This is a genomic window from Rapidithrix thailandica, assembly GCF_039710355.1.
GTDB lineage: Bacteria > Bacteroidota > Bacteroidia > Cytophagales > Flammeovirgaceae > Rapidithrix > Rapidithrix thailandica.
In genome coordinates this window covers 230,687-461,372 of the sequence record NZ_JBDKWZ010000004.1, presented here as the reverse complement: position 1 = coordinate 461,372, position 230,686 = coordinate 230,687, and the positions used below count along the sequence as shown (strand labels likewise).

General features: G+C 43.5%; 155 protein-coding genes, 1 other RNA gene, 2 CRISPR repeat arrays and 1 riboswitch (1 of these 159 only partly in view). Of the genes, 55 read left to right on the top strand and 101 right to left on the bottom strand.

Features of this window, described 5'->3' with window-relative positions:
• Positions 1–120 precede the first annotated feature (120 nt).
• The 12 genes from AAG747_RS09485 to AAG747_RS09430 all read right to left on the bottom strand — a co-directional run bounded on the left by AAG747_RS09485 (position 121) and on the right by AAG747_RS09430 (position 16,363).
• Complete coding sequence (locus AAG747_RS09485; protein WP_346820924.1) at positions 121–927, bottom strand: universal stress protein; 807 nt, start codon at positions 925–927, stop codon at positions 121–123.
• Positions 928–1,361: 434 nt separating this feature from the next.
• The gene (locus tag AAG747_RS09480; RefSeq protein ID WP_346820923.1) at positions 1,362–3,554 is read right to left on the bottom strand and encodes a M56 family metallopeptidase; all 2,193 of its coding nucleotides are present in this window, start codon (positions 3,552–3,554) and stop codon (positions 1,362–1,364) included.
• Positions 3,555–3,558: 4 nt separating this feature from the next.
• The gene (locus AAG747_RS09475; protein ID WP_346820922.1) at positions 3,559–3,945 is read right to left on the bottom strand and encodes a BlaI/MecI/CopY family transcriptional regulator; all 387 of its coding nucleotides are present in this window, start codon (positions 3,943–3,945) and stop codon (positions 3,559–3,561) included.
• 228 nt (positions 3,946–4,173) lie between these two features.
• On the bottom strand, positions 4,174–5,205 hold the full coding sequence (locus AAG747_RS09470; RefSeq protein ID WP_346820921.1) for a ribose-phosphate diphosphokinase: 1,032 nt from the start codon (positions 5,203–5,205) through the stop codon (positions 4,174–4,176).
• Positions 5,206–5,446: 241 nt separating this feature from the next.
• Positions 5,447–6,385, bottom strand: a complete 939-nt coding sequence (fcl, locus tag AAG747_RS09465; RefSeq protein ID WP_346820920.1) for a GDP-L-fucose synthase — start codon at positions 6,383–6,385, stop codon at positions 5,447–5,449.
• Positions 6,385–7,497, bottom strand: a complete 1,113-nt coding sequence (gmd, locus tag AAG747_RS09460; protein ID WP_346820919.1) for a GDP-mannose 4,6-dehydratase — start codon at positions 7,495–7,497, stop codon at positions 6,385–6,387. The genes fcl and gmd overlap by 1 nt, the downstream gene beginning before the upstream one ends.
• 206 nt (positions 7,498–7,703) lie before the next feature.
• Positions 7,704–9,107 carry an exopolysaccharide biosynthesis polyprenyl glycosylphosphotransferase gene (locus tag AAG747_RS09455; protein WP_346820918.1) on the bottom strand — a complete coding sequence of 468 codons (1,404 nt, stop codon included), beginning with the start codon at positions 9,105–9,107 and terminating at the stop codon, positions 7,704–7,706.
• A 304-nt stretch (positions 9,108–9,411) separates the two neighbouring features.
• Positions 9,412–11,127 (bottom strand): SGNH/GDSL hydrolase family protein, encoded by a 1,716-nt coding sequence (locus AAG747_RS09450; protein ID WP_346820917.1) that lies wholly within the window; start codon positions 11,125–11,127, stop codon positions 9,412–9,414.
• Positions 11,128–11,185: 58 nt separating this feature from the next.
• The gene (locus AAG747_RS09445; RefSeq protein ID WP_346820916.1) at positions 11,186–14,095 is read right to left on the bottom strand and encodes a TonB-dependent receptor; all 2,910 of its coding nucleotides are present in this window, start codon (positions 14,093–14,095) and stop codon (positions 11,186–11,188) included.
• A gap of 180 nt (positions 14,096–14,275) precedes the next feature.
• A complete protein-coding gene (locus AAG747_RS09440) occupies positions 14,276–14,938 on the bottom strand; it encodes a 3-oxoacid CoA-transferase subunit B (protein ID WP_346820915.1) in 663 nt (220 codons plus the stop codon).
• Between the two features lie 207 nt (positions 14,939–15,145).
• The gene (locus AAG747_RS09435; protein ID WP_346820914.1) at positions 15,146–15,856 is read right to left on the bottom strand and encodes a lysoplasmalogenase; all 711 of its coding nucleotides are present in this window, start codon (positions 15,854–15,856) and stop codon (positions 15,146–15,148) included.
• Between the two features lie 273 nt (positions 15,857–16,129).
• Positions 16,130–16,363 carry a hypothetical protein gene (locus tag AAG747_RS09430; RefSeq protein ID WP_346820913.1) on the bottom strand — a complete coding sequence of 78 codons (234 nt, stop codon included), beginning with the start codon at positions 16,361–16,363 and terminating at the stop codon, positions 16,130–16,132.
• 834 nt (positions 16,364–17,197) lie between these two features.
• Between AAG747_RS09430 and ffs the strand changes: the two genes are divergently transcribed.
• The 4 genes from ffs to AAG747_RS09410 all read left to right on the top strand — a co-directional run bounded on the left by ffs (position 17,198) and on the right by AAG747_RS09410 (position 19,288).
• Positions 17,198–17,291, top strand: an RNA gene (ffs, locus tag AAG747_RS09425) — signal recognition particle sRNA small type.
• Between the two features lie 154 nt (positions 17,292–17,445).
• Positions 17,446–18,117: a fructose-6-phosphate aldolase gene (gene fsa, locus AAG747_RS09420; protein WP_346820912.1), complete on the top strand. Its 672-nt coding sequence runs from the start codon at positions 17,446–17,448 to the stop codon at positions 18,115–18,117.
• A gap of 252 nt (positions 18,118–18,369) precedes the next feature.
• Positions 18,370–18,573 carry a fructose-6-phosphate aldolase gene (locus AAG747_RS09415; protein ID WP_346820911.1) on the top strand — a complete coding sequence of 68 codons (204 nt, stop codon included), beginning with the start codon at positions 18,370–18,372 and terminating at the stop codon, positions 18,571–18,573.
• Positions 18,574–18,577: 4 nt separating this feature from the next.
• Entirely contained in the window at positions 18,578–19,288 is a 711-nt protein-coding gene (locus AAG747_RS09410) for a cell division ATP-binding protein FtsE (protein WP_346820910.1), read from the top strand.
• 98 nt (positions 19,289–19,386) lie between these two features.
• Here AAG747_RS09410 and AAG747_RS09405 read toward each other — a convergent pair whose 3' ends face one another.
• Complete coding sequence (locus tag AAG747_RS09405; protein WP_346820909.1) at positions 19,387–20,082, bottom strand: SDR family oxidoreductase; 696 nt, start codon at positions 20,080–20,082, stop codon at positions 19,387–19,389.
• Between the two features lie 439 nt (positions 20,083–20,521).
• Here AAG747_RS09405 and AAG747_RS09400 point away from each other — a divergent pair, with 439 nt between their 5' ends.
• The 3 genes from AAG747_RS09400 to hemB all read left to right on the top strand — a co-directional run bounded on the left by AAG747_RS09400 (position 20,522) and on the right by hemB (position 23,156).
• Entirely contained in the window at positions 20,522–21,250 is a 729-nt protein-coding gene (locus tag AAG747_RS09400; protein WP_346820908.1) for an MlaE family ABC transporter permease, read from the top strand.
• A 35-nt stretch (positions 21,251–21,285) separates the two neighbouring features.
• Positions 21,286–22,038 carry an ABC transporter ATP-binding protein gene (locus tag AAG747_RS09395; RefSeq protein WP_346820907.1) on the top strand — a complete coding sequence of 251 codons (753 nt, stop codon included), beginning with the start codon at positions 21,286–21,288 and terminating at the stop codon, positions 22,036–22,038.
• 140 nt (positions 22,039–22,178) lie between these two features.
• Positions 22,179–23,156, top strand: a complete 978-nt coding sequence (gene hemB / locus AAG747_RS09390; RefSeq protein ID WP_346820906.1) for a porphobilinogen synthase — start codon at positions 22,179–22,181, stop codon at positions 23,154–23,156.
• A 109-nt stretch (positions 23,157–23,265) separates the two neighbouring features.
• On the opposite strand, the gene AAG747_RS09385 is transcribed toward hemB, so the two are convergent.
• Positions 23,266–24,264 (bottom strand): hypothetical protein, encoded by a 999-nt coding sequence (locus AAG747_RS09385; protein ID WP_346820905.1) that lies wholly within the window; start codon positions 24,262–24,264, stop codon positions 23,266–23,268.
• A gap of 290 nt (positions 24,265–24,554) precedes the next feature.
• On the opposite strand from AAG747_RS09385, the gene AAG747_RS09380 reads away from it, so the two are divergent.
• The 9 genes from AAG747_RS09380 to AAG747_RS09340 all read left to right on the top strand — a co-directional run bounded on the left by AAG747_RS09380 (position 24,555) and on the right by AAG747_RS09340 (position 37,180).
• Positions 24,555–27,620 carry a SusC/RagA family TonB-linked outer membrane protein gene (locus AAG747_RS09380; protein ID WP_346820904.1) on the top strand — a complete coding sequence of 1,022 codons (3,066 nt, stop codon included), beginning with the start codon at positions 24,555–24,557 and terminating at the stop codon, positions 27,618–27,620.
• 19 nt (positions 27,621–27,639) lie between these two features.
• A complete protein-coding gene (locus AAG747_RS09375) occupies positions 27,640–29,094 on the top strand; it encodes a SusD/RagB family nutrient-binding outer membrane lipoprotein (RefSeq protein ID WP_346820903.1) in 1,455 nt (484 codons plus the stop codon).
• A gap of 187 nt (positions 29,095–29,281) precedes the next feature.
• Positions 29,282–29,725 carry a hypothetical protein gene (locus AAG747_RS09370; protein ID WP_346820902.1) on the top strand — a complete coding sequence of 148 codons (444 nt, stop codon included), beginning with the start codon at positions 29,282–29,284 and terminating at the stop codon, positions 29,723–29,725.
• Positions 29,726–29,852: 127 nt separating this feature from the next.
• Positions 29,853–30,908 (top strand): S66 peptidase family protein, encoded by a 1,056-nt coding sequence (locus tag AAG747_RS09365; protein WP_346820901.1) that lies wholly within the window; start codon positions 29,853–29,855, stop codon positions 30,906–30,908.
• The gene (locus AAG747_RS09360; protein WP_346820900.1) at positions 30,905–31,588 is read left to right on the top strand and encodes a peptidoglycan recognition protein family protein; all 684 of its coding nucleotides are present in this window, start codon (positions 30,905–30,907) and stop codon (positions 31,586–31,588) included. The genes AAG747_RS09365 and AAG747_RS09360 overlap by 4 nt, the downstream gene beginning before the upstream one ends.
• A gap of 75 nt (positions 31,589–31,663) precedes the next feature.
• A complete protein-coding gene (locus AAG747_RS09355) occupies positions 31,664–34,282 on the top strand; it encodes a serine hydrolase (RefSeq protein WP_346820899.1) in 2,619 nt (872 codons plus the stop codon).
• Positions 34,269–35,378 (top strand): N-acetyltransferase DgcN family protein, encoded by a 1,110-nt coding sequence (locus AAG747_RS09350; protein ID WP_346820898.1) that lies wholly within the window; start codon positions 34,269–34,271, stop codon positions 35,376–35,378. The genes AAG747_RS09355 and AAG747_RS09350 overlap by 14 nt, the downstream gene beginning before the upstream one ends.
• 110 nt (positions 35,379–35,488) lie before the next feature.
• Positions 35,489–36,568, top strand: a complete 1,080-nt coding sequence (locus AAG747_RS09345) for a mandelate racemase/muconate lactonizing enzyme family protein (RefSeq protein WP_346820897.1) — start codon at positions 35,489–35,491, stop codon at positions 36,566–36,568.
• 168 nt (positions 36,569–36,736) lie between these two features.
• On the top strand, positions 36,737–37,180 hold the full coding sequence (locus tag AAG747_RS09340) for a YHS domain-containing (seleno)protein (RefSeq protein ID WP_346820896.1): 444 nt from the start codon (positions 36,737–36,739) through the stop codon (positions 37,178–37,180).
• Positions 37,181–37,279: 99 nt separating this feature from the next.
• On the opposite strand, the gene AAG747_RS09335 is transcribed toward AAG747_RS09340, so the two are convergent.
• Together AAG747_RS09335 and AAG747_RS09330 are read right to left on the bottom strand one after the other, a co-directional pair.
• Complete coding sequence (locus tag AAG747_RS09335) at positions 37,280–37,453, bottom strand: hypothetical protein (RefSeq protein ID WP_346820895.1); 174 nt, start codon at positions 37,451–37,453, stop codon at positions 37,280–37,282.
• Positions 37,454–37,915: 462 nt separating this feature from the next.
• Positions 37,916–38,101, bottom strand: coding sequence for a hypothetical protein (locus AAG747_RS09330; protein WP_346820894.1), 186 nt, complete (start codon positions 38,099–38,101; stop codon positions 37,916–37,918).
• 1,218 nt (positions 38,102–39,319) lie between these two features.
• Between AAG747_RS09330 and AAG747_RS09325 the strand changes: the two genes are divergently transcribed.
• From AAG747_RS09325 to AAG747_RS09295, 7 genes are all read left to right on the top strand, one after another.
• Entirely contained in the window at positions 39,320–40,240 is a 921-nt protein-coding gene (locus AAG747_RS09325) for a hypothetical protein (RefSeq protein WP_346820893.1), read from the top strand.
• Between the two features lie 43 nt (positions 40,241–40,283).
• The gene (locus AAG747_RS09320) at positions 40,284–43,115 is read left to right on the top strand and encodes a hypothetical protein (RefSeq protein ID WP_346820892.1); all 2,832 of its coding nucleotides are present in this window, start codon (positions 40,284–40,286) and stop codon (positions 43,113–43,115) included.
• A gap of 52 nt (positions 43,116–43,167) precedes the next feature.
• Positions 43,168–43,929 carry a family 16 glycosylhydrolase gene (locus AAG747_RS09315; RefSeq protein WP_346820891.1) on the top strand — a complete coding sequence of 254 codons (762 nt, stop codon included), beginning with the start codon at positions 43,168–43,170 and terminating at the stop codon, positions 43,927–43,929.
• A 35-nt stretch (positions 43,930–43,964) separates the two neighbouring features.
• Positions 43,965–44,378 (top strand): hypothetical protein, encoded by a 414-nt coding sequence (locus AAG747_RS09310; protein ID WP_346820890.1) that lies wholly within the window; start codon positions 43,965–43,967, stop codon positions 44,376–44,378.
• 190 nt (positions 44,379–44,568) lie between these two features.
• Positions 44,569–44,718: a DUF5989 family protein gene (locus tag AAG747_RS09305; protein WP_346820889.1), complete on the top strand. Its 150-nt coding sequence runs from the start codon at positions 44,569–44,571 to the stop codon at positions 44,716–44,718.
• Positions 44,719–44,828: 110 nt separating this feature from the next.
• Positions 44,829–46,688, top strand: a complete 1,860-nt coding sequence (locus AAG747_RS09300) for a carbamoyltransferase family protein (protein ID WP_346820888.1) — start codon at positions 44,829–44,831, stop codon at positions 46,686–46,688.
• Positions 46,689–46,748: 60 nt separating this feature from the next.
• The gene (locus AAG747_RS09295) at positions 46,749–48,056 is read left to right on the top strand and encodes a hypothetical protein (protein ID WP_346820887.1); all 1,308 of its coding nucleotides are present in this window, start codon (positions 46,749–46,751) and stop codon (positions 48,054–48,056) included.
• 160 nt (positions 48,057–48,216) lie between these two features.
• Here the strand turns inward: AAG747_RS09295 and AAG747_RS09290 are convergent, their stop codons facing one another.
• From AAG747_RS09290 to AAG747_RS09280, 3 genes are all read right to left on the bottom strand, one after another.
• A complete protein-coding gene (locus AAG747_RS09290; protein ID WP_346820886.1) occupies positions 48,217–49,479 on the bottom strand; it encodes a hypothetical protein in 1,263 nt (420 codons plus the stop codon).
• Between the two features lie 356 nt (positions 49,480–49,835).
• A complete protein-coding gene (locus AAG747_RS09285; protein ID WP_346820885.1) occupies positions 49,836–50,843 on the bottom strand; it encodes an MBL fold metallo-hydrolase in 1,008 nt (335 codons plus the stop codon).
• Positions 50,844–51,024: 181 nt separating this feature from the next.
• Positions 51,025–51,585 carry a TetR/AcrR family transcriptional regulator gene (locus AAG747_RS09280; protein WP_346820884.1) on the bottom strand — a complete coding sequence of 187 codons (561 nt, stop codon included), beginning with the start codon at positions 51,583–51,585 and terminating at the stop codon, positions 51,025–51,027.
• Between the two features lie 210 nt (positions 51,586–51,795).
• On the opposite strand from AAG747_RS09280, the gene AAG747_RS09275 reads away from it, so the two are divergent.
• Both AAG747_RS09275 and AAG747_RS09270 read left to right on the top strand, forming a co-directional pair.
• Positions 51,796–52,284 (top strand): GNAT family N-acetyltransferase, encoded by a 489-nt coding sequence (locus AAG747_RS09275; RefSeq protein WP_346820883.1) that lies wholly within the window; start codon positions 51,796–51,798, stop codon positions 52,282–52,284.
• An 83-nt stretch (positions 52,285–52,367) separates the two neighbouring features.
• Positions 52,368–53,246: a diacylglycerol/lipid kinase family protein gene (locus AAG747_RS09270; protein ID WP_346820882.1), complete on the top strand. Its 879-nt coding sequence runs from the start codon at positions 52,368–52,370 to the stop codon at positions 53,244–53,246.
• Positions 53,247–53,249: 3 nt separating this feature from the next.
• On the opposite strand, the gene AAG747_RS09265 is transcribed toward AAG747_RS09270, so the two are convergent.
• The 3 genes from AAG747_RS09265 to AAG747_RS09255 all read right to left on the bottom strand — a co-directional run bounded on the left by AAG747_RS09265 (position 53,250) and on the right by AAG747_RS09255 (position 58,854).
• On the bottom strand, positions 53,250–54,128 hold the full coding sequence (locus AAG747_RS09265) for a phosphatase domain-containing protein (protein WP_346820881.1): 879 nt from the start codon (positions 54,126–54,128) through the stop codon (positions 53,250–53,252).
• A 94-nt stretch (positions 54,129–54,222) separates the two neighbouring features.
• A complete protein-coding gene (locus tag AAG747_RS09260) occupies positions 54,223–55,257 on the bottom strand; it encodes a T4 RnlA family RNA ligase (protein WP_346820880.1) in 1,035 nt (344 codons plus the stop codon).
• A gap of 2,067 nt (positions 55,258–57,324) precedes the next feature.
• Positions 57,325–58,854, bottom strand: a complete 1,530-nt coding sequence (locus AAG747_RS09255; RefSeq protein ID WP_346820879.1) for a TROVE domain-containing protein — start codon at positions 58,852–58,854, stop codon at positions 57,325–57,327.
• A gap of 418 nt (positions 58,855–59,272) precedes the next feature.
• Between AAG747_RS09255 and AAG747_RS09250 the strand changes: the two genes are divergently transcribed.
• A complete protein-coding gene (locus AAG747_RS09250) occupies positions 59,273–60,328 on the top strand; it encodes a helix-turn-helix transcriptional regulator (protein WP_346820878.1) in 1,056 nt (351 codons plus the stop codon).
• 109 nt (positions 60,329–60,437) lie between these two features.
• On the opposite strand, the gene AAG747_RS09245 is transcribed toward AAG747_RS09250, so the two are convergent.
• The 10 genes from AAG747_RS09245 to AAG747_RS09200 all read right to left on the bottom strand — a co-directional run bounded on the left by AAG747_RS09245 (position 60,438) and on the right by AAG747_RS09200 (position 72,670).
• Positions 60,438–61,580, bottom strand: coding sequence for a VWA domain-containing protein (locus tag AAG747_RS09245; RefSeq protein WP_346820877.1), 1,143 nt, complete (start codon positions 61,578–61,580; stop codon positions 60,438–60,440).
• A gap of 155 nt (positions 61,581–61,735) precedes the next feature.
• Complete coding sequence (locus tag AAG747_RS09240; RefSeq protein WP_346820876.1) at positions 61,736–64,000, bottom strand: DUF5682 family protein; 2,265 nt, start codon at positions 63,998–64,000, stop codon at positions 61,736–61,738.
• A 116-nt stretch (positions 64,001–64,116) separates the two neighbouring features.
• Positions 64,117–65,196 carry an ATP-binding protein gene (locus tag AAG747_RS09235; protein WP_346820875.1) on the bottom strand — a complete coding sequence of 360 codons (1,080 nt, stop codon included), beginning with the start codon at positions 65,194–65,196 and terminating at the stop codon, positions 64,117–64,119.
• Positions 65,193–66,680 (bottom strand): DUF5691 domain-containing protein, encoded by a 1,488-nt coding sequence (locus AAG747_RS09230; protein WP_346820874.1) that lies wholly within the window; start codon positions 66,678–66,680, stop codon positions 65,193–65,195. Before AAG747_RS09230 ends, AAG747_RS09235 begins: the two co-directional genes overlap by 4 nt.
• A 139-nt stretch (positions 66,681–66,819) precedes the next feature.
• Complete coding sequence (locus tag AAG747_RS09225; protein WP_346820873.1) at positions 66,820–68,127, bottom strand: SWIM zinc finger family protein; 1,308 nt, start codon at positions 68,125–68,127, stop codon at positions 66,820–66,822.
• Between the two features lie 256 nt (positions 68,128–68,383).
• Positions 68,384–69,043: an HAD family hydrolase gene (locus AAG747_RS09220; protein WP_346820872.1), complete on the bottom strand. Its 660-nt coding sequence runs from the start codon at positions 69,041–69,043 to the stop codon at positions 68,384–68,386.
• 189 nt (positions 69,044–69,232) lie between these two features.
• Complete coding sequence (locus AAG747_RS09215) at positions 69,233–70,066, bottom strand: ion transporter (protein ID WP_346820871.1); 834 nt, start codon at positions 70,064–70,066, stop codon at positions 69,233–69,235.
• 197 nt (positions 70,067–70,263) lie between these two features.
• Positions 70,264–70,704 carry a hypothetical protein gene (locus AAG747_RS09210; protein WP_346820870.1) on the bottom strand — a complete coding sequence of 147 codons (441 nt, stop codon included), beginning with the start codon at positions 70,702–70,704 and terminating at the stop codon, positions 70,264–70,266.
• Positions 70,705–70,711: 7 nt separating this feature from the next.
• Positions 70,712–71,266 (bottom strand): hypothetical protein, encoded by a 555-nt coding sequence (locus AAG747_RS09205; protein WP_346820869.1) that lies wholly within the window; start codon positions 71,264–71,266, stop codon positions 70,712–70,714.
• 222 nt (positions 71,267–71,488) lie between these two features.
• Positions 71,489–72,670, bottom strand: coding sequence for a lipoprotein N-acyltransferase Lnb domain-containing protein (locus AAG747_RS09200; RefSeq protein ID WP_346820868.1), 1,182 nt, complete (start codon positions 72,668–72,670; stop codon positions 71,489–71,491).
• 480 nt (positions 72,671–73,150) lie between these two features.
• On the opposite strand from AAG747_RS09200, the gene AAG747_RS09195 reads away from it, so the two are divergent.
• The 5 genes from AAG747_RS09195 (at position 73,151) to AAG747_RS09175 (ending at position 79,124) form a co-directional block, all read left to right on the top strand.
• On the top strand, positions 73,151–73,417 hold the full coding sequence (locus AAG747_RS09195; RefSeq protein ID WP_346820867.1) for a hypothetical protein: 267 nt from the start codon (positions 73,151–73,153) through the stop codon (positions 73,415–73,417).
• Between the two features lie 195 nt (positions 73,418–73,612).
• The gene (locus AAG747_RS09190; RefSeq protein ID WP_346820866.1) at positions 73,613–74,146 is read left to right on the top strand and encodes a hypothetical protein; all 534 of its coding nucleotides are present in this window, start codon (positions 73,613–73,615) and stop codon (positions 74,144–74,146) included.
• Positions 74,147–74,471: 325 nt separating this feature from the next.
• Positions 74,472–74,939, top strand: coding sequence for a GNAT family N-acetyltransferase (locus AAG747_RS09185; protein WP_346820865.1), 468 nt, complete (start codon positions 74,472–74,474; stop codon positions 74,937–74,939).
• A 376-nt stretch (positions 74,940–75,315) separates the two neighbouring features.
• A complete protein-coding gene (locus AAG747_RS09180; protein WP_346820864.1) occupies positions 75,316–77,988 on the top strand; it encodes a PAS domain S-box protein in 2,673 nt (890 codons plus the stop codon).
• A complete protein-coding gene (locus tag AAG747_RS09175; protein ID WP_346820863.1) occupies positions 77,985–79,124 on the top strand; it encodes a hybrid sensor histidine kinase/response regulator in 1,140 nt (379 codons plus the stop codon). Before AAG747_RS09180 ends, AAG747_RS09175 begins: the two co-directional genes overlap by 4 nt.
• Before the next feature lie 139 nt (positions 79,125–79,263).
• Here AAG747_RS09175 and AAG747_RS09170 read toward each other — a convergent pair whose 3' ends face one another.
• From AAG747_RS09170 to AAG747_RS09080, 19 genes are all read right to left on the bottom strand, one after another.
• A complete protein-coding gene (locus AAG747_RS09170) occupies positions 79,264–80,430 on the bottom strand; it encodes a hypothetical protein (RefSeq protein WP_346820862.1) in 1,167 nt (388 codons plus the stop codon).
• 27 nt (positions 80,431–80,457) lie between these two features.
• Positions 80,458–81,918 carry a glycosyl hydrolase family 57 gene (locus AAG747_RS09165; RefSeq protein WP_346820861.1) on the bottom strand — a complete coding sequence of 487 codons (1,461 nt, stop codon included), beginning with the start codon at positions 81,916–81,918 and terminating at the stop codon, positions 80,458–80,460.
• A gap of 181 nt (positions 81,919–82,099) precedes the next feature.
• The gene (locus AAG747_RS09160; protein WP_346820860.1) at positions 82,100–83,260 is read right to left on the bottom strand and encodes a glycosyltransferase family 4 protein; all 1,161 of its coding nucleotides are present in this window, start codon (positions 83,258–83,260) and stop codon (positions 82,100–82,102) included.
• 676 nt (positions 83,261–83,936) lie between these two features.
• The gene (locus AAG747_RS09155; protein ID WP_346820859.1) at positions 83,937–84,611 is read right to left on the bottom strand and encodes a DUF4998 domain-containing protein; all 675 of its coding nucleotides are present in this window, start codon (positions 84,609–84,611) and stop codon (positions 83,937–83,939) included.
• A gap of 25 nt (positions 84,612–84,636) precedes the next feature.
• Positions 84,637–85,863, bottom strand: a complete 1,227-nt coding sequence (locus AAG747_RS09150) for a DUF5000 domain-containing lipoprotein (protein ID WP_346820858.1) — start codon at positions 85,861–85,863, stop codon at positions 84,637–84,639.
• A gap of 15 nt (positions 85,864–85,878) precedes the next feature.
• Positions 85,879–87,768 carry a RagB/SusD family nutrient uptake outer membrane protein gene (locus AAG747_RS09145; protein ID WP_346820857.1) on the bottom strand — a complete coding sequence of 630 codons (1,890 nt, stop codon included), beginning with the start codon at positions 87,766–87,768 and terminating at the stop codon, positions 85,879–85,881.
• Positions 87,769–87,827: 59 nt separating this feature from the next.
• Positions 87,828–91,256 carry a SusC/RagA family TonB-linked outer membrane protein gene (locus AAG747_RS09140; RefSeq protein ID WP_346820856.1) on the bottom strand — a complete coding sequence of 1,143 codons (3,429 nt, stop codon included), beginning with the start codon at positions 91,254–91,256 and terminating at the stop codon, positions 87,828–87,830.
• 221 nt (positions 91,257–91,477) lie between these two features.
• Positions 91,478–92,518, bottom strand: a complete 1,041-nt coding sequence (locus AAG747_RS09135) for a FecR family protein (protein ID WP_346820855.1) — start codon at positions 92,516–92,518, stop codon at positions 91,478–91,480.
• An 87-nt stretch (positions 92,519–92,605) separates the two neighbouring features.
• On the bottom strand, positions 92,606–93,247 hold the full coding sequence (locus AAG747_RS09130) for an RNA polymerase sigma factor (protein ID WP_346820854.1): 642 nt from the start codon (positions 93,245–93,247) through the stop codon (positions 92,606–92,608).
• Positions 93,248–93,489: 242 nt separating this feature from the next.
• A complete protein-coding gene (locus AAG747_RS09125; RefSeq protein ID WP_346820853.1) occupies positions 93,490–94,779 on the bottom strand; it encodes a flavin monoamine oxidase family protein in 1,290 nt (429 codons plus the stop codon).
• 184 nt (positions 94,780–94,963) lie between these two features.
• Positions 94,964–95,932: an alpha/beta fold hydrolase gene (locus AAG747_RS09120; protein ID WP_346820852.1), complete on the bottom strand. Its 969-nt coding sequence runs from the start codon at positions 95,930–95,932 to the stop codon at positions 94,964–94,966.
• Positions 95,933–96,011: 79 nt separating this feature from the next.
• Complete coding sequence (locus AAG747_RS09115; RefSeq protein ID WP_346820851.1) at positions 96,012–96,830, bottom strand: helix-turn-helix domain-containing protein; 819 nt, start codon at positions 96,828–96,830, stop codon at positions 96,012–96,014.
• Between the two features lie 143 nt (positions 96,831–96,973).
• A complete protein-coding gene (locus tag AAG747_RS09110; protein WP_346820850.1) occupies positions 96,974–97,411 on the bottom strand; it encodes a cupin domain-containing protein in 438 nt (145 codons plus the stop codon).
• A 162-nt stretch (positions 97,412–97,573) separates the two neighbouring features.
• Positions 97,574–98,152: a Crp/Fnr family transcriptional regulator gene (locus tag AAG747_RS09105; protein WP_346820849.1), complete on the bottom strand. Its 579-nt coding sequence runs from the start codon at positions 98,150–98,152 to the stop codon at positions 97,574–97,576.
• 122 nt (positions 98,153–98,274) lie between these two features.
• Entirely contained in the window at positions 98,275–98,733 is a 459-nt protein-coding gene (locus AAG747_RS09100; RefSeq protein WP_346820848.1) for a GNAT family N-acetyltransferase, read from the bottom strand.
• A gap of 267 nt (positions 98,734–99,000) precedes the next feature.
• Entirely contained in the window at positions 99,001–100,683 is a 1,683-nt protein-coding gene (locus AAG747_RS09095; RefSeq protein WP_346820847.1) for a SusD/RagB family nutrient-binding outer membrane lipoprotein, read from the bottom strand.
• 27 nt (positions 100,684–100,710) lie between these two features.
• Positions 100,711–104,442, bottom strand: a complete 3,732-nt coding sequence (locus AAG747_RS09090; RefSeq protein WP_346820846.1) for a SusC/RagA family TonB-linked outer membrane protein — start codon at positions 104,440–104,442, stop codon at positions 100,711–100,713.
• Between the two features lie 236 nt (positions 104,443–104,678).
• Entirely contained in the window at positions 104,679–105,731 is a 1,053-nt protein-coding gene (locus AAG747_RS09085; protein ID WP_346820845.1) for a FecR family protein, read from the bottom strand.
• A 174-nt stretch (positions 105,732–105,905) separates the two neighbouring features.
• Positions 105,906–106,580, bottom strand: a complete 675-nt coding sequence (locus AAG747_RS09080; protein ID WP_346820844.1) for an RNA polymerase sigma factor — start codon at positions 106,578–106,580, stop codon at positions 105,906–105,908.
• 336 nt (positions 106,581–106,916) lie between these two features.
• On the opposite strand from AAG747_RS09080, the gene AAG747_RS09075 reads away from it, so the two are divergent.
• On the top strand, positions 106,917–107,549 hold the full coding sequence (locus AAG747_RS09075; RefSeq protein WP_346820843.1) for a hypothetical protein: 633 nt from the start codon (positions 106,917–106,919) through the stop codon (positions 107,547–107,549).
• A 69-nt stretch (positions 107,550–107,618) separates the two neighbouring features.
• A CRISPR array of direct repeats spans positions 107,619–112,846; the repeat unit is 30 nt; unit sequence ATTTCAATTCCACTCTGGTGCGATTAAAGG.
• Between the two features lie 207 nt (positions 112,847–113,053).
• On the opposite strand, the gene cas2 is transcribed toward AAG747_RS09075, so the two are convergent.
• The 14 genes from cas2 to AAG747_RS09005 all read right to left on the bottom strand — a co-directional run bounded on the left by cas2 (position 113,054) and on the right by AAG747_RS09005 (position 125,962).
• Positions 113,054–113,317 (bottom strand): CRISPR-associated endonuclease Cas2, encoded by a 264-nt coding sequence (cas2, locus tag AAG747_RS09070; protein ID WP_346820842.1) that lies wholly within the window; start codon positions 113,315–113,317, stop codon positions 113,054–113,056.
• A gap of 32 nt (positions 113,318–113,349) precedes the next feature.
• A complete protein-coding gene (locus tag AAG747_RS09065; RefSeq protein ID WP_346820841.1) occupies positions 113,350–113,709 on the bottom strand; it encodes a four helix bundle protein in 360 nt (119 codons plus the stop codon).
• An 82-nt stretch (positions 113,710–113,791) separates the two neighbouring features.
• Positions 113,792–114,796, bottom strand: coding sequence for a type I-B CRISPR-associated endonuclease Cas1b (gene cas1b / locus AAG747_RS09060; protein WP_346820840.1), 1,005 nt, complete (start codon positions 114,794–114,796; stop codon positions 113,792–113,794).
• A gap of 136 nt (positions 114,797–114,932) precedes the next feature.
• On the bottom strand, positions 114,933–115,433 hold the full coding sequence (cas4, locus tag AAG747_RS09055; RefSeq protein WP_346820839.1) for a CRISPR-associated protein Cas4: 501 nt from the start codon (positions 115,431–115,433) through the stop codon (positions 114,933–114,935).
• A gap of 74 nt (positions 115,434–115,507) precedes the next feature.
• Positions 115,508–116,176 carry a hypothetical protein gene (locus AAG747_RS09050; protein ID WP_346820838.1) on the bottom strand — a complete coding sequence of 223 codons (669 nt, stop codon included), beginning with the start codon at positions 116,174–116,176 and terminating at the stop codon, positions 115,508–115,510.
• Positions 116,177–116,231: 55 nt separating this feature from the next.
• The gene (locus AAG747_RS09045) at positions 116,232–117,317 is read right to left on the bottom strand and encodes a CRISPR-associated protein Cas7 (protein ID WP_346820837.1); all 1,086 of its coding nucleotides are present in this window, start codon (positions 117,315–117,317) and stop codon (positions 116,232–116,234) included.
• 14 nt (positions 117,318–117,331) lie between these two features.
• A complete protein-coding gene (locus AAG747_RS09040) occupies positions 117,332–118,651 on the bottom strand; it encodes a hypothetical protein (RefSeq protein WP_346820836.1) in 1,320 nt (439 codons plus the stop codon).
• 4 nt (positions 118,652–118,655) lie between these two features.
• Positions 118,656–120,800, bottom strand: coding sequence for a CRISPR-associated helicase Cas3' (gene cas3 / locus AAG747_RS09035; RefSeq protein WP_346820835.1), 2,145 nt, complete (start codon positions 120,798–120,800; stop codon positions 118,656–118,658).
• Positions 120,797–121,366, bottom strand: coding sequence for a hypothetical protein (locus AAG747_RS09030; RefSeq protein ID WP_346820834.1), 570 nt, complete (start codon positions 121,364–121,366; stop codon positions 120,797–120,799). The genes cas3 and AAG747_RS09030 overlap by 4 nt, the downstream gene beginning before the upstream one ends.
• A 61-nt stretch (positions 121,367–121,427) precedes the next feature.
• Positions 121,428–122,087, bottom strand: a complete 660-nt coding sequence (gene cas6, locus AAG747_RS09025; protein ID WP_346820833.1) for a CRISPR-associated endoribonuclease Cas6 — start codon at positions 122,085–122,087, stop codon at positions 121,428–121,430.
• Positions 122,088–122,102: 15 nt separating this feature from the next.
• Positions 122,103–122,909 carry a CRISPR-associated endoribonuclease Cas6 gene (gene cas6, locus AAG747_RS09020; protein ID WP_346820832.1) on the bottom strand — a complete coding sequence of 269 codons (807 nt, stop codon included), beginning with the start codon at positions 122,907–122,909 and terminating at the stop codon, positions 122,103–122,105.
• Between the two features lie 202 nt (positions 122,910–123,111).
• On the bottom strand, positions 123,112–124,176 hold the full coding sequence (locus AAG747_RS09015) for an ABC transporter permease (protein WP_346820831.1): 1,065 nt from the start codon (positions 124,174–124,176) through the stop codon (positions 123,112–123,114).
• 120 nt (positions 124,177–124,296) lie between these two features.
• Positions 124,297–125,367, bottom strand: coding sequence for a BT_3928 family protein (locus tag AAG747_RS09010; protein ID WP_346820830.1), 1,071 nt, complete (start codon positions 125,365–125,367; stop codon positions 124,297–124,299).
• Between the two features lie 43 nt (positions 125,368–125,410).
• Positions 125,411–125,962, bottom strand: a complete 552-nt coding sequence (locus AAG747_RS09005; protein WP_346820829.1) for a DUF1599 domain-containing protein — start codon at positions 125,960–125,962, stop codon at positions 125,411–125,413.
• A 371-nt stretch (positions 125,963–126,333) separates the two neighbouring features.
• Here AAG747_RS09005 and folP point away from each other — a divergent pair, with 371 nt between their 5' ends.
• From folP to AAG747_RS08975, 6 genes are all read left to right on the top strand, one after another.
• Complete coding sequence (gene folP / locus AAG747_RS09000) at positions 126,334–127,149, top strand: dihydropteroate synthase (protein ID WP_346820828.1); 816 nt, start codon at positions 126,334–126,336, stop codon at positions 127,147–127,149.
• 221 nt (positions 127,150–127,370) lie between these two features.
• Positions 127,371–128,258 carry a diadenylate cyclase CdaA gene (gene cdaA / locus AAG747_RS08995; protein ID WP_346820827.1) on the top strand — a complete coding sequence of 296 codons (888 nt, stop codon included), beginning with the start codon at positions 127,371–127,373 and terminating at the stop codon, positions 128,256–128,258.
• A gap of 563 nt (positions 128,259–128,821) precedes the next feature.
• Entirely contained in the window at positions 128,822–129,694 is an 873-nt protein-coding gene (locus AAG747_RS08990; RefSeq protein ID WP_346820826.1) for a leucine-rich repeat domain-containing protein, read from the top strand.
• A gap of 191 nt (positions 129,695–129,885) precedes the next feature.
• The gene (gene nadE, locus AAG747_RS08985; RefSeq protein ID WP_346820825.1) at positions 129,886–131,874 is read left to right on the top strand and encodes an NAD(+) synthase; all 1,989 of its coding nucleotides are present in this window, start codon (positions 129,886–129,888) and stop codon (positions 131,872–131,874) included.
• A 159-nt stretch (positions 131,875–132,033) separates the two neighbouring features.
• Positions 132,034–132,780 (top strand): YebC/PmpR family DNA-binding transcriptional regulator, encoded by a 747-nt coding sequence (locus AAG747_RS08980; protein WP_346820824.1) that lies wholly within the window; start codon positions 132,034–132,036, stop codon positions 132,778–132,780.
• Positions 132,781–132,905: 125 nt separating this feature from the next.
• Positions 132,906–133,451, top strand: a complete 546-nt coding sequence (locus tag AAG747_RS08975) for an STM3941 family protein (protein WP_346820823.1) — start codon at positions 132,906–132,908, stop codon at positions 133,449–133,451.
• Between the two features lie 101 nt (positions 133,452–133,552).
• Here AAG747_RS08975 and lysA (AAG747_RS08970) read toward each other — a convergent pair whose 3' ends face one another.
• A complete protein-coding gene (gene lysA, locus AAG747_RS08970) occupies positions 133,553–134,836 on the bottom strand; it encodes a diaminopimelate decarboxylase (protein ID WP_346820822.1) in 1,284 nt (427 codons plus the stop codon).
• 292 nt (positions 134,837–135,128) lie between these two features.
• Between lysA (AAG747_RS08970) and AAG747_RS08965 the strand changes: the two genes are divergently transcribed.
• On the top strand, positions 135,129–135,407 hold the full coding sequence (locus tag AAG747_RS08965; protein WP_346820821.1) for a DUF427 domain-containing protein: 279 nt from the start codon (positions 135,129–135,131) through the stop codon (positions 135,405–135,407).
• Between the two features lie 130 nt (positions 135,408–135,537).
• On the opposite strand, the gene AAG747_RS08960 is transcribed toward AAG747_RS08965, so the two are convergent.
• From AAG747_RS08960 to AAG747_RS08935, 6 genes are all read right to left on the bottom strand, one after another.
• The gene (locus tag AAG747_RS08960) at positions 135,538–137,655 is read right to left on the bottom strand and encodes a thioredoxin domain-containing protein (protein ID WP_346820820.1); all 2,118 of its coding nucleotides are present in this window, start codon (positions 137,653–137,655) and stop codon (positions 135,538–135,540) included.
• Between the two features lie 59 nt (positions 137,656–137,714).
• Positions 137,715–138,317: a hypothetical protein gene (locus tag AAG747_RS08955; protein WP_346820819.1), complete on the bottom strand. Its 603-nt coding sequence runs from the start codon at positions 138,315–138,317 to the stop codon at positions 137,715–137,717.
• Positions 138,314–139,144, bottom strand: coding sequence for a hypothetical protein (locus AAG747_RS08950; RefSeq protein WP_346820818.1), 831 nt, complete (start codon positions 139,142–139,144; stop codon positions 138,314–138,316). The genes AAG747_RS08955 and AAG747_RS08950 overlap by 4 nt, the downstream gene beginning before the upstream one ends.
• A complete protein-coding gene (locus tag AAG747_RS08945; protein ID WP_346820817.1) occupies positions 139,141–139,668 on the bottom strand; it encodes a MotA/TolQ/ExbB proton channel family protein in 528 nt (175 codons plus the stop codon). Before AAG747_RS08945 ends, AAG747_RS08950 begins: the two co-directional genes overlap by 4 nt.
• Positions 139,669–139,953: 285 nt before the next feature.
• On the bottom strand, positions 139,954–141,489 hold the full coding sequence (locus tag AAG747_RS08940) for an LptF/LptG family permease (protein ID WP_346820816.1): 1,536 nt from the start codon (positions 141,487–141,489) through the stop codon (positions 139,954–139,956).
• A 279-nt stretch (positions 141,490–141,768) separates the two neighbouring features.
• Positions 141,769–142,320 (bottom strand): TlpA family protein disulfide reductase, encoded by a 552-nt coding sequence (locus AAG747_RS08935; protein ID WP_346820815.1) that lies wholly within the window; start codon positions 142,318–142,320, stop codon positions 141,769–141,771.
• 365 nt (positions 142,321–142,685) lie between these two features.
• Between AAG747_RS08935 and AAG747_RS08930 the strand changes: the two genes are divergently transcribed.
• The 3 genes from AAG747_RS08930 (at position 142,686) to AAG747_RS08920 (ending at position 148,026) form a co-directional block, all read left to right on the top strand.
• On the top strand, positions 142,686–143,147 hold the full coding sequence (locus tag AAG747_RS08930) for a flavin reductase family protein (protein ID WP_346820814.1): 462 nt from the start codon (positions 142,686–142,688) through the stop codon (positions 143,145–143,147).
• A gap of 267 nt (positions 143,148–143,414) precedes the next feature.
• Positions 143,415–143,521: riboswitch (SAM riboswitch) on the top strand.
• Positions 143,522–143,778: 257 nt separating this feature from the next.
• Positions 143,779–147,573, top strand: coding sequence for a methionine synthase (gene metH / locus AAG747_RS08925; RefSeq protein WP_346820813.1), 3,795 nt, complete (start codon positions 143,779–143,781; stop codon positions 147,571–147,573).
• A 75-nt stretch (positions 147,574–147,648) separates the two neighbouring features.
• The gene (locus AAG747_RS08920) at positions 147,649–148,026 is read left to right on the top strand and encodes a hypothetical protein (protein ID WP_346820812.1); all 378 of its coding nucleotides are present in this window, start codon (positions 147,649–147,651) and stop codon (positions 148,024–148,026) included.
• 97 nt (positions 148,027–148,123) lie between these two features.
• On the opposite strand, the gene AAG747_RS08915 is transcribed toward AAG747_RS08920, so the two are convergent.
• Positions 148,124–150,895, bottom strand: coding sequence for a T9SS type A sorting domain-containing protein (locus AAG747_RS08915; RefSeq protein ID WP_346820811.1), 2,772 nt, complete (start codon positions 150,893–150,895; stop codon positions 148,124–148,126).
• A 552-nt stretch (positions 150,896–151,447) separates the two neighbouring features.
• On the opposite strand from AAG747_RS08915, the gene AAG747_RS08910 reads away from it, so the two are divergent.
• Positions 151,448–152,431, top strand: a complete 984-nt coding sequence (locus tag AAG747_RS08910; RefSeq protein ID WP_346820810.1) for an AAA family ATPase — start codon at positions 151,448–151,450, stop codon at positions 152,429–152,431.
• A gap of 70 nt (positions 152,432–152,501) precedes the next feature.
• On the opposite strand, the gene AAG747_RS08905 is transcribed toward AAG747_RS08910, so the two are convergent.
• A complete protein-coding gene (locus AAG747_RS08905; RefSeq protein WP_346820809.1) occupies positions 152,502–153,119 on the bottom strand; it encodes a hypothetical protein in 618 nt (205 codons plus the stop codon).
• Between the two features lie 325 nt (positions 153,120–153,444).
• Here AAG747_RS08905 and AAG747_RS08900 point away from each other — a divergent pair, with 325 nt between their 5' ends.
• Both AAG747_RS08900 and hemG read left to right on the top strand, forming a co-directional pair.
• Positions 153,445–158,019, top strand: coding sequence for a hypothetical protein (locus tag AAG747_RS08900; RefSeq protein ID WP_346820808.1), 4,575 nt, complete (start codon positions 153,445–153,447; stop codon positions 158,017–158,019).
• Between the two features lie 211 nt (positions 158,020–158,230).
• Positions 158,231–159,556, top strand: coding sequence for a protoporphyrinogen oxidase (hemG, locus tag AAG747_RS08895; RefSeq protein ID WP_346820807.1), 1,326 nt, complete (start codon positions 158,231–158,233; stop codon positions 159,554–159,556).
• 136 nt (positions 159,557–159,692) lie between these two features.
• On the opposite strand, the gene AAG747_RS08890 is transcribed toward hemG, so the two are convergent.
• Positions 159,693–160,571: a YicC/YloC family endoribonuclease gene (locus tag AAG747_RS08890; protein ID WP_346820806.1), complete on the bottom strand. Its 879-nt coding sequence runs from the start codon at positions 160,569–160,571 to the stop codon at positions 159,693–159,695.
• A 345-nt stretch (positions 160,572–160,916) separates the two neighbouring features.
• Here AAG747_RS08890 and AAG747_RS08885 point away from each other — a divergent pair, with 345 nt between their 5' ends.
• From AAG747_RS08885 to AAG747_RS08875, 3 genes are all read left to right on the top strand, one after another.
• Positions 160,917–162,158: a hypothetical protein gene (locus AAG747_RS08885; RefSeq protein WP_346820805.1), complete on the top strand. Its 1,242-nt coding sequence runs from the start codon at positions 160,917–160,919 to the stop codon at positions 162,156–162,158.
• A gap of 233 nt (positions 162,159–162,391) precedes the next feature.
• Complete coding sequence (locus AAG747_RS08880; protein ID WP_346820804.1) at positions 162,392–163,813, top strand: sulfatase; 1,422 nt, start codon at positions 162,392–162,394, stop codon at positions 163,811–163,813.
• A 274-nt stretch (positions 163,814–164,087) separates the two neighbouring features.
• Positions 164,088–167,723, top strand: a complete 3,636-nt coding sequence (locus AAG747_RS08875; protein ID WP_346820803.1) for a glycoside hydrolase family 2 protein — start codon at positions 164,088–164,090, stop codon at positions 167,721–167,723.
• Between the two features lie 196 nt (positions 167,724–167,919).
• Here AAG747_RS08875 and AAG747_RS08870 read toward each other — a convergent pair whose 3' ends face one another.
• The 10 genes from AAG747_RS08870 to AAG747_RS08825 form a co-directional block, all read right to left on the bottom strand.
• Positions 167,920–169,056, bottom strand: coding sequence for an Atu1372/SO_1960 family protein (locus AAG747_RS08870; RefSeq protein ID WP_346820802.1), 1,137 nt, complete (start codon positions 169,054–169,056; stop codon positions 167,920–167,922).
• A 1,366-nt stretch (positions 169,057–170,422) separates the two neighbouring features.
• Complete coding sequence (locus tag AAG747_RS08865) at positions 170,423–172,756, bottom strand: alpha-L-rhamnosidase-related protein (RefSeq protein ID WP_346820801.1); 2,334 nt, start codon at positions 172,754–172,756, stop codon at positions 170,423–170,425.
• Positions 172,757–173,271: 515 nt separating this feature from the next.
• Positions 173,272–175,182, bottom strand: coding sequence for a hypothetical protein (locus AAG747_RS08860; protein ID WP_346820800.1), 1,911 nt, complete (start codon positions 175,180–175,182; stop codon positions 173,272–173,274).
• A 378-nt stretch (positions 175,183–175,560) separates the two neighbouring features.
• Positions 175,561–176,748 carry an aldose epimerase family protein gene (locus tag AAG747_RS08855; protein WP_346820799.1) on the bottom strand — a complete coding sequence of 396 codons (1,188 nt, stop codon included), beginning with the start codon at positions 176,746–176,748 and terminating at the stop codon, positions 175,561–175,563.
• A gap of 10 nt (positions 176,749–176,758) precedes the next feature.
• On the bottom strand, positions 176,759–178,594 hold the full coding sequence (locus AAG747_RS08850; protein WP_346820798.1) for a glycoside hydrolase family 2 protein: 1,836 nt from the start codon (positions 178,592–178,594) through the stop codon (positions 176,759–176,761).
• A 205-nt stretch (positions 178,595–178,799) separates the two neighbouring features.
• Complete coding sequence (locus AAG747_RS08845) at positions 178,800–179,471, bottom strand: DUF3823 domain-containing protein (protein WP_346820797.1); 672 nt, start codon at positions 179,469–179,471, stop codon at positions 178,800–178,802.
• A gap of 80 nt (positions 179,472–179,551) precedes the next feature.
• Positions 179,552–181,336 carry a RagB/SusD family nutrient uptake outer membrane protein gene (locus tag AAG747_RS08840; protein WP_346820796.1) on the bottom strand — a complete coding sequence of 595 codons (1,785 nt, stop codon included), beginning with the start codon at positions 181,334–181,336 and terminating at the stop codon, positions 179,552–179,554.
• Positions 181,337–181,348: 12 nt separating this feature from the next.
• Entirely contained in the window at positions 181,349–184,777 is a 3,429-nt protein-coding gene (locus AAG747_RS08835; protein WP_346820795.1) for a SusC/RagA family TonB-linked outer membrane protein, read from the bottom strand.
• Between the two features lie 166 nt (positions 184,778–184,943).
• Complete coding sequence (locus tag AAG747_RS08830) at positions 184,944–185,981, bottom strand: FecR family protein (RefSeq protein WP_346820794.1); 1,038 nt, start codon at positions 185,979–185,981, stop codon at positions 184,944–184,946.
• Positions 185,982–186,279: 298 nt separating this feature from the next.
• Complete coding sequence (locus AAG747_RS08825) at positions 186,280–186,924, bottom strand: RNA polymerase sigma factor (protein ID WP_346820793.1); 645 nt, start codon at positions 186,922–186,924, stop codon at positions 186,280–186,282.
• A 183-nt stretch (positions 186,925–187,107) separates the two neighbouring features.
• Here AAG747_RS08825 and AAG747_RS08820 point away from each other — a divergent pair, with 183 nt between their 5' ends.
• Positions 187,108–187,497, top strand: coding sequence for a gamma-glutamylcyclotransferase family protein (locus AAG747_RS08820; RefSeq protein WP_346820792.1), 390 nt, complete (start codon positions 187,108–187,110; stop codon positions 187,495–187,497).
• A 313-nt stretch (positions 187,498–187,810) separates the two neighbouring features.
• On the top strand, positions 187,811–188,293 hold the full coding sequence (locus tag AAG747_RS08815; RefSeq protein ID WP_346820791.1) for a DUF4864 domain-containing protein: 483 nt from the start codon (positions 187,811–187,813) through the stop codon (positions 188,291–188,293).
• A gap of 83 nt (positions 188,294–188,376) precedes the next feature.
• On the opposite strand, the gene AAG747_RS08810 is transcribed toward AAG747_RS08815, so the two are convergent.
• From AAG747_RS08810 to AAG747_RS08785, 6 genes are all read right to left on the bottom strand, one after another.
• Entirely contained in the window at positions 188,377–190,428 is a 2,052-nt protein-coding gene (locus AAG747_RS08810; RefSeq protein WP_346820790.1) for a glucosidase family protein, read from the bottom strand.
• A 133-nt stretch (positions 190,429–190,561) separates the two neighbouring features.
• Entirely contained in the window at positions 190,562–192,049 is a 1,488-nt protein-coding gene (locus AAG747_RS08805) for a hypothetical protein (protein WP_346820789.1), read from the bottom strand.
• A 240-nt stretch (positions 192,050–192,289) separates the two neighbouring features.
• Positions 192,290–194,311: a zinc-dependent metalloprotease gene (locus AAG747_RS08800; protein ID WP_346820788.1), complete on the bottom strand. Its 2,022-nt coding sequence runs from the start codon at positions 194,309–194,311 to the stop codon at positions 192,290–192,292.
• Positions 194,312–194,479: 168 nt separating this feature from the next.
• Positions 194,480–196,078: a RagB/SusD family nutrient uptake outer membrane protein gene (locus AAG747_RS08795; RefSeq protein ID WP_346820787.1), complete on the bottom strand. Its 1,599-nt coding sequence runs from the start codon at positions 196,076–196,078 to the stop codon at positions 194,480–194,482.
• A 124-nt stretch (positions 196,079–196,202) separates the two neighbouring features.
• Positions 196,203–199,562, bottom strand: a complete 3,360-nt coding sequence (locus AAG747_RS08790) for a TonB-dependent receptor (protein WP_346820786.1) — start codon at positions 199,560–199,562, stop codon at positions 196,203–196,205.
• Positions 199,563–199,776: 214 nt separating this feature from the next.
• The gene (locus AAG747_RS08785; protein WP_346820785.1) at positions 199,777–200,844 is read right to left on the bottom strand and encodes a FecR family protein; all 1,068 of its coding nucleotides are present in this window, start codon (positions 200,842–200,844) and stop codon (positions 199,777–199,779) included.
• Positions 200,845–201,124: 280 nt separating this feature from the next.
• Here AAG747_RS08785 and AAG747_RS08780 point away from each other — a divergent pair, with 280 nt between their 5' ends.
• The gene (locus AAG747_RS08780) at positions 201,125–201,628 is read left to right on the top strand and encodes an RNA polymerase sigma-70 factor (protein ID WP_346820784.1); all 504 of its coding nucleotides are present in this window, start codon (positions 201,125–201,127) and stop codon (positions 201,626–201,628) included.
• A 447-nt stretch (positions 201,629–202,075) separates the two neighbouring features.
• Here the strand turns inward: AAG747_RS08780 and AAG747_RS08775 are convergent, their stop codons facing one another.
• The 6 genes from AAG747_RS08775 to AAG747_RS08750 form a co-directional block, all read right to left on the bottom strand.
• On the bottom strand, positions 202,076–203,005 hold the full coding sequence (locus tag AAG747_RS08775) for a bestrophin family protein (RefSeq protein ID WP_346820783.1): 930 nt from the start codon (positions 203,003–203,005) through the stop codon (positions 202,076–202,078).
• Positions 203,006–203,104: 99 nt separating this feature from the next.
• Positions 203,105–207,289: direct repeats of the CRISPR family, unit length 30 nt; unit sequence ATTTCAATTCCACTCTGGTGCGATTAAAGG.
• Positions 207,290–207,380: 91 nt separating this feature from the next.
• On the bottom strand, positions 207,381–207,530 hold the full coding sequence (locus tag AAG747_RS08770; protein WP_346820782.1) for a hypothetical protein: 150 nt from the start codon (positions 207,528–207,530) through the stop codon (positions 207,381–207,383).
• Positions 207,531–207,558: 28 nt separating this feature from the next.
• Positions 207,559–208,008 carry an L-rhamnose mutarotase gene (locus tag AAG747_RS08765; protein ID WP_346820781.1) on the bottom strand — a complete coding sequence of 150 codons (450 nt, stop codon included), beginning with the start codon at positions 208,006–208,008 and terminating at the stop codon, positions 207,559–207,561.
• Between the two features lie 178 nt (positions 208,009–208,186).
• On the bottom strand, positions 208,187–209,758 hold the full coding sequence (locus tag AAG747_RS08760) for a sodium:solute symporter (protein ID WP_346820780.1): 1,572 nt from the start codon (positions 209,756–209,758) through the stop codon (positions 208,187–208,189).
• Positions 209,759–209,807: 49 nt separating this feature from the next.
• On the bottom strand, positions 209,808–210,983 hold the full coding sequence (locus AAG747_RS08755; protein WP_346820779.1) for a mandelate racemase/muconate lactonizing enzyme family protein: 1,176 nt from the start codon (positions 210,981–210,983) through the stop codon (positions 209,808–209,810).
• A gap of 4 nt (positions 210,984–210,987) precedes the next feature.
• Positions 210,988–211,917: an aldo/keto reductase gene (locus AAG747_RS08750; protein WP_346820778.1), complete on the bottom strand. Its 930-nt coding sequence runs from the start codon at positions 211,915–211,917 to the stop codon at positions 210,988–210,990.
• A gap of 506 nt (positions 211,918–212,423) precedes the next feature.
• Here AAG747_RS08750 and AAG747_RS08745 point away from each other — a divergent pair.
• Positions 212,424–213,284: a helix-turn-helix domain-containing protein gene (locus AAG747_RS08745; protein WP_346820777.1), complete on the top strand. Its 861-nt coding sequence runs from the start codon at positions 212,424–212,426 to the stop codon at positions 213,282–213,284.
• 221 nt (positions 213,285–213,505) lie between these two features.
• Here the strand turns inward: AAG747_RS08745 and AAG747_RS08740 are convergent, their stop codons facing one another.
• The 4 genes from AAG747_RS08740 to AAG747_RS08725 all read right to left on the bottom strand — a co-directional run bounded on the left by AAG747_RS08740 (position 213,506) and on the right by AAG747_RS08725 (position 224,857).
• Positions 213,506–215,857, bottom strand: coding sequence for a hypothetical protein (locus AAG747_RS08740; RefSeq protein WP_346820776.1), 2,352 nt, complete (start codon positions 215,855–215,857; stop codon positions 213,506–213,508).
• Positions 215,858–216,088: 231 nt separating this feature from the next.
• Positions 216,089–219,751 (bottom strand): SGNH/GDSL hydrolase family protein, encoded by a 3,663-nt coding sequence (locus AAG747_RS08735; protein WP_346820775.1) that lies wholly within the window; start codon positions 219,749–219,751, stop codon positions 216,089–216,091.
• A 222-nt stretch (positions 219,752–219,973) separates the two neighbouring features.
• Entirely contained in the window at positions 219,974–221,698 is a 1,725-nt protein-coding gene (locus AAG747_RS08730; RefSeq protein ID WP_346820774.1) for a RagB/SusD family nutrient uptake outer membrane protein, read from the bottom strand.
• A 21-nt stretch (positions 221,699–221,719) separates the two neighbouring features.
• A complete protein-coding gene (locus AAG747_RS08725) occupies positions 221,720–224,857 on the bottom strand; it encodes a SusC/RagA family TonB-linked outer membrane protein (protein WP_346820773.1) in 3,138 nt (1,045 codons plus the stop codon).
• 1,009 nt (positions 224,858–225,866) lie between these two features.
• On the opposite strand from AAG747_RS08725, the gene lacZ reads away from it, so the two are divergent.
• From lacZ to lysA (AAG747_RS08710), 3 genes are all read left to right on the top strand, one after another.
• On the top strand, positions 225,867–229,100 hold the full coding sequence (lacZ, locus tag AAG747_RS08720; RefSeq protein WP_346820772.1) for a beta-galactosidase, LacZ type: 3,234 nt from the start codon (positions 225,867–225,869) through the stop codon (positions 229,098–229,100).
• An 82-nt stretch (positions 229,101–229,182) separates the two neighbouring features.
• Positions 229,183–230,094 (top strand): homoserine kinase, encoded by a 912-nt coding sequence (locus AAG747_RS08715; protein WP_346820771.1) that lies wholly within the window; start codon positions 229,183–229,185, stop codon positions 230,092–230,094.
• A gap of 164 nt (positions 230,095–230,258) precedes the next feature.
• Positions 230,259–230,686 carry the beginning of a diaminopimelate decarboxylase gene (lysA, locus tag AAG747_RS08710; protein ID WP_346820770.1) on the top strand. Its footprint extends 808 nt past the window's final position, so only the first 428 of its 1,236 coding nucleotides appear in the window; the start codon lies at positions 230,259–230,261; the stop codon falls past the right edge of the window.

Genomic DNA, 230,686 nt, shown 5'->3' with positions numbered 1-230,686 from the left:
CATTTTCCACACAGTGATGCCAGCCATTAATTTTACCCTAGCCCTGTACAAAAAATACCACGCACTTGCCGGTGGGTGGTATTAGTAAAGCAGTCTGGTTCATGGTATCCAACCATGACATTAGTCCGCTATTTTAAAAGTCATTACAGGTAAGGGTATATGATTCACCATTTTCTCTGCCACACTGCCCTGTAGCCAGCGCTCTATCCCGGTGCGGCCATGGGTTCCGATGGCCACCATGTCAATCTCATGCTCTTTGGCAAACTTGATAATGCCTTCTTTAATACTGGGATAGGTAAAAATATGAATCACTACATCATCTCCCAAGTTGTGGTTTTTACAAAAGCGCTCCATTTTCACATTGATATAGTATTCATAATCTTCATCTTTACTTACATTAATACTCAAAAGCTGTAGTTGCCCTCCCAGTTGTTCTTTTAACCAGGAAACCGCACTGATATCGGCATACCGGTCTTTGTCAAAATCGCTAACCAACAATATATTCCGGATTCCATGCTCGGGAAGCTCTTCTTTTAAAGTAATCACCGGTACTTTGGAGTGCCTTACGATTTTCTCTGCATGAGACCCCAGAAAGACTTCCTTCAAGCCTTTGGCTCCATGGGTTCCCATCACGATCAAGTCGATCTGGTGCTGGCTGACGTACTGTTTGATCATGTCGTCAAACTCACCGTATTGTACATCTTGTATCGCCTCAATCTGATGTTCGGTCACAAACTCCTCCAGGCTTTTTCTCCCCCGGTCTACCTCTACATCACTCACATAGTTTCCTGCTTCGTCCAATATCACAGACTCCGGCACTACATGAAGCAAATGTAACTCACACTGATCTTCTAATAAGCGGGTACAAAAATGACAAGCAGCTACTGACAAGTCAGAAAAATCGGTAGGAACAAGAATTTTTTTCATTTTGAATATCCATTTACATAAAGAAGGAAGTCGTTTTTCGAAGGTGTTTTACATATTAACAAGCTTTACTCTAAATTTCATCCTTTGGGGGGTCGAAAACGCTTATTTTAGGCACTTCACCCCAGTACTCCAATGGTCTGCCGGAGCGCAACACGGTTATTCTGAGCGCCCCAAAACCGAGAATTCCCCCCCACCGAAGAAGTACCTCCCGCAACGAATTTTAAACAGGCTCTTAGCAGGTAAAACCTACTCTAAGAACAATATTAGGAAAAATTTCTTGCTCTACATATTTCCTTTGGTTTACATTTTTGAGAATCCAACCCGGGCCGGAACCCGACACAGTCGATTTTTCCTTGTGCAAGCGCTTTATAATTAAAAAAGCCACCGGGCAATACCGGTAGCTTTTCCTTGTACAAAAGGAGCCTCTGAAAAGTTTATTTACTCAAAAACAACTTCTTCTGGAAGACTTCTTTTCCTTTGAAAATTTTGAGGATATACATTCCCGAAGATTGGTCTTGGTTGTTCCAGGTTACTTTATGTTTGCCTGCACCTAATTCTTGATCCAGTATGGTTTCTAGTTTTTTTCCTTCGGCATTATAGACTACCACAGCTACTTTTTCCTTTTGTAGTAAGCGAAACCGGATCGTAGCTTCGTCTTTTGTAGGGTTAGGAAATAGTACTAAGCTTTCACTGAACTCAAAGGGCTTGCTACTTTCGGTTGATTTCAACTCCTCTTTGGCAACATTGCTCTTTTCCGGTTCTTCGACAGCTACTTCGATGATTTCATTTTCATGCTTCTTTTTCAAAGTAACCAAAACCACCCCGTTTTTCCCTTTTTCTCCATATGCCTTTACAGCCGACTTTCCCTTCAGCACCTCTATGGATTGAATATCTTGAGGTTCAAGGGTTAATTCCATCACTTCTTCTCCGTCTACAATATAAAGCGGATGAACTTGAGCACCCGTTTCTGCCGGTGTAGGCAACCTTAGCGCTTCGACCTCTTCACGAGCTTCTATTTCATGTCCTTCCAGAGCTACCTCAATGACTCCGTTTTCATCGAGCACCTGAACCGCCTCTTCTGAAATCAATTTTTGTCCTTCCTCCGTTTTTATTTCCTCCGAATGAAGTACTTCGATGATCTTCTCCTGAGCATCTTTACTTTTAAGGGTAATTTCAACCACCCCGTTTTTCCCTTTCTTCCCATATGCCTTTAATGCCTTCTTCCCTTTTAATACATAAACCGATTGTATATCTTCCGGCACCACATCCAGTTTTTTCACCTCTTTTCCATTTACAATATAAAGCGGCTCGGGTTTAACGTTCCCGGTATCCGGCTCAAAATGTAATTCCACTACTTGTTGTTCCTCGTCTATTTCCACCTCTTTTATAAGCTCAACTCCTTTTCTAGTGGGTATACTAAAGTGGAGGGATTTTTCTTCTTCTTGAAGAGAGCTGGCTGAAGGAAAGGCTTCCTCCGTTCGTTTTTCAGATATTGGTACATACGCCTCTATCACTACCTTTTGCTGTTTTTGTTCAGTGAATAAAGTTTGTTCATTATTCACCGGCTTAAAGCCTGTAATGATTCCTCCCAGGCTTAACAAGACCAATATGGCCGCCATTATTTTCGCAGAGTTTTTCATAAGGTTTGTATTTTTTGTTTTTATAAAATGGTTATTTTGACAATAGATCATTCGTTTGATACGGTTCAATAATTGAGGCTTTGAACCAATCGCTGATAGTGTAAGTGCATGAGGCGTCAGTTGCCACTCTGCCAAGTGGGTCAATGCTTTGGCATACAGCATTGTCCCTCCCAATGCATTGACAGTCAAATCATCACAACAATTTTCTCTTTCTGTATGTACATTCGCTGAAAGCCACCATACCACAGGGTGATAAAACATGAAGATCTCTATGATAGATTGCAGTATATTCAATAGATAATCGTGGCGTTTGATATGGGCTAATTCATGAAGTAAAATACTTTCCAGTTCTTCCACAGTCAGAAAAGTAAAAAGACTTGTAGGAATGAGAATCACCGGCCGCAACCAACCCACCAAGGTCGGCACCTGAACGGTGGTAGATTGCAGAAGCCGGAAGGAATTGGATACCCCTATTTGCCGGGCAAGTGTTTCGGCTTTCTCTCTCCAAAATTTGCTAGCCGGAAGCGTATGGGTTGACTTGATTTTTTCAACATACAAAAGGTCGGCAACCAACCGGATACAAAACAAACATACTCCCGCCAACCAAAGAATTGCCAAATAAGATGTATAGGGATAAATCAATGTATATACCTTTTGCACGAACTCTCCTGCCCCATCCAATAAGTTTTCCTCCTTTGCCCCATTCAACAAGAGAAGATCCAATACTTCAGTGGCTTGTGAGGCTTCAGCGCCTTGTGTAGACACAGAAACCGTAGACAGTTGATAGTACAAACTCCCAAAAGTACCCGCAAAGCAGCTAAAAAGGAGTAAAAGGCTCAAAAACGAAACCCAATACCGGAGGTTCGAATATTTAATAGAAATTGCCTTTAGTACCAACCCGCATAAAAGCGCAAACAAGAGCCCTTGCCAAAGAGAATGAACTAACGCTATGCCTAAGGCTTTGGTCATCAATGTTAGTTCGGGCATAAGATTATTCATTGTCAGCGTTATCTATTTCGTCCAATAATTTTCTGATTTGCTCCAGTTCATCCTTAGAGGACTTTTTATTGCCCAAAGCTTGCATTACCAACTTCGAAGCGGAGCCTTTAAATACCTGGTTTACAAACCGGTCTAACAGACGTTGTTGCGTATCGGCTTCTGCCACAGCCGATGAATAAATATGAGAACGTCCCGCCTCTTCACGCTTTAGCAAACCTTTCTCCAGCATGATTTGCATAAATTTAAGCGTAGTCGTATATCCCGTCTTTTTCTTTTGACTTAACACTTCATTCACTTGCCTCACCGTACAGGGTTCTTTTTCCCAAAGAATCTGTAAAATCTCTAATTCCGCTTCTGTGGGTTTTGGTAAATCTGCCATAATAATTTTTATTTACGAATGATTTCGTAGGACAAGATAGGAGAAAGATCTTGAGAAGACAAATTTTATTACGAAATATTTCGTAGAAAGAGGATTTTAGCCTTGAAAAGAGATAAAACCCTGATACATTTACGCAAAAGGATATGGTGGAAAGGCCAAAAAGAAAGCCCTCATGAAGGCTGTAAACTTCATGAGGGCATAAAAAAATCTGTTTATTTTGAGAAAGGTTTATTCTCCGTAAACAGATTCTAATGATTCATTCTGATTCAAACAATAAATTGCCTCGGCAAAGTTTGAAGATAACGAAACGCAAGTCAGCTTACCTTCATACTGTTTCAAAAACTCTTCGGTTCTCGGAATGGTATCCGTAGTCACTACATGGATACCCAGTTCTGTCAACTTATCCAAGCCACCCTTGTTAAAAAGGCCATGAGTACAACCGAATTTGATACTTTTCACCCCTTTGTCAAATAGCTTCTCACACAAAGTACGAGCACTTCCTCCAGTATCCACCATATCGTCAATCACAAACACATGCTTGTTTTCTACTTCCCCAAGTACTTCCAGGCCTTCTACCTTATTGGCAATCACATTTGAGCGTGTTTTGTGCGCATGAGCCATTTTCGTTCCCAGCATTTTGGCATAATACTCGGCTTTAGGAGCTCCTCCGGAATCCGGGGCCATAACCACCAAATCCTTGAGAGTTTCCTCATCATACAACTGTTTGATAAACTCTAACAACACGTGAGAAGCTCTCAGATTGTCAATTTTCGTAATGGTAGCATCATAAAACCCTGTAATTTGGTCCGCATGAAGATCCGTAGTTAATACGTTGTCAGCTCCGGCTACTTGCACAAAATCGGCAAACAAACGAGAAGTAATCGTTTCCCGTCCTTTCGACTTATCCTGGCGTGCCCAAGGATGCTCGGGAAGGACTAATGTCACTTTGTAAGCTCCGGCAGATTTTAGCGCCCGTACGGCCTGCAACGCTTCGATCGCATTGTCTTGAATGGTTCGTTCGCTTGTTGGGTCAAAACATTGTTGAACTACATAAGTATCGGCACCCCGTACGGTGTCCCGAACCCGTACTTTACTTTCGCCATTTGCAAAGTCCAAAGTATCCATTTGGCATTTTTGAAAGCGCTGTGGCCTAACGGAACTGGAAACTTGTTCGTTCAAACTTCTTACAATGGCATCGGCAAACCTTTCACCTGATCGGCAGGCAAAAATCTTTAATTCTCCCCTGGTTTTATTAGTCATCTTCTATCAAATAGTTTTGGCAATGAAATTTGCGGGTCAAAGATAAGTATATCGGAAAGCCATTTCAAAATGGAATTCGTCAAACCAGGATAATCAGGTCTCGAAAACGGGATAAATAAAGAAGGAAATTTCTTAATAATTCTTATTTAGATCCTATAAATCCCGGAAAGTTCCGCTTGCATTATTTTTTCATTTTTTTTACGATGTTCTCGAAACTTTCCGGGGAAACGGAACTGCCCGGCTACCGTTCCACAATCCGGCTCCAGTCCACTTGCTCATACACCTGTTGAATTCCTTCGGCCAACCCGATGGAAGGATGCCAGCCAAAGCTTTTTAATTTCGACACGTCCATCAGCTTTCGGGGTGTTCCGTCCGGCTTGGAAGTATCAAACCGAAGCTCCCCGGTATAGCCAACTATTTTTTTGATCATCAATGCCAGTTCTTTGATCGGCAGGTCTTCTCCCGTTCCCACATTCACCAACTCCGGCTCGCTATAATGCTCCATCAAAAACAGGCTGGCAGCGGCCAAATCCTCCACATGCAAAAACTCCCGCTTGGGAGAGCCTGTCCCCCATATTTCCACAAAGGCTTTGCCCTCTACTTTGGCCGTATGGAACTTCCTCAGCAAAGCGGGGAGCACATGGGAATTTTGCAAGTCGTAATTGTCGTTAGGCCCGTACAGGTTGGTGGGCATGGCCGAAATAAAATCGCAACCGTATTGACTGCGATAGGCCTCACACATCTTGATCCCGGCAATTTTGGCGATGGCGTAGGGTTCGTTGGTCGGTTCTAACAAGCCGGTGAGTAAATATTCTTCTTTCAAGGGCTGAGGCGCCAGTTTGGGATAGATACAAGAAGAACCCAAAAACAACAATTTCTTCACTCCATTCAGATAACTCTGATGAATTACATTGTTCTGAATCATCAGGTTGTCATAAAGAAACTCTGCCCGGTAGGTGTTGTTGGCTTGAATGCCACCTACTTTGGCCGCAGCCAAAAACACATAATCCGGCTTTTCTTGAGCGAAAAAATCCGTGACGGCTTGTTGCTTGCGCAAGTCCAACTCTTTGGAGGTGCGCAATACCAAATTTTCATATCCCTCCTTTTGCAACTTCCGGGCAATAGCAGAGCCGACCATCCCCCGGTGGCCGGCAATATAGATCTTTGCGTTTTTTTCCATTACTCGTTGTAGTTCAAAATGGTATGTCCTCCTTGTTGTAGGTAGCGGTCTTTCTTAAAGAGCTCCACATCTGCGTTGATCATGTCCTTCACCAAGGCCGGCAAATCGTACTTGGGTTTCCAGCCGATTTTCTCCTTCAGTTTTGAACAATCCCCAATCAACAGTTCCACCTCGGTAGGCCGGAAATACCTGGGGTCTACCGCAACTACCTCCGTACCGGCTTTCAATTGGTATTCCGGGTGATTGCATTTGACTACCTTGGCCACTTCTTCGGTACCTTCACCGGAAAATTCCACTTCAATACCCAGCTCCTCAAAACTCATTTTTACAAAATCACGGATACGGGTGGTTACGCCTGTGGCTACCACATAGTCTTCGGCTTGTTCCTGCTGCATGATCAACCACATCGCCTCCACATAGTCTTTGGCATGGCCCCAATCCCGCTGGGCATCCAGGTTGCCCAGGTAGATTTTTTCTTGCAAGCCCAAGGCAATCCGGGCCACTCCCCGGGTGATCTTCCGGGTCACAAAGGTTTCGCCCCGTAAAGGAGATTCGTGATTAAACAAAATTCCATTGATGGCATACATATTATAGGCTTCCCGGTAGTTGACCGTAATCCAGTAACCGTACAGTTTGGCCACCGCATACGGAGAACGGGGGTAAAAAGGCGTTTTCTCCGATTGTGGCACCTCTTGTACCAAGCCGTAGAGTTCGGAGGTGGAAGCCTGATAGATTTTGGTTTTTTCTGTCAATCCCAGTATCCGGACGGCCTCCAGGATTCGCAGGGTCCCCAAGCCATCCACATTGGCGGTATATTCCGGACTGTCAAAACTCACCTGTACATGGGACATGGCCCCCAGGTTATAGATTTCATCCGGTTGTACTTCTTGTACAATACGGATGATATTGGTCGAATCCGTCAGGTCTCCATAGTGCAAGGTAAACCGAACGTTTTCCTCGTGTGGGTCCTGATAGAGATGATCGATCCTATTGGTATTGAATAAGGAACTTCTTCGTTTGATACCGTGTACTTCATAGCCCTTTTCCAAGAGTAATTCGGCTAGATAAGCCCCGTCCTGTCCTGTGATGCCAGTGATAAGCGCTTTTTTCATAATAATTAGTTATGAGAATCTGGGTAAACACCAATTTATGTTACAATATTACCCAAGACTTCGGTTACAAGCTACTAATAAATGTAAAATATTGATTTTGCCAAAAATTAATGGTCAAACTAAAGGTTTGCCCCTATAAAAGTAGTGGAAGCATTTGAAGTGCTTCCACTAAAATTCCTTGTCTCTTCTGAATGTTTTGTTTTTTCTCAAAAAGCATTTTCTTCTCCTCTGACCAAATTTTTAACCGTTTGAAATATTATTTTCATATCCAGTAACAAGCTCCAGTTTTCCATATACATTACATCGTAATCCACCCGTTTTTCCAATAAAGCCTGCTCTTTAATTGCTCCCCGGCACCCATTCACTTGCGCATACCCTGTGATACCCGGTGTGATAAAATGCCGGAACTTATATTTTTGCCGCATCAATTTGGTATAATCTTCCAACTCCATCATATACGGACAGTGAGGACGGGGACCGACTACAGACATGTCGCCTAATAAGACATTAAAAAACTGAGGTAATTCGTCCAGACTGGTTTTTCTCAAGAGCATCCCTACCCTAGTCACCCGCTGGTCATGCCGATTCGTTTGTTGCTCTGAGGAAGCTCCCACATACATGGTCCGGAATTTAAAACATTCAAACATCCGGTTCTTCTTTCCCATGCGTAGTTGTTTGAACAGTATCGGGCCTTTGGATTCCAAATAAATCATCAGCGCAATCAACGGAAATAGAAAGGGGAAAATAAAGAGGATGACAAACAAGGAAAAACATACGTCAAATCCCCGTTTGACGATCTGATTAAAGGTTCGTCCCAAGGGTTCATCCCGCATGGTCATGATCGGAATGGAATCGTGAAAATAGATATTAATCTGTTTGTCCGATAAATTACTAAAGTCAGGTGCTAAGCGGAAGTAAATAAAGTTATCATCGGAAAAGCGGGACAAGTCTGCAATCAGTTCTTTATCTTCCAAGGTTTTCGCATAGTAAATCTCGTCCACGTTATAGGTCAGGCAAAACTTCTTCAACTCCCTCAAACTTCCTTTGTAAAGTTTATGAGAAAGCATTTGATAATTGGGTTGATCGTCAAAAAAACCCAAAAACTGATAGCCCACACTACGATGAGAATTGAAAAAGTGATGGAGTTCATTTGCGGAAGAGCCGGTGCCCACCACCACTACTTTCTTCACATTTATACTCAACTTTTTATAATGCTCCACGGCTATGGTAAATCCATAACGGAACAGCAAAATCAATAAAGCGGAAAAGCCATAGGCATGTAAGAGAAACTTCAAGGGGAAGTAATTGATTTTCAAACTCAGAATAAAGGCCGTGATAATAGCCGCATGGATTAAAAAGGTCAGCGCCAGCCGCCCCATTACCTTGGGGAATGATGCCACGCTTTCCACCCGGTAATTCTTCAAAAACAAAAGGGCCACCAACCAAGCCAGATTGGAGATCACAAACAGTGAAATAAAGATATCACTATAATTGGTATCCGGCCCCAACCTCAGGTAATACCCCAAACGGAATGAAAAATCGATAATACAGACATCAATCAGCATCAGAATTGCTGAAAAAATGGTATAGGAGCGTATCCTTTTGAACATACAGGGAATACATTATTGCGAAATGATTGATAGTCAGAAATGCTCGTGTGTAAGATCCGTTATATTGCCGTTTAACCACTACCAAAGCTAAGGAATCCTCTAAGGATATGCAATGTAATCGGTTAACACAAGGTCAATTTTTTCTAAATAAATTTAAACAAAGAGCTCTGAACTGTGTCCGCATTGTTATTTCCCTGTTCACAGGTAACAAGCCCGCTGCATTTACCTATTAAAGGCTTGACAAAAAAGCCCAAGAACATAAATTTCTTGGGCTTTTCGAAAAAACAAGTAAAATCCGATGTATCTATTGTGGCAAATCATTGCCCGGGTAGTTGTTCGGGTTAACCAACGGTACATTGGCGCTAAATTTAGCATTAATCGCTCCGATAAATTGATTGGCTACAAAAGCATGCCCACGACCGTTGGGATGTACACCGTCTGCGGAAAAAGCGCCAAATGGAGGAGCAAAAGTGGCCTCTACTCCTATCCCACCAAGGGTACTGGGCGTTGCTTCGTTGGCAAACTTTCCAAAAATATCGTTGATATCCACCAAGGCCAACTGATCGCTGTTAGCCGTTGCCACATCCGCAATGATGGTATTATAGGCATCGATCCGGGCCGCTACCGCTTCTTTTTCTGTCTCATCCAAAATAAAAGAACTGGGTACCGGATACGGCCGTACTTGATCGATGACTTTCATCAATTCAACCAGGTCAATGGTCCCTTCCGCAGTCAGTGGCAAGTTTTGCACTAAGCCCCATCCTTCACGGGCCCCAACTACATTTCCTTCACAATCCAGGATTGGCCCTAAACCTAACTTGGTGGGAATCGTTGCTAAACTCATAGGGGTGATGTCTTTGCTAGGATCTAATTGACGAATCACCCGCTCTCCGTTCGCATTAAAAGTTTCGATGGCCAAAAAGTTATTGGCGTTCGGTTGGAACAAACGCTGAGGGCCATCAGGTACTTGATCCCCATTGTAATCTTCCATTCCGGTAAAACCGTATTGAAAATACCAAAAGTTCAAAACATCGGCATAGGTCATTCCGGCAAACGGAGGGCCTGCAGCATCCGGAACCACTGTTCCCAAATCCAAGGGCACGGCAAATTGATTGGGGTTGACAAAGCGGAAGTAAGGAATATCGGTCACTTCCGGAATATTGGCAACTACGCCTTTGCCACCGCCACTCAACATCCCGGAAACCACCCCGGAATACAAGGCTTGAAAAGCGGATGTCGGGGTCATATCATTGGCGCCAAAACCATCTCCGGATTGCTTGAGTGTATTATAATAATCGGCACTCTTCACCGGGTTTTCAATAGGTTTTCCTTCACCATCTACCCCGATGTATTGAGGAGGAGTAGGCGATTCATTCATTTCAGAAGTTACACAGCCTCCACCGGTTGCATAATTCAAGGCATCGGCATTTCCCAACCAAATAGAGAAAAACGTAGGTTGGGCAGCCACAGCCAACTCTACAGGGTTGGTAGCAGCTGCCGAAGGCAAATCAGCAAACCAACGGGTATAAAAGGGGTTTTGCAACAGTGCTACGGCTCCATCCCCGGTTGACCAGGCGAGTTTCATGCCTGGCACTCCGTAATTGTTCATATCACTGATGTTTCCTGAAAAAGGAGTGATCGGATCCGGAGTAGTAAAAGAAAGCCCGGGGCCCGCCTGAGGACAGGTAGGGTCAACGGCAAAAATAATCCTTCCCAAACCGTTCAGGATATTGGTCCCGTTTTCCGCATTGATATCCGGAAGAACAAATTCTCCTCCTTCTACTTGTTTGAATTGCTGCCCCAAAATTGCCGCAAAGGAATTTTGTTGGGCACGTGTATACAAAGCTCCGTCCATCATTCCGGCCGTCAGGGAATTACCCAAAGCCACATATTTGGTAAAATCAGCGTTCCCGGTTGAAGGTTGAGTCGTAGGATCCGGAGCCGGAAAATCATAGGAACAAGCCGAAAGCAGGGCTGTCAGCACAATGGAAAGATACCAGCTATTTATATTTTTTTTCATTTTCTATCAGATTTATAGCGGTTGTGAATGTTTTCAATGACCTTTTTACGAAATGCTGTTATTTCATCAACTCATCAAAAGTGATCGATAAATAATAAATGGCACCGATGGTAGGCCCGCCATAATTTTGAATATAGCGTTCGTTGAAGATGTTCGAGCCGCCCAATTTCAAAATGGATTTCAATTCTTTCATCCGGTAACTCACCTGCATGTCTATGGTAGAATAAGCCGGTATATTTCCTTTGGAGAAAGAAGACTCCCAACGGAAAGCATCTTGCCAACGCCAGTGAATATCAAACCCTATCCGGTCTGTCAACTTACGATTACCAAAACCTAAATTAACTTTATGCTCCGGAGTATTAAACTCATTCAGGTACTCATCTCCCAAGCCTTCAATCAATTCGTTCCAGTTGTAATTTCCATTGAGGTAAAACCCTTTCGGCAAGCTGTATTGCACCCCAAGCGCAGCCCCTTGCCCTTTTAATTCTTCATTCAGGTTGGTATAAATCTGGTAGGTATTGGCCGCACTTCCCACTAACAAAGCTTGTGCATTGATAGGGTTGACAGAGATATCTCCGGCCGCCTTACGCAATTGCGCCTGCACAATGAAATCGTTGTAAATATTGTAATAGTAGTTTACATCAATCATCATTTTTGTACCGAACAAGCCTTTATACCCCACTTCAAAAGATTTGATCTGTTCCGGTTTTACAGGGTCAAACCCTCCTTCTTGTACGGGCTGTAACAAAGCCAAATTAGCCGGGTCTACCACCGCCGAAGTAGTACCGTCAGCCACCACTTTGGCTACATAACGATTTACTGAAGCCAAGGTATAGGCATTTTCATAGGCATTGTACCTTTCGGCATAAGGAGGCAGCCCCCCTAAAATCCGTAAAGTCCCTACATCCAGATCGATATGTTGTCCTTGGGTGGAGGGATTGCGGAAACCGGTTTGGAAGGAGCCGCGGATAAAACTGTTTTTCCCTACGTTCAATACCGCAGAAGCCCTGGGACTCCACTGTCCGTCAAAGTTTTCATTCTTATCGTAACGTACGGAAGCTAAAAGTTTTAATTTATCATTCAGGATTTTTTTACCGGCTTGCACAAAAGCACCGTATTCCTGGATGGTAATATCGCTGTCAGCATCGCCAAAGATGGTTCCGTTCGAATTCAAATCAAACAAGCGATAGGCAGCTCCCACTTGCAAGTCCACAAATTTGATTTCATTCTGGAAGTTATATTGACCTTCATAATGATAGAACAGAGTCTTATCGTCAAATTTCCCTCCGTTGGGAATAAAGGAGTTCTGGTATTTGCTTTTGGCTTGTTCAAAGCCAGCCGTACCCGGCATCAAACGCCCCTGATCGGCAAAGCCCCGGGCCCCCAAGTGTAAATTTCCTCTGGCACTGGCCGGCAAAGCATTCGCTGTCCCAGGCTCAATTCCTCCGGTCACCAGACCGGTCAGGTAAGCCGTTGCATATTCGGCAAACCACTGGCCATTGGCTTTCCAATCATTATTGATAGCAGCCCCCACCGCATCGACAATATACGAATCTCCTGAATTTTCAATCGTGGCATACCCTTTCAAAAAGAAGTTAGAGCCGGTCAATTCCAGTTTGTGTTGTTGAATGGTAAAGTTGGACAATGCGTAACGGTTGGCCCCTGTGTAAATAGTCGTACCGGAGCCAAAATTCAGCGTATAGGAAGCTTCCAGATTATCTGTAATCCGGTAATGCAATGCGGTGTTTACTTTTAAGTTTTCTGCTCCGTAATCCGCCAAGTCTTTTTCTGCATAGGGCGTCCGGGCCACAATTTGATTAGGCAAGTCGCCAGCTTCCAAACGTTCTTCCAAAGCAGGGCGAATTTGACCAAAGCTCGGATCTTGTGCTTCTACCTGATCCCAGAAGCCGGGCAATTGAAATCCTACCAAAGGCATGGAAATAGCGGCTACATCACCATAGGCATGTACTTGATCCATCCCGGGATTAAAGGACAAGTCTCCTTGACGTTCAGGATTCTGATCGGCCATTTCGGTACCGTACCAGTCTTCTGCCCGACTATAGGATACGCCGATTTTAAAGGCAAATTTATTGTTAAAGGCTTTGGCATAGCGGAAAGCGCCTTCCAACATCGGTTGGGCACCGTCCGGCTCTCCTTCCCCAGTGTTCGGGCTGATATGGTTGACTCCTACCTTCGCAAAGGCACTTAGCCCCTGATATTCAAAGGGGCTTTTGGTGTTGATCAATAAAATTCCATTAAACGCATTGGCTCCATACAAGGCCGAAGCCGCTCCCGGAATCAACTCCACGCTTTCTACATCCAAATCGGACGGGCCGTTCAGACTTCCTACAGGGAAGTTCAGTGCCGGAGCTTGTGAGTCCATACCGTCAATCATTTGAACGAAGCGGGTATTTCCGGTGGAATTAAACCCCCGGGCATTTACGATTTGGAAATTAATACTACTGGAGGTCATATCCACCCCTTTCATATTTCCAATATGTTTATAATAAGTATCCGCAGAGGTATTTTGTACATCCAGCACATCCATTTTTTCAATAGACACCGGAGACTCCAAGATGCTTTCTGCCACCCTGGAAGCAGAAACCACCACTTCCTGTCCTAATACATTGGTCTTGGAACCCAGACTCAAGTTGATTTCCTGGTTTTCCTGAGTAACCTCCACTTCTTTGGTTTCATAACCTATGGCTGAAAACAACAGTGTAAAGGGCAGGTCTGTATTGGAAGTTCTTAATATAAAACTACCGTTGATATTGGTAGTCGTACCCGTAACGGCTCCTTTGATAATGATATTCACCCCGACTAAAGGTTCTTCGGTATCCGCATCCAACACAGAACCTTTTACCATTACATTCTGTCCGAAGGCAACAGACCCGTAAGTAAGACCCAACAGCAGCCCCAGTAGTCGTATAAAGAGCCATAAAGATCTTTGTTTGTACCCATTTTCCATATTTACTAGTATTTAAATTAAGTGCTAATTAGTTTATATTGATTAGTGGCTATTATGTGAAGCATTTTGGGAAAAATAAGCTTCGTTTTTTCTTTAAAAAAAGTGTTATGCAATCCGGTATATTTTCATAGTTGATTAGGTGAAAAATTGAATCTGTGATGATTTATGTATTCGATAGATTCATTCATCTATTTGCATTTCAGGGATTTCACCCTCCACAAACAAGCGCCCTTCCGTAGCCTCTTGAATTTCCTCTACGGATACTCCGGGAGCTCTTTCCAATAGTTTAAAACCACCTTCATCCATTACTTCCAGCATGGCCATATCCGTAACGATGTGTTTGACACAGGCTAATCCGGTGATTGGCAATGTACATTCACGCAGGAGCTTGGACTTTCCCGATTTGCTTTTATGCTGCATAGCGACAATGATGTTCTTGGCAGAAGAGACCAAATCCATGGCTCCTCCCATGCCTTTCACCATTTTTCCCGGAATTTTCCAGTTGGCAATATCTCCTTTTTCCGACACTTCCATGGCTCCCAGAATGGTAAGGTCTATATGCCCGCCCCGAATCATCGCAAAGCTCTCTGCTGAGCTGAAGAGACTGGAGCCCTCCCGCATCGTAATCGTTTGTTTACCGGCATTTATCAGGTCTGCATCTACGGCTGCTTCTTCCGGAAAGGGGCCAATCCCCAACAAGCCGTTCTCCGACTGTAGTACCATTTCCACTCCCTCCGGTATATAATTGGCCACCAGGGTAGGAATTCCAATGCCCAAGTTAACATAATAGCCGCTTTTGATCTCTTTGGCTATTCTCTTAGCAATTCCATGTTTATCAAGCATATGTTTATTGATTGAGTATAAAGTAATAGAACTATTCCTCCAAGGCAGAAGCCATTGGAGAATACCCCAAGTTAAAGATTTAAGATGGTGCTTTTATTAGTTAAAAAATCCAGGAGATGAAGAAAAGTGTATTTGAGCTAATAATCCACAATGATGTGATGAAATAACAATTTTTTTTTAAATATTCCAATTTCTTACTTGGGTTATTTACCGGTTAGCTTGTAAAACTTGCCGCAAGCCCCCTTGCATAATCAGGTACTGCGCCAATATATACGTACTCATTATCAATATATTAGCCCCTTCAAAGGGCAATAAAAATTTATTAATGGCTATCACCGAATCAGATAAAATAAATAAAACCCCTCCACACATTACGAACCAGAAACTTGAAGCCGGTACACAACCTCTGCGATTCAAGGCTGCCAGCCCCATAACTACTAGCGAGGCCGCATAGATGAACACCGCTATTTTTAAAGTAGAATCCAAGTTTTCAAACAGCAATGCATACAACAATCCACCATACATAATAATGAGCAGTACCCACCAGGGCTGCCTTTTGATAAAGCCTGCCTTAGCATGCCCCCTCACGGAAAAGGTAAATGCAACTACATAACTGATTTGTGCAATCAGAAAGCTGCCCAGTCCCAAAAGAAAAAACAATTCGTTTTTTTGCTGAAACAACAGTGCTACATCCCCACCCCAAGAAAAGACAAAGGCAAAGAATAAAGGTTGCTTGATCACATGCCGGATCCCTTTGGACTGCCAGGCAAAATACACCAGCACCCAAATCATGATCAAAGGTTTGAACCAGTATTCGTAAGACTGCCAGGGAGTAAACAAACTCCACAGATCCCCGGCAACAATCAGTAGAAAAAGAAGATAAGAAATGTGTTTCAATTGGCTTTTTTTCATTTTCATAGATAAGTTATGCTTTTACTCTACTATGGCTTTTATTTTGAGAAATCCTTGTGTAGCCAAAAAAGTAATCGCTTGTGTTGAGTATAGACAAAAAAAATACTTTTAAGTCACAATGACTTAAAAGTATTTAAAATTCTTAATGCTGTAGCTCTTACAACAACTTTCAACGTGTAACAGGTGTATTGTCAGTTGAAAAAATACTCAGCATTTACCTATGACAATGAAATTTAAATTATTTGGTTTAATCTATTATTTGTAACAGTAAGTATTCAATTAATTTTGATTGAAATGCACGCTTCTCATAGCTTCTTCCTTAAGATTAGTACTCTCCTCCGGCATTCCAAAATAAAGTTCATTGGGTAATGTCACTTGCAAGCCAAAAGGCCGGATTTGCCCCGAACCGATTAAGCTGGCCGGTGAAGCTCCCATTCGTTGAATTTTTACGAAGAGAAGCGATTGGTTTGGTTTGGAAACTTTTTTACCCATTTGACTATTATTGGTTTTCATAAAAATTTCATGCTGTAAAATTCAGGGAAATTTTCAAAACAGAATAACCACACTCTCACAAAAAGGCATCAATGTAAGAAAACTTTTATTTCAAACATAAAATTTATTACCTCACAACAAAATAAAACCAAAACACAGAAGTATAACCAAAATAGGTAATTTTACAAAGCCGCTTAAAAACCAAAGATCCACAATAAATTACACGGTTTTTCACCGCAGCACCGCTTTTCAAACCATATTCAACAACTTAAAAAATCATAAGATAATTATTATATCAAATTGTATTATCCCAATTAAAATAACAATATTTTGATGTAATAAGAAAGCTCAACATTGCACATAATCACCAAATAATGCAATTATCCTGTATAAATCCTATGCATTTTACTACCAATCCAAAGGGAATTCCCGTATCAAGCGCATAAAAAAATCACTAAAAAACGGGTAAAACCAGTATCCCATTCCTTTACCCCCTCATTTTCTCTTTAAGGAATTAGTGAAGGAACCTTCCAATACTTATATGCATATACGCAAAGTTAATGACTGATGAATTCATCTATTATCAATAAGAAGTCCTCTCCTATGGATTCATCTTATCTCTGGATTCTCATCATTCTACAGAGAGGAGGACTTGCGCATTGCCCCTAATCTTTTTACCATGAGATGATATTGCTCTGCTCATGAAATTTATCTTTCGAAAAAAAGAAAAAACTTCACAACAACAACCCATTGAAAATCTTACACTTACCAAATAGCAAAGAATAATCTTTCAAAAAAAAATTCATTTTTATTCAAAAAAGTTTGGTGATTCAAAGCCGCTTATTACCTTTGCACCCGCAAGTCAGTACGACTAGCTCCTGAGAATCCCCCAGGACTGGAAAGTAGCAAGGGTAATCGGTCGTAGCAGTGCGATACTGGCTTGTTTTTTTTACCAAGCCACTTATAAACCTTCCCACAATTACTCAACTCTTTAAAATAATCTGAACAATTTATTGAAATAGCCTTTTCAGAATATTGATCAATTCTCTTCATATATCTACTTTTGCAGTAAATTCAAGGATACTTAATTTAAATCATACACAATGAAATTCTTTATTGATACGGCCAACTTGAATGATATCAAAGAGGCACATGACTTGGGAGTATTAGACGGGGTAACCACCAATCCTTCTTTAATGGCCAAAGAAGGCATTAAAGGGAAAGAAAATGTATTAGCACATTACAAAGCCATTTGCGATATCGTAGAGGGAGATGTGAGTGCCGAAGTAATTTCTACAGATTTCGAGGGTATCGTACGCGAGGGAGAAGAGTTAGCCAAAATCGATGATAAGATCGTTGTAAAGGTTCCCATGATCAAAGAAGGAGTAAAAGCCATCAAATACTTCTCTGACAATGGTATTAAAACCAACTGTACGCTGGTTTTCTCTGCCGGACAAGCGATCTTGGCTGCCAAAGCAGGCGCTACTTACGTATCTCCGTTTATCGGCCGTTTGGATGATATTGCCAGTGACGGGTTGCAATTGATCGGTCAAATTGTGGATATCTACAGTACACATGGTTATGCAACTGAGGTATTGGCAGCTTCTGTGCGTCATTCCATGCACTTGATTGAATGTGCTGAATTGGGAGCAGACGTAGCAACTTGCCCGTTGAATGTGATTTTAGGCCTGTTGAAGCATCCCTTAACCGATGCCGGCTTGGCTAAATTCTTAGAAGATGCAAAGAAAATGGACGCTGAGTCCGTATTGGCTTAAGCGTTATTTTTTTCTTAAATAGATATTAAAACCTCATGGTCACATGAGGTTTTGTTTTTTATAGATACATTTGATTGAGAGCATGTCTCACTTTTATCCTTTGCGTCAAAACGGATATTAAACATGCTCTTAACATCACTTCGAAAAATTTTGAGGCCGGTACCTTTCTTAATACTTCAAAACCTAGTAAGCTTGCAGAAATTTCAGCCGATACCGGCAATCGTTAAGGTATTCATTATTTAACTGTGCTTTATGTATATTTTAAAAGTAAAAGGCAAAGCGAAAATTCCCGATTATATCCAGTTGCGCGATGAAAATTTTGTTTTGATCGCTTATTTTAGAGCAGACCGCCCTTTACAAAAGTTGGAAAAATATGGGCTCGAAGGAAAAGAAGAGGCGCTCAAACAATTGATTGAAACGCTTCCTTTCGGAAAACCTCAAAAACTAGAACTGTAAGTACATGCTTATGCAAGACGATATGCCTGTGGTAAGTCTCAGAGACACTGACGTCTACCAGGAAAACAGACTGATCATCAAACATTTAAATTTCGACATTCACCGGGGTGAGTTTGTCTACCTGATAGGAAAAACCGGAAGCGGAAAAACGTCCCTTCTCAAAACCATTTATGCGGACTTGGAAGTACAACAGGGTGAAGTAAACGTAGTAGGTTTTCAAGTTCACCAAATCAAGTCAAAGGAAGTGCCTTACCTACGAAGAAAACTAGGCATCATCTTCCAGGACTTTGAATTGTTTACCGACCGTTCTGTGGAAGAAAACCTGAAGTTTGTACTGAAAGCTACCGGCTGGAAAGACAAATCGCTTATTCAGGAACGGATCAATTATGTACTGGAACAGGTAGGCTTGCAAAATACGCAGAAGAAATTTCCACATCAATTGTCTGGTGGGGAACAACAAAGAGTTGCTATTGCACGGGCACTGTTAAACCGCCCTGAAATTATACTGGCAGATGAACCCACCGGAAACCTGGACCCGACAGTGGGTAAAGAAATCCTGCACCTGTTTGCAGAAATCAATCGAAAAGGCACAGCGGTATTGATGGCAACTCATCAACATAACTTTATCAAAGAATTTCCCAGCCGGGTGATTTACTGTGAAAACGGGTCGATCAAAGACATTAATAAGAAAAGAATCATTGAAAAAATACAGTAAATCCGTTATCAGCCAGCAATGGCCTGAATCCCCTTTGGCCTCTTTACCCAAAGCGGAAAACAACAGGCTTTCACTGATGACTGATAACGGTTTTCTACCTAAAGATCTCCCAATTGTGGGCGAATAACAATATCTTCAACCACCGACCTTTCGGAAAGCTTGTGAGCCGCCAGCACCATTTCAGCCACGTCTTCCGGTTTGCTAAATCTGTCCTCCGGCAAATCCACGCCTTCCCAGCTGGCCGTTAAAGTAGCTCCGGGCAGTACAGCCGTAACCCGAACGTTGTGCTCTTTCATTTCCTCCCGTAGACAGTGGCTAAAACCCAACATGGCGTGTTTTGAGATGGCATAACTTCCTCCATTAGGATAGGCCGTAATACTGGCAATAGAACAAATATTAAAAATATGTCCGGATTTTCGCTGGACCATGCCCCCAATCAAGGCCCGGGTAAGGTGATAAGTACTGTACAAATTGGTTTCCATCATCTGTTCCAAAGCCCCTTCCTCTTCGTTATGGATTTGCCCGGGAATGAATACTCCGGTATTGTTCACCAGCACCTCTAGGGGTTTTCCTGTTTGTTTGACAAACCCGGCAAATTGAATCACCTCCTCCTTTTTAGAGAAATCCGCTTGCTTGACAAATACCTCTACCTCATATTTCTCTTTGATTTCTTTTTGCAATTGCTTCAGTTCCGGTTCATTCCGGCTACAGGTAGCAATTGCATACCCTGCTTTTGCAAAGCCCTCTACTATGGCTTTTCCGATTCCTTTCGTACCTCCAGTTACAACAATCATAGTTTTATTGGTTTTATAGTTGAGATCCTGTGAATGCCTCTTTATAAATACATAGTTATCTTTCCGGTCATCCTTTTGAGTTGAACTTCTTCATTGATAATGATAAATTCAATATTCTTTCAAGAAAACCCACCAATCTTTCCTTCAAATTTAAAATACATTTTGAGCAATCCACATTATACATTGCTTATCCCTTATTCTTAAATATATTTGTCCTGTAAAAAGAGATACCGGGTATCAATAAAATTTCTTTGGGATGGTTCAAAAGCAGGCAAGCACTTCATCAAATGATCAATCTCGGCCATAAGGCTTTCGAAGAGGTGGTTTGCAAGGCTTTTTCAAACTCTTTCACAAAAGAAGAAATATATACCCGACAGTTGTCTTTCGATCTACAAAGAAACTCAAACATGCTCTTAAAAGATCAAACCAATCAGCATTCATGAAAAGCCTGGGACGATATTTAATGTTTATGGGCCGGTTGTTTGTCAACCGGGAACCCTTTAAAGTGTACATACGCCTATTTTTTGATGAGTGCATTCTCATCGGCATCGACTCCCTGGTCATTGTAATCATCGTTTCTATCTTCATCGGAGCCGTAATGGCGGTACAAACGGCCGTCAACCTGGTCAGTCCCTTCATTCCCGATTATGTCATCGGCCAGATTGTACGGGAAATGACTATTTTGGAAGTCGCTCCTACGTTTACAGCCATCGTGTTTGCCGGAAAAGTAGGCTCCAACATAGCCGGAGGCTTAGGAACCATGAAAATCACCGAACAGGTAGATGCATTGGAAGTGATGGGGGTCAACTCAGCCTCCTACCTGGTCTTGCCCAAAGTACTGGCGGGCATCGTGATGTATCCTATGCTGGTAGTAATTTCGGCCTTTTTGGCCATATACGGAGGGTACCTTGCCGGTACCTTGGCCGGCTTTCTCACCGAGCAAGAATACATTTATGGCATCAGGGTCGACTTTATGGAATATACGGCCTTTTTTGCTTTGCTCAAATCCTTTGTATTTGCTTTTTTGATCGTATCCATCTCCGCCTACAAAGGGTACCATACCGAAGGAGGAGCCTTGGAAGTGGGTAAAGCCAGTACCAGTGCCGTAACCAACAGTTGTATAGCGGTGTTGATTGCCGATTTCTTCTTGGCCCAACTACTGGTATAAGACAAGTAAATCTATCATTAAAAGACCCAACACTCATGATTGAGATACAAAACATAGAGAAATCCTTCAACGACAAGCAGATTTTGTATGGGATAAGTGCTGTGTTTGAGCAGGGAAAAACCAATATGATCATTGGTGCCAGTGGTACGGGGAAAAGTGTGTTGCTCAAATGTATTGTAGGATTGGTTCCGCCCGAAAAGGGCAAGGTGCTCTACAACAGCAGGGACTTTTATCAATCTAACCGGGAAGAACAGAAAAAAATCCGGAGTGAAATCGGCATGTTGTTCCAAGGCAGCGCACTGTTTGACTCCATGACGGTGGAAGAGAATGTGATGTTCCCTCTGAACATCCAAGGTGAAAAAATGTCGGCTAATGAAAAGAAAGACCGGGTGTATTTTTGCCTGAACCGGGTGGGCTTGGAGAATGCCGGACAAAAAATGCCTTCCGAACTCAGTGGGGGAATGAAAAAGCGAGTGGGCATTGCCCGGGCCATCGTGCTTAACTCACAATACCTCTTTTGTGATGAGCCCAACTCAGGACTGGATCCCATCACCGCCATCCGCATCGACAACCTGATCCAGGAAATTACCCATGAATTTAACTTGACTACCGTAGTGGTTTCCCATGATATGAACTCCGTGATGGAAATCGGACAAAACATTATTTTCCTGCATAAGGGTTATAAACTTTGGGAAGGCAGTAATACCAATATACTGCATACAGATTGCCAAGAGCTTCGCGATTTTATCTTTTCCAACAAACTGATGATGGAATTTAATAAACAATAAACAAAATAAGGTATAAGCCAGAGGCTGGTATGCAATCATGTGTACTGGCAAATCGAGAGAAGTGTAAGCAATGATCACCCCTCCTCCTACTGCCCTGACTCATTTACCTTAATTATATACAACAACAAAACGTAACTGACATGTTTAGAAGACCCAGAAGGAACCGGAAAACTGCGGCAATCAGAGAGATGGTTCAGGAAAACCAAGTCCGGGTACAGGATTTGATTTTTCCCTTGTTTGTAATCGATGGTCAAAATAAAAAAATCGAAGTAGCCTCTATGCCCGGCATTTACCGCTATTCGACTGATCAACTTTTAAAAGAGATTGATTCTTGTATGGAATTGGGCCTGAGAACCTTCGACTTGTTCCCTAGCATTGACGATAGCCTGAAAGATAAATATGCTTCAGAAGCCTACAGGGAAGGGAGCATGTACCTCAATGCCATTGCCAAGGTAAAAGAGACGTTTCCGGAATGCTGTATCATGACGGACATCGCTATGGACCCTTACAGCTCTGACGGACATGACGGTATATTTGAAAACGGAGAAATTCTCAACGACCCGACCCTGGAGGTATTGAGCAACATGGCCTTGGCACAAGCCCAGGCCGGAGCCGATATTCTAGGTCCTTCGGACATGATGGACGGCAGAGTGGCCCATATGCGGGAAGCCCTGGACATCAACAATTTCCCCAACGTCTCTATCATGTCGTATACGGCAAAATATGCCAGTGCCTACTACGGGCCTTTCCGCGATGCCTTGGATTCAGCTCCGAAAGCCGGTGACAAGAAGACTTACCAGATGAACCCGGCGAATTCTCGCGAGGCATTGATCGAAGCGGAACTGGATATGGTTGAGGGGGCTGACTTTCTCATGGTAAAACCCGCCCTGTCTTACTTGGACATCATCCAATTGTTAAATGAAAATTTTGAATTGCCTATTGCCGCATACAACGTCAGCGGAGAGTATTCCATGGTGAAGGCAGCTCATCAAAAAGGATGGTTAGACGGCCAGCAAATCATGAACGAAACCTTAATTTCTTTAAAACGGGCAGGCGCCAAAGTAATCCTGACCTACTTTGCCAAAGAGTTTGCTCTTCAAGAAGCCAAAGAAGCTTAATAAAAGAACCGGGTAAAGAAGTTAATCATTACCCGGTTCTTTTTTGTATTTTTCAACTCATCCGGCAGCATTATTTTTTTTACAAATCACTGTGGCTTATCTGCTTTAGTTATCCCCCTGGACTTGTCAAAGCCATATACCTGCCCAATTGCGATAATTCCTCCACATGACTGCAATAAGGCATCATCATTAAATTATGGGTATTACTTTTAAAATAGTGCAATATCTGATAGTCCACACTCTCTATTGACAAATCTGCGTCAAAGGGAATCTCCAGACCTTGTGCTGCCTGGAAATCATACACCTTCGGTTGCCGGACCAATACATTTTTCAAGGCGATGGTTTGCCTCCTGCGATTGAGCGTATTGGAAACGCCTACCAACACTTCCGGATGGGGGTCAAAACCGATATTAAACACAAAACTTTCTTTATCGTCCCAATTCAAGTTCTCACAATCTATGTACAAAGCACTATCCCGCAGGGCTATGGCTGAGCTTCGGTATTGATGCCCGATGGTTTTCATCTCTACCACTACCACATCCCATGGGTCTTCCCGGATGATAAAAGGGGTTTTCAACATAACCGGACTGTTGTCACTCTTTTGATAGTAGCGGAAGTAATGTCCCAAATAATGCTGTTTCAACAATTGCAAATCCTTACTGATTTGTTGCTTGACGGTTGACAAACCGGCTTTTTTCCACTTGTCCCAAAGCTGGGGTTCTATTTGCAAAAATGTGAGCAACACATTGATTTTACGGCTCTTGGGATTGCCACCGTGCCAATAGCTGTACAGTGTCTTGCCACTGATCCAATTGTGAGGGCGTTGGGGATTTCTTTTCTTCAAATATTCTTTAAATTCCGAAATGTCTTCGAGCTTGTACGTGAAAAGGATACTGTCCAGCTCATCGTTACCAAACAATAAAAACTCTTGCAATAAATACGGTTTTTTCAGAATTTGCCGGGATACTTCAGCATTGATCACCCGGGCAATATGGTTGAAAGTAGTTCGGGTAAAAGAGGTCCAGTCGTTGCCATAGCGTTTCAAATCAACACTTTGCCGGATTACCTCCGATTCCTCAATGGCATTCTTAATTTTCTCAGAAAGCATAGTCGTAGTATAGTTATTTGGTTATAGGCTTGGGAAAGCAAATTTGCCCTTCTCTTCATGGCAAACTGACAAATCTTTAAATGCTCCGGGTCCTGATCTGATCTTGTTCAAAGGCGAATAACAAAGTAAAGAAACAGATTTGACCAGGATTTGACCTTTTAACTTCTTAAAAATAGTTGATTTTCAACAAATAGCCCTCTTTTCGAGCGAAAGAATGACCTTTTTTTGGAATGGTTTGACCTCTGTAAACTAGCAAAAACATTCATCAAGCATAATCTCAACCTAATCTTATGAAGAAAGTTTTTACGACATGTTGGTTCGTAACGCTTTGTCTTTGGAGCACCCTGTCCTGGGCACAGAACAAGGTGGTGAAAGGAACCGTTACGAACGAAACAGGAGAGCCCATACCCGGGGTATCCATTGTGGTAACAGGGACAACAAAAGGTACAATTACTACCGGGGAAGGTAAATACACCTTACAAGTACCTGAAGATGCCGTATCCTTAACCTTTTCCTCTATAGGGTATATGGATATGGAAGAGCAGATTGGCCAGCGCTCGGTCATTGATGTGGTTTTAGTGGAAAATGTGACTCAATTGGAAGAAATCGTAGTCACCTCCTTTGGCCGGCAAGAAGAAAAAAAATCGCTGGGTTATTCCGTACAGAGCTTTTCTTCGGAAGACTTGCAAGAAGCCAAACAAGCCAACTTTCTGGACGCTATGCAAGGAAAAGTGGCAGGGGTGAATATCACCAGCTCGGGAGGAACACCTGGGGCCGGTACCAATATCATCATCCGGGGGATTACTTCTCTGGACCCATCAGCTTCAAACCAACCGCTCTTTGTGATAGACGGAATTCCGATCGACAACAGTACCAATGCAGGAAGCATGTTGCCAAGTTCGGGTTCTAACTCGGCGGGTAGCTCGGAGCAGTTTTCTTTTTCCAACCGGGCAGTAGATATCAACCCTTCCGATATTGAGTCCGTTAACATTTTGAAAGGACCTTCTGCCACCGCCTTGTACGGATTGCGCGGAGCAAACGGTGTGGTGGTCATCACAACCAAAAGAGGAAAAGCAGGGAAAGCCCGGATCAATTTCAGCTCTTCGTATAGCTGGGACCAAGTAGGCAAAACACCTGAAGTACAAAGCAAATACAGGGAAGGGCGTTTCGGAAGGCTTCGTTTTAACAGTGACGGTAGCCCCTTGAGGTTCCAAACTTTCGGGCCAAAAGTTTCGCAATACGACCCGGTAATCAACAATATGAAAGAGTTTTGGGAGACCGGCCACCGCCTGGACAACTCCTTAAGTATTTCCGGTGGAAATGACAACTCTACCTATTATACCTCTGTATCGCGTTTGGATCAAAACGGGATTGCCCCCAACAGTGAGTGGAACCGTACTTCCATCAAATTAAACGGTTCAACGAAATTCAGCGATGATCTGGAAGTTACCGGATCCATGCAGTATATCAACTCGCAGGGTGTCCGGCCGAATGGAGGAGACAAATCCATCATGAGCGCACTCTCTTACTATACCACCACCTATGGCACAGATAACTACGTCAACCCAATAGATGGCACTCAAGTTGATTATTCGGATGGAATTACGGACAACCCTCGCTACTTGGCCGAATTTGCCAACTTGGAAGACGAAGTAAACCGGGTAATTGCCAATGTTGGACTCAATGCCCGTTTTACCAACTGGCTGAAACTGGACTACAAAGTGGGTATAGATCAATATACGGATAAACGTAGGCGAATAGTTCCTGCAGATGCAGATGTAGGACGTCAAGTAAAAGGTTTTACCATTGAAAATAAGATACAAGCAAGGGAAATCAACTCCAACCTCTTGCTTACGGCTTTTGCCGAATTCAACGAAGATTTGAATATGACCGTAACTGCGGGAAATGCTATTACTGAAACATGGTCCGAATCTCTCAATGTCAGAGGAGAAGGGTTTACATTAAATAACTTCAAATCTATTGGAAACACTACGAATTACTTCACAAAAATCAATGGAAGCCTTAGACGTTTGGTGGGTTTATTTGCCGATGTCAAATTTGAATACAGGGATTTTCTTTTCTTAAACCTTACCGGTAGAAACGACTGGTCCTCTACCCTTCCTAAAGAAAACCGCTCTTTCTTTTATCCTTCTGTCAGTTTAGGATATCTCTTCAGTGAACATATGAACTTACAGAGTAACTTCTTCTCATATGGAAAAGTTAGACTCTCATATGCGGAAGTAGGAAAAGATACGGATCCTTATCTATTAGGTTACTATTACGAACCCTCCCCTGGCTTCCCTTTTGAAAGTATTAATGGTTTTAGAAAAGATGATACTTATGGTTCTGATAGACTCCGTCCGGAACGCACTTCAGCCATTGAGTTTGGTGCGGAATTAAAATTTTTCAATAACCGCTTGGGCATCGATGCTACCTACTTTCAACAAAGAAGTAAGGATCAGATCATACGACTTCCTGTCAGTAATACAACCGGATTATCCAGATACATTACCAATGCCGGAGAAATTGAAAATAAAGGAATTGAGCTTTTAATCACAGGTGAGGTGATCCGTTCTAACAATTTTAACTGGTCGTCATCCCTTAATTTTTCTAAAACCGAAGGCGAAATACTTTCTATGCCCGAAGGCTTGGAAGAAATTGTCTTTTTTGACGGAACCTATATCCAAAATAAAATTGTAAAAGGAGGAAAAGTGGGTGATTTGTATGGACACAAATTCAACCGGAATCAACAAGGCCAATTGATTATCGACAAAAATGGATTACCAAGTGTAAATACGGAAGAATATGTTAAAGTTGGCAATGCGATCCCTGATTGGACTGCGGGCTTAAACAACTCTATTTCTTATAAGAACTTTACCTTGTCTGTATTACTAGAGTTAAAACAAGGGGGGGATCTTTTCGATATGGGCCTTCGCAACGGAATCCGTAACGGAGTGTTAAAAGAAACCGAATTGCGTTACCGGGAAGTCATTTTCAAAGGCGTCACAGAAACCGGAGAGCCCAACACCAAACCGGTAGAAATCAATGGTGAGAACCTTTATCGAAGTTATAGCCGGTACAACTCCGCTTCTGAAGTAATATTACAAGATGCTTCTTGGTTCAGAATCCGAAATGTTAACCTGTCTTATAATTTACCTAAACAGTGGATTGAAAAACTAAAAATGCAAAGTGCGCGGGTAAGTCTTACAGGCAACAACTTGTACTTAAACACTCCTTATCGAGGCTACGATCCTGAGGCTTCTCAATTCGGTGCGGGTAGTAATGCCTTCGGGTTTGCCGGCTTGGTCATTCCTCAAACACGCAGCTATACCCTTAGCTTAAATGTTACTTTCTAGCCCTTAATCTGGAATACTTATGAAAAAACTATTTAATATATCATTCAGTTTAATAGGATTAATGATTCTGTTAGTAGGCTGTGATTCGTTTTTAGGTGGAGACACTAATACGGATCCTTACCGGGCTACTCCAGATTTAATTAAACTTGATGCATTATTGCCCACCGTGATTAAAGAATCCGGGGACAACCATTACCGGATTGCTTATTCCACCTCCCAAATTGCGCAACATACGGCCAGCTATTTTGCTTCCGGGGCCGATATACACGAAATCACCCGGATCAATTCGGCTTGGACGGGTATTTACTTAAGAGCCCTTACCAATGCCGACCAAATGGTGAAGTTGGCAGAGGAAAACGGTTCCCCTCATTATGCGGGGGTGGCTCAGGTGTTAATGGCTTTGAATCTGGGAATGGCAACCGACTTATGGGAAAATATTCCTTTTGACGAGGCTTTTAAAGGTCCTGAAATTTTAAAACCTGCTTATCAAGCTCAAGAAGAGATATATAATAGGGTGAACAGCTTATTAGACGCGGCTATTCCCAACTTACAGGCAGCTACTTCTGTGTTTTCGCCTAGCGATGACGACCTGATCTATAAAGGAGATCTAAGTAAGTGGGAAAAAGTAGCCTATGCCCTCAAGGCTCGATATGCCATTCATTTGGCTAATAAAGGTGATAGTTATGCAACAATGGCATTGACGGAACTGGAGAATGCCATTGATGGTATTGAGAATGACTTTGAATTAATTTACAATAGCCGGAATCTAAACCCTTGGCATTCACAAGTAGGACTTCCCATCAAGACAGGTAACTACACCATCACGCATTCGGCTCAGTTTATCAAATGCCTCAATGGAGACTATTACACCGTGGTAGATCCTCGTTTGCCCATTATTGCTGACAAAGGCGGTAATGACAATTACTCCGGTATGATAAACGGATCGGGTAGCGGTAGCACTACCAACCTTACCGTAGACACCTGGTACGCTTCTTCCGAGGCGCCCATCATGATGGTGACTTATGCCGAAATGAAATTTATTGAAGCAGAGGCTGCTTTCTTAGCTAATGGTGGAACGACTACTTCCGTAGGGGCTCCTCAACAAGCGTATGAGGCATACCTGGAAGGTATTACGGCCCATATGCAAAAACTTGGTGTGGAAGAAGCCGAAGTGAATGCCTATCTGGCAGATCCGAATGTAGCGGTAGGAGCCGCTAACTTAACGTTGGAATTGATAATGAAAGAAAAATACATTGCCTTGTTTTTACATCCTGAGGCATGGATCGATGTGAGAAGGTATAACTACAATCCGGATGTATTTCACAGTATGACGCTTCCGGAAAATCACAATCCTGACTTAAACGGAAACTTCCTCCAAAGAGCGTCTTATCCTTTTGACGAATTAAGCCGCAACAGTGGAGAGGTAGATAAAAACACCAAAGAGATTGGCAGCAGAATGTGGAGAGACCAGTAACTCCAGCTGGAAAAAAAGTGCATAGCCGGCTATCCCGTCCGGTGACATTTGGTGACTGGGCGGGTATCATTTCATTACTTCAGGTTAAAAGAAATGTACTTCCGGTGATTCTCTAAGTATGAATAGAATCTGTTCAAGAAAAAATTCAACCGGTAATATTCACCGCTGTTTAAAAAGGTAAATTACAATGAATAAAAACATAAAATTTCGTAACTTCTTAGGGTTAGCCGTAATGGCCTTAGGATTGTTTTCTTGCTATGAAGAAGACAACTTTTTGGAGGACAATATCACCGATACGGGAAGGTCCTTTCCAAATATTTACATGAATGAAATTCAGTCAGAATATCTCTCCGGAGAAAAAGTAACGGTTGAATTAGAGTTCTTTTCCGACGATCCGATTAAGGAAATCAAACTCTATGAAATTATCACGACTGAAGACGATACCGACACTACCTTGCTTTCAACCAACCCGTACCAACCGGCCTTTTCGAAGGTAAAATCTCAGGATACCTTGGTATTGTATTACGAAGTTCCTGTAATCGACCAAAATACGGAAATCACGCTGGACGCCGAGGTCATAAATGAAAATACACTGACAGATAACAGCGCAAGAACCTTTAAAGTCAAATAGAGAAATATACTTTATCATGGTTGGAGGGAAATAAAACCTCCAACCTCTTATGCCCTCAACCCTTGACGCATTTCAATACAAAAGTCTGGATTCCCGGACATTCAATACCGTTTTTTCACACAATACAATGACTATACTAAGGCGAAAATTTCTACAACAATTGACTATGGCAGCGGCCTTGGCTCCTTTAGGAGCTTACGCAACGGACTTTCCTTCCCCCTCCGGTATACAAAAGAAACCGCTACTTCCTCAGCGCTTACAAGCCGGGCAAACGATCGGGATTGTCAGTCCTTCAGGGGCCGTATACGAAAAAGAGCCCTATCAGGTGGCCATAGAGGCACTTCAAGCGATGGGGTTTCAGGTAAAACTCAGCACTTCCGCGCAAGGACGTTACGGACATTTGGCTGGAACAGACACCGAACGGGCCGAAGAAATCAACAGTATGTTTGCGGATCCTGACATCCATGGGATTATCTGCTTGCGGGGAGGTTCGGGAGCGGCCCGTATTCTGGACAAACTCGACTACAAAACCATCGCAAAAAATCCGAAAGTCTTTGTCGGATACAGCGATATCACCGCCTTACTATTGGCTATCTACACCAAAACGGGTTTGATCACTTTCCATGGTCCCGTAGCGACTTCCAGTTGGAATGCTTTTAGTTACGGTTATTTCAAACGCCTGTTGATGGACGGAGAAACGGTTTGTTTAAAAAACCCAGAAAAAAAAGAAGGAGAGCTGGTGCAAACCGAAAATAGAATCCGGACCATCCACACCGGTGAAGCCACCGGTATCCTGGCTGGAGGAAACCTGGCGGTGCTCAGCGACTTGATCGGCACGGGCTATTTACCCGACTGGAAAGGGAAAATTTTATTTCTGGAGGATATCGGAGAAGAAATCTACCGGATGGACCGGATGTTTTCTCATCTTAAACTGGCCGGCATTCTATCTGAATTAAAGGGCTTTGTATTTGGCAAATGTACCCGTTGTTCCCCTGGCAAAGGATACGGATCCCTCACCTTGGAAGAAGTAATAGACGACCATATCAAACCCTTGAATATCCCGGCTTTTAGCGGTGCCATGATTGGACATATCAGTGAAAAATTCACTATTCCGGTAGGAATTGAGGCCCGCATCAATGCCGATAAAGGAACTATCGAACTCTTACAAGCAGCGGTACAATGATCCGGAACAAAAAATTCCCACTTACGGTATTTACACTTATCACTCTTTTGATCATGGCTTGTCAACAAGAGCCTGTCATTCATCAACGCCCTATTCAGTGGGATCAGGAGCGGGAACAACTTTCCTTGGAATATCTCAAACAACGGCATGGAATGGATATGGATAAAGCCCTTATCGATCCGAAAATGATCGTCATCCATTGGACGGTGATTCCTACCTTGGAAGAATCTTTCCAAGCCTTCAACCCGGTTCGCTTGCCTTCTGCCAGATCCGGAATCCAATCAGCAAGCGCCTTGAATGTATCCGCACATTTCCTAATTGACCGGGATGGCACGATTTACCAGTTACTACCCGAAACCACCTTTGCCCGCCATGTGATCGGCTTGAACCATTGTGCCATTGGTATCGAAAATGTAGCGGATGGCGACCAACTTCCCCTAACGGAAGAACAATACCGGGCCAACCTCCAATTAGTCAAGTACCTGAGTAAAAAATACGATTTGGAATACTTAATCGGGCACGATCAATATACCCGCTTTGTCGGTCATCCACTCTGGAAAGAAACCGATCCCGATTATTTGACGCACAAAACCGATGTGGGAGAGGAATTTATCCATCGCTTACATGAGGAATTGAAAGACACTGATTTGAAAAAAGCACCGGAGAACAGGAAAAAGTAAAATAACGACTCGCGACCTGGCGGAAGGTACCGGTAGCGATTTACCAACGCTCTCTATAAAACAAACAAGTAGAAAATGAGAACCACAGCCTTAGCAATTCTTTGTATCATGATGGGAAGCCTTGCCTTTTCACAACAGGAAAATCAACTGCTCGAAAACTTGATGCAATCCCAACCGGATGTATTCGGAGAAATTTTAAAAAAACACAAAAAATACGAGGTACAAATTATCTACACCCAAATTGACCGGGATGCGGAAAACAAACCTTCCTTTACTTCGCATTATTTCAATGTGAGCCCCGAACACTATTTCTACCCGGCAAGTACGGTAAAATTACCCGTAGCTTTATTGGCGCTGGAAAAGCTGAACAAACTTCAAGTGGAAGGATTGGATAAATACAGTACTATGCTGACGGATAGCGCTTACCATGGACAAATAGCCGTACATCAAGACCCTACCTCCCAATCCGGACAACCCAATATCGCACATTATATCAAACAAATCTTATTAGTCAGCGATAACGAAGCCTACAACCGCTTGTATGAGTTTGTCGGCCAGGCGGAAATTAACCGGGCCTTAAAGGAGAAAGGCTTTGCCCAAACCGACATTATCCACCGGCTTTCGGTCCATGCCAGTGAAAAAGAAAACCGCTATACCAACCCGGTTCGCTTTGTGGAAAACGGCAAAGAAGTGTATCGTCAACCGTTGGTATACAATGATCAGGCATTGGCCAATCGCAAAAAAGTAAAGAAGGGAAAAGGCTTTATGAAAGACGGGGAGCTGGTCAAAAAGCCTATGGATTTTACCCATAAAAACAAAATGCCCTTGGCCGAAATGCAAGCCATACTCAAAGCCGTTTTGTTCCCGGAATCAGTGCCTGCACACCAGCGCTTTGATCTAGCCCCGGAAGATTACCGCTTTTTGTACCAATACATGTCACAATTGCCGGGTGAAAGCAGCTACCCTTCTTATGACCCGGAAACCTATCACGATGCTTATGCCAAACCGCTGCTTTACGGCAATAGCAAAGAACCATTGCCCAAACATATCCGCATCTTTAACAAGCTGGGCAATGCCTACGGCTATTCCATTGACAATGCCTATGTCGTAGACTTTAAAAACAAGGTAGAGTTTATGCTCTCAGCGGTGATCCATACCAACGAAAATCAGGTATTCAACGATGATCGTTACGAGTACGAGGAAATAGCGCTTCCCTTTATGAAAAATCTGGGGCAATTAATCTACGACTATGAATTAAAACGTACCAGAACCCACCACCCTGATCTGAACAAGTTTAAAGTAGAGTATGATAAGATCGTAAAAGTCAGTGAGGAGTTTCATGAAAATCTTTATCAAAACTACGCACACTACCATCAGAAATCGCTCAATTTTCAGCGAATCAAGCGAAAAGACATCGAGCCCTTGATAGAGGATTTAAAGGACGATCCGGCATTCGAAGTAAGCACCTTGGGACATTCTGTGGAAGGCCGCCCGGTCAACCTGATCAAAGTCGGTACCGGTCCGGTAAAGGTAATGCTATGGTCGCAAATGCACGGGGATGAACCTACAGCCACCCGGGCTCTGTTCGAGATTTTCAATTTTTTGAGAACAAAGGATTTTATGCAGAAGGAGAAAGAAGAAATTCTCTCCAAAACAACCCTTTACATTATTCCGATGCTGAACCCGGACGGGGCCGAACGCTTCCAACGGAGAAATGCTCTTTCCTTTGATTTGAACCGGGATGCCCTTCGCTTGCAAGCACCGGAAGCCGTCATCTTGAAAAAAGCCAGAGACACCTACAACCCTCAGTTTGGCTTTAATCTGCACGATCAAAGCAAACATTACAATGTATACCGTACCGGCAAAACTGCCTCCATCTCCTTTTTGGCCCCGGCTTATAATTATGAAAAAGAGGTAAATGAGGTAAGAGGCAATGCCATGAAGGTGATTGTATCGATGAATGAAGTGATCCAACAGTATATGCCCGGTCATGTGGGAAAATACAACGACAGTTTTGAGCCCCGAGCCTTTGGCGATAACATTCAAAAGTGGGGAACCAGCACCATCCTGATTGAGTCAGGAGGAAAAATAGGCGACCCGGAAAAACGCGAATTGGTCAAAATGAATTTCGTAGGCATCCTGCAAGCCTTGAAAACCATTGCCGACCAATCGTATCAAAAATACAACCTGGACCAATACTACAGCATTCCGGACAACGATCGTAAGTTCTTCGACATCCTGATCCGTAACGCTTCGACTTCTCTTAACGGGCATAACTTCCGTACCGACCTCGGCCTCTTCGGTGAAGCCTCTTCTTCCATTGCCGATAAGGGTGACTTGTCTACCTACTATGGTTATCAGGAGTTGGATGCAACCGGGTATACGTTACAAGTGGGAAAATTGTATCCTGAAATATTGGATTCGATCGATAAAATCAGCCGGGAGCAAGCCCTGCAATGGCTCAAAGAAGGCTATACTACCTTACGACTACACCAACTATCCCCTACGGAACAGGCTCATAGTTTTCCCTTGCAGCTGGTCAATGCGGACTTTACACTTGATACTGTAAAAATGGAAGTAGGCGACAAGGCAGCTCTTCTTTTGTTGAAAGACCAACAGATTCATTTCACAATACTAAAAGGTAAAATACATCACTGGACCAAAGAGATTAACAAAGCTCATGAAACAGAATAATATTTCAGCGCAGGAGTTGGGAGGAACGGCCTGCATCATCACCGGTGGACTTTTTGACACGGTTCATGCCAAAACAGCCCATGGTTTAATCAGAGAGTCCAAGCGCTTCGAGATCATCGGAGTCATTGATGCAAAATCGGCCGGAAAGGATGCCGGCCATCTGCTGGATGGAAAGAGCCGGAATATCCCAGTGGTAGAGCGTATTTCTTCTTTGATAGAAAGCACCGGTCAAAAACCGGAATTTGCCGTCATCGGTATGGCTACCAAAGGCGGGGTTTTGCCTGAGAGTCTTTATCCCTTGGTCGAAGAAGCTCTTTTGCAAGGAATCAACCTGGTGAATGGCTTGCATCAGCCTTTGTCGGAAATGGAGCGGTTTCAAAAAGCAGCTGAAAAGGGCGAGGCTTTTATTTATGATATTCGCAAGCCTAAATCCTTTGCGGACTTACACTTCTGGAGTGGGAAAATCCTGGAGGTTCCCTGCTTGAAAATAGGCGTTTTGGGAACCGACTGTTCTACCGGAAAGCGCACTACCGCCAAGTTACTGAACCAAGCCTTAACTGAAGCCGGTATCAAATCGGAAATGATCTTTACCGGACAAACGGGCTGGCTGCAAGGAGGTAAGTACGGTTTTGTACTGGATGCGACCCCCAATGATTTTATTCCCGGTGAATTGGAACACGCCATTTACACTTGCTGGAAAGAACAACAACCGGATGTCATCTTGGTAGAAGGACAAGCCAGTTTGCGCAACCCCAGCGGGCCATGCGGAGGAGAATTTATCATTTCCGGCCGTCTGGATGGCGTCATCTTGCAACACCACCCTGTCCGGGAAAAATACAGCAACCTGGAAGCTTACCCGGCTACAATTCACGATGTGATTGACGAAGTAGACTTGATCAAAAAACTGGGAGCTCCTACCTGGGCCATTACTTTAAATACCGGCCGAATGAACAGCGAACAAATTCAAGAATACAAGGCCGATTATCAACAGCGAGGCAATATCGATGTCATTTGCCCGATGGAAGACGGCCTGGAAGGCTTGGTAAAAATTGTCAATGAACAACTGACCGGAGTAAAGTCAGCAATCAATGAATAAGATAGAATTGGAGGAAAACATTCTCCGTCTACCATTACAAGGTGACTAACACAAAGAAACCGAAACGCAAATTTCAGCCACTCTAACAAAACAACAAAAACAGAAAACTTATGAAAATTCAATCCATAGACGTGTGGATCAAGGAACTGGGTAACACCCGGCCTTATACGATTGCCTTTAAAACCGTTGACAATGTCTCCAGTATTTTTGTGAAAATTAATTTGGAAAACGGACTGTTTGGCTTGGGGGCAGGCAACCCCAGTGAGCAAGTAGTCGGAGAATCCTTGAGCGATAGTAGCCAAGCGCTTTCCCAGGAAAACCTGGACTTTCTTGTCGGCCGGGACATTCGTGATTTTTACGCTTTGCTTAAAGAGGTTCAAGCGAATTTCCCCAAAACCCCGGCCGCCCGCGCAGCCGTGGACATTGCTTTGCACGATGTCTTTTCCAAATGGCTGGATGTGCCGTTAGCACGTTTCTTGGGGCAAAAGATCAAAGGTCTGGCCACCTCGGTGACCATCGGTATCAAAAACGTAGCGGAAACTTTAGAAGAAGCCCAGGAATATTATGATATGGGGTTTAAAATTTTGAAGGTAAAAACCGGAAACGATGTAGAAGAAGACATCGAACGGATGGCCAAGCTCCGGGAGAAATTCGGCCAACACTTCAAAATACGGGTGGATGCCAACCAGGGGTATGACCGGGAAAAGACCATCCGTTTTTATGAAAAAACCAAAATGCATGCGATCGAATTGATCGAACAACCTACCCCTTCCGGGGATATCGCTTTATTAAAAGGCTTGCCGGATCCTATCAAAGATTTGATCGCAGCAGACGAATGCCTGAAGTCTCCGGCCAATGCTTTTGCCCTGGCGGCACCGCCCAGGGCCAGTGGTATTTTCAATATCAAACTGATGAAATCGGGAGGTGTGTACCCGGGCCTACAAATCGCCCAAATAGCCGAAGCTTCAGGCATCGATCTGATGTGGGGATGTAATGACGAAAGTGCCATCAGCATCACCGCGGCTTTGCATGCGGCCTTATCCAGCACCCGTACCAAATACATCGATCTGGACGGCAGCCTCGATCTGGTAGAAGATGTGGTATCCGGAGGCTTTCTGTTAAAAGACGGCTATATGGAAATCTGCGACAAAGCGGGCTTGGGTGTAGAGCTGTTACCGGTAAGCAGTTAACCGGCAAAGAGCCCTAAAACTATGAACCCTTGAAGCCTTTACCATCCTTCAAGGGTTTTTATGTTCTTAAATTCCTCCGTTTGTCCTGCCGCTGACAAGTACAATTCATAGGGTCAAGTAGTTTTGAAGAAACAAATCATTTATCAACTGCTTAAATGTAAATTACGTATGAAAACCCTTCGAATTTATTTATCAATAGCCGCGGTGCTTTTCGCCTTCAGTGCCTGTGCACAAAAAGCAGAAGTCTTTGCCACGAAAAAAGGAGCTATTGATGGATATGACCCAGTCGCTTATTTCAAACAACACAAAGCAGTAAAAGGAAACCATACATATTCCGAGCAATGGAATGGAGCTACCTGGTACTTTTCCAGCAAAGAAAATTTGGACGCTTTTACACAAGATCCGGAAAAATACGCCCCGCAATTCGGAGGCTATTGCGCCTATGCCGTAGCCAACGGATATACGGCCAAAAGTGAAGGAGATGCCTGGAAAATCGTAGAGGGGAAGTTGTATTTGAATTATAATTTAAAGGTAAAAGAACAGTGGCAGGAGAAGCAAACGGAATACATTAAGAGTGCCCGTCAAAACTGGCCCAAGGTATTGAAGAAATAAAAATCCCAACAGTGAACTTTGTCCCGTTTTTTAACATGAATGTTTACTTACGAAAAGGTTGTTTGGCTATCGCGATAGTCAAACAACCTTTTCAACTTTTTACAACGTACTTTTATTTTCTTGTAGCCATTCCGACCATTCTGCCGGGCAAGCATACTTTAATTTATACTTTTCTTTTTGTTTATCATCCAAACGTTTCCAATAAGGCCGCCAGTTGAAAATTGCATAGTCTTCTTCAACCCCTTGATTCCACCTAGGCGAACCTTGAAACATATTAGGAAAAACCTTCCAAGGAGGGAATAACTCTTTAGAGCATGTTTAAAATTCGTTTTTGATGATAAAAATTCTCATTTTAGGGCTCTCAGAAGATCATTTTTGCGAAGAATAGTGGAGCTATTTGACAAAAAAATGACGCACTGAGGTTCCTGAAATGGGAGTTTTTGACCCAAAGGATGAAATTTAAACATGCTCTTATCTTGATTTAAAAAAGTGATGAAATTAGCCTTTTCATTTTTCTTTTTGAATTTCACTGTAACGAAATACAAAAACTCCGCTATTTTTTTTACAGTGATTTCTTTTTCATGAAAAGAAAAACCTTTTTTATTTAAGAATTTAATTACTGTTTTGGACTCCACAACATTTTCCATCTCCAAAATACTATGATACATAGTGCTTGGCAGATAAAATTGATAAAGGTGTTTGTACAAAAAAGTGAACATCGTTGTTTAGTTTTCATTATTTCCCTCTAAACCTTACCAACTCTGCCTCCAAGTGTTCAGTGGCTTCATCATGATTCTGTGCTAATTTATATTGTAAATGAATTACGTTACTTTTCTTTCCCTTTAAGGTCAATGGTGTGGAGTTGGGCAAATAATCCGAACGATTGAAACATACAAAGCACAATCCAATGTATTCTTTCATTCTAAATTTCATTAATCCTAATAAATGCATCCATTTTTCGATCATCGTCAAAACAGCTTATTGGGTCAAGATTTACTGAGGAAAAACAATTGACAATCACTCAAACATCAGCTTAATTGTCTCCCTTCTAATCTCCTCCTCACGAACACAAAAGTTTGTTTCTACCCAATTGAAAAATTACATAAATCCAAGGAATAATCACGATTATAATATGGGTATTTTTAAAAGATTCTTCTTAAAAGCTTTCCGAATTCAATATTATCCCGATCTGTTAGATTGGAACATTTTTTACAGTAATAATAATTTGGTAGTTAAAAATCATTCTCTCCATAAAAAAAGCAGCTGATCCAAGAAAAAAAATTACCAGGTAAAAAACCATCTTTTCAGCTTGAAATCCGACCGTATTCACTCTTGTAAATCAACTATTTCCGGTATTTTCAATTCCCCAAAAATGCTCCTTCTGACAATGTACATACCTGATTCTTTAATTTTTTTTTCCAAAGAGTTGTTTGAAATTTCGCTAAGACTTTATACTATTGCCACATGTTTCGATATAAGCATTTCATGGTAATGCTTATTTTGATGAATAACACATGAAATAAGCCTTAAAAATTTCGAAAAACCACCATTCCATTCTATGGATAAAACTTGTTGGAGAAGGCAGGTTTTATAGCAAGTAAATTAAGTGAAAATGAAAAAAAATGCTAAGCACATGGCATCCAAAATTAACAAATTTACTACTTGCTACTAATTGACATTACTTTTTGAAGTTTACTACGCAATGGCAGCTAACGCTGTACCATTGTTGAGTCGCTATTCTAATCACAATTGGATAAGTCGCTACTTATTATAGCGAGGTCACACATCATAATTTACCTTATCAACAGCCAACTTAACTTTATTAACTTGATTTACAGATAATTCATTCTAAACTCTCTCTGGGATATAATTGGGAGCAGGGATGCTTACTTGTCATTTCTTGAAATTGACAAGCTTGGGCAAGGTATATCCTTTCGGGTTTTTAGACCAATGGATTTTAGTGTTTTATTAAAATCCAACGGGGAGAGGTATGCTCTTTTGTTAATGAGCAAAAGACTGCTTACTTCTTTTTCTAAAGATATAATTATCTGAAATCAAATGTTTTTGTCTCTGCTTCGAAGAAGATTTCGCTTCGCAAGCTGTGGCACGTTATTACCTGAATTTAACTCAAATTCCTCTATGAAACTATCGATTTTAGTATACATACTCAGTGCTCTGTTATGCTTTTTAATGCTATTAATGAGTCCTTTAAGAGCACAACAGTTGCTGAATATTCAGGATGTAATGCGGATGGAAAACCAGTCGGATTCAAGCCAACTTCAACTGTCAAACAAAAGGCTGAAAGGCGATATTGCTTATAACTTTGGCAAGGTTAAAGACTATGAATCGAACCAAGGGAACCTTGATTTTGAAAATGAAAGATACCGTATCAACCATGTTCTTGCACTTTCGGCAAATTATCAACTTCTCAAAGAGAAAGACTTTTATATACGTCTGGGATTCAATTTTCCTATAAATCCCAATATTAATGCTCCTTGGATTAATTCGGAATATACGTATGCATTAGGCAAATACAGTTATTCGCCGGGCTCATGGAGTTATGGATATTTTAATACCGAAATCAAAAAATACCGGGAGGGAATCAAAGGGTTTACAGAAAGCTTGAGCCGGGGCAGTTTTTTTGTCAACTACCGGCCAAAATTACCTTCAAGCTGGTTTGACTGGCTTAAAACAGATCCTTCTGCAAGTCTGTCGATGGAATTGTTTGTCCAGTATGCCATTCACTACCTGAATGCAATAGGCCAGCAAAAAGGAGGCTTAAGCGAAGGCAAAGCAATCAGTGGATTGGGTTTTCGGTACATCTGTTTCAAACATATCTACCTGGAAGCAAAAGTCTACTACTACCCCCGGTCCGGAACACAATTTTCCTGGGACCCGGATTTCACTTACGGATTTGGCTTTGCCGACTGGCGACCGTTCAAAATCAGTTGTACTTACGGTAACTGGGCCGGTGAAAACCGCTTTTCCCGGAACCGGGGGGCCTCACCCGCAAGCTTCTGGGAAGGGAGTTTTCGCTTGGGGTTCACCTATCAACTTTGAAGAAAACATTAAACATATCAACACTCAACAACCACGTTAAACTATGTTAGTACAAGAGGTAAGTCCTTTTCATTTTTCTTTGGAAAAGTTAGGCCAACACCTTTCAGCCAATTGGGGGATTTGGGGAAAAGAAAAATACACCTATTCCGCTAAAGCTATTGAGGACAAAGCGAAAAAGCAAAAAAACCGATTGGCATCCTTTTTCAAAAAATACCCTGATCGCCTGCGCTACGGTTTAAATTTTTCTTATGGCGTTTGCGATTTAAAAGGCTATGCCAAGCCCTTTGACAGCCAAGAGATGGAGCTTTTACACAGCATCTATCAAGAAGCCTGTCAACAGGCCGAGTTCACTCAACTACCGGCTTACAAACTTTTGATCACGGAATTGGCGTGTATCCGGCTTGCGGCACTTCGTATCCCCGGCTTTGCCAAAGGCAATTTGGTCAATGAATCTGAAGACGAAGAAGCCTTACGGAAATATGAATACCTGGACTTCTTTAAATTTTCTTTAATCAATTACCTGATTCGTATAGAAGGCAAAGACCTGGTCACTTTTAACGGAGGGGAGATGGCCAGCCACCTGGTACTTGCCTGGTTTTTGGGTACCGGGAGTCTTGTGGAAAAAATATCCGTATTCTTTTCTCCGGAAGTATGGCAACAGATCCAAAAGCAATGTAAAACACTGGTTCAACAATTGGAGGTTTCTACGGAACTTCCCGAAGTCAATCCGCCAGAACTTCTCGCAGCCATCGATGCATTGGCAAAACTGATTACGCTGCAAAAGCAATACTGCCCGCCCGGACAGATTATGCAAAAAGCCCGGAAAAAAAGAGAAGAAAGTGTTCATATCTGTAATGACTATTATCAGGAGTACCTGACGATACAAGTTCCTCCCTCCTCCTCTTCCAATGTCTTGAAAGCATATATCCGGCTATGGAACCAGGCCGACAAGAGAACTTCTTTCTCTCCGGAAGAACTCCTTCGTTTGAAAAGAGCATTGAGGGCCTTAAGAGGGGAACTGGAGCAAAAATATGCGGAGCAAATCAACGAGGAAGACTTTGCAAATATCTCAGTGGAAAAATTTGCCAGTCAAACCAACCACCCCTATTTTATCGCCTTACAATATGAGGTAAAATTGTTAGCCCGGCTTTATAGGGAAGAATTTCCAAAAGCGCCACAAAGAGATCATGTTGTTGCTTTATTCGAGGAAATAGGACCATTTTATGCTGTTCGCAAACCAAATGGGAAAGACTTGTTTCGTTTTTCCGGAAGGGAAGTTCAGCATGACTTGCCCCGCCTGGTCGTAGCGCATCATATCCACAACGCCAATTGCCAGACAGTGCGAAAAAAGATGTCTATCAACCGGCATATCCATTGGTCAGCCCAACAGTTGGTTTGCAATATTTCCAGTTCTTCTTCACGGGAAGAGGTGGTAAAAGAAGAACGGAATATGTGTATCGAAATGGGGTTTAACCATTACCGTATTCATGCCCGCAGGCATTTGAAAGCGGGAAATCAAAACCGGGCCATTTGCAATACAATCAACTGCACAGGCATTGAGTATTACCTGACCTTGGACGATGATTATTTTACCTTTCCGGAATCGGCTTTGTTGATGCACCAGCAAATTGAGGAACATCAATTAGACTATTTTCAAAGTCCTCAAGCACTGGAAGGCATTTATAAAATCAATTGCAGCAATGCCGAAAGGGCCGATGCGGAATTAATGCACTATTTTGAAAATACTTCGGGCAGAAACCAACCCCGCACCTATGTATTTCCCCGTGGCACAGCAACCATGTTTTGCTTCGACAACGGCATTTCTTCTGTCACGGACACGGGAGGATTTCTGATTGATAATGCTTCGGAGGATTTTGGGCAAGGCTACCTGGCTTACCTGCAAGAAGAAAATATGTTGCCCGTCAAAAAAATGAGAAAACGGAAACCCGGACAACTCAGCGAACAGGTTCTGTGCATCGGGGAAGGAGTTGATTTAGCCGGAAAAGGCAAACAATTGATTCGTTGGCATCAGGGGGGAATTCACTTGTATTTGCATTTGTTTTTACCCATTCTTTTCAGGGGGCTTTTAAATGGAAAAACCCAGGTGTTTACCAAAATGCAAACCTTGCGTTTATTATTGTTTTTACCCGTAACCGTAGCCAACAAATTCTTAATCCTGACCTTGTTCTGCACTCCGTTTTTATTCTATTTGTTCGAAACGATGGAAGTAGGCGGTAGTCAGTTGTCCCAATTAAAAGGCCTAAACTGGATGGTTATCAGCTTTTCATTTTTAATGATTCTCTACAATCTATTGCATTTTCAATTGATCATGAAACGGTTTTCTTGGTCTCCATTCCGGATCATGTTTATGGAAAACTTCACCATACTGGCTTCTTGTTGGGGATACTTTGCAGGCATGTTTTATGGAAAAACCAAAAAATGGCATGCCAACAAAAGCAGGGTTTTTCGCTTGAACGAATATACAGGCATTGCTTTTTTACTTGCCTTGAACGGAATTACCTGTTTCCTTTCCTGGTTGCATTCGGGATTCGGGCTGGTATCTTTCTGGTCGGGGTTTAATGTTATCAGCTTTCTCACAGGTCTTTTTGTATTACGCCATCGTCCGGGTAGAGAGCAGTCATTTACCAAGCATTTTCCAAATGCAATGTACCACAAATTGCAGAAGCCGGTTTCGGCATTGGTACTATTGCTGAGCACTGCCTATTTGATTTTATTACTTCCTAAAATCACAGGCGCCATCAGTTTCATCTATTTTATTTTGATCGCACTCTATTTCACCAATTTACTGGCTTCCATGGGCATTGGATTGTATTACAACCTGCACCGGGAACCTAAAAAAGCTGTAAACTCCTGATTACCCAACCGGAGAATTTAAATTTCGAATCATTCCGACTCTGATAAATAGTATGAAGATATATGCTTTCACTGGGGCCGTTTTGTTGGCTATACTGATTTATTGTACACTAATTCTAAGTGATACCTCTACCTTTTTGGATGACTTCACTTCATTGGATGAGAATCTATGGGATATTCAAATCCATAGTTTTGATATCAATGCCTGTGATATGAAAAAAGAAATGGTACAGGCAAGCAATTCGAAATTAAAAATCACTGTCGACCGGAAACATACTCCGGTCAATCTCACTGGCAAAAACTTTCTGGGAGGGGGTTTAGGCACCAAGCAATACTTCAAATACGGCCGCTTCAGTGTACGCTTGAAAAATTCCATTCAACCCGGCACGGTCAGTTCCTTTTTTTTGATCAACCGCTGGAAAAAAGAAGACTGGAAGCATCAGGAAATCGACATTGAGTTTTTGGGAAAGAACCCTTCTTTGGTGCAGTTTACCATTCATCACTACACAGCTCCCGGTAAAAAGGAGGAATATGCTCATGTGCATGATTTGGGTTTTGATTCGACAGAAGATTTTCATGAGTACAGCATCGAATGGCGACCGGAAGAAATCAGTTGGTGGGTAGACCGGCAAAAAGTGTATACGGAAACCCGGATGGTGCCCCGGGATTCTCTGCAAATCCGGGTCAACCACTGGGCCATCGATACGCTTGCGGCCCCTTGGGGAACAACCTGGCTGGGAAGGCTCCGGTCTGAACATTTACCCTCCCATGTAGAATACGAATGGGTGCGCTACAAGCCCCTTTCTTCAAAATAGAAAAAGAAAATTTAACAAAACAAAAACGAAAAATCATGAAAAAGTTAATGTTGAAACTCGGAGATCTTATACCCCGAACCGTTACCAAAGAGCAATGTAAAGATACGGGCATGGCCATGGTGCTGCTTGCCTTGATTGCCGTGCTGTTTTTCAAACAATCGTATGGTCTTCAAGTTGCTCTGGTGCTCCTCCTGGTCGATATGATTCTTCCCAAAATATTTTATCCCGTAGCGATCGTTTGGTTTAGCTTATCCAATATTTTGGGAGCGGTTATGTCCAGAGTTTTATTGACCTTGATTTACCTGGCCGTAGTACTGCCTATGGGGCTTTTAAGAAAGCTTATGCAAAAAGATTCCCTGCAATTAAAAGGCTGGAAACAAGGTAGTCAATCGGTTTTCGTGAACAGGGATCACAGTTTTTCCGCAGCGGATTTGGAAAAGCCCTACTAGCCTCATTTGCGGAATATGTTTAATGCAGGAATATTTCTGTTTGACGAAGGAGTGGAACACTCTGTTCTTTCCGATGAAAAGACAAAACACTTATTTGGGATGACGCAAAAAACCAGCTGCCACTCCTTGAGTGTACAAGTAAAAACAAGAATTTAATTACCATTCAAATAACTCAACAAAGATTAAAATTATGGAATTTGTCAAAGACCTATGGGGCTATTTGAAGCTCCGTAAGAAGTTCTGGTTAATGCCCTTAATCACCATTTTATTGCTTATTGGTGCTATGATTGTGTTTTCGGGTGGTTCGGCCATTGCTCCGTTTATTTACACAATTTTCTAAAAGTAATTTTAAGGATTTAGTAACTCACCCTTACCCGCTGTCATATACCTGCCCGGCCGGAAATACCGGGCGGGTGATGATGGCACTGTTTATTGTCAATTTCGAATATCATGTCTGAAATCATATTAGGAATATCGGCCTATTATCACGATAGTGCTGCAGCTCTTGTCGTGGATGGTGAAATCATTGCCGCGGCACACGAAGAACGCTTTACCCGGAAGAAGCATGACGCGGACTTCCCCTTTCATGCGGCCACTTATGTGATGCGGGAAGCCGGAGTCAGTTATGAAGATTTAACTGCGGTAGCATTTTACGACAAACCTTATTTGAAGTTTGAACGGCTCCTGGAAACCTACCACGCCTTTGTTCCCAAAGGCTTGCGAAGTTTCTTATCGGCCATGCCGGTGTGGATCAAAGAGAAGTTGTTTATGAAAAAGATGCTTAAGGAAGAGTTGAGCCAATTAGGCAAAGGAGAGGTACCCATTCTTTTTCCCGAACACCACCTTTCACATGCCGCCAGTGCCTTTTATCCCTCTCCTTATGAGGAAGCCGCTATTCTCACTGTAGACGGTGTGGGAGAATGGGCCACCACCACGATCAGCCATGGCAAAGGCAATGAGATTAAAATGTTACGGGAATTGAATTTCCCACATTCCTTGGGACTGCTCTATTCTGCCTTTACTTATTACACGGGTTTTAAAGTAAACAGTGGAGAATACAAACTGATGGGACTGGCACCTTATGGCAACCCGGAGGCGGAAGAGACAAAAATTTTTAGAGAAAAAATCTTCAGTACACTGATTGATGTACGGGAAGATGGCTCTCTCCTACTCAATATGGACTATTTTCAGTTTGCCACCGGTTTGAAAATGGCTCATGATAAAAAGTGGGAAGCCTTGTTTGGCGTCCCCCGGAGAAAAGAAGAAAGTGAGCTAGACCAAACCTATATGAATATGGCCCTGGCCATCCAGCAAGTCACCGAAGAGATTGTCTTGAAACTCGCCCAAACGGCCAAAAGGTTGACCGGGGCACGCTACTTGGTACTGGCAGGAGGCGTGGCGCTCAACTGTGTTGCCAACGGCAAACTGCTTGCCCAACAAATCTTTGAGGATATCTGGATTCAACCAGCGGCAGGGGATGCCGGAGGAGCCTTAGGCGCTGCACTGGCCGCCCGTTACCTTTGGAAAAAACAAAAACGAACCGTTGTACAGGGAAAAGACGCCATGCAAGGGGCTTACTTAGGACCTGCCTTTGACAACCGCGCCATTTACCATGTAGCACGAAAAAATCAGGCACCTTATCATTATTTTGAAGATTTTGATGAACTGACTCAAAAAGTAGCCGGAATTCTGGCCGAAGGGAAAGTGGTCGGCTGGTTCCAGGGCCGGGCGGAATTCGGCCCCAGGGCATTGGGCAACCGGAGTATTTTGGGAGATCCCCGAAACCCGGAAATGCAGAAAAAGATGAACCTCAAAATCAAATACCGGGAAGGTTTCCGGCCGTTTGCCCCTTCGGTACTGGAAGAAGACGTTCCAAAATATTTTGACCTTGACCGAAAATCACCTTATATGTTGCTGGTGATGCCTGTTGCCGAACAGCGATTAAAAGCTCTTCCGGCCAACTATGCCTCTTTGGACTTGTACAAACGCTTGTATTGCCTGCGTTCGGATATCCCTTCCATCACTCATGTGGATTTTTCAGCCCGCATTCAAAGTGTCAACAAAGAAACCAATCCAAGATATTGGCAATTAATCAATGCCTTCAAACAATTGACGGGGTATGGCATTGTGGTCAATACCAGTTTTAATGTACGGGGCGAACCCATGGTATTGACCCCGGACGATGGCTACCGTTGTTTTATGCGAACCGAAATGGACTACTTGGTGATGGGCAATTATTTATTCTCTAAAGAGGAGCAACCGGTCTTAAAAAACGATTCGAATTGGCAAACCGAATTTGAATTGGATTAACCGGGTTCAAAAAACCCTTACATATTGCAGTGCTTCAACGATTAGAATTCTTATTAAACGATGATTATTCAACCTACAAAAATCAACCGGAAACTGTTGTTGCTGGCCTTAGGACTTTTTGTCTTTTTATTGGCCGCACAGTTTCTGTTTTTATTCGCTACCTTGTTCGGTTTTTTTCTCAGTTTACTGACAGGGGCTTTTGCAGCCATCAAAACCTTATTGACCCAGTTTCCCATCCATGGCTCTTTGTACGTCTGGACCTTCTCAGTGATGGGATTGTTCTTATTTGCCACACCGGTTGTATTCCGGTTAAACGCCAACACCAAAGCCGTGATGATGAACACGGCCTTTCTGATACTGGCATTGGGTGCGTTCGAATATTATCTGGGATGGCAACACGCGCAACCTTCCCAAGAGCAGGTTCCCCCTTCCCAACAGGTTCATGTGGATATCACTCCCGGATTTGCCCGGTTGAGCGATACGTTGGGCTATGTTCCCAAGGCAAACTTTGTGGCAGAGACCAAAGGTTACCTGCAGGAAAAAGTGCTTTATGAGGCAACATATACCATCGATAAACACGGACAACGAATCACTCCTTCCGTTAGGGAAGAAAGCAATGCCAAGGGGCTCTTGTTTTTTGGCTGTTCCTTTACTTTTGGAGAGTGCCTGAACGATGAAGAGGCCCTCCCCTATTTGTGCGGACAACAATTTCAGGAACAGTACAAAGCTTACAACTTCGGTTTCAAAGGCTATGGCACACATCATTCTTACGCTGCACTGGACTTTGGGCTGGTAGAGGAAATTGTAGACAAAGCGCCCAAATATGCGATTTACACCGCTATTCCCGATCATGTCAGAAGAAATGTCAACTTAAAATTTTGGGGACATCACGATCCTAAATACGAACTGACCCCGGAAGGCAAAGTCCGGTTTGCCGGATATTTTGATGATCAACCTGAAAAAGAAAGCTCGGATTTTAAAAACCTCTATGGCCAACTGTTGGAAGGCTCAAACATCTATCAATTGTTTTTCAGTCAACAAAACCGAGAAATTAACTCGGAGGATAAGGAACTATTTTTTGCTTTGACAGAAGGTATGCGGGAGAAAATCGCTCAAAAATACCCTGACTGCGAATTCCATATCATTTTTTGGGATTACTTTGACAAGGGAAAACGCGAGGCGCTCAGTGAAGAATTACTGAACGGATTGACACAACGCAACTTTCAGGTGCATTCCATTCATGAAATCATTCCGGAGTACAAAGATCATCCGGGCGATTATTTGATCTACCCTCCTTATGAAACCCATCCCAATGGCAAAGCTAACCGGAAAGTGGCACAATACATTGCGGAGAAAATTATTCAATAAACCGAGATTGGTGAATGAGTGATAAGATAAAATGGTGACTGAGTGACATCGTGAAATGGTGAAAGGAAATTAGTCTACTCACCATTTCACCCTCTCGCCATTTCACTCATTCACCATTTCACTCATTTGTTAAACCTCCGGAACCTGTTTTCCAATTTCTTTACATTGCTTCTCCGTATTCCATTTCAAAGGTAAACACTTTTAAATATCCACCGGTATAATTACAAACCCAAGCCTCTAGTATATCTCCTTTTTGATAAACTGCCACTCCCACAGGTTTTCCCGGTGAATCCCAAGAGCCAAGCAAGTTGAGACCTTTGGTTGTAAAGGCTTGTAATTTCTCACTGGAGTAACAAGTAACAAATACCAAAGAGCTGTCTCCGGAAAATGCAATGGTCCGGGGATCATTCGCGGTACGGATAGACTGTGTTGTTTGCATACTGTCCAGCCTCACTTTTATCAGTTTATCCGGGCTGCTTAAACTGATGTACATAAAATTCTGATCCGTCAGGATATGCCTCGGAGTACGGCCCACCTTCCATTCTCCCAAACGTTGGAACGTAGCCAAATCAATTTGAGTGATTTGGCCGCTTCCCATATTCGTTACAAAAAGTTTGTTGAGTTGAGGAGCCACGGCCATTCCACGAGGCACCGAACCTGTTTTGATATTTTGCTGCAAAGCCCACCGGTTGACATCCGGAGAGTGGATATCCAAGACGGTTACACTGTTGTCATGCCAATTGGTTACCATCAAATGACGTCCGTCCGGAGATTCCAGTAGCACTTTCGGGGTTCTGCCCGTAGTGAAAAAACGCACATAGGTATCTTCTTCCGACCCATCGGCCAACAGCACTTTCACCTTCTTTTTACTCACATTTTGCAGTTCGTCTTTAGCTTTTAAATTCCAGGCAATTATGCCTCCTCCATTGTGCAAAGACACCCATAAATAGTTGCCTTCATGCGTAATACAGCCTTCCACCGGTTTTTCTTCAAAAGAATCCACCCACTTCCTTTCCGTATAATCGTACCCTTTTCCCTGACTGCCATAAAATTGCAAAGTACGGGTCTTTTTCCTACTGATGCGATCATATTCCGTCACGGTCATGGCTTCCAGATTAAAAGAGTACACATACTTTCCTTGTTTATCCATCAACACCGACTTGGCTCCTTGTCCGGCTCTTACAACCTCCTTAGAGATCAGTCGTAAATTTACCGGAACCGCTTGGGTTAATTCTTCATCGGGAGGGAATAGAGAAGTCAATTCCAAACTGTCATCATTATGTACTTGCCGGGCCAATGATTCGCTGGTATTTCGGATGCGTTCGGGTGGAGTAGTATTCCTTTGTATCTCCAGTATCAAAACCGCTACCAGATCAAACACAGCAAATACATAGATCGCGCCTTTCAGGATTGTTCTTTTCACAGACTGTTAATTGCTTAATGGGGAATTTGCATTGTTAAGAATACTGATTGCTCTTTTTTTCAGAATCGTCATGAGCATTTTCTATCCGGACTCGCATCCAATTAAAGATTTGAATATCCTTAAAAGCCGGTGCAAAAAAATAGCCGGGGTATCAAATAAACGCACAAAAAGTTCCAAGAGTTAAATAAAAAATATAAAATTTTCTTTTCCTACTTATTGGTAAACTAAAAAAACCTCCCGGGTTTTGAAATCCGGAAGGTTTTTTTAGAGCATTTTATTTTTTTATAATGAAGTAAATTAAACTTTTTCTTTTTCCTAAAAAATGTTTCAAAAACCATACGTTTAAACCACGTCCATTACTCTTCCAATAATGCTTTCCACCAATATGGTGTATCATTAGACCGGGAGGCTGTAAAAGCTTCTCCGATCTTTGGGAAAGCCAAACGCCAAGAAGCATTTTGAGAGAGATTTTCCAGTTTTGTTGCCGGTTCGAACCAATCGTGTAAGGCCAAATCGAAAGTCCCCCAATGCAAGGGGATCATTACTTTTCCCTGAAGCGCTTCCTGGGCCACCGCAGCTTCTTCCGGAAATAAGTGAATTTCACTCCAATTTTTATCGTAAGCCCCTACCTGCATCAACGTCAAATCGAAAGGGCCAAACCGTTTACCAATAGCTTCAAAACCGGGCATCATTCCGGTGTCGCCACTGTAAAATACCCGTTGTGTTTCTCCGATAAACGTCCAGGAAGCCCATAAGGTAGCGTTGCGGTCGAGGATTCCCCTGCCGGAAAAATGACGTGCAGGGGTACAGTGGATTTCTACGTTCCCTACTTGAAAGGACTGCCACCAGTCAAATTCATGCAGTTGATCGGCAGCTACTCCCCAACGCGCCAAATGACTGCCCACACCCAAAGGCAAATAAAAGTGTAAGCCTTTTTGGCTTAAGGTTATGATGGTCTGCTTGTCCAAGTGATCGTAATGGTCATGTGAAATAATCACGCCATCCAAAGCGGGCATTTCCTCTACCGACACAGGCGCCTTGATAAAGCGTTTAGGCCCTACCCAATCAAACATAGAGGCCCGTTCACTCAGCACCGGATCGATCAAAAATCTTTTATGATTCAACTCCAAAATAAAGCTGGAATGCCCCAACCAATACACTTTATATTCCATAGAAGGCACCTTCGAAAAATCACTGGCCTTCAATGGATGAACCGGTATAACCTTTTCCGGTTTTTTGAAACGTCTGTTATCGGTTAAGTATTCTTTCATCACTTTCCAAAGGCTTCCGGTAGAAACTTGTGTTTGGGTCGTGTTTTTGAATTTGCCGTTTTCAAATTGTTCTGAGTTTTTTAATCGTATCATGGTGTTCGGGCTGTGAGTTGTGTGAATAAATGAGAGAAATCCTACTGAACAAAGGCTGATGAGTATCAAACCAATAAGCCACTTGATTTTTTTCTTCATGGAATTTTCAATGTTGAATAGCACTTGAACTTCTTGATTTATTAAACTGACTAGTCACTCTAAAGGTTTCTCAAAAATTCATTTATTCTTTCAAAGCGGTCCAGAAGATTAAGAAAGCCTGCTCTTGAATATCCGGGTGCTTAAAAGCATCCGGTTTCTCTAAAAAATATTGAATAGTTCCGACAATTGTTGCCATGGCTACCGACTTAAGCAACTCCAAGGGAGCGGCTTTCAATACTTCTGCATTTTGCCCCTCCAGCAAGAGTTGATTGACAAACTCAAATCGCATTTGCCCCTCCTCTTTGGTGAGTTTATCTATATACGGAGAGTTGCTGAATTGCTGAAAAAAATGAAATTTTAAAGGATTATCTATAGACCAAACGATCATTTCCTCCCAAAGCAAACGGAATTTCCCCTTGATACTTGTTCCCTTTTGGGCTGTATCCATCAGTACTACCGACAGCCGCTCCTTTGTATCTGCATACAAACTATTGATCAGCATTTCTTTGGTTTTAAAATAATGAAACAAGGTGCCGTTAGACACTCCGGCAGCTTTTGCAATCGCAGCTGTAGGAGTGGCATCAAATCCTTTCTTCACAAATAATTCCAATGCCGCAACGACTATCAGATCTTTCTTATCCATATCTAAATATCGACTATTTACTCTACAAAAGTACAATACCTTGTCCAACTAAGCAAGGATTGAGGGAAAGAGGGGTTGAGGGAAAGAAGGATTGGAGAGATAGAATTAATTCCAACGACTATTGAATGTTAAAACAAGTTTCTATCTGTAAATTTACATTTTCGCTTGAATTTTAAAACCAGCTATTTATACCTGCAATTAATAAAATTTATGAGTAAAGAAACATTAGACATCCGGTTTGCACAAGAAAAGGACATTCCTTTAATCCTCACTTTCATCAAAGAACTGGCCGAGTACGAAAAACTGGGCCATGAAGTGAAAACCACTGAAGAAACGCTCCTAAAAAACCTTTTTAGCGAAAGAAAAGCAGCGGAAGTACTGATCGGTTATTACCAAGGTCAGGCGGTGGGCTTTGCCTTGTTTTTCCATAATTTTTCCACGTTCCTGGGCAAGCCGGGCATTTATCTGGAAGATTTGTATGTCAGAGAATCCTTCCGGGGAAAGGGCTTCGGCAAGGCTTTCTTCAGTTCTCTGGCCCGTCTGGCAAAAGAGCGGGATTGCGGACGGCTGGAATGGTGGGTACTCGACTGGAATCAGCCTGCTATCCGGTTTTACAAAAGCCTGGGGGCCGAACCCATGGACGACTGGACGGTCTATCGGGTAACGGGCAAAGCCTTGGAGGAATTGGCCCAACAGTAGTTTTTCAACAGGTTTTCTTTTTCCATTTTTGCTCAAATGCCCGAAGGATTGGTATACTTGTGCTGAAATTTTGCAAAGTGTGGATGAGAAAACTTGTATTTATAATCAACCCCATTGCCGGAAATGGCAAAAAAGACCACTTATTAAACACCATTCAAGAGAAGTTGGATGGTCAAAAGTTCCGGTGGGAAATTCAATACACCAAAGGGCCTAAAGATGCCACCCGGATTGCAAAGCTTGCCGCAGCACAAGGAACGGACATCGTAGTGGCCGTGGGGGGCGATGGCACCATCAACGAAGTGGCCCAAGGATTGGTGGACTCTCCGGCTTGCTTGGGTATTGTGCCGATGGGGTCCGGCAACGGACTGGCCCGGCATTTACAACTACCTTTACAGCCTGAAAAAGCCATTGGCCTGCTTAACCAGGCTTCTTGTATTCAAATGGATACCTGCCGGGTGGGAAAGCGCTTGTTTTTATGCACTTCCGGAACGGGCTTTGAAGCCAAAGTGAGTTATACTTTTTCAACGTTGAATGGCCGGGGGTTATGGAACTACGTCCGCGCTTCATTGGGTGAATATTTCAACTACCGGCCTAAGCTTTACACAATCACCATTGATGGCAAAACTCACAAAATCAATGCCTTTAGCGTGACCATTGCCAATGCCTGCCAATACGGAAACAATGCATTTATTTCTCCGTCTGCCAATATTTCCGATGGTTTGATGGATGTCTGTGTAATCAAAGCTTTTCCTAAATTCAAAGCACTCTCATTAGCTTACCGTTTGTTTAACGGAACCCTTGAAAAAAGTCCTTATTATCAATGCCAACGAGGGAAGAAAGTACGTATCGAATGCACTGATGAGCACTACTTACATTATGACGGAGAACCGTTGAAGACAGACTTTCCGGTAGATTATACTATTCAACCGAAAAGTCTGAAGGTTATGTGTTCAGCCCATTGAACACTAAAAATCCCCGTAGTTCACCTGCAAGCAAGGTAAGCCCAATTCCATTCGCCACAAATCCACCACTTGGTTACGGTCGTCCAGCACAAAGCGGACAAAGTATTGATTTTGCACATGCTGTTCGAACAGTTCTTTTTTCACCACAGCATCCTTACGCATGTCTTTTTCTTTACGCATAAACAAGCCATCGTAAGGAATGTCGTACTTCGCCAGCCAACGCTGGGTTTGCTCCCGGGCCGTCTCTTCCCGGCCTGACATCAATAGGATTTTGGTCCCCATCCGGCTATACGACTTCACCAACTCTGCTACGGGTTCGTTTAACAGGTCCTTTTCACAAGCCAAGGCATTGAAAGGGCTCCGTTTTAAGATCGCCAGGGTACCGTCCAGATCACAGATAATAGCCGGAGGCAAAGCCGGATTTTGCGGTTGATAGTTAGGGCCACGGTCATTTTTCAAAACATGCTGGTTGTACATTTTCATAATCACATCACGCCCTACTTTCTTTTCCCGCTTGGCGTCCCGCTCCAGGCATTCCTGCAAGGGCGTATCCATTTCTTTCACCTCGATAAAGACTTGTTGCCCGGATGCATGACAGTACTCCGCGACAAGCTGACGAACCCGTTCTTCTGCCTGCGGAGCCAGATTGGTATCATCCACAATCACGTGTTTTCCTTCTTTTAAAGCTTCCAAGAAGATAAGGTCCCGCACTTTCTGCACAAATTTTTCATTCTTGGGTGTAAAATGATTGTTATCCAGCATGACCCGCAGCTCGTCCCGGTTTAAGCGTTTGTACATGCCCGGGTTATCTTCCAATAATTTTTTAGCAAAAGTGGACTTACCACTTCCCGGCAAACCCTTTAAAATCAATACTTTTTTCATTTATCAATAATTTTTTAATACTGTTTTAGAAATTGAATTTAAAACCCCCTCCTTCATTCCTCCAACCCTTCATTCCCTCATTCCTTCAACCCTTCTATTCATCCATCCCTCGATCCTTCATCATACTGGCGAAAGGTTTTTCATACTCCGGCCTTAACAAGCGCCAAATGCTTACTGCACACGACTTTCCTTCCAGCATTTTAAACATCACATGAGGATATCGACAGGTATTGAAATACAAGGCCGTTTCTTTCCGTGAAGCGAGCACTTTAAAATCCGTTTTTGCTTGCTGCTCAATAGCTTGGTAGGCTGCCAGCAAACGGTTTCGTGTGGTTTTTACCCAATTATAAAATTCATCCGGAACATCTTCCAGAATATCCGATAAGTCCTGTTCCTCTTTTAGCTTTTCCCAAATTGTAATACTTGAGACCTGGTTCATTAAAAAATGAAGCCGTTGGTATTCTTCAAACTTCACTTTTACCCGGAATCCGTTTTGAAATTTCACCACAAAGCCTTCCCGGTTTTCCTCTTCCAACAGCTTTAAGGCCTGTAAATCTTTCAATCCCCGGTAATGTTTGGCAAGGGGAAAACCCAGCGCTTCCAAGGCTTGCTCACGCCCCGTTTCGGTATCGACAATGGCCAGTAATACCAATTCTCTTTTCTTGCCATAATCCACCACGATGCGGTTTTCAGGATAGATGATTTCAAAAAGATAAGTTTTGGACCGGTCCAGTTTGTCCAGGCAATGTGCATAATCGGAATGCAATATCCGGTTCGCTTCTTCTGCCTGTACACTTGTAAAAGAACCGCGGGTCGCGATCAACGGAGTATCTCCCGCCCAGTATAATATCCCCAAGGAGCCGTCCATTTTCTCATACACTTCAAACTCTCCCTGTGGCAAGGTTTGGTCTTCCAATTCACCCAGGTTAAAAAACTTCCGGAACGGACGGGCGATAATGTTGTGCTCCTTGTCCATAATCAATCCCCGGCAAGCCAGGGTGCATTCGTTCCACACCCGGTCAAATTGTGCCTTGGGCGTATAGTTGTAAATATACAGCGAATGTTCGGGATGCTTTTGTACGGCCACATAGCCCTCACAAATCATCTGGTTTAGTAAGGAGATATTCATAGCATTTGCTCAATTGTATGCTACAAAGTTATAGGGGTATCGCGCAGGCTTTTTGCGTAGTAAATTTTATTTTAAAAAAATAATAAGGGCAGGCTTACCGGAAATAACCTCTTTGGGTGAATGGGTGATGGAGTGAAATAGTGAGTAGACGATTAACTTGTTTTCAGTTTGGGCTTTTATTCACTCATTCACCATTTCTCTCATTCACCAATGCAAGTAGTGATAAAAGAACACAGGGCAACAGGCGTATAGGGAACATGATGCTCTACCACTGAGCTATTCTACCAGTACCTGGCAGAAGTGGGAATCGAACCCACGACCTTCCGATTAACAGTCGAAGTAACCCTGTACTACGACACCTGTGTTCTTTTTCCTTTTGTATGAATTGAGGCAAGTCATTCTTTGATTTCATTCTCATACCATCGTTCACCCAACAGGGTAACAGACGCTAAGGGCACAGCCAAAAGCTACTCCCCTAAAGAGTAGTGGAGGTTGGCAAGCTCCTCCTATGGATTTAACCGAAGTAACCCTCAACTACGACACCTGTTGGGTAAACCATGGGGCAAGGTAACCAGCAAAAAGAGCTTTAAAGCGAAATGGAAATTCGAAGTAACTCTTTCCTACGACACTCACTTTTTAAGTTTGAAGGACTGAAGATGAAGGGAATGAAGGTTTTTATCCACTCCTCCTCGATTCATCTTTCTCAATAGCATATGAGGCAACAAGCAGGCAGAGACTTTTTTCACCGTGTTACCATTACACTACAGGTCGTAACCTGGCGGGATTCGAACCCGCTTCTGTGGCACCCTAAGCGAAGTAACTCTGCCTTACGGCACTCTTTTTTAAGTTTGAAGGATAGAGGGGTTGATGGATGGAAGGTTTTCATCTGATCCTCCTCAATTCATCTTTCCCATTTCCTGATTTTTCTTCTATCAAACGTCTCCTCTGTGGGATTCGAACCCACACTTCCCTTGCGGGACAGTCCGGCTCTAAATGCGCTTCCCTACTTTACTTCCCCGAGCGGTATTTCGGTGCTTCTGCAAAATCTATCCATTGCAACGCGTAGTCGCAACGGCTTCATCCGGACACTCCACGGTTTCGTGATCTTTTACCGCAGCACTTCCTTTTGTGCTAAGAGGAGTTTTAAAATTTCCTTTAATTCACCCAATAGAGTAACAAATGAGTAATGGAGTGAAATAGTGAGTAGATGATTCACTTGTTTTTAGTTTGGGCTTTTATCTTCAACTATTATTCACCATTTCTCTTATTCACTCATTCACCATTTCTCTCATTCCCCTATACAAGCAGTGATAAAAGAACACAGGGCAACAAACATATAGGGAACATGATGCTCTACCACTGAGCTATTCTACCAGTACCTGGCAGAAGTGGGAATCGAACCCACGACCTTCCGATTAACAGTCGAAGTAACCCTGTACTACGACACCTGTGTTCTTTTTCCTTTTGTATGAATTGAGGCAAGTCATTCTTTGATTTCATTCTCATACCATCGTTCACCCAACAGGGTAATAAACCGCAAAGGGCACAAGGTGTTCTAACCAATTGAACTACTCCGGTATTCAAAATGGTGATGTACCGGAGACAGGACTCGAACCTGTAACCACCCGAGCCGAAATCGAAGTAACCCTCAACTACGACACCTGTTGGGTGAACCATGGAGCAAGGTAACCAGCAAAAAGAGCTTTAAAGCGAAATGGAAATTCGAAGTAACTCTTTCCTACGACACTCACTTTTTAAGTTTGAAGGACTGAAAATGAAGGGAATGAAGGTTTTTATCCGCTCCTCCTCGATTCATCTTTCCCAATATCAAATGAGGCAACAGGCAAGCAGAGACTTTTTTCACTGTGTTACCATTACACTACAGGCTGTAACCTGGCGGGAATCGAACCCGCTTCTGTGGCGTGACAGGCGAAGTAACTCTGCCTTACGGCACTCATGTTTTAAGTTTGAAGGACTGAAGATGAAGGAAATGAAGGAAGAAAAGGTAAAGCGTTTGGCTATGCTAAAACCCTAATTTACCCCTCTTCCTTACCTTCATAGACCTATCTACAATTCTATCTTCTCGATTTCGGCCAAGGCGTTGCTGCCGTCCTCCAAAGCCTGCAATACGTCAAAGATTTTGTCCGACCAACCGCCAATCAAATGCACATCGTTCCGTAATACATTCAAAGGAACTTGTCCGTAACCTGCCAGGTCAAACAAATACAGTTTCGCCTGAGGGGCTATTTTCTTATAGGCCTTCCATTGGCTCTGCAATTGATTACTGGCCGCTTGGTTATAGCCATTGCTGTCCCACAGTTGGCAGTCGGTAAAGAGCATCACTTTGTCCACCACTTCTTTTCGTTTTACCAAATCCCGGATCACCAAATACCCATTGGTAGAATACCCCACTTCCCCTTCTCTCCGGTAAAATTCATCCACATTGGACAAGATATTGTTGGAAGGCATCGCGATGGTTTTCCAACGGTCGCCAAACATTCCCGAAATCACATTTTTACATTTATACTGCAACAGCATACCCAACATCAAACCGATATCGTACAACAACACTTTACTTTTGGGTGAAATCGCTTGTTGCATAGAGCCCGATACGTCACAGGCGATCAACACCCGGGTATCGTAACCAAAGCCTTTCATATTGGCTACCGAAACCTTTACCGCATCTTCCAAGGCATTCAATACTACCGAAGCATGTCCGTGATTGAGCTTTTTCAATTCCCGGTACGCGGCCAAATAACGGGTAGGCAATTGCTTGGAGCGTTTCACCGCAGTTTCATCGGACAAGTACATACAGACTTTCACCAGATGCTCTGTGCTGATACCTGCCTCCAATATATTTCTCAAGTTTCGCAACAGGGCCATATACCCCAACTTTTTGCTATCGATCAGTTCTTCCCACTTGGCTTTGAAAGCGGCTTTTTTCTCTTGCTCATTGGCAAAAGCCTGCTGCCCCAGGGCAGACAATTCCGTCTCCCAGGTATAAGGCACCGATAAGGTGTCGTTGGTAATTTTGTTAAACAAAGCCTGTTGCTGCTCATCTTTGGCTTTAGGGTGTACTAAGAACAAAGCATCCCGCAACTTCACTTCCGTAGCCCGGTTGTATTTGGCAAATTGGTATTCGTCAAATTTATTAAAGGACTTTGCCAAACCTTTTTGCAACTGCTTGCTCAATTTGTTCAGTTTTTTGGTATCCTTTCGGTCATTGGCCAAGGTATAGTAGGCCAGCAATTCCGTAATCTCATCCGCCCGTTGCACCACCCGGTCTACCGTTTTCGAAAGCAAACTGTTACCGTTTACTTGTTTGGCCAACTCCACGGTCAATACCAAGGGAATACTCCGCAAATGCATCTTTTCCCGGGTATAGGTCGCCAGTTTTGCTACGAACTCCGCCTCGTTTTTTCCGATCAGCGACTTGATTCTCTCTAAGCGGTCTCCGGCATTCTCATAAAACTGATTGCTCAAAGAGCTTGTCACCACGGCTGTGTACAACTCCAAAGCAGGAGATAATTGATAAGCCGCAGCGCCTTCGTAGTTAGTAATTTTTTGTAGCGAGTTTTTAATTTTATTGAATCTCATGGTTTCTCAATTTTTTGTCTCTTTTTCGCTTTTGCAAGAGGCTTTGTAACTGATTGATGATACAAAGTTGTGGGGTATATGCGCAGTGTTTTTGCGTAACAATATTTTTTTTTATTTTTTTGAAAAAAATCCTGTATCAAGACGGTACGAAGGGATGAATTTGACAATGAAGTGAATTAAACTTTTTCTTTTTCCTAAAAAATGTTTCAAAAACGCCTCCTCTGTGTTACTTTTTTCAACAATAGCTTTGCTATTCTATTCAAAAAGTGCCTTGATGAGCCGATTTTGATTCCATTTTCGGTCAAAAACTATACGTTTAAACCACTTCAATTTCTTGAATTTAAATAGCCTTAAGACCTTCCAGGTTTTCAAAACCTGGAAGGTCTTCCCGGAGGCTGACGGATAACCGAATACCATTATGCCTGTAAACCGCAATGCCTTAATCCGCTATAAAACTATCGATGCTTGTCTGCGCAACCGCTATAAACGTTGGACCTTGGATATGCTGATCGACACTGTATCTGATGCGCTGTATGAATACGAAGGAATCGATAAGGGCATCAGCCGCAGAACCATTCAAGCAGATATCCAAATGATGCGCAGCGACAAGTTGGGGTATAATGCACCCATTGTTGTCGTAGAGCGGAAGTATTATACCTATGAAGACCCGAATTACAGCATCACCAATATTCCACTCAGTGACCAGGACTTGCACCGGATGAACGAAGCGGTGGAGGTATTGAAACAGTTTAAGGGCTTTTCACACTTTAATAAACTCAATGAAGTGGTGCAAAAGCTGGAAGACCATGTCTATGCCGCTTCGCACAAACAACGCCCGGTAATTGATTTTGAAAAAAACGAAGACCTGAAAGGCCTGGAACATCTGGACACGATTTACCATGCCATCACTCAAAAAATGACCTTGGATATCAGCTATCAGTCTTTTAAAGCCAAAGCCGCCAACCGCTTTTTCTTTCATGCCTGGTGGCTAAAGGAGTTTAAAAACCGCTGGTTTGTGGTGGGAGTCCGGGGAAATAAGCAAGACATCACCACGTTGGCCCTGGACCGGATCGTAGAGGTAAAAGCAACGGAAGAAGTACCCTGCCGGGAAAACAATTCGCTTCATCCGGAGGACTATTATAAAGAGGTCATCGGAGTCACGGTATCACAAACCCGGCCCGCCAATGTACGCATTTGGATCAGCAAACAACATGCTCCTTATGTAGAAACCAAACCCTTACACAGCAGTCAGGAACTGATCGAACGCACGGAAGAAGGGATTGTCGTTCAGATCAAGGTACAATTGAACTTTGAGTTGGAAAAGGAAATCATGGGCTTTGGCGAAGGGATGAAAGTACTGGCTCCGGAAAGGCTGCGGAAAAGAATCAAATACAAAATGCTGATGGCTGCGCAGTTGTATGAAGAAGTGGAAGAGGAACAAAAGGAGGCAGCGCCAGAAGTACAGGAAGATTGAGAAAAGTCTGACATTATTATTTCGCCCCTTTGAGACCTGATGATAAGTCTCAAAGGGGCGAAATTTAGAACAAGGGAAATGACAACCGCAAATAATTAAGATCAGAAGTCTACCCTTTCTTAATCCCGATGTCATTGGTAGCAGCCCATTGATCCAAATCTTGTTTACTTAGGGCAGCAGCCATCATATCGGGAAATTTATCCGGTGTACAGGCAAACACAGGTACCCCCAAATCGGCCAGGAATTGAGCGTTTCCGTGATCATAATACGGGGCCCCATCGTCATTGAGAGCCAATAACACGATCAACTGAGTGCCATTTTGTACTAAATTCACCATCTTTTTGCGCATCTCCCGTTGGTTCCCACCTTCGTACAAGTCCGTAATTAAGACCATCACCGTGTCCGAAGGTTTGGTGATGATGGATTCACAATAGGTTATTGCCTTGTGAATATCGGTTCCACCGCCCAATTGAACCCCGAAAAGCAAATCCACAGGGTCTTGCAAATCATCCGTCAAATCCACTACTTCCGTATCGAACACGACCATCTTGGTCTGGATCGCCGGCATGGAAGCCATGACCGATCCGAAAATCCCACTGTAAATCACAGATGTTCCCATCGAACCACTTTGGTCCAGACAAAGCACCACATCTTTCATGGCTTTTCGTTTCCGGCCAAAGCCAATCCTGACTTCCGGAATAATGGTTTTATATTCCGGTTGGTAATGCTTCAGGTTTTTCTCGATGGTGGATTTCCAGTCGATTTCATTGTGCTTGGGTCTCCGGTTTTTGGAAGAGCGGTTCAATGCTCCGGTAACTGCCTGTTGCATGGGTGAGGAAAGTTTTTGCAACAATTCATCCACCACTTTCTTCACCACTTGTCGAGCAGTGTCTTTGGTTTTTTCAGGAATGGCCCGGCTCAACGTCATCAAAGTCGCCACCATATGTACATCGGCTTCTACGGATTCCAGCATTTCTTTTTCCATCAACAGAGAGGTCAGATTCAAGCGTTGGATGGCATCTTGTTGCATCACCTTCACCACTGAAGTCGGGAAAAACTCCCGGATATCGCCCAACCACCGGTTGACATTTGGAGCCGAAGCGCCCAGTCCTCCCCTCCGGTCGCTTTCGTACAAAGCTTCCAGTGAAGCATCTATTTTTTTATCCAAACCATTCAACTGACAGCCTGTTCCATCATTTTGATGGTTGCCTAATATCAGGCGCCATTTGCGTAAAGTTGCTTCTTCGTTCATATGTATATTTTTTAGAGAAGGTAAATTGCGTTACTTTACCTCTCATATAAATTCTTTATTGTCATTTGCCAGGCGGACTCTTACGTTTTGTCTTGACACAAAAAGTAGACAAGGCTATTGATTCACACCCCTCACATTTCCCAACCATAACATGCTTATTCAGCCGATACTCCCAATAACTTTTCGATGACCGGGAGAATTTTCCGGGCTTGTCCGGAGTTCAAATCTTCGTCCCGGGTAGCTGCGACAGGCATGTTGGTCCGGGTACCGGTTCCTTTGGCCTTAGCACCGATTTTTGTGCGTTCGGCCGGAGTAAACTCAGCAAATGTTCTTCGTAATACGGGCAATAACTCAATAAAACTATCCTCCGGAATAGAAGCCACCCAATTGTGCATTAGCTCCCAAAGCTTGTCATCCAACAATAAGATGGTTCCCGAAGATCTCAAAAAACCCTCAAACCAATAAGCCGCTTCAATCGGAGCGTTGGTCACTGACAAATAATAACTTAATTGCTTTTCTACTTCCGGATATTCCATCACCGTTTTATCCATTAGCAAACGGGTTGCGTACCCGGCGACCAGAGCATTGGACTGATGTGAACCTTGGATTTTCAATAAGGCACTTTGCCATCTTTCATCCAATTCCTCTTCCTGTACCAGGGAAAGTGCATGATCAATCTCTTCCAAGAATTCCAATAGCTTTCCGGCAGCATCGTGATCAATATTCACACAAGCCATGGGAACCCCTATACAAACCCTGGTGACAATGGAATCGAACATGGTTTTCAGGGCAGTGAAATCCGTATTCCGGACACTGCCATAGCGCAATACATTTGCTAAACCGGGAATCGACTTCATCAATTCGGTAATGTCCGTAGTAGTCGCAGCCAGGGAATCGAGCTTACGCACCATACTTCCCACGGAATCCGGCAAGTCGGATGGGATGGACTGTTCAAGTAAGGAAATCAACTCCGATGCACTTTGCACCTCAGAAGCTTTGTGAGACAAGTACTTAGTAGTAGCTTCCAACAATGTATTTCCCCAAATGCCTTTTTCAATGAGTTGCACGACAAACTCCGGCTCCCATAGCAGGTTCCACTCTTCTTTAAAGGTCCCTTTACCGCTGTTCCGGCTGATCAGTCCATAGGGGATACCCAGGAGGTTCAGCCGGTGCAAAAAGATACTTTTCGCCAGATCATTTTCTTTTCGCAAATCCAGTTTTAGTTGCTTTATCCCGGTAGTGGGCTTTAAGCGATAGGATTTCTGCATCCGCTCCACATCGATCAACAAAGGAACTTTGGGAACTTCCGAAGGCACTTCTCCCAACCGATTGCTGACAATCAACTCCTCGCGGATCAATTGTAATAAAACATCATCCCCAAAACCAATCACGGTAGTGACGGCTTCGTTGAATTCCTCCAAACTTGCCTGGCTTTGATTCCGCAAAGCGGCCAGGGAGTTGGCCAGGCGTACGGTTTCAATAATATGCGCCACAGAGGTATCCATATCTTTTGACCGCAACAACTGAGCGATCTTACTCATCCATAAGGTACCGTCATCGTGGGGGTGTTTCCACAAATGCTCATACCATCCGGGAGATAAAACCCCTGCTCCGTAACCACTTTGATATGCCAAGCGATCGTAGGTCCAAGGGATCCAGGTGGTTTGGACCTTTTCTTTTGTCAGGCCTTTCAATAGCGCATTGTCTTCCTTTTGTTTGGGCATATCGGCCAAAGCAGGCACATGCCAGGCCCCACAAATGACCACAATATTTTCGTATTTTTCCCGCTGGGCGGTCCGGATCACTTTTCGCATCCATGCCTCCCGTAACTGCTCCCGTTGGTTGTCCTTATTGGGAAAAGCTTCGCGCAAAGCCGTTACGGCCTCCTGCACAGCTTCAAAGATTTCGCTATTGTCTTTCCGGCTTTCAAAGTTCCTCTCCCACCATTTTTCTCCATCACTATGTCCTGCGGCTTCTGCCAGATAACTAAAAGGGTCACGAGCTACTTCAGGAAATGTACCTTCCGCTACAGAGGCTTCTTCTTTCTGTCCCTCGGTATTATCTTCCGTAGAAGTTGCCTCGTCTGCCGGCGGCTCTTTTTGTAAAGCAAAACTATTTGCCAGGGGCAAGTCACAGAATTTTACAGGTACTTCCTTCCGAAGCCCATATTGGATCGCTTGCCATTCCGGGGAGAATTCGGCAAAAGGATAAAAAACGGCTTGTTGGGGAGTATCAGGCAAATAGGCAAGCAATGCCACCGGAGGTTTCATCTCTTCATGAGCCACCCATTCCAGTAAACTTTCCGCTTCCGGAGGACCTTCCACCAGAATGATATCCGGCTGTAGCTCCTCCAAATAAGCGGCCACGTTACGGGCCGAGCCAGGGCCATGGTGTCTTATGCCTAATAAATGAACTGCCATATTGGTGTAAGTTGATTTTTAGGGTTCAGAGGGTAGGTCAGTGGGTATTCGCCCATTCCTTCCCTCTTTCCTCCAATCCTTCTTCTATTTTCTGTACTTTAAACGTTTGTGGGGATTTAAATTAACTCCCGGCAACTACGGTAAATATCTTTCCAGTTGTCGCGATGTTTGACCACCGTTTCCAAATATTCCTGCCATACGATTTTATCTTGTACCGGGTCTTTTACCACTGCACCGATCACTCCTGCGGCCAAATCAGCCGCTTTGATGACGCCATCGCCAAAGTAACCGGCCATGGCCAAGCCGTTGTTCATCACTGAAATGGCTTCGGCAGTACTCAAGGTGCCCGAAGGAGATTTCAGCTTGGTTTTGCCATCATCGGTGATCCCGTTGCGCAGCTCCCGGAAGATGGTCACCACTCTTCTGATTTCTTCCAATGCCGGTTTTTCAGCAGGTAGCTCCATTACTTTTTCAAAGCTTTCCACTCTGCGTTTTACAATGTCAATTTCCTCTTCCACAGAATTTGGCAATGGTAAGATCACGGTGTTAAACCTTCGTTTCAAGGCACTGGACAATTCGTTCACCCCTTTGTCCCGGTTGTTGGCCGTAGCAATGACATTGAACCCCCGTACTGCTTGTACTTCGGTGTTCAGTTCGGGCACCGGCATCGTTTTTTCCGAAAGGATGGTGATCAAGGTATCCTGTACATCCGAAGCTACCCGGGTAAGTTCTTCGATACGGGCTACTTTTCCTTCTACCATGGCCCGCATCACCGGCGTGCGCACCAGTGCCCCTTCCGAAGGGCCTTCCGCCAGGAGTTTGGCATAATTCCAACCATAACGGATAGCTTCCTCTCCCGTACCGGCGGTTCCTTGCACGATCATGGTGGAGTCTCCGGAGATGGCGGCAGCCAAATGCTCGGACACCCAGGACTTGGCCGTACCCGGCAAACCGTACAATAACAAGGCCCGGTCGGTAGTAAGGGTGGCTACGGCAATCTCTATCAAGCGCTGATTTCCTATATATTTAGGGGAAACCTCAAAGCCGTTTTTCAGCTTTCCCCCCAAAAGGTATGTGACTACTGACTGAGGAGAAAGTTGCCAGTTGGCAGGTACATTTCCGCTTTCGTTTTTTTTCAGTTCTTCCAGTTCTTCCTGAAACTGTTGTTCGGCATGTTGGCGAAGTATCGTACTCATATTTTGAATGCTTGTTTTATTTGTTCTTTTATTGTAATTAAATTTTGTAGCTCTGAAGACAATTTTCCCCAATGATTCTTTTCCCATTCTTTTGTCGGAGTAAATTGCTCCAATTCCCGAATGATCGCTTCCGGTAAATACATACAAATACTTTCAAAAAAAGCTTTATTAAAATGATAGAGTCTTTGTACGAACTGAGACATCATCTTCCGGCATAAACGAAGATCCCATTCTTGCAGACTGTCGGTAGCCAAAGCACTGATCAGTTCATCCATAAAGTTGGAATTGATCATTTTAGGTGCAAACTTTCTACGGTGTTCTTCCTCCACAAGGGAAAGCAAACTTATATTGGGATGAGGGAATTGCTCCAGGATTTTCAAAGCCCATTCTTTCTCCTCATACTTGCTCACGGCCATTCCCAAAGCCGCTTGAAATGTCCTTAACTCTCCTTTCGAAGCAAATTGTTTTACAATTTCTTCCTTGCTTAGCTGGAAATGATTTTCCCAAAAAGAAGGATGCACTTCGGCAATCAATTGTGCCAGGATATGGTCCTCATCATTCAGGGACTTCTTGCCACTGAGGTCCTCAATGCCCGTCTTAAAAAGAGCCTTTTCATCAGGAATGCTCAGCTTTATTTTCACGGTACTCTTTCCCCCTATACTTTGCTCCAACCGGATGGAAAGTGACAGAACCTCTTGATACATTTGATGGATTTCCGAACCGGGAATCCGCCTCAATAACTCAATGGCTTCCTCCCGGACTTTGGCACTCCGGTCTTTCAACAAAAGGGTCAAAAAATCAAGGTCTGTTTCGGATAGATTGACTCTCAGAGGAACCATCAGTTCTAAACGGCCTGCGGCATTTTCTTCTTTCCAAATGGATTGGATCTTTTCGAGTGCTGCCTCCGGATCGCTTTCCCGCAATGCTTTCAAATAAGTAATGCGTTGGTGCAACGTACCGGTTTCCCAATCATCCAACAATCCTCCTTTTTGTACAAACTTCCAGTCTTCGTTATAATTGGAAAGCCATTCACCTCTTTTTCCAATGACCGATTTGAACAGGTCGAGATATTTCTTCTTACCGGCCGCCCTACCTGAAGCCGCCCAATCAAAGAATTCCGGTAAAACCTGAGGCTGTACAATTTGATTTTGTTGATCACACAATTTGCACCAAAACCATATCAGGTTAGGATAATTATTTTGAAGAAGATCACGAAAAATCTGAACGGCTTTACCCGAACAATAAGGACGTGTTTCGTCTTCTACCGGATCAATGGGTAGAGAGGCCTCTGCGACCTGCACACCTGCACGGATATAATTGAATGTAAGAGCCGCTGCATTTAAAAAACGGTCTTCATCGTCCCCTTCTTTTTGATTTACTTTGTGAAGGCTTTCTTGTAATTCAGCCGGAAATTCCTTTACGTTCAAAGGCTTTTTCCCGGTGCCCAACAAAGCATTATTGATTAAATTGGTTTTGAACTGCATACGTTCCGGTTTATTTTGGCAAGGCATTATTTACTACCCACAAGCATGCAATAATGCGCTGCGTTTATCATACTTTAAGCGAAGCACCAGAACCCATGTTTCCTTGGTTTCTTCAGCCTGGCTCCCTGTTTTATAGTTTCTAAAAAGTCAAAGGATAAAACTGTTCTCCCACCCATACTGCTTTGGGCTGTACTTCCTTATCATCAGCCAATACAAATACCTGACATGGATACCCTCCCGTAATGGCCAACAATTGCATTTTCATCCGTTCATCGGCTTGTACATATACCGCTTTGCCCTTTTGGTCCATGAAGAAACTTGCCTCTTGCCGATGGACAAAATGCATATTCCCCAACAATAAAGGAATTTTTTCATGAAAGGGGTTACGGATCACAGCATCTGCAAAGCTAAGCATGGCCTTACTCAATTCTTCTTCAAATACAGGTTCGGATGCGACCTTTACAGGCTCCTGCTGTTTGAGTAAAGCCCGGTAAGGATGAACTCCCGGATAAAACACCAACTCTCCTTGAAAAGAAGTACCTGGCATTAATTTCAACTCCGAGACTTGTGTCCGCACAAAAAATTGAAGCACCAACGCAAAGCGTTTCGACTTTTGACCATACAGCCAATTACGCTCAACTTTTAGTTGTTCTTCCTCTTCCAAAGTCCGGGAAAGCACCAGCCACTGGTCTTGTACCCCTTCCTGTTGGAGAAGCTCCTCTTTATTTTGGTTAAAGCCGATCAGGCTTTTTACTTCTTCCTGAAAATCTTCGGGTAGCGCTTCCAAATTTTTAAAACTCTCCGTCAACAGATAGAGTTGGCCTAAATGCTGGAGTAGTTCTTCCGTCCATTGGTCGTCAAAATAATTGATATTGCCCAAAGCCTTTAGTCTGCCGGCCAAGCCCGGTGCCTGGGCATCAATCATGCGTTTGGCAGGCGCTTGCCAATATTCATAGGCTCGGTTGGGAATATTCAACAAGCCGTTACGGATGAGGTCCTTCATCCATATTTGTAATTCCTCCACCCCATCATGGACTTTTTTCATCCGGGCTTCCGTTCGTTTGGCCTGGGCTTTTTCATCTACGGGCTTGGCCTTTTTCTCTGCTTTTTTCTCAGCCCTGTCATTGCGTTTGTCCAACCATTCGCTCACCCAGTCCGGCGTCTCAGCCTGAGCAAAAGCAGCAGTATCACGGGCATACAAATACAATAAACCGAGACCATGTTTACAAGGAAACTTCCGGCTGGGGCATGAGCATTTAAAAGCAATGTTCTGCAGGTCAACCTGTGTTTGGTACGGGCGTTTGCCGCTTCCTTTGCAATGCCCCCACAAAGCTTTCTCGTTCACTCCCAACAAAGGCCACTTAGCAGCAGAAGCCAACCCTTTTCCGGCTTTAACAGAGCTGGTATCCGGTGCAAGTGCTGTAACTTGCTCTTCACTTAGCAACATATTAAAAGGTATAGGTTTAGTCTGATTTAGAAGATTGATGTGTGCAAGAATATAGCACAAGACCGTAAGCTATTTACGGTCTTGTAATTTTATGTAAAAAAAACGGATTCCCGTGGTTGAAGTAAGATTTTTAAAAGGAAAAAAAGAAATAGAGAACCTCAACCTTGAAGAAGGAAATTTTTCAGAGAAAACACATCACTTACTTTTGGGTCAATTGTATACAGAGATAGTAACTATATTGCCAAAACAGTATCTTCTACCGTAGCAGTTGCCGTACCACATCCAAAGTCACTTCGGTCATTTTCTTTACGATCAAGTCGGCCTTACGAAGATCTTGGTTTCCTGAATTGGGATTTTGAAAGCCGATGCATTTCATTCCGGCCGCTTTGGCCGCTTTCACTCCATTGGCCGAATCTTCAATCACCAGGCAATGCTCCGGGAGCACCTTCACTAAACCGGCCGCTTTTAAAAATATTTCCGGATGGGGTTTGGAGTGGGGAAGTTCGTCTCCACTTACTTGTACCGGAAAATGTCCGGTCAATTCAAGTCGCTCTAAAACGGTTTCGATATTTTCTCTTCCGGCCGAAGACGCCAATACCAAGGTATGCCCCATGGTACTCAGCGCTTCTACCAAGGGTCTAACTCCCTCGATAGGCTGAATAGCTGGATGGCTTTTCAAATAATCTAAAAAATACTTCCGGTTCTGATATACCAGCTCCTCCACGGTAGGAGCCAATGCAAATTTTTCTTTCAAGGTCTGCCACATATTTTTGGTGGAAGTCCCAACAAAACCGGTATGTTCCGCTTCCGTCAAACGGATATTGTATGCATCAAACATTGCTTGTTCAATCTCCATATGAATGGGTTCAGAGTCAATGATTACTCCATCCATATCAAAAATCACTGTGTGTTTCATGAGTATAGTAGATTTAATGATGAAGTAGAATTAAACGTATAGTTTTTGACCGAACATGGAATCAAAATCGGCTCATCAAGGCACTTTTTGAAGAGAATAGCCAAAGCTATTGTTGAAAAAAGTAACACAGAGGAGGCCTTTTTGAAACATTTTTTAGCAAAAAGGAAAAGATTAATTCACTTCGATATCTTATTTCTGAGACTCTTTTAATTTCTTTCCACAATGCGGACAAAAACAGATTTCATCCTCTGTCTTGCGGGTATTTTTGTGTTGGTCCCTCGTTTGAATTTTTTCGATAAAACGGGAACTGATAATTCCCGTAGGCAGAGCCACTACACCAATCCCCAACAATGCAATTAAACCACTGAGCAATTTGCCCAAGGGGGTGATCGGGTAGATATCACCATAGCCCACTGTAGTTAAGGTAGCCACTGCCCACCAGAAAGCCTGCCCTATGTTCGAAAAATTTTCAGGCTGTGCATCTCCTTCCACATTGTACATGATGGAAGCGGCAAAGATCAACAGCAAAAAAGTGATAAAAACCGTAACAGCCAAATCAGCTTTGACTTCCGAAAACACCTCGCTTACCAGCTTTAGTGAACGGGAATACCGCTTGAGTTTTAAAATTCTCAACAAACGCAACAAACGAAGCATCCGGACAAAACGCAAGTCTATTTGAATAAAAAAAGGAAGGTAAAATGGCAAAATGGCCAAGAGATCGATCAGGCCGTACGCGGAAAAGACAAAGCTAAACAATGCCAGCGTTCTTGATTTCTTAGGAAAAAGCAAATCACTGGTCCAGAGTCGCATCCCATACTCCAAGGAAAATACGAGCACTGAAAAAAATTCAAATCCACGCAAAAATTGTCGAAACCACTCTTCCGGCCAACTATAAGACTCAATTACCACTGCCAGCACATTGAGTACAATCAGGCCATAAATGAAATAGTCAAACCTCCGGCTAAGAGTTTGGTCTTCTCTACCAGGTTGAATGACCTCAAATAATTTTTGTTTAAAAGACATGGCATTTTGGCTTATGAAGGAAAAACAACCAAAATTAATCTATAAAACTTCTTCGTTACCAAAGAAGAGTAAAAATAATATTATCTTTTTGGGGTGATACAAGTAATCTCACAAAACCTGAAGACCAGGCATTTTCAACTCCAAAAAATTCAATCAGCCTTCTACGAACTGCAAATTTTCCATACGCAAAACGTACCTTATTTCTTCCGTTTTAAAATCAAACCTCTTAAGATTAAAAACCCGTTGACTATACGGTGCTTTTTGGTAATTACCGGTAAAGAGAGTGTAACCAGTAACGAAATACAGGCGGCAGTCCCTAAAGTCCCCCCGTACCCATTGAAAAAGTTACTGGCATTCAGATAAAAAAAGGAAAAGATTGCCCCCGAAATTCCTATCATCCAATAGTTGGAAATGATGTTGGAAGAAACCATTCCGATGAAAGACCCCCCAATAAAAACGATGGGGATATTTTGCGTAAGTTCGTTTGAAAGTTCTTCGGGAAACCAGTAAAAAAAACTTCCTACTACAAGAGATACGATGGCGGATGCACGCACCGGCCCTTGGTTTAATTTTTCATTTACTATAAAAGTGACCAAAGCCGCCACGATGCCGGTAGTTACCAATATCAAATTTTCCATAACCCTCCTAAAAAAACAAAAAGAGAAATAAAGATGCCAGGGCAACCCCTCCAAACGCAATGGTGCCCAACTTCCCGCCCATTCCATGAAAAACACCTTTTGAGAAGACAAGTAAGATTCCTGCCAGCGTCCCCGCCAACAATACAAAGTGCCAATCCGTAGCGATGGAGGGTTTGGTCATGCCGATAAACGAACCGCAATAAATAGAGCCGGGGACCAATTGCAACCGCTCCGACTTCTTATTGATCTTGGGAACAAAAGAAGCAACGGTTCCTATCAGTCCTACCGAAAGGACAGGGCCAAGCCCCAATTGAATATTGAAATAATAGGAAATGGCGGCTCCCAAAGCAACCAAAAGCACTACGGAAAAATCGTCCATAAAATGGGTATCATGCCGTAAGGGGACTTTTACATATGCCAGCGTCACAAATACGGATATCATACACATGATGACCAATATGGGCGTAGTATTTATCTTTTCGAATAAAATAGAGGCAATAAACACCATATGGAGTATAACAATCACCAAAAAGGAGGTGCCTCGGATAATTCTAGGTTTCAACAGGATTTAATTCTTGATCAAACAATTGCAGAGGAGCTTGCCTCTTAATACAAGTGCAAAAGTATATACAAGCATAGGTGATTTGAAAATATAAAACCCGGAAAGGAAAAGTTTTACATTTTCGTAATAATACAGGCGTTTATTTACAAATATGACAACACTCCTTTGCCCTTTCCTGTAAGAATGCTTTTAGCAAAAAATCATGGAATTTTAGCGGTAAAATTATGCCTGCATGGAGTATTTTATATTGCCCTTTTTTTTCTTTTCCGACATGGCTAACCGGACCAAGCGTAAGAGCAATACCAACAGGACCGGAATCACTTCTACGGGAAAATTTTGCGGAAGCCAAGGGAAGCCTAATAAAAGTCCGGTGATGGCAAGGCCATATACAATATGATAGAGCGTTTTCTTTTTAGGGAAAAAAACAAAATACAGATTTACCGGGAAGGCCCAAAGCAAATGTAGATTCTGATTGGTCGCTTGATGATCGGAAATAAACCACAAATAAACAATCAGACAACCTATCAAGCCGGTTGACAAATACAGTAGCCGGTCGATCCAATGAAAGTGTAAATTGAAATACACTTCAATGGCAAACAACACTAATACTCCTCCGAACAAGCCCCAAAAAAACACATAGGGAATAAATTGGCTTTCCTCTTGATTGACAGGTTTCGATTCAAACAATTGCACTGTTGCTTTTACTACGGGCTTGGTTCCGTATTCCAAATACTCAAGGGTATGCATTAAATTATCCGGTAAAAACTGGGCCGTATTTTGAACAGTGGCCAAATCGGTAGGCTGTCCTAACAAAATATCGATTCCGAAGCGTACCCAAGGTTTTGACTCCAAATACGGGTGAATATAATCCCGGAAGCTCATTGTTGCCTCCGGAGAGATTTCCTCTGCCTTGTCCTCATTGTTTTCCGGCTTAATCAATTCCCATAAACGGGTGGTGCAGTTGTCATAGAAAAAATCGTATTTATAATATTTATTTTCCGGCTTGAGGTTCACCAGAAGCTTGGCATAAAGCTCCTTTGTCTGAAGCGTATCCAGGTTAAGAACCTGTTCGGTTACTCCCCGGTTATCGGCTTGATAGCTTTGTAAAAAGCGCTGAAACGAACCCGTACTGAGAAAATACAAAAGCTGGCCTTGGACAAATTTCCCGTAAAAATTAGGTTCTCGAAAATTAAATGTCCCGTAATTGAAAACGACATCTATTCCCGTTAACGAATCCCGGACACGCAAGGCACTGTGTCCGAAAGCTGCGTATAACTCCTCCCCTTCTTCACAGGTTAATAAACTGATAATTGCTTTTTCGGAGACCGTGTCTGGCAAAGATTGCCCTTGAGTCCCATTGAATGAAATACAAAAGAAGAACACGATGAACAAGTATCGTTTCATGGACATTGTCAGCTATTGTTATTTGATTAAGGAAATTGACTGTTTGTATTTAGAGTAAAACTACAAAACCTTATTCAATTCATTGACCCTTTCCAGTTATTTTCTAGCTTCCCTGAAAAAGGGGATACAAGGTCTTTATTGAAAGGTTACTTTTGTATAAAGCCAATGTTCCGGGTTTCTACACAAATGAAAGCCATGGTAGTAAGAGAAAACACGAAAGAGAAAGAACTAAAAGATCAACAACCTCGCTTTGTCCAAGCTACGGAGTATTACGGATGTTCAGAATGAAATACTGAATGAGTGAGTAGAAATTGCAAAAAAGTTAGCCATAAAGCTCAACACAGTGTTTGCTTTTTACTGTTTCCGGGTAACTCACCCTTTCACCCAGTTGCTCATTCAACCAACAGGCCTCCTCCTAGTTTGACAATCAAGCTCATTTGAGTATTGTTCTTACACATAACATATAAAAGTACATTATCCATGAAAAATCAAATAGTCAAATTCGCAATCCTCTTCAGTATCGTACTAGGTTTTATTTCTTGTACGGATGCTTCACGCGCCAGAATCGGTGGATTTGGTGATGAGTTTAAAGTAGAAATGATTAACTGTGACGGCACCGTTGCCCGGACCTGGATCAGCAGTGGCAAAGTGTTGAGCGAACAAAATAGCGATGGTTATTTCTTTAAAGACAAAGAATCAGGAAAACTTATTGAAGTAACCGGTCGGTTGATTATCACAAAACAATAAACGGTTTCCAAAGGATACGATTTGTTGATAGGAAACGGAAAAAGGTTTAACTTTCCGGGAAGGCAACCCATGCATTCTTTCTATCTCTTGGCCAGGCTTTACTTCATCACTCCAAACCTGAGAAGAAGCCCTATTCATGTAAGCTGAAAATTCATCATTAACCCAAAAACAAAGAGCATTTTGAACACTTCTTATATGAAATCGAAATTTGAACCTAATCGCACTACGGAAGAGTACGACCGTCAATACAACCTATTTTACCTCTCACTGCATCCCTATATACGCACCAAAAGCCTGATGGGAAGTAAGAAAGAAGAGGAACAGGACAAATCGAAAGTTGCCAATATTGTCATATATGATATAAATAATCAACAAAGCAAAACGCTATTTGAGCAGGTTAACGAACAAGAGGTAATCACTCATTTTCTCTTTGAAACCGCCTACGATAAGAAGGAAAAAGGGATGGAATATAACCGGTGTTACAGTCACAAGATTCAAAACAATTATGATATAGAAACCAGATCTCCTTTGGACAAACTATTGATTTGCCAGCGAAACCTGGAAAGCGGAAAGAGTAAGTTATGGACTGCGAATAAAAATGGAGACGCCCTTCTCTTGTTGGCCGAACTGGACAAGGATATGGAATGGATAGTAGATGTGTACAACCAGAAAGTCAGGACATTTAACCGGTGTATGGATGAAATGAAGATAAGGGATTACGATTGGTAAAATGCCATATAAGGCGTTGCAAAAAGAGGCTGTCTAAAAAGACGACATATAATCGCTACAGAGGTACTAAGGCTTAGACAGGAACAACGAATTACAAATCAAATATTTACACCTCTTTATGTCTTAGGATCTTTGTGGTATCTTATGTTCTTTTGACTTTTCGGGCAGCCTCTTTTTTGCTGAGGTGTTTTTGCACCAGCAAGACAATTGTTTAGTTTATAAACATTTTATAAAAATACCAGCCGTTTTTTGTGCAAAATACAAACCCTTCAACTAATTTTAAGCTAAATATCCATAATCCACATTTCCTAAACCATAGAAAACGATGACCATCCACTTCAGGAAAGCAGAATTGAGTGACATAGAAGTATTATTAACATTTGAACAAGAGCTGATCCAACATGAGCTTCCTATGGATCTGTCCATGAAAAGGGACGAGAAAATTTACTATTACAACCTTCCCGAATTAATCCACTCCCCGGATGTTGAATTTCTGGTAGCTGTGACGGACCAAAAAGTGGTCGGTTGCGGTTATGGAAAAATCAAAGAAAACACCGAAAAACAGGCCGAAGGAAAATATGGTTATATCGGGTTTATGTTTGTGGCAAAAGACTACCGCGGAAACCGCATTGGCGAGCAGATCATTAACCGACTGAACGGCTGGTTCCGGTCGAAGCAAATCAGGGAGACGCGCCTGGATGTATATGACCAAAACCCCAATGCCATTAGAGCGTATCAAAGAGCCGGATTTTCCAAACTCAAACTCGAAATGATCCGTTTTTTGGAAGATTAAACACGGAGTAATTTTACCTACCGCATTTCAAAGGTTTAAGTCCGTAATATTTCTTTTACAAAAAGAGAAGCGGGTCTGTCCGGTATTCATACCCCTGTCTTCTTTATTTTTCCCTCAGAGAGGATCCTTTTTTTGATTATCTACTTATTCACCTCCCAACATTCCAGCAAAAAATTACCCCTCCTCCCATTAGGATAAATCACTGCAATTCCATATATTAATAAGTAGAAACAAGTATACAAATAATCCAACCCAATCACCTGATTTTCCTTTTCACAAGCTGGTTTTCCACCCGGCATACACTCATCAGAACAGGCAAGAAGCTTGTCACCTGTCACTTCTTTATTTTTTACAGATATCGTTTTCATATTCAATAATGATAAACTCGAATTTAGTTTTTGAAAAGCAACTCAAGCAAAACGCACACCTTTTCAGGCTGTTTCTGGATACATTGACAGATGCGATATTACTTGTGGATCAGTCAGGAAAAATTGTGCAACTCAATCGGCAGACGATTCTCATGTTTGGCTATGAAAGCAAGAAAGAACTCATCGGAAAAGCAGTAGAGATACTGCTCCCCAACCAATTCAAAAACGCACATCAAACCCATCGTTCAATTTTTTTTGAAGATGCCGAGTCCCAGAGCCTGTCAAACTTATTTGGCAAACGCAAAGATTCCACCACGTTTCCTGTAGAAGTCAACTTGGCTCCCCTCCCCCTTGAAAAGAACACGATCTTCTCCGTTTGCATCCAGGACCTTTCCAAATACCGGGAAGCTGAGGAAAAACTGCATCAGGTAACCGAACGCCTCATGTTAGCTACCCAGGCAGCCAACATAGGCATCTGGGATTGGGACATCATCAATAATGTATTGGTATGGGACAATGCCATGTATGCACTTTACGGCATTTCGGAAAATCAATTTACCGGGGTTTACGAAGCCTGGGAAGCAGGCTTGCATCCGGAGGACAAGGAGCGAAGCCGGGAAGAGGTACAAGAAGCCCTTCTGGAAGGAAAAGAATTTAATACCGAATTCCGGGTTGTCTGGCCGGACACATCCGTACATTATATTAAAGCCATTGCCAAAATCTACTATGATACACAAGGGAATGCCGTCCGGATGGTGGGCACCAACTGGGATATTACACCCTTGAAAATTGCGGATAAACAAATAGTTGAAAATGCCAACCGGAATAAAGTTTTTGTGGAACAAGCGCCCTCAGCCATTGCCATGTTTGATAAACAAATGCGGTACCTGACCATTTCCAAACAGTGGTTAAAAGATTATCAATTAAAAGAAGAAAATATTATCGGGCGCTCACATTACGAAGTATTTCCCGGTACCAAAGAAGAACTAAAGGCCATATACCAAGAATGCTTACAAGGTGCTGTCAACAGACGGGATGAAGACGGCTTTGAGCGAGCGGATGGCTCCATCCAGTGGATCAAATGGGAAATCCGCCCCTGGTATAACCTCGATAATCAGATCGGAGGGATTCTGATGTTTACCGAAGACATCTCTACCCGGAAACAAACAGAGGCCGAACTGCGAAGGGCCAAACAACTGGCCGAAGATGCCAACAAAGCCAAAAGTGAATTTTTAACTAATATGAGCCACGAAATCCGGACTCCCATGAATGCTATCCTGGGATTTTCCGAAGTCCTTTACAATACCATTAGCGACCCTATAGCCAAAGGTCATTTGGAAACCATTCTCACCAGTGGCAATACCCTTTTGAATTTAATTAATGATTTACTGGACCTGTCCAAAATCGAATCCGGGCGGGTAGAAATCAACCCGGAGGCAGTCAATCTTCCGCAATTAATCAATGATTTGCAACAGCTTTTTGCTACCGAAACCGCAAAAAAATCCTTGTACTTGAATATCAAAGTGCCTATGGGATTTCCCCAATCGTTGATGATGGACAAGGTCAGGCTCAAACAAATTCTCATCAACTTAATCGGCAATGCCATCAAGTTCACCGATGCAGGTGGAGTGACGGTACAACTGGCCCTGGAAAATTTTAACCGTAAACAATTGCTCTACGGCATTTCCATCCAAGTGAAAGATACCGGAATTGGGATCTCACCCGAATACCACAAAAAAATCTTTGAGTCTTTCTGGCAAGTGCGTACGGTACTCACCAAAAAAAATAAAGGAACAGGCTTGGGGCTGGCCATCACCAAACGCCTGGTAGAGTTGATGGGCGGTAACATTCATTTACAGAGTGCGCTAGGAAGAGGCTGTAGTTTTACCCTTCATTTTGAAGACTTGCCCACATCGGATGAACCAATAAAGCAAGACGCCTCTTTTGATTGGAACGATAAAAAGGTCAAATTTTTCCATTCCAAAGTATTGATTGTGGATGATTTTCCCATCAACCAGAAATTGATAAAAACCTATTTGAAACAATACGACCTCCAATTACATGTGGCCGAAAACGGTGTGGAGGCCGTCAAAAAAGCCAGTCAAGTGATTCCCGATATCATTTTAATGGATCTCTTAATGCCGGAAATGAACGGAGAAGAGGCCCTGGAAGTCCTCCGTGCCCAAGAAATCACCCAAACAATTCCCGTCATTGCCTTTACGGCATCTACTTCGGTCAATAACCCGGAAAAGATGTTGAGTAAATTTGACGGCATTCTACGAAAGCCCACTACACGGGCCGAGTTACTCAGACAACTTACTCGCTTTTTGCCCAATGAAATCCAAATGCAAAACTCAGTTGCGGAGTCTCAAACAACAGCTCTGGAGCACAATATTCCCAAACAGGGTATGGAAGTCAACCGTACGCATTTGGAAGCCTTGCTCTCACAGTTTTCTCAACGAAGCGAAGCCCTGGCCGAAATTGTCAGTTTGGATGATGTTTCTCTTTTTATAGAAGAACTCTCCGACTTTTGCACGCAACATCAATTGGATTATATGACGGAATATATCCGTCAATTAAACAATCGCTATCAAGAATTTGATATCCATGGCATCAGTCAGCAATTGACTTACTTCACACCATGGGTAGAAGAGATATTCCCAAAAGATTCCGGTTTATGAACTATTTAGCTGAAAAAAAATCCGTACTGATTGTAGACGACCAACCTCAAAATTTGCAATTGGCCGCCACCGTCCTGAACCCGTATTACCGCCTGTTATTTGCTCATAATGCCAGTTTAGCCTTACAGGCAGCCGAGGAAAAATTACCGGACTTAATCTTGCTGGACATTATGATGCCCGATATGTCCGGGTATGAGGTGTGTATCTTGCTCAAAGAAAATGAAACCACCAAGCATATCCCCATCATTTTTTTAAGTGCCAAAGCCGATGAAATGGACATCCTGGAAGCCTACTCTTGTGGAGGGCAGGATTATGTCACCAAACCCTTCCGGCCCAAAGAGCTCATTGCCCGGATCGATGCCCATATTTCCCTCAAAGTGCAAAGAGAAAAAATTGACCGGATGAACCAGGAGTTACTGGCATCCAACAACCAAAGGGACAAACTGATTTCTTTTATTTCCCATGATTTACGCTCTTCTTTAAAAAGCGCCTATGAATTGCTAAAAAGCACACTGGAAAAGTATGCGAACTTATCCCAACAACAGCAAGTACTCCAATTGGAAAAAAGCTGCGGAACCCTTGCCCATACCCTGGAACTACAAATGGAATTATTAACTTGGGCAAAAAACCAGTTGGGCAAACGGCATTTTCACTTTGATTATATAGAGATCCCCGGCACTTTCGAAAAAGTGTTACATCAATTACAGCATCAACTTAAAGCCAAAGAGATCACGGTACATATGGAAGCACCTTCCAGCCAATTGGTGTATGGAAACCCCACTATGTTTAATACGATTATGCGTAACCTGTTATCCAATGCTATCAAATTTTCCAAGCAAAAAAGTGAAATTGTTCTTTCTTTCCAGCTAATCGATGAGTTTGCAGAAATATCCGTGAAAGACCAGGGAGTAGGCATTGCCAACAAACATTTTACGGATTTATTCAAAGCCGACTCTAATTTTAGTACCCAAGGTACTCACGGGGAAAAAGGAATGGGTTTGGGTTTGGATTTATGTCAGGAATTTGTCACCAAAATGGGCGGTAAAATCTGGGTAAAGAGTGAATTGAAAAAAGGCAGTCAATTCTTTTTTACGGTTCCTCTTCATCCTATTGTTATGGAAAAAACAAATGCTTGACTGCGATGCTGACAGGATAAATATAACTCACTGATTTGATTTTATTTACATACCTCTACAAACACGTATTTATTAAAAAATGCGCGCTATATAGCGCGCATTTTTTAACCTGTATTTTATGGATAGGGTGACAATGTGCTTAAACTGCGACAATCAGGCGTTCGGCCTGTTCCAGATCGTCAAAAGCTTTATGCACCCACTTACTTCCCCAATAGAAATTACAGCTGGTTTCCGCTCTGAGAATATACCAGTAGGCCTGGTCCAATACATCGTGCCCTTCTTGCTCATTACCGTTATGAGCATGGGCCCATCGCTTGTCATGGTAAAGCTTACTGATGCGTTGCAGTTCGTCAATACCACGCTTTTGCAAAAGAGATCCCGTCCATTGCACAAAATCTTTTCCGGTATGATGATCGGTATTCCAGGCTCCGGGATGCACTTTTACTTCCCCTTCCCAGCCAAAGCGGTCCAGGTACTCATTGATCGAAATTTGAGTCAGCGCCAAATCTCCGGCCCTTTGCCAATCCAACATAGGTTTGTAAAACCAGCCCCAGAAGCCCGACTCCTCCCGCAAGTTGCGAAACCAGCCCCCGTTTTCCCCATCACTCCAGCTGGTCACTAAAGCGGGAAAGTCATCGCAATGCTTTGTGCGCTCCCCGACTTCATAGGCAAACCATCCCGGATCAAAGCCCGCCAGTTGGGCATTGGAAATTTCCCGGTCGCGAGGCACTATAATTATCTCTTCTCCTCCGTACCGGGCCACATGCGGACGGTACCGGAGCTTCTGCCAACTCATCTCATCAATGGGTTCAATGTATTCGATATCTACGACAACATAGCGGTAGCCAAACTTTTTCAAGTAAGGAATCATCTCCATACAAAATCCCATTTCAGGGGGCCAAAAACCCGGAAACCAATCTCTCCCCAAAGCGGCTTTGGCCATCTCCAGATAGCGGCCCAATTGGGTATCCCAGTCGACTTGAGGGACCAAAGGAAACACCGGATGGGTATAACCGGAACCCAGGCATTCGATATTGGCTTCGTGAAACTGCCGGAGCAACCATTCGAAATCCATGGTATGTTGAAAGGTTTCCCGGACTCCCGGGTCGGTCAGTTGCATCAACAAGGTTCCCGAAAAGGCCACATGAATGCGTGACTCCGGCCAGTTTTGTTTGACATACCGGGGGATGCGTTCATAAGCCAAGGCTACCTGCTTGGCCTCCCAGTTTTGGTTATTAATTAAATCAATCAGGTTTCCATGCGGCTGATGCAAGTTCAAACCGATAGCATAAAAAGCGTGCGCCATAATCTTGGTGTAGTTTTCTGTAGTTTATTAAAAATCATACTTTAAAATATCGCCTGCCCTCCTGCATAACTCCCGGCCATAATCCGTCCAGCGACCTTCCCCCCAATAGCGATAGCAGGAAGTTTGGCTGGTCAGTAAATAGAACAGGGCATTGCGATAGCGGTGTTCGGAGCTAGGTACCTTGTTTAAAACCGTTTCGGCAAATTTGGCACTAACTTCTTCCATGGGGCCCAGTACATGATCGTACCCTTTCACCCAAGACAGGTTATTGGTCCAACTACCTCCTTCCATATGAAAGCGATCGTCTTGTTTTTCCAGTTTTTTGATGAGCTTTTCCAAGGCTTTCTCACCGGCCCCTTCTTTAAATTCGTCCCAAATCTTCTGCTGCATCACCGGCTGTATTTCAGGAAATTGACTTTCTTTCACCCCACTTGCTTCCAGGTATTCCAAATACTCCGTCACATTCACCGGAGCTGTTTCCGACCAGGATGCGTCCCGCATACCGGACATAAAATGATCCGGAAACTCATTCATCATCACTCCACCGTTTTCGCCATCGGCAATTTGAGAAACCAATTGAGGGATGATTTTTTTACCCAGTTTTGTACGCCCCAGTCCGTGGGCTTCATGATAAGGTTGCATATGCGCTACGATTTTGGTATCGCTGCCTTGAGTTTTGATCATTGCGATGATCTCCACCTGCTCCCCTTTGGAATTTTTCGCAACCAATCGATGAGGGATATGGGGTTTGGAAATTCCCTTTCCTGTTTTCGCTTCTTCCACAGAATGCTCTTGTACCATCACCCATTTGTACCCGCATTCTTTTAATGTTTTGACAAATTCGTAGCAAACATCCGGATGATTCGGCAAGGCCATTTCCGGAGGAGAAAAGCCCCGGACCCGGCTCAAGGCTTCAAAACCGAAAATAGCAGCAAAATGATGTTGCCATGCCTGTACGTGTAACCGGAAATCCTGCACGGGGGAGGAAGGAGCCACCGGGTGCCCCCAACCCGTACCCAACCATTCCACCGTATGGTTATATTCCGGATTGCAAGTGATATTTTTCAAACTGTCTATCACATCATGAGCCCCCATATCCAACAAACCGTACAATAAACAGCCGGAATAATCCAACATAATACGGGGATTCTTTCCTTCGCTGACCAATTGCGTAATAAGCTCACCCATGCGCTTATAACACCAAAGAAACACCGGAGCATCGTGATTGCCATGGATATGCTGATTATCCATCATGTATTTGAGGTTGCTAATGACTGCCGCTGTGGACAAGTCGTTTCCTCCGGCAGGAATGAGCGGTTGGTGCATATGAAGTGCATTCGCAAAACCGCTTTTCAATTTTTCAAAATCAATCTTACAATTGGGCAGATAGTAAGGTCCTTTTTGACGCATTGCCTCTTCCACCTGCCCCTCCGAACCACAGATGTTAGGCAAGTTTTCAATGTATTCTGAAATTGGGCTAAACTCCATAGTATGTTTGATTTTTTGTATTTAATAAAAAGTACTAATTTCTTCTGTTTAATTGTCAGGAGAAACTCTCTCCTAACGTTCTTCAATCTTGATAGGGGAATCCGGATGAACCGGGCAAATAAAAAGTGATAACAAAATACACCCGTTGTGAACCTTGTTATCAAAGAGACAAAAACAGAGGTTAAATACAATGATACACTCCTTCCGTATGTTCCGCGATCTTGTCCCAGGTGAATACGGATTCAACGGTGGAGCGGCCATTTCGTCCCATTGTACGGGCATGGTCAAAATCGGCAAACATGGTTCCGATTCCCCAAGCCACTGATTCGGGATGATCGTAAATTTTGTAGCCATTAATGCCATGAGACACAAACTCCGAAGGGCCTCCATTATGAGTAGCCACTACCGGCTTGCCCGCACTCCAGGCTTCTAACACGACTATGCCAAATGGCTCGTTGCGACTGGGCACCACCACCAAATCCGAGGATTTAAACAAGTTTTTCAGAAAGTTTCCATTCCGGTAGCCTAAAAAACGCACGGCATGTTCTATACCTAACTGATTGGCAAGGTGCTCACAGTAGCTACGTTCGGCTCCATCGCCTACAAAGACAAACTTGGCTCCGGGATGAAAATGTAAAACCATCGGTATGGCCCGGACTAATATATCCGGTCCTTTTTGCACGGACATCCGTCCGACAAATAAGGCCATCGGGTCCAAGGGTCCCACCCCGATTTGCTCCCGGATATCTTTTGGATGAATCCAACCGTCAAATTGGGCTGCATGTACTCCATTGTAAATGGTAGAGACCTTTTGCTCGGGAACTTCATACATCCAGGAAATTTCTTTTTGCAAGGTATGCGACACCGTAATCACCCGGTTGGCACAAAAGGTCCCGTGCCGTTCGTGATCGCGGATCATCGCGGAAGTGTGGTTGTGAAATTGATTGCCACACCGCCCGTACTCGGTAGAATGCACGGTCATGACCATTTTTTTATGGCGTTCTTCTTTGGCCCATACGGCTGCATTGGAAGACAACCAATCATGTGCATGAACGACATCAAAATGCCCCGATACGTTTTCGGTTTCAAAAAAGTGTTGCACAAAGGACCGGCACATATTGTTTACTTCTTGTACAAAGTCAGGATGCAAATCAAAAGGGCAAAAGTGATAATACACCCCATCGATGAGCCCCCAGCCACCGTTGCCAAAGCTCGGCCGAGTAAACACATGTACTTCATGTCCCCTACGCTGAAGTGCCGCAGCTAACTCAGTGACGTGAACCGCTACGCCTCCTACACTAATGGAATGCAGCGATTCCCAGGAAAACATTGCTATTCGCATGGTTTTTAAGTATTTGTATGGTGTAGTTGAATGAAAAATACTATCCCTTGCAATACTTACCTGAATCGTAGTTAAATGGTATTTTCCGACTTGTTAGAAAACAGTCAACAAGAACCCCTACCATCCGTTAGGAAAGTGATATGCGAACCTGACTTTTCCTTCTTCCGGGTGTTGCATTTTTTTTCGATGTTCTTCCTAAGCTCTGATGCCATTCATGAAAATATACACTAACTCAAAAAACCCGATTTCCCTCTACATAATACAATCCTTTTTTCTTTTGCAGGTTGAAAAATGTTTAAGCTTTTATTAAAAAAAGGAAACAATCCTTCACATAAAAATAAGCTCCACTTTCATTACCTGAAAATAGTTAAAATCAATAAGAAGTCAAGGTGAGAGGCAAAATATTATTCGGCATTTTAAAAATCCGGAGAAAGACCGGACTACCTCTGCTTCGTTCGGAACGCGCATTCTCAGTGCAATCCGGCCTTCGCAAATGGACGGTATAAAAAAGGAGGCTGTCTAAAAGTCAAAAGAACATAAAATCCCACAAAGGTTATAAACACATAAAAAATTGATTTACAATCAACTACCTCTCGAAAAAACCTTTATAGCTCTATCTATCTACTTTTCAGACAGCCCCTAACCTATCTTGCAGGGGGAGGGTAAAACGTCACCGTTACTCAGGAAAAGTGAAGGTGCCGACAGTGGAGGCAAAGGTATCAATGGCGGAAGGTTCCGGAAGGTACAGAGAATGGTACCTTACCGTTCCACCGGTTTTATAACTATCAATGGATGTCTGACTTTGAGAGGCCGGAACCACCAATTCATGAAAATTCCCTTCCGCATCTTCAAACGTTAAGATACATTCCAACAAACTTTTGGCAGGAGATAACCAGTGAATTATCACAGCCTCCGAAGTAGTTTCCATATTCAATACTTTTCGATTCCTTAAGCCTGCTTCGTATTTGCTCCCATATACCGTTCCGGTAATTTCATCCGACCATAAAGAACTGTCACCCTGATTATTGCCGGTTCGCACTTTAAAAAAATAAGAACCTTCCTCCAGTTCGGGAATGACCAGCGTTTTCAGTGTATCTTCCAACCCCTCGATGGTAGCCATAATGACTTTTTCCCCACAAAGAACTACAGCATTGTCCACATTGCCTGTTCCGGTCATTTTCCATTCTATTGCTACTCTTTCCCGGCCCGGATTCACATGTACGTCTAAGGGACGGGGTGTATAGATAGTTTCTCCTTCGGTGATATAAGGCTCATAATTTTCATGCATCCCGGTACAGGCTCCTGTAAAAAGCATTAGCCACATTCCTATCCGTAATAGATTTTGATTCATTTTCAAATGAGGTTTAAGGTTAATATTATTCGTTGATTTGACCGAAAAAGCTCATCTCCCCACAAGCCGCCCAATTCAGGTTGGAAAACGTTTTTTTCACCTTTACTCTGATATAGCGAACCTCCGGAGCTTCCAGAGGAAACTCAAAATCATGGCCACTCATGGCTACTTCTTTATCTTCTGCCGTATAGTTTTCGTGGCCAACGGGCAACTTGGAAGGCTTTACGACCTCACATTCCCGCAACAAAGTCCAGTGATCAAAGCTGCCGCTAGGATCCAGCGTATTGGCTCCCCAAAGCTCGAACAACTCATAGTTAGCATCAAAGTAGAGGTAAGTCCCGTTATTCATGGTAAACTGCCAAAATTTCATCCGGCTAAGCTTCGCGGTCACACCCAAGTCAAAGGTATAATAATAGTGATCCGGCAACTCTCCTTCATTAGTCACTTGCCGGCTCTCCTCTGTATCATGCCTCCCGTCCCAAAGCTTCGGCATGGTAGAAGGAGAGGAAGGCGCCCAACGGGGAACGGCTTGTACATCACCGGGTAAAATGATCTCCTTGAATTTTTCTTTGTTCAATTCTTCTTCCAACAAGGGAGTCAGGGTGGTGGATAAGGTATCAGAGAAGTTGTCCCAACGATCGCGCACGACTACAGCAAAACGGTATTTTTGATTATCAAAGCCTCTTACAGAAATATTGCCCTCCGGTGCTTCGGTGTAAATTGATTCAAAGGTCTCGAACTCCTGATGCTGACTACTGCCTGAGAGCACCATCATATTAATCGTAATGGGAGCTTTGGAGGCATTTTCCCAAGTAATGTTCACTCCTCCAAAAGTCTCACGCAAGTTTACCGAAGAGAAAATGGTTTTGACCGGAGGTGTTAAGGTTTGGACTTCCAAGTGCAGCGGATCCGAGCGGTTGCCACTTCTATCCACTGTATACAATGACACAGGAAAGGAGCCAACACTTCCATAACCTTCCAGGCTAATCGAATCCACAAATGCAGAAGCCCTTACTTGCATATTCCTTCCGTTTTCCAACTTATACCTTGCCTCGACATAGAGTAAGTCATTGTCTTTGGGCAAGTTGTATTTGAGCACGGCTCCACCCGGGGTCGCTTGCATAGACACTTCCTGCAATTGACCGGGAACGGTATCGTCCTTGGAAATGGGGTTATGGGAGTCCTCTTCACATTGAACAAACACTATGTTACACAACAAGAATAATCCTACAGATATACATTTTTTCATCATTGACATTATTAAATTTTACCAACCCGGATTTTGTACTAAATTCGTATTCACCGTTAGCGTGAATGTTTTAAAAGGCCATAAGTATTCTTTCGGGGAAAAACTTTGTTCATACAAGTCCAATACTTGATAATACCCCTCTTTACTTTTTTCTTCAATATTCCAGCCTTGAATGGGAGCATTCAAATACTCCTCCGCCAGTTTCCATCGTCTTAAGTCCCAAAATCGTTGCCCCTCAAAGCAAAGTTCAATCAAGCGTTCTCTATGAATGATTTCCCGCATTCCTTCTTGAGTTGTAGGCTTAGAAGGGTCCATGGTATACTTTTGCCAACTTTCCACCACTCCTTTTAGCCCTGCTCTGGCTCTTACCTTATCTACAAATTCATACACTTCGGGTGTAGGAGCCCCTTCGTATTCGTTTAACGCTTCCGCATATAACAAATACAAGTCAGCCAGCCGGATGACCGGAAACGCATACTGGACCAGAGAATAATTCGTACCGTTAAACGCATTTTTGTAATAGACCAGTTTTTTGGGGAAATAACCGGTAATACTATAGGCATAAATATCTTTTTTACCTGAAACCTCATTGGCCCGGGCAAATACATAGTACGGTGTATTTTCATCTAAAACTCCTTGTCCGAACCACACGCTTCGGTCAAAGGCCAGGTCAGCGTAAAACCGGGGTTCCCGGTTAAAGTGAAATTCCGGCACTTCTTCGCCCGGCTTGACAACATGGGCCTCTTCGGGAGCTGCAACACGCAAACCGTACACATTTTTACCTACCCAGGTTTTGTCTTCTTCCATAGGCACCCCATGCTTGGTATAAAATTGTCTGGCAATTCTCAAAGTAGGAGAAAGTGCTTGTTGTATTGCATCATAAATTCCATTGACTAACCGGGCCTGAGAAAAACGTTGAAAGTCATTGGTAGCCCCATTGCCTTTGGAATCCCCCCAGATGATCTCCGGATTCCAGCTTTCAGTAACCCTCCCTCGCAGGCTCAGTTTCCGTTTGGTAAATTCTGTAAAACTCCCCGCTTGATCCTGAAATTCATACAAGATATGCCCGGCTTCTTCTGCCACCCGGATGGCTTCCCGGCATGCTTCCACAGCTTTTTCCCATTTTTTGTGCTCATAAGCTCCGAAAAATTTTTCACCGTTTTTATTGATAAAAGCAGCATAGTCCGGATTACCGTTAAACAAAGGGCTGGCAGCCATCGTCCACAGCTTGGCTTTTACAGCCAGAGCAATAGGTTTTGTAATACGGCCCATTTCTTCATTCTGGTTCATAATTACTTTGGGCAAATCTTCTGCGGCCTCATCCAATAAGCCGGACACAAATGTCACGCATTCGTCAAAGTTTCCCCGGAAGATTTTCACTTGATCAGGACTTGCACTGACCGGAATATTTTGATCCGCCAAAGGAACCGGGCCATACATCCGCATCAGGAAAAAATGATAATAAGCTTTCAGAAACTTCGCTTCGGCTTTCCAAACGGCCTTTTCATAGGCCTCTATATCTTCCACTTCGTCAATTCTTTCTATAAAGGTATTGCACACGCGAATTCCCCGATACAAATTTGAAGAAGCCCCGTTACTCCCTTCGTAATAATTCATATAAGGCTCGTTGGCATTTTGCACCCCCTGTGCAATGCTTTGTACCGAAGAAAAGCGCCTACGAAACTGCTCACCGTTCACCCAAAATTCATCGCCTCCCAAGAAAGCCGGATTTTGATACAAACTGGCAAAACCCGGTAAAAAGGAATAACACGTAAACAAATACTTGCGGGCCTGCACCCTGTCTGAAAAAGCATGGTCGATGGTGGCTACATTATCGGGCACGACATCCAGATAGTTCTGGCAGGACGTTCCACAAAGCAGCCATATAAAAAAGCAGAGGTTTTTCATTTTTTTCATTGTATTTACTAATTGTTCAGACTGATAGTTATTTTCTCAATATGGCTTTTTTAAAAAGAAACCTGCAAGCCTATATTGATCACTCTTTGGATGGGATACGCCAGACCGTTACCAGCCATTTCGGGGTCCCATAGTTTGAATTTACTAAGGGTTAGCAGGTTGGTACCACTGAGGTAAGCCCGCAATTTTTGAATTTTGAGTTTACCGGTCAATATCCCTGGAAAAGAATAACCCACTTCCAGTTGCTTCAAGCGCAGAAAGCTTCCGTCCCGCATAAACCAAGTACTCTGTTTGTTGTTGTTCTCCACGGAACGGGGAGATAGCCGGGGCCACAAAGCAAAGACATCCTGATTTTCTTCGGACCAATGGTTGTCTGCATACACTTTGAGCAAAGCATTATTGCCTGATTTTCCTTGGGTATTTGTGTTGATAAACGGGGCCGTGGCCCAAGGATCAATCCAAAATGACACCCTTGCCGACCCTTGGAAAAATGCCGAGAAGTCGAAGTTTTTGTACCCGGCAGAAAACCCAAAGCCATACACTATTTCCGGGGTGGTAGGATGCCCTATGGGCACTTCATCCCTGAAGTCAACGATGCCGTCATTATTAAGATCTTTGTATTTGATATCCCCTGCTCCATACTCTCCAAACTGAGTGGGGGAATTCAACACTTCCGCTTCATCCACAAACAAGCGTTCAGCTATATATCCCCATTGTTGGTTGATGGCTTGTCCATGATGCGACCTCCAAGGGGTCGTTTTGCTGTAATCCGGCTCTTCATAAAATTTGAATTTTCCGACTGCATAGGTAAAATTGACCCTGCCAGTCAGCCAGAAGGAATTGCTAAAACTTTCATTATAATCAATCGAAAAATCGAAGCCATGACTTTCTGCTTTCCCAACATTCGCCCTGACGGCCGCCTCCAGGCCCATACTGGGCGGAATATAGGAGCGGTTCATCAAAATATGATTGCGTTGTTCTTGAAATGCATCTGCCAGGATGACGATTTTGTCATCAAACAAATTCAGCTCAAAGCCTAGGTTAAATTTCGTAGCGGTCTCCCAGGAAATCCGATCATTCTCATACCGGTCGATACTTACTCCCGAACGGTAATAGTTTAAGAGCGTTCCAAAAGTGGAACCCCTTTCCTCATTACTCAAATCAACTTGTGAGAGATAAAAGAAACGGTCATCGGCCGAGCCAATGGCATCATTCCCTACCAGGCCGTAACTGGCCCGCAATTTTAAATGAGAAATAAGTGGTTTTAAGGAAGAGAAAAAGGGTTCTTCCGACACCGTCCAACCAACACCTGCAGAAGGAAAAAAGCCAAAACGGTTATTTTTCGCAAATTTTTCCGAACCGTTATACCCAAAGTTAAACTCCGCAAAATACCTGGAGTTGAATCCGTAAGTAAGCCGTCCGGACAAGCCCATATTCCGGTAAGGTAAAGACTTTTGAAGACTCCCGGCATTGTTGCTCAAGGAAGAGCTTTGAATCAATACCAATAAAGCACTCACTTCATGTTTTTTGCTAAAAGTCTGCTTGTAGTTCAAAGAGCCTTGTAAATAAAAAGATGTTTTCACTTGAGTAGGCCCTTCGGAATAGTCCAGGTTTTCTCTCCCTGCTTCCTCGTTTAAGGCCTCCAGCTTATAGGTATCTTTTTCCCGGTTATAGATAGCCGTATAATAAAACGGTTCATACAGCCTTCGAATATCAAAAAATGAATTCCGGTTGGTATTGATCATCAAATGAGCCGAAAGCCCCTTCAGAATTCCCCTTAAGTCTTGTTTAAGCTCTAACTGAGATAATAGTAAGGTCCGGCTATAATCGCGGTATCCTTTGAGCAAATCAGCATAAGGATTCAGGGAAAGGGAGCTGCCACTGCCGCCCCCGTAATTGCCAAAAAGTATATGTTTTTTGAATTGGGTGGAGGCATCCGGCTCATAATATTTAGGGTACAATACAGGGTTGGTCCGTACCACTTTTTTGTAAAGATCGCTGGCCCCGTCAATGGGCCCACGGTAGTCATCATATGTTCCGTTAAAGCGAATAACCAATTCGGTAGAACGGGTTAAATCTATGTTGACATTTGAGCGCACCGAGATCCGCTTCAAGTCGATATTACTGTTGAAATCATTGCGTTTGTCAATTTTCAGGATGCCATTGTCTTGACTGAAAGATGTCGCCAGGTAATACCTAACTACCTTGCCTCCCCCATTGACATTGACATTGGCCCTCTGCGTAGTCGTCCAATCTTTGAACAGCTCGGATTGCCAATCGGTGGCCGGGTAGATCACCGGGTTTTCTCCATTGAGGGTATTGGCAATTTTACGTTCGGAATAAGGCAAGGACTCGATAGGATCCCGTGTTCGGACAGCCTCGTTATGCAGGCGCATATATGTCACGGGATCGGCCAGTTCCACATCCCTCAGGGAACTTGAAAAGGAATTCTCCAAACGGGCAGACACACGGGCCCTTCCTTCTACCCCTTCTTTCGTAGTCACCAAAATAATCCCATTGGCTCCTCTGGCCCCATAAATAGCTGTGGTGGTGGCATCCTTCAAAATGGAAAAACTTTCGATATCGTCCGGTTGCAGACGAGCCAGGTCATCTGCTGAAAGCTCTACCCCGTCAATTAAGATCAAAGGGCTTTTTTTCAAGCCGAAAGTCGTTACTCCCCGCACAAAAAACTGGGCATTATCCGAGCCGGGTTCTCCACTCCGTTGATAAGAAATCAAGCCAGCTACCCGGCCCGAAAGCGCTGTAGTCAAATTACTCGAAGGGATTTTTAACTCCGAGGGAGTTACACTTTGTAAAGCTCCTACCACACTTTTCTTCTTTTGCGTCCCAAAACCCACCACCACTATCTCTTCCAGTTCGGAAATATCTTCTTCCAAGACTACCTCCAACTGAGTCCGGTTTCCCACTTCCACACTTTTGCTTTGATAGCCGACAATGCTAAACAAAAGGATTGCCTGTTCATCCACTAAAATGGAAAATTCTCCATTGATATCCGTAGTAGCCCCCCGGGTCGTTCCCTTGATCATAATGTTCACTCCCGGCAAAGGCTGTTTGTCCTCACTGGCAATGACTTTTCCCTTGACGATCAGCTCACCCATCCCTTCCAACACATTTTGGGGATACGGATCGTGAGCCTTGTTTTCGTCCACAACAATGGTGTTGTTGATCCGCTTGAACTTCAGGTTGGAAGCAACCGCGATAAAAGTCAAAACGTCTTTAAGTGTGTGTACTTCTGAAGGGAAGGTCAGCTTTGTACCGTTTTTCAAAGAATTAGGGCTGTATAAAAAACGAAAGTCTGTCTTCTTTTCAATGGAAGAAAGAGCCTCTTCTACCGTGACATCCTTTAACTTCAGCCTAAGTTGAATTTCACTAATGCTTTGTGCCTTACCTGCATCGGCAAAGATCAGACTAAAACATAAACACTGAAGGAGTGTTCCATACAGGAGCAGCTTTGTCATAAATATTAGTTGTCGAATAAATTTCCATTTCATACTTTTGATCGGGTTTTGTTGATAAGATTTTAGCAATAGAATCCCAGTCCTCATGTCGCTTGTCAGCCGCCAAACTTCAAGTTGACAAGAGGAAAAAAACGCAAAGGTCAGTGAAATAACACTGGCCTTTCCCATGAAAGAGCTTAGTGTAAAGGCAAAGTATTTTATGCTGTCATACGCATGGAAGTTTAGTAAACAATGACTTTATCTGTTGAGATTTTAAATTGAAAGTTGACTTTGTATTGGATTGCGCTTAGTACATTCCGGAGGCTTTCATGTTGGAAACTTCCCTTATAGGTTTCTTGGTCGGAGATAATCGCATTGATTTCAAAGCTCACTCCATACCACTGTTCCAATTGTTCAAATATTTCCAATAAGGTAGCTTCTTCGAAATAGATAATTCCGTCCTTCCAACCAAAATATTTCAAGGGGTTAAAACCGCTTTTATCCAGTTTTCCGTCTTCTTTAGAATAAACCACCCGCTCTTGTGGGGTCAATACCATCTGACTCTGCCGCTTCTCCTCCACTTGTACTTGTCCCGATTGTACGGCTACTTCAATAATAGGTGCTTGCGGGTAAGCCCGAACGATAAAGGATGTCCCCAGCACCCGGGTGCTCAAGTTTCCGGTACGGATGACAAAAGGGTGCAAACTGTCTTTGCTGACTTCAAAATACCCCTCTCCTTCTAAAAACACTTCCCGGGTCTCTTCGCTAAACACTTTGGGAAATTTTAAGGTACTCCCGGCATTCAGTTTTACATAGGTTCCATCAGAGAGGGTAAGATTGACCTTTTGTCCTTTTGGCACGGTACGTTCCGCCCAAAGCGTATTTTCCAGGGTCTCCTGAAAATGTACCTGATACCATAAATGCAGGCCAGTTAAAGCAAGTAGTAGGAAACTCACGGAAGCTACCCACTTCCAAGCCGAAGCAGCTTGCCGCTGACTTGCATAACTTTTCAAAGGGGTTACCGAAGACTTTGAAAGCGAAAGTCTTTTTTTAACCTGAAGCAACTCTTCCTCATACTCTTTTTCCGTAAGGGGATGGGCTATTGAATAAAATTCCCGGAGAATAAACAAAGCCTCTTCCACACTGGGGGCCTTCTCAGGGTGTCGCTGTAGCCAAGTATTCCATAAGCGAATATTTTCCGGATCTTTCCGGTAAGCATACGCCTGAAAGGAAGGCTCATTGATAAGATCATCTACCGTATAATCTCCCTTATTGGGGTTCATTTCCTTTTGCTTTTATTATAAAGTGTTCTTTGGCAAAAGGATTTCCCGGTCTGGATACGTTTTTTTTTAAAAAATTTAATGATGGGGTTACCCTCTCTCAAACTGTTCCTGTTTTCCGCATACTTGACGGAGTTGGACCGCATGAGAATGTGTGGCAGCCAATAGGAGTATAAGGGAAAGCGAGCTTACCCCCATTAATTTACGAAGCTTTTTGATGGCTTCATGAGAAGTATTGTAGACAGTTTTGTACTGTAGAGAGGTAATTTGAGAAATTTCTTCGTAATCATATCCTTCAAAAAACCGCAAACGGATAATTTCTTTTTGCCGTTCGGGAAGCTTATCCAAGGCCTTGGCAAGGCTTTGTTGTTGTTCATGGATACTTTGTGAATGAATCAAATATTCCTCATGATTCGCCACTAATTCCAGTTGTGGTGTGAGTAATTCTTCCAGCCCCCGTTTGCGATAGCTTTTTTTTAATGCGCCCAAGACCAGGTGGTTGAGATATTTCAACAAATACGCTTTGACATGAAGAACCGGATTTAATTGTTGATGGGTTTTCCACAATTGAGTGAACATTTCCTGAATACAATCTTTGGCAATTTCCCGGTCCAGGGAAATACGTAAGCCGTAATGGAATAAGTCCTGATAAAACAACTCATACAGCGCTACCAATGCCTGGCGGTTTCCTTTCCGTAATTCATCCCATAGCATTATGGTATTTTTCCTCATTGACTGATTCATATTTACCTATTCAAATTGCAATGAATTTGGAATATATAAATTTTATTGTTGGGTTGTATTATTTAAAGGGAAAAGTTTGAAAAGTAAGCATGTACGGTTAAGAGTGGGACATTTTCCGGGTCTAGAAGAAGACACCGCGCATTACCGCTTTTATTCACCACCTGATATCAGGTAAAATAGAACAGTCGAAAAGGCTCAAACCCTATTCGTTTTGATTCAGCCGATGGTCTTCAACTTTCTAACGCTTCCAAAATTTTCTCTGCTTCCCTTACCCCGGATAGTAAGGCCCCATGCACGGTGCCCCGGTACTCGCGGGAGGTATGCTCTCCGGCAAAAAAGAGTTTGTCGTCTACTTCCCTGGCCAGCCAGTCAAAGGCCCGGGTTTTGATTCCCTTGGTAGCAAAGGAATACGAGCCAAAGGTATTGGTGTCTGAATTCCAGCACGTCCTTTTAAAAGAGGCCGGAAGAGGGATGTCCTTTCCATAAATCATTTGGAGATGTGACATAATCGCTTCGACCAGGTCCTCGTCTTTCATCTGTTCCGTAGTGATACTGTATTGACCAAAAGCAAAGGTCATCAGGGCATTTGCTCCCGTAAAAGGAAGCATGTTCATAAAAAAGTTAAACTTGCCTTTGGCTTCCGGAGTATAGCCAATGTATTGCACGGCAGGGTCCCAAAAAGCTTTTTCCCATACCAATACAAATTTGTTCACCGTGCCCATTTCCAAAGCTTGGATAGCAGTTTGTTTTTTTTCCGGGAGAGCCGGTGTAAACTCAATCGCGTTTTGTTTCAGCACTCCCAAAGGCACCGCAACAATCACTTTAGCCGCCCGGTAGGTAGTCGACTCCGTAATGACAAGCACCTCTTCTTCGGCATAATAAATAGCCTTTACCCGCTCTTCCAAACGAATATCCAGTGATTGGGCCAGGTAATTTGCAAGCCGGTCGTATCCATTGGTGATGATCAGGTCTTTACCTTTAAATTCCTCATCATCGTAAAAGTACTTGCCTGAAAGCCGTTCGATATCCCCTCCGGTATCAAATTCCAGGTCGGCCGATAAAAAATACTGACAAAGCCGGTCGTCCACATACTCCGGAAACTCTTCAGCAAAAACCTCTTTTACACTTTGCTCCGGTTTGGCTTTTTTGCGGATCCGGTTCAAGACATACTCAAACTCTTCTTCTGCTGACGCCAAGTGATCCGCAGCATACGGAGAGCCATTCGCGTCATACACTGCCATCTTTTGATCGTCCGTCAGGAAAGTCTTGGCTCCGGCTACTCCGGCCAATTCCGTAACAGGATTGCCTTCCGGCCCGTGGATCCAACTGGCGCCTTCATCAAAGGCAAAACCCAAACTTCTGTCGGTACGGAGCCGCCCGCCTACTTTGCTACCGGCTTCCAGAGTCAGGGTACGGATGCCTGCTCTTTCCAATTCATAAGCCGCTGCCAATCCGGCAATGCCTGCTCCGATAATCAACACAGGAGCTTGGTGTTGAGTGCTACGTTCTTGGGACTTCACAAAAAGAGAGTTTAAGCGATTTCAAAGAAAAATATATCGTATTATGATATTACCCACCAGTTGGGCCAAAACTAAACAAACCCTTTGAAATACGGCAGTTTTCAGAGCTTAAATTCAATAAATCCGGTGACGTTTCAAGGCATTTATCACACTCCTTCGCTTGAATACGGCCACATTCCTTGTTTTACTCCTTTGTTTTCGCAACCGTCTCTCCGATATGCCCGGAAATCCCGTCTATCATAGCAGCCCAGTCGGCTTGATGGATTTCATGCCCGGCTCCTTTCAAATACAGTAATTTTGAGTGTTCGATTTCCTTATGCAAATACATGGCATGGGCAAAAGGTAATACGGGATCATCCGACCCATGAATGATCAAAACCGGTTGAGTGATGTCTTTGGCCCGGTCGTAATACTCTTCCCCACCGGTCAGCAATGCGTGGTTCAACATGCTTTGTATATTCGAGGCCCGGTCAAATTCCATTTCGGCCAAAATCCTGGCTTCTTTTTTAGGAAATGTACGTCCTTTCCCATTCATCAGCCGGGCTCCTTCCATTCGAAAATGGACCACCGCCTCTTTATCCGACCAATCCACTTCTGCACTTTTGGCAAAGTATTGATTCAAAGTTTCATTCATATAGGTAAGTCCCGGGTCACTGGCTCCATAAGAGGTCGTAGAAATTAAGGTCAAACTCAAGACCCGTTCCGGGGTTTGCAAAGCGGCTATCTCACTGAGGTACCCTCCCATGGACATGCCTACATAATGAGCCTTCTCCACTTTGCAGGCATCCAGTATTGCATAAGTATCCGCTACCAAATCCATTATCGTATAGTAAGACTCGCCCGGAGTATAGGACTGGGAGCGGCCCACATCCCGGCTATCGTAGCGAATGACAAAATACCCCCGTTCTGCCAACTGTTGACAAAAATCTGCCGGCCACCAAAGCATGGAAGCCATTGCTCCCATATTTAACAGAATGGCCGGATGTGATGGATCTCCAAAGGTTTCGATACATAATTTCACTCCGTTTGCCTGAAGGATTTGTTCCTTCCCGGTATTGGATTGAGCAAACACCCGGTGTCCAAAAAAGCTGATCAATATGCTTGCAAACAAGACTTTGCAAAACGTAAAAAATAAGGCTATGACTCGTTTCATCTTGTACTGTTTTATGTTTTCAAACAGCTACAAAGAACGAGAAGGGAATACATCCAAAATTGTAAATAATCGACACCCGTTAATTTTTAAAAATTTCCAGATCTTCGCTATTGGCCAAGTACGCTTTGGGGTGGTAACCGGAAAACTCTTTGAATTCATGAATAAAATGTGATTGGTCGTAATATCCGCAATCGTAAGCAATTTCAGTCAGTGATTTTTCTTGATGGAGGGATTGACACAAAGCGGTCTCAAAACGAATAATCCGGGCATACTTCTTAGGAGTAAACCCCGTGTATTCTTTGAACTTCCGTTCAAACTGCCTTTGGGACAGTGCATATTGCCCGGTAAATTCTTTTATATTCAAATTGCCCTGTTTTTGATTCAGGAGCATAATAGAGTTCATCACCTCATCATTATAACGGATACTGTTCTCTAACAAGCCTTCCAGAAAGCCGGTCATAATTTTCAAACGTTCACGGTTGTTTGTAGCCAATAGCATTTTTTCTTCTAACCTTCGGCTCTCATCGGATAAGAAATAATCCCATTCCATCACTTGATCGCTCAGGGCACTCGCCGGGATGGAGAATAGACGGGGAATTGCATGGGGAAACAGGTACACGCCAAACACCCCGGTACTTTCGGTGGCAATCAACTGGGTAAACCGCTGGGTTTGCCCTTGTACCCCCATGGTAAAAAGCGAATTGATTTTCCGGGAAGGCAAGAGTTCGTTGAACTTTCCTTTATACAGAAAAGTCAACTTAGGATACACCGAGGCAGTAGAAAGATGCGTATGCAAATCTCCCTTTGTCATATCACTTTCAAACACCCAAAAGTTTTTGACATATCCGGCCAGCTTGGCCGGTGGCGGGAAGGTGTAGTAGTTCATTTTTTTTACCATGCCAATTGTCGGTTAACTGCACATAACTTTTGCAAAGGTAAATAATTTGCCATAAGGCTGAATAATGAAAACCCGGTATTTACAAATAGGCCAGGAACCGTGTCAAACATTGCTCCTGACATGGCCCGACACAAGCCTCTCGCTTATTTTTTCACCTTTTGGGGCAAAAGCTCAACCTTTTGTTCGCCTTCTTGCAACAGGTAATACGCCAGGAACACCAGCGGTTCTTTTTCCGAAAAATTATCAAAATGGACGATGGGTGTAGCCGCAGGTTCGAAAAAGGCTTCCCCGGCTTTTAGGATTCTTTCAGGCTGCCCTTCTACCTGAAACCGCACCGTGCCCGATACCACATACCCTAATACCGGACAAGGATGCAGGTGCCGGGGGGCTTTTTGCCCGGCTTGAAAGGTGATTTTTTCCGTGTGAACATGAGAAACCGCCCTTTCTTTTAATCTTGTTGTCAATAATTCATTCCGGTGAATCCGACCTTGCGCTTGAGAAACACTCACCATTACGAAAAAGAAAAAAGCGGTAAACAAAGCTGTTTTGGAAACCTCTAAAGGCGTTTTTTGTGACTTCATTGTTTTTTAAAAGTTTTAATCTTTACCAATGATTTACCAAGAGTCAGCGATGCGATTCTGTTTATATCAAAAAAAATTCCGAGTAACTGATTATACAATAATAGAACCCATCATTAACATCAATTGGTAATGTACGAGACAAACCTAGAGAGAAACCCGGTGCTATTTCTTGATGTAGGTTAAGGCTTTTATCCGACTTAAGGATTCGGCTTTGATGCCCAGATAAGAAGCGATATGATATTGGGCAACACGCTGTTCGATGTCCGGATACATTTGTAATAGAAGTTCGTATCTTTCCTTCGCCGGGTCTTTGAGTAAAGAGCTTTCCCGCTTGCATTTTCTCATAAAAAACTGATCGGACAAGTATTTTCCAAACCTATACCAGTCGCTTGAGCTTTGCAGCAATTGTTGAAATTGCCAATAGGAAAGCGTATGCAACTGAGTATCGCTCAGGGCTTGAATAAATCCGTGGGTGGGAGTTTGAGACAAAAAACTGGTATAGGCACTCACCACCGTCCCCGGAAGGTAAAAATCTATATTAAACTCATCGGTGTCTTTGTAAATAAAAGACCGTAGTAGTCCGTCTTCCACAAATCCGAGAAAGGAACAAGTATTTCCATCCCGGATAAGGTATTCTTTTTTTTGCAACTGTACTGGCTTCAATAAGACTACCAATTGCTCATACCGTTCTTCCGGAAGCCCGGCTTGGTGGATGATCAGGTTTCTGATGGACTTCATCATTGATGAAAGGATTGAAGGTTGAAGGGTTGAAGGAAGGGAGAGTTGAAAGATTGGCGAATATACATCGTACGATGACGGTGAGTACCGGGAAAATGCTTTCTTTCCACTCAGTACATTAATGTTTACAAATCTTTGCTCAAACGGATCATATCGGTACACCGGATTCCGTGTTCATAAATTTCTTCCTCGTAGTGCCGGATAAAAAAGTCCTTATCGATTCCGGTGATTCTAAAACCGCACTTTTGATACAAAATCAAAGGGCCCACGCTGGTATTGGCAGTGCCGATTTCCAAGGTTTTGATATCATTCTGCTTGGCAAACGCAACGGCAAACTCCAGCATTTGTGTTCCGACTCCCTGGCCCTGAGCATCTTCCCGTACAGCAATATTGACGATTTCCATGGTTTCCGGATGGGTAGGCAACAAAACCATGACCCCGATAGCGTCTTGATTGTTCAAAGCCAAAAAACAGGTGCCGTTTTGCAAATAGTTATCCACTAATTTTTTAGAAGGGTCGGCAAGCAAAAGCAGCTCATACGGCACTTCGTCCTGTTCATTTATCTGCCGGATGGTCAATTCCATTTTTTTACAATTTAAAAGTAAATCGTTTTCACGAATTTACAACAAGAAAGCAATTGTTTCCCCTTTAACCCGGTAATCTTTTCGTAAAGCCTCTTCTTGAAAACTTCTTTCAACCCGAACTACTAACAAACTGAGCATATACTTTCTTCTTCTCAAGGCAACTGTTTTCTTAAATTTTATCAAAAAAGCTCCTCCCTACAAATACCCAAAGACTTTGTAGGGAGGAGCGGCTAATTGGTTTTAATCAGTGTTTACCGTGAATTCCGTTTACTGCCCTTGCCCGAAAGCCGGAGCGTTTTGATCGTACCAGATGCGTTCGGCATTCAAGTCTTGTACATCTTGCGAACGAGGGGTAAAGCCCTGTTCGTTCATGGCACTCTCCCAGTTGGTACGGTTAACTTCTCCCGGATCGTCCAGCCAAAACCTCCTCGGGACCATTTCATTAAATTCCTCCCGGGGAAAATAACTGGAATTGGATTTGGGATAGCCCGTTCTGCGGCAAAAGACAAAGCCTTCGTTCGGTTGACGGAGAAAATGAAGATGCGCCTGGATATAAATCCGTTCCAAATCATTACTTCCGTCCAAGGCTACCTCCGGGTGGTTTTGGTACGCTTCAATCAACGCCTGCCCGTCACCACTAAAAGCCGTAGTTGCCTCAGCGGTTTCGGCAATGCGATTCATGGTCCGGATGGAAGAAGCGATCCCTTGCTTGTACCAATCTTCCGCAGAGCCCTTGGTATCGACTCCGCCAGCATATCCTTTGGCAATAAATTCGGCGATGTAAAAACATGTTTCCGCATAGGAAGCGACCACATCCATAAAAACACCCGTGGCCCCGTCCATTTTCGGAGAAAAGAACTTGCGGTTGAGAGCCGAAATCAGAAAGTACCGGTTGGTTCCCACCACCAACGGATTACTTAAAAATGTAGCTTTGTCCGGTTCCACCGTCCAGTCCGCCGGGCCGCCCTGGTAGTAGATCAAGGGATCATCCGGGTCGATAAAATCCGGGAGGCTCACTCCGTTGGCATCCAGACTGTCCTGATACGCTCCGACTAAGTCGTTTTGTTCAAAATAAATTGCCAAACGGGGGTCTTCCGTATCTTTCATAAAGTTCACCATCGCTTGCACTCCGAAACGGGTACTCCGGTAATTGATATCCCCCCCGGTGCCAAAGGGCGTGTATGTATCATTCGTATACATCATTTGTGCTTCGTCACTGTCAATAGGCCCGGTGGCATCTTGCATCACACTTTGAAAAATGCTGGCCGCCTGGTTAGCATCCTGGTTTTCCAAACGCACGGCAATGCGTAGTTTCAAAGTGTTGGCCAACTTTACCCAATTCGTCCAGTCACTTTGGTAATACATATCGGCATTACCATAGCTTTCTTGCTGGGAAGCATCCGTAGTTGACAAGACCTGAATGGCTTGATCCAACTGGCTCAACCACGTGGAAAAGAGTAAATCCTGTGTATCGTATTTCGGGTCAAATTTCACTTCGTAGCGTCCAAGTCCCGCCTCCGAATAAGGCATAGAGCCATTCATATCGGTAACCTTTATTGCCTGAAGTACCTGAAGAATATAGGTCACCATTTTCATATTCTGATAGTTTTCACTATCACCCCGCTCATCAATTTGCCTTCGGATTTCTTCCAGATTCGGCAACATATTGCTATAAAATGCCGCATACCTACGGTTCACATTGCCGGAGAGTTCATAGGGACTGGCCGTGGCATGCTGGGTATAACGCATCAAATGTTCCATACTTTCCCATACCCATTCGGTACCCTGATACGTCATCAGTTCGTTCTCAGCATAGGTTAATAAAAAGCGTACGTCCGGTTCGGTTACTATGCTGGGGTCGGTATTGATATCGTCAAAATTCCTCGTACATCCGGTGCAGAACAGAAGAAAAATGAGCGGTATATAGAGATATTTAAAGATCGATTTCATAAGAGAGTATTTTGAGTGAACAGCAGGTTAAAACTGGAATTTCAAAGAGGCCCCAAACGAACGGGTCATTGGCAAAAAGCCTTCTTCCCCGGAAAAAGCCGTATTGTTCGAGTTGTTAGAAGCCGGGTTGAAATTGTAAGGCAGTGAATTATAAATGTAAAACAAGTCACGGCCGATCAGTGATAAACTCATCCCTTGCAATCCCAAAGGCTTGATCAGTTTGCTTGGGAAGCGGTAACTAAGGGTAATTTCCCTCATAGACACCCAAGTACTTTCAAAAATCCAGTAATCCGAAACGCCCGTAGAAGACGAACCGTAGCGGTAGTAAAACTGAGGTGCGTGGGTAGGTTCTACCAAGCCGGCATCATACGCCTGTTGATAGGTCATGCCCCCTACGTCAGCCTGGCTGCCATCCGGCAGGGTCACCATTTGCCCTTGCCGGAACACCCCTTCCGGAATTATCCCATCGTCATACGTTTGCCCATCATAGGCACTGGTCCAGCTAATGCCTCCGTATTCGGCATCGCGCCCGTGCAAGGTGTTGGGCAATACCCCTGTGTGTGTTCCGTAGCGGTAAGATAGCAGAACAAAGTCACCCCCTACTTTCGCATCAATCAAGAATCCCAAGGAGAAGTTTTTGTACTTGATCGTATTGCTCCATCCCGAACGGAAATTGGCATTGATGTCCCCTACGTCTTTGATTTCATTGCTACGGGCCGGAAAGGCTGCCCGGGCATCCGCTCTCCAATTCAATTCCGGCAACCCGTTGTTCGGGTGCTCAATGGGGTTTCCGCTTTCGTCCGTTGCCTGAAACCGGGTGGCATGGATGGATGAACGCAAGATCCCATAGGACTTGCCCACTACCGCCCAAGTGCTGATTTCCCCGATGTTTGCTCCCAGGTTGTATTCTTCCCTTCCCGTATACAGGTCTTTGATCAGGTTTTTATTATGCGAATATGTCAAAGTAGAATTCCATTCAAAGTCCTTCGTGCGGATAGGGGTAAAGTCCAAAGCCACTTCAATTCCCCGGTTTTGGATATCTCCTGCATTGATCAGAATCGCATTTACTCCTGACTCTCTGGGAGACGGAATATCCAGAATCTGGTTCTTTGTATTGTCTTGATAAAAACTCACATCTACGCCCAAGCGGTCATTCAGAAATGACATTTCCAAACCGATTTCTTTGGCAATTTTCCGCTCCGGTTTGATATTCGGTTGTAACACCCGGCTATCGCTAAAGGTAGACAAAGGCAATTGACTTCCGTTGATCGAGGCAAAGCCTTCAAAGCCAAAACCGGGGTTCAGGCTAAAGGGGCTGGTATCGCGACCCAAGGCGGCAATATTACTTCTCAGTTTACCATAGTTAATCCAGGAAGGTAATTCGAATGTTTCGGTGAATACCCAAGACAAGCTGGCTGCCGGATAGTTGAAGAAGTTATTTCCGGAACCGTCCGAATAAGTCAAGGCAGAAGACCAGTCACCCCGCCAGGAAACCATTAAAAAGAGTTGGTCCCTATAGGCCAAGTCCACGCTACCGTACAGGGAATTGATAGTTCTACGGCTTCGGATTCCCCCTTCGGAAAGTTGCGGATTGACAGAGTTGGCCAGGAAGAAGTTTCCGGGATAATTGAGCCCTCCCTGAGTTTCGCTGTAATTGTACGTTTCCAAGGTTCGTTGGGTCTCTGCTCCGATATACCCACTGATATCCCAGCTCTCGTTTAAAATTTTATTGACCATCAACATTCCCTTCAAAAAGCGGTTTTTCTTGGTAGAATGGCCAATTCCGTATTTTCCCCCGGTAAAGTCAAGGTTTTGTCCCAACTCTTCCGTTTCGTTTTCTTTATATACATTGTTGAAGTTTCCTTCTACCCTTACTTTGGCCCAGTCGTTTAATTTGGCGGTCAAGGCCAGCCGCCCCCGTACGGTTTGCTCATTCTGCGTATAATTATTATTGAACAAAGCAAACCAAAAGCGGGATTCCGGTGCTTTATTGGGTTCGTCCGGGTTGGCCGGATTCGGAGCCCCGCCCAATACACTGGTGTACTTTGAGCGTTGCATCCAATAGTCGGTATCGTAGTTCCGGGGAAGCACCCAACTGAACAGTTTTCCAAAGTTAAAAGAGGCAAAAGCATCCAATCCCCCTAAGCGTGGTGGGTTTTTTCCTTCGAAGGTGGTGTAATCCACACTGGCATCCACTTCCAGGTAATCCGTGAGATCGTGGGTCGCCCGGAGGTTAAACCCGTTTTTAGAGAAATCGTTGTTATGCACCACTCCTTCTCCTTCGTTGTGGGAATAAGACAGACGAAAAGTCGACTTGTCCGTACCGCCGGCCACAGCCACGTTGGTATTGGAACCCCAACCAGTACGGAAGGCGTCCAGGAAGTTATCCGGCTGAGGGAGGTAACGGGTAGGTGTGCCATCGTAATTCAACACCTCTTGCCCTTCCATACGAGGCCCCCAGTTTTCCAATTCCCGGTTGATTTGATGGTCGATATACGGTTGTCCGGTACCGGGGTCAGTGGGAAACACCTTGGTGCGCCAGGCTTCATCGGCCTGATAATTCGGGTCTCTCCGGTCGGTAAAAAAAGCCCCTACCGTACCCCCTCCGAATACGTTTTGAAATTCAGGTCCGGAATACGGGTCGTATACGGTAACGTTTTGCGATACTGTCACTCCGATCCCCTGATTTTTCTTTCCTTTCTTAGTGGTGATCAGAATCACTCCGTTGATTGCCCGGGAGCCGTACAAAGCCGCAGCAGCCGAACCTTTCAAAACGGAAACACTTTCGAAGTCTTCCATATTCAGGTTTTTCAGGTCGTTCCCAAAGTCACGGCCCCGCCCTTCAAAGATTTCATTGTCCAGAATCACCCCGTCAATCACAAAAATCGGTTGGTTGTTTTTACTCAGAGTGGAGTTTCCCCGGATCAGGATTTTGGAAGACCCGAACATTCCTCCTCCCCCTTGATCAATTTGTACCCCGGCTACCCGGCCTTGCAAGGCATTGATCGGGTTGACTTCATTACTTTGTGCCAATTCGGCCCCTTTCACCTCCGTAACGGAATACCCCAGGTTTTTCTTTTCCTTTTCAATACCCAAAGCCGTCACCACCACCTGTTCCAGCACCAAATCCGGACTCATGGTGACATCGATACGGGTTTGTTCCCCTACGGATACTTCCTGTCGCTGATAGCCTACAAAAGAGAAAATCAACGTAACCTCCGCATTCGGAACCGCAATCCGGTACGATCCGGCTTCGTCCGTCACCGTTCCCCTTGTCGTCCCTTTCAACAAAATATTTACCCCACTGAGCGGCTCTGCGTTTTCGTCCAGTACCGTACCGGAAATAGTCATTTCCTGACTTACGGGAATATCCACGAGCGAAGCTTTTTGCAAACCGGTCTGCTTGTTTACAAAAATATTTTTATTAATCCTTTTGAACCTCAGTTTATAATCTTTGGATAACTGCCGGAGGATCGTAGCCATGGATTTGTTTTCAAACTTCAAATTCACATGACCTCGATGGTGTAAATAGCTATCGTTATACACAAAGCTAAAACTGGTTTTTTGAGCAATATAACTGAAAGCCTCTTCCAGACGGGAATCCTTCAAATCCAGGGAGATATAAATATCTTCCAGGCTTTCGTTCTGGGCTTTTCCATCTTTGGCAATCAACAGACTACAGAGCAGTCCCTGTATCACCAATCCATAAAAAGTATACTTTGACATAGCATATACTTGTCGTAAAAGTTTCAACTTCATATTTTTATAAAGTTTTGGTGAATAAATATGTCATCATTACAGTGAAAGGAGTGCATAATCACTGTTTACTATCGGCTGCCAACTGATCAGAAAAACAAAAGATATGCACTTCGCGGGCCGGTTGTTCTGAAAGAATGACCGGCTTTTTTACGCTTAGCTACTGTCCATGGCTGTGTTGTATTTTAGATTTGAACAATGGATATTTTCCAGCAAGCAGCGTGGCCTCCACAGATGGTTTACTTCGGAGATACCCGGACTTTTTTTCCTTCTATTTCAAATTGAAAATCAGAAGAAAAGCCCAAACCCTCCAGAACAAACTCCAAACTGCTGTTTTGAAATTCACCTGACCAGTTGCCTACCGGGGTTAACTGAGGAGCCAATACGAATTCTACTCCGTACCAACGCTCCAGTTTGTACAGTACTTCTTCAAAGGAGTTTTTTGAAAACAACAGAATGTCGTTTTTCCAGGCAATCACTTGTTGTATATCCACAGGCCTTTTGGTAAGCAACTTCCCGGCCCCACCGGCTATCGCCATTTCTGATGGCAACACCAAGAGGGACTGAGGATGATCACCCGGGTTTTTCACAGTGTTATACACGGCCACTTTTCCCGTGGCCACCGTCACATTTACCTGCCTTTGTTCGGGATATGCCCGTAGATTAAAGGACGTTCCTAATACCCGGGTGTCCACCCCTTTGGCATGGACCACAAAAGGCCTTGCCGTGTCTCTTTCCACTTCGAAAAAGGCTTCGCCTTCCAGGTACACTTCCCGCAAATGCGCATCGAAATACTTTGGAAAAGAAATTTTACTTTCCGAATTCAACTTGATCCTTGTGCCATCAGTCAAGATAAGACTTACCTTTTTGCCTTTAGGAATTATTTTAGTCACCAACTCCCTTACTTCAGGGTCCGGCAGGATATTTTCCCGTTGGTGTATCCACCAACTACCCAAGCCCACCGTCACCAGTAGGGCGACCGAGGCAACCCACCTCAACCAGGTATACACCTTGGCGGGTTGATGCAAAGCCGGGCGGACCCACCGCCGCTCGGATTTTTTCAATACTTGTTCCAGTACTTGCAGGTACAACTCTTCCGGAGGCTCGTGTACGTGGGCATATTCTACGGCATTAATAATCTCCTTTGCCTTGTAAACCAGTGCTACTTTTTCGGGGTGTTTGCTGAGCCACGACTCCCAAAAAAACGACTGCTCGGGAGTCGGGTTTTGTACCCACTTGACGAACAATTCGTCTTTTAGAAAATCTTCCAGTGCATAATCAATGTAGTCCATCGTAGTTGAGTATATAATTGACAAAAAGGTGATTTTTCAACCTATACCTGACCTGCCCAATACAGCAAAGGAAGAAACCGGTTGCCCCCTTTTACCTTACGAAAGACCGGAAGCAGGCAAATGCCCTCAAGGATTTTCAAAAAATTTTAAAAATATTTTTTTATCAGGAGAAAATCAGCCCGTAAAGAGCCAAAAGAAAAGCATTGCCAAGCCTGCCAACAGGCTACAGTACAACAGCATTTCCTGTTTGAGTTTATCGATGCTCCGGTAAATTAACGTCCGGGCATATTTTACTTTGGAGAGGTTCATGACGGAGGCAATTTCTTCGTAAGAAAGGCCCTCGTAGTAGTAATATAAGAGTGCTTCTTTTTGCCGCTTGGTCAGTTTGTTAAAGGCCGCTTCCAGTTGCTTTTTGTTTTCGGCTGTACTTTGCCGGTTGATCATCATGACCTCCGGTGATAAGGCGATTTCAAAATCATATGTACTTTCCAAATGGCCGGAAAAGATAAAGCGGTTCTTTTTGGAGAGGGCCCGCACGATTTTCCGGCGGAGAGAGCGGTACAAATAAAACTTGATGGAAGAGGTAGGGCCTAAATTCTGGCGGTTGCGCCTAAGTTCGATAAATAACTCCTGAATGGCATCTTTGACCAGTTCACTGTCTTTGGTAAACTGATGCCCATACTGATAGAGGATGGTAAAATAGTGTTTGTAGATATAGTTAAAGGCCATTTCCGAACCGGCTCTGAACTCTTTCCAGATGACCGCATCCTGTTTTCCGGAGGCAAAAGCCGCTAAGGCTTCCGGTTGAGGCTCCAGCGTAGAAGTGTTCGTTTTTTTAAGGAGTTCCATAGGTAATTAGTTGTAAAATGTCGGTAGCAAACAGGCATGTGAAGGTGATTATTGAGGTTGGTTGTTGCAATTGGCAATCTTAAAGTTAAGGGGAAAAAGGAATAAAACAAATTTTAGCATCAAGAAGGGCAAAGTCCGGAACTTGTGACAAAAGATATAAACAAATGCCGGAGGAGATATATTCTTCTATTAAAAAGAAAGGGTTGCTCATTTGGGAAGCATCACCCAAACTTCTCTTTCATTTATTCAAAAATTTCAACGCACTCTAAATCCTTTTTATTTATTTTCATCCGTAGATTGTCAATCTCCTATTTCAGACCTAATGATCCCTTACAAATGAAAACAAATTGCTACCACCAGGTTTCCCAAAAACAGTATTTCCTTGAAACCAAGAAACACCCGTCTATCGCAAAGGATGTACAACGCTTTCAAAATTGGTTAAGCTCAGGAAATGAAACGGATTTTCAAGTTTATATAGGGGATATCGGGCAAGATACGAAAATAGCATTTGAAGCCCGGAATCTTTTAATTGTGGGGAATGTCAACGCTGTTTGGCTTGACGCATGCAACCCAAAACCTTATGGGGATGGAGGGAGCCTTTTTATCACAGGCAATGTGACCTGTGATTATTTCAATGGATATTATGGGAAAGTCATCATCATCGGAGGGCATTTGACCGTACGGGCAATTCTTAACAATGCTTTTCAAGATTCCAGTTTAATCATCAATGGCAACCTGGAAACCGAATTCTTTCATGGACAGGATATCTGGGCAGAAGTTCGCGAGAAGATAACCTTAACCTACGGCATCGGCTACTGTTTACCTCACAGCTATACGGATGCCCAAAAGCAATCCGTGTTACCCACCTACGATACAGCCACTTCCCGGGAATACCTCGGGATAGCAGAAGAGACAGAAGAATCCCCAGAGGTACAAGTACAAATGCTTATCTCAGCAAGAAACCCATAAAAAGACCTACCTCCCTGGGCATTTGCTTCTTCGTCCCCGTTCCCCATAGATTTGTAAACAGAAGCAAGCTGCGGCATTCCACTCTGGTGCGATTAAAGGTGAATTCCCTGAACTGGAAATAGAAACTATTGAATTATTTCAATTCCACTCTGGTGCGATTAAAGGAAAACGCGTATCGGAGAGAAGAAACTGGTACCTCATTTCAATTCCACTCTGGTGCGATTAAAGGTAACTTCTTCTGAAAGTTTACCAATCTTCTCTAACATTTCAATTCCACTCTGGTGCGATTAAAGGGGCATCCGTTTTGGCCTCAAAGATGCCTTTTCCAAATTTCAATTCCACTCTGGTGCGATTAAAGGGTCGCTAAGAGCTTTTCAATCCGTTTTTTTATTTGATTTCAATTCCACTCTGGTGCGATTAAAGGGGCATCCGTTTTGGCCTCAAAGATGCCTTTTCCAAATTTCAATTCCACTCTGGTGCGATTAAAGGGTCGCTAAGAGCTTTTCAATCCGTTTTTTTATTTGATTTCAATTCCACTCTGGTGCGATTAAAGGTTTGTGTTGGGAAGCTTAGTTGGAGCAGCTTTATTATTTCAATTCCACTCTGGTGCGATTAAAGGTTTTCCCTTTCTTCCGGAGGCAAAGGTGATTACACTCATTTCAATTCCACTCTGGTGCGATTAAAGGTCGATTTGTCAAGAGAATACATCGCCCAGATTCCTCATTTCAATTCCACTCTGGTGCGATTAAAGGTATATTTGCCTTTAACTAATCCCTCCCTCCATAAAGATTTCAATTCCACTCTGGTGCGATTAAAGGATATTCAAACAACCGGGGTAGTTATGGCCGTAATTCATTTCAATTCCACTCTGGTGCGATTAAAGGCCGCGAAGGCCGCAAGTAAAATCATGGGTAATTTAATTTCAATTCCACTCTGGTGCGATTAAAGGTGTATGGGCGCACCCTCGGAGAGTTCGGAATTCTCTATTTCAATTCCACTCTGGTGCGATTAAAGGTTGGCATCGACAAGCGGCTTCACTTTCATGTTGGGATTTCAATTCCACTCTGGTGCGATTAAAGGTTGTTTGAGGCACTCGCCTTTTTGCAAGTTGAAATTGAATTTCAATTCCACTCTGGTGCGATTAAAGGAAGCTTCCTCCATGCTAATCCCCATTTGTTTACTCAATTTCAATTCCACTCTGGTGCGATTAAAGGTAGTCTTACTTCCTCGGGTTCCTCCCCGTTGTCCCATTTCAATTCCACTCTGGTGCGATTAAAGGCATTGCCTTGTAGTAATTTCCGGATTTTCTTAAATCATTTCAATTCCACTCTGGTGCGATTAAAGGCCCTGATTGATGTCCAGAGCAGCAAGTCTTTTGATTATTTCAATTCCACTCTGGTGCGATTAAAGGTTAGTTACATCCTTCAAAGTGCTTGGATTGACAATCATTTCAATTCCACTCTGGTGCGATTAAAGGGGATATGGGGTTAAGCTTTTTGCAACAAGATGCCGAATTTCAATTCCACTCTGGTGCGATTAAAGGAAGCTTGTTTCGGTTACTCCAACAGTGCTTTACAAGATTTCAATTCCACTCTGGTGCGATTAAAGGTTATACCTGTTTTGTGTTGGCATGGAGGGAGAGTTTATTTCAATTCCACTCTGGTGCGATTAAAGGACCTTGGAGGCATGGGTTAAAATTCAAGAGTCCATTCCAATTTCAATTCCACTCTGGTGCGATTAAAGGGTCGTGTTTCATGCTAATCTTTTTTATAGAAAGGTGATTTCAATTCCACTCTGGTGCGATTAAAGGATCTGGTAAGAACTTTGCAACCACTCGCCTGATGAAATTTCAATTCCACTCTGGTGCGATTAAAGGAAAATCATCCGTTATAGAAACCCGGTAGGTACCGCATTTCAATTCCACTCTGGTGCGATTAAAGGGGAGTCTCCCCTTTCAACAAAGCATCCATCTGCCCAATTTCAATTCCACTCTGGTGCGATTAAAGGCCCGTAACAATCAGTTCGATGGTACCGTCCGCTACGCCATTTCAATTCCACTCTGGTGCGATTAAAGGGGCCGAATTCATTCCCCGCACATCCCGGTCGGCCAATTTCAATTCCACTCTGGTGCGATTAAAGGCGGAAACAAGGCATAGTTAACCACAGGATAAATGATTTCAATTCCACTCTGGTGCGATTAAAGGCCAGCGCTTCAATTTCAACAAGCCGTTGGGCATCGCTATTTCAATTCCACTCTGGTGCGATTAAAGGCCTGGACTAAATTAAGAGGATCAATCCAACAAACCACATTTCAATTCCACTCTGGTGCGATTAAAGGCGTGTTAGAGAGCTAATATTTACAGACAGGATAGATATTTCAATTCCACTCTGGTGCGATTAAAGGTTGTTTTCATAGCCCCTAAAGCCCCTTGGTACCCTAATTTCAATTCCACTCTGGTGCGATTAAAGGGCCCGTTCGGTTCATTCTCATCATATATCTGTATAATTTCAATTCCACTCTGGTGCGATTAAAGGTCTATCTCTACTTGAAACTGAATAGTCTTCTGTAAGATTTCAATTCCACTCTGGTGCGATTAAAGGTTGATATGTTCGCCTGTACCGCCCCCTGATCAAAAGATTTCAATTCCACTCTGGTGCGATTAAAGGGGATAGCCATCATACTATTGTAAGTGTTTAGAGTTTCATTTCAATTCCACTCTGGTGCGATTAAAGGTCAATACCGTTGTGCCTATCGTGTTCGGCGTAAGTAATTTCAATTCCACTCTGGTGCGATTAAAGGTTAGCCTCAAAAGCAGAGTTTACCAGTTGTACTTCTATTTCAATTCCACTCTGGTGCGATTAAAGGATTCCATAAAGCAAGTATTCTATTTGGACCTTACTCATTTCAATTCCACTCTGGTGCGATTAAAGGGGTTCGAGTTATCTCCTCGCTCTCCTCATAGATCAATTTCAATTCCACTCTGGTGCGATTAAAGGCGCCCTATTCAAATTAATGGAGCACTATCTGGTAAAATTTCAATTCCACTCTGGTGCGATTAAAGGTGGCCCCGTCCAGCCTGGCGGGTGTATGCGTGTGCCATTTCAATTCCACTCTGGTGCGATTAAAGGTTTTGAAGGTAGGGCAAGATGGCAAAATCAATAATATTTCAATTCCACTCTGGTGCGATTAAAGGTCGACCAGTTGCCTTTGGTACTCGACTGCCGAGTAAATTTCAATTCCACTCTGGTGCGATTAAAGGCAACCAGGGCTTATTTAACCTCGAACCTGAACATATTTCAATTCCACTCTGGTGCGATTAAAGGTCGACCAGTTGCCTTTGGTACTCGACTGCCGAGTAAATTTCAATTCCACTCTGGTGCGATTAAAGGTTAACACACCGAACCAATCTTCTTCAAGCGCTTCATTTCAATTCCACTCTGGTGCGATTAAAGGGTAACCTTATACATGAACTCACTACCTGAATTCAAATTTCAATTCCACTCTGGTGCGATTAAAGGGTAGTGATGATGTAAAATTTGGATTAATAGAGGTTGATTTCAATTCCACTCTGGTGCGATTAAAGGTTCGTTGGCGCCCTGCCGGATGGCCGCACAATCTTCATTTCAATTCCACTCTGGTGCGATTAAAGGTTTACTTAACTGTTTAAAGGTCTTAAGAAGTAAGTCCATTTCAATTCCACTCTGGTGCGATTAAAGGGCCGTTATGGGCATTCAGCCTATGAGGCGAAATAAGAATTTCAATTCCACTCTGGTGCGATTAAAGGAAAGTGGCCAAAATTTGTATGTCTCGCCACTCAAGATTTCAATTCCACTCTGGTGCGATTAAAGGCTGTCGGAATCTATCGTTATTTGCTGTGTATCGTCATTTCAATTCCACTCTGGTGCGATTAAAGGAAGTTTGCTACTTTCCTAGATCAGAAATTTGAAGATATTTCAATTCCACTCTGGTGCGATTAAAGGATTTTTAGTGAGTTCTTTCGCGACATAATCAGCTATATTTCAATTCCACTCTGGTGCGATTAAAGGTGAACAATTTTGAGGTGTCCTATTCGGCCAAACGGGATTTCAATTCCACTCTGGTGCGATTAAAGGGAGGTTTGGCAAACCCCAACAGCCCGGCGCAATTAAATTTCAATTCCACTCTGGTGCGATTAAAGGCCTTTTGCGTTCAAATGTGAGCACCCGAATCTATATTATTTCAATTCCACTCTGGTGCGATTAAAGGGGGTGGAGGGCTTCTATATTCGCTGTGTCACCTGAATTTCAATTCCACTCTGGTGCGATTAAAGGGATATTTAATATCACCTATAATATGTTGGATCGATTATTTCAATTCCACTCTGGTGCGATTAAAGGTATCGTTATTTGCTGTGTATCGTCCGGTAAAATAAATTTCAATTCCACTCTGGTGCGATTAAAGGAATCGCCGACCCCCGGAATTCCTTGGGTAATCACACATTTCAATTCCACTCTGGTGCGATTAAAGGGCCAGAGGGGAGCAATTTTTTGGGTTAGATTTTGGTATTTCAATTCCACTCTGGTGCGATTAAAGGAAGAAGGCACAATCATGTGCCACACCATTGTGGGAAATTTCAATTCCACTCTGGTGCGATTAAAGGGGTATGAATGAGATCTTACCCTCCGGATCGTGCATTATTTCAATTCCACTCTGGTGCGATTAAAGGTTAACGTCGTGGTGTTAGGGGTGTGCCTTATTCTAGATTTCAATTCCACTCTGGTGCGATTAAAGGATCTATCCCCTCGTCAAAATTTATGTAAAAAGAGTAATTTCAATTCCACTCTGGTGCGATTAAAGGTGAAAAAAATCACGCCCTTGGATCAAGTCGAATCACATTTCAATTCCACTCTGGTGCGATTAAAGGCTATTTGAGATGAATGATAGATGTAAATAGTAAGATATTTCAATTCCACTCTGGTGCGATTAAAGGCTTGCTTCAATAATGTTAAGCTCAGTGCCATCCAAATTTCAATTCCACTCTGGTGCGATTAAAGGTAGCCTCCGTGTCGGATTTGAATATATTCCCTGTAAATTTCAATTCCACTCTGGTGCGATTAAAGGTCCTACCGTACTAGGTCGCATCGAGAAGATAATAGATTTCAATTCCACTCTGGTGCGATTAAAGGAAGACCAGTTTCTTTTTATGTCTTCTGCGATGTGGCATTTCAATTCCACTCTGGTGCGATTAAAGGAAGGTGTCGCTGATTTTCTGCCATGATCCTTTTTTATTTCAATTCCACTCTGGTGCGATTAAAGGCCGTAGGCCGACAAACAAAAATCCGGTATTAAAGGCTTTTTTCCAAGGTTTTTTCTAAAGATTTTGAACGCAAGGTTGTCGACCGCTAATTCTATGTTTTTCCCAGGGCTACGACAACCCGCTTTTTGAGCTGATTTGGCGGTTTCGGTATAATATCAAACGGATCGCTTTTCGATTCTCCAGCCTCCTCACGGGGATCGACAACTTTTACAAAAAATTATCCGTGCTGCTGCGTTCCTGACCAATGATTTCTTTGTCTAGCCAGCGCTCGTCCCGACTCTTGAAAATAATCAAGCTGTCTTCCTCTTCCTTCATTATACCCCTGGCTTTGACTACCAGTTCCTTTAGCTTTACTTCGGTAATCTCTCCCTCAAACACCGAATTCTGTATCCAATGTAAATACTTCCGGCAAAGTTTCAACATCTTCCCGACTCGCTTTTCTCCGATATCATACACTAAAATTATGTACATATTTGAATATAGTGAGCTAGTGAATGAGTGATTTATTTAGCGTTTTTCCTGGCTGTTGCCATGACTGCAAGGATTTCTGTTACCTCTTGTTTAATAACGGTCAATTCATTTGTCGAAATAATTTTAGCCTCCTCTAATAACTCAAGCCAAAATAACGTTTCGTCTGCTTCTTCTACTACAATGGATAATTTACTGAAGAACTCACGCTTGGATCTAGCCCGACATGTCGCCCTAAAATTAGCTGCCACAGAGGTAGCCGAACGAAGTAGTTGCCTACCGATCAACTTAGCCTCTTCTTTTTGGGGCAGCTTTCGGTAGACCTCAATGATGTCTAATGCCATTCTTTTTGTTCTTCCTCTAAAAACCTCATTAAAACTTGATTTTTCAGGCATAACCTCTATTTTTTATACCTAATTATAATTAATAAATTTAACACTTATCAATCACAATTTCATCCATTCACAACATCATTATTTACCACCACATCTTAAAGGGCTTATATTCTTCCAGGCCCATGATATGTTTGGCGAGTTTGTAGCATTCCAGCTTGACCAGGTGTTTGTAGGAAACGCTCCGGCCGAGGGAACGGTGTTTGATGGTTTCGTTCAGGCGTTCGTCCCAGGCTTTTAAGAAGGCTTTTCTTCCTTTTTCTTTTAAGAGAATTTTGTTCAGTTTTTCTTCAAAATCGCTTGCTTTCAGGATTTTTTTGTTCAACACTTTAAAAATCGTCCGGTCTACCAACAAAGGTTTAAAGACTTCGGCCAGGTCCAAGGCCAGGGAATACCTCCGGGTACCGGGTTCGTGTAGAAAACTGATGGTCGGATTGAGCTGAGTATGGTAGATCATGTCCAGACAAAGGGTGTAACACAGCATATTGCCAAAGGATATCAGGGCGTTGACTTCATTGGCCGGGGGCTGTTTGCTTCGGCCATTCATTTCAAAATCTGTTACGATTTCATCAAATGCTTCGTAATACACCTGCCGGATATTGCCTTCGATGCCCATCAGTTCGGGCACTTCTTTAAACGCCTCAATCCCCTGAGAGTACTGTTCGATCAGTTGGATTTGGGGGTAAATATCTTTGCCCCGGTTATCGTAGTATTTCAGGTTTTTGAGCATGTTGAAAGCCGCACCTTCAATCAACTTACGGGCGATCACGATTCTTTTTTCCGGGTTGAGGTAGTGGTTCGTCTGGTCGATTTGCATCTTGCCGGCCAAAAGGTATTCTTTGGCCATAAAAGAGCCCGTATAATGCTCATAATAATCGAAAAAATGTACATTCACCAGGTTTTTACCCAGAAAGTTGTACAGAGCGCTGTTGGTATCCAAACTCCCGAAAACATACAAGTTATTTACCCCTTCCACCGGAATATGACGGGCTTGCCCTTCATTCCCCTCCTCGTCCACGGGGGTAAATTTTAAGGTATTGTCTCTCCGGCTCAAGCGACCGGGATTGAATAGGTAATAGGATTTTTTCATGGGATTGCTATGAAGAAATGGATTTTTCTTTATTCTTTTCATGGTAACTCTTGAAGGGGTCGGAAGCCCTCAAGAGTTCGTATTGCTGTGGCAAGAAAGATGTATTTCCCCTCCTTGCCTTTTATGATCTTAAAAATCATTCGGTCCAGCAAAACTCAAAATAACTGCAACTGCGGCAAAACGTTTTTTTAGGCAAGCGGTCAGGACATTTTTCCTGGGAAAGGAGAGTTTTTATATTTGCCAAGGTTTGTGTCAGTGTTTCCTCGTCCTCTTCCTCCAAAGAAACTGTTTCGGTTTTCCGTAATTTGGGATATTCCAAGCGACCAATGGCCCCTTCAATCCCCTGTTGTTGCAAAAGATACAGATAGTATTTCACCTGCCAACGGTGGGCCTCCTCCATCTTGTCCGACTTTTTGATTTCGTGTACGACTTTATTTTTGGCATCGTAAAAGTCAATTTTTGCCCCTGGCAGTTCAACTTCGGTAAACTTCTCCGGCCGCTGCGGATAGCTGCTTTCATGAATGAGTTTGCCTTCGTACACGGTTTCGGAGGTGTGTTCCATCTGGATTCCCTTGTCGAAAAGCCATAACTTGCGCAAGCATACGAAGTAATAAGTGAGATGAGTGGCGGTGATCATAAGTTTTGGTTGAATTCTTCATCGCAATTCTTGAAGGGTTTGAAACCCTTCAAGAATTATTGATGGTAAAAAAATTATTGGTATTCCATTTCCAAGGCCAAGTGTTCTGCCGGTTTGGACTGATGATACTTTTTATACTCTTCCTTTCCTCCAAACCAGTCCAGCACTTCTTCGCGCTGAAGTCTGGTAGGTTTATCGGCTAAGCAAGTTTGATAGGAACTGAATTCCCATTCCTCCATCGTTTTGGCAAAGCCGTGATGCACGGGGTTGTAGTGAATATAGTGGACTAAATGGGTATAATAGGCGGTGTTATCAACTTCCTTGCGCTTGGTGTTCGACTGAAAAAGATTGCCTTTGCGATTTTGTTGCCGGTTCAGGGCCTGGGTATAGCCGTTTAAAAAATCGGCCCATTGTTTTGTCACGACTTTGTGGGCATCGGTCTTTAACTCTTGAAGCGTTCGGAACGCTTCAAGAGTTGTGACTTCGAATACGGTTTTTAATTTCTCCGCAAACCGTTCTTTGTAAAAAGCCAGCAACTCCCCTTCCCTCCTTACCTGCACCAAAAAGTGGAAGTGGTTGGGCATCAAACAATAGGCAAAGGTAGTTACCACCGGAAACAGGTACTCTGTGTACTTGTGTAGAAAATACCCGTAATTGCCCTCATTGCAAAACAAATTTTCCGAACCATTGGCGTGGTTGTACACATGGTAGAGGACTTCTGGTTGGAAGGATGGTTGCATCATTTGTTTCGTTTAAAACCCTTCAAGAGTTTTGAGCTCTTGAAGGGTAAAAAATAAACTATTGTACTGTAGCTCCTTGATTCTCATAATCAAAAGCCTTCATTAGCCCTATAAGATGCTCTTCAGCCTTGTCTAAAGCATCGGCACTCCCCACCGATCCCACTACATAGCTCGAAGCAAGAGGGGTAATAAATAAGTTGGACTTAGTAGTTTCATCAATTTTAGGTGTAGCTTGTGGTCTTTCCGTATCTTCACGCAAGTCCCCCCGGATGGCATAGGCTATTTGGTTGGCATTGTCGCTAATGGCTAAAGCTACCGTTTCCATTAAACTAAATGTACGGGCTTGATTAGAAGTTACCCTCCAATTAATCAAGGCACTAGCGAGTTTTTTGATAATTTTTTCTCTTTTTTCTTTTGGACAGATCAAACATTTACCAAAAATATTCTTCCCCTCAACCCAATCTTCTGCCCTTAGCTTTTCTTCTACCTCAGGAAATAGCTCTGGCTCTAGTTTATTGGTAGAGACACAAAACAACGTTCTCAAATCAATAGCAATATCATATACAAAAAGGCCGGTAGCACGGGTTTGATCTTGGATAAAAGCACGATTCGGCAAACTTCTTTTATTGGAAGTCAACCATTCTGACAATTCTTCATCACTCAATTGTGCACCTCTTTTTTTCCCATCTAACCAATAGACATTTACTTGATGGTGTTCCGGATGAGAAGTTCTGTCAAAACTTAAGTTTTCCGTTGGGTATTCAATTCCACCAAGTAGTGGATGCAAGGGGCGCATTGCAGAAATAGAAAGAGGGCTTCTCCGCTTTACAGTCATATTACCACTTTCGGCTTTCATGTACCCCCCCAGAAGTTGGTCAGCAAAAGTCGGATCACAGGGGGAATGAGGCTCCTTCTGGCTTGCCTTATTTTCCTTTTTATCTATTTCCCAATTAAAAGTAATGGCCGCAAAAGGTAAGTTTAAAGCTTCAATAATAGACCGTTTCACTTGCTGACCACTTGAATAGGCCATTTTTCTACCAAACTGTGGATCCGTAAAATATTTTTGTCCATCATTCACACCAAAAACCGTATGTTGGGCATGCCGGAGCCCTCGTAAATAAATATAAGGAGAGTTATTCATCATTAATATTTTAAAGGTTAATTCTGTGATTTCTGATACTGATATTCGAAGCGAATAAGGGTAATGAAAAGTGGAAAATTATCGGTAGGCATCTTGACGATCTGCTCTACCACATTTTTAAAAACCGAAGCATTTGTAGAAGAGTGATCTAGTACTTCTGTTATTTTATCTATAAAAACCCTAATATTTGATGCTGTTTTTACTTCATCTACCAAGCGAGAAAAAACCGTTTTGCCTTTTTCTGCTGTTTTTTCAAATGCCAGTAAAGCTTCCGCAGCCTGTGAAGCCAAATCGAGTAGTTCTGTTTTATTTAACATGGCAGTTATCCAAAGTTTATAAAGTTGATAATCATAATAAGAGGTTTCATCCTTGAATTTAAAATCCTTTCCTTGCGCAAAAGGCACTGAGCCCTTAGGCATATAAGACCGTAACTTATCCGGTTCCAATGCTTTCAAACCAATTGTTCCTAGCTTACATGCTGACTTAAAATTGAAAAAAGTCTGTAGTCCTTCAATCTGTTTATCTTTTAAGATACTCTCTTCTTTATGAAGAAAAATTGCATCTCTCAACGCATACATTGTGCGAACTTCAGGCAGGTATAGGTTGATAAAACCCAGAGTCGTATTCGTTTGAGAGAGGTTATAGGCATATGAGGTAATTACCTGAGAGGGATATTTTTTAGATAAAGCAAATACCACTTTCGACCAGCTATTGGTGGGCACTGCTACATTACCTTGTACATTAGTTGTCTCTAATTGAAAGTTTTCCCATTTGTCGTCAGGGTTATAATTCCGATCAAGTACATGGCAGAGCCAATGTCCGTTCCAGGTTTCAATTTGCTTATCCTTTACATTAGGGGTTTGTGTTAAGTACTGACGATAATACCTCCAGCCTTCGTACAAGTTCCAAAGCACTTCCTCTTTATCAATCAACATGATAAAACCTCCACTAACTCCTATCGCCAATGCCTCACCTATCCAGGAAGCATACATTTCATCCGAATCAATTTGTAGTTGAATACTGCTTAACTGACCGGAAGTTGTCCCTTGTAAATCTTTGGCAGCATATCCCACAAAAATTGCCATATTGGGTTCATCATTGGCAATATTGCTCTGTAGATTATTTAACTGAGCCAGTGATTTACTACCATACTTTTTTACATCAGCTTCTTTAGGTTTTTGGAAAAAAGGAGAATTACCCACATGCATTAAATGAGCATGATCCTGAAAAAACAACCCGAAAAACTTCTCTTCGAAAAACTCTTTGGCAGTGAGGTCCTGATGCTCACGTTCATTGTAAATCTTTAAAAATTTTTTACCAACATAACTTGTATACATAGCGTTATAAAAAATTATCGTGATCAACCAATTGTAAACCAAACTCCTTATATTCCTCAAGCTCTTGAGGAACTACAAAAGGATATGCTCCTACCTCTAATTGCTCATACTTATTTTTATGGCGAGACAAGGATTTGTAATTGATGGGAATTTCCAGAGGTATCCTTTCCTCCCAGGAAGAACTTAAGTAGGCATCCCTGTCACTTTCTAAAATACAGGTAGCACTCTCTATTTCTAAGGCTTCCACCAACACTCCCTTTTTGTGGTTTTGCAGCTCTTTTATTCGATACTTCCCCTCTTTATAAATCAAGTGTATATCGATTTCTTTCATGTCCAGCTCAGGGTACACCGCATCGATTTTTTCTTGTATGGAGCGTTCTTGCAAAACGTCTCCCTCCTCTGGCAGTTGTTCGAAACTCGCTTGCAATACCTCCATTTTGTAAGGAAGGACATTTCCACTTGGCTGAATCACATGTACCGGTTTATACTTCCCCACAGTCTGTTCGTTACGTATGCGATTCACCCTGCCAAACCGCTGAATCAAACCATCAAGGGGTGCGCACTGGGTAATCATCCTATCAAAGCTTATATCCAAACTCACCTCTACTACTTGAGTGGCAATCACCAAACAAGCCTCTTTTTTTGTATTAAAATCTTCTGTCAGTGTCTTTTCTAACTCCACCCTGTCCCCTCGCCTAAACCGGCTATGAATTAACATTTTGGGGATATTGGGAAATGCCTTTTGCAATTGTATATAAGCCTCTTGGGCTTTCTTAATCGTATTGTAAACAAGTAAAACCTTTTCATTTTCTAAAAAAGCCTTTTTCAGAATGTCAACTACTTCCTCAACCTTCTCAATTTTATACACTTGATGCCTGTTAAAACTGTCTAAAACTTTGTCTTCCAGTTTGACCTCATACACCTGTGTTATTCCCCCCAAAATTTCCAACAATTCATTATAAAGCACCGAGGGCATTGTGGCTGTGCCGATATGCACCCGGCAATTCAACCGGAGCAACGTTTTTACAATTTCTATGACCATAGAGCGGGAAAAATCCGAGTAGGTATGGATTTCATCCAAAATAACATCTGTCCCTTGCACATCCAGCATGACACTTTCAAAACCGGAAGTTCCAAATACCATAGCGGCTAATTGATGAGGAGTTAGTACTTTGATGGCCGAACCTGATAACGGTTGCAGTACCTGCTCATCAAGTTTATTTTTTGCTACGATTTTAGAAGTTGCATGTAAAAGCCTGATGTCTTTATTAGGCACATTCTCTTTAATTCGTGTAAACATGGCATTAATTGAGGCTTGAAACGGAAGGGTATAAAAGATTCTTCCCGTGCAACGCTTCAATAAAAAATCGGTTTTCCCTGCCCCGGTTGGGGCCACAACCAATGTGTGCCTTCTTCGGTCATCAGTGCATATTTTTGACAAAGGATAAAGATCATGTTGCCGGTTCGGGGCTCTGTAATAACTTAAATCAGGCACTTCAAACAATGAGGTTAATTGTGCTTGGGTTTTGCGCATAAATGCAGAAGCAAAATGATCGGCTGACTTTAACAAACCTCGCAAAGGAGACCAACCATTCTTTTTACCTTCACAATACGTTACCACATAATTCAAGGCTTGTTCGGCTTCCGTTATAGAAACCTCCCGGGTAGGGATATCAAACCGTCTCAGGATTTCCAATGCATAATCCTTCCAGTTTTCCCAATCATACAAATGGTTCTCTATCCATTCGCGGTCATTTTGATCTAAATCCAGAATTCCTCTCTCACTGGGATCATTTTCAATCGACTTATGATGTGCTACTACCAGGTCAATCAGGGTATCCCATTCTTCTTCAGGAAACACTGGCAAGAATGCTAAAGATGACAGTTCATGCCTATGAGCAAAATCCCATTTCCCTTTTTCTGCCAAACTTGCATAGTTGTATCCATTCACTTTTTTTTGAAAAGCAGGATGGGCTTTTCCTAAATCATGCAAAATAGCTCCTTTTCTAGCCAGTTCGACATCAAAGTCAAAAGCATACTTTTGAGCAAATACTGCTATGGTTTCTGCCACCTGTTGAGTATGCTCCAATAAAGTCAACCCGCCGTGGCTAATGCTTTTCGCTAAAATGGTATTTAAATCCATCATCATTGCCTGACAGGAAGACCATAAACCTTTAATTCTCCATACATTTCGCTCGCATTGTCAAAGCGGTTGTACCCCACTTTAAAACCAGTCGTATCATCCGTAAAATGCAACTCAAAACCCTCGATTTCATCAAAATCCGTTCCGCTGATTTGTTCTACATATTCCGGAAAAAGTAAATCTTCGTTACGACATAAACAAATGGATTGCTTTACGGCTTTTTGGGCATCTTCGCCAGTTTCAAAAGCTAAGAACAACACCGGATTAAGCATTACTCCCCTATTAAGAATTCCTAAGTTAGACTTCCAGATACCTTTATCTCTATACAATGAAATTCCGCCTTTTGCCCACGTTTTTTCCTGTTGTATATCAATCCCTTGATAGTTTAACCTATGTCTTCTGATTTTTTTTATTCCCTGCTCCTGAAGCAGCTCCGGAAACAGTTTCTTTTCAATCCCTTCCACAATGGAGGGCGTTAAGAACTGTTGGCTAAAGGTTTCACTGTCCCGGACGGCCGTCCATGGTTTGATGAACCCAAACTGACCTGAATATTTTACTATATGATACATCATAAAAAATATTTCTTTAACCCTTGAAGAGTTTAAAGCTCTTCAAGGGTTAAAGGGTTAATAATTAAACCAAAGCTCCAAAACCAATTCCTGTAGAATTACCTACCCCGACATTCCAGGCAAAAGCAATCTGTTCGGAACTCCCTTTTACGATGACAGGGCATACACTTCCTTTGCTCTGAATTCCTCTATAGGTGATTGCTTTTATTTTAGGTCTTGAATAGTCCTTATCAAACTTGACCTCAACTCCATCACTGTCCAAACCGGCTGTCTTTAATTTAGATTGGAGGGTTTCTGTAAGATAAGTGTCAACTTGTTGATCGTGATGATAAAAGAACTGAATACGGTCGCCAATTCTTCGCTTGACGAACACCGGACTTGCCACTTGAAAGCAGGCCTCCTCATAAAAGTCGGGCTCTTCTTCTATACAAATCTCCCTCACTTCCATACCCCAATTCACTAATGGATCTGTCTGTATTCCCTTTATAATTTGCTTCAACAACTCCGCATGGTGCACACTAATAAACCATTTACTGCCATTGGGAAAATCCAATCCCTTTTTGATTGCTTTTCCCGCATTTAACCAAGAAAAAGAATATAAGGAAAGGTGATCATGTACACCATTGCTGGCCCCAATCCATTTATGTAAAACTCCAGTTAAAACAGACTGGTAATTAAATGGAACGGGTTCACTATTCGATGAAAGAAATAAATGTATTCTCATATTTTATAAATAGCTTTATTTGTCTTTAGTTACCCCCTCGCAACAGCCAAAGCCTTGTGAATTACCTGTACCAAATCCGGCCTGTAAACCGAATTCGAGCAGTTCGACCGGGGCGGTGAGTTCGAAGTCAAACTGGTAGCCGATCACTTTGGTGGCGGCTTGGGTATGGGCTTTGATTACGATGGCTTTGCGCTTAGGAGTGGTACTGAGTAGCTTGAATTGTAAGTCTTCCTCTCTTAGCGGGTGGGCATTGTTATCACCTCCCAGTGCAGCTGCATATTTTTCCAGAAGGTTCTTAAAAAAGTAATGGGAATACTTTTCATCGTTTGGGGAGAGGTATTTGGCTATGGAGCGTCCGTTGCTACGCTCTTCTTTCCGGGCCACCACCAACGGCGACTTGGTTCGCAGTCGCAAGGTATTCCGCATCACCCGGACAGGCTTCGCTTCAATTTGCTTCACCTGCATTTTCACCCGGGTGATCTGGTCGCCCAGTTGAAAAATCTGATTTTGGAACAATCCCTGAATAAATTTTTCGGCTCCTTCGTCTATAAAAAAGGAAATGGTACAAGAAATTTCCCGGCAAAAGAGCTTGATCCGGTCACCAATGATTTTCCACTGGTTGCGGGGTAAATGCAGATTAGAAAAGGTAAACAGACGAAAAGATTTATTCGCCCCCAATGTATAGCCTTTTGAATGCAAAAACTTAGCAAACTCAGTATCAGCCTGATGCAAAACTTTATAAATCCAGGAAGACATCTCGTACTGGTAATTCAATGGTAACAAATCACCGGCACTAATTTCAAAGGTTAGTGTAAATCTCATGAGCAGTAAACAATTAATACCTAATTTTACTGAAAATCAATCAAAAATAAAAATTTCAACTTCGGAGATTATATATAATGCGGGTGAATACAAATCAAGAAAGGCCTTAATCTACGGCTCAAAGAAAGAGCATATGCATATTTCTACTGCCTCATTTTAAGGGAATGGTATCTTACTATATCAGATACTTAATTGCATGCGCCTATTGCAAGCGCCCTCTTACTTTGGGGTCCAGCCAAGCATAAATCAGGTCCATCAGGAAATTGACCATCACAAAGATCGCCGCAATGGAAAGGGTAGCGCCCATGATCACGGGGAAGTCTAATTGGTTCACGGCTTGGATGGTTTTGAGTCCAATGCCTTTCCAGGAAAAAACGTATTCCACAAAAAAAGCTCCGGCCATCAGGGAGGCCAGCCACCCCGAAACAGCTGTTGTCACAGGATTCAAAGCATTCCGAAGAGCATGGAAAAGGATAATCCGTCTTCGGTTCAGCCCTTTTGCATAGGCGGTGCGGATATAATCTTGTGAGAGTACTTCGATCATGGAATTCCGGGTAAGCTGTACAATCAATGCCAGCGGCCGGACACTCAATGCCAAGGCGGGTAAAATCAAGTTTTTCAATTGCAATTGCCGGCCGTGCAGAGGGCTGTTGACCCAGAGAGATCCTGTCAGTTCCAAACCGGTGAAATGGCTCCAATAGTAACCGAACAACATGGCCAAAGATATGGCGACAATAAAAGAAGGGATGGACATGCCCAACACGGAAATGGAGATAATGGTATGATCGTACCAGCTTCCTTTTCCTAAAGCGGATAGTACTCCCAACCCCACCCCGGTGATGGTGGCAAAAAACATCGCGGTCAACGTCAGCCAGAAAGTACCGAGCAGGTTTTCCCACACGATTTCATCCACTCTGCGATTACTTTGGAATGAACGCCTCAAAAACGGCCGTTTCAAAACGAACACCCGTTCGCTTCCCCAAGAAGCCAGGGGGGTGTAATTGTATTTATGTTGTGCTTCCGGACTATGACGATGTACTGACAGGGGAGAAAGGTCATTCAGGTAATGTAAAAACTGCATGCTCAAGGGTTGGTCCAGCCCCATCTCCGTCCGGATTTTCTCCCGGATACGGTTATTGGATTGTGGGCCGGCCATCATTTCCACAGGGTCGCCCGGTAGCGCATGAAACAAGAAAAACACTACATGTACGACACCCAGTATTACCAAAAACCCATATATAAGCTTCCCAATCAGGTATTTAATCATAACAATTTGGCTGAATAGAAACGTAAAATACGCACAGGGTTTATCAACTATTTCTAACTTTCCGGAAAAAGTCCTTCACAGGGTTTTTCTGGAAAGTCATGCAGTTCGCCCACTATTTTACTAGGGCAATAAATCCGACAGTGAATTATAATGCCATTTGCCTTTGATGGTACCGTCTTCGATCAGTATTACCCCCGGGTTGGAACGGACCATGGTTTTTAACACTGTTTTATCGGCAAAGTAATAAGGAACCGCCAATTGCACCTCATGCCTCAATTCTTCAAAGTTGTTTGCATCGGCTGTCAACACCATCGGTTCCGTTCCTTCCAGCCCTTTTACCAATTTTGTCAATGCACTGTAAGCCTCTTTGTCGGTATGCTCCACATCCGGCACAATGATCAATAATTTTTTCCCCTCAAATGTCTTTTGCGTCACATCTTCCCCTTCGGAGGTTGTCACATTATAATCCGTAATTTTAGGCATGCATTCTTTCTCATTGAGAATTTTCATGTCCTTGTATGTATAACTTTTGTCGGTGGGATACTCTTCAAACTCATATTCCTGCCCGTCTTTTTCCACAATGTATACATAACGGCAAGGAATACCTGTTTCCATCAATTGAGGAATATTATTGCCAATTTTGTACGCTCTGAAATCTATAAAAGGCAGGTATTGAATGGCATAGAAGGCCAGTCCGAAACCCAGAATTGTTGTCAAGGCCACCGTACCGTAAGCAAATGCATTGGTTTGATTTTTAAATTGTTTCCATTGAAATACCAATGATAAAATCAACACTAACAGAATGACATCTTTGGAGAACGATTCCCATGGTGTAAGGGGAATGGCATCGCCAAAGCAGCCACAATCGGTCACTTTATTAAAATAGGCGGAATAGAAGGTAAGAAAAGTAAAAAACACAATCAGCCCTAACAAAGCCAGTAATGTTCCTTTTCTTTTAAACCCTACCCATAAAGCCACACCCAATACCATTTCCAACACACAAAAAGCAACCGCAATGGGCAAGGCGTAAGGGACAAATACATGGAAAAAAGAGGCTATATCCATAGAAAATACCTCAAAGTACTCTTCAAATTTAATGGCCGTTCCTACGGGATCATTGATTTTCACCAGGCCTGAAAAGATGAACAGCGCTCCGATGATGAAGATGACCGCCTTGTTAAATGCTTTCATAGGTTTTGTATCGTTTTAGGGTGTGATATGTATTCAATAAGGATTATTTACCTTCTGCTTCATTCATCAGGATCAAGGCAAATACAGAGTAATTAATCATGTCCTGGTAGTTGGCATCCACCCCTTCCGAAATCAACGTACTCCCTTGATTGTCTTCGATTTGCTTGACTCTCAACAGCTTCATCAAAATGATATCTGTCATACTGCTGACCCGCATTTGCCGCCAGGCTTCTCCATAATCGTGGTTTTTATTGAGCATCAGATCCATCGTCCGGTCGATATGTTTTTGGTAGCTCTTCATTACTTCCTCGGCCGATAGTTCCAGCCGGGCATCGTCCAACAACTCCAATTGAATAAGCGCCATCACACAATAGTTGATAATCCCGACAAACTCCGGCCGTATGCCCTCTTCCACCTTTTGTGTCCCTTTTTCTTGTAAAGAGCGGATACGCTGAGCTTTGATAAAAATCTGGTCCGTAATAGAGGGCAGTCTTAAAATTCTCCAGGCAGTGCCGTAATCCTGTGTTTTCTTTTCAAAAATCCCCTTACATTCTGAGATTACCTGTTTGTATTGTTCTACAGTCTTCGCTTCCAAAATATAAATATTAATAAGTTTGAAACTCCGGTCAATCAGGGTCAAAAATAGCAATTACCGCTTAGGGTAAAAACTTCCCATGAAAATTCGTCAAACGAATTGAAGATTTAGCCCTCACAATGCACAAAGGTATAGCAAGAAAGTCCGGAATCTCTTACCTTTGAAGTACAGCATTTCATTTTAGGGTTATTGCCTGGAAAAAGGGCTTTTGTCCCTGGGCAGTACTTGCCCATAAGAATAAACAGAAAACAAAGTATTGACGTCTCCTTCCAAGGTTTGCATCTGCACAATCAATAAAACAAGGTTTCTGTTTCTTCTGCTTTCGAATAAGCCTGAGTGACGCAATGTACCCGAAGCGTAAAAACAAAACAATGAATTCTATACAAATTAAAGGACAATTGGTCGATTTTACCGTTCCCAAAATAATGGGAATCATCAACATTACCTCCGATTCATTTTATAAAGAAAGCCGGGTCATGGACGAGCACTTTCTGCTGCAAAGAGCCACCCGTATGCTGGAAGAAGGCGCGGACTTTTTGGATATAGGCGGCTATTCTTCCCGGCCGGGAGCCATTGAAGTACCAGAGGAAGAAGAAAGTCGCAGGGTGACTCAGGCCATTCAAGCCCTCAAAAAAGAGCATCCGGAGGCATTGATTTCGGTAGATACCTTCCGTGCGAAGGTAGCCAAGGCAGCCGTGGAAGCCGGTGCGGATTTGATCAATGATATTTCGGGGGGAGAATTAGATGCAACTATGTTTGACGTAGTGGCGGCTTCAGGTGTCCCTTATATACTTATGCACATGCGCGGGAATCCGCAAAACATGCAACAGTTAACCCAGTATGAGAACCTTCTGGAAGAAATCATTGATTATTTTCAGCAGAAACTCGTACAACTTCAGGCCTTAGGTTGTACGGATATCATTGTAGACCCGGGCTTTGGTTTTGCGAAAAGTGTAGAACAAAACTACGAATTGTTGAACCAATTACCCGCTTTGAAAATTCTTGACCGGCCGGTTTTAGTTGGACTTTCCAGAAAATCAATGATTTACAAAAAGCTCAATATCCTTCCGGAAGAGGCGCTAAACGGCACTAGCATTCTGAATACGCTGGCTGTCAAGCAAGGTGCGGCTATTTTAAGGGTGCATGATGTAAAAGAAGCCAAACAAATTGTGCAACTATTGTATTAATATATATAGGAGGCCAAGGAAACAACAAAGTGTATTGTAATTCAACAATATGTAATCATCCTAAGCCCTTTTTGAATATTAAGAATTATTTTATAGAAGAAAATAAAATAACGAATTTAATCAGAAGGTTCTAGTGTTGATTTTAATAGATATAAATTGGATTTTCTACAAATGATAATTCTTAAATAAAACCGGATAAAATTAAACCCTTCAATGCTTCGATGAGCTTACTTTTTAATATCGGCTTTTTAGAAATCAACTTTGTTGATTTTCTCGATATCTTATTAGTTACGATTTTATTATTTAAACTGTACAAACTGATTCGGGGCAGTGTAGCTTTAAAGATTTTTGTGGGTTACCTGGCTCTCTATCTCTTGTACCTGGTCGTAAAAGCTACCGAGATGGAGCTGCTCTCCTCTATTTTAGGACAATTTATGGGGGTAGGTGTATTGGCTGCCATCATTCTTTTTCAACAGGAGATCAGAAAGTTTTTACTGCTCATTGGCAAAAGCACCAACTTCAGCGAATTGTCTATGTGGCATTGGTTTAATAACAAAAACCATCACCGGAACGAATGGGACCCCAACCCCATCCTGGAAGCCATGAAATCCTTAGGCGGTACCAATATGGGAGCTTTGATCGTCATTTCCAAAGACGATGATTTAAGGTTTTTTGTAGAAACCGGTGACTTATTGGATGCCCAAATATCCAAAAGGCTATTGCTATCCGTCTTTTACAAAAACAGTCCGTTGCACGATGGTGCCCTGATTATTCACAAAGGGCGGATTGTGGCTGCCCGCTGTATCTTACCGGTATCCGAAAACCAAGAGATTCCCGCTACCATGGGTTTAAGACACCGGGCGGCTATCGGTATTACCGAAATCACCAATAGTGTTGTGTTGGTTGTATCGGAAGAAACCGGTCAGATGTCTTTTGTCCGGTCGGGGAAAATTTACCATAACTTATCCAGTCTGGAAATCAGAAAGCTTCTCAGAGAATACTTTACCGGAGAAACAGAAACCGAAAAACCCGAGGTGAAGGTGACTCCATCTAAAGAGTTGCAAACGGATGAAAAACAAAAAGCAACCGATCAGGTAGAAAGTGCTTAGAGCAAGTATAAATTTCATCCTATGCTCAAAAACTCTCATTTCAGGAACCTCCGCGCAGAATGTTGAAAACCCTAAACGGAGAATTTTTATCACCAAAAGGGCGGTCACACAACGAATTTCACACAGACACTTAAGTAAAAGTAACCCTTTTCCTCTCCAATGAGCTTCATCATTTGTGTAAGTTTTCACACACTCTTCTTTTATTCTACAGGTACAATCTTCTCAATTACCTTTTTACACCACTTCAGTTCTTTTAAAAACAAACAGACTGCCCTTCCCTCCACTAAGAATTGGGCAATTTGTCTATTGCCCCAAACCAACAACAAGAATGCTTTTTTTACATATTTTCTCATCCAGTCATAATCCAAATTCTTCTTTACAAAGTTTTATTTGTGTTTGTTTCAAGAATAAGCTTACATGTAAGTTTTCACTAAATTCAATAGCCATTTCTTCAATAAATCACACCAATTTTAAAACACCGGACACGTTTAAACAGTACTGTTTACCTTGTAAAAGGGGAATACGCTAAAAGCAATACAACAATACTTAACCAGCTAATCCCTATGAAGAGCATCATTTTATTTTTTCTATTGCATTTCTCTGTTTTCACCCTCCCCGGAGATAAAAAAAATGCTAGCTTTTATTATGAAGAGGGTGTGCAACACCTAACGGAAGGAAAATACGTACCTGCTATTGGCAGCTTTACCAATGCTATCAGTTTGAAATCCGATTTTGAAGAAGCTTACTACCAAAGGGCTGTAGCCAAATACCAACTGGGTATGGAATTAGGGTATTACAACCCGGAACTTTGTATGGACTTGCTGCAAGCAATGGAACACGGGCATACTTCTGCCCAAGAATTACTACTTGAGGTAGTTCAAAAAGAGTGTTTTAATACTCAAGCGGCTTTTGATCATCCTAATATGGTCTTTTGTGCTGACTTCAGTGCCGGCAATCTAAAGAAACTGCCCAAAACACTTGAATCTTTAAAACATCTTGCAACGCTCCATGTATCAGGAAACAAACTAAAAACATTGGCAATTGATTTTGATAACACGCGCTTCTTAACGACTCTGGATGCACATGACAACCAACTTGAAACCATCTCTTCCAGCATTGAAGAATTGCAGTGGTTAAGACAACTCAACTTGAGTAAAAACCAACTTCGGGAAATACCCGAAGAATTGGGTTACTTATTCCGGCTTCAACGGCTTAACTTAAGAGAAAATCAATTGAAATCTCTTCCGGAAGAGATTGGGAAATTAGAAAGTTTGCAAGTGTTGGATCTTTCACTGAATCAAATCAGTCAACTACCTGAAAAATTGAAAGAATTAAAAAATTTAAAGGAACTTCGACTCACCGGAAATCCATTGAAAAAGAAAAATATTATACAATTAAAAAAGCAATTACCCAATACAGTGATATATTTTGAATAACCTTCATTGAAAACATGCACAACTCAAGCTATCCTTGCAAGGATAGCTTTTTTTACATTTCAAGGCCTTTCTCCCTGGTATTTTCATTCCGCATTCCATAAAGTTCTTCTCGTACAAAAGAAAGAATCTCCCCTCTCAATTGTTACTTAAATAGGCATAGAATCTCTATATTCGCCAAAAGCTAAAATATTATGAAACTAATCAAAGTTGGAGGCGCAGTATTAAATCAAACGCCCATTGCTTGGGAGCATAATAAGCAAAACATCTTGAACGCCATCCGGGAAGCAAAAGAACGAAGCATACGGATCTTATGCTTACCGGAGTTATGTATTTCAGGCTATGGCTGTGAAGATGCCTTTTACTCTCCCGGTCTCCTACAAACTTCCTATGATATATTAAAGGAAATTGTTCCTTTTACAAAAGACCTCTGTGTATCGTTAGGCTTGCCGGTAATGCACCAAAACAGGATATTCAATACAGCCTGTTTGGTAGTGGATCAACAAATAATCGGGTTTACAGCCAAACGTTTTTTGGCAGGCAATGGTGTATATTATGAACCTCGTTGGTTTACTCCCTGGCCGGAAGGACAAGTCTCTACGATCAGCTTCCAGGATGGAAACTCATACCCCATTGGCGACTTGCATTTTAACGTAGGCGGAGTCAAAGTCGGGTTTGAAATCTGTGAAGATGCATGGGTACCCAACCGCCCGGGAAGAAGCCTGGGCAAGATGGGCATCGATTTGTTATTAAACCCCAGTGCCAGTCACTTTGCCTTTGATAAACTGCAAGTGCGCAAACGCTTTGTATTAGAAGGGTCCCGCTCTTTTGGGGTGGCCTATATCTATGCCAACCTGTTGGGAAATGATTCGGGCAGGGTAATATTTGACGGCGGCTGTCTCATTGCCTCTTCGGGGCGTTTACTGGCGGAAGGTCCCCGGCTCAGCTTTGACGATTGCCTGTTGACCGATGCAGTGATTGATGTGGATGAAACCCGTTTGATGCAAACGCAAATCAGTAGTCCGTTTGAGATTGCCGAAAGTGGCAAGCACTGCCTGAACGTATCCTTTGAGTTTGGCAAAACAGCATACGAAAGAGATATCAATCAAAGGGAAAGCGCATGGGAAAATAGTAAATACTTAAAAGAAGAAGAATTTACAAATGCCTTGGCGTTAGGTCTTTTCGATTACATGCGAAAGAGTTATTCCAGAGGCTTTGTCATCTCCTTAAGTGGAGGAGCCGATTCTTCAGCCGTAGCTTCTTGTTGTTATTTGATGATCAAGCTGGGTGTGGAACACTTAGGCCTGGAAAAATTCAAACAGAAATTAAGTTATATTCAGGAAATACAAGCATGCCAAGGAATCGATGAGATTGCGCAGCTTTTGATCACCACCGCCTATCAACCTACTGAAAACAGCGGAGAGGTTACCTTGAATGCTGCTAAAACCCTGGCTCAGGCTATACATGCCCGTTTTTACGAGTTAAATGTCAACGATATTTTTCAATCTTACCGGAATATAATCTCTCAAAGTATACAAAGAGAACTCAACTGGGAACAAGATGATTTGACATTGCAAAATATTCAGGCCAGGGTGAGGGCACCCAGTGTATGGATGTTGGCAAACATTCAAGGAGCTTTGTTGCTCTCTACCAGCAACCGTTCGGAAGCAGCAGTGGGTTATGCAACGATGGATGGTGATACCAGTGGTGGCTTAAGCCCTATTGCGGGAATCGACAAGGCTTTTTTAAGGCAATGGTTGCGATGGTTAGAAACAGAAGGCGTGGGTGGACAAATACGCCTGCCGGAGCTTCATTATGTCAACGAACAACAACCAACGGCTGAGTTGCGGCCAAAAGGTACGAAGCAAACCGATGAATCGGATTTAATGCCTTACGACTTACTGGATGCAATTGAAGAGGCTGCTATCCGGGACAAAAAGACTCCTATTGAATGCTATCTTACTGTCAAAAATGAATTTGACCGGTACTCTACCACTCAACTCAAAACTTGGGTAATCAAGTTCTTTAGATTGTGGTGCCGCAACCAGTGGAAACGCGAACGTTATGCTCCCTCTTTCCACTTGGATGACAAAAATCTGGATCCAAAAACCTGGTGCCGTTTCCCAATCCTTTCGGGGGGGTTTGACCGCGAATTGAAAGAACTGGAAACGTTTACCAGTTAATTACAGGATGCTATAAGCTTTAGTCTATCGATGTTCAACAACAGGAATCGATAGGCTAATTCCGCATTCCTGACGGAAATATTTTCAATTTTTTAATGAATTAATTTATTTCGCATTTTTGACGAACTTTAATTCTAGAATACATAAACCTCAACGATTATGGCAGGACATAGTAAATGGGCAAATATTAAACACCGCAAAGGTGCGCAAGATGCAAAAAGAGGCAAGATATTTACTAAGTTAATAAAAGAAATTACGGTAAGTGCCAAAGAAGGAGGCCCCGATTCTGAAACCAATCCTCGTCTACGCTTGGCTATCCAAAACGCCAAGGGTGCCAACATGCCCAAAGACACAATCGAACGGGCAATCAATAAAGCTACCGGTGCCGATGCTGCCGACTACTTGGAATTAACCTATGAAGGTTACGCGCCTAACGGAGTGGCTGTTTATGTAGAATGCTCTACAGACAATCAAAACCGTACGGTCTCCAATGTGCGAAGTATTTTTAATAAAAACGGTGGAAGCCTGGGTAAAAACGGATCCTTAGAGTTTATTTTTGATCGCAAAGGAATCTTCAATTTTGCCTTGCCGGAAGGGATGAACGAAGATGATTTACAACTCGAACTCATTGATGCCGGTGCCGAAGATGTGGAAATCGAAGACAACTACGTAGTGGTGACTTCTGCCATGGAAGATTTCGGTAGCGTCAACAACAAACTGACTGAAATGAGTATCGAAACGGAAAATGCAGGATTACAACGCATTCCGAACACCACCGTTGAACTGGATGACGAAACTTTTGTGAAGGTGATGAAGCTGATCGATAAATTGGAAGATGACGATGATGTGCAGAAGGTCTATCACAATTTGGAAATCAAAGAGAGCCAAATAGCCTTATTGGACTAATTCGTTCAGCACATAGCCTATCCGGTACGGGGTTACCTCCTGGATATACAAGAAAATCAAAAGCAGTTGCGGGTGAATACTCCAACTGCTTTTTTCAAGGTGTCTATGAGTCATACTAATAGCTCATGAATGAAATCAACTTATATAAATCCACAGGGAAAGCAGGGAAAGCCATCCTATTTTCTTTCCTTTTCTTAATTGCTGGGGTATGGCTTCTGAATTCCGGCAGCTCACTGAAATGGGTGGGTTGGGGAAACCTAATCGTTTTCGGACCGAGCATTCTCATTAACCTTTTTCACTTGTTTGACCGGAGAGCACAAATCGTTATTAACGAACAGGGCATTTTTGTCCGGGCCATGAAGCAAGAAACCCTTCCCTGGAAGTATATCAAGGGTACCCTTCCGAATCCCGACTACAAAAACAGAGCGCTACTCCTGTTAACGGATACTTCCTACACACCTCCATTGGACAAATGGTACAATAACATAAAAGTGACAGAAAGTTGGGGTGGTCAGACGCTGAGTATTCCCATTGAAAAAATAAAAGTGGATGAGGATAACTTAAAAGAGTTAATTGCATCAATGGTCGAAGTTAACCAAACCGGAAAGGGAAACAGACAGGGAATAATTTCCCAATACAATAATACAGGCCGGAAGAAGACCCATACATAGAAAATTCTTCATGAGAACTTAAAAAAGCAAAAGCCTCCACAGCAAATGCTTTGGAGGCTTTGTATTCACCAAAATTAACTATAGAATTGTCAATCAATACATTAAGAAACTTTTTCTACTTCTTTCTTCCCTTTCTCTTTTTTCGTTTTAGGAGTAGAAAATATATCTACCTGGTGGCGTACCAGGTCATCCAGTGTTTCGCGTTCCCGGATGAGTTTTGCTTCATGGTTATAAATCAATACTTCTGGCGGACGCAATCTTGAGTTATAGTTCGAACTCATGCTGTATCCATAGGCTCCGGCATTTTTCATGGCCAGGATGTCCCCTTCCCGCACTTCATTTATCTTCCGGTCACAGCCAAAGGTATCCGTTTCACAAATGTATCCTACTACATTGTAAATACGCTTTGTTCCTTCCGGGTTGGAAAGGTTGACGATTTCGTGATAAGAATCGTACATCATCGGTCTTACCAAATGGTTGAGTCCCGAATCCACTCCAACAAATACGGCGGATGGAGTATGTTTAATCACATTGGCTTTGGTCAACAAAACCCCTGACTCACTTACCAGAAATTTACCCGGTTCAAACCACAACTCCAAATCTTTACCATACCGCTTGCAGAAATTGTTAAAGGCAACGGCCATTTCTTGCCCCAATTCCTCGATATTGGTGGTGATATCCCCCTCACGGTAAGCCACTTTAAATCCACTGCCTAAATCTACAAACTCCAGGTCCTCAAACCCTTCTGTCGCATTAAACAGCACTTCGGCAGCTCTTAAAAAGACTTCGCTTTCCAAAATATCCGAACCGGAGTGCATATGCAAGCCAATCACTTTGATCTTATTAGCTTCCACTACCCTGCGAATATGAGGTAACTGGTGCACGGAAATTCCAAATTTCGAATCGATATGCCCTACCTGAATCTTCGAGTTTCCTCCGGCTACAATATGCGGGTTGATTCGGATACAACATGGAACCGAGTTACCGTAATGATGCCCGAACTGCTCCAGGATCGAAATATTATCGATGTTCACAGTCAAGCCCAATTCGACAGCCAATTTGATTTCGTCAAAGGCCACTCCATTCGGGGTGAACAATATCTCTTCGGGTTTGTATCCGGCCAGTATTCCCAATTGCGCCTCCTCGATAGAAACCACATCCAACTCAACTCCCTGTTGTTTGATTAATTTAAGTATGTTCAAATTTGTCAAGGCCTTACAAGCATATTTCAGCTTCATATTGGTACCTTGAAAAGCCTGTTTCAAGCGTTGAATCTGACTGATAATTTTATCAGCATTATACACATACAAAGGAGTCCCGAACTCCTCACAGATACTGACCAGGTCCAAACCCTGAACCTGGTATTTCCCGTCAACTAATCTCATGAGTGGAAAATAATTAGCAGTGAATCTTTAATTTTATTTTAGAAAATACTTCCTAAATGCACCTTCTATCTCCTCAAAGTTTGCCGTTGCACCGGTTTTTTATGAGCCTCCAGAAAGCCAAATCGCATAATTTTCAGGGTTAGGATTTCAACCCATTGTACAAATGTCTGAAAAGATAGACAAACAAAAAATGAAAACACCGCAATTCCGTTGAATTTCTCTAAAAATTGAACAGCTTCCAAAACAGGGATGTTAAATAGGCAGGTTTTTCTAGATTTTAACTCTTTGTCTTATGAAAGCAATTTGGAAGGGCCACATCCTGGCCGAAAGCGATGACACGATACGGATTGAGGGTAACCATTATTTCCCTCCATCTTCCGTACAAAAAAAATTCTTTAAACAAAGCAATACCACCACTGTTTGCCCCTGGAAAGGAATAGCTTCTTATTACAATATTGAAATCAATGGAGAAAGCAATCAGGATGCCGCCTGGTATTACCCACAACCGAAAGAAGCCGCCAATGCAATTAAAGATTATATAGCGTTTTGGAAAGGGGTCAAAGTGGAGTAGCCAAGAGATGCCCCGACAGAAACCCGGATAGCAGTATAGAACGTTTTTGTTTTATTATTTCCCCCCATTTATAAAACCAAAGGGAGTACGGTCTGTTTCCGCCTCCCTTTTACCAGTCTGTTTTCTTTTCTTAATACACGATTTGTTTCAAGGCTTTTTCCGTAGTTTTTACGGGCAGTTTACAGGCTTTGTCTTTACATACGTAAATAAACGTTTCCCCTTCCACTAATTTGCCACTGAGCAATTCCATCTTTCCTTCGTTGATACCACCCAATAAAAACACATTGGGTAAATAGTATTTTTCCATTTCTTGCCGGAACTGTTCAAAACCTTCTCCGACTATGGCTACTTCATACGGAGGGTAGGTATAATAGCCCAACAGGACCGCCCAATTAGAGAAAAACTCCCCTTGTCGCTTCACTTCCGTCAGCATATTGTTGAGCATGGCCGTAGCCTTATCTACATATTCATTTTTATAAAGATAGGTCCCCAGAAAAAACATACTTTTTGCGATAGAGGAATTAGAAGCCGGAATCACATTGTCCGAAACTTCCTTGGAACGCTTCATCAAGGGATCGTCCAGGGAGGAAGTGTAAAAATACATCTTTGTGTTTTCATCGTAAAAATGCTCTTCCACATAGCCCATAAGTCGTTCAGCTTTATGCAGCCACTCTTCTTCAAAGGTCACCTGATAAAAAGCAATAAATGCCTCAATGGTAAAGCTATAATCATCCAGAAAGGCGTTGATGGATGATTTTCCATTCTTGTAATTCCGGTCCATGCGTGACTGTTCCCGGATAAAATTCTTTTCAATAAAGGCTGCACTTTTCCGGGCTTTTTCCAAGAATTTTTTCTCTCCGAATACCCGGTAGGCATCCAAATAGCCTTTGAGCATTAAGGCATTCCAAGAGGCCAATACTTTGTCGTCCAAGCCGGGGCGGATACGTTTCTCTCTTTCGGCCAGTAGTTTTTGTTTGCAGGCTTCTATCAAACTTGCAAGCGCTTCCACAGAAAGCTGGTGTCTCTCCGCAATGGTTTCCACAGGCTCTGTAATATTCAGAATATTCTTCCCTTCTTCCCAATTGCCTTTTTCTTCTACTGCATAATACTCACAGAAAACAGCTGCATCTTTTGCCCCTAACAGCGAATCCAACTCATGCTTATTCCACACATAAAATTTACCCTCTTCGCCTTCCGAGTCCGCATCCAAAGAGGAATAAAAGCCTCCTTCTTCAGAGCTCAACTCCCGTTCGACAAATGCCAACGTTTCGTATACGACTTCCTTATACAATTCCTTCCCGGTCAATTGATAGGCATTGGTATACAAACTCACCAGTTGGGCATTGTCGTAGAGCATTTTCTCGAAATGTGGCACCAGCCAACGGTCATCCACCGAATAGCGGGCAAAGCCTCCACCCAACTGGTCGTAAATTCCGCCCTTGGCCATTTTATCCAATGTCAAGGTGACGGCTTCCAATGCTTCCCGGTTTCCACTTAAATGATGGTATTGCATTAAAAACTGATAGACATTAGGCATGGGAAATTTAGGCGCCCGCTGCGGACCTCCCTTTTTAAAATCTATATTTTTGAGAATGGACAAACCGGCCGAGTCCAAGTCTGTTTTGGCAAAACTTGCTTCTCCGGTACTGACCTCCACTAATTCCAAGCGTTGTACTCCCTCAGCAATTTTTTCAGCTTCGTTCACTACCTTTTCAGGCGTTTCTTTGTAAATTTTTGCCAATTGTTCCAAAAGGCTCATCCACTGTTCTTTGCGGAAATAGGTTCCGGCAAATACGGCTCTCCCATCCGGCAAGGCAATCACATTCAGGGGCCATCCGCCACTTCCGGTCAACAGATGAGCCACATCCATGTACACCGCATCGATGTCCGGACGTTCTTCCCGGTCTACTTTTACCGAAACAAAGTGCGCATTCATCACCTTGGCAACGGTAGTATCTTCAAAGGATTCTTTTTCCATGACATGGCACCAGTGACAAGCTGCATACCCGATACTGATAATCAACAACTTATCTTCTTTCTCTGCTTTCTCCAAAGCTTCTTTACCCCAGGGATACCAATCCACCGGGTTATGTGCGTGTTGTAGCAAATAGGGGCTACTCGAATGCACAAGTTGGTTTGTATAAGTAGGTTCTTCTTGCATAGTTTCTTTATTTTGTGCTTTACAACTGTTCAACAACATCAGGAGTACCACACAGTTTCCCAATAAACAAAGTAAACGCTTTATCATAATTCCGTCAGTTAAGTAAGATAACCTGAGCCGCCTGAAGTTTTTCTTCATCAGGGCTTTTATTGATAATTGAGTAATTTAAAATCTATCTGCTCGTCTTTCAATGATTGTTTTACATCTCTTTGCTCTGCATAAGTGACGTTGCCACTAAATTGTACAATCAAACTTTTGCCCTCGGGAAGTTCGGCCAGCGCTTCCTTCAAGCTTTCCAACTCTTTTCCATGGATCACATATAACAATGTTCCTTCTTGTTTTTTTACCCGCATCGAATACATACTACTTTCGGAAAGCGGAGTCCCTCCCACCGGGCTTAAACCGTTGCCCAAGGGGTTATCCTTCAAAACCTGCCGGAGAGAATCTCCAGAACGCACCTTCAAAGATGAAACCGTATCCGTAGTCGCTCCGGCACCTTCTGATTTGCGTTGAGGCAGGGTATCCATCAGGTCCTGATCTTTTGTGTTCTCTTCTGTCTCCTGTTGCCTTACCGAATCATCTTCCGAATAAACAGGGGCAATGGCGGGCCCGATGACAGACGGGTCATTCACTTCGGGTACTGGCTGCCCATTAGTCCCCGGTTGTTCTCCCGGATTTTTCCAAAGAAACAAAATCAAGATCACCACAACAAGTATGAAGATGAGTTTTAAAAGGCTTTTCAGTTTCATAATTGATTTTTGATTGGATAAAACCCTAAACTCGAATAGAATACCTTTCTGGCATTTCCTTCGGCAGTTTTGAGTTTTAGGTAAAAGTTATTGAGTACTTGATCGGTAAGACTTACGACTCCCGTCATCGCGGTGGCCGAATGCCCAAATGTAATCATCACCACATCCCCCAGTTTCTGATTGCCTTTTAGCAGGGTTTGATACTGCTCCCAAAGGAGTTTTTCCAAATTGTCCAGATACAGTTTTTTTGCCTGCGGTTCAAAATCATCCAACTCCGTATCATAGCTACTTAATGATACCCCTGTAACCTGGTCGTTCAGGATCACTTGATTCGAAGAGTCCAAATAAATATTGATAAAACTGGCATAGGCCTCCAACTCACTCAACAGATAAATTTTTCGAATCATATTTTCGGTTTGGTCCAATCCCAAAGCCCCTACTCGGTTGCGAAAGCGGTCAAAGTCGTCCTGTGACAATTGCCCTTGAAGTACCTCCTGTTGTAACACCGAATCCAAACGGCCAAAAAAACCGGACAAACGCCCGGATAAATCTATCAGGGTTTCGTCCAGCACTCTTCCCTGCTCTTCCAAACGCCATTGGTATTCCAGCACTTGTTCGTGAGAAGCATCCAAATGACTTTGGTATTGGAGCAATTGCTCTTCCAGGTTTCTCACTCTTTCAATCAAGGTGGCCTCCTGTTGTTTTGCCTCCAACAACGATGCTTGTTGCGCCTCGGTCGTTTGTCGGCTATTGATCATAAAGGCAAAAAGCAGGATTAAAAACACATCCACAAGCGGGGTGAGCTCCAAAAGGCTTTTCAGTTTCATTTGAGTTTTTCTTTTTCGATAAGATACTTGGTCACGTCCCCTGTCAAAATGCTGATCCGCTCCGAAACCAGGGTGTAATTACCAGAGATAAATCCCTCAAAAAACTTAAAGATCACGGCAAAAGCCACTCCCAATAAGGTAGAAACCAAGGCCAAAGAGAACGAAGAAGTCACTTGTGAGAAATCCAGAATACTGGGCACAATCCCCAGGATGGTCCCGCCAATACCCAATAGAGGAAAAATGCTGATGGTGGTGGAAAAGAGATAATACCATTTGGTCGCATCCTTGTACATTCGCTCCCACTTGGCAAAATCGAGACGGATCTTGTCATCAATATTATCCAACTGCCCGGTTTTTTCCCGGATAAACCGCTCCATCACCGACTCTCCTTCAAACAGCTCTTTTTTCAATGCCCAAACATTGAGGTAAGCAAACCGCAAGAACAAAGCATTGACTACCCCCACTATCAAAATCAGAAGGTTGATCCAGTTGGTAAATACGGTTTCTAAGAGTAGTTCAGTCATAGGAGTTTCCGTTTATCACTACGTACATTCCTTAGGCTTGCCCTGTCGACATCCCTCCTTAAAACGTTCGTCAGCAAGTCTAAGAAGCTACATTCAAGGTAGCGAAGTGTGGTTGTATATCGGTTGCATAAGCAAAACTGATAGTCAACAAATTACCTGATTTACAGAGTCGTTCTATTGCACTCTGAATGCATACCTTAAGGTACATTTTTAATGATAAAAAGAAAAGCCGGCCTTTTTGAAAAGACCGGCTTACCGATATGTTGTTTTCGAAAGAATGTCTTGTTAAGGCACCTGAACCAATTCTTCTTCCTCTTTCTTTTGCTCTTTTTTGGGCCTTTTTAACAATTTACGATTAATATTTTGAACCATGGTATTGTAAAAATCGGTATCGAATAATCGCGCATCGTTTTTCGCTTGCCGTAAGAAGAACAAACCAAAACAACTCAATACGGCATTGCCAACCCAACAACCGATAGCAGTATCAATGGCAAGTTCCCGGGCAAATTTTTCGCCCATAATCGTACAGATATAATAAATCACAAAGAAGATGATCGCTACCAATACCGGCACTCCCAAACCTCCTTTTTTGATAATCGCCCCCAACGGTGCACCGATCAGGAACATTACCAGAATGGCAACGGCCCGGTTAAAAATACGGTGAAAATCAATTTCTTTTTTGGCTTTTTCCCGCACCAGGCTATCCATTCGCTGCACTTCCGAACGAATGGTATTGTTCGCACTTTCCACCCGGGAAACGGCTTGGGTGATATGTTCGGAGCTTAGTTCATAAGGTTCCGCAAATCGCTTCGTCAGCAAGGCCGAGTCTTCCGAAGTCAATAAGGTTTCTTCTATAGTTGCCGCTTTCTTAGCCTCATCCTCGTCCAATTTTTGAGCCTTTTTCCGTCTGGGGTTTTCTTTGTCAAAATAATACTGACTCCGCACTCTCACAGCCAGTTTTTCATGCAATTTTTGGTTGGACGTTTTTAAAGAGTCGATATAATCTACCAACTCACCGGCGGTCTTCATCATTCCATGCCCTAAAAACAGTTCCTCCTTCGTTTTCCCCATACTAAAGGCATCCATATTATACATAAACACCACCGTATCGAACTCATCCCGCATATACTCTTCCGTAAAAGTGGAGGTTTTTTCCTTATTACTTAATTCGGCATACGAGCGGCCTTGGTATAAATTGATCTTTAGAAACTCTTCGTTGTTTACCAGTTCCATTCTCCCGGCTTCCGCAGTAATCAAGGTTTTATTACCGGAACCTTTCGAATGATCGTAAATCATCACATCCCTTAAATCACTACCATCACCGGTTTTCTCTTTCACATAAATGCTCCGGCCGGGAATTTCGTTGTAAAACACCCCTTCTTCAATATTCAAAGCCGGTTTTTTCTGTTTTACATCGTACAACAGACTGTACCCTTTGAGGTTCACTACCGGTAAAATCTGGTCATTGAAATACAGGGCTAAACAGGTAATCAGAAAGGTTAAAATAGCAGCCGGTCGCAATACTCTCAACAAGGAAATACCGGAGCCTTTGATTGCAGAAAGCTCGGAGTGCTCTCCCAAGCTTCCAAAGGTCATCAAAGATGCCAACAAGATGGCCAAGGGCAAGGCCATAGGCGCCAAAATCAATGCAAAATAAAAAAAGAACTCCCCAAATACGTCAAACCCTAAATCTTTGCCAAGAAAATCTTTGAACCTGCTGATGGTCATCTGCATCAACAAGATAAATTCAATAATTGCAAAAGTTAAGACCAAGGGCCCTATATAAGCTCTCAGTATAAGTTTATCTATCTTTTTTATCATTAGTACCTAGTTCGGTCGTTTACCACAAAAATAAAAAAACCTCGCCCAAAGTAATTTTAAAAATATAAAACATCTTTTGAAAGAAGAGTTTCGGCATCTCCTTTTCTTTTCTTACAAAACTAAGACACTAGAAAATCCATAGAAGACACTCAAATTACAGGAACCGCAAAGAAAAAAGAAAACGCGAGGAAGAAATAATCTCTCTCGCGTTTTCTTTTGACCTTAAGAATCAGCCTCTATCAAAGAAGCTGACAATATCGTTTTGCATTTTTTTCGTGTTTACTGATATTTTTCCACCGCATCAATGATGTCCGAAAGTTTGGCAGAAGAATACGCCCCTGCAGTATGATATACTACTTTTCCGGATTTATCCAAAATGAAAAAATAGGGTAAATCTTTTTGCCCTAATTTCAGGGCCTTCTTATATTCTTTGATAGCCCCTTTGTACACCAAAGTATGGTTGTGAAGTTTCTTATCAATATTTTGTTTCATTTTTTTTACGATGGTACCACTGGCCGCTTTGGCAACTCCCCGGAGCATGGGGATGAAATAGATATGGGTATCATAACTGCTGCTAGGCATAAATGCCACTTCCGGGGGATCTACAAAGGTAGTGTAGATAGGTTCGAACCACTTTTTGAGTAAATCGTCTGATTTTTTGGAATACGCCATACCAATCAAAGTGACTTTCCCTTTTGTATTGGCAGGTACGGACATCGTTTTGTCGGTTAAGGTTTCTCCGGAAATAGAGGGAAACATTTTTCCTTTTTGGGCAAATGAAGTGCTCACAGCTACAAACAGGAACAGTGCAATTAGTTTTATTTTCATCATACTCAAAAAAAATTTTGGTTACCTAAGTTAAGAATTATTTGGGTTGTGTATGAATTGGTTCAAAAGGGTGGCTTGGCCAATAGAGCCCTCACAAAAGAAAAGTGAAATTCAAATTTGACGCCAAGTTCCCCAAAATTCCGCTTGCCGCACAAGGATGTGATTTCTTTTTTTCTACTTAGCAGACTAGCATCCAAGTATTTGCCGGAGTCTCTACATTCGTTCTTTTATTGCCGCCGGCTTTTTTGAATATACGGTAATTTCCTATCGCTTTGATAATAATTGTGTATTTTCGCAACAATTTAAATCCATAAAATCCTCAATTTGAAACAATGCAAGTAGTAGATTCAGAATCATTCAGAGAGGGCATGAGTAAGCTTACTGGAGCGGTGACCATTGTCGCTACAGAAGGTGAAGCAGGTAAAGGTGGGTTTACCGCTACGGCTGTTTGCTCGGTAAGTGATAATCCTGCCACTTTGTTGGTGTGTATCAATCGCAACAACGATTTAGAGCAAGTGATCGAAAAAAACCAATCTTTCACAGTCAACTTACTTTCGACTGAACAAAAAGCCTTGGCAAACCGCTTCGCCGGTTTGGAAAATATCCCTTCTGCCGAACGCCTGGAAGTGGGTTTTTGGTCCAAAGGAAAGACCGGCAGCCCTCTTTTAATGGATTGTCTGGCAAGTTTTGAATGCAAATTGACCAATGCTGTTCCTACCGGTACCCATACCGTTTTGTTTGGTGAAGTCATTAATTTGTTACTCAACCATTCGCAAAGCCAACCTTTACTTTACTACAACCGCTCTTACAATACCATAAAATTTCCATAAGGAGGCCCTTGTTTTCACGATCACTTTACAACACTGACAGAAAACAATTTCACCCGAGTCCCATCCAATACCTTAAACACTGAATACCATCCATTTATAAACAAGTGTGTTTCAATAGGGTTTATGGTAAAGGTATTTCTTTTGAGCGTCATTTTCTGGACTTACCAATTAACCATCAGCTTGTAGCGCTACAAACACCCCCTGTATATTTCACAGTATCTGTTGAAAAGTTTTGCTTCTCATTCCGAATCACATTACCTTTGCAATTGCTTATCAAGAAAGATGGAGGGACTGGGCCCTATGAAATCTTAGCAACCAGCGTTAAACGCATGGTGCTAATTCCCAGCCTGGAGGTGTCCAGGAAAAGATGAGGTCAGAAGGCTTTTTTCTTCTAGTTATCCCTTCCCTTTTTTGTATAAGCCCAATTGTATTTGATTCAGAAGTAGTACCCAAGGTATTGGCAGTACTTTTAAGGATGTGTTGGGTGTATGTATACCATTCATCGTCCACACTCGAAAACCGAATTAAAAGCTACCCGCCTTTACCAATCACTTAAAATGCTATGCTCGTACCACTGCTGTAATCACTTATGCTTTACTGCTGACTATAATATTGATAGGATAAATTAATTATGAAGAAGCCTGAAGTTCAAAGCTTACTGAAAGAACGGATATTGGTGTTGGACGGGGCTATGGGTACCCTGATCCAGGAACACAAATTAACCGAGGAGGATTTTAGAGGTGCCCGTTTCCAAGACCACCCCTGTGACCTGAAAGGGAACAATGACTTATTGTCGATCACGCAGCCGGAAATCATTAAAACAATACATCGTAAATACTTCGCGGCGGGTGCTGACATTGTAGAGACCAACACCTTCAGTGGGACGCGCATTGCCATGGAAGACTACCAAATGCAAGACTTGGTATTTGAGCTCAACTATCAATCAGCAAAAATAGCCAAGGAGGTGGCAGATGAGTTCAACTCTCAAAGCCTGGACAAACCCCGATACGTAGCCGGTTCCATCGGGCCTACCAACCGTACGGCTTCTATATCACCGGATGTAAATGATCCTGGCTATCGGGCGATTACTTTCGACCAATTGGTGGAAGCTTATTATGAACAAACCAAAGCCTTGGTAGAAGGAGGTTCGGATATCCTGTTAGTGGAAACGGTATTTGATACCTTAAACTGTAAAGCGGCCCTTTTTGCCATTGATAAATATTTTGAAGATGTAGAAAAAGGAGCTCAACAAGGCAACGATGAATTTCCAATGTTGGGAATACCCGGGCATAAAGTACCCGTAATGGTATCCGGTACCATCACCGATGCCAGTGGACGTACACTATCCGGACAGTTGCCTGAAGCCTTTTGGATTTCCATTTCTCATGCCAACTTATTCAGTGTAGGGCTTAACTGCGCCTTGGGAGCCGATATGTTGAAACCTTATGCGCAAAGATTATCCAAAGTCGCTACCACAGCTATCAGTGTACACCCCAATGCAGGATTACCCAATGAGTTTGGGGAATATGACGAGTCCGCAGAACATATGGGGAAAGTACTCCGCACTTTTGCAGAAGACAAACTGGTGAATATTGTCGGAGGCTGTTGCGGAACCACCCCCGAGCATATCCGGGAAATTACCCGCATTATGGCGGAATACCCACCGCGCGAAATTCCCGAATCCGATGGCAATATGCACTTAAGTGGTTTGGAACCCGTTACCCTGCGGCCCGATGCCAATTTTATGAATGTCGGGGAACGGACCAACGTAACCGGGTCTAAAAAATTCCTGCGTCTGATCAAAGAAGAAAAATTTGACGAAGCTCTTTCCGTAGCTCAAGACCAAGTGGAAGGCGGTGCTCAGATCATCGACATCAATATGGACGAAGGAATGATTGAAGGAGAAGAAGCCATGGTGAGATTCTTAAACCTGATTGCTTCGGAACCGGAAATTTCCAAAGTACCGATCATGATTGACTCTTCCAAATGGCCGATCATTGAAGCCGGTTTGAAAGTAGTACAGGGGAAGCCTGTTGTCAACTCAATCAGTTTGAAAAGTGGAGAAGAAGAATTTATCCATCAAGCCAGACTCATCCGCAAGTATGGAGCATCGGTGATTGTGATGGCCTTTGACGAACAAGGACAGGCTGACACCTACGAACGAAGAATTGAAATTTGTAAGCGCTCTTATGATATACTGGTCAATGAAGTGAATTTTCCTCCGGAAGATATCATATTTGACCCCAATATTTTCCCGGTAGCCACCGGAATGGAAGAACACCGGCAAAATGCATTGGACTTTTTCAAAGCGACCCGGTGGATCAAAGAAAACCTCCCCAAAGCCCATATCAGTGGAGGTGTTAGTAATGTCTCTTTCTCCTTCAGAGGAAATAACACCGTACGGGAGGCCATGCACTCGGCATTTCTCTACCATGCTATTAAAGAAGGTATGGACATGGGTATTGTCAACCCATCGATGTTAGAGGTGTACGATGATATCAGTCCGGAGCTTTTGGAAAAAGTGGAAGATGTATTACTTGACCGGAAAGAGGATGCCACAGAGGTGCTCCTGGAATATGCCGAAACCATTAAAAGTAAAGGTAAGGTAAAAGTAAAAGACGAAAGCTGGCGCAAAGAACCCGTAGAGAAGCGCTTGTCGCATGCCTTGGTCAAAGGAATTATTGATTATATCGATGAAGATACCGAAGAGGCCCGCCTGCTTTACAAAAGTCCCTTAAAGGTTATTGAAGGACCTTTGATGGATGGGATGAATATTGTGGGAGATTTGTTCGGAGAAGGAAAAATGTTCTTACCACAAGTGGTAAAAAGTGCCCGGGTCATGAAAAAAGCAGTGGCCTATTTGTTGCCGTTTATGGAAGACAGCTCCCTGGGGGCTGACGAACAAAAACAACGGACTAAAATCTTGTTGGCTACGGTGAAAGGCGATGTTCACGATATCGGAAAAAACATTGTCGGGGTAGTATTAGCCTGTAACAACTTCGAAATCATCGATTTGGGTGTAATGGTACCCACGGAAAAAATCCTGGAAACAGCCAAACAGGAAAACGTGTCGGCTATCGGTTTGAGTGGATTAATCACCCCTTCTCTGGACGAAATGGTGGATGTAGCCCGGGAGATGGAAAAGCAGGATTTTAAATTGCCCTTACTCATCGGAGGAGCTACGACCTCCCGGATTCACACCGCCGTAAAAATAGATCCGGAGTACAGTGGACCGGTCGTACACGTTTTGGATGCTTCGAAAAGCGTTCCGGTCGCCACGGCTTTTACCAGTGAGAATACGGATACGCAGGTAGGCTACAAAACCAAATTCAAAGATGAATACGCCCAGCTACGGGAAGAGCATCAAAAACGCAGAAGTACCAAACAATATATTTCCCTGACAGACGCGAGAAACAATAAATTCACAACTGATTGGGAAGCATTTACACCTGTAAAACCGACCTTTTTAGGCATCAAAGTATTTGAAGATTTCCCACTGGAAGAGCTAGTGGAATATATTGACTGGACGCCTTTCTTCCAATCCTGGGAGTTGGCAGGGCGTTTCCCGAGAATCCTGACCGACTCGGTGGTCGGCGAAGAGGCGACTCGTCTGTACAAAGATGCCCGGCAATTACTGGATCAAATCGTCAAAGAGAAACTCTTTACAGCCAAAGCCGTGATCGGGTTTTTCCCGGCCAATGCCGTCAATGATGACGATATCGAAATTTATGACTTTGATGAAGTGGAACTGGTTACCGAAAATGCTCCGGAATCTGCCAGACTGGCTGGGTTTAAAGAAAACCGCACACAGGTACAAACCTTACTGCATAATTTGCGGCAGCAAAATAAAAAGTCGGAGAAAACCTATAACTTCAGTTTGACGGACTTTATCGCTCCTAAGGAAAGTGGTAAGGAGGATTATATCGGAGGCTTTGCCGTATCGGCAGGCTTCGGTTGTAAAGAATTAGCCGATCAATATGAAAAAGATTTTGACGATTACAACAGCATCATGGTAAAAGCCCTGGCCGACCGCCTGGCAGAAGCTCTTGCCGAACGGATGCACGAGAAAGTCCGGAAAGAATACTGGGCCTATACCCCCGAAGAAACACTGGACAACGAAGAACTGATCCGTGAAAAATACAAAGGCATTCGTCCGGCTCCGGGATATCCGGCTTGTCCGGACCATCTGGAAAAGAAAACCCTTTTCGAACTCTTGGATGTAGAAGAGCAAGTAGGTATCAAGCTCACCGACAGTTTGGCCATGTTCCCGGCTGCTTCTGTTTCCGGTTGGTATTACGCCCATCCTCAATCCAGGTATTTTGGAATTGGAAAAATACAAAAAGACCAGGTGATAGATTATGCCCAACGTAAAAACATGGACCAGAAAGATGTAGAAAAATGGCTCAGTAGTATCCTGGGGTATTGATAATTTTAGTAACTTAAATAGCAGGCTGAATAACGGCCTGCTATTTTACTTTTTTACCAGAACATTCCCCTGCTCATGGATCTTCGAGACGACCTGTTTCAATCTTTCGGAGAATTATTATATGTCATTTTCAATCAAGACAATGGCATTTCCGATCATCAATTTCAAGGCATTCGCCAAACCTTACAGCAAGTTTCCTGGGGTGAAGAGGTCTATTGGTCTTTTCAATATGAAGCCCAACATCATCCGGAACCGGAAAAGCTCTTTTACCAAGTATTGGATGCTTTTTCGCAATTTGGCCCACAAGAAACCTATGCTCCTTTTTTCACTTTGATTTTGCATCTGATTCATCAATCGGAATCTTCCGATTTGAAGGAACAACGCCTGAAAAAATTTGAACGCTTCCGGTTTTTAATCATGGAACGTTTTCAAAACGATCAGAACATCAAATAGACAAGCCTCAAAACGGCAAAAAGGTGATGCATTCCAATAGCCCCTCCGGGGTTGCGGAAGGCCCCAAGCGTTTGGTAAACGGATTTCCGAGCAAAAATTAGTCTCTTAGAAATTGCTTGACGGATGTGCCGTTTTTATTCAGTATTCTGATAAGATAAACGCCTTTAGGCAGCGTAGGTCTTAGCACTTTATAAAAGCTGTTTTCAACTTCGGTTTGCCAATAAGCCCTTCCATTCAGATCTAAAATTTCCAGTTTGCTTTTTCCCTTAGCCCATGGAAATTCCAAGGTAAACCCCTCATCACTCACAGGGTTGGGATATAGCTTAGTTTCCAAGGACAATGCTTCGTCCTTGATTCCGGAAACCGTTTCATCAAAATAATAAAAATACGCAGCCCCTCCATTGGGCGAAGATTCATCGTCACCAAAAGCCCCTACGAGCATCCACTTCCCATGAATGGCCAAAGCCTGGCCAAACTCATCATCCGCCTCTTCGTCCCTTGCTCTTTCAATGGCTGTTTCCGTCATATCTACCCAACCGCTTTCCGGTTGGATATAATAATATACTTTGCCGGGATAGGCATTGGTATATTGCCGGTTTTGCATTCCTACAACCACCGTATCTTTGTAAAGGTCCACCACGCTTCCCATGTGGTCCCAGCTTTGCCCATCCGAAGCGGTTAATTTGGCGGTTTCTACTCCTGAAACCCAACCCTCCGCAGGTTTTACAAAAAGGTAAGCGGCCCCTTTTTTATTTTCGTTTCCTGAAGCACCGGCCACTATACACCCTTCCGAAATAGCAATACTTCCTCCCAAACCATCCTCTTCACCTCCGTCAGAGCTGGTAAGCCTGGCTGTTTCCGTCATCGTACCCCATCCTTCTACAGGTTTTTCAAAGACATATACCGCCCCTTGAAATGTACTGCCGGTTTCTTCATGATGGGTAGTTTCCTGTTTGCTCCCCACTACAATGGTGTTTTGAGAAATAGATACCGAATAGCCAAACATGGCTCCTTCTTGCCTAACGGCACTTGTCAACCTTGCCACCTCTATAGCATTATTCCAAGTTCCGGCACTCTTTTCAAAAACATACGCGGCACCCATATAAGCATGGTCTGCCCCATATGCCCCCACCACCAAGGTTTCTCGCTCTATGGCAAGGCTGGAGCCAAAATAGTCATATGCTTGTCCATCCGAAGCCGTCAACACGGCTGTCTCGGTCATATTTTTCCAACCCGATGCCGGCTTTTCAAAGAGGTATACTGCTCCTTGATGAACCTTCCCTTCTATGGTAGCACGGTGGGCTCCAATCGCTACCATTCCGGAGCTGACCGCTACAGATACACCGAATTCACTTTCAGTATATAAATCAGAGGCGCTTAGTTTTGCTACTTCATTCCAATATCCTTCTTGCAGCTCAAATAAATAAGCCACTCCCTGATCCCGGCCAAACTCATCGCTAGATGTTGCGATAACCACTGCCAAGGTGGCATCCATGGCAACCACGGCCCCAAACAAATCGTTGAAACTCGATATCTCGGACCAAGTGGGAATGGAAAGTTCTTCTATTTGTGCGGTACCTGTCCAACCTTCTGCAGGCTTTCGAATGAAAAATACCCCTCCCCAATCACTCATCATTTCCGTATCCCTATAAGGAGCTCCTGCCAAAAGATATTGATCCGAAAGAGCCATTTGGTAGCCCAACATATCTTCACTGTTGCCAGAAGGGTTTACGATTTTTTTGGTTTCAAAAGTCCCCCAGCCCTGTCCGGTTTTTTCAAACAGATACAAGGCTCCTTGGGAAATATGACCGTCTATACTTTCGCCCGGGGCTCCTGCAGCAATACTGTTTTCCGTACAAGCCAATGAATAGCCTAAATGTTCTCCCCCATTGGCATCAGAGGCTGTCAAAAGGGCGGATTCATTCGTATGAGTCCAACCGGAAAGCGGCTTTTCAAACACGTACATTGCCCCTTTGCTATTATTTGCTCTGAATGCAGAGGCTACTATTGCGTCACCGGAAAAAGCAAGGGCATTGCCTAAGTTCATTCCTTCTTCCCGGGTTAGGGCAGTTAACTTAGCCGTTTCCACAGCAGAAGCCCCAAGGTTTGCTTCATTTTCAAAAAGATAGACGGCTCCTTTGGAGGCATCGTCATAAGGACTACCTACTGCAATATTTCTATCTTTGATGGCTATCGAATACCCAAAATGATCACCTTCCGAGCCGTCCGAAGCCTTCAGCCTTGCGGTTTCTGTCATGTCTTGCCAACCCATGTCAGGTTTTTCATAGACATAGACTTTTCCTTGGTTTGGTTTTCCGTCCACATCGGCTTTTGTCGCCCCTACTACAACCACTTCGCCTTCAATAGCTACGGATGTACCCAGTTGGTCACCGGCTTGCCCGTCAGAAGCGGTAAGGATAGCCGTTTCCGTCATGTCCGCCCATCCGGATGCCGGTTTTACATACATATAAGCCGCCCCTTGATCCGGTTTTTCATTTACATTATCCCTTGGCAAGCCCACTACCACCACATCTCCCGAGATGGCGATATGCAGGCCTAAATTCCGGTTGTAAGGCAAAGAAGGAAACAATTTAGCTTTAAAATGCCACTGTCCGGCTTCGTATTCATAAACATACACCAAGCCATTATTCAATGCTCCTTCCACCTCATCGTTATAAGGTGCTCCCACTACAGCCGTATTTCCATCCATGGCTACGGAATAGCCAATCCGGGGAGATTCATTACTCTTGGAATAGGTACCGGAAAAGACTTTTTGCTTTTGAAGCCAGGTCTGAGCCTGAGCGGTGAAATACGACAGGTGTAACATTAAAATACAACCCCACAGTAGTTTGCATGTTTTCAGATTCATAAGATTCATTGATTTAAACATCTGTGTTAAGGATCACAGATGCATCGACATATTGCCTGGCCAAAACACCAAGCTCAATTTGAGCACTTACTTAATATTCAGATAATCAGGAAGGAAGCAAAGCTAATGTGGAAGGATAAAGATTACAACGCCAACGCTTGTGCTTTGTTAAACATATTCACCAAACCTTTTCATTGGAATTCTCACCCACAATTTACTTGTAAATAATTGGCAGTCAAAAAAATGTACTCATTATAAAATCCAATAAAAACTAACTTAAGTACCATCAACTACTTAATAAGCATAAAAATCGCATGCCATTAGGCTTTCGTTAATAATTGTCAATATCAACATGGAAAAGAGTATTGAGAAAAGAATGCACACATAGCCTCCGGAAACAGGGTAGCAATACGGTAGTTATCCTCTCTTCAGACTGTTGCATTGCTAAAGCGAGCTCTTTACCAATGAATTAATTCTATCCATGTTGGCGCATTCCCAAAAATTATTCTTTATTTGTAACCTTTGCTTTTCAAACCTAATACAGACTGTTTAATGGAACCAAATAGCAATCTTTTTGAAAACCGGATTGACTTAAACGAAATCAAATCAACTATACAACAAATCAGGGAAGAGGCAAGAAAAATCTTGGTAGGACAAGAACAAATGCTGGATCTGTTGATCACTGCCATCCTTTCGGACGGACATGTGTTGATTGAAGGGGTTCCGGGCGTTGCCAAAACCCTGACTGCCAAAATTTTATCCAGGATCATTGCTGCGGATTTTTCCAGAATACAATTTACACCCGATCTGATGCCTTCGGACATACTCGGAACCAATGTATATAATTTGCAAACCTCTGAGTTCAATTTTAAGCAAGGACCTGTATTTTCAAATATTGTTCTGATCGATGAAATCAACCGTGCCCCGGCCAAAACCCAATCGGCACTGTTTGAGGTAATGGAGGAAAAACAGGCGACTATTGATGGGAAACGGTATGAGATGGGGTTTCCCTTTTTGGTAGTGGCCACACAAAACCCTATCGAACAGGAAGGAACGTATCGCTTACCAGAAGCGCAATTGGACCGGTTTTTATTTAAAATTGAGGTCAATTACCCTACGATGGAAGAAGAAGTAAACATTCTGGAAGGCTTCCATAAACAAAAGAGTTCACTCAAGCTGGAGGAAATCCGGGCGATTCTTAGCCCCGAACAAATTCAACGCTTCAGGGAGCTGGTAAACAATGTGGAGGTGGATCAACAAATCCTCCGGTACATCGCCCAAATCATTGAAAGAACGCGAAACAGCGGGTCGTTATATTTAGGCGCCTCTCCCAGGGCTTCGTTGGCCATTCTGAGTAGTTCCAAAGCTTATGCAGCTATTCAAGGCCGTGATTTTGTGACACCGGATGATATCAAACAAGTAGCTTATCCCGTATTACGCCACCGGATTATTCTCACTCCCGAAAAAGAGATGGAAGGAGCCGGAACGGATAAAATCATTGAAGAGATCATTAATGAAGTGGAAGTTCCCAGATAAAGCAAAAAACAGCAAGAGACCCGTAGAGATATGAACCGGAGTATCTCTACGGGTAGTAAATAATGCTTCTTCAGGGCCTGCGGCTGGCGAAATGCCAAAGGGCTAAAAGAAGGCCGATCAAAGCCAACCCTCCACAGATATAATTGATCAGCTCGTTACCTTCATCCAACATTTTTTGATAATCACTTAGCTTGCCCACATACACATGCTCTGCCTTTACCTTTAAAGGAGCAACTTTTTGAACCTCTCCAATAAAGGTCACGGTACTTTGAGCGGTAACTCCCCGGTAACGGATATGCCGGCCTTTTTCCGTGCGGGCTTCCGTACTCACCACGGTTTGTTCCGTTCCTCTGGTGGGCACTTCCGAAAACACTACTTGTAGGGTATTCGAAGGAGTTACCACCTTAATTTCTTGCAGGTATTCCTGTACTACCTTCCAACCGTTCAGTTTGCCCGTTCCGGTATAGTCTTCTTTATTGGCCACCACAAAGTCTTTCACCAACAAAGGGTTGTCGGCACTGACTTTCCCTTCAACCCACACCCGCTGTCCTTCGGCCGGTTTTGCCGTATCCAGAGCAGTAGCCTCCTGTAAATGTGCATATTCAGTATGTAAAGCAGGTTTCCCGATCAAATACAAGATCACCCCAAACCCCAAAAACAGTATCCCAAATATTAATTTTAATCTCATAATTAAGTGTTTTAGGCGAATTTATTTTTCCCGGGGGGCAATAACAAGGACTTTTGTCAATCAAACCCCTCGATTTTCTTACATAGATAAAAGTAGCCGGAATCTTCGCTTTTACCAGATTATTTCTAATTTTATCAAATTCTCTATCCCTATTCAAAAGAGATCTTTGTAAGGAAGGGATACCTCAATAGGATTGGGGTGGATGAACACTTAAAGTAAACATGCCTGCCCCCTCTTGTTTTGACAGAAAGGGAAAACAGGCAAAACCGGATTGAAATCAACCGGGATCTCTTAATTTAGTACAGAGAAAGCTTTTATAGACTCTATGAGCAAAACCCATGAAACGCCAACTTCTCATCAAGCCGATCAAGCCCCTCTTGCTCCCAAGAAGGCGGGTTTGAAGCGGTTTATCAGAAAAAGTATTTTCGGGTTTTTCGGTTTTTTTTTACTGTTGATCAACGGCCAACTTCTCTTACAACTGTACACTGAAGACATTGTAGGAGCTCTTATCAAAGAAATCGTTCACGCCCAAAGCGGTGGCTTGTACTACGCTGATTTTGACCGGATTCATTTTAACCTGTTCAAAAGCGGAATGAAGTTTACCAACTTACAAGTCCGCTTGGATTCCAATAAATACAACCCTCGTACCCAGCGCTGGGATACCAACCGCAATGTGTATGAAGTACAAATTCCCGAAGCTCAATTGAGTGGTTTGCAATTGGCAAAAATTTACTGGGACAATGAATTACATATTCAGGAAATAGCCTTTGAAAAACCTCATATACAAGCCTTTAATTACAAAACCCGGGAAGCACTTAAAGAAAAAGATCAACACAAGTTGGACAACCTCTACTTTATCATTGCCGATTACCTCAAGCTTTTCCGGATTAACAATTTTCAAATCAACAATGCCTCTTTACAAGTCACGGACTTGTCCAAAGAGAATGTCAAATTCAACTCACTGGAAAACATCAGCCTACAGGTAAATGACTTTGTTATCGACTCTTTGGCTTCTACTTTGGAAGAACAGATTGCATTTACCACAAGTGGTATCACTTTACAAATTACCAACAATAGCGTCCGGCTGGAAAATACCCCTTATGAGTTCCACTTGGGTGAACTATATGTTTCTACGGCGGATAGTCTGAGTTATGTCAAAAACGTTCATATCCGCACCTTTCAAAATCATTACGAACGGCTTAATGCCCAAAGAGAGCGAAAGTTTGACTACTTTCAGTTGCGTTTACCGGAATTGCGTTTTGAAGGAGTAGACTTCCACAAAGCTTATTTTGATAAAAAAATATATGTGGATCAAATATCGGTATTACAGCCAAGTGGCAAAGTCATCAAACACCCCGTCCCCGATTCGCTCAAACAACCCCTGGACTTATATGCATTGTTAGGCAACTACCTGGAATTGATCGATATCAATCAAATTAATCTAAAGCAAGCCAATTTCGACCTCACTTTGGGGGGACAAGCACTCGTCCTGAATGACTTCACCTTTCAAGGGGGGCGCTTTTTATTGGATTCGGCCACGCAACAATTCCGGAAGCCCAAATTGTATTTGGACAACTTTAGCCTTTCCTTACGGGATTACCGCACGACCTTGCCCGATCAGTTACACAACATCAAGGCCGGGCACATCCGCCTTTCTACCTACAACCGCGCCTTTAACGGACGGAATATTTTTCTCACTCCCGTAGCTTCCGACTATCTGCCGGAAAGGTTGAAAAAGAAACAAAAAAAACAGGTGCTCAATTGTCACTTTCCACAACTGCAACTCACCGGGTTTGATGTATGGAAACTTCTCAATGAAAAAAAACTGGACTTACATCACATCAAATTAACCCGGCCAAAACTGGAAGTCCTTCATTATCCATATATCTTGACACCCGACACTACGGCAGGAACGGATTCATTACGGCTTCCTCCCATGCCTGTAGCAGACAGTCTCGAACAAGAAATGCCGGCAATAGAAAGTGAACCGGTCAACATTAAAAATCTATATCCTTTACTTTCAAAGCAGTTCAGGTCGGTATCCTTCAACCGGATGGATATTGAAAACGGGGTTTTTGATGTCACCCGGTATGCCCAAGATACCACCACTACCTATTGGATTGATGCCTTTTCGGTCAGTATCGACAGCATGCGTTTGGACCCTTATGCCGTAAAGGATTCCAGTAAAATTTTATACACCCGGGACATTGCCTTGCACCTCACCGATGCAGGCATCAGTCTGCCCGACAGTTTGCATATGATGGAAATCGACCAGCTGGATTTTTCCATCCGGGATTCCAGTTTTTATGCTTCCGGATTGCTTGTATACCCGACCATTATCCCCGGAGACCCGGTCTTGTATCAACGCCCCTCTCCTATCCACTTTATGCAATTTAATCTTCAACAATTACTATTGGAGGAAATTGATTTTCACAAATTGTACTACGACAGCACTTTGCGTATCGGACAGTTTTCACTCAATACGCCTGATATTACCTATTTCAAAGATTCGCTGAATGTGCCCGTGCATATTTTAAAAGACTCGTTGAAAAAACAGAAAGGTCAAAAAGCGTTGGCTTTATCCCAGGTATTCAAAGGCATTGAAATCGAAAATTTTGATATCAACAACGGGAAGTACCAATTCTACCAATACCAAGTAGATAACCCCAATAACTCTTCGGCAGACTTCTTTTCCGTATGTATGCGGGCCGTACAATTGGATACCAATGCCTTGCAAAACAACCAAGTACTATTGCAATATGAAGATGCGGAAGTCATCACTCAAAACCTGTCTTTACAACTACCGGACTCAATACATACCCTGACCGTGGGAGAAATGATTCTTTCCAAATCCAATGCTTCACTGTTAGCGGATCAGATACAAATACAACCCAAAGGCTTCCGGGCGGTAGAGTCCCTTCCCAAACAGTACGATGTCTATCTCCCCACCCTTCAATTGTATGATGTGGACTGGGATAAATTATATTATGACCAGGAGTTGGAAATGGGAGAACTCTTAATTCCCAGGCCGCAAATCATCGCCTTGTTAAGGAACCGGGAAGAAAAGCAGAAAAAGCAAAGGGGTTCTTTTTCACTGGCAGACTTGCCCAAAGCACTGAGCAAAACGCTGCGCAAAGTGGCTATTCGCAAAATTGACATTCCGCAAGGCAACACCAGCCTGATCCACTTTAATCAAAAGGGGCAACGACAAGCGCTGGAGGTGGATAATTTTCACATTAGCCTGGAGCATTTGTCAATGGACACAAGCACTACCCTTACTCCTGACAACCTGCTGTTCAGTCAAAACTTGCAAGTTAAGCTGGAGGGCGTTCACCACTTGTTACCGGACCAAGCTCATCAAATCAAGGTAGATCATATTTCTTTTTCTACCCGCCAGCAAGACATTGTCCTGGAAGGCTTTCATATGGGCCCGGTAAAACCCTTTACGGCAAACCCACAACTCCTGGCCACCGATCACAAAAAGCAAGTGATGGATGTAAAAATCCCCCGTATCCTGATTCAAGATTTGGATGTATACCAGGGGATTTTGCACAAAGCTTTGGTGATCGATACTTTGCATCTGGAAAAGCCGGAAATGACCGTATATACCAATGCTTTATTGCCCAAGCCGGACAAGAAACCGTTTAACCCGGACAGCTTATACGCCAAGGTGGCCAATGGTTTTCATTCTTACCAAATCAATCATATTCAGTTTGACCAGGCAAATCTGGCCTTACAAACCCGGCATCCGGATAAAATTGAATCCCTAACAATTCCTTTATTACAAGGATCGGTTACCCGCTTTCAACTCGACAGTACGACCTATCAAGACCAAAGCCGGTTTTTATTCACTGATGACATCACTTTACAGTTTAAGGAATATAGCCTGGACTTGCCCGACAGTTTGTATGCCGTATATGTAAAAAACGGCCGTATTTCTACTGGTAAGCAACAAGTGGTATTGGATTCTATTCAACTGATCCCTCTGGTGGATAAATACGAGCTGGGTTTCAAAGTGGGGCATGAACAAGATTGGATGTCCATAAAAAACAAACAATTACAAATTGACCGGCTGAATTTTCACGACCTGTTATTTCGAAGGCGAATCAATGTCGGGAAATTGGCCATAGACGGCATGGACATGACCATATTCAGGGACAAACGTCCTCCATTTCCCGAAAACCATTCCCCCAAGTTGCCTCAACAAGCCTTGCGGGAAGCGCCTGTTTACATAAAAATTGATACGATCAACTACACCAACAATTCCATCACGTACGAAGAATTGGCTGAAGACGGCAAACAGCCCGGAGCGGTGAAATTCAAAGCCATGAATGTCTATGCCTACAACATCACCAATGATTCAAGCCTCTTAGCCAAAGGGCTTTCCGCAGAAATTTATGCCTATTCGTATATGATGGGAACCGGGTTGATGACAGTGACTTTTACCGTTCCTTTAGCAGATGAAAAAAATACCTTCTACTACGAGGGTAAAATGGATCAGATGAATTTGAAAGAGATCAACCCGATGTTGACCAATGTGGCTTTTCTGAAGATCAAAAGTGGCACTGCGGACAAGATGGCCTTTAAAGTGGAAGCCAATGATGACTATGCAAAGGGGAAAATGAATTTTCACTACAAAAACCTGGAAGTATCGCTCCTCAACAAAAACACCCAGAAATCGGGTTTACAAGAACGCTTGTTGAATTTCTTTATCAACCGTTTTCTGGTAAAAGGAGACAATCCGAAGTTCCTGTTCACCCGGAAAGCCAATATTTACAAAGAACGGGACAAGAGCAAATCGATCTTTAATTATATGTCGGCCACCGTTATGCGGGGTATTATCTCCAGTATCGGGATCAAAAAAGGGTCAAAAGAGAAAAACGAAACCAAAGAGCCTTAATCTCATTTGCCCGCTTCATCTTTATTGCCAAACAAAGATGATCAAAATCAACCTTCCTTATTTAAAAAGTATATAATTTCAAACCAAGAAAGTAAGGGCTTGTTTTTTCCCTTTTACTATCTGAAATTTATACTGAACTACCATTCGTTCGATTAGGTGCATGCACTTAACATTTGCATTTACTTGGCAAAATTTAAACTATACGAAGATTATGATCGGCATCATAGGAGGAGGCATTTCGGGATTAGCTACGGCCTACTATTTACAAAAGAAAGGAGTCCCTTATACTTTATTGGAGCTTTCATCTCGCGCAGGCGGGGTAATTGCCAGTAAAAAAGACCAAGGCCACCTGCTGGAATTGGGGCCCAACTCCCTCTTATGCAATCAAAATACACTGACTTTGCTCCGGGAATTAGACCTGGACCGGGAAACCATTACTCCTGAAGAAGTCAGCAAGCACCGGTATATTTTTAAAAACGGAGCCTACCAGGCATTGCCCTCCTCTCCTCCGGCCTTGTTGTCCAATAACTTTTTCAGCTTTTCTACCAAAATGAAAATTCTCTTTGAGTTTTTTCACCGTTCTAAAGGGCAAGCGGGTGAAACCGTAGCGGATTTTTTCCAACGGCATTTTGGAAAAGAGGTCGTTGAGAATGCCGTAAACCCTTTTATTTCGGGGATTTATGCAGGTGATCCGGCTCAACTTTTAATGGAAAAAACGTTTCCATCCCTGCTAGCATTTGAGGCAAAATACGGCTCGGTACTGAAAGGCTTTATCAAAAATGCCAAAACCACCGAACGCAAAGTGGCTGTGAGTTTTACAGAGGGTATGCAAACTTTGCCTTACAAACTGGCCAGCGTGCTGGAACATATTGAATACAACTGCAAAGTATCACGGATCGAAGCAAATGAAGGAGGCTTCCGGGTAAGCACGGAGAAAGGGAGTTTTGCTTTTGATCAAATTGTCTTGTCTCTTCCGGCAAGAGCTACCGCCAATATTCTCAACGAACTCCACCCCGATTTCGCTGAAAGCTTAATGCAATTGCATTACCCCCCCATGGCCGTAGTACATTCGGTATTTGAAAGAGATGCCGTAGGGCACCCCTTAAACGGCTTTGGAGGATTAAACCCGAAGACCTCCGGTTTGTTTCTGGCCGGAAGCATCTGGAGCAGTAGCTTGTTCCGCAATCGCACCGCAGATGACAAAGTATTAATCACTAGTTTTGTAGGAGGAGTACAATACGAGAAAAATGCGCAATTGGGTGAGGATGAAATCCGGGCAAACGTCACCCGTGAATTACAAAATTGCTATCAGATCAGTGCGGCACCCATATATCAACATTTTACATTCTGGCCGAAGGCCATCCCCCAGTACGACCAACGGATCTTGCCTGTTGAAACGAAACTACCTCAATTGGCAAAGCAAGGCATTCATGTATGTGCCAATTGGTATGGAGGGGTGTCTATTGCGGATTGCATTGACAAAGGAGCCACTTTAGCAAATACGCTAAGCCCCCAAATCCATCCGCACGAGGTTTAGAAAAAACGATAAAAAGAAAATAACAAGGATGAGGAGAGCATAAGTTGTTTCATTGTGTTTAGAAACGTTCTTCCCATCCCTGTTGGTAGACATTTACGCAGGCTTATCGGTGCAATGTAAACTGCTCAACGAAAGATTAAAGTACATTCAGTACTTGTTCTTTCATTTTCTCCAATTCATCCTTCATATTCACTACCAGGCGTTGAATCTCAGCATCGTTTGCTTTTGATCCGATGGTATTGATTTCCCGGCCGATTTCCTGGCAAATAAAGCCCAGCTTTTTCCCTTCCGAACGCGAATTGTTCAGTGTTTCTTCCAAATAATTCAAGTGGTTTTTCAAACGCACTTTCTCCTCACTGATGTCCAGCTTTTCAATATAGTAAATCAATTCCTGTTCAAAGCGGTTGGCATCAAAGTTTTCGTTATTGGAAAACTCTTGTACTTGGCTTTCCAGCTTTGTCCGGATTTTTTTCACCCTTTCAGGGTCTCTTTCTTCCACCTTTACCTGCAACTCCCTGATATGTTGTACCCCTTCTTCAAAAGCCACTTTCAGAGCTTGCCCTTCCTTGACACGGAACTCATCACAGGCTTTGATAGCCTCCAAAATAGTGGCTTTTACTACTTTCCAATCCTCTTCCAAATGCGCATCGTCCCAATCGTTGATACAAATATCCGGCATTTGCATCATCAGGCGCAGGATATCCTGTTTGGATAAACTGAAGGCATCTGCGGTTTGGCTCAACTCATTATAATATTGCTCGGCAATGGCTTGGTTTACTTTGAATTTATGCAATTCGGGCCTTTTGGAAGCATAATTCAACAATAGGGACACCTTGCCCCTCACCAACTCTTTGCTCACTAAATTTTTGATCTCAATTTCTTTATCGGAAAAATGACCATTCAGCTTAACATTAGAGTCCAGAAATTTAGAATTCAGCGTGCGTATCTCCACTTTCACCTCCAGATTCTCAGTTTCTTTCAGCGCGCTTCCATATCCGGTCATCGATTTTATCATAAAGGATAAAAAGTTAAAAGTAAATAAATCTTTTCGCAAACCTAAGGAATAAGATTGACAAGAAGAATGAACCGGTACAGATAAAATCACCTGTCTTTCCCGGTTGCCACTTTTTCCGGGTAAATAATTGACCTTGAGCGTCTATTTCCTCACTCTTCCCCTGCTTTTTCAAGAATAGTTCCACAGCATGGTTTGCAAAAGCCCAACAAAGACTAATAGGAGAATATTAATATTTATTCAAATCAGTTAACATACCGTAACACAAGCAATTTACTGTATATAGTATCTTAGGTTAATCTTAAAATAATTACAATTTCTCAATTATTAACTTTAACCTAAATTACTATGACTACACAAGTCTTTTGCAAACTTGTCCTTACAACTTTACTATTCTCTTTATTCAGCTGTGATAAAGAGGTGGTGGATGTAGCGCCTACTCCAACTTCCAGTAAGCATATGGCGTTAGGAGGCACTTCATTGTGCTTATTCAATTTCGACCCGGAAGATGAAGTCATTACGTTTGACAATCACCATCATCAACCCGGTGAAATCGTGTTCAAAACTCATTCTAAAAATGGCGTAGGTCCGGTAAAAATCTGGGGATATAATCCTGATTTGGGCAAATACAAAAATGCGGCAATGATTTTCGATTCCGAGCATCCGACCGGAGGCGATGATGATTTGGGCACGCCGAACGAAACATTCAATACCGGAACCGGACCGGGACCGGGAATAGGCAAAGGCGGAGAAGCCGGACAACCTTATCAAAATTGTAATCAACTCCATCAGGTGTTGATTATTTCCGAAGAAGACCTGAACAGCCATGATCCCGGAGACGAACACACTGCCGGAGTAGAATTTACTATCGACTTTTCCGAACTGTTTCTATTAGGCTATTCCGATATCCGGATCAAATCCTTAGACCTCGTTGATGTCAACCGGGCAGGAGCGTATGTAAAATTTGTAGGAACCTTCGGGGTAATACAACAACCCCTCCCGGTACTGGGCAACAACGGATATGCCCGGATCAGTAATTTTGGTCCGCTCAGTGGCCTCAAGAAAATGATCGTACACCTGGACGAAGCAGGTGGAGCCATTGATAACATTGCCTTTCAGGTATCCAAAGGCATTTTTGGCTGCACCAATTCGCATTACTATTGGAAAGCCAACGCTTCCGGTTTCTCTTTTGACACTACATGGGATAAATTAGGAGAACAAGGTCAAAACGAGCTATTTTTCCTTAGCGGAAAAAGCTGGGAAACAACCCTTAATACCGACCCTGACCACAATGCATACTACGTATTAAGCCGGCAATATATCGCGGCCGTATTGAATGTAATCCGGGGAAGTAGTGTGCCTTTGGAGGTGGCCGTTGCCTTAAAAGACGCCCGGCATCTATTCAAAAAGTACACACCTAAAGAGGTGAAAAGCTGGAACTATAATCTCCTGAAACTTGTCAAAAAAACCGAATTCCTCACCTTGGCCTTAGTCCTTGAAAAGTACAATCATGGCCTTATAGGCCCGGGGCATTGCAACCATAATGAAGACGGTTCAATCTTAACCTTAGAAGTACAATCTTATTTATAAACTAAACTAATCGTAAACTTCCCAGGCTGCCGGTAGTATACCGGCAGCTTTTTTTGCTTTAACCATCCATAGTTAACATGATTCTTTCCATTGGTTTTGACTCGGTCCGGTGAAAGACTTCTCAGAAGAGTTGTGAGTCTTCTCCCCCGTTTTTGTATGTAAATAAATTGTGAAGCCTTTCCGGATTTAATTAGTTACTTTGAATGCCTAAGTAGATTAAAACCTAAGTTAAAATGATTATGAACCTATTCAAACCGTATTATGCGTCCCTATTTCTTTTCCTTTTCTTTGCCTGTCAGGCGAAAAAACACGAGCAGGCAAAACCGAATATCATCTTAATCTATGTAGATGACTATGGCTGGCGGGATGTCGGTTTTAACGGAAGCCAGTTTTATGAAACACCCCATATCGACCAACTGGCAGCAGACGGAATGACCTTCACCAATGCATATGCCAATGCGCCCAACTGTGCTCCTTCACGGGCTTGTTTACTTTCCGGACAATATTCCCCCCGGCATGGAATCTATACGGTAAACTCCAGTGAACGGGGAGACAAGGCCCAACGTAAAATCATTCCCATCCCCAATAAAACTACCTTGGATACCGGAGTCCTGACCATGGCTGAAGCCTTAAAGCCAGCCGGTTACACATCCGTTTCGATCGGGAAATGGCATTTGGGAGAAGCTCCGTATACGGGTCCAAAAGGCCAAGGCTTCGATATTAATATCGGAGGTACGCATAAAGGACACCCCAAATCCTATTTTTCTCCCTATCAAAACCCCAAACTTCAGGATGGGCCCGAAGGAGAATACCTTACCGACCGCCTCAATGAGGAAGCCATCCGGTTTATCGAGCAACACCAAGAGGCTCCCTTTTTCATGTACCTAACACATTTTGCCGTCCATACGCCTATTCAAGGAAAAAAGGAATTGACAGAAAAATACAACCATAAACCCGTAGTAGACGAGCAAAAGAATGCCGAATATGCTGCGATGATCGAAAGTGTAGACCAGGGAGTCGGGAAAATTGTTGAAAAACTGAAAGCGCTCAACTTGTACCAAAACACCATGATCGTTTTTTATTCGGATAACGGTGGGCATGGAGTGGTTACTTCCAACAAGCCTTTGCGCGGCTCCAAAGGGATGCTTTATGAAGGAGGGATCCGGGTGCCCATGAGTGTCACCTGGCCGGAAAAAATTCAAGCCCGGACCCGTTCCGAAGTTCCTGTGATCGGTACAGACCTCTTTCCTAGCTTTTTGGAAGCAGCCGGATTGAAAAAGCCTGAAGAAAAAATCCTGGACGGTGAAAGTCTGTTTCCCCTTTTGACACAAAGCGGCCCCTTACAGCGGGAAGCCATTTACTGGCATTTCCCCGCTTATCTGGAAGCTTACCACCCTTCGCAAGGAGCCTTTCGCATCACTCCGGCCGGAGCCATCCGGAAAGGGGATTATAAACTGATCGAGTATTTTGAAGAGGGGCGTTTTGAATTATTCAACCTGAAAGAAGACCTGGAAGAAAGCCAAAACCTGATTGCAAAGGAACCCGCGAAGTTACAGGAATTAAAACTATTAATGAGCCAATGGCGCCAGGCGATCCAAGCCCCCGTCCCTATGGAACCCAACCCGGATTACATTGTACGGGAAGACGTAAGATAAAGGGGATAATCTTAAAATAACCTTCCGGTTGTGTTTTAACCTGGAAGGTTCACTCCTTCATTTCCTGCTGCTATCACCGACTTTTTTCTTGAAAAACAAGGCACCTCGTTTGAGTCATTAAATTGTTTTGTTTCAACACCTTTCACAGAAAACCACTGTACAAAAATTGAAAAGCATGAAAAATGGGGCGTTTAATGGTATTTTTAATAGTTTAGCTACTTCAGTACAAATAATACAGGTAAAGAACATAGTACTAAATTAAACGAAAAGTTAAATGAAACGAGAAATTAAAAAATGCTGGGTATTTATTTACCTGGTTTTGAGTTACAATTTATCATTAGCCCAAGACTACCATTTTTCAAAAGAAGAGGTACATATTATAGGCCGAGGCTCGACAGAATGGAAAGAAAATCACCTTTCAATCAAAGACTGTTTTATTGCGTTGAAAGAACAAAGTCCGGAAAATTTTGAAATGTCTTTTTTTGCAAAAGCTCCAAACAATGCAGAGCAAGTGCAGATTTGGTCAGGGTTTGGCTTTCAGGATAGAAACAACCGTTATGCCCTTGGACTACGAGGAGGGAACAACAATGATCTTTATTTATGTCGATACCAATCGAATGCAAAAAATGAAATGTTAGCCCTTGAATCTTTGGATTTCCAACCTAAACCAGGTGAAACCTATAAGATCAGGATTATCTTTTGGGAAGGAAACATCAGGGTGTACCTCAATGAAGAAGAGCGAGCCCGGATCATTGTCAAAGATAAAGAATATTTGAAAGGCGGCACGGCCGTACTAGGTGGCGGATGGATTCGAACCGATTATCAAGACTTAAATATCAAACAACTGACCACAAAGGAAGTAGCTAATTATTCGGCTGATACCTTAAAATATTCGAAGAAACTCACCCAAAGCCAAAAAGAAAAGCTTAGAGCAAAACAACGTACAAATTACCGGGGGCATAAAATCAAAAAGCTTAGCGCTGCAAGAAATGAAGTCGCCCTCAATGGGGATTGGTTGTTTATGCCAGGATACCAGATAAAGCCGGATGGGGATGCGCCTTATGCCGTTCAATTAAATGATGAAAACTGGCATGTAATGCAGGTGCCGAGCTTCTGGAACCCTGTTCGCAACTGGCTGCACCTACAAGACTCTGGACTACCACACCGGGGCAGCGGCCTCTCTGACAACTACAGAGAAAACGAAGAAAGCAGGTGTGAGGCCTATACTTTTGATTATACAAAAACCAACTCGGCCTGGTATCGACACTGGATCGAATTGCCTAAAAAGCTAGAAGGGAAACGCTACAGCTTACATTTCGATGCTGTTTCAAAAATAGCCGATGTGTATGTAAATGGTCAATACGTTGGAGGACACATCGGGATGTTTGGCGATTTTGCATTTGACATCACCGATGTGGTAAAACCGGGTAAAAATATCATTGCAGTAGGAGTAAAAGTACGGAAAAACAAAAAGGCAGCCAATGCCGATCAAAATGTGACCAAAGCTGTTTCAGTGGATGTCACTAATGACATGCTCAATTCTCTACCTTTTGGCATGTTTAACGGGGATGAAGGAGGTATCTGGCAGGAAGTAAAACTTGTCGTTACCCAAGCTACATATATCAAAGATGTATATGCCAATATAACAGCTAAGGGAGGGACTTTTGAAATCAGTATAAACAATACCGGTCAAGACGAAGGAAAGATAGATGTAAAATTAGACATCATAGACCCACAAACCCATCAGCCTCTTTCCATTTCGGAATCGCGCAAAAGGATTACAATACAACCAGGAACGACTGCTGAAGTCCACTGCAAAACAGGAACTATCCGTCCTAAACTGTGGAGTCCTGAACAACCCAACCTTTATACATTGGTCACCTCTTTGTACCAACAGGGTAAGTTGATTGACACCCAACACACAACCATAGGGTTTAGGACTTTTGAAGCGAGAGGGAATCAGTTTTATTTGAATGGAAGACCTTATTGGGTTCGGGGTGCCAACCATCCACCTTGTGGTATTGCCCCGAATGACCGCAAATTAGCAAATACATTTTTTAAGTTGATGCACGAGGGCAATCAAATGATGACTCGTTCTCATGGCAGTCCGTTTACCAAAGCTTGGATGGATGCCGCCGACACACAAGGTGTTGGTGTGAGTTATGAAGGTTCATGGCCTTGGTTAATGATCGGCAATATCCCCTCACAAGAGTTACTCGATGTGTGGAAAGAGGAAATGCTCTCTCTGGTCAAAAAGTACAGAAACCACCCCTCTTTATTGATCTGGACAGTCAATAATGAGATGTACTTTACCATGTTCTACCATAATGATCCGCCAGAAATCCGGATAAAAAAATGGGAAATCCTTTCTGAAGTAATCAAAGAAATCCGGAAACTATCTCCCAATACCGTTATTTCTGCCGATTCAGGTTATGGCCGTGTCCTGACAGATTATCAGCAAAACTTAAAACCCCTGGGGATAGATGATGGAGATATTGACGACCGCCATGTATATTTTAATTGGTACAATCGGGATTTCTTCCAAATCATTGACGGAGAATGGTCCAAGCGCATTTATTGGTCGCCTGGAGCGAATACTAACCGGCCGTTTTTTAGTCAGGAAACATCAACCGGGTACACCAATAATGATAGCGGTCACTTTAACAGGAAATACCTTTTTAAAAACTATGTACCACAAGCTTGGGTAGGAGATTGGGCCTATGAAGACAAAGATCCGACCTTCACCTTGCAAAGGCATGCTTTTATGACAAAAGAATTGATGGAAGTCATCCGCAGAACCAGTCCGGCCTCGGCAGGCGTACTATTATTTGCCAATGTATGTTGGTTCAGGAATGTATATGATGCCGACCGGATCACACCTTACCCTGTATACGATGCCGTTAAAAAAGCGTCCAACCCGGTATTAGTCAGTGCAGAGCTGTTTGGAAGAAACTTTTATGCAGGTTCTACTATCAAGCCTCGTGTTTGTATAGTCAATGATGCAAACGATGGCAATGCCATTCCAACCTCTCAGTTGAAATGGGCAATTGAGTATCAAGGCACTGTACTCCATGAAGGGGTTCAAGATGTACCATCTGTACCACATTACCAACGGAAATGGATGGAGCTTGAAGTCAATTTACCCGAAAGTTTGCCTGTTTCCAAGGCCACTTATCAATTGGTATTGACCCTACACACCCAGGGGCAAACCCTCTCGGCAAACACTTATGATTTGACCATTGCCGAAAAGCAATGGGTAAGTACTCAACACCTTTCGGAGAATAAAAAGATTGCAGTTTTTGACTTGACAGGAGAGACCTGTAAAGTATTGGATTTTCTGGGGCTGAAATATCAAAAAATAAGCGACCTCACAGCAATCCGTTTTATTAAAGCCGATTTATTGATAATTGCCAATTTGGATACCGATGAAGAAGTGCCGTACAATTGGGAAGATGTCAAAAAAGTTTGTGGCAATGGAAGTAATGTATTACTGGTACACCCCGGAAAGCACCTACAATGGTTATATTACAATAAAATCGAATCCTTGTATGAAAGAAAGGGAAGAGTAGTAAACATGCATATTCCCGAACATGAAGCCTTTGAAGGGATCGGTCCTTTGGAACTGGCCTGGTGGCAACAAGTGGGTAGAGAAAAACCTAGAGCTTGCAGGCGCTCATTCCGTTTGAAAAACCCGGAAGATGCCAACGCTTTGTGTACTTATTTAAGACCACACACGGGTCTTGGTAGCGCCCCGGAAGATTATTTATCAGAAATGAGTGGAATTCCATTGATGGAAATCACAGAAAAGAAAGGAAGACTAATAGCCTCCGAAATGGAAACCAATATGGCAGATCAAGACCCAGTTGCCGCAAAGTTATTTATCAACCTGATTAAAAACTTAACCAATTAACAAAGAGAAGTTACTGGAAAAGTCAACAAACTTTAAAATACTTCGAAGCCTCCAAATCACCAATCTTTGATTTAGAGGCTTCTTTAATTCCCATAACCAGCTTTTCAAACAACTTAGTGTCTCTACTGGTTAATTCAGGGGCAATGCCTTTCCTTTTTCACTTCCACTATTTGTTCTTGGCATTACCTAATTTTAGCTACTCAATTTCAAAAACAGCTTGAATTTCCACTGATGAATTCACAGGAATAGAGGAAGCGCCATAGGTTGCTCTGGCATGCCGCCCCTTCTCTCCAAAAATGTCTACCAGTAAATTTGAGGCGACATTCATCAATGCTGCATGTTGGGTATAATCGTCTTTTGTATTAAAGATTCCAGTGAGTTGAACACATTTTTTTACCCTATTTAAATCACCATCAACCGCATCTTTCAAAACCGATAAAACATTTAGAATGGCTACTCTTGTGGCTTCTTGCACCTGCTCTTCAGTTAGTCCTTTTCCTAATTTTCCGGGATGTACAATTTTTCCATTCTTTAATGCTACTTGATTAATAAAAACCAAATTTCCGGTACGGACAAAGGGCTGATAGTTTCCTGCCGGTTCGGGTACTTTAGGCAGTTCAATTTGTTTCGCTTTGAGAACGGCATGTACATCTGTTTGTGAGGAATCCTTTTTGCTTGGCCTTTTTTGGGAAAATGTCCCTTTCAGAGCCAATGCAACCTTGGCGATCTTTTGCCCTTGAAGCCTGGCCAACAAGCGTTCGCTTTGAGAGGGTCTTTCCACGTTGTTTAAAGACGCCAAACTGGTTGTACCTAATACTGTGTTTCCTTGCGGTATAGTCTTATCTACACTTTCGTAACCTCTCATGCCATTGCTCACTAGTATCATCCCATGTACAGACAAGCTATTCCAAAAAGACTGGATGGCCAATTCTTTTCCGGCCCCACTTCCGGCAGACATAAATACCGTTGCCGGCATGCCTTCTAAAGCGTGGTTACTCCATAAGTTTACGGTTTTTGCCAGAAACTCGCTCATTGCTGTACTCATATTTCCAAAATAGATTGGCGAGCCAAAAGCAATACCATCATAGGAGGTTAATTCTTCAACCTCTGCTACAGGAATACTTTTTAGGATGGGATGCTCAGAAGCTTTCACCTGTTTGATATAAGCATTTGCCTCCCCTTTTGCCTCAATACCGGTTGCTATCTCTTTCGCTAACTTATAAGTCCCGCCATTATCTGAATGAATTAAGACAAGTATTTTGGCTTTTTGCGCCTGAATATTACTTACAAAAAAGATGGTCAAAACCAAGCATATTGTGCTATATAATTTCATAAAAAAACAATTTTGATTTTCTGTCTCTGTTCAGGAAAAGGCTCTTGGGTTCATAGAACGAGGCGCTCCTTTATTGCCCCGGCAAAAATAGTGAAGCTATCCGTGATTCCCTTATTTGTTTGAAACTTTGCCAAAGCAACTCTCTCAATCCCGATAGCCACCCTGCAACTGAAAAACCATCTGCAAGGAAGCTGCTGTGCCTATGCCATAGAAGCAATTTGTATTTCATTTGCCAGTCACTTTCAGAATTTCCTCAGTTTATTTTTCCTCAACAACACACCGGGTTTGCCTGATGTGTTACTTCAATAGAATAATGAGGAATACCAGAAGGAAAAAATACTTATAAAAAAATCCAACAGCTCTCAGCCCTTCAGCAGCTGTTAAAGTGTATATTCCCCTTTTTAATCTCAGTGTTACAGTGATAGGCTCTTAGGAATCGTTTCAAATGTACCAACCATGAGTCCCTTCAAATGGCGCTAATAGAGTGCCGGTCACATTATTTAGAATAAGCTATGGTATAGCAGTTTGTTTGGGTTTCACTCTTTGTTTTACTTCCCTATGAAAATCAAAATAAAGCAGCCTCTGATCAGTCATCCATTCGTACTTTACCTTTCCATATTTAAGCACACCCGTCTTATACTCAATCCCCTTGCCAGTGGGCACTAGTATGTCAATGAAGTGAATTAACTATTTTTTTTTGAGATGAATCTCCTTTTGGTTGGGGATGCTCATGCTCTTCATGTGAGAGATGCTTTCCTGATACATGGAAACGTGTATCAGGAGAAGGATGTGTATAGGGGACAGTATTAAAAAGTGTTATTAAGCTGTAAACACTTAGTAGAGATAGTACTTTTATGTTAGAATATTTCCTCATCGAAGCGCAGTCAACAATTATTTATTTGCCGAATTAAGAACAGGAATCCCCCCTTACCAAACATCCTATACCCTTGATTTTATGGCATTTCACTCCTGCCCATACCCTGAATTTTTTTCACAACCCAAGGCTATACCCAGAGACAATCCGGCTTTGAAATTCAATCCATGAAGGTGTGTATGGTCAGATGGGTACCCGCTTTGACTGCGGGGTAAAAAAATATTCGATTCGGATCTGTGTTTGTGCCTGAGCTGGCAAAGCACTTGCTATTTTGATTATTACAGTTGTATAGAAATAGAGGCTGCCTGAATAAACTGGCAACCTCCGGTATGACACGGCTTATTTATTTCTCTTCTATAGAAAAAAAACAGTTTAGGACATAGTTAAATTTCAACTTAGGGACAAAGAGAGTTCTCCTCAAAATTGGAATCAATATTAAACTTGCTCTAAGAGCAAAGTACGAATAAGCCGAATTGATTTAAAAAAAGGTATTTATTCTGATTTTTTTGCCAAAATTTGATGACTGCCTTCTTGGATTTCCACTACCCAACTATCTGCTTGACCCACCCCCTGAATCTTTACACCGTCAATGTTAATCTTAGGAAATGCATTTGGGATATGTACGATTGCTTTTGTACCCACAGGTACAGTTAAATCCATTTTGAATGCAGAATCTTTATCAATTTGCAATACGATTTTTCCTTTTACCGTCGGTACCGTTGCTTTTATATGGGTCAGAAAACCAAGCTGGGGCTTTATTTGAAAAACACGATACCCCGCTTCAAGCGGACTAACCCCCGCTACATATTGCGATAAAAGCGTTAAGCCTCCCCCACTCCAGGCATGATTGGTCGTTCCCCCTCCAAAGCCTTCAGCCCCTATTCCCCAACCTTCCCATAAGGTCGTATATTGTGTATTATGCACCATTTCGGCAAACCTTTCTTTCATCCGGTTTAAAGCTTGCTCCGGATATCCCATTTGAAACAGGGCTTCCAATACATATTTTTCCATATATGGGCTTGCATGTTTTTCTTTTTGTAAGATTCGTAAAATATGCTGAAACGTCTCTTCCCCGGCTAAACCTGCCACTACAGCTAATCCTTGAGACCGGTCATCGGTTGCCCCTTTATATTGAGGAGACCTGTAAGCAGCACCTGTCCAAAAAACCTTATTAAAATTCTTCTTAAACAACTCCATTTTAAGCTGAAGGGCATCGAAGGTTTCCTTTTCTCCTAACAATTGGCTCATAAGTGCATAAGCTTCAAGGGCCATATAGTATTGGGTATTATACAATAGCTCCATGTCCTTATTACTTCCCCAATCTCCCCAAGTCCACCCACCTTGTCTTAAGACCAAGGTGCCTTGATCATTTAACTTCCATAAACTGAGATATCGTTGTACTGCTGGATATGCCTCTTTTATAGTTTGACGATCCCCTGTATGGAGATAGTAATTCCAAAAACCATATTTACCTATACTGGATAACATTTGAGTTGGGAGCTCTCTATCCCAATTTCCTGCGGGGACTGGCGAATATAAGGTAGAATCATGCCGCTGCCAATTCACCAATTCCAAGATACCCTTTTTAGTTAACAGGTGACTACTGGGGGACAAAGCATAAAAAGACTCCCCGCTTTCCAACACCAAGTCTCCCCACCATTGCGCTCTTTCTCTATCCGGACAATCCATATATGTATCCCGCATGGTGACATATAATGTGCGAAGGGATTTTTCCCATAATCTGTTATAGAAAGGAATATCGCAATAAAAAACCCCGTTAAAATCCGTATCATAACCTGTCTCCCGATACTTTAGGTCGAGTACCTCTATCCCTTCGGGAATATGATAATGTACTTCATGCCCATTCATCCAGCCCAGACTCTCATATTCTTGTTCTCCGTCTTTGGTTACATATTCAGCCCTCACATTAGGATTACTCCCCCCCATATAATTATCGGTTTGGATAGATATCAATTGGCCTGCCTTCGCTTTCACTTTCAAAAAGGGAGTGATGTGAGCATTGTAAGGCAAGTGCATGGTGAGGGTATCCCCTTTTGAAGTAAAAGGAAAATCTTTGGTGTTAATGTAGTTTTTTACGCCAAAGTCTTTCCATTGGGGTATCGGCCTGGCCGTTAACTCACCCCAAGGCGAATCGCCTGCTCGCCCAATTTCCAGGGCATTGTTGGCCCCTAGGGCAACAGAGTTTGTCAAATCCAAACTCCCTTTTCTGGCATCAAAATAAATATTGGATTCAGCTAATCTATAATTTGGGTGAGGTTCTTGAGTATGACCAAAACCGCCCTGCTTCCAAGCTTTCCAAGAGTCGTTTGAAGAAAGAGCGGGGAGCTTTTGGACTTCAAATAGCAACCCGCTCTTCCCACTATTTTTGTGAGAAAACCCCTCTTTACCAAAAAACCAAACCAGCACATTTATTTGATTTTCTCCTTTTTTCAGGTAGGGAGAGAGATCCACTTCATCATAGTATGTGCCATTGGGTTTTGGGCCACGTTTTAACCCTCCTTCAAACACCACAAGTTGCTTATTTATCCATAACCAATATTTAGAATCTACAGCAATTTTGGAAAATAGGGGCTTAGGGGGTACCTCTTCCAAACGAATACTTTTCTGAAACATGGTCCAGGCATTTACTGAATCTAACTTGTCTACCGTAGAAATCCACTTTGCTTTCCAAGGTTCGAGGTTATTTTCTTTTTCAGTATTTGAAAGGGTTAATTTCTGCTCACCAACTTGTACGGTGTCAGCCTGGCATGAAATAAGCATGAATAGAATGATGATAGGTAGTTTTAACAGATAAAGATATTTCATAGATACATTCATTTCAATAGTGTTCTGTTATTCGAAAATCTGTCCGAAGTTGTCCCAAGCCAATTTTCTCCCGGTTGTAAAACCTGAAACACTCCTTCCCAAAAAGTACAACTTCCGCTAATATAAGGGAAGATATTCATCTTTCACTACATACAAATGGAAAGAGATGATCCGTACCCCCGTCCATGTAGAAGCAGCCCACCATGTTTCAAGTGGTATTTGTCACCTAGAGTTACTCCGACAGAGGCTTATCAGTTGCACCTCTTACTGAATACTGTCAAATTCATAGAGGGAAGTGGCTTCAGGCTAAGGATCCGCCTGACATCACTTCCCTCTATGGTAGAGTTCTTCCAGCATTGAAGACAGGTTGATAGCTCGGTGCTATGGTTTTATACATAATCCGGCCATCACATTTTTACCCTACTGTACATTTTGAAAAACAGGCTCAATGAAGCGTACACAACTGTCAACTTAAGGAGCTAGGCCCATCCTTACCTTTAATTTTAAGAGCCAGTTTAAAACTCCACCCCCATCTCTTTAAACTGGGCTGCGGCATGCAAAAAATGTGCAGTGATCCAATACACCGTCCAAGACTCGGAATACCCCCCCCGTAGTTTGTAGATATCAGACATATCGCCATGTTGGGCAAAATTGGTTTGTTGAAGTTGTTCTCCTTGAGAGCCATAAGGGTCGATCATTTGCCCACAAGTCCTAAACATGACTTGGGCCAGTTTTTTCAAGGCTTGATTACCGGTAAGTTCACCCATTCTGTAAATTGCAGGAGTATATAAGACCCCATACACATCCAAGTGTTGATTCTGGGGGGAAACACCAGTCCAGCCCCGGGTTTTAAAGTGATGATCAGCCATTCTTCCAGCTGGTAAAGGAATATCCCACACTACCGTATAACTCAATACTACATCACAAGCATGTTGGGCCCATTGCAAATATTGAGGTTGCCGGGTAGCTTCATAAGCGGCTAAAAATCCTTGAAACGCCCCCCAGGCGCCTTCTTTGTCTTCGCAGGTGGCATCTAAGGTCCCTCCCCAATAGGGTTCTTCCATATTCAGATGACGCTTTGCATAATAGTCTGCTGCTTTCAGGGCTGCCTTCTGGTAGCTTGCATTCTTAAAAAGATCCGCAGCCAGAAGCAAAGGAGAAATATAAAAGGCTTCGGCTGTATTGCGAGGATGCCAGTCCTCTGACAACAACCGTTGGGCATGTACTTCACAGGCCTTTTGTAAAAACGTCTCCCAGTTTTTCGTATTCAATTGCTGATTTTTTCTAGCGGTGCGGATTGCTAATGCAATGTTATTCATCGCTTGTCCTTCTGAGACCGGGTCCGGGCTATGCCATTGATTTTCCTGTAACTCATACCTAACGGGAAAACCTTTCTCACTAATAGGGCTGGTGCAAATATGATCCATAGCACTCTGTACTTTCTTCCAGATCGCCTCATCTTGTAATTCTTCTTGTAATACTTGTAAAGCGTAAAGAGGGGCTTCCGACTGACCGGCCCACCCTAAAACAATGCGTGGTTTGGCAAAACCGGGATACATATTATACCCGGCATAGTTTTCACCCTCCACCCATCTAGCTTTAGTAAAGCGGTATTTGGTTTTGATGATTTCATCAACGGTAGGAAAGGTCTCTGCATAAAAAGGTTTAAAGAGGTTGATAGAAGTATACAAAGGGCGTTGAAAAGCTGTTCCTTGAGCTTTTGAGGGAAAAGCTTCCAAGTAAAAAGTTTTTTCAATCACTGTTCCGGGTTTCATTCTTATATACGTTTCTCCATAGGGCATAGCTCTCTGTTGTAGCGCTTTAGCTACGCTTTTTTGTCCATTGTAGGTAACGGGCCCGGAGAGCAAACGCAGTTCGGTATCGGTTTCATACGCCTTCACCCCCATCGACCACCACTGGTCAAAATGATTTCCTCCATACACCGGGCTAGGCAAACTATGCAAAGCCGCTCCATAGTATTGCTCCTTTTCCTCCCATTCCAAATTGGCAAAAGGCATAGGAAAACGGTGTTCTTCAAATAATGCTTCCTCCCCTTTCCTTCCATGAAAAACAGGTACTTTATGGCGGCCGTTTTTTTCACCGGAGGGGTTGCCATAGTAAAGAATTCCGGGTAAAAAGGCTTCTACCTCTCGGGATGGGACTTTCCAACGAACGGATAAGGTAATATTTTCCAAGGTTTCTTTCCCTTTCCATTCAAAACGCCTGATGCATTTCACCCGGCCCTCTTCCTGGCGGTAAGCATCCCGTAAGTTCCATTCCCCTTGCGGGAGTAGTAATTTCCCTTTTACTATTAGCCATTCATCATTTTGTTCTATTTCAGTGGCTTGGGCATGTTGCCAAGCTGTCGGCCAATTTTGCCGCCATTGTGTAGCAATTGACCAAAGCCCTTCTTCCGGAGCGTACATTAAGTTTTTTCCATGATTTTTAAGCACAACCTGATACCCCTTATCCTTTGGGATCAATTCTAGCACTTGCGCATATGCCCCTTGAATAAAGAAAGAGAAAAAAATTAAACTGTAAACTATTCTTAACCTATAATACATTGTGTATGTCTTATTATTTTGTTTTATACTTATTTCATCTGCTAACGGCTCTTCATTTTCAACACGTCTTCATGAAGGATGAATACCGGATGACAAATAAGGCAGTGAGAGTGGAAAACAGTAAAAACGGATCCTTTGCCTGGCTTTTCCACCGACCGGTTTGGCTGTCTTGTGCTATTAAAAGGCCTGATGTCCGAAGTATCGCCCCTCCAACCAAGCCGGTAGATTTGATTCTTATTTTTACTTTTTGTTTTCATTTGCAAGAGAAAACTTATAAACCGTTGTGGATTGATATGTTTGACCGGGCTCTAAAATTACAGAGGGAAAACCGGGTTGATTCGGAGTATCCGGAAAATGTTGCGTTTCCAAACAAAAGCCATAGCGGTGTTCGTAAACACGTTGGTCTTTACCGGTCAGGCTTCCGTCCAAAAAGTTTCCCGAATAAAACTGGACACCCGGCTCGGAAGTAAAGACTTGCATTTTACGTCCTGATACAGGCTCCACTACTGTGGCAGCCTCGAACAGCTGTTCCCCTGTCCGGTTCAACACAAAGTTATGGTCATAGCCCCGGCCAAATTTTAATTGGGTGTCTTCCTTCTGAATTCTCGCTCCAACTGCAACGGCCTTCCGGAAGTCAAATGCTGTACCCTCCACCGGTTGCAACTCTCCGGTAGGTATCAATTCCTGATTGACCGGACTGAACTTCGAGGCATAAATCGTCAGTTGGTGTTCCAGAATATCGCCCTTGCCGGCTCCTTTCAGGTTAAAGTACGAATGATTGGTCAGGTTGACGATGGTTTTCTTATCTGTTGTGGCATAGTACTCAATTTTCAAGGCATTTTCATCCGTTAAGGTATAAACTACTTTGACCGACAGATTCCCCGGATAACCTTCTTCACCGTCAATACTATGATAAGAAAGCAATAGCTTTACATTTTTTTCATCCACCAGGTATTCTGCATCCCATAAGACTTTATCAAAGCCTTTTTTTCCTCCGTGCAAATGATTGCTGCCGTCATTGGTAGCCAAAGAATACAGTTCTCCATCCAACTCAAATTGCCCCTTGGCAATCCGGTTGCCATAGCGGCCAACAATAGCACCGAAATATGGCGAGCCTTTTAAGTAATCCTCCAGATGGTCAAACCCTAACACAACATCCTCTAACTGCCCTTCCTTATCCGGTACCCAGAGCTGGGAGATGATTCCACCGTAATTGGTGATTTTCACTTTCATTCCCTGACTATTTTGCAAAGTAAACAAGGTCACTTCTTTACCTTCTATCGTCCCAAAGGATTCCTGTTCGACTTGTGGATAATCGGAAGGAGATTTTTCTTCTTTTTCCTGTTGATTGGCTTGCCTTTGCTGGCAAGCCAATCCTATTCCTACGATTCCACAGAAATACACGAATTGTTTGAATCGAAATTTCATAGGTCATTCTTTAATTTACAGGAAAGATCTTATACAACTGTAAATGGAGCTGTTTTAATTGTTCAGTATCCATTTTGATTTTTTTGCGATCATAAGTAATTAAGCCATTGACTTCGGCTTCCACATCGGTCGTTTGGGTATAAATGGCTGCCGAAAGCCCTTGGGTGATCAACGGTTTTAAGGCTTCCATCAACTTTTGATACCGTCCCAACAGATCATCTGCATTTTTAAAACTTTGATATCCCCAATTGTCCTTTTTCTGCCAAGTATGGTTTTCTATGGGCAAACCCAAACCACCAAATTCCCCCAACACCAGGATTTGTTCTTTGCCAAACAGACGGGGTCTGGGCATAGCAGGATCCGGATAGTTATGCAAATCCAAGATATGCCCTACCGGGTAAAAGTTTCCGCCACTGGCACTGTTCACCAAGCGGCTGGGATCATATTGCATGGTCCATTCGGTTACTTCCACAGTTTTAAACTGTCCCCAGGCTTCGTTAAAGGGCACCCATACCACAATGGAAGGGAAGTTATGAAAAGCATCCATGATAGCTTTCCACTCCGTGCGGAAAATCGCTTCGGATTCAGGTGTTCTGCTTCTTTCGGTCCCGTCTGTCACCCCGGGTCGTTGGCTCCAATGATTTCCCCCCATATCTCCACTGGGCATATCTTGCCATACCAGCATCCCCAGTTTGTCGCAATGGTAATACCAACGGGCCGGTTCTACTTTCACATGTTTCCGGATCATATTAAACCCCATTTCTTTAGTCTTTTGGATATCATATACCAAAGCTTCCTCCGAAGGTGCAGTATACAATCCATCCGGCCACCAACCCTGATCCAAAGGGCCATATTGGAAGACAAACTCATTGTTCAACATCATCCGTTGTATTCCGTTTTCATCGGGCTCCATACTAATTTTACGCATGGCAAAATAGCTCTCCACCGCATCGATCGTTTGCTTTCCCCTTTTCAAACTGATTTTCAAATCGTATAAATAAGGATTGTTTGGAGACCACAGCTCCGGGTTTTCCAAATAAACTGAGAGCGGCATTCCGGCAGGACCACTATGAGTAGAAAGGACTTTTCCCTGGTCTACTACTTGTACTTGAAGTTGATCACCAGGTTGAACATTCATCACGACCGACTGTATGTGCAGGCGTTGTTGGTCGAGATCCGGAGTATTTTTCAGCAAATGGATGTACGTTTCCGGAACGGTTTCCAGCCATACGGTCTGCCAAATACCACTCACCGGCGTATACCAGATAGCATGCGGTTTATTAATTTGTTTTCCCCGGGGTTGCGGTCCATCATCGGTAGGATCCCACACCGACACCACTAATTCTTGTAAGCCCTTGCCCTGCAACGCCTCTGTGATATCAAACGAAAACGGATCATAGCCTCCTTCATGCACACCGATTTGCTGACCATTGACATATACGGTAGCTTGCCAATCTACCGCACCAAAGTGCAAAAGCACACGCTTTCCCTTGGATTTCGCATTGACTTTAAACTGTCTCCGGTACCAAAGCAACTGTTCCTTCCCTACAGTCTTTTTCACTCCGGAAAGGGCTGATTCTACCGGAAAAGGCACCAAAATCTTACCTTCATAACCGTCCGGTTGCGAGGCTCCCTTTTCTTTTATAGCATACTCCCAGAGGCCGTTCAGGTTTTGCCATGTTGCCCGTTGCATTTGAGGCCGGGGGTATTCCCGATGGACTTGTCCGGGATTTACGTTTTCGGCCCAGGAGGTCATTAGACCGCCCTTCACCGGTTGCCAATCTTGCGCAAACAAGTTGAAAAAAAACAAGGTTAAAAAACAAGTTAAATAACTAATTCTAAGCATTGTATATAATATTTAAAAACAAATATGAATTCACATTCTTCATTAAAACCTCTTTCTTCAAAACATTGCAACATTAATTTCCTATTCCGAATGAAAGCTTTAATCATCAGGTGTCTGTTTCGCTATCCTTTAAACTTAATTCCCTCCAATTCCCCCCAGAGGCTAAGGGGCAAAAACAACCTTCATTCATTGTCAACCCAACACATTATGGCAAATGGATTTTACGTACCAGCGAATAGTTGCGAGCCGTTTGGCTCAGGGATTTGACCCCTATTCTTACAAAAACATATTCGCGATTGCTTAACTCTCCTAACTCCCCTTCTATCGTAACCGCTTCCAGGTTCTCTACCTCTTCTGCCAGTAATACAAAGCGGAGTTGATTATTTTCCGCATCGCAAAACCGGGTAGTCGACACATACACTTCTATGCTTTCCAGTTCTTTACCTGTCACCGGTTGCTCCACATGAAAGGAGGCATTCAGGATTCCGGTATTCACTGTATATTGAGGTTCCTCGATAAAAAAGAAAGGCAGCACCTCAATGTCTTGAACCGTATGGCTGTGCACAATCACTTCGGTAGTATCCAAATCATTGACAAAGGCTCCTACATCCTTTCTTCGAACAATTTTGTATTGACTCTCAAACAATTGGGCGGAAAAGGTACCGTCCTGGTTTACATTTACCGGGATAGCTTCCCGGAACGGCCATCCCGGCTCATACACATCCAGGGTAATTTCCGCATTTTTCACCCCCACCGGTTTTCCCTCATACAACAATTGTCCGGTCAAGACAGAAGCAGGTTCGTCATAATTATCGTATGCACAAGCTCCAGACAGCCCAACCAAGCAGAGCAATATATAGAGATGGATTTGTTTCATATTTCAATCGTATTTTCCTATTAAACAATAAGATTTGTCACTCGGTACTTTCTTTGAGGCCAAGCCGTAGCCCATTGTTTTTAATGCCCGGGATTTTTCACCAACTTCGGGTTATTATTCAAAGCACCTTGCGGGATACTTGAATAGTAATTTTCCCGAGTAAATTTCCTGCTTTCATACAAGCGGGGCGGAGTCAGCTTCACATACACATATTTTTTGTGGAAAGGAGCTCCCGGATGAAGGATTTGAAAAGGGTATAAAGCATGAGGGTGTGATGCTCCGTCAAATACCTGATCGGCCATACGCCACCTGCGCAAATCATAGTACCGGTGCCCTTCGAAAGCCAGTTCTATCCTTCTTTCTTTGCGAATCAAGTTTCTGTCGATATAGGAATAACTACCGGGGCCAAATCCTGCCCGTTCCCGCAGCTGGTTGATGTATTCCAGGGCCAGTCCATCCTGATTTAGTTCATAGGCCGCTTCGGCCGCATTGAGCAATACTTCCCCATACCGGAATACAGGCCACCAGTTATCGGCCAAGGTAGAGCGCTGTCCTGCCCCCGGATCATCCGAGACAAACTTTCGCAAGTAAAATCCGGTGTTGGTAATATTTACATTATTATTAGGTCCATCCCAGCCTAACAGTAGATTTCCCTCCTCATCTTTTGCTCCCAATTGATCACTGCGCAACGTATCATATGTTGACGTTGCCGTATTCCACTTGATCAATCCGGCCTGGATACTGGCCGTTTTGCCCCGGAAGTCCAAACCCGGATAGACAATGGTAGCGGCAAAACGTTTATCTTTATGCATAAACAAATCTTCCGGATGATCAAAATATACCGGTTCTCCGTTGCTTTCCCGGATTTTCACCTCCCCGGCTTCTCCATTCAGGTAATCAAAAGCCTCCACGAGCTCCAATACCGGAGTAAGATTGCCCCCTTCATCATTATCTTCTTTGGCACTGGGAGTAGAGTTTTGAAAAGTAAACCAATTGCGTTTGGTAGGCAGCAAAAAGTCTTCGCAAAAAATCATTTCCGTGTTGCCATTCTTCCGCATAAAAAGATCGTAAAAATCCGGATGCAACTGGTATTGACCACTTTCAATGATTTGCTGTGCCGCCTCCAAAGCCCGTTGGTAATATTCCGGACTCTTGGCTGACGGAATTCCTACCTCACCATTCTCCAAGGTAACCGGAATTGCCATTTGCGGATTGTATTTGCTCAAAGAAGCGGCATATAACATGGCCCGGCTTTGCAAAGCCAGAGCAGCCCATTTGGTAGCGCGTTGCTTTTCAGTAGGGCTATCGGGCAAATCCTGGTGAAGGATTGACAATTCCTGTTGGATAAAGTCGTATACCTCTTCCTCCTTGGCCCTGGGAAATTGCAGGTAGTCCATATTTCCCGAATAATCATAACTGTAAGACTGCAGGATCAGTGGAACACCTCCCATGCGCTTTACCAATTCGAAATACACAAACACCCTTAAAAAGCGCCCCTCAGCGGCCAAATGCACTTTATCACTTTCCGGGAAAGTGGATTTTTCTACATTTTCAATAAAAAGATTAATATCTCGCACCAGACCATAGTCCCAATAAGAAAACCAATCCAGGGGAATCTCCTTTATCCGGTTCAGGCCGTCACCACTACCACTCCACATGGCTTCTCCGCTCCGTTGCATCACTTCCTGGTCAAAATCTCCGGTGGGCAAACGGTCATATAAATTAGCCAGCACGCCTAAAGCCAGAGACTTATCTCTCCATACCACTTCTTCTGTAAGGACATCTTGCGCTTCACGGTCAAGCCAATTACAACTTTGAGAAATACTTATCGAAATAAAGCTTACTAGCAATATGATTTTTTTCATGATTTCTTCCGGTTAAAAAGTTAAGTTCACGCCCAGGTTGACTGCTACGGATTGTGGATACATACGCCCGTTTCCGGCACTTACTTCCGGGTCAAGCACTTTGAGGTTATCCAAGGTGAGCAGATTAAAACCGTTGGCATATACCCGGACTTTTTCCAGTTTGACTTTTTCCAAGTACTTTTTAGAGAAGGTATAACCCAACTCCAATGTCCTCAATCGCAGGTAATTGACATTTTTCAACCAAAAATCCGAGTGGCGGTTATTGCTCGGCAAACCGTCTTGTCGGATAGAAGGGTACTTACCGGCAACCCAAGCACTGTTCGGATCAAACAAATCTTTGCGATGCCAGCGATCCATCAATTCTACGGGAACATTCCCCCCTCCCAGAAAAGGCTGTCGCATTTCGCTGTTGAGAGTCACCTGGTACTTGCCCGCACCTTGAAGTAACACGGACACATCAAATCCCTTCCATTCGGCGCCCAGATTGATGCCAAAATTGATCAATGGCAGCCCCGCTCCATAACCGATAGGCCGCTGATCCAGTGTGTTAATGATTCCATCATTATTGTGATCTTTATAAATGATATCCCCCGGCAACAAGGTAGAATTCCCTTTGCCATCCACATCCACCGGATAGTTGTTGATTTCTTCCTGTGATTGGAACTGACCGATCGATTCATACCCCCAATTGATATTGGTCCAACGGTCTTCGGTTCCGTTCCGGTAATGATGCCAGGAACTTCCGAAACGCGGTTTGTACACCTCCAAAAATTTATGCCGGGCTAAGGTAAAGTTGGCACCTATCGAATACTTAAACTCAGCAAAGTGGTGAGTATAATTCAAAGCCGCATCAAAACCCGTATTCATATCGGATTCCAAGTTTTCCTTCGGCAAGGAAATACCGATTTCATTGGGGATGACCACGTCATTGCGCACGGCAGTCAAGCCTTCCCGTTTGCGTTTAAAATAATCAATAGAGCCGGAGAGTTTGCCCTCCCACAAAGAGAAGTCGAGTCCGATATTCATATTGATTGTTTCGATCCAAGACACCCCGGTAACCGGCAAACCCCGGGCTTGAATACCCGTCACGGTTCTCCCATCAAAAATAGCCATTCCCTGTCCATAGTTATATCCGGGGATATAATCAAAGTTGCCAATACCTACATTGTCATCTCCCAGCTTTCCTATAGAAGCCCTGAGTTTCAAGTCAGAAATAACACGTCCTAGTGCCTCTTTAAAAAACACTTCTTCGGACATACGGTACCCGACAGACAGGGATGGAAATAGTCCCCAACGCTTGCCTTTGGGAAACTTCCAGGAGCCATCATAACGGCCTGCAATTTCCAGGATGTATTTATCGGAGAAGTTATAGTTGAACCTGGCAGCAAAACCCATTCGAGCGGATTCGGTATAGCGGTCTTGTATTTCCTGAAATTCATCGGTTTTAATGAGATCGAGGTATTTGGAAGCAGGATTCGCCCTTATCCAAAAGCCCGGTTCTTGCCGCTCGGTCATTTCAAAAGCGACTACGGCACTCACAGCATGTTTCCCAAAAGCTTTGTCATAATTCAACTGACTTTGCAACATATTTTCTTCGATGTACTGCACATCCCGATCGCGATAGGGGTTGTCATTCCCACCGGTCCGGTTATACACATCATTTTCCCGGTCATAGGTATAGGCATCGTAGGCATATTCATGTACGTCTGCATGCTGTTGAGCAAAATAATACGAATACAGTGTTTTGACTTTTAGTCCGTCTAAGGGGAGTATGTATTCGGCATTCAGGTTGCCATGAAATACCCGCCACCTATTTTTTAAATACCCGGACTTTTCATAGCTCATCAAGGCATAATTAAAAGCCGTACGGGGACCATTGTCAGCAGGGTACTCAGGATTATCATTGGCAAAAGGCCGTTCGGTAGGACGATTTCTAAACAGGGCCCACAAGGGAAAGGTAAGATCGTCAAACCATGGCAGTCCTGGATTTTTGCGGGTTTCCACCCGGGCATTGATTTGCGTACCGATGGTCAGCCGATTGACTATTTCCCCACTAATGTTATTTTGAATATTAAAGCGCTTAAAATTAAAACCTTCAAAAGATCCCTCTTGGTTTACATAACTGGCACTGAGGTAGTAATTGATTTTTTCGGAGCCTCCGCTGGTGTTGAGGTTTGCATGTGTCATCGGAGCCAGACGATTCACTCCGAAATCGTACCAGTCAAACCCCCGATAACCCTCCTCGGTCCCTTCACGCCATTTACCCAAGTCTTCGGGTGTCCAATTGGTTTCTCCAAAGCGGTTGAGGTCCGATTCAATTTGCCCCTCCACATATTGAGCGGCATTGGCAAATTTCGGAAAACGAGTCCATGCTTGTACTCCGGTATATATATTGATGTTCACCTGATTTTCTTCTCCTCTCTTGCCCCGTTTTGTCGTCACCAGTACGACACCATTAGACGCTTTAATTCCGTAAATAGCCGCTGAAGCGTCTTTCAAAACCGTTACCGATTCGATATCATTGACATCCAGGTTATTAAACTGTTCTTCGTCTTTTTGAATGCCATCAATCACATACAAAGGGGTGCCCATATTGCGGATTTGGATGGAAGTAGCACTTCCCGGCCGCCCATCCGTATGGCGGGAGGTAATGCCAGCCATCTTGCCAATCAATGCGGTGGAAACATTCGGAGCCGTACTTTTCCGTAACAACTCTTTGTTTACTCTAACCACCGAACCGGTTATCGACTCCTTTTTCAAGGCACCATACCCTACGACTACAACTTCCTCTAACTGAGAGACATCCGGTACCATTTCCAAATCAATAACCGTTTGTGTGCCTATGCTAAGCTCCTGGGTGACATATCCGATAAAGCTAAATTGCAAGACCAGCCCTACTTCCACCTGAATATTGTATTGCCCATTAACATCTGTAGTCGTACCCAGAGAAGTCCCCTTCACCAAAATGCTCACACCGGGCAGGGGTTCACCTCCTTCCTCTGACGTTACCGTACCGCTCACCCTTACTTTCTCTAGTTTGCGTCCGGTCATATCTTCCACGGGATATTGGTTTTGCGGAAGTTTTCTGACAAAAATATTTTCATTAATGCGCTTAAACCCCAAATGGTACTTTCCGGACAAACGGCCCAACAACTGGTCCAAAGAACAGTACCCGATGTCAATACTGACTTTTTGATCGTCCTTCACCAAGTCGCGGTTATAAGTGAAGTACAGATTGGTTTGTAAAGAAATTTTATGAAACACCTTTTTTAAAGGCATATCTTGTACTTCCAGAGAAAGATAAATGTTCTCCAACCTTTTATACTCCTGGGCATTCCCTTCTTTTGCCAGCAAAAAACCGTACAGAAAGAGCTGCAATAACAAACCACACAAGGCGTATCGAGACATAATAACTATTTGTCTTAGTAATTTCCATTTCATATCTTTAAGTCTTTATGATAAGAGATTATCATGAATAGTCAGTTAAATTCCGACCTACTCCACTCACGGCCAAATGATTGCGAGTGGTCAGAATTTTAAAAAAGCAGGAAGGTCGGTTATTGACATAGCCGGCTTTTTTAACTTGTGTTTGGCATCATTGTACTTTTTAAGGATTAATGAATACCGTATCAGCCTGGATACGGAAAGAAAATTTAGCGGTATAGTCCAAGCCCTTCAGTACTTCGGGAAGGCTTAAATTTTTAAAAGTTCCATTGAAAGTTCCTTGTACCGGCTGATGTACGACAAACGTTACCCCATACCAGCGCTCTAACAAGCGGCTCACTTCTTCAAAACCAGCTTGTTCAAAATAGATGATTTTATCTTTCCAGCCTTGATGTCTTAAGGGATCAAATTCCTCCAGTTTATGCATACGGTCTTGATAGATGCTCACGGCTTGCCGGGCAGTCAGTGTGATTTCTTGTGACAAGGAACTTTTGTTTTTCACATTGTTATTAACCTTTACTTTACCACTAAAAACAGCCACTTCTATCGCCTCCTCCGGATAGGCTTTTACGTTAAAAGAGGTACCCAATACCATAGTAACGACTTCTCCGGAACAGATACGAAAAGGATGAACCTGGTCTTTAGCAACTTGAAAAAAGGCCTCTCCTTGTAATAGCACTTTACGGGTGCTTTTGGAAAACTGCCGGGGTATTTTGAGCTGACTATCGGCATTCAACCGCACAATGGAACCATCCGGTAGCGAAACGGCTAATTGCTGCCCCTTTCGGGTAGTTTTTACAATATAGTCTTCCTTCTCCGAAGGATTTGCTTCGGGCATATCCTGAGTTTCCCACCAGAAAAACCCTGTCAAACACAATAAAAAGAGCACGATGGAGGCTGCCAAAGTTCTCCAATGAATTTGCCCGGAGGGTCGGTGCACAGGCCGAAGAACGGGAGCATTTTCTTGTTGAAGTGTATGCATAATCGCCTGGTAATTTTCTTGACTCATTTGAGGAGTACTGGCATATCGCACAGTCCGGATTATTCGTTGAGCTTTTTCAATAAGAGGTTTTTTTTCAGGAAATCGCCGCATCAGTTCCTGCCAAGGCAAAGCATCTTCCTCCTTGAGCCCTTTTGCCCATTTCACAAAATCTTCATCTGATAAAAAATCCTTTAATTGATATGTAGCGTATTTTTGCATACTCTTGTATTCCTTGTAAAGGTGGCTGTGGCTAACACCATTCGATACTAAATTCTCCACGTTGCTTCTATAGAGCCTTTTACCTTCCCAGTGACCCCATATGCTTCAGTTTATTTTGAGTTTTTTTTTAAATGAAGAAAAAGACTTCCAAGTTCACCCAGTAAAAACCAAGCTATCGTCAAATTTTAACAGAAAATCACATACTATTCAAACTACTGAAAAACAGTATATTTACCCCAAAAGAAAAGCATTTTCTTGCTGTGAACACAACTTTTTCCAGTCGGATCTACTATCTCCACTATTTTTTACAAAGCCATAAACAGCTCGAAAGAAACAAAGAAATCACCGTTTTTACCAATAGTGAAAATTCTTTTTTCAAGGCATCCAAAGCTCTATAGATCAATTTACGGGCAGACTTGACATTTCGTAAACCCATGACAGAAGCAACTTCTTCATAGGACAATTCCTCGTAATAAAAATGTAAGATAGCTTCCCGTTGCCGGGCAGTTAATTTATTGAGTGCGTTTTCCAATTGATTTTTACGGTTTTGGGCAGTTTGCTCTTGTATCATCAATACCTCAGGAGATAGGGTAATTTGAAAACCTTTGTGATGATCCGAAAGAGAAAAAAAAGGAAGGTTGCGTTCTTTTTTATTCTCTTTGAGCAAACGTCTACGTATGGTACTAAACAAGTACGCCTTAATCGACTTTACCTCGCCCAAGGTTTCCCTGTTTTTTTTCAAATGTAAAAATAGCTCTTGAATGACATCTTTCAGATAAGCTTCTTCCGGACGAAACTGATAGGCATAGGCGTACAAAGTTTGGCAGTAACGAGTATAAATAGTCATAAAAGCCTGATTGTCGCCTTGTTTGAAGTCTGCCCACAAGGCTTGCTCATCGGTATCGTCAGGAGTACAATTAGGAGCGTTTGAAAGGAATGTCATGACCAACGTATCTTCTGTGGCAAGTCAATTTTGTTTAAAGGCCAAATTTAAAAAAATTATGTATTTTCCCTTTGAAAGATCTGTATTTTTGAGGGAGCAGGCTTTTCTTGAAATATACAGGCCTTTAAAAAAAGGTTGTTCTCTTTCATGTATTCGGCTCCGGTTTATTCCCCAATCATACTCATGTATTTATTCGTTTATGGCACCTTACAATCTTCGTTTCACAACCCGATGGCACAATTTGTTGGTACAGGGAGTTTTCCCGGACGAATGTATTTGGTGCGTTGGCAATTCGGTTACCCCATTGCCGTATACGACCCGCAATCAGAAAAACAAGTACACGGGGAAATTTTTCAACTATCAGAAGCTACCGCTCCGGAAATGCTTTTCCGGACATTAGACCGCTATGAAGGGTATGACCCCTCAGCCCCTGAAAAGAGTGAATACTTGCGTCAAATAATTCCTGTAAACTGTCCGGCAATTGCTCCGGTTCCCCTTTCTGCCTGGAGCTATGTAGGAAATGCCAACAACTATGCACTGGAAAGGATCCCTTCGGGGGTTTTCGAAGGTTGAAGGATTGAAGGAAGGAAGGATTGAAGGAGAGTAGGGTATCATAAATCCGGGAGGAGATATTCCGGCCTTTTTTACAGCCTCTGTTGGTATTGACGATTTTGCTTTTTTCAGACCCACGTCTTCTTTTTTTTACTGGGAACTGATAATAATCGTTAACACATTTTCAATACATTTCTCCTCTTCTCTGATTTTTTCGTATCTTTAGTTATTAAGATACTCCCCATAAATTACCAACTTTACTAATTACTAATACCGGATAAACCAACCCTATAATCCTCCAACTAGCTTTGTCATTCTAATGAACCGTGAGGCTATGAGTTATTCCAAAACCCACGCAAAAATTCTGGTCCACTTGATGTTTGTGGTCGCCATCATTATCTTAAGCATAATATTAACTTCCCATACCGCCCAAAATACGCTTTCTACTTCTCCGGCCGACTTGAGTCCCATGGATGTAGTTCAACAGCAACTAAAAGCACTTCAAACCAACCCGTTGGACGACAAAGGAATCCAACACGCTTATCAGTTTACCTCTCCTCAACAAAAGTGGCAAAATGGCGGTTGGGAACAATATAGCTTTCAGCTCAAAAACTCATTTTGTAAAGAGCTGTTAAACTGTCAACATTTCGAATTAATGGCTTTGGACGTCCATGGTGAACGCGCTCAACAATTGGTAAAAGTGATTAACCATGAGGGCAAAGCATTTACCTTTATGTTTGAACTGACCAAGTATCATTCAGGTTGGCTCACCGACAATATTGCATATTTAAAAGCCCTTCCGGCACCGCAAGTATAAAAACACCCGCCCATAAAAGACGGATGCTTTTGCAATTGGAACCAAACCAATAATGTTAAAGATTAATTACTTATGTCACCTATTCAGTTTCCCAGATTTGAAAGATCTACCATTACCGGTGTATTATCTTTCACTTCTTTCACTTTAGTGTCGCCATCCGCAGTTACTGCGACTTTTACCTTTTCTCCGTCACGGAAGACATTGATATCAAATGACCTTCCAAAAGCCTGCACCTGTTTTAATTGCATTTGTGGCCAAGCTTCCGGTAAGCGCGGAAGACAGCTGAATTGCTGAAAGCCTGTAGGTTCGATTCCGAAAAGGCCTTCGGTCACTACTCTGCAATACAAACCGCTTTCTGCCGAAAGGTGACGTTGGTTCCCTTCCGGCCAGGCTTCTACGGCATAGGGAACATGCTCTCCCAGCAGTCGCTTTTGCGAATAATATTTAAAATATTTCAGAGCGGTTTCCACTTCTCCGGCGGCAAAAATCCCCCGGAATGCATACAAGGTCGAGCGGTCCCAAAAGGTATCGCTTCCGGCTTCGGTATACACCCCATCCTTGCTCCAGAGGTGAGGGGATAACAAGGCCCTGATGGTTTCGTCTTTCCGTTCAAACATTCCCATAGTCAAAGGAATACAGATCCAGGATCGCAGCTTATCATTTCCTTCAAAATAGCGGTAGGTAGCATAGCCTTGTACCTCCGCACCAAAATACGCTTCTATATCAGTCCTAAGTTGGTCTGCCCGTTGGGCAAAAATGCCGGCTTCCTCTTTTTTACCTAACTCTTCACACAAATAGGTGGTACTCCGCAAAGCACCGTAGGTCAACATCGCAGTACTCAAATTGGCTTTACCTGCGGGGAAACGGTTTTCCAGTTCATCGGTATCCGAAGCATAAACTCCTTCCGGAGTCTTCTTTCTTTCCAAATATTCCAGACACCAATTAATCAGTGGCCAAAGTTCTTCGGCTATTTCCGGATGGCCCATTTCCAAAGCAAACCGGGAAGCCCCATAAGCGATCATGGCCATGTCTCCCCGGTCGCCGGCACCGTTCCAGATATCCGTTCCTTCGGCAACAATCGAAGAAGGAATCGGCTTGAATTCGTCATTCATAAACCGGGCAAAATGCCGGAATGAATTCATGGCAGAAGCATTGCCGGTGCTGTCTCCCAAAAAGGGAAAAAAAGGATTGATATACTCTGCCTGGTCATTGGCCCAAATGGCGGCATAATAACGCGTGCCCCCCGGACCGTGCATCAATCCGCCTTGCGTTTCAAAAATACTTTCTGCTGCTCGAATTTTAGCAAAGGCAAACATTTGGTTCAACACCGGGTCCGGACATTCCAACACCAATTTGTTTTGCAACGAACGCAAATAGCCTTCCCGAAGCCTTAATTCTTGTTCGACACCGACTTTCAAAGGCGCGGTAGAGACCTTCCGCCCGGCAATTTGTATTCCTACCCTGCAACTTTCACCAGGTTGCAGGGAAAACACACCACTGGTATCCGACCGGACTTCAAATACATACGCTCCTGATACTCCTTTCTCTTCCGCGGTTTCGACCTGTTGATACACCGGAGCAATTTCCAAATCCATAGATGAGGCGCCTGTATTTTTATACGTAATCTTTTCAACAATCACTGGTAAGTGGGTACTGGGTGAAAGTTGGCGTTGAATTTCCAAATGTTTCCCCGTTTCGGAGCGAAGGGTTAAGATGCCGTTAAAACTCACTTCAAAAGGCTGCTCTCGATGTAGCTCCTCTCCATTGATACGCAATATGGGATTGATTTCCGAATCAAAATCATGAATGGAGCTGGCATGTGTATCATTCGGAATAGTGCGCAGCATTGGCCACACTACCCTGCGGTGTAACACCAACTGTCCGGTGCTGTCGGCCCCGTAGTACACCACAGCAGATACCTTTCGCCCACTAAACTCCAAATGATCCGTATGGGAATCTTTTACCTCCCAAACAATCGCATCTCCTTGCTCCTTCCAACGATTTTTCATGCCCGATAAAGCGGCATCAATTTCTTGTGTGTCAAACACTTCTCGAGAACTCTTCTGTTGTTCACTTGGCTGACAAGCTTGGAAAAACAAAAAAAGCCCGATCAGGATGCTTATAGTTTTTTTCATTGAAATGGAATTAATAAAAATTATATCTTCTGAAATCATTGATTGAAAACCTATTACGGACATTGTATTGGTACCATCATAGGGTTGAGGGAAACGGTTAGAACATATACACTGCCCTTCCTACATCCTTGTATTATTTCGCCTCGGCAACAGCCTCCTCTCCGGGCTGTACGGTGACTATCGCATAAACATAAGGATTGCCCAAAGGGTCAGTTTCTGTCATAGTACCTACGGCCTTTCCGTTTATTTCAAGTGTTTCAGAGGTTCCCGGAAATACCGCTTTCCACTGTAAGCTTTTTTCTCCCAGGTTTTTGAAGCTTGTTCTTTGTTGATTATGATGTTTTACGGAAATGTATGTATTCAAAACGGGGAGGTTTTCAATTCGCATCCACTCCGACTCCGTTTCGGAACTAAGGCCGGGACGGGTAACCACCCGGTTTTCGGGGGCATACGGTTCGATTCCCATCAACCCTGCCACCACTCCTTCCATTACCCCAAAAGACACTTCAGGGTACTCTCTCCGGGGTGTTGAAGGATCGGTCAAATAATAGATGTATTCCAATGCTTTTGGAAAATACCCATACCGCGACAAGAGTGCAGGAAAGTGGGAAATGTTTTCTACATTCCAATCTCTGGCAAACAGGTTGTTCAAAGTGGCCCGAATCCGGGATGGATCTTGAGCAATTCCAAACCATAAGATCATGGTTTCTCCTTCTCCTTGAGCAAAGTCTCCATTTTCTGTCCAAAAGGTATGATAGCGTTGTCGTGTTTCGTCCCACCAGCGTTCTTCCAGCAAGGCACGGTAACTTTCAGCCTTCGTCAGGTACTCCTGACTCCTTTGATTTTCTCCACGATGGGTTAATAATTGGGCATAACTCCGGTAGCCTTGGTAAAGGCTCGCCAGCAAATCCGCACTACATGTCATCTCCCTGAAATTTTCAACATAAGAGGGCAAGCCCCGGCATGTATGAAAATTATCATGGGTATCGAAGGGTTCGGGAGTATGCATGTACCGGGGCCTTTCCATAATTTCCTCCGGCAACAGCTTCCAATGTGCAGCATATTCATCCAAGGATTTTTCATAAAAATATAAAAATCCGGCATTCTCCAGATAGGTTTGATTGCCTGTCCATAGGTAAGTTCGCCAACAGGCCTGGACCACATCAAAATTAGCATTCAGGTTATACCAAAACTCCCTGTCGTTGCGATAGTCTGCCGGTGCCGGTTGGTCCTGGCGGTTTATTTCCCAAAAAGAACACCAGTCCTTAGACTGTGAAATATTTTTAGCAAACTTGTGCAACATATTCTGGTTCTGTACTCCCAATCCTAATATTTCCGCCCCGATGGTCTGATGCGCCACATCCCGCATACAAAAGGCCTCCCGTTGGGGCAAAGCCGCTTCATACCAGGGTCCCACCGGGTCAGTGCTTGCTCCTACATAACTTAAAGCCGTTTTCCGGGCCCAATCAAAACTCTTTTCGAGCCGGGCATTGGAAGAAGTGAACCTCAACGTTTTCGACTCCTTATCAGGTTCTTTTTCCTTGAGTTTTTCTTCTTCCGGTGAAGTGCATGCGAAACATAGCAGAAGTATCCACAAGGGATTCTTAAAAAGTGATTTCATTGATAAAAATTATATTTAGATAGTTCATTGAAAATACAGCTCCCTGCCGAAACCTTCCAGGTTTTAAAAACCTGGAAGGTTTCTTGGAGGATGCAAATTCCTTTATTGCCATACATGTACCCTGGCTTACGCCCAGTGGTCTGTTCAAGAATTATAAGAGGGTGACAATTTATTAAACAGAAATACTATGGGGATAAGACCTTCCAGGTTTCAGAAACCTGGAAGGTCTCGAACTGCTATTTAATATTTTAAAATTTTCTTTCTCACAAATCCCTTCCGGGTGACAATTTCCAAAACATACGCAGCTCCGGTAAAGCCCCTCAAATCAATTTCCGGAAGTATCGAAAAATCCCAAGCTTGACTAATGAGCCGTTTTCCCCGCATATCATACACCTGATACGCCAAAACTCTTTCCCCAACAGGCACTTCCAACTGATACAGGCCGCTTCCGGGATTCGGGTAAACCGAAAACAAGGCTTCCCGTTTGTTTTTGTCTCCGTTGCTCAGCACCTGACCGGCTTCTTTCTGACCGGCAAAAAGCCCCTCTCCCGGTTTTTCATGATAAGCATAATCCAGCAATGCCATCCGTTGGCCGGTTCTGGAAATTTCTACTTGTAACCAACCGTAATGCACTTCGTTCCCGATGTTAAACCGGATCCCTACATACGCCTTCTTTCCCTTCCAGTCCGGGTACGCTTCCGAGTAGACTTCATGCAAATCAGGATAAGGCTTGGGAGTGGTAAAGGAACGCATTCCGTCAATCATTTCCCCGTATGCCAACGGCTCTACCTTGAGTGAACCGGGGAAACAGGCTAATTCTTTTTTATGCGTTTCGATTTGAAACTGTTTGACGAAATCATTGTACCGGATGGCATATTCGGCATTACCGACCCCTAAATAAAACCCTGCATATTCTTCCGCTTCCGAAGCATTCACTTTTACATCCAGAATGTTTTGATAGACAATTTGAAAAGGATCGTAAAAGTTGATCATCAATTGATCCGTCACAGGATTCAACACCTCTGTTGGTTCTTGAAAAGCCTGTTCATAGAATTCGATTTTCAAGTTAAAAACATCATCTGTATTGATATGATGAATGGCTTTTCCCTGTAAGGTAAGTAAAACAGCCGTATCGTTTACTACTTCTGCCCTGGCATTCAAACCTTCGGAAAGGTGATACAGGTCAAAGTGAATTCCTTCGGCTAAAAAGCCTTGGTTTTCCACAAAAGCACCGACTCCTTCCAAACTGATGATGACAGAATCGGCAATGCTCCCATCATTGTCCAATGATTCACGGAAGAAAGTGGAGGAAAAAGCCAACCAAGCCCCCTGCAAACCGATTCCCAAAGTATTTTCCAGGTTTTCCGGTGACCACAAAGAATTTCGTTGAGCAACCACACTGTTCAGTGCCTCCATCATCCGGTATTTCTGTCCATTGGTAAACATTTTCGAACAAGAAGAATAATCCATATAATTCTCCACATTAGCCTTTACCCCACAAGGACTATGTTCTTTATCACACGCCTCCTGAACCTTGGTAGGAGGCGTATCCGGAATCCCGTCTCTGTCATCGCATTCCCCTTTAAAAGTATGTTCCAATCCTAGATAATGCCCTACCTCATGAGTCAGCACTCTCGACATATGTGCCTGCCCTTGCGTTTCGGAACAGCCCACACCGGGACGTCCCAAATAGCGCCAATTGTATACAATCCCGTCAAGTCCCGCTTCGAAAACGGCATCTTCCGGCAAGAAGGCCCAACCGGAATTGTTCGGTACCCCTTTCTGTTCCACCTCTCCGCAAATCCAAATGTTCAAATAGTGTTCTCCGGGCCAATAGGCTACCTTTTTGATGGCAGAACCCAGGCCATCCGGTTCCCTTCCCGTATAATTGTTCGTATGATAAGTCACTCCGGTGCTTGGGTTGCCTTCCGGATCGAAACGTGCCAAACGAAACTCTATCCCTACATTGGCTGCCAAAGGGGCAAAGTCCGGGTCAATCCAGGAAAAGTCCGGGTTTGCCGCATTAAAATCTTCGTTCAGAATCTCCATAGCCGACTGAATTTGCTCCATAGTCACCTTATGCGGATCTTCCGGATCATTGATATGAAAGACCACTGGGATGATATAGTTGTTATTCCACCCATCCAGCTGTTTTTTCTGAACTTTGTACCGGGTTTTCCGGTGCTGCTGTACATCAGGATGTAATCTGTAAAACGTCTCCATTGCCTGGTCGGTCACACAACCGATGGCATTCTGGGCCATTGTTTTAGTTCCCCAAAAACAGCAATGACTGAAAATAAAGGAAAAGAATAATAAAAGACGTAAGTGGCTCATAGTCGGTGAGATTTAAACCATAGACTTCTTATATGTCCAGGTGTATACAGTAAAAACACTCTTACTGTATACACCCTGAAGACACAAAAATTCATATTACCATCCCGGGTTCTGTTCAATACCACTCACATCGATTTCCTCTTGCGGAATCGGCCATAAATAATCCCTCTCCTTATTGAAACTTCTTTCTTCTACAAATAAAGAATCCCGTTCTCCACTCTCCGTATTGACATAATAAATCCCGAACACCTTGGTATTCAACACTTCTTCGGCAACCTTCCACCTGCGGATATCAAACAATCTCAAACCTTCAAAAGCCAACTCCACTCTCCGTTCCCTTCTTACAATCTCCCGCAAAGCGGCCTGATCCGTGGTGGTGACAGCTGGCATTCCGGCCCGGTCACGGACGGTATTGATCGCCTCCAGTACGGAAGCATCAATACTACCCGCTTCAATTTTGGCTTCTGCATACGTCAATAAGACTTCCGCATAACGGATCAGGTACACATTGCCTGCTCCGTCCCAGACATTGTCCGTACCCAAATCTTCCAACCGCAAGTTTTTCAACCAGTTGTACCCGGTTTTGGTTTTGTTCCACTCTTGGCCATAGCCATCTCCCAGAGCATCACCGTTCACCACATCCTTGCCCGGATAAGTAGCACCGGGCACGGTGTTATACACCCCTCCTAACCACTCGCGACCCGGATACAAAATAGACATGGCCAGCCGGGGATCGCGGTTTTCGTAAGGATTCTCCCAATCGTACAAAGGCGATTTATCTATCGGCAAGCCATCCGTACATTCATAGGCATCCACCAGAGAACGGGTAGGTGTCGTTACACTCCATCCCCCACCGGACTGGGCCGCCCAGTTTTGGGTGATCCAATTGTCTACATTGTCTTCCCCATTGTATTGAGCATCAAATACGTTTTCATTGGAATACTCCGCCTCATAGCTGGTGAACAATTTGAAATAGTCCGGATACAATTCGTAGGTATTCAAGTTGATCACCGCTTCGGCAGCCTCGGCAGCTTCCGCATAGTTGTGATTGAACAACAGAATCCGCGCTTTCAAAGCTAAAGCCGCCCCTTTGGTAGCTCTACCCTTCTCCGTATCCGAATAGCTGACCGGCAACATCGCTTCCGCTTCACTCAGTTCCCGGGCCAGAAAACTCAAAATTTCCGTTTGAGAAGTTTTGCTAACCTCTTTTGCTTCTTCCGGAGTAATGCTTTCCAACAACAAAGGCACATTGCCAAACAGCATGGTTACTTCATGGTAAAAATAAGCCCTGAGAAATTTGGCTTGTCCCAATACTTCCGCTTTGACATCCGGATCAAAATGTTCCGGCTTGTCGATATTATTGATAATCCGGTTGGCTCCTTGGATGGCCGAAAAATACCGGCCCCATTGACTGGCCACAAAACCGTCACTGGCATCGCCACTACCACGGGCCATATAAAACCCGGGATTCCAGGAATGATTCGTTTTGGCATTATCCGTCCAGGATTCGTACCAAAGCAGGGCTTCCCCATCCAAAGCATCGTACACCGCGTTCAGCGCAAACAGGAAGTCCTTTTCCTGGGTAAAAAAGATTTCGGAACTGATTTGGTCTCCCGGAGTCCTGTCCAGGAAATCATCCTGACAAGCACTCAACAAAAACAGAGAGAGGAGTATATAGATAAATTTACATTTCATAATCGTAATGTTTGTTTGGATAAGCTTAAAAATGTTGTTTCTCACAAACACTCAACAACACAAACCCCTAACATTCAAAAATTTACAATTAACATTATCCCAAAAAGAAAATAAATACGATGGGTTAGAAGGTTAAATTCACACCCATACTATAAATAGTTACCGGAGGGTAATACGTAGGCCGGCCACTGTAATTTTCGGGATCCAGACCGGACTCTACATCGGTGATTGTAAACAGGTTCGTCCCTCCTACATACACTCTGGCCCGTTCGATTTTTATCTTTTCCGTCCAAACAGAGGGGAAGGTATATCCCAACTGAATGTTTTTCAGACGAAAATAAGAGGCATCCCTCACCCAGAAATCACTTCGCAAGGAATTGTTTTTATTAGAAGCCACTTCCAATCGCGGGAAGGTTCCTCCGGGGTTGCTTTCGGTCCAGCGGTCCAGTACCCGGGTTGAGGTAAAGTTTTCAAAGTTGGCTCCTTCATTAGCCGCACCATAGTAGTAATTATCGACCTTCATTACCCCTTGGAAAAAGGCAGCAAAGTCAAACCCCTTGTATTGTGCAGACAGGTTGAGCCCGAACGTATACCTTGGAATATTATTCCCGATAATGGTCCGGTCCTCTTCGTCCACGACACCATCTCCGTTAAGATCTACCAATTTGATATCACCCGGTTTCAAATCATCGTGGTTGGATTGGGTAGGATGTTTATCAATTTCGTCCTGACTTTGGAACAAACCATCGGATTTATACCCGTAAATCGATCCGACCGACTTGCCTTCCTGAAGGATCCATTGCGTATCGCGGTCCCAGAAGGTGATCACCTCACCGCCCCGTTTTAAATCCACCAACTCATTTTTGACATCCGAAAGATTCACGCCTACGGAATACTTGAAATCGTTAAGACTGTTCCTATGAGTCAAGGCAAGTTCCCATCCGGTATTTTTCATATCCCCGGCATTTACTTCGGAAGCCGCCAAACCTACCATCTTCGAAATGGGCAAAGTCTGCAACAAACCTTCCGTGCGTTTTTCAAACCAATCGGCTACGACATTCAGTTTACCGTTGAAAAGCGATAAATCGATTCCCACATCCACCATTTTACTCGTTTCCCAACTGATATTGGTATTGGCATAATATTCTTGCGTATACCCTTGGACCGTATTCTTATTGAAGGTATAACTATGGCTGATGTCAGCAGAGATATAACTGGCATATTTGAACAAGCCGATGTCCTGATTCCCCAAGGTACCGTAAGAAGCCCGTAGTTTCAGGTTATCGATAAAAGTCAACGACTGCATAAACGCCTCTTCGGAGATTCTCCAGGCAGCCGATACGGAAGGAAAGGTTCCCCAACGGTTGCCTTTTGCAAAACGGGATGAGCCGTCTCTACGAATGTTCACTTCCAACAAATAGCGGTCGGCAAAGCTGTAGTTCACTCTTCCGAAAAAAGATTCCAGCCCCCAGGTGCTGGGATAGCCGATGGCTTTGGCTCCTTCCAAACTTCCCAGGTTCAACTCGGGATAATCGTTGTTGTATAAGTCCTCTCTATATCCTTGCAGGTAATGGTTTTTATAATCGATCCGGGAATACCCTCCCAATACTTTGATACCGTGCTTTCCAAAGTCCTTTTCATAATTCAGCAAACCGCGGAGGTTGAGTTCGTTACTATTCCAGCGTTGTTCCCTTACAAAACTCTTCACCCAATCATTGGCATAATTCACAAAATCGTACGAAGCCTGTACATCCTTAGAACGGTATGCTCCGCTGTTCAAAGCCACACGGGCTGTCGCCGTAAGGCCTTCTATAATTTTATAATCACCCTTTAAAGACAAGTAATATTCCTCATCCACACGGGTATCCATACCACTCACTTCCAAAGCCGCCAGTGGGTTACTGTTGTTTTTGTTTAAGCCATACGTTCCGTCTTTCGGATTTTTTAATAAAATGTTCGGTGGACTACCGACAATCTGATTGATGGCTTCTCCCATCCGGTGAGGGTACTCGCGCTCTTTCCGGATGTAATTCACATCCACTCCCAAGTTCAGCTTTGGCGAAACGGTAAAATCCGTATTCAAGCGTAAACCATATCGTTTGTTATTCACATTTTTCAATAGTCCGTCCTGATCTTGGAAATTAAACGACATGGCGGCCCGGGCAAAATCATTCCCTCCGGCCAGACTTACATGATGCTTCTGAATGGGCGCATCCTTATACAACTCTTCAAACAGATTGTAAAAAGGATAATTGACAGGATCTTCCCCGGAAAGTGTTTTTTGAATGTATTCATCGGAGTATTTTGCCGGCTGGCCACCGTTGACATAGGCCTCGTTCACCAACATAAAATAATCTTTGGCACTGACACTTTCCGGTAAGGTGGCAGGCGTTTGCACTCCATAGTACCCGTTATAATTCATCTTTAGTCCTCCTTTGCTCCCTCGCTTGGTCGTAATCAGGATGACTCCGTTGGCAGCCCGGGCCCCGTAAATGGCTGCCGAGGCGGCATCTTTAAGCACCGAGATACTTTCAATATCATTGGGATCAATGTCTTTCCAATCTTGTGGCACTCCATCCACAATGATCAAAGGGTAGGTACCGGCACTTAATGAACCTACACCCCGTAAAAGGATTTGCGAATTGTCTTGTCCGGGAGCCCCTCCACGGTCGATGACGGTCAAGCCCGGCACCATTCCTTGCAAGGCCTGAGTCGTATTGGCTACCGGTCTTTTGAGAATTTCCTCTCCTTTTACAGCCGACACGGCTCCGGTCAGGTTCACTTTTTTCTGTGTACCGTAACCTACCACCACGACTTCACTTAGTTGGGCCACATCCGGCTTCAAATCCACATTGATTTGCGAACTATTCCCCACGGGAATTTCCGAAGTGATATAACCGATAAAACTAAATAACAATACATCTCCTTCATCCACCACCAAATTGTATTCCCCATTCAGGTCTGTGGTGGTACCCTTGCTGGTGCCTTTCACCAACACGTTCACCCCTACCATGGCCTGTCCGGTTTCATCCGTCACCACGCCTTTCACCCGCGATTCCTGCACCGGGGCAGCGGGCGATACTTCCTCCCGAGTAGATTGTATACTTTGTTGGCGGGAAGTAGATTTGATGATGATCTGTTTGTTTACAATCCGGAATGAGAGCCCGGAACCTTTCAGGCTTTGTTTTAAAAATTTCTCTACATCTTTATTCAACTTCTCCAAGTCCACTTTCACCTTTACCTGATTATCAATTTCCTCATTGCTATACAAAACGCTATATTCCGTCTTGTCCATGATTACATTGAACAATTCCCGTAAGGTTAACGGTTGATCCAGATCAATGCCGGTTTGCACACGCACCGGGCTACTTGCAGCCAGCAAAGGCCCGCATGCCAGACTGGTTAAGAGGAGGATACACGAAATCCGTCTACCCATCGCTAAAGTTACCCTTAGCCAAGGGGCAAAAAGTAATCGTTTTTTCATAAGTTTGCGTTACCTATTTAAGTGAAACCATTTATTCGCAGACACCTGTCCTCTTACTGGGTCCAATTAGTAAGAAGTGGGTGTCTGTTTTTTTTTACACTTACCTGAGTCCGATTCAAGCCAAGTAAGCGGTTACGTTCAATACTGGGCCATCCTTAGACGCATGGCCGCATGTAGTAGACGGTTTTGCCTTTGAAAAGCTTCACTTATAGGCCTAAGGGCGGATAAGAATTTGCTTTTTTCCATCTTCATTTTTATTTACCGTATAGTTAAATTCTTCTATTACTTTCAGATAGTCAAGCACTTGTTCGATACTCTCTTCGGAAAACTGCCCGGTAAAGCGCTGCCTAAGCAAGGCCGTATCTCCGCAGACAATCTCCAAGCCGTACCATCGCTCCAGTTGCAATAGCAGCGCTTCCATCGTTTTATTCTCAAAACGCAACTTCCCATCGATCCAGGCGGTAAAGATTTCCGTATCCACATTGTGCACTTCCATCGCAATGTTTTCACGGGCTACAACCTGTTGCCCCGGTTGTAATTCTTGTTCTCTTGCATTTTGCAATGCTTTGACTTTTCCCTCTACCAAGGTAGCAACGGCTTCAGCATCTTCTTCGTAGGCTTGTACATTAAAGCTGGTGCCCAATACTTTTATCTCCATCTTCCGGGTATGTACAATAAAAGGCTTTTCGGGTTTTTTACGGACTTTAAAGAAAGCCTCCCCTTTCAATTGTACCCCCCGGTCCCGCTCCGGAAAACCTACCTGGTAGCGGATGGCAGAACCTCCGTTGATCCACACTTCACTTCCATCCGTCAGCGTTACCTTGTACTGTTGCCCCTCCGGTACCCGCAAGCGATGCTCTCCACTGCCTCCTGTATACACCAATCCCTTTTTGTTTATCGCTACGGCAAGCTTTGCCTCTTTCACTTTAGCTGCGGCCTCCACATCCGACAAGTTGATTTGTTCTCCATCCGGCAATGTCAACACAATGGCGTCTGCCGGATAAGTAACCGTTGTGAGTTCTTCGGGTTGTAAAGCCTTGTACACCAGGAAATACGCCAGGATGCCCCCCAATACTAACATGACTCCGGCAATACTTGCCGCCACCGTAAACCGTGCCGCCCGGGGACCTTTTTGACTGAAATACCCTTGGCGATTGCCATAAAATACCCGGTGTTGGATATTTTCCCAAGCGACTTTCTGATCAATTTCTTGCCGGTCTTTACCGATGATGCTATCCAATAGCTTATCCAGAGAGTCTTTATGTTCCGGTTGTTCCTTCATTCCTGTTCAGTTACGGTTTCCCTTCTGTTCCACTTGCTCAAGCAATCTTTTCTACATTCTTCACTTCCTTTTGAAGGGCCTTCTATTGTTATTACAAGAACCCCCCGCTTTCACCCTGAATCTCCGGAGAAATTTTTTTTTTAAATTTTCTTTCGATGAACTTTGTGAAAGAACAAAGGCTATTGCTTAGCTTTGAAATTTGGATGTTCAGACTGGCCCTTTGAGATCTCCATCAAGAATATAATCTAGCAAGCCGGAGCGCTGTGAGCGAAAGGAAACTATGAAAATGGAAAAAGAGCGACTTTTCAAACAGTTATTTGATGAGTATTATACCCCTTTATGTGTCTATGCCCATAGATACATTCCGGATATGAAAGAGGCCGAAGAAGTGGTACAAAATGCCTTTGTCAAAATTTGGAACCAACCGAAAATCTACACATCCTTATCCTTTCTGAAAAACTACACGTACCGTACGGTTCACAATGATTGTGTCAACTATTTGAATAAATCCAAGGTGCATCGCAACTACCTGAAAGCGATCAAAAACCAATACCCTCAGGAGCCGTTTGTTCAAACGTCCGAATTATTTGAATTGGAAAAATTGCTCGACCAGGCCCTGGAGCAACTCAGTCCCCAAGTGAAAAAAGTCTTTTTGCTCAACCGCTTCGGAGGTTTAAAATACAAAGAAGTAGCCGAGGCCCTGGACTTGTCTCCCAAAACCGTGGAATCCCATATGTCCAAAGCGCTGGCGTTCTTGAGAGAGGAATTAAAAGACTACCTCTAGCACTCCGCAACTCTATTTCCGGGCTATACAAAACGAGCAGTCCGCCAACGGTAAAACCTACCGGAACGGAACGATGGAAACAATGCGCTGCCGTCCCTTCATCTTCCATTTATATCTCAGAGGGTAAAAGCAAAAAAGCCGCTTCAGAAAGCTGAGGCGGCCTACAACGGACATATAGTTTTTGCAGTTAAAAAAATATCATCACCAAGCTAAAAAATCTACCGAAAGGCAGGTGGGCGACAATGGAATAACTCCTTACTGCTATACAGCCCTGAAGTATTCTTTGACAAAGGTAGCAAAGTTTTAAAAACTTGCATTATTTTCCCTTTATAATTCATAAAAAATTCAAAAAAAGCACTTTATATTGTACTATTTTAATATTTAATTTGAAAATACCCCGATTGATTCTACAGGATGTTATAAAATAATAAACAACTTAAACTTGGCTTAATATACAATGACCGAATCTACTTTTTTCACCTCGCGTACTGCCCGGTTCTGTTCAAGTATTTCGTATACATTTTTGCGAATCGTAGTGGAAAGTTGGTTCAGAGGCAGGTCGTCAGGGTCCTTGCCAAAAGGCTCTTCCAGCTCTTCGGAAATGATCTCCAAAGCGGACATGGCATACGAGACCATCGAGGCCAACAGGATCGTAGAATACCCAAAACTATCTAATAAGCCAAAAGGCAAAGCGGCACAAAAGAAGATCAGGAATTTTTTGATAAAACTGCTATGAGCATACGGCAAAGGAGTATTTCTGATCCGTTCGCACCCTCCCATAATATCGTTGAGCTGTTGTACTTGCCGGGCCAGGTGGTATTTGTCCATATCCGAAAAGACGCCCGCCTTGTGCAAACTTTCGACTTTAGCGTTGAGGTCAGCGGAAATCCGAAAAGGCACATGCGACACCTTCTGTAAGGTTTGTTTGTAATTGGCCACAGGTTCTTCAAAATCCTCCCAGTCGAAGTTTTGCCGTAAGTGTCCCTTCAAAGCAAAAGGAAAGTTGGTAACCTGTAAGGCAAAATATTCGCGTTGGTCCCGGTCTTTTTCGGGGAGTACCGTATGCGCATACGCTGCTATGGTCCGGCAGGTATTCACCAGGCTGCCCCAAAGTTGGCGTCCTTCCCACCACTTGCCGTAGGCGGTATTCAAACGGAACACCAACACAAAGCCCAAGACCGTACCGATGAAGTTGAAATAGATATTGTCAATCTCCAAATGTTCCTTGACCAGGTCTTTTTGTATCAGAGTAACCAGGGTATTATAAATCAGGATAATCAGAGTTGCCCGGTTCAAGGTACGGGAGCTGTACTCTTTGGTAAAAGGTAAGATGCGGTAAAAGGCCTTCGCCCAGTTTTTGGTATTGTAAATAATCATATTTTCAAAAAATTCAAGTTTCGCTAAGCAAAAAAAGGAAGAAGGGAGGGAAAAGAAAGGCAATCGGGTATTTTTTTAAGTAAGTCGAAGCGAAAGGCTTAGTCAATTCCACTCTGGTGCGATTAAAGGTGTGGTAAGGTAACTATCCGCAAGTCTCCGAATGCGATTTCAATTCCACTCTGGTGCGATTAAAGGCTGTGACCGCAAATGCTTGGTACTTATCTGTTACAAATTTCAATTCCACTCTGGTGCGATTAAAGGGAAGTGTGGCCTGTAGAAGGCACGGAGGGCATTGAGATTTCAATTCCACTCTGGTGCGATTAAAGGTCACCGAAACCACCGGGGGAACCATTACCCGATCCAATTTCAATTCCACTCTGGTGCGATTAAGGGATAAAATGAGTAAGTGCTTCCGCATAGATTTCTTTCATTTCAATTCCACTCTGGTGCGATTAAGGGGGATAAAATGGACAGCCATGAGAAGAATTGGACTCAATTTCAATTCCACTCTGGTGCGATTAAGGGAAAGTCGATTGAAAACACAATCAGAGCCTCCAAGGAATTTCAATTCCACTCTGGTGCGATTAAGGGAATCGATCTTATGAACGATATTGCGGAAGGCATGACATTTCAATTCCACTCTGGTGCGATTAAGGGAATAGGTTTCCTTAATATACTTTTGAAGCCTGTTTTATTTCAATTCCACTCTGGTGCGATTAAGGGAATAACCAAGCAAAAAGATACCTTCATTACCAGCGAATTTCAATTCCACTCTGGTGCGATTAAGGGAACCCTTATTTTAAGCTGAACTTCAAAGTCATTGAAATTTCAATTCCACTCTGGTGCGATTAAGGGACCTAGTGGAGGTACAGGGGGGTCGCATCGCAGTTATAAATTTCAATTCCACTCTGGTGCGATTAAGGGTATATTCATTACTTAACACTGATTTTGATGAATTATATTTCAATTCCACTCTGGTGCGATTAAGGGAATCGATCTTATGAACGATATTGCGGAAGGCATGACATTTCAATTCCACTCTGGTGCGATTAAGGGAATAGGTTTCCTTAATATACTTTTGAAGCCTGTTTTATTTCAATTCCACTCTGGTGCGATTAAGGGAATAACCAAGCAAAAAGATACCTTCATTACCAGCGAATTTCAATTCCACTCTGGTGCGATTAAGGGAACCCTTATTTTAAGCTGAACTTCAAAGTCATTGAAATTTCAATTCCACTCTGGTGCGATTAAGGGACCTAGTGGAGGTACAGGGGGGTCGCATCGCAGTTATAAATTTCAATTCCACTCTGGTGCGATTAAGGGTATATTCATTACTTAACACTGATTTTGATGAATTATATTTCAATTCCACTCTGGTGCGATTAAGGGTGACCCTAATGCCTGTGGGTCATTTTCTTTTGCAATATTTCAATTCCACTCTGGTGCGATTAAGGGGCGGTTGGACTTCTCACACATAGTCCCGGACGGATTATTTCAATTCCACTCTGGTGCGATTAAGGGGCAAGAATTCATACCAGAACGGGAGTACAAGTTATTATTTCAATTCCACTCTGGTGCGATTAAGGGAGAATTTGTCAACCGATCAGATGAATTTGAAATCCCATTTCAATTCCACTCTGGTGCGATTAAGGGCCGGAGAGAAAACACATACCATCCTCACTACCATTATTTCAATTCCACTCTGGTGCGATTAAGGGAAAAAATCCTCTTATGATAAAATGAATAATATAAGATTTCAATTCCACTCTGGTGCGATTAAGGGTTTGTGAAAAGCACTTTTTTTATAAATCAAAAAATCATTTCAATTCCACTCTGGTGCGATTAAGGGTGTAAACGTGTCCTCAGCGGGATCATTTTCTTGGAATTTCAATTCCACTCTGGTGCGATTAAGGGCCCCTTGCTCGATGGCTTGACAGGCGTTTTGGACACATTTCAATTCCACTCTGGTGCGATTAAGGGTAAACAGGTGGAAAATCCAAGAATGGCCCGAAGACATTTCAATTCCACTCTGGTGCGATTAAGGGGAAGCGTTCCGCGAGCTGTTCCGGGAAAAGGATTTTATTTCAATTCCACTCTGGTGCGATTAAGGGATAGTCAATGTTTTTTGTAAGGAGGGCAAATGCTCCATTTCAATTCCACTCTGGTGCGATTAAGGGCAATGACCGGGTTGGAATTTGGCCACCAGATGCGTGATTTCAATTCCACTCTGGTGCGATTAAGGGTAAAGAATCAGTTAGGTGATCCCGTTCAGGGAGCTAATTTCAATTCCACTCTGGTGCGATTAAGGGTATTTCAAGCATCCATACGGAGGGTTCCGGTTTGATAATTTCAATTCCACTCTGGTGCGATTAAGGGTTGAACAAACCGGGGGCAAATTCCAAAGTATGTTATTTCAATTCCACTCTGGTGCGATTAAGGGTTATGAAAGAGCTAAGCTTAACCTCAATTTTAAACCATTTCAATTCCACTCTGGTGCGATTAAGGGAAAAAAGGGACTAATGATTTTCGGACCGGTAGGATGATTTCAATTCCACTCTGGTGCGATTAAGGGTTTATTTTGTACATTGATTGTGTTTGGAGTCGTTAAATTTCAATTCCACTCTGGTGCGATTAAGGGCTGACCAATAGAAAGTCACGAACGCCACTATGGCAGATTTCAATTCCACTCTGGTGCGATTAAGGGTGCAGCGAAGAAGTCAACAAAAGTGGGGTGTCGGCAATTTCAATTCCACTCTGGTGCGATTAAGGGAATCGAAGGTCTTTCCGGAGCGCTGGTTGTCTTGATATTTCAATTCCACTCTGGTGCGATTAAGGGAATAGACCTTTTCTGTTTCCTGTCATCCTCGTATTTATTTCAATTCCACTCTGGTGCGATTAAGGGCCACGTTCATATTGTCTCAACCAGAGTAACAAAGGAATTTCAATTCCACTCTGGTGCGATTAAGGGCTCTCATCCGTAAGCCCTTCTACGTCATCCCCCCAAATTTCAATTCCACTCTGGTGCGATTAAGGGGTCGCTAGCCAAAATTGGTCAGCGGGTGGAAAATTTATTTCAATTCCACTCTGGTGCGATTAAGGGTATTCTTTGAATGGCAGGTACGGTTTTGTGAGGACTATTTCAATTCCACTCTGGTGCGATTAAGGGTAGGCCAGTGGGCGGAGTACGTGACACAGAACATTAATTTCAATTCCACTCTGGTGCGATTAAGGGATTGAAGAATACCTTAACACCCCAATACCGAAAGGTATTTCAATTCCACTCTGGTGCGATTAAGGGCCCGGGGAGTCTCAATTAAAAATATACTTAGACTCATTTCAATTCCACTCTGGTGCGATTAAGGGTTTTGAATCTGCAAAGCAGCGCCGGGAGATAATCCATTTCAATTCCACTCTGGTGCGATTAAGGGTACCCCCGGCCCTCCACTTTCCACTCTTCATTAGGAATTTCAATTCCACTCTGGTGCGATTAAGGGACTTTCGCTGATCCTCGTTTTCTATATTGCCCAAATATTTCAATTCCACTCTGGTGCGATTAAGGGTTGATATGTTCGCCTGTACCGCCCCCTGATCAAAAGATTTCAATTCCACTCTGGTGCGATTAAGGGTCAATTCTTAATCGATCTCATCCCCGACAATTTAGATATTTCAATTCCACTCTGGTGCGATTAAGGGTTTGAGGTTTGCTAATGCCAATCAACATGAAATTTTATTTCAATTCCACTCTGGTGCGATTAAGGGTAGCCTCCGTGTCGGATTTGAATATATTCCCTGTAAATTTCAATTCCACTCTGGTGCGATTAAGGGGGCCTCTGTTCATAGACAATCCGGGGGATTTTGCGATTTCAATTCCACTCTGGTGCGATTAAGGGAAGTTCGTGACTAAGTACTCTCAAGAGTCTAAGCGATTTCAATTCCACTCTGGTGCGATTAAGGGTTCCCTGTAATGGACAAAAAATCTAGCTTATTAGAATTTCAATTCCACTCTGGTGCGATTAAGGGACACCTAATCGAAAAGCGTGAGATCTTAATTTCGTCATTTCAATTCCACTCTGGTGCGATTAAGGGCCAGATGCAGGCCGTAGGCATTCCAAAAGAGAAAACCGATTTCAATTCCACTCTGGTGCGATTAAGGGGGATTAGAATTGGATGCATGGAGAACACGGTAGAAATTTCAATTCCACTCTGGTGCGATTAAGGGCAGGCGGCAGCCCAACCCATGCGATTGCAATGCATATTTCAATTCCACTCTGGTGCGATTAAGGGCCGTAGACCGACTCCCAAAAATCATGGTTTCCAGGCAATTTTCCAAGGTTTTTTCCTCCGATTTTTGTTTTAAAGTCGTCGATGGCCAATCCTATGATTTTCCCCGGGTTTCGACAACCTCATTTCCAAAGCCTCCGGGCCGTTTTTCCGAACCTTTCTCCGTTTTCCACTCCCCGGCCTTTACCTGTTTTACGGGCATCGACAACTCAACGCTCTTTACACCTCTATTTTCTTTCGCCATACATACGCCCTCCGGTGTTACTAACCATTCAATCTTTTTTAAACACATAAATCTCCTCCATTTCCACCCAGGTTTGTCCGGCAAGGGTGCCGGGTACCCCTTCCTGGTATCCGTCCATCAATGCATTCCAGGCCTTTACTTTTTTGTGGTAGGCGGCACTGATCTTGCCCGCTTCCGCCAAATCGACCCCTTCGCGTACCGCGATGATCATGCATAAACTACGGGCAAAATGATAAATACGAATCTGCTCATACCCGGCTTTGCGAAAACTCTCCTCTACTTCCGGCCATACTTGCCGATGGTAGTCAAGGTATTCGCGAACCTTTGTTTCATCGTCTACCAAATTCACAGTAAACACATATTCTTTAAGCCGGGGCTCCCGGGTTGAATTTCCGGAAGTACAAGAGGCAAAGAAGAAAGCAAAGACAATGCAACGGTACACCCAAAGCATTGAAACGGAAAGTAGTTTTTTTTTCATTTTCAGTATGGAAATTATAATTATGTCAATGCATGAATGCGTAAAAAACCCTCACGGCAATAGATGAACTTCTGCATCTGATGATCCATCAGCTATTCGGGTATAGATTTTTGATTCCCTACTCACCATTTCACCCCTCACTCATTCATCAAATATATTTACAAACGACTACTTGATTTTAATTAAATAGGATATACAAGCCTAGCATCACACCTACCAGAATACCCCAAAGCCACCAGATAGTGGTGGTGGAATACTGCTGAGCTCGATAGATGGCTTTGAGACCGGGTAACGAATGTCTCTGAGGGGGACGGGTGAGCAGGGATAGCACAACCATGAAGCTGCACAAGCCGGCAAACAAGTAAAAAGACATCAGTAAAAAAGGCGGGAAAAAGCCCTTTTCGGGAAAGCCACTCAAATCGGCAATGCCAATGCCCAGGCAGAGTATACTGCCGAAAATCAAGGTGGTATTCGCGGCCAGGGTGTTGGCCCTTTTCCACAAAACACCCAACAAAAACACTGTAGCCATCGGAGGGGCCAAATAGCTGATGATGGATTGAAACAAGGCAAATAAATTCTTCTCCACCAACGACAAGGACAAGGCCAATACCACGGAAACGATCCCTCCGATCACCGTGACCCAACGTCCCATTCGCGTTTTTTCCCGGTCTGTCGCTTGAGGTTTGATCTTCTTGGCATAGATATCCAGGGTAAATACCGTACTCAAGGAGTTCAGGCCGGAGTCCACTGTGCTGATCAGAGCAGCAATAATTACTGCTATCACCAAACCTACCAAACCGGATGGCAACAAACGCGTGACCATGGTCAGGTAAGCCGTATCGGGGTCTTCCAACTGGGGGAAGAGTACAAAACAGGCAATTCCGGGAATCATAAAAATAAAGGTATCTAAAATTTTCAACCAACCCGTAAACAACACGCCTTGTTGCCCATGACGCAGGTCTCTGGCCCCTAACACGCGCTGCACAATGGTTTGGTCCGTGCACCAAAACCAAATACCCAACACCGGATAGCCCAACACCAAGGCATGCCAGGGGTATTCCGGATCGGAAGCGGGCCGGAACAAATGCCAGTAATCCTCCGGCACTGAACAGATCAGCTTTTCAACTCCCCCGACTTCGTAAATACCAAAAACCGTCAGTATGACTGAGGCGATAATCAACAACACCATTTGAAAGGTATCGGTATACACTACGGCTACCAATCCACCCGCTACGGTAAAGCTGATGGCCACTCCCATTAGTGCCGTCACCGATAGAATCAAGGGCCAGTTAAGCAACTGACTGATCATAATTCCCCCGGCATACAAAGTACCTCCCAGCCAAAGGATCATAATGGCCACCAGGTTGTACCAGGAGAGCAAATCCCGGGTACTTTCGCTGAAGCGCTTACTTAAAAATTCGGGGGTGGTGCTGATTTGTGTATGCAGATACTTAGGAACAAATACCATTGACAATAATATCAGTAAGGGAAAAGCCAACCAGGAGAAATTCCCACCTACGACCCCTGTAGAATAGGCCAAAGAAGCACTGGCCACCAGCATAGAGGGTCCTACATTGGTCCCCCATATCGAAAAGCCGATATTTCCCCAGCGCAAATGCCTCCCACCTAAAAACAGGTCACCGCTTTTTTGCACCTTCCGGCTGGCATATAAGCCTATAAAAATCAAGGTAATAAGGTATCCCAGAATGACGATTACATCCAGGGTATGTAAATATGCTGTAATGTCCATTTGCAAACGTGTTTCACAGGATTATTTGCTTCAAAAAGCATTTCCCAGGTCAATTGACTTTAAGTGTTTTGGAACGGTATTCCGCCAGGTCCCAGCGTTTTTCAAAGGCCATCAGGTCTTTTTTCTTTATCCAGTTCCAATCTACCCGGGCCGATAAGCCCGGCTCTTCCGGCAAATGATACATTCCGTTTCTTAATTCCGGCTTGACAGCCAAATATTCATCCAGACAGCCATTCAAACCTTTCAGTTGTTCAACGTAAGTATCCTGCTCGGCACAGGCCAGGATTTGACTGGTAAATTGGTAATACCCTCCTCCGGAAAAGAACAATTTCTTTTCCCGCGCAAGTTGTTCGATTTCCATCCACTCCGACAAGTTACATTGGTACCCGGGTACGGGTTGCAGGTGCTGCACACCAGCTTCTGCCAGTGCCGGAAATACTTTGGCCGACTTTTCCGATTCGCCAAAAGAAACCGGTACCGGGCTTGCCTGGCAGATTTCCCTGATTTGGTGTAAATCAGCCGAATGTACGGGCTCTTCAAACCAGGCAATATTTTGGTCCGCTACCTGCCGGATAAAACGCAAGGCTTCCTCAGCCGTCCATATCTGATTGGCATCCACCGCAATGGGAATATAATCGCCTAATGTTTTTCGCACTAATTTTACCCTGCGGACATCCTCTTCCATACAGCGCCCAAAGCCTTTCCCCACTTTCATTTTAATTATCTCATAACCTTGCTCTGCAAAGTTTAGGGCTTCGGTCCGTAATTCTTTTTCCGTATAATTTGTGCCCAAGCCGCTACCATAAGCAGGTACAGCGTTACGCTTCGCTCCCAGATACCGGTGTAAGGGAAGTCGGTGCCGTTTGGCGGCCAGATCGTAGAGTGCCATGTCCACTTGCCCGAGGGTTGTGGCAATGCGTCCGCGAAATCCTTCGTTGCGAATATTCCAGTATAAAAGCGGAAATAATTCTTTATAAGATGTATTCGGAAGGTTGGCCAACAGCGGAAAAAACAATCTTTCCGCATCCGGAATCCCGCTTATAAAAAAGGGAGCTTCGCCTTCTTGCCCATCCTCGTCCACTAAGGTAATCGTAGCGATATTATAGTGCTGGAAAGGGCCCATCGTAGCGTCCTGAAAAGCAAGCGGTACCCGAAACTCTTTCAGTACTCTCACACTAATGGTTTTGATGGTAAACTTCTCTTCAAAAATAGGTGTCTTCTGCATTTTGTTAGGTTAATAAGTGACACAACTGTTGAAAGACCTCTTCCGGCAATTTTCCTTCTTGCCAATAAGTCAGCGAGTTTTGCAATTGCACATGGGTACGAGGGCCCAGCACAATACAGTCCACTTCGGCACAAGAAAATAAAAAACGGTGGGCCAATCCGGGCAAAGAAATTCCGGTTTCTGCCGCCAATACTTGCAACTTTTGCGCAATAGCAAGTTCCTCCCGGCTGACCCATTCCGGCCTGTCTTTGGAGTATGTATCCAACCGATTGCCTAACAGGCCCATATGCAAGGGACTACCGGCATAAAACGCCACTCCCTGGCGGAGTAAATCCGGCAAATAACTGTGTAACGCTTTGAGCGAACAAGCATCGAACTGGTTATACCCCATCACTACCTCAATCAAACCTTGACGGATATAGGAATCAAAAGCGGGCACCGGATTGCCTCCCAGGCCTGCTTTTCCGATCAAGCCTTCCTCTTTCAACTCCTGCATCAGCTCCATGGCCTGGTCGATTTCAGCAGCATTTGGGATATGTGGTTCATGCAAAAACAAAAGGTCGATGCAGTCGATGCCCAGAGTTTCCAGGCTGTTGTATACGCTTTTCCGCATGCCTTCTTTAGAATAGTCAAACCGGGCTATGTCCGCTGCTTCGGTTTGCAAGCGGCCCATTTTCGTACTGATAAAAGGCTTTGGGCCTTTCCATTGGCGCAAAGCCTGCCCTACATACGTTTCTGCCTGATGATAAGAAGGGGCCGTATCCAGACTGTTTACACCTTGCTCCAAAGCAAAAAGAATCGCCTCCACGGACGCTCTTCCGTCCACTGCTTTCCAGGCACCTCCCAAACCGGCCGTTCCCAACACAATCCGGCTACGTTCCGGCAAGCGGGGAGGCTGAAGGTGGTTCTTAATATAAATAGGTAAATCGGGCATATTTTTCGGGATTATCAAGGAAGAGGCTGTCCAAAAAGTCAAAAGAGCATAAAATACCACAAAGACCTCAACACACAAGTAAACACCTGATTTACAGTTATTTACTTTCGTGTAAATCTTAGTATCCTTGTGCATTTGTGTTATATTCCGATTTTTCGGACAACCTCTTAAAAAGAACCGGTTGAAAGATTTACTGTTAAACTCTTCGATACTTAAAGAGTCGTTTTGTTTGCTTAACAAAATAAAGCCAGAATCTTTCAAAAAGCTGACTCAAATTCCTCAAGGTATAGCATTTTTTTGACCTTTTCCTTTGTATTTTACTTGAATAATGTTAGAATTATGTCATTATACATTTTCAAAATCATCCTGAGCAACTTCTTCGAGGTTTCCGTCAGGGTGCTATTCAGAAGCCAGGCAAGCTTCTAAGCTAAACGATACAAAAGAGTTGAGGCTACCAAGTTGTCCGGTAGCATGGTCAGAAACATTTTACCCTGAGGAGCAAAACGATGAAGACGGTTGTTGAAAAATTTGTCCCGCCAAGTGATATTTCCTTTTCCGTAGAACAAATCCACCTGGACTATGCCGATGATTTTCGCACACATTCCGAATTTGAGCTGACAGCCCTGTTCGACTTTGATGGTAAGGCCATTATTGGCAATAAAGTCGCAAATATTTCTATCGGGGATATTTTTTTCATCGGGCCTAATATTCCACATCTTCTACAGGTACAAAACCCGGCAGACCTATTGATCAATCAAGCCGTAGTCGTTCGGTTTGAGTTTGATTTTTTAGGGAAAGATTTTTTTGAAAAACCACAGAACAGTCAGCTCAAAAAACTTCTGGAGCGGGCCCGGCTGGGCCTGAGCTTTAGCGGAGAAGAAATCGAAGTCGTGAAACAAGAAATGAAAATCCTGCCGCAACTTCCGCCTTTTGAACGAACCCTCAATTTTCTAAAGATTTTGCACCGGCTCTCTGACATCCAACAGGTTTCGGTGCTCACCAGTCACGGGTATATGCAAGGAGCCAGCCCGAAGGATTACGAACGCATCAACCGGATTTACGAATTTATCCTTAAAAATTTTCAGGAAGATATCCGCCTGGACGATATAGCCGCTGAGGTGAGTTTCTCCACAGCCACCTTTTGTCGCTACTTTAAAAAACATGTGCGGAAAACTTTCAAGCAGTTTGTCAACGAGGTGCGTATCGGCCATGCCTGTAAACTTCTGATGGCATCGGAAATGAACATTGCCGAAATCGGGTTCGAATCGGGCTTCAACCACCTGACCAATTTCAACCGGCTTTTCAAGCGGGAACTGGGCATGACGCCCAAGGAGTACCGGGAGGCTTTCCGGAAAGAGGAAAATTAAACGCTTCCCTTTCTGTGTATTTAGTGAAATGGTGAATGGGTGAAATGGTGAGGGAGGGAGTAAAGGCAGAAGCTTACATTCAGTATAACTGGTTGGAGGTTGAATTATGTTAATCGATTGTTTGTGTTTTAACTAAGAACTCAGCCATTTACTCACCCTTTCAGGTCGTCACTCACATCACCAAATAAGTAATTCCCTATACTGCCAACCCGATTCGTACATTACTTGGCTTCCATAAAAATTTCTTTAGTTTCGCCCGGTGCCAGTATGATGGCTTGCATAGTTGTAAATACCAAAGGCCCAAGGGGTTGTTTTTTTTGCAGATCAGATTCGCTCATCACCTGTACTGTTGCCAGATATGCCGTAGGATTGGTCATTTGCAACATTACGCCTTTGTTGCTTTTCTTCACCACTTTGGCTTCTATATGATCTGCAACCCAGAGAAAACCCGTTTGAGGATTCAGGTAAACTCCCGGGATTTCCAGGGCCGTCAGCATCACGGAAACTTCACACCAGGACACCGAACTGTGATGCAAATTGCCTACGGCTCCTTGCCCTTCCCAATCGCTTAAATTCACCCGTTCGTTTACATAGCCATCTATCGTATTTCCTACCGGGAATTTTTGTGTGGAAACAAAACCCATGAGGTTATGGGCAATGTCCCGCAGCAAATCCAGGTACAACGTTTCTCCCGTGTAGCGGTATAGTCGCAGCAAAGCGCTGCCTGAGTTGGTACAAATACCGGGAGCAGCATGTTTGTTTTGAATGCTGGCCCATACGGCCCCGGTGGCCGGAGCCCGGCACTGTCCCAAGCGGCTGTTTTCCGGAAACTCAAAATCATACGAAACGGTCCAGGAGGCACAAATCGAAGCCATAGCCCGGGCTCGTTCCAGCCACTTCTTTTCTTTTGTATGCTCGTACAAAGTCACCAGACTTTCGAGCATTGCAAAAGCCGATTCGCTGTCGGGGCATTGCAAGATTTCGCCCGGTCCACCCGTAGTATAGCCTTGGAGCACATCGCGGTGGTAGTACTTTTCCGCTGCCTTTTTGGCAATTTCCAGATATAGAGGTTCTCGAAAGTAATCGGCAGCCAGCGCCAGGGCCCCCGGGGCAATACTTCCGGCTGTAGAACCTTTGATGATCAATGCTCCGGTTTCCACATTTACCAGTTGTCCAAAGTCTCCCTCTTTCTGCCAAAGGTGTACAAAGGCATCCGCCAGCTTTCTGACAGCAGCCTCCCAGGCAGGTTGGATCAATGGGTTTTTATTTTCCCGTTTTAGCCAAAGGAATTGCTTCAATAAATAATACAGGGCATCGGCATTTTTGCGTACCATAGCCACTTGAGGTTTCTCATTATTCAAATGAAAATTGTCCCCGTATACTTTGCCGTTTTTATAAATTCCATAGAAGAAACCACTTTGGCCACGCACTTTTTCTATCGCTGTTTGGAAAGTTTGCAGGCATCTTTGTACCGAAGTTTCATCGCCTTTCACCAATAAGGGATAAGTCTGCATCAACCCTCCTACCCAGCCAATCTGGATATGCCCGAACGGGCTGTCGCCATTGCCGTTTTTGTAATATCCTCCCGCTTCGTTCCAACGCTCCCGGTTTTGCAAATCCATTTCCATTTGCAAGGCTTCACTAAAAGGCAATCGATGTTTCCAGCTTGCATCTCCCGGCATCGCTTTACGCTCTTGAAAATATTTTGTGTAAAATTCTTGTAGGGAATTTGCCGGAAAGAGATACATACGGGCTTTCAAGGTCACAACATCTCCGGCTTTCCAGTCCACTCCCCTGTCCGGACTCTTGCGCAAATGCATGCCTGTGTACCATTTTTCGCGGACTGCCGGAGCACTCAACACCAAAGCCGCTTGTTTCCGGTCTTGGCTTTCCTCAACGGTAAGGCCGGAATTGCCCAAAGAGGTACTCTGCCCGGTAAAAAGCAAAAAGCCCTTCTTGGCCACTTTATCATAAAAACCCATACAGGGGGTCGTTGCATCGGCTGTGGTCAATTCCATTTTGGAAACCTCCCCTTGCCCGCTCAACCGGGGCACATCCGTGATGGTTACCGGAAAGTCTACGCCTTGAAACTTTTCATCGTAAAACATAGGCGGATAATCTTCGGCCAGTACTTCAAAGCGGTTGCCATTATAAGCGGCCCCGGGAATAAAGACGAAATTGTCCTCCCGCCAATCTTTCAGTTGCCAGCTCAAGGCCACTCCTGCTGAGGCCTGTTTCCCTTTCAACAGTTTAAAAGTTACTTCTGCTTCCTGGCAATATGCAGTTACTTTTTGGAAGCGGATCACACATTCCCAGAGGTTCCCCTTCTCTTCCAAGCGGCCTATCCATTTTCCATTTTCTTCTTTCCAGGAAAAGGGCTGACTTTCCACCAAGCGGTTTTCATCGTACTTACAAACTACCGGTGAAAGAAAGCCTTTTTCCTCCTGTAATTTTTTCAGTAAGGAGTTTTTCTTAACGGGCACTCCTTTTTGCCCCTCAGGTGACAACCAGGACTGTGCTAACCCGGGAAAAGCCAGCAAGGAAAGTACTACTAGGATGAAAGAAAAATTCATTTTCACTTAATTGGTTTTAATGGAGATATGGGGTATTTTTTTCAAATTGCTACTTGTAGGAGCTTTTCTATCGGATGAAGGGTTTAGCTTGAAAAACACAGGACTTATTGCCTTAGAGCAGAGGAAGATGCTCTCTGCCCTAAGGCTGTCCGTTTTGAAATTTATATCTACCCACTCATTTGTCATTTCAATTCACTACACAACAGAAGCAATCCTTTCTCACAGCTTAATTTAATTAGCCGCTTGCCCCTCTTTTATTTGTCCTGACAAGGCCTTCTTTAACTCCGGTAAAAGTACTGCCCGGTAACCATCCGGGTTGGGATGAATTCCATCCGGAACATATTTCAAAAACTGCTTCCGGTCTTCCTTGAATAATTTTAACCAATTGTAATAATGGTCAATCAACAGAAGGTTTTCATCTTGTGCTACCTTCCGGTAAACCTGGTAGTATTTTTCCAATTCCGGGCGCTTGGCTGCCTCCTCCATTTTCTTCTTGGGGACATCTGTCACCAGGTTCATCGTTTGCAAAATGATTTGTGTAGAAGGACTCGCCTCTTTGATTTGCCGGACCATCTCACGCAAGTTTTGTTCGGATTCTTTCAAACTAATCTGATACGGAGTGTAGGCATCATTCACCGCAAACTCGATAAACACCACATCCGGTTGTTGACTGATGACCTCCCTAACTTTTGCCAAGCCGCCACTTTCCGCAGGATAAGAAGAAGCCGAGGCCCCTACCCCTTCGTTATGGAAAGTCACCTGACCGGGATATTCCTCTTTTAGCCATTCCTTCATTACATCCATCCAAGGCCAAGTGCCGCCTGTCAAAGAAGTTCCCAAAGCTGCAATTTTCACAGGCCCTTTATTTTCCAGTTTTTCGATAAAGCCGGTAGCCGCATTCTCCTCACTGTCTTTGATGACTACCCAGGTAAATCCGTTGGCCGGAATATCCAAGGGGATATGAAGGTTGTTCTCCGCATCAATGGAATAAATAGCCTGTTTTCCTTCTGCGTTTTGCACCAAGGCTTGTTTTGTCAGACCGGTATAATACACCGGTAATTGAAAGTCCTTCTGGATCCGTTGATTCGTAGGGTTAAAGATCACGGCCAGGCCTTTGTGTTCGATAAAGGGGTTGACATGAAACATACAATCCAAATCCCGGCCGGACGGACGGCTTACGTGAATGATGTCCGAAGTGAGAATTTCTCTGTATTGTTTAAACCAATCCACCCATTTTTTCACCATGGTTTTGGTTTCGGGCGTGTCGTACAGGCGGTTGCCCCGGAGGGTAAACTGACACCCGCTGCCCAGGTGCTGTACCAAGCCTCTTTCGTAGCGGTCCAGGTTTTCCGATAGCGGCTCCAATCCCACCCGGGGATCATTGGTATAAAAGCCCACCAATTGCAAACCCATCCAACCCATGGTGGGGATTTTATGCCAGGTGCCATCGTAAATGTATTGACGTCCTAAAAGCAATTGCTGCTGAGGCGAGAGGTTGGCACTGGCTTCCCGGTACCCCATGCCGGTGGCGCTTTGGCCGTTCAGAAAGTACCAATCCGGAATAGGGACATACATATCCCGCTTTTGCAATTCATGCAAAACTTCCACCTGTGCTTTCCATTGTTCCCACTGCGAATCGTTCAGGCCACGGTGATGAGGATGCTCCTCCGATGCACAAGGATCACCGTGATAAGGGCCATCCATATTGTACGTCATCAAGCCGGTTTGGTCAAAAAACTGCCACATACCGGAATAGTATTTATCTTTCCATTCACTGGCAGTACATACACTTTGGCCAAACAAACTACCGGGTTTGCCCGTAGCAGGGTCAACCACATCGTAGCGGGCCCCTCGCCCCCGGGAAGCGATTTGCAGTTCGTACCCACCCATCACAATTCCACGCGCCTTGGCATAGCCGGCTACTTCCTTCCAAAGTGCTACATAATCCGCCTCCAGGTTGTTATGACTGATCCCCGGCCAGGCCATCACATCCAGGCGTTCGAAGCCCAGTTCGGCCATTTGATCAATAAAGCCCTTTAATTTTTCTTTATTCTGAGAAGTAATACCGCCACAAAGCAAGCTTTCGGTGACTTGCGGAGCCAGCTTTCTATACATTCTGCGGTGTCCCAAGGACTGCCGTTCCCGGTCATCGCTATCGTGCAGCAGTTCAAAAGTGACAAAGGACCGAAAATCCTCCCCGGCTTTCAAGGCTACCGAAGGGCCCATCGGCAGCTTACTTTTCAGCAAATTATGATGCAGAAAACCTAAGAACATGTCTTCGGCCTGGTTATGTGTGGCCCAAGTGCTATACTCCTCATCCACTTCCCATTGCGTGGTGGACTGTCCGGCATGGTAGGGCTTAGGCTCTCCCTGGTAATGCATTAAAGCACTCCCCTCCGGATGAGCATTGACCAAGGCAAAAGAAAAATCACTTTCTACATGCAAGCGTTTTACCTGGTCCTGGTTTACGGCCAGTACTTCACATTCGGTCTCTTCAATCAAAACTTCTTTGCCCGAGTTATTTTTCAGGGTCAACCATTTGGACATGACCGGCAGGCCATCGTACAATTCATAATGCACCTCGATATTTATCCCGGCATAAGCAGGCCGGGTAGAAGGAGTTTCAAAATGCAAAATTATGTGCACTCCTTTGGGAGGCCAGTCCGTTTCAACGGCATTGTACTTTACTTTCCAAGGATAACGCGCTTCCGGAGCCGCTGTAGTAACCCCCTTAAAAACAAAGGCTTCAGGAGAACTTTGCATATCTTTCAGCCACTCTTCCAGCAAATACGACTTTTCAGGTTGCCCTTTCAGGCCGCCAATTTCCAGCCAGTCCTCTCCTAAGCGAACCCTGGCCTCCGGCTTAACCGCTCGCAGGTATTCGGCCCCGTTGGATAAATTGCGATAGCTGATACAGGCCAGGTTTTCCCCCACGTAAAAAGTCCTGGACACCAAACCATTGCCCAAAATCATTTTTGCGGAAAGCCCGTCCTCAGCCGGCACTACGGTCAATTCCGCTTTTTGGCTTACGGGGCTGATCAACCAGTCGTTCCGAAAGCTTTGCGGATGATCGCTGTTTTGCACCTTCTTCTGAAAACCACTGGTTTGCAGTGACTGAATCAGGGATTTCTGTTGGGCTACTTCCTGCTGGCTCAAGCGTTTCATCACTTGTTGGTCGATCAGGAAGGCTTTTTCAGGATCGGCCTCTGCTTGGGACAAAGCCGTATAACGGGCTTCATAGATTTCACCAAAGAAAAAAGCCTTTTCATGCGGCAAGCCACCCAGTGAAAAATTAGGGTTCAACTTATGCGTGCGTGAAAAAGAAGCCGTTTTTTTCCCATTGACATAAATATAATTTCCTTTGGTATCTGCGACCAAAGCAATATGGGTCCATAACCCTTCCGTAACTTTGGCTATATTCATTGTTTTTTCTCCTGTTACCTGTAATACCCAGTTGTTTGTTTGCTGGGCAATCAAATACCCGCCTTTCCGGTCGCCATGGGCCAAGACTACATGCAAAGGCAAACCGTACGGGTCCTTTTCGTCCTCCTGCCGGGCCTTCACCCATACTTCCAGGACGAAATTCTCCGAAGCTTTTCCCAAGGCCTGTGCCGTGTGATAAAAATCCGATTTCCCATTAAACAACACGGCCCCTCCGGGTTTGTTTGCGGGAGTACTGGCAAAAAACACCGGTTTTCCTTGCCTTTTTAATACCACCGCTGCTTTTTCCCGGGTTTCCGCCTGGGCATCCAGCCGGGCCTTCACGCTGGCAGGTGCCACTGCGTAAGTAACGTTGCCCTCTTCTCCAAGGAGAAAATGCTGACTCTGTGCGTTAAGTGAAAGCGCTAAAATCCCCCAAAATACCGTGCATAAAATTCGTGTAATGCTTTTCATTCTGTTTTTGTAATTAGCAGTAAGCCTCTGGCCCCCTCTTAATGGCCGTTGGTTCTTTGTTTTTTAACAAAAAAAGAAAAGACAAGAGATTTTGTCTTTTCATTATTTCTCAAATACCAACACTATTTTGACCTGATAGATAACCTTAGCAAGAAAGATAAGTCAAATTTGTGGAAGTAAGAAAAAGGGCCGGGGCCCTTTTTCTGTTTGCATAGCGACCCCTTATTGCAACGGGTCAAAAGTTCCTCCGTCCCAACCTTGAGTTTGCTCCAGGTTGCTGTTTACATCCAGATGCTTTTTGGGAATCCCGTAAAAGTAATACTCCTCTTGCAGGTTAAACGCTTCTCCTGCCGCTTGTTCTACATCTGTGTAAATGAAGTCGAACAAAGAACCTACCGCATTGAGGTCGTCCCAGCCACTGGGTTTCACCGCATTGGATTTTAACTGAAAGAACAGCGCATGTCTTCTCCCCAGGTTATTCAACACATCAAACCTTCTCCATCTGCGCAAATCCCACCAACGCTTTCCTTCAAAGGCAAATTCCACCTGCCGCTCCTTCATATAGCGCTCCCGAAGGGCCTCTTTGGACGACTCCGCAATGCCGTAATTCCCGCTACCGGCTTCGATACCAGCCCGTTCACGTATTTTGTAAAGCACTGTCAGCGCTTCGTCCGTTTTGCCAATTTCGTTGGCCGCTTCGCCATAGTTCATCAATACTTCCGCATACCGGATTTCAATCCAGTCGATGCCACATTGGTCAATAGTTTGGGGCGTAATCGTTTTGTCCAGGGCTTTATTCCGGTAAAAACCAGTGTAATTGTTTCCTCCTTCTTCATACAACTCATACTCGATAAAATTGCCATTGGCATCTTTATAATTCCACAAATACCCTTCGTTCACCCCTCCCGGTTGCAATTTAGGAATACCATAATCGCTTCCGGTATAAGCAACCGTGGCATAAAAGCGTTGGTCGCGATTTTTCCAAAAATCCTGATACCCTCCGTTGGGGTCGAAATCACTCCCGTCTTTCATGGGGAAGGCATTCACCAGGTCGATAGTGGGGCGGTCCCCACCTACGTTGTCCCGGGTGGCCCAAATAGGACGCAATAAGTTCTGGTTACTGGTATGGCCGGGGTGAAAATAGCGATGAAACATGACGGCCTCCTTATTTTGCTCCTCGTACCAAACTTCAGCAAAATCGGCAAATAATCCTTTTCCCTGGCCATCCAGAAAGTCCACCGCGGCTTTATTGGCTTCATAGGCCTTTTGCCATCTGGCCTGGTCTCCGTTGGGGGTAAACTGCGGACTGGCATAGTACAACAACACCCGGCCTTTGAAAGCCATCGCTACTCCTTTATCAATCCGTCCGTAATCCACCCCGTTCCAACTGTCAGGAAGCAAGTCAATTGCATGATTTAAGTCCTCTTCCATTTGTAGGATACATTCGGAAGTTTTATTTCTACTTACAAGAATAGCATCCTCGTCTTCGCGATCTTGAGGCTGCAGGATCAAAGGTACACCTCCATAACGTTTCACCATATCGAAGTAGGCCCAAGCCCTCCAAAACAAAGCTTGTCCCTTGAGTTTGTCAATTTCATCAGGTTTCAGGCTTCCTTTTTCCACCTCCTGTAATAAGATATTAATCTTACGGATGGTGGAATAGTGCCAAATGTCTTCAGTATCGATGGTTGCATTTCCCTTCAAAAAATCATTCAAAGTAAAGCCGTCACCGGGAGCTTCATCCGAGGCTCCTCCCGAACTGTAGCTCCACTCTGGCATTAGTTTGCTGTAAATATTGTCAACATAAGCCTGGGCCAAGAAATAATCATTCCACACATCTTGTGGGTTGATCGCTCCTAAATTTTCCTTATCCAACACATCTTCACAACTTACCGATAGGAATGCCACTACCGATAAGCATAGGGTATAAAATTTCATTTTCATCATTCTAACAGTTTGATTCAAGAATTAAAGTGTCACGCTTATTCCACCACTAAAGTTTTTCATATTGGGATAGACTCCGGCATGTTTGACTTCAGGGTCATAAGTTTTGAACTTGCTCAAGTGGAACAGGTTGGTGGCATTGAAAAACAACTGTATATCCTGCAAGCCGGCTTTTCCTGTCAGCTTTTTAGGCAAGCTATAGCTTACATTGATGTTTTTCAGACGTACAAAACTGGCATTGCGCAACCACAAACCGGAAGTACGATTGTAGGTTCCGGTCCAAGCAATATTGGGGCTAGGCATACTGGCATTGGGATTGTCCGCGGACCAATAATCTTCCCATATACTGTAAATTCTTGTATGAGGATAGGGATCTTGTGCCACTATTTGCTTCTGATGCCCGGCCATTCCTTGAAAGAATAATTCTATGCTAAAACCTTTCCAGAAACTGCCCAAGGTAAGCCCATAACTAACCGGAGCAGATGAATAATTATGCAGGATCGTTTGATCATAACCGTCAATTTTTCCATCCGGTTTTCCATCCGGGCCGCTCAGGTCTTTGTAATTGGCCATTCCCAACTGCGGAGTATGGCCAAAGATTCTCCAGTCGTCCGGCAAGGCATCCAGATCCGCCTGGGTACGAATAATTCCATCGTATTCCCATCCGGTAATACGGCCTAAGGGCTTCCCAACCGGATTTTCCCAATCCTGGGCGTTTTCCTTCACATCGATTTCCACCACTTTGTTTTTACCAAAGGCAAAGTTACCCGAAACATAATAGTTCAACCCTGAGGCGGTCGTACGCTCATAGGCCAACTCAAATTCAAAACCGTTGGAATTTACAATACCGTAATTCTCCGGAGGTAAATTGGCCCCAAAAGTAGTGGGTACAGTCACTTGCCGCCCTCTGAGAATATCAAAAGTACGCTTGAACCAATACTCTGTTGTGAAGGAGATGCCGTTGGAGAACTCCACATCTAACCCGGCATTCCAGGTTCTGGATTTCTCCCAGGTCACCGACCTGTTTTTATTTCCTCCGTACCAAACGCCTTTGGTTTCTTTCGGGTTTTCCCCAAAGTAGAAACCATCGTCCGGTCTATAGGTTTCCTGCCATAAGAATGCTGCTATCTGATCTCCGTTGATCCGGTCGTTCCCTAAGGTTCCCATGGAAGCACGTACTTTGAGTTCTTCCAAAAACCCGAGATTAAAGAAAGGCTCTTCGGAAATTCGCCAACCGGCCGAAACGGCCGGGAAAAAGCCATATTGATGCCCGGGAGCAAACAAATAATTTCCGTCATAACGGAAAGACGCGCTTAATAAATACTTTTTGGCATAATCGTAATTCACCCGGCCAACATAAGCGAGCTGCCCTCCTTCGCTTTCACTACCGCCTACATAGGAATCCGTACGGTCGCCACTGGTGGCAAAGTACTGATCTCTCACCAGGATCGGGAAACGGTCGCGATTGCCATAAGTATCCCCATTTTCCCATTCGCGTTGTTCATACACGAAGGTGGCGGCCAGGTTGTGCTTCCCGAAAGAACGCTCGTAGTCCGCCTGTAAATTTAACTGGTAAGAGCTGTTAGAGATATTTTGGGTATAAAGAAACTCCGTACTTGGATGCCCGCTCATCGTAGTCCCTCCTGTCAGCTTTCTGGAGTAAATCTTTCCTTGATTAGGTTCTGAGATGTACAATAGGTGCTTTTTGGCAAATAATTTCTGCTGCCTATTGTATTTTTCAAAAGCATAGGAACCTTTCAGCCGTAAGCCTTTCACAAAGGGCACTTTATATTCCAGAGTAATGATATTACTTTGAATCTGTTCCTTGTACCTGCGGTATCCCGAATTGTTGATCAACTCGGCCACATTTCCCAGCCAACCCAGATCTAAGGGTTTGCCCTCTTCGGAAAAGAAAGGAATATACGGCTGCCAGGTCTGCAGTTTTTTCCATAAATCGGACAAATCGTCTCCATCCCAATCATAGGTCCAATAATACTTGTTGCGCTTGGTATTTATGTTAGACATATTGAGTGATACACTCAAGTCCTCTGTCAACTGGGCCCTTATATTTCCCCGAAGGGTATTTTTGTTATAAGTCAGCGGATCGAGGAATCCCGTCTGTCCGTAAAGTGAACCACCCAGGTAATATTGGATTTTATCGCTTCCTCCTTTGATACTCAAGGCATGCCGCTTAGAAGTGGGGGTTTTGTAGACTTCATTCAAATTGTCGTAACCATATCCGTTATTCACTGTTTTGATATGGGCAATTTCCTCCTCCGTCCAATAGTTATTGTCCGTTTCGGGCAGATAACTATTCGCCAGTCTGGCAATATCCACTGCGGACATCATGTCCGGCAACTGCGTGGGTTTTTCCGAGCTGAAGGTAGCGGTATAGTTGATTTGAGCTTTACCACTCTGGCCCCTTTCCGTAGTCACCAGGATAACTCCTCCCGAAGCTTTCACCCCATAGACGGCTGCCGAAGCCGCATCTTTCAAGACACTGATCTCCTTGATTTCGCTGGGGTCTAATGCATCAAAAGCCCGCTTTTCCCGGACAATCCCATCGATCACAAAAAGAGGAGGATTATCATTGAAACTATCTTTGGCCCGCACTCTTATATTGGAAGAGGTTCCAGGTGTACCCGTCCAATTGTCTACATACACCCCGGCAATCCGCCCGGCCATCAGAGAGGAAAGGTTCGAAGCCGGAATTTTTTTGATGTCTTTGGAATCCATCCTACTCACTGCCCCGGTGATAGTCGCCCGGCTTTGCTCTCCGTACCCCACCACTACCACTTCATCCAATTGGGTCAAGTCAGGCTCCAAGGTAATGTTTAAGACTGATTGATTTCCAACTTCAATGGTTTGCGAGATATACCCTACATAACTAAAAACCAAAGTACTCCCCCCGGCAACGGTCAATTTATATTCTCCGTTGATATCCGAAGTAGTCCCTGTAGCGGTGCCTTGCACCAGAATGGACACCCCTGGCAAAGGTTCACCATCAGGATCCACTACTTTTCCGGAAATCAGGATATTATCTTCAGCATAAGGAGAAGCGGCCACCGCTGTGAAAACAATGCTTATCCATAGGCATTGGGTGAACAATCCGTTCAGAAATAAATTCCTCAGCGGAAAGGACTTAAAGTTCTTCCATTTCATATTTTTGTATAGATTTTTATAATGAATAGTTTGTTGTAAAAACTTCTTAGAGGAGGAGTAGGGATTGCGTCAACAGTTTTCTACTTATTCCTCTAAAAAATTCTCTCCTCTTGCTCTTAGCAAAAGGATTTTCCTGTGCTTGTATCAAATTGTTCTCATAGGCAGTAATTTTCGTTAAAGTGAAAAAGGAAATTTATAAGCTCCAAGGTAGGTAAGAGTTCTAAGCCAATCTCCCTGAAACTTTTCAAGTTCTGGCACTTTTTTGACCTTAATGCTATTCCCTGATTGTTTTTCAGCTAAAAATTAACTTACACTGGTGAAAAGTAAGGGTTGAAGGATTGAAGGGTTGAAGGATCAAAGGTGGAAAAACAAACATGACTGGTTGAAAGTAACGCTTGTTGTGGCAGGCGATCAATGCGGGGGGTTGCTGTGATTTGGTGAATGGGTGAATGAGTGATTTGGTGAGTGGATTTTTTCTGATGTAAGCATTCACGGCTCCGTTTTTCAGCTTATTAAGCCCGCTTCGTAAAAGAGAGGATCAAAGGTGGAAAAAACGAACATGGCTGGTTGAAAGTAACGCTTATTGTGGCAGGCTATCAATGCGGGGGTTGCTGTGATTTGGTGAGTGAGTGATTTGGTGAGTGTTTTTTTTATGATGTAAGCATTCACGGCTCCGTTTTTCAGCTTGTTAAGCCCGCTCCGTAAAAGAGAGGATCAAAGGTGGAAAAACAAACATGGCTGGTTGAAAGTAACACTTGTTGTGGCAGGCTATCAATGCGGGGGTTGCTGTGATTTGGTGAATGGGTGAATGAGTGATTTGGTGAGTGGGTTTTTTCTGACCTAACCATTCACAGCTCCGTTTTTCAGCTTGTTATGAAGTGGCTTTGAGCAATGTATTTTATACAAAAATCTTCTTCTTCCGGCTTTCGGAAAAAAAATTCCTTCCCTAAGTGAGTAGATTTAAATTCTTCCGGTCTCTTAACCAACAATCCACAACGATTATTAACTGATGAAAATGAAAATACGATACTACGCCTACCCTAAAAGGGTATGGATACTACTGACACTACTGTCTACACTTTTATATCATGCCTGTACATCCCCGGGCCACAATACTTCCGATCAAACACAACACGACTGGGAAAACGAACAAATATTCGAACGCAATAAAGAAAAGGCCCATGCGGAATTTTTCCCGTTTACTTCCGTAGAACAGGCTATGGCCAATATGCCTGAACAAGCCGGCAACTATCAAAATTTAAATGGCAACTGGAAATTTCACTGGTCCAGAAAGCCGGCCGACCGACCGGTAGACTTTTATCAAGAAGATTTTGATTTCAGTCAATGGGGTGAAATGCCCGTACCCGGCAACTGGGAACTCAACGGCCATGGGGTTCCTCATTACCTGGATGTTAGCTATCCTTTTCCTGCCAACTGGCCTCATATTCCTCATGACTACAACCCGGTGGGTTCTTATCGCCACACTTTTCAAATCCCTGAGGCCTGGGACGGTCAAGAAATATTCATCCACTTTGGCTCGGTCCGTTCGGCTTTTTATGTATGGGTGAATGGCGAAAAAGTCGGGTATAGCCAAGGTTCCAAATTACCGGCCGAATTCAACATTACCTCCTATGTTCGAAAGGGTGAAAACAGCTTGGCTGTGGAAGTCTACCGCTGGTCGGATGGCAGCTACCTGGAAGATCAGGATTTTTGGCGTTTGAGTGGCTTCGAACGAGGTGTTTGGGTATACGCCACACCCAAAGTGCATTTGCGGGATTTCTTTATCAAAGCCGGTTTGGCAGAGGATTATACCGAAGGAGTCTTCTCGGTAGATGCTGAAATCATCAATTATCGACAGAAACCAAGCACTGCCCATTCGTTGCAAGTGTATTTATTGGAAAGCGCTGACACTTCCAAAGCCTTACTCAATTTAAGTCAAAAAATCGAACCTGTTTCACCTGGAGAAAACAAAAATATACGCCTCTCGGCCCGGGTTCCCAAGCCTAAAAAATGGACGGCAGAAACTCCCAACCTTTATACCGTCTTACTTATTTTAAAAGATGTACAAGGACAAGTAATAGAAGCCACAACATGTAAAACCGGTTTCCGGAAGGTAGAGATCAAAGACGGTTTGTTATTGGTCAATGGAACAAAAGTTACTCTCAGAGGTGTGAACCGCCACGAACACGACCCCACCACCGGGCATGTAGTGGATGAGGCCTCCATGTTGAAAGACATCCGTTTGATGAAGCAATACAATCTCAATGCGGTGCGGGCCAGCCACTATCCCAACCACAAGCGTTGGTATGAGCTCTGTGACGAATACGGTTTGTATGTGGTAGACGAGGCCAATATCGAATCACACGGGTATGAAATATACGATACCGCCATCACATTAGCCAACAAGCCGGAATGGATTCCCGCCCACCTCGACCGCACGGTTCGCATGGTGGAACGCGACAAAAACTACCCGTCCATCATCACTTGGTCTTTAGGAAATGAAGCCGGATTCGGAGTGTGTTTTAAAGAAACTTACCAATGGGTAAAACAACGGGACGACTCCCGACCGGTACAGTATGAAATGGCCCAATACTCAGAGTATACAGACATTCAAGCCCCTATGTACCACTCGATCGAAAAGATTGAAAAGTTTGCTCAAAACAGTCCTACCCGTCCGTTGATTCTATGCGAATATGCTCATGCAATGGGCAACAGTGTAGGTAACTTACAAGACTATTGGGATGTCATCGAAAAGTACGAACACTTGCAAGGAGGATTTATCTGGGACTGGGTAGACCAAGGCCTTTTACGAGAGACAAAAGAAGGAGAAAAGTACTTTGTATATGGAGGAGACTTCGATCATCTTCCGGTAAAAAATGACTCTAATTTCTGTATCAACGGCCTGGTAGATGCCAACCGCGAGCCACATCCGCATATTTATGAAGTAAAAAAAGTTTATCAACCCATTAAAGCACTTCCGGTAGATTTAAGCAAAGGCAAGATCGCTCTATGGAACAAATTTGATTTTACCAACCTGAACCAATATATCCTTTCATGGGAATTGGAAGCCAACGGGGAAGTCATTGCACAAGCCACTTTGCCAGTGACTAACCTGCCGCCCCATGCCAAAAAAGAAATCACCCTGGTACTTCCCAATATCCAAACCCAGGCCGGTACCGAGTATTTTCTTAAAGTAAAAGCTGTCACCCGGCACGAAGCACCTTTGGTACCACAAGGCCATGAAATAGCCTGGGACCAAATGCAACTGCCCTGGGATACACCTGCTACCCATACGGACCTGACCAAGATGCCTCCTGTTACTTTGGAAGAAAATAAAGAAAAGCTTTTGGTGAAAGGGGAAAACTTCCGTTTAGTAATCGACCGTCAAAAAGGAAAAATTACCCGTTGGCAATACATGGGAAAAGAATTGGTTAAAGAAGGCTTGCGGCCGAACTTCTGGCGCCCTCCCAATGACAATGATTTAGGAAATGAAATGCCCCGGAGGTGTGAAATATGGAGAGAGGCGGGACAAAACCTCAAAATCACCCGTAGTTCCGCCAAAGTCCTTTCTTCCCAAGAAATCCAGATTGAAGTCCAGGCTCAAGTACCTGCGGGGAATTCCACCTATCGCACACAATATACGGTATTTGGTAGTGGCGATGTGTTGGTGGAAAACCACTTTACTCCCGGAAGTGACAGCCTGCCCGAATTGCCCCGCTTTGGTATGACCATGACATTACCTGCGGAATTCAATCAACTGGAATGGTTGGGTCGCGGGCCACATGAAAGCTATTGGGACCGTAAAACCGGAGCCGCTATCGGAAAGTACCAAGGCCCCGTAAACGAGCAGTACCACAACTATGTTCGCCCACAGGAAACGGGAAATAAAACGGATGTCCGTTGGGCGGCACTCACCTCTAAAGAGGGCATTGGTTTGTTGGCTGTAGGTGAACCACTCTTGGAAGTCAGTGCTTATCCCTTTCCTATGCTAGACCTCGACCGGGTATTGGGACCACAACGCCATAGCATTGATATTAAACCCAAAGATTTGACTACCTTTAACCTTGACTATAAACAAATGGGCGTAGGTGGGGACAACAGTTGGGGGGCTAAAACGCACCCCGAATACACATTGTATCCACAGGAGTACTCCTATTCATTCCGGCTCCGGCCTTATCAGGTAGGACTCGAAGACCCGGTACAATTGAGTAAACAAGCCTTAAAAGCACATAAAGAAATTTGAAAAAAGTGGATAAAAAGCCTCCGGTTATTGAAAACAACCGGAGGAAAATTCCGAATAATCAAACCGACGACAATAGAGAAGAATGCTTACATTAACTACGATAGAAACACTCCTGCAATCCTATTCACTGGGGCAACTCCAATCTCTTGACAAACTCAATAGCGGGTTTGCCAATGTGAATTACCGGTTGCAAACGGATCAAGGCAGCTACTTGTTCCGTCTCTGTGCCCAGCAGCCGTTGGAAATGATTGCTTATGAATTGGATTTGATGCAATTATTAAAGGAAATCCGCTTTCCTACTGCCTTTCCTATAGCCCGGAAGGACGGAAAGTATATTAGTCATCTGGAAGAAGGCCCGGTGATGGTGTATGACTTTGTAGAAGGCAAGGAACCGGAGGTAAACCCGGAAACGGCTGCGGAAATAGCCCGGGCCATGAGTATACTACATCAACACAAAGCGCCTCCACATCTCCGAAAAGTCAACTCTTTGGCTTTTTCCAATTGCCATATATTGATTGAAAAATTCGACTCGGCTCCCTATCAGTACCCGGATATTTTTGAGTATTTTGTACAGGAAACAAAAGCCCTTGCCGAGCCCTTAAGCCACCCATTACCCAACGGGTTGGTTCACGGAGATATCTTCCCGGACAATACCTTGTTCCAAGGCAACCGGTTGCGAGCAATTGTTGATTTTGAAGAAGCCTGTACCGATCATTTTCTTTTTGATATAGGAGTGGCTATCAACGGTTTTTGCTTTGTAAACAATGTATTGTCTTCCGAATGTCTGAATCGTTTTTTAAACGCCTATCAAAGGCCTTTGACTCCGGAGGAACAAGAGCTTCTTCCCTATTACATCCGATGGGGTGCTCATGCTACCATTTACTGGCATTTGACCAACGACTTATTGCATACGCCTCATCCCAAACAGTTGGACAGGGTTAGAGAATTGATAGAACGGGTCACTTTACAAAAAGAGGTCAGTTCCACATCATGAGTTTTGTTTTCCAAGTCATCATAAAACAACAGAAAGACAGAAACAAGACAAATGTTTCGTATCTTAACCATCTCCGGGATTTCCCATCAAAAGCCTTGGAGGATTGAATTCCGACAAGTAAATATCATGAACACCTAATTCCTAGAAACAAAATCCTCATACATATGAATTTACAAGACCAATCCTATACGATACAGGGCCTCCAACCAGAAGAGATTGTCTCTGAATTCGGCACACCACTTTATGTGTATGACAGTTCGGTGATCCGGCAACAGGTGGCAAAATTTCAAAAAGCCTTTGCCGCCATCGACCATAAAGTAAAATATGCCGCCAAAGCCCTGACCAACATCAATATTTTAAAATTGATGCAAAGGGAGGGACTGGGTCTTGATACCGTGTCACTACAAGAAATCAAAATGGGACTACAGGCGGGGTTTGCCCCTCAGGATATCGTGTTCACTCCCAACTGTGTAGATTTTTCTGAAATTGAAGAAGCGGTGGAAATTGGTACGGTCATTAATATTGACAACCTATCCAACCTGGAAAAATTCGCTAAAAAGTACGGTTCTTCGGTGCCTTGTTTTATCCGGCT

Coding starts and splice junctions, on each gene's coding strand:
- AAG747_RS09485 (WP_346820924.1), bottom strand. CDS start 927: ATGAAAAAAATTCTTGTTCCTACCGATTTTTCTGACTTGTCAGTAGCT.
- AAG747_RS09480 (WP_346820923.1), bottom strand. CDS start 3,554: ATGCCCGAACTAACATTGATGACCAAAGCCTTAGGCATAGCGTTAGTT.
- AAG747_RS09475 (WP_346820922.1), bottom strand. CDS start 3,945: ATGGCAGATTTACCAAAACCCACAGAAGCGGAATTAGAGATTTTACAG.
- AAG747_RS09470 (WP_346820921.1), bottom strand. CDS start 5,205: ATGACTAATAAAACCAGGGGAGAATTAAAGATTTTTGCCTGCCGATCA.
- fcl (WP_346820920.1), bottom strand. CDS start 6,385: ATGGAAAAAAACGCAAAGATCTATATTGCCGGCCACCGGGGGATGGTC.
- gmd (WP_346820919.1), bottom strand. CDS start 7,497: ATGAAAAAAGCGCTTATCACTGGCATCACAGGACAGGACGGGGCTTAT.
- AAG747_RS09455 (WP_346820918.1), bottom strand. CDS start 9,107: ATGTTCAAAAGGATACGCTCCTATACCATTTTTTCAGCAATTCTGATG.
- AAG747_RS09450 (WP_346820917.1), bottom strand. CDS start 11,127: ATGAAAAAAAATATAAATAGCTGGTATCTTTCCATTGTGCTGACAGCC.
- AAG747_RS09445 (WP_346820916.1), bottom strand. CDS start 14,095: ATGGAAAATGGGTACAAACAAAGATCTTTATGGCTCTTTATACGACTA.
- AAG747_RS09440 (WP_346820915.1), bottom strand. CDS start 14,938: ATGCTTGATAAACATGGAATTGCTAAGAGAATAGCCAAAGAGATCAAA.
- AAG747_RS09435 (WP_346820914.1), bottom strand. CDS start 15,856: ATGAAAATGAAAAAAAGCCAATTGAAACACATTTCTTATCTTCTTTTT.
- AAG747_RS09430 (WP_346820913.1), bottom strand. CDS start 16,363: ATGAAAACCAATAATAGTCAAATGGGTAAAAAAGTTTCCAAACCAAAC.
- fsa (WP_346820912.1), top strand. CDS start 17,446: ATGAAATTCTTTATTGATACGGCCAACTTGAATGATATCAAAGAGGCA.
- AAG747_RS09415 (WP_346820911.1), top strand. CDS start 18,370: ATGTATATTTTAAAAGTAAAAGGCAAAGCGAAAATTCCCGATTATATC.
- AAG747_RS09410 (WP_346820910.1), top strand. CDS start 18,578: ATGCTTATGCAAGACGATATGCCTGTGGTAAGTCTCAGAGACACTGAC.
- AAG747_RS09405 (WP_346820909.1), bottom strand. CDS start 20,082: ATGATTGTTGTAACTGGAGGTACGAAAGGAATCGGAAAAGCCATAGTA.
- AAG747_RS09400 (WP_346820908.1), top strand. CDS start 20,522: ATGAAAAGCCTGGGACGATATTTAATGTTTATGGGCCGGTTGTTTGTC.
- AAG747_RS09395 (WP_346820907.1), top strand. CDS start 21,286: ATGATTGAGATACAAAACATAGAGAAATCCTTCAACGACAAGCAGATT.
- hemB (WP_346820906.1), top strand. CDS start 22,179: ATGTTTAGAAGACCCAGAAGGAACCGGAAAACTGCGGCAATCAGAGAG.
- AAG747_RS09385 (WP_346820905.1), bottom strand. CDS start 24,264: ATGCTTTCTGAGAAAATTAAGAATGCCATTGAGGAATCGGAGGTAATC.
- AAG747_RS09380 (WP_346820904.1), top strand. CDS start 24,555: ATGAAGAAAGTTTTTACGACATGTTGGTTCGTAACGCTTTGTCTTTGG.
- AAG747_RS09375 (WP_346820903.1), top strand. CDS start 27,640: ATGAAAAAACTATTTAATATATCATTCAGTTTAATAGGATTAATGATT.
- AAG747_RS09370 (WP_346820902.1), top strand. CDS start 29,282: ATGAATAAAAACATAAAATTTCGTAACTTCTTAGGGTTAGCCGTAATG.
- AAG747_RS09365 (WP_346820901.1), top strand. CDS start 29,853: ATGACTATACTAAGGCGAAAATTTCTACAACAATTGACTATGGCAGCG.
- AAG747_RS09360 (WP_346820900.1), top strand. CDS start 30,905: ATGATCCGGAACAAAAAATTCCCACTTACGGTATTTACACTTATCACT.
- AAG747_RS09355 (WP_346820899.1), top strand. CDS start 31,664: ATGAGAACCACAGCCTTAGCAATTCTTTGTATCATGATGGGAAGCCTT.
- AAG747_RS09350 (WP_346820898.1), top strand. CDS start 34,269: ATGAAACAGAATAATATTTCAGCGCAGGAGTTGGGAGGAACGGCCTGC.
- AAG747_RS09345 (WP_346820897.1), top strand. CDS start 35,489: ATGAAAATTCAATCCATAGACGTGTGGATCAAGGAACTGGGTAACACC.
- AAG747_RS09340 (WP_346820896.1), top strand. CDS start 36,737: ATGAAAACCCTTCGAATTTATTTATCAATAGCCGCGGTGCTTTTCGCC.
- AAG747_RS09335 (WP_346820895.1), bottom strand. CDS start 37,453: ATGTTTCAAGGTTCGCCTAGGTGGAATCAAGGGGTTGAAGAAGACTAT.
- AAG747_RS09330 (WP_346820894.1), bottom strand. CDS start 38,101: ATGAAAGAATACATTGGATTGTGCTTTGTATGTTTCAATCGTTCGGAT.
- AAG747_RS09325 (WP_346820893.1), top strand. CDS start 39,320: ATGAAACTATCGATTTTAGTATACATACTCAGTGCTCTGTTATGCTTT.
- AAG747_RS09320 (WP_346820892.1), top strand. CDS start 40,284: ATGTTAGTACAAGAGGTAAGTCCTTTTCATTTTTCTTTGGAAAAGTTA.
- AAG747_RS09315 (WP_346820891.1), top strand. CDS start 43,168: ATGAAGATATATGCTTTCACTGGGGCCGTTTTGTTGGCTATACTGATT.
- AAG747_RS09310 (WP_346820890.1), top strand. CDS start 43,965: ATGAAAAAGTTAATGTTGAAACTCGGAGATCTTATACCCCGAACCGTT.
- AAG747_RS09305 (WP_346820889.1), top strand. CDS start 44,569: ATGGAATTTGTCAAAGACCTATGGGGCTATTTGAAGCTCCGTAAGAAG.
- AAG747_RS09300 (WP_346820888.1), top strand. CDS start 44,829: ATGTCTGAAATCATATTAGGAATATCGGCCTATTATCACGATAGTGCT.
- AAG747_RS09295 (WP_346820887.1), top strand. CDS start 46,749: ATGATTATTCAACCTACAAAAATCAACCGGAAACTGTTGTTGCTGGCC.
- AAG747_RS09285 (WP_346820885.1), bottom strand. CDS start 50,843: ATGATACGATTAAAAAACTCAGAACAATTTGAAAACGGCAAATTCAAA.
- AAG747_RS09280 (WP_346820884.1), bottom strand. CDS start 51,585: ATGGATAAGAAAGATCTGATAGTCGTTGCGGCATTGGAATTATTTGTG.
- AAG747_RS09275 (WP_346820883.1), top strand. CDS start 51,796: ATGAGTAAAGAAACATTAGACATCCGGTTTGCACAAGAAAAGGACATT.
- AAG747_RS09270 (WP_346820882.1), top strand. CDS start 52,368: ATGAGAAAACTTGTATTTATAATCAACCCCATTGCCGGAAATGGCAAA.
- AAG747_RS09265 (WP_346820881.1), bottom strand. CDS start 54,128: ATGAAAAAAGTATTGATTTTAAAGGGTTTGCCGGGAAGTGGTAAGTCC.
- AAG747_RS09260 (WP_346820880.1), bottom strand. CDS start 55,257: ATGAATATCTCCTTACTAAACCAGATGATTTGTGAGGGCTATGTGGCC.
- AAG747_RS09255 (WP_346820879.1), bottom strand. CDS start 58,854: ATGAGATTCAATAAAATTAAAAACTCGCTACAAAAAATTACTAACTAC.
- AAG747_RS09250 (WP_346820878.1), top strand. CDS start 59,273: ATGCCTGTAAACCGCAATGCCTTAATCCGCTATAAAACTATCGATGCT.
- AAG747_RS09245 (WP_346820877.1), bottom strand. CDS start 61,580: ATGAACGAAGAAGCAACTTTACGCAAATGGCGCCTGATATTAGGCAAC.
- AAG747_RS09240 (WP_346820876.1), bottom strand. CDS start 64,000: ATGGCAGTTCATTTATTAGGCATAAGACACCATGGCCCTGGCTCGGCC.
- AAG747_RS09235 (WP_346820875.1), bottom strand. CDS start 65,196: ATGAGTACGATACTTCGCCAACATGCCGAACAACAGTTTCAGGAAGAA.
- AAG747_RS09230 (WP_346820874.1), bottom strand. CDS start 66,680: ATGCAGTTCAAAACCAATTTAATCAATAATGCTTTGTTGGGCACCGGG.
- AAG747_RS09225 (WP_346820873.1), bottom strand. CDS start 68,127: ATGTTGCTAAGTGAAGAGCAAGTTACAGCACTTGCACCGGATACCAGC.
- AAG747_RS09220 (WP_346820872.1), bottom strand. CDS start 69,043: ATGAAACACACAGTGATTTTTGATATGGATGGAGTAATCATTGACTCT.
- AAG747_RS09215 (WP_346820871.1), bottom strand. CDS start 70,066: ATGTCTTTTAAACAAAAATTATTTGAGGTCATTCAACCTGGTAGAGAA.
- AAG747_RS09210 (WP_346820870.1), bottom strand. CDS start 70,704: ATGGAAAATTTGATATTGGTAACTACCGGCATCGTGGCGGCTTTGGTC.
- AAG747_RS09200 (WP_346820868.1), bottom strand. CDS start 72,670: ATGAAACGATACTTGTTCATCGTGTTCTTCTTTTGTATTTCATTCAAT.
- AAG747_RS09195 (WP_346820867.1), top strand. CDS start 73,151: ATGAAAAATCAAATAGTCAAATTCGCAATCCTCTTCAGTATCGTACTA.
- AAG747_RS09190 (WP_346820866.1), top strand. CDS start 73,613: ATGAAATCGAAATTTGAACCTAATCGCACTACGGAAGAGTACGACCGT.
- AAG747_RS09185 (WP_346820865.1), top strand. CDS start 74,472: ATGACCATCCACTTCAGGAAAGCAGAATTGAGTGACATAGAAGTATTA.
- AAG747_RS09180 (WP_346820864.1), top strand. CDS start 75,316: ATGATAAACTCGAATTTAGTTTTTGAAAAGCAACTCAAGCAAAACGCA.
- AAG747_RS09175 (WP_346820863.1), top strand. CDS start 77,985: ATGAACTATTTAGCTGAAAAAAAATCCGTACTGATTGTAGACGACCAA.
- AAG747_RS09170 (WP_346820862.1), bottom strand. CDS start 80,430: ATGGCGCACGCTTTTTATGCTATCGGTTTGAACTTGCATCAGCCGCAT.
- AAG747_RS09165 (WP_346820861.1), bottom strand. CDS start 81,918: ATGGAGTTTAGCCCAATTTCAGAATACATTGAAAACTTGCCTAACATC.
- AAG747_RS09160 (WP_346820860.1), bottom strand. CDS start 83,260: ATGCGAATAGCAATGTTTTCCTGGGAATCGCTGCATTCCATTAGTGTA.
- AAG747_RS09155 (WP_346820859.1), bottom strand. CDS start 84,611: ATGAATCAAAATCTATTACGGATAGGAATGTGGCTAATGCTTTTTACA.
- AAG747_RS09150 (WP_346820858.1), bottom strand. CDS start 85,863: ATGATGAAAAAATGTATATCTGTAGGATTATTCTTGTTGTGTAACATA.
- AAG747_RS09145 (WP_346820857.1), bottom strand. CDS start 87,768: ATGAAAAACCTCTGCTTTTTTATATGGCTGCTTTGTGGAACGTCCTGC.
- AAG747_RS09140 (WP_346820856.1), bottom strand. CDS start 91,256: ATGACAAAGCTGCTCCTGTATGGAACACTCCTTCAGTGTTTATGTTTT.
- AAG747_RS09135 (WP_346820855.1), bottom strand. CDS start 92,518: ATGAACCCCAATAAGGGAGATTATACGGTAGATGATCTTATCAATGAG.
- AAG747_RS09130 (WP_346820854.1), bottom strand. CDS start 93,247: ATGAGGAAAAATACCATAATGCTATGGGATGAATTACGGAAAGGAAAC.
- AAG747_RS09120 (WP_346820852.1), bottom strand. CDS start 95,932: ATGAAACGAGTCATAGCCTTATTTTTTACGTTTTGCAAAGTCTTGTTT.
- AAG747_RS09115 (WP_346820851.1), bottom strand. CDS start 96,830: ATGGTAAAAAAAATGAACTACTACACCTTCCCGCCACCGGCCAAGCTG.
- AAG747_RS09110 (WP_346820850.1), bottom strand. CDS start 97,411: ATGAAGTCACAAAAAACGCCTTTAGAGGTTTCCAAAACAGCTTTGTTT.
- AAG747_RS09105 (WP_346820849.1), bottom strand. CDS start 98,152: ATGATGAAGTCCATCAGAAACCTGATCATCCACCAAGCCGGGCTTCCG.
- AAG747_RS09100 (WP_346820848.1), bottom strand. CDS start 98,733: ATGGAATTGACCATCCGGCAGATAAATGAACAGGACGAAGTGCCGTAT.
- AAG747_RS09095 (WP_346820847.1), bottom strand. CDS start 100,683: ATGAAATCGATCTTTAAATATCTCTATATACCGCTCATTTTTCTTCTG.
- AAG747_RS09090 (WP_346820846.1), bottom strand. CDS start 104,442: ATGAAGTTGAAACTTTTACGACAAGTATATGCTATGTCAAAGTATACT.
- AAG747_RS09085 (WP_346820845.1), bottom strand. CDS start 105,731: ATGGACTACATTGATTATGCACTGGAAGATTTTCTAAAAGACGAATTG.
- AAG747_RS09080 (WP_346820844.1), bottom strand. CDS start 106,580: ATGGAACTCCTTAAAAAAACGAACACTTCTACGCTGGAGCCTCAACCG.
- AAG747_RS09075 (WP_346820843.1), top strand. CDS start 106,917: ATGAAAACAAATTGCTACCACCAGGTTTCCCAAAAACAGTATTTCCTT.
- cas2 (WP_346820842.1), bottom strand. CDS start 113,317: ATGTACATAATTTTAGTGTATGATATCGGAGAAAAGCGAGTCGGGAAG.
- AAG747_RS09065 (WP_346820841.1), bottom strand. CDS start 113,709: ATGCCTGAAAAATCAAGTTTTAATGAGGTTTTTAGAGGAAGAACAAAA.
- cas1b (WP_346820840.1), bottom strand. CDS start 114,796: ATGAAAAAATCCTATTACCTATTCAATCCCGGTCGCTTGAGCCGGAGA.
- cas4 (WP_346820839.1), bottom strand. CDS start 115,433: ATGATCACCGCCACTCATCTCACTTATTACTTCGTATGCTTGCGCAAG.
- AAG747_RS09050 (WP_346820838.1), bottom strand. CDS start 116,176: ATGATGCAACCATCCTTCCAACCAGAAGTCCTCTACCATGTGTACAAC.
- AAG747_RS09045 (WP_346820837.1), bottom strand. CDS start 117,317: ATGATGAATAACTCTCCTTATATTTATTTACGAGGGCTCCGGCATGCC.
- AAG747_RS09040 (WP_346820836.1), bottom strand. CDS start 118,651: ATGTATACAAGTTATGTTGGTAAAAAATTTTTAAAGATTTACAATGAA.
- cas3 (WP_346820835.1), bottom strand. CDS start 120,800: ATGATGATGGATTTAAATACCATTTTAGCGAAAAGCATTAGCCACGGC.
- AAG747_RS09030 (WP_346820834.1), bottom strand. CDS start 121,366: ATGATGTATCATATAGTAAAATATTCAGGTCAGTTTGGGTTCATCAAA.
- cas6 (WP_346820833.1), bottom strand. CDS start 122,087: ATGAGAATACATTTATTTCTTTCATCGAATAGTGAACCCGTTCCATTT.
- cas6 (WP_346820832.1), bottom strand. CDS start 122,909: ATGAGATTTACACTAACCTTTGAAATTAGTGCCGGTGATTTGTTACCA.
- AAG747_RS09015 (WP_346820831.1), bottom strand. CDS start 124,176: ATGATTAAATACCTGATTGGGAAGCTTATATATGGGTTTTTGGTAATA.
- AAG747_RS09010 (WP_346820830.1), bottom strand. CDS start 125,367: ATGAAAGCATTTAACAAGGCGGTCATCTTCATCATCGGAGCGCTGTTC.
- folP (WP_346820828.1), top strand. CDS start 126,334: ATGAATTCTATACAAATTAAAGGACAATTGGTCGATTTTACCGTTCCC.
- cdaA (WP_346820827.1), top strand. CDS start 127,371: ATGAGCTTACTTTTTAATATCGGCTTTTTAGAAATCAACTTTGTTGAT.
- AAG747_RS08990 (WP_346820826.1), top strand. CDS start 128,822: ATGAAGAGCATCATTTTATTTTTTCTATTGCATTTCTCTGTTTTCACC.
- nadE (WP_346820825.1), top strand. CDS start 129,886: ATGAAACTAATCAAAGTTGGAGGCGCAGTATTAAATCAAACGCCCATT.
- AAG747_RS08980 (WP_346820824.1), top strand. CDS start 132,034: ATGGCAGGACATAGTAAATGGGCAAATATTAAACACCGCAAAGGTGCG.
- AAG747_RS08975 (WP_346820823.1), top strand. CDS start 132,906: ATGAATGAAATCAACTTATATAAATCCACAGGGAAAGCAGGGAAAGCC.
- lysA (WP_346820822.1), bottom strand. CDS start 134,836: ATGAGATTAGTTGACGGGAAATACCAGGTTCAGGGTTTGGACCTGGTC.
- AAG747_RS08965 (WP_346820821.1), top strand. CDS start 135,129: ATGAAAGCAATTTGGAAGGGCCACATCCTGGCCGAAAGCGATGACACG.
- AAG747_RS08960 (WP_346820820.1), bottom strand. CDS start 137,655: ATGATAAAGCGTTTACTTTGTTTATTGGGAAACTGTGTGGTACTCCTG.
- AAG747_RS08955 (WP_346820819.1), bottom strand. CDS start 138,317: ATGAAACTGAAAAGCCTTTTAAAACTCATCTTCATACTTGTTGTGGTG.
- AAG747_RS08950 (WP_346820818.1), bottom strand. CDS start 139,144: ATGAAACTGAAAAGCCTTTTGGAGCTCACCCCGCTTGTGGATGTGTTT.
- AAG747_RS08945 (WP_346820817.1), bottom strand. CDS start 139,668: ATGACTGAACTACTCTTAGAAACCGTATTTACCAACTGGATCAACCTT.
- AAG747_RS08940 (WP_346820816.1), bottom strand. CDS start 141,489: ATGATAAAAAAGATAGATAAACTTATACTGAGAGCTTATATAGGGCCC.
- AAG747_RS08935 (WP_346820815.1), bottom strand. CDS start 142,320: ATGATGAAAATAAAACTAATTGCACTGTTCCTGTTTGTAGCTGTGAGC.
- AAG747_RS08930 (WP_346820814.1), top strand. CDS start 142,686: ATGAGTAAGCTTACTGGAGCGGTGACCATTGTCGCTACAGAAGGTGAA.
- metH (WP_346820813.1), top strand. CDS start 143,779: ATGAAGAAGCCTGAAGTTCAAAGCTTACTGAAAGAACGGATATTGGTG.
- AAG747_RS08920 (WP_346820812.1), top strand. CDS start 147,649: ATGGATCTTCGAGACGACCTGTTTCAATCTTTCGGAGAATTATTATAT.
- AAG747_RS08915 (WP_346820811.1), bottom strand. CDS start 150,895: ATGAATCTGAAAACATGCAAACTACTGTGGGGTTGTATTTTAATGTTA.
- AAG747_RS08910 (WP_346820810.1), top strand. CDS start 151,448: ATGGAACCAAATAGCAATCTTTTTGAAAACCGGATTGACTTAAACGAA.
- AAG747_RS08905 (WP_346820809.1), bottom strand. CDS start 153,119: ATGAGATTAAAATTAATATTTGGGATACTGTTTTTGGGGTTTGGGGTG.
- AAG747_RS08900 (WP_346820808.1), top strand. CDS start 153,445: ATGAGCAAAACCCATGAAACGCCAACTTCTCATCAAGCCGATCAAGCC.
- hemG (WP_346820807.1), top strand. CDS start 158,231: ATGATCGGCATCATAGGAGGAGGCATTTCGGGATTAGCTACGGCCTAC.
- AAG747_RS08890 (WP_346820806.1), bottom strand. CDS start 160,571: ATGATAAAATCGATGACCGGATATGGAAGCGCGCTGAAAGAAACTGAG.
- AAG747_RS08885 (WP_346820805.1), top strand. CDS start 160,917: ATGACTACACAAGTCTTTTGCAAACTTGTCCTTACAACTTTACTATTC.
- AAG747_RS08880 (WP_346820804.1), top strand. CDS start 162,392: ATGATTATGAACCTATTCAAACCGTATTATGCGTCCCTATTTCTTTTC.
- AAG747_RS08875 (WP_346820803.1), top strand. CDS start 164,088: ATGAAACGAGAAATTAAAAAATGCTGGGTATTTATTTACCTGGTTTTG.
- AAG747_RS08870 (WP_346820802.1), bottom strand. CDS start 169,056: ATGAAATTATATAGCACAATATGCTTGGTTTTGACCATCTTTTTTGTA.
- AAG747_RS08865 (WP_346820801.1), bottom strand. CDS start 172,756: ATGAAATATCTTTATCTGTTAAAACTACCTATCATCATTCTATTCATG.
- AAG747_RS08860 (WP_346820800.1), bottom strand. CDS start 175,182: ATGTACGCTCCGGAAGAAGGGCTTTGGTCAATTGCTACACAATGGCGG.
- AAG747_RS08855 (WP_346820799.1), bottom strand. CDS start 176,748: ATGAAATTTCGATTCAAACAATTCGTGTATTTCTGTGGAATCGTAGGA.
- AAG747_RS08850 (WP_346820798.1), bottom strand. CDS start 178,594: ATGCTTAGAATTAGTTATTTAACTTGTTTTTTAACCTTGTTTTTTTTC.
- AAG747_RS08845 (WP_346820797.1), bottom strand. CDS start 179,471: ATGAAACAAATCCATCTCTATATATTGCTCTGCTTGGTTGGGCTGTCT.
- AAG747_RS08840 (WP_346820796.1), bottom strand. CDS start 181,336: ATGAAAAAAATCATATTGCTAGTAAGCTTTATTTCGATAAGTATTTCT.
- AAG747_RS08835 (WP_346820795.1), bottom strand. CDS start 184,777: ATGAAATGGAAATTACTAAGACAAATAGTTATTATGTCTCGATACGCC.
- AAG747_RS08830 (WP_346820794.1), bottom strand. CDS start 185,981: ATGCAAAAATACGCTACATATCAATTAAAGGATTTTTTATCAGATGAA.
- AAG747_RS08825 (WP_346820793.1), bottom strand. CDS start 186,924: ATGACATTCCTTTCAAACGCTCCTAATTGTACTCCTGACGATACCGAT.
- AAG747_RS08820 (WP_346820792.1), top strand. CDS start 187,108: ATGTATTTATTCGTTTATGGCACCTTACAATCTTCGTTTCACAACCCG.
- AAG747_RS08815 (WP_346820791.1), top strand. CDS start 187,811: ATGAGTTATTCCAAAACCCACGCAAAAATTCTGGTCCACTTGATGTTT.
- AAG747_RS08810 (WP_346820790.1), bottom strand. CDS start 190,428: ATGAAAAAAACTATAAGCATCCTGATCGGGCTTTTTTTGTTTTTCCAA.
- AAG747_RS08805 (WP_346820789.1), bottom strand. CDS start 192,049: ATGAAATCACTTTTTAAGAATCCCTTGTGGATACTTCTGCTATGTTTC.
- AAG747_RS08800 (WP_346820788.1), bottom strand. CDS start 194,311: ATGGCCCAGAATGCCATCGGTTGTGTGACCGACCAGGCAATGGAGACG.
- AAG747_RS08795 (WP_346820787.1), bottom strand. CDS start 196,078: ATGAAATGTAAATTTATCTATATACTCCTCTCTCTGTTTTTGTTGAGT.
- AAG747_RS08790 (WP_346820786.1), bottom strand. CDS start 199,562: ATGAAAAAACGATTACTTTTTGCCCCTTGGCTAAGGGTAACTTTAGCG.
- AAG747_RS08785 (WP_346820785.1), bottom strand. CDS start 200,844: ATGAAGGAACAACCGGAACATAAAGACTCTCTGGATAAGCTATTGGAT.
- AAG747_RS08780 (WP_346820784.1), top strand. CDS start 201,125: ATGAAAATGGAAAAAGAGCGACTTTTCAAACAGTTATTTGATGAGTAT.
- AAG747_RS08775 (WP_346820783.1), bottom strand. CDS start 203,005: ATGATTATTTACAATACCAAAAACTGGGCGAAGGCCTTTTACCGCATC.
- AAG747_RS08770 (WP_346820782.1), bottom strand. CDS start 207,530: ATGGCGAAAGAAAATAGAGGTGTAAAGAGCGTTGAGTTGTCGATGCCC.
- AAG747_RS08765 (WP_346820781.1), bottom strand. CDS start 208,008: ATGAAAAAAAAACTACTTTCCGTTTCAATGCTTTGGGTGTACCGTTGC.
- AAG747_RS08760 (WP_346820780.1), bottom strand. CDS start 209,758: ATGGACATTACAGCATATTTACATACCCTGGATGTAATCGTCATTCTG.
- AAG747_RS08755 (WP_346820779.1), bottom strand. CDS start 210,983: ATGCAGAAGACACCTATTTTTGAAGAGAAGTTTACCATCAAAACCATT.
- AAG747_RS08750 (WP_346820778.1), bottom strand. CDS start 211,917: ATGCCCGATTTACCTATTTATATTAAGAACCACCTTCAGCCTCCCCGC.
- AAG747_RS08745 (WP_346820777.1), top strand. CDS start 212,424: ATGAAGACGGTTGTTGAAAAATTTGTCCCGCCAAGTGATATTTCCTTT.
- AAG747_RS08740 (WP_346820776.1), bottom strand. CDS start 215,857: ATGAATTTTTCTTTCATCCTAGTAGTACTTTCCTTGCTGGCTTTTCCC.
- AAG747_RS08735 (WP_346820775.1), bottom strand. CDS start 219,751: ATGAAAAGCATTACACGAATTTTATGCACGGTATTTTGGGGGATTTTA.
- AAG747_RS08730 (WP_346820774.1), bottom strand. CDS start 221,698: ATGATGAAAATGAAATTTTATACCCTATGCTTATCGGTAGTGGCATTC.
- AAG747_RS08725 (WP_346820773.1), bottom strand. CDS start 224,857: ATGAAATGGAAGAACTTTAAGTCCTTTCCGCTGAGGAATTTATTTCTG.
- lacZ (WP_346820772.1), top strand. CDS start 225,867: ATGAAAATGAAAATACGATACTACGCCTACCCTAAAAGGGTATGGATA.
- AAG747_RS08715 (WP_346820771.1), top strand. CDS start 229,183: ATGCTTACATTAACTACGATAGAAACACTCCTGCAATCCTATTCACTG.